The organism is Stenotrophomonas sp. ATCM1_4 (assembly GCF_004348115.1).
Lineage (GTDB): Bacteria > Pseudomonadota > Gammaproteobacteria > Xanthomonadales > Xanthomonadaceae > Stenotrophomonas > Stenotrophomonas capsici.
The window spans coordinates 3,087,008-3,317,693 of sequence record NZ_QPFB01000001.1; the positions used below are offsets into that span (position 1 = coordinate 3,087,008).

Here is a 230,686-nt window from a genome sequence, read left to right on the forward strand (position 1 = left end):
AAGGCGATCAACAAGCGCCACGAGCGCGCCGGAATTCCGCCGGTGGACATCACCCAGATCCCGCTCGACGACGCCCCGACCTACAAGGACATCTTCGCCAACGGCAACACCGGCGCGGTGTTCCAGTTCGAATCCTCGGGCATGCGCCGCCTGCTGAAGGACGCGCGCCCGGACCGCTTCGAAGACCTGATCGCGCTGGTGTCGCTGTACCGCCCCGGCCCGATGGACCTGATTCCCTCGTTCAACGCGCGCAAGCATGGCCAGGAAGAAATCATCTATCCCGACCCGCGCACCGAAGCCATCCTCAAGGACACCTACGGCATCATGGTGTACCAGGAGCAGGTGATGCAGATGGCGCAGATCGTCGGCGGCTACTCGCTGGGCGGCGCCGACCTGCTGCGCCGCGCGATGGGCAAGAAGGTGCCGGCGGAAATGGCCAAGCACCGCGAGATCTTCCGCGAGGGTGCGGCCAAGGGCGGCGTGGACGGCCCCAAGGCCGATGAAATCTTCGACCTGATGGAGAAGTTCGCCGGCTACGGTTTCAACAAGTCGCACGCCGCGGCCTACGCCTTGGTCAGTTACCAGACCGCGTGGCTCAAGCGTCACTACCCGGCCGAATTCATGGCCGCGACCTTGTCCTCGGACATGGACAACACCGACAAGGTGGTCGGCTTCCTGGCCGAGGTGCGCAACCTCAACCTGACCGTGCTGCCGCCGCGCGTGAACGACTCGGCCTACATGTTCGAGGCCGCCAACGCCGACACCATCCGCTACGGGCTGGGTGCGATCAAGGGCGTCGGCCAGGGGGCCTGCGAGGCCGTGGTGGACGAGCGCCTGCGCAGCGGCGAGTACGTTTCGCTGCTGGACTTCTGCACCCGCGTGGAGTCCGGCAAGCTCAACCGCCGCACGCTGGAAGCGATGATCAACTGCGGCGCGCTTGACGGGCTGGGCAAGAACCGCGCCACGCTGATGCTGCAGTTGCCGGAAGTGCTCAAGGCCACCGACCAGATGGCGCGCGAGAAGGCCTCCGGGCAGAACTCGCTGTTCGGCGCGCCGGACCCGGTCAGCACCGCCAACCAGCTGGACCTGCCCGAAAGCAAGGAATGGCCGCTGGCGCAGTTGCTCGGCGGCGAGCGCGAGACGCTGGGCTTCTACCTCAGTGGCCACCCGTTCGACCCCTACGCCGAGGACGTCAAGGAACTGGTCGGCACCGACCTGGGCGGCCTGGACAAGATGGTCACCCCGGCGCTGCCGTCCAAGGACGGCGAAAAGCGCGCCTGGCGGCAGGAGGCGCAGGTGATCCTGGCCGGCATGGTCATCGGCGTGCGCCGCAAGGGCGACAGCCAGGTGTTCGTGACGCTGGAGGACGGCAAGGGCCGGGTCGAGTGCAGCGCCTTCTCCGACGGCCTGGCCGAATTCGGGCACCTGATGACCAAGGACCGCATCCTGGTGGTCAAGGGCGGCCTGCGCGAGGACGAATTCAACGGCGGCTATGCCCTGCGCATCCGCCAGTGCTGGGACTATGAACAGCTCAGCGCCGACCATGCCACCGGCATGTTCCTGCGCGTGGATGGCCGCGGCGGCCCGATCTGGCAGCGCATCGACGCCCTGCTGGCCGGCAGCCGGCCCGGCCGCACCCCGCTGCGCCTGGACCTGCTGCTCAACGGCAAGCCCAATGGCAGCGTGGCCGGCATGCTCGACCTGGGCGGCCAGGGGGCGGTGCGGGTCAGCCCCCAGCTGCTGGATACCCTGCGCGAGGACCCGGCCGTGCGTCGGGTCAAGGTCAAGTACAGCCCGCCCTGGGCGAACTGAACCGGACGGACGCGTACGGGTTCATTCGACGCGTTCGGCTACACTTCCCCCCTTTAATTCATGACGGTTTCCGATGAATCCGAACTACCTCGACTTCGAGCAACCCATCGCTGATCTGGAAACCAAGATCAAGGACCTGCGCAGCGCCAGCGCCGGGCCGGCGGTCAATGTCGATGCAGAGGTGAAGGCGCTGGAAGACAAGCTGCGCCTGCGTACCGCACAGATCTTCCGCAACCTGACCCCCTGGCAGGTGTTGCAGGTGGCCCGCCACCCGTCGCGCCCGTACCCGCTGGACTACATCCGCATCTTCTGCGACGAGTTCCAGGAACTGGCCGGCGACCGCGCCTTCGCCGATGACAAGGCCATCGTCGGCGGCCTGGCCCGCATCGGCGGCCGCGCGGTGATGCTGATCGGCCACCAGAAGGGCCGCGACACCAAGGAAAAGGTCAAGCGCAACTTCGGCATGCCCAAGCCGGAGGGCTACCGCAAGGCGCTGCGCCTGATGAAGATGGCGGAGCGCTTCAAGCTGCCGGTGCTGACCCTGATCGACACCGCCGGCGCATGGCCGGGCATCGACGCCGAAGAGCGCGGCCAGTCCGAGGCCATCGCCCGCAACCTGATGGAAATGGCCGAGCTGAAGGTGCCGGTGATCTGCACCGTGATCGGTGAAGGCGGCTCCGGCGGCGCGCTGGCACTGGGCGTGGGCGACCGCACCCTGATGCTGGAGTACAGCGTGTACTCGACCATCAGCCCGGAAGGCTGTGCCTCGATCCTGTGGAAGGACGCCAGCAAGGCCAAGGACGCCGCCGAGCAGCTGGGCATGACCGCCCCGCGCCTGAAGAGCCTGGGCCTGGTCGACAAGGTGATCCGCGAGCCGATCGGCGGCGCCCACCGCAACCCGAAGCAGATGGGCACCCGCCTGAAGGCCGTGCTGCTCAATGAACTGGACGCGCTGGACAAGCTGAGCGTGGAAGCATTGCTGGAGCAGCGCTACAAGCGCCTGCGCAGCTACGGTGCCTACGAGGCCGCCTGAGCCAACGCCGCCACGGGGACACAGGGATGAGCCCGATCATTCTGCTTTCGCTGGTATTGCAGGTTGCCTGCTGCGTGCACGTCGTGCGCAACGGGCGGCCGCTGTACTGGATCGTCATCATCCTGATGTTCTCGTACCTGGCGGTGCTGATCTATTTCATCGCCGAGATCCTGCCGGGGTTGCGCAACAACCCCAGCGCGCGGCGCGGCCTGCGCCAGGTGCGTGACCAGCTTGATCCGTCCCGTGGCAAGCGCCAGGCCGACCAGCGCCTGCGCGTGTCCGACACCGCCGAGAACCGCCGGCAACTGGCGCAGCAGCACCTGGACCATGGCGAGTACGCCGAGGCCGCCACGCTATTCGAAAGCGCCCTGCGTGGCATCCACCGCGAAGACCCCGACCTGATGCTGGGCCTGGCCAAGGCCCAGTACGGGCTCGGCCAGGCAGCACAGGCCCGGCAGACACTGGACGCGCTGATCGCCGCCAATCCCTCCTTCCGCTCGCAGGATGGTCATCTGTTGTATGCCCGCGCCGTGGAGGACAGCGGCGATGTCGATGCCGCCCTGCACGAGTACGAGGCCATGGTCGACGGCTTTGCCGGCGAGGAAGCACGCCTGCGCTATGCCCTGCTGCTCAAGCGCGCCGGCCGCCCCGACGAGGCGACCGCACAGTTGCGCAAGCTGCTGGATCGTGCCGAGCTCTCACCGAAGTACTACCAGCGCGCCCAGCGCGAATGGACCGACCTGGCCCGCAAGGAACTGCGCCAGCTCACCGCGTAGCAGCGGCCTCGGCCGCGAAGCAGGGAACCCCTCCCCTCGCTGGAATGCCCGCCATGGCAACCCATTGGCGGGCGGCTTTCATGCGCGCGGACGCCGCAATGGCATCGCGGGTACAAAAAAGGCCGGCATTGCCGGCCTTTCTGCTTGATACCCGCCGCGTATCAGAACGGCTTGGCGATCACGAAGTACACGATGGCGATGAACAGCACCAGCGGCAGTTCGTTGAACCAGCGCAGCGCGCGCGAGGACGGCAGCCCCCTGCCCTTGGCCACGCCCTTCAACCAACGCCCGGTGAAGATGTAATAGACCAGAAGCAGCACCACCAGCCCCAGCTTGGCATGCAGCCAACCGGCGCCGCCCGGCGCCACCATGGTCGGGAAGTCCGGCAGCACCTTGTAGCCCAGCCACAACACCAGTCCCAGCAGGAAAGCGATGCCGAACATCATGTGGCCGAAGCGATACAGGCGCATGCCCATCAACTGCAGGCGCTGCTGCACGGGCGCCTGCCCGGCGGTCTCGACCAGGTTGACCAGGATCCGTGGCAGGTAGAACACCGCCGCCATCCACGCCACCACGAACACGAGGTGGAAGGTCTTGACCCAAAAATAGGACTGCATGCACTGGCTCCAGCGGCGGCGTAGGATGTGCCCCATTTTCACCGATCCACACACGACACGCACATGCAGGACAAACAGTACGACGCGGCTTACTTCCAACGCTGGTATCGCCGCGGTGACATCGGCGGCGCCGCGCGCCTTGCGCGCAAGGTGCAGCTGGCGGTGGCCAGCGCCGAGTACTACCTGGAACGGCCGATCCGCAGCGTGCTGGACATCGGCGCCGGTGAAGGTGCCTGGCGCGCGCCCCTGCTCAAGCTGCGCCCGAAGCTGCAGTACATGGGCTTTGACGGCAGCGAGTACGCGGTGCGCCGGTTCGGCCGCACCCGCGACCTGCACCTGGCGCGTTTCGGCGACTTCCAGTGGCTGCGCCCGTGCGCGCCGGTGGACCTGCTTGTCTGCTCGGACGTGATGCACTACGTGCCCAGCCGCGAGCTCAAGGCCGGGCTGGAAGGCCTGGCCGAGCTGTGCGGCGGGGTCGCCTTCCTGGAAACCTTCACCGCCGAGGACGACTTCCACGGCGACCATGACGGTTTCCAGAAGCGCCCGGCGCGCTGGTACCGGCGGCAGCTGCAGGAGGCCGGCTTCCGCGCGGTGGGCTCGCACTGTTGGCTCGGCCCCGCATTCAGCGACGACGTCGCCGCGCTCGAAAGCCCCCGCTGAGCCAGTCCGGCCGGCCTTAACGCCATCGCTGCCAGACTGGAGTATGCTGCGCAGCACCATATGACCATACATATTTGGACGTCATGCTTTATCAACTGCATGAATTGACCCGCAACCTGCTTGCCCCGTGGGTCCATCAGGCCCAGGCCAACGCGGCGTTCTTCAACAACGGCGGGCACTGGTGGTCGTCCATGCCCGGCGCCGACCGCCTGGCCGCGATGAACGAGCTGTTCCATCGCCTCGGCAAGGATTACGAAAAGCCGGAATGGGGCATCCACGAGCTGGAGCTGGACGGCGAGATCGTGCCGATCGCCCAGCTCACCGAGGTCGAGAAGCCGTTCTGCAAGCTGCTGCGCTTCAAGCGCCACAGCAACGAGACGTCCAAGGTCGAAGCCCTGCTGGCCCAGCCGATCGTGCTGGTGGTGGCGCCCTTGTCAGGCCACCACGCCACCCTGCTGCGCGACACCGTGCGCACGCTGCTGCGCGACCACCGCGTCTACGTCACCGACTGGGTGGATGCGCGCATGGTGCCGGTCGAACAGGGCGAGTTCGGCCTGGACGACTACATCGAGTACGTGCAGGAATTCATCCGCCACCTCGGCGCCGACAACGTGCACGTGGTCAGCGTGTGCCAGCCGACCGTGCCGGTGCTGGCGGCGGTTTCGCTGATGGCCAGCCGTGGCGAGGCCACGCCGCGCTCGCTGGTGATGATGGGCGGCCCGATCGATGCCCGCCACAGCCCGACCGCGGTCAACAACCTTGCCACGCGCAACCCGTTGTCGTGGTTCGAGAACAACGTCATCCACACCGTGCCTGCCCCGTACCCGGGCCAGGGCCGCCGGGTCTACCCGGGCTTCCTGCAGCACGCCGGTTTCGTCGCCATGAACCCCAGCCGGCACCTGATGTCGCACTGGGATTTCTACACCGACCTGGTCAAGGGCGACCTGGACGACGCCAACGCGCACCGTCATTTCTACGACGAGTACAACGCGGTACTGGACATGCCGGCACAGTTCTACCTGGACACCATCCGCGTGGTGTTCCAGGAGTTCCTGCTGCCGCGCGGCGAATGGTACGTACGCGGTGAGCGCGTGGACCCGTCGGCGATCCGCGACACCGCGCTGCTGAGCATCGAGGGCGAACTGGACGACATCGCCGGGCTGGGCCAGACCGAAGCGGCGCAGGCGCTGTGCACCGGCATCCCGGCGGCGCGCCGCAACCACTTCATCGTCGAGGGTGCCGGCCATTACGGCATCTTCAGTGGTCGCCGCTGGCGCGAAGTGGTCTACCCGAAGATGCGCGACTTCTTCAGCGCGCAGTCGCAGCCGGCCGCGGCGAAGAAGAGCCGCAAGGCAGCGGCGAGCAACGTCACGCCGCTGCGCCGTCGCGCGCAGCGCTGAGTACATTTGGACCTTTGTAGCCCCTCTCCCGCCTGCTGGAGAGGGGTTGGGGTGAGTGCAGATCGAAACGATGGCAATGCGCTTGGCAGCGTACTGCCCAAAACCCGCTGTCAGGGCCAAGGCAGAAGCCTCAAATGCTCAAGTGCTCAGAATCCCCTCATCCGCCCCTGGCGGGGCACCTTCTCCCGCTCGCGGGAGAAGTGATGCAATCAGCGCCTGCCTCATTCAATACAAAGGCCCCGGCAATCACCGGGGCCTTCTGCGTTTACGACACTGCCTTCAACCCGACCACGCCGGCCACGATCACGCACAGGCTCAGCAGACGCGCGGTGCTGCGCGACTCACCGAAGAACAGCATGTTCACCAGCACCGCCGCCGCGGTGCCCAGGCCGATCCATACCGCATAGGCCACGCTCAGCTGCAGGTAGCGGAACGACTGGTACAGCAGCACGAACGAGGCACCGAAGCCGCCGAAGAACAGCAGCGCATTGAGCGCATTCCTGCGCTGGCTGTAGCGCTTCAGGCCAACCACGCCCAGCGTTTCCATCAGCGCGGCGATCACCACCAGGAACCAACCCATCTCAACCTTCCTTGCCGGTCGCAACGGCCGTGTCTGCTTCCTTGCCATCGGCCAGCTTGAGCGCGATCACGCCCGCCACCAGCAGCGCCATGAAGGCACCCTTGGCGACGCTGAAGCTGCCACCGAACAGGAAGATGTCCATCAGTGCGGCGCCCACCGTACCCACTGCCGCGAACACCGCGTACACGGTGCCGGTCGGCAAGGTTTCGCAGGCGCGGGCCAGCCATTGGAAGTCGACCAGGATGACCGCGATGATCGGTATCCAGTGCCACCAGGCCGAGGCCACGTTGAACCCATACACCCAGACCAGCTCGAACACGCAGGTCAGGGCAACAAACAGCCAGCCTTTCCCGGCCATGTCGTTCTCCTTGCTTCTCGTTGTTGTGTGCGGTGCGCATCGGCACCGCCGTGATCAGACCGCCGGCGCGCGCCCCAGTCCGGCGCCGATGAAACGCTCCAGTTCGGCCAGATGCGCCCGCGCCTCGTCGGCCGACGTATCGGCATACAGATGCACCTGCTCGGCGGCGGCCTCGATGGCACCGACCAGCACCCGCGCGGCATGCCGCGGCTGCACGCCGGCGGCGATCGCACCGTCCATGCGTGCCTGTTCCAGCAGTTGCTGCAGCCACGCGTACAGCGGCGCGTAGATCTGCTCCCAACGCCGCATCTGGTCGGTCTGGGTCATGCCGCTGTACAGCAGTGCCACCTCCTGGTGCTGCGCGCCGACCTCGGTGAAGATCACCGCCGCCAACCGGTCCAACTGCGCGCCGGCCGGCAGGCCATCGAGCTGCGCATGCAATCGCGCCAGCAGCTGGGTCAGCACGCGCTCGGCGATGCCGCCCATCACCGCCAACCGCGACGGGAAGTACAGGTAGTACGTGCCCTGAGCGATGCCGGCGCGCTTGACGATGTCCGATACCGTTGCCTTTTCGACGCCCTTTTCGGCGAACACGGCGATGGCAGCGTCGATGATGGCGGCGCGCTTGTCCATGGCAAACCCAATTGACTGACTGTCAGTCATTTTAGGGATCCGCTCCGCAAGGTCAACCCGGACCCGCGCCGGGGCTGAACCACGATTTAGAAAGACCCCTTGCCCGCGTTCCGGAAGGAACACCCGGCCCCACCCGACAGGATCGCTTGCCAGCGGCCGGCGCGGCCCCTAACATGCGCGCCGTCGTCCCGGTTCTCGTGACGACCGTAAGCGTTCACGTCAACCAACGCGCCCATCAACTCCGGCCCTGCCGGGGCTGTTTGCCCGCTCGCGGGCAATAGGCGCCTTTGCTTGACCGGATCCTGGAGATCGCTCTTGAACGCTTCACACAAACCCACCATTTTCCTCGGCATTCCCAAGCTTCCCGTGCGTTACGGCGCCCTGGTCATGCCGTTGCTGCTGTCCCTGCTGATGACCAGCATCGTGTCGTTGATCAGCACCCTGAAAAGCATCGGCCTGTCGCCGCAGCTCACGTCCAAGTGGCTGGGCGCCTGGGGCGTTTCCTGGCTGATCGCCTTCCCCGTGCTGTTGTTGCTCCTGCCGGTGGTGCGCCGGGCGACCGCCGCATTGGTGCGCTCGCCCTGAGCATCCGCGCAGGGCTCCACCGTCATGCCACAAACGAACGGGGCGCCAAGGGCACCCCGTTCGTTTGTTCCTGCTGGCATGTGGCTTACAGGCGCACCAGCAGATGCTTGGCCATCGCGCCATGCAGCTTGCCGATGCCCCGTGCCAGGTGCAGCGTGCCGAACAGCAGCAATGCACCCACCGCCACCGATACCGGCCACACCCAGAAGGCGGTGGCCACGTTCACGCCGTCGATCCATATGCCGGCCGGATGGTCGAACAACAGGTCCCCCAGCGGCGCGAACATCAGTGCCAGCGACAGCGACAACAAGGTCGTTGCAATGGTGAAGTAGGCCACGCCCAAGGGCAGCATCAGCAGGAAGTACAACATCGTCAGCCAGGTGCGCCCGTCGGCGAACATCGCCCCGATGCGCGCCAGCCAGCCCTGGCTCTTGTCCGTGTAGGCCGGACGGCGCGGCATGCGCACCCCGAGCATGGTCTCGATGATGCGGCCCTCCACCAGCGACAGCACCCGCACCGACCCCAGGAACAGCAGCAGGATCGGGATGCCGATGATCAGGATCAGCAGCGATACCGACAGCGACAGGCCGGTCACCACCCAGGTGAAGAAGAACGTGCCAGTGGCCAGCGACAGCAGCATGTAGAACAGCGCGCCGTAGGTATGCGGGTCGAGCACGACGCCAAAGAAGCGCGCCACCAGCGACCGCTGCGGCGCGGCGGCCGGCGGTGGCAACGCCGGCCCGGCCGGGGCGGCCGCTGCGGCGGCCACCGCCGCCGGCGTGATCCGCATGCCCGGCGCACGCAGCGCGCGGTTCACCGTCACTTCGGTCTCGCGGTAGATCTCGGCCACTTCCTCCGGCGCGCCGTAGCTGCCGGCGACACCGGCGATGACCTCCGCCTCGGTCTTGCCGGCCTGCTCGGCCAGTTCCGAGCGCAGGTACTCCTCCGCGTCGTACAGCGCGTCCTGGATCATCGCCGGATCAGCACCGGCCAGTGCGGCGCGCAGTTGCTCCAGGTACTCGGGGATGGTGGTGGGAAGCGGCCTTGCGTGGTTGTCAGCGTTCATCAGTGGATTCCCTCCAGTACGTACTGCAAAGAGTTGCGAGTGGCATCCCAGGCGGCGATCCACTGCCGCAGCGCGGCACGGCCGTCATCGTTGATACGGTAGTAACGTCGCGGCGGCCCGGACACCGAGGGCTCGACATGGCTTTCCAACAGCCCGGCACCTTCCAGGTTGCGCAGCACCGGGTACAGGGCGCTCTGCTTGCCACTGAGCACGCCCTCCCCGACGCGCTCCAGCTCCTTGGCGATCAGGTAGCCGTACAGCGGCTCCGAAGCCTTGGCCAACACCGCCAGCAGCGCCAACGAGACCGTGCCGGAGCTCAGTTCCTTCTGGAACTTGCGTAGCTGGGCATCCAGGTCACTCATCGCCCCACTCCTTCCAACTAGCCTGAAGCGAATACTAGTGTTGAGTTCGGTATAGCGAATGTGCCGGTAGTCATCCCACCTTGCGTCATGCTGCTGGCCGGCGGCGCGGGCAATCGCGCAGAATCGGCCCACACCCAATCCGGAATGCGCCCGATGACGCTTCGCCCCTCGCTGTTGGCCCTGGCCCTGATGTTGTCCCCGCTGCCGCTGCTGGCCGCCGATGCCCCCGCCAAGTACCGCAGCGCGCAGGAGATCATCGACGCCTCGCCTGCCAGCGACTGGCACACCCCGGCCGCGGAGAACCTGCTGTACATGAACCTGGCCGGTGGCCGGGTCATCATCGAACTGGCGCCGGCGTTCGCCCCGGAACATGCCGGCAATATCCGCACCCTGGCACGCGAGCATTTCTGGGATGGGCTCAGCATCTACCGTTCGCAGGACAACTTCGTGGTCCAGTTCGGCGATGCCGATGCCGACGACACCGCCAAGGCCAAGTCGATGGGCAGCGCCAAGCCGCACCTGCCGGCCGAGTTCCAGCGCCCGGCGCAGGGGTTGGCGTTCACCGCCCTGCCCGACCGCGACGGCTGGGCAGCGAAGACCGGCTTCGTCGGTGACTTCGCGGTCGGCAGCGATGGCGAGAAGGCATGGCTGGCCCATTGCTATGGTGCGCTGGGTGCCGGCCGCAACAATGACGACGACAGCAGCGTCGGCGCGGAGCTGTACGTGGTCACCGGGCAATCGCCGCGCCAGCTGGACCGCAACATCACCGTGGTCGGGCGCGTGCTCAAGGGCATGGAGCTGTTGAGCACCATCACCCGCGGCCCGAATCCGATGGGCTTCTACGAGAATGCCGCCGAGCGCACGCCGATCATCTCGATCCAGCTGGCCAGCGAGCTTCCGGCCGACCAGCGCGTGCCACTGCAGGTGCTGCGCACCGATTCCAAAACCTTCGCCGATGCGGTGGAAGCGCGCCGCAACCGCGTGGACGGCTTCTACAAGCGTGCCGCCGGGCACATCGACCTGTGCAACATCCCGCTGCCGGTACGCGTGGGTGCGGCGGTGAAGTAAGCGGTCGACCCGGGCGGCAAGGCCTGCCCGAAGTGGATCACGCGGGCCAGCTCCCCCCCTGCCCGGTCCTGCCATTTGCTCCGCAAAGGAGAGGACCGGGCACAAGGCGCCCCCGCCGCCCTGCATCCACGCTTGACAGCACGGCGCGCCCGTGCAATTAATAAATTAACGAATTAGTTAAGTAATTACCCATGGCTGCCGACCAGATCTTTGAAGCCCTGGCCTCGCGTCCACGCCGCGAGATCCTGGCCTACCTGTCCGCACAGGAACTCACCGCCGGCGAGATCGGCCAGCGCTTCGACATGAGCGCACCGGCCATCTCCCGCCACCTGTCAGTGCTGGCTGCCGCCGGGTTGGTCACCAGCGAGCGCCGCGGCCAGTTCGTCTATTACCGGCTGACCCCGGACAACATGGTCAACACCCTCAGCAGGTTCGCCTTCGAGGTCTGCCCCACGGCCGGCCCGCTGCAACGCGAATCGCGCCGCAAGGCCAAGGCCAAACCCGCTACCTGATCGCCATCGAGGCACGCCATGGAACGCACCCGCACGACCCGCGACCGCAGTTTTCCCCGTGTCTCGATTGCCGCCGCCGATGGAAGGCGGGCGGTGGAAGTCACCCTGCTCAGCCAGCTTGATCCTGGTGCCGGCGATGCGCTGGCCCTGCGTGCCGGCCAGCGCCAGCAGCATCACCCGCAGTTCAACGATGCGCTCGATGAGCCATCGGTACGCCTGTCCGCACCTGACTTCGCGGCACACGATCCCGCCTCGCTGTACACCTTTTCGGTCGGCAGCGCAGGCCATCCGTTCCATCGGCACGCCGGCCCGCGCCTGTTCACCGCGGTCAGCGGCAGCGGCGGCGCACGGCTGCGATTCATCCCGGCCACGTCATCGGCCGAGGCCGGTGCGCTGGAAGGCCTGCGCCACGTCGAGATCCCTGCCGACTGCCTGTTCACCGTACGCATGGCGGCACGCACCTGGCACCAGTTCCAGCCCCTGCACGGCAACGGGCAGCACCCGGCCTTGTTCGCGGTGTCGTGCCACCCTGACGAAACCGCCGGTGAGCTGGACCCGGCCACCCGCGCACAGGTCGATCGCGGCGAAGCGGATCTGGCCAGCCTGACCGAACTGCTGCCGCCGGCGCTGCTGCAGGCGCTGTCGCAGCTCGACCCGGCCAAGGCGCCGGTCCCGACCACCACGCTGGGCTTCACCCACGCGATGGACACGTCCTGGTGCATCGGCCTGTGTGCGCACCTGCGTCGGCATGTCGGCAGGGCGCGCCAGACGCTCGCCCGCCTGTGCCGGCTGCATGGGGTTGTCGGCCAGGACCTGCCCGCGCTGCGCACGTGCACACTGCCTGCCCTGCCCGCACGCTCCCTGCTCGCCGCGCAATTGCACGGTCATCACCACCAGGACAGCGTGCAGATCCGCATCGACACCCGCTGGCTCGGGCGGCAGTCGCCGGAACACCTGCTGGTACGCCTGCTGGAGGCCTTCATCGAACAGCCGGCCGCGCCGGTCAGCGGCCTGATGCGGTTCCGCAACCTGCTGGTCAAGCCGCTGGGGTTGCGCACGTCCACGCTGGGCTGCCCGGTGTCGTCGCTGCTCAACGATTCGGCGGCACAGCGCTTCGCGCAACGCTTCCCGGTGCTGGACGCCCAGGTCGACGCCGAACACGCGCAGGTGCTGCTGGGGGCCGACGATCGCCACCTTGGGTTCCGCAGCGGTGTCTCGGTGCAGCGCGACGGCGATGGCATGCTGGTCACGCTGTCCACGCGGGTGCGCTGCCGCAACCTGTTCGGCCGCGCCTACATGGGGGTGGTGGACCCGGTGCATCGGCACTACATCGCGCCGCGGATGCTGCAGTCGGCGGTGGCCGCGCTGGTACGCGCGGAAGAACGGGAGATGGCGCCGGCCGGCGCAGCCTGAGCCGCCGCATCGTTCAGGCGATGGAACGATCCGGCCACCGGCCTGACCTACCGGCCGGTACCTCCAGCAGCTAACGTAGGCCCATCCCTACTACCGGAGCAGCTGCCATGGCACACGTCACCATCGAATCCACCGATACCGATTACGCGCATGCCATCAGCAACGGCAAGCACCAGTTGATCGCCGATGAACCGCCAAGCCTGGGCGGACAGGGGGCCGGCATGGCGCCGTTCGACCTGTACCTGGCCTCGTTGGCCTCATGCACGGCGATTACCTTGCGCATGTATGCACAGAAGAAAGGCTGGGACCTGGGCAAGTTCAGCGCCGAGCTGACCTCCAGCCGCGACGAAGCCGGTAAGCTGCAGGTGCATCGCGTGCTGTCGGCCACCGGCCCGCTGAGCGATGCGCAATGGGAACGCCTGCTGGACGTGGTCCAGCGCACGCCGGTGACCCTGGTGATGCGCGAAGGCGCCACCATCACCAGCGAACGCCGCAGCTGAAGAGGAACTACACGCATGTATACGATCGTCGTGCTCTGGGACAACGACAACGCCGAAGTCACCCAATGGGAAGACGCCCCGATGGTGACCACATGGAAGGACCGCGAGATCTCGCTGCGTGCAGGCCCGCGTGAGCGGGTGGACGAACACGGCACGGTCAGCCAGGTGGCGGTCTACCTGCCCGACGAGCTGAACGAGGAAGAGTTCCAGGAGCTGTTCGCGGTGCACGAGAAGCAGGTACCGGAACTGCACCTGCACGGCTGACCGCCTCCTACGGCTGAATGAACAACGGCGCCTTTCGGCGCCGTTGTCGTTCAGCCCTTCTTCGCGCGGCGCCGGCGCAGCCACATGCGCAGGCACCACAACAGGAAGCCGCCGACGATCAGCATCGGCAACAGGCCCGCCGCCACGCGGATCATGTAGGCCAAGCTGGTGGTGAAGATCTCGCCGGAATCGCCGAATGCACGGCCGATCTCGCTGCGATTGCGTTGGCTGTTGGTCGACTCGAAATCCAGGGTGACCAACTGGGTGTCGATGCGTCGGTGCTGTTGCGCGGCGTCGCGGTCGGCCTGCTGCAACCCGGCCTCGATCTCGGACAGCCGCTGCGAGAGGGTCAACAGGTCGGCCACCGCCAGGTCACTGCGCTGCTGGTACTCGACCAGGCGCGCATGCTCATTCTTCAGGCGATCCTGCATCAACCGGGTATCGGCCACCTGCTGGGCCAGGTCCTCGGCCTCGGTGTTGCGGTTGGTGACCTCGCCCTTGTCGGCGGCCAGGGCGATCAGTGGCTCCACGCCCTTGGGGGCGATGCGCACCTTGATCGTTCCGCGCGGCGCGTCGCCGGCCTGCTGCGAGACATTCAACACGGCGCAGTCGCCGAACGTCGCGCTCTGGCAGGCCTCGGCCACCGCCTTCACCCGCGGCGCGATCTCCTTGCCCGGCAGTTGCAGCTGCACGGTGTGTTCATAGGCCAGGAAGGCCCCTTCCGGCGATTGCACCGCCTCGGCCGCCACCGCGCCGGCACTGGCCATTTCATGCTTGCCGCAGCCGGCCAATGCCAGCAATGCGCCCAACCCGACCGCCCAGCCCGTTCCCTGCAGATACTTCATGCGTCCTTGTTCCCGTGAATTGATCGTGCCGCGCAAGCATAACCACCTGCCTGAATACGAACGCTAAGGAAATGTGCAGGCGCGGTGGCGCCTACCTCTGCCCGATCCGGCACGGCCCGCCCAACCAACGGCAGGTGCGCCCCGCCCCGCACCCGGCCTATGCTCGGGGTTTCCCAACGCTCCAGGATCAACGATGCGCAAGCACCTGCTCGCCGCCGCCCTGCTCGCCGGCCTGGCCGGTTGCCAGGATGGCCAAGCCCCCACCGCTCCGACCGCCAGCACCGAGCAGGCCGGCCAGAGCCAGGCCGACGCCCAGTTCGCCGAACTGTCGAAGAAGGCGCTGGATACCTGGATGCAGCTGTCCCCGGTCAGCGCCACCCAGATCGGCGACCACCGCTACGACGGCGAGCTCGACGACCTCAGCGCCGACGGCCAGAAGAAGAGCCTGGAAGCCAGCAAGGCCCTGCTCGCCGACCTGGACAAGGTCGACGTCAGCAAGCTCGGCCGCGAGAACCAGGTCGACGCCGCGATCCTGCGCAACCAGTTGCAGTCCGATATCTGGAACAACGAAACCCTGCAGTCCTGGCAGTGGGATCCGCAGGTCTACAACGGCCTGGCCGGCAGTGCCATCTACGGCCTGATGGCCCGCGAGTTCGCGCCGCTGCCCGAGCGCCTGAAGTCGGCCACCGCGCGCATCGAGAAGATCCCGCAGATCTTCGCCGCCGCCCGTGCCAACCTGGACCCGGCCCGCGTGCCGAAGATCCACGCCGAGACTGTTGCCAAGCAGAACAAGGGCATCCTCAGCCTGGTCGAGACCTTCATCACGCCCAACATCGGTCAGCTCGAGGCCGCCGACCAGCAGCGCCTGACCGCTGCCATCGACGCCCTCAACAAGGCCGTGGCCGAGCAGCAGGAATGGCTGGACAAGACCCTGGTGCCGAACGCCAAGGGCGATTTCCGCATCGGTGCGGAGAAGTACGACCAGAAGCTGAAGTTCTCGCTCAACTCCTCGCTCTCGCGCGCCGAGATCGGCGAGCGTGCCCGCGCCGAGCTGACCCGCGTGCGCGCGGACATGTACGGCATCGCCCAGCAGGTGCTGAAGGACAAGCCGGGCGCACCGGAAATGCCGGCCAACCCGACCGACGACCAGCAGCAGAAGGCCATCGAGGCCGCGCTGGAACTGGCCTATGCCGACAAGCCGGCGCGCGACAAGGTGGTCGACGACGCCAAGGCCTCGCTGGCCCAGTCCACCGAGTTCGTGCGCACGCATGACCTGATGACCCTGCCCGATGCACCGGTGGACATCATCCTGATGCCGGAGTTCCAGCGCGGCGTGGCCGTGGCCTACTGCGACTCGCCGGGCCCGCTGGACAAGAACCTGAAGACCTTCTACGCCGTCTCGCCGATCCCGGACGACTGGAACGACAAGCAGGTTGACTCGTTCCTGCGCGAGTACAACAGCCGCATGATCCACCTGCTGTCGATCCACGAAGGCACACCGGGCCATTACCTGGAAGGCTGGCACTCGGGCAAGTTCCCGTCCACGCTGCGCGCCGTGCTGCGTTCGGGCCTGTTCGCCGAAGGCTGGGCGGTGTACACCGAGCGCATGATGCAGGAACAGGGCTACCTGGATAACGACCCGCTGTTCCACCTGGTGCAGCTGAAGTTCTACCTGCGCACGATCTCCAACGCCATCCTCGACCAGGGCGTGCACGTGGACAACTGGAGCCGCGAGCAGGCCATGCACCTGATGACCCACGACGCCTTCCAGCAGGAAAGCGAAGCGGCCGGCAAGTGGGTGCGTGCGCAGCTGACCTCGGCCCAGCTGCCGACCTACTTCGTCGGTGCACAGGAACACTTCGACACCCGCAAGGCGGTGCAGGACAAGCAGGGGGCCAACTTCAACCTGAAGGCCTACCACGACCAGATCCTGTCCTACGGCGCACCGCCGGTGCGCTTCGCCCGCCAGCTGATGCTGGACCAGCCGATCCAGTAAGCACGCGGCCGGCCGTACGTTCCCTGCCAACGCCCGGGTTCTCCCGGGCATTGGCTTTTCCGCCGTGGGACATCCGCGACTTCACGCGGGTCGATCCTGTCGGCGTGCTGTGGCGCATCGGGCACAACCTCTGAGCCATCACCGGCCATTGCCGATGCACTGGATGGACGGGCATCACGCGCGTAGCATCGCTGCGTCATGACCACGCTCGACACCCGCCTTCCGCCACCGATCGTGCTGTTGCTGTGCGGCCTGCTCGCCTGGTTGTGCGCCCACCAACTGCCGGGCTTCGCCTTTTCCCTGCCGATGCGGGTCACCATCGTCACCGTGATCGCGACCGCCGGGGTACTGCTCAACCTGGTGCCCAAGCTGCTGTTCCAGCGCGCCGGCACCACGGTCAACCCACTACGCCCGCAGCGTACGGCGCACCTGGTGACGCACGGCATCTACCGCTTCACCCGCAACCCCATGTACCTGGGCCAGGCGCTGGTCCTGCTGGCCGCCTGCCTGTGGCTGCGCAATGCCGTCGCGCTGGGAGTGATCCCTGTCTTCATCGTCTACATCACGCGCTTCCAGATCCTCCCGGAGGAGCGTCATCTGGCACAGCGCTTCGGCCCTGCCTTCGACGCCTTCCGTGCCCGCACGCGACGCTGGCTGTAAGCCCTCACCCCTGAAGGAATGCTGCATGCCCCTCGACCGTGAACAACTGCTGCGCCAAGCGAACGCCGTCCTCGACTGGAACCGCCGGCATCTGAATGCCACCTTGGTGCTGAGCGAAGCGCAGGTTGGCGAATGCTTCGCCGAGCACTTCGTGGTCGAGCCGAATGGGCGCCACTACACCGCCAGCCGTGCCGACTACCTGGCCTTCCTCAATGGCATGAAGGCCGGTATGGCGGGCATCGACTATGAGGTCGACCACGCGCTGGCCGATGGCGATGCCGTCGCCCTGTCGATGCGGGCACACATCACCTACGGCGACGGCCGCCGCGAACACTTCCGCGCGATGCTGCTGATGCGCTTCGACGACGCCGGCAAAGTCGTGCTCTGCCACGAGGTCTACGTCCCCCTGCCGGCAGCCACCTGACGTCGGCAGTACCGCACAACCCGCAACGCGGTGGTGGCCTCATCCACCACCGCAGGATGAGCCACAACCACCGAGGCACCATGGAAACGATCGATTGGAATGACTTCACCAAGGTCGAACTGCGGGTCGGCCGCATCATTGCCGCCGAGCCGTTCGCCGAAGCCCGCAAGCCTGCCTACAAGCTGCAGGTGGACTTCGGCCCGGAACTGGGCGTGCGCAAGTCCAGCGCCCAGATCACCGCCCTGTACGATCCCGCCACGCTGGTTGGCAAGCAGGTGGTGGCGGTGGTCAATTTCCCGCCCAAGCAGATCGGCCCGATCATGTCCGAATGCCTGGTCACCGGCTTCCACGATGCCGAAGGCCGGGTCAGCCTGTGCGTGCCCGAGCACGACGTCCCGCTGGGCACGCGGCTGCTGTGAGGCCGCCGGTGGATCCTGACGGCGCCCTCACGCCGTCGGCCGATACTGTGCGGCAACCACGTACCCACCACTGACCGGCGGAAACCACACATGGGCAAGGGCAGGCTTGAAGCATTCAGTGATGGGGTCCTGGCCATCATCATCACCATCATGGTGCTGGAGGTGAAAACGCCGGAGGGCGGCACCCTGCAGGCCTTGCGCCCGCTGATCCCCACCCTGCTGGCCTACCTGCTCAGCTTCATCTACGTGGGCATCTACTGGAACAACCATCACCACCTGCTGCAGGCCTGCAAGCGCATCTCCGGCAGCGTGCTGTGGGCCAACCTGCACCTGCTGTTCTGGTTGTCGCTGCTGCCGTTCGCCACGCGCTGGATGGATGACTACTACCTGCTGCCGCTGCCTACCGCCGCCTACGGCTGTGTACTGCTGGCCGCGGCCATCGCCTACGCATTCCTGCAACAACGCATCGTTGTCGCCGAAGGCCGGGAGTCGACCCTGCGCGAGGTACTCGGCCGGGACTGGAAGGGAAAGCTGTCGCCGCTGCTCTACCTCACCGGCATCGGCGTCAGTTTCGTGCAGGTGCATGTCGCGCAGGCGATCTACGTCGGCGTGGCACTGATGTGGCTGATCCCCGACCGTCGCATCGAGCGCGGGCTGGCCGTCGACCCTCCCGCCCCCTGATCCTGGCCGGCAGGCCCGTGCGATCATGCGCCGACCTGGACACTGGCAGCGGCATGAACGACACCCCCGATGAACTGGAGCAGATCCATCACCGCGCCTATGCCGCGGTGGATGATGGCGCGCTGGAAGACGCCGCACGCGATTTCGGCACCCTGCTCCAGCATCACCCGGACAACCGCTACTACCACTACATGCAGGGGCTGGTGCATAAGTACCTGCTGGACTGGCCCACCTCGCTGCGGCACAACCTGCAGGCCATCGCCCTGAACGAGGAACACGGCCAGGCCGAGCATTGGAACGCGGCCATCGCCGCCACCGCGCTCGGCCGCTGGGACACCGTGCGTGAACTATGGACCGCCTGCGGCATCGCCCTGCCCGGCACCGAAGGCCCGATCGATGGCGACTTCGGCGTGGCCGTGGTTCGCCTGAATCCCTGGCAGGGTGGCGAGACCGTCTTCGTGCGCCGCGTTGATCCGGTGCGCGCACGCGTGCTCAACGTACCGCTGCCGGAAAGTGGCCACCGCTTCGGCGACATCGTGCTGCACGATGGTGCGTCGACCGGCAGCCGCTTCGACGGCGAGCGCGAGGTGCATGTGTTCAACCAGTTGGGCCGGCTGGTGCCGTCGGCGTTCCAGACCTTCGTGGTGTTCGTTCGCGCCGATGGCCAGGACGACCTGGATGCGCTGCTGCGGGCGACCGTGCCCGGCATCGGCCACGCCGAGGACTGGACGCGCAGCATCCGCCACTACTGCCTGCGTTGCAGTTACGGTGCGCCGCATCAGCACGCCGCACAGGAAGACGCCGCGTGGCAGGCCGAGCGCAACCTTGGCATCGCCGCGCAGAGCCGCAGGTCGGTGGAGAAGCTGCTCAGGGATTGGGCCGATGGCCATGCCGGGCGTCACGTCGACGCCATCGAAACACGCGAATGCGCGCCCCCGGCCCCGGTGGCCGGCAGCGCTTGGTGGCAGTCCCCCGAGGACGAGGGTGAAGAAGACGACGCGGACGAGGAAGAATGAGTCAACCGGCGCAGCGCTGATCGCTGCGCCCGTTGCCACTCACGCGCCTGCGAACACCGGCTCCAGCAGTTCGAATGTGCCGGCATCGGCATCCATCGCCACCTTGCCGCCGACCGGCACGATGAACTGCTCGCGGATGTGGCCGATCATCGCACCGCGATAGGCCGGGATCTTCAGCGGCAGGATGTAGTCGTCGAAGATCTGGTCCAGCGTCAGCGAGCCGTAACCGTCGCCCGGCGTGCAATCGGTGCATTCGCCGAAGATGAAGCCGGCGACCTTGTCCAGCGCGCCCATCAGCTTCAACGTGCTGAACATGCGGTCGATGCGGTAAGGCGCCTCTTCCACGTCCTCCAGGAACAGGATCTTGCCGGTGAAGTCCGGCAGGTACGGCGACCCGGCCAAGGCGGTCAGCACGGTGAGGTTGCCGCCGACCAACTCGCCCTGGGCCGTGCCACCGCGCAGGGTCAGCGTGCGGTTGCGGCGCGGCACCAGCTCGTCGTCGGCATCCACCACCGTGTTCTGGTAGTGCATCAGCTCGCGCTTGAAGAACAGGCGCTCGAACTGGTCGGCGTTGAAGCGGTTCCAGGTACCCGAGCCGATCTGCCCATGGAACGTCACCAACCCGGTCCGGGCCTGGATGGCGCTGTGCAGGGCGGTGATGTCCGAGTACCCCAGCAGGATCTTGGGGTTGGCGCGGATGCGGTCGTAGTCCAGCAACGGCAGCAGCCGCGCGGCACCGGAGCCACCCCGCACGCAGACGATCGCCTTGACCTGCGTGTCGGCGAACATCGCGTTGAGGTCACCGGCGCGCTCGGCATCAGTACCGGCCAGGTGGCCATGGCGCGCGTCGTAGTGTGCGCCGGTCTTCACCTTCAGGCCGAACGCTTCCATCGCTTCGCGCGCCAGCTGCAGGCTCAATCGATCGCTGCTGGCCGAGGACGGGCTGACCAGCCCGACGGTGTCGCCCTTGTTCAGGGCCGGCGGCAGCAGACGCCCACGCGGCGCTGCCATCGCGCCCTGCAGGCCGAGCAGCGGCAGCGTGGCTGCCAGGGCGGTACCACCGATGAAACGCCGTCTATCCATGTTGCTGCCTGCTACCGGGAGTCAGCACAAGAGTAACAGCGCGCCGCGGTAGAGCGGGGCCACGCTCCGCTGCGGCCCTGCCGATACTGCCGGCTTCGTGCCGAGCATGGCTCGGCACTACCCGCTTCGATTACATGTTGCGGCGGTACTCGCCCCCCACGTCGTACAGGGCATGGCTGATCTGCCCCAGGCTGTGGGTCTTGACCGCCTCGATCAACGCTTCGAACACATTGCGGCGATCACGCGCGGTCTTCTGCAGATACGCCAGGCCATGGCCGTCATGCACATCGCTTTCATCGGCCGCCACGCCTTCAACCTCATGCGAATGCGAGGTCTCGCCGGCCGGTGCCAGCGCATTGCGGTTGCGCTGCCAGTTGTGCACGTTCTCGATCTGCTGGCCCTTCTCTTCCTCGGTCGAGCGGATCAGCTCAATCTCGGTGGCCACCTCGCCGGCATGCTCCTTGGGCAGGAACATGTTGACGCCGACCAGCGGCAGGCTGCCGTCGTGCTTCTTGTGCTCGTAGTACAGCGACTCTTCCTGGATCTTGCCGCGCTGGTACATGGTGTCCATCGCGCCCAGCACGCCACCGCGCTCGCTGATCGCCTCGAACTCCTTGTACACGGCCTCCTCGACGATGTCGGTCAGCTTGTCGACGATGAAACTGCCCTGCCACGGGTTCTCGCAGAAGTTCAGCCCCAGCTCCTTGTTGATGATCATCTGGATCGCCACCGCGCGGCGCACGCTCTCCTCGGTCGGCGTGGTGATCGCCTCGTCGTAGGCGTTGGTGTGCAGGCTGTTGCAGTTGTCGAACAGCGCATACAGCGCCTGCAACGTGGTGCGGATGTCGTTGAACTGGATCTCCTGCGCGTGCAGCGAGCGGCCGGAGGTCTGGATGTGGTACTTCATCATCTGGCTGCGTTCGTTGGCGCCATAACGCTCGCGCATCGCCCGTGCCCAGATGCGGCGCGCCACGCGGCCGATCACGGTGTACTCAGGGTCCATGCCGTTGGAGAAGAAGAACGACAGGTTGGGCGCGAAGTCATCGATCTTCATGCCACGCGCCAGGTAGTACTCGACGATGGTGAAGCCGTTGGACAAGGTAAAGGCCAACTGGCTGATCGGGTTCGCGCCGGCTTCGGCGATGTGATAGCCGGAGATCGACACCGAGTAGAAGTTGCGTACCTTGTGGTCGACGAAGTACTGCTGGATGTCGCCCATCATCCGCAACGCGAACTCGGTGGAGAAGATGCAGGTGTTCTGCGCCTGGTCCTCCTTCAGGATGTCCGCCTGCACGGTGCCGCGCACGGTGGACAGCGTCTCGGCCTTGATGCGCGCGTAGGTGTCGGCATCGACCAGCTGGTCACCGGTGACACCCAGCAGCGCCAGGCCCAGGCCGTTGTTGGTCGGCGGCAGCTCGCCGTGGTACTGCGGTCGGGTGCGGCCTTCGAAGATCCTCGCGATCTTCGCCTCGGCCTCGGCCCAGCGCACCGGGTCTTCCTGCAGGTACTTCTCGACCTGCTGGTCGATGGCGGTGTTCATGAACATCGCCAGGATCATCGGCGCCGGGCCATTGATGGTCATCGACACCGAGGTGGTCGGCGCGCACAGGTCGAAGCCGGAGTACAGCTTCTTCATGTCGTCCAGCGTGGGGATGTTGACGCCGGAGTTGCCGATCTTGCCGTAGATATCCGGGCGCGGCGCCGGGTCCTCGCCATACAGCGTCACGCTGTCGAAGGCGGTGGACAGGCGCGCGGCCGGCTGGCCGACGCTGAGGTAATGGAAGCGGCGGTTGGTGCGCTCCGGCGTGCCTTCGCCGGCGAACATGCGGATCGGGTCCTCGCCGGTGCGGCGGTACGGATACACGCCGCCGGTGTACGGGTACGAGCCCGGCAGGTTCTCCTTCTGCAGGAACACCAGCAGCTCGCCCCAGCTGCGGTAGGTGGGCGCGGCGATCTTGGGGATCTGCTGGTGGCTGAGCGACTCGCGGTAGTTCTCCACGCGGATGGTCTTGCCGCGCACCTGGTACTCATTGACCGGCTCGGTGATCGATTTCAGGCGTGCGGGCCACTCGCGCAACAGGCGCAGTGCTTCGGAGTCGAGCGACTGCACCGCGTCGTTGTAGCGCTGGCGCAGGGTGCGGATGCTGTTGTCGGCGCCCGCCTCGGTCAGTGCATCGGCCGGGTACAGATCCAGCGCGCCCGGCAATGCCGCATCACCCAGTTCCTTCAGCGCCTGCCACAGGCTCTGCGCACGCTCGGCCACCTCGGCCTGCGAGTCGATGCGGGCGTTGATGCCACGGCCCTGCTCGGCGATCTCGGCCAGGTAACGCACGCGGCTGCCCGGGATCAGCACGGTGGCGCGCGGCTCCTTGAGCGTCGTATCGATGCGCGGCTGCAGCCCGGCGTCGGCCTTGACCTTCTCGCGCAGCAGGCGGCACAGGTTGGCGAACATCCAGCTGATGCCCGGGTCGTTGAACTGGCTGGCGATGGTCGGGTAGACCGGCACGTCCTCGTCCTTCATCGTGAAGGCGGTGCGGTTGCGCTTCCACTGCTTGCGCACGTCGCGCAGCGCATCCTCGGCGCCGCGCTTGTCGAACTTGTTGAGCACCACCAGCTCGGCGTAGTCGAGCATGTCGATCTTTTCCAGCTGGCTCGGCGCGCCGAAGTCGCTGGTCATCACGTACATCGGGAAGTCGACCAGGTCCACGATCTCCGAATCGCTCTGGCCGATACCGGCAGTCTCGACGATCACCAGATCGAACTGCAGCGACTTCAGGAAGCCGATGCAGTCGCGCAGCACGGTGTTGATCGCCGCGTGCTGGCGGCGGGTGGCCATCGAGCGCATGTACACGCGCTTGGAGCGCAGCGAGTTCATGCGGATGCGGTCGCCCAGCAGCGCGCCACCGGTGCGGCGGCGGGTCGGGTCCACCGAGATCACCGCGATGCGCATCTGCGGGAAGCTGGCCAGGAAGCGGTTGAGCAATTCGTCGGTCACCGAGGACTTGCCGGCGCCGCCGGTGCCGGTGATGCCCACCACCGGCGTCCTGCCGGAGGCCAGCTGCCACTGCTTGCGCAGGTGCGCCAGCTCCGCCTCGGAATGGTCGCCGTCCTCCAGCTTCGACAGCACCCGGCCGATGCCGATCTCGTCCTCGATCGCCGGGGCGGTGTCGCCGGACTCCGCCGCGCGGGCGTCGCGCGCCTTGCCCGCGCGCGCCACCACGTCCTCGATCATCTCCACCAGCCCCATCTTCATGCCGTCATTGGGGTGGTAGATGCGCTCCACGCCGTAGGCCTGCAGCTCGCGGATCTCCTCGGGGGTGATGGTGCCGCCGCCACCGCCGAACACCTTGATGTGGCCGGCCCCACGCTCCCTGAGCATGTCGACCATGTACTTGAAGTACTCCACGTGGCCGCCCTGGTAGGAGGACAGCGCGATCGCGTCGGCGTCCTCCTGCAGCGCCGCCCGCACCACGTCCTCGACGCTGCGGTTGTGGCCCAGGTGGATGACCTCCGCGCCCTGCGCCTGGATCAGGCGGCGCATGATGTTGATCGCCGCGTCGTGGCCATCGAACAGGCTGGCGGCGGTGACGAAGCGCAGCGGGGTGGACTCCGGCTGGACTTGCGGGAGCTGGGAGGCGGGAGTACTCATGGGCCGTGCAACATCCGGTTTCTGTTGAAACCGATGATAGAACCGCGCGCGCGGCAGGTCAGGTTGCAGCGCAGCGTGACCTTTTCGCCGTTTGCGCTATCGGGTGATGGCGACGCGCCCTGTCTGGGCAAAGCCAAGCGCCCAGTCGGGTACTACCGTCCTGAACATTCCCCTACCGGGAATGGATTAGAATGGCGGCCCGCGACCCCCGTCCTGCACACGAGGAAGTCGCATTTTTTGTTTTCCGGCCTGCCGTTTGCCTGCAGGATCACTGACGTTGTGGCAACAAACGCCATCGGAGCTTCCATGCTTTTCGAAACCCTCGAGACTTCCGGCCATGAACAGGTCGTGTTCTGCCAGAACCGCGAAGCCGGCCTGAAGGCAATCATCGCCATCCACAACACCACGCTGGGCCCGGCGCTGGGCGGGGTGCGCATGCGCCCCTACGCCAACACCGACGACGCCCTGCGCGACGTGCTGCGGCTCAGCCGGACCATGACCTACAAGAACGCGCTGGCCGGGCTGAACGTCGGCGGCGGCAAGGCGGTGATCATCGGCGACCCGCGCACCGACAAGAGCGAGGTGCTGTTCCGCGCCTTCGGCCGCCAGGTCGAGGCCCTGGGCGGGCGCTACATCACCGCCGAGGACGTCGGCACCGACGTCAACGACATGGAGAACATCTACCTGGAGACCGGCTACGTCACCGGCGTCCACCAGGTCCATGGCGGCTCCGGCGATCCGGCTCCGTTCACCGCCTATGGCGCCCTGCAGGCACTGATGGCCTCGGTCAAGCGCCAGTTCGGGCACGAGGAGATCGGCAAGCTCGGCATCGCCGTGCAGGGCCTGGGCCATATCGGCATGGAGCTGGTGAAGCTGCTGCGCGAGCGCGGAGCCAAGCTGTACGTGACCGACCTGGACCCGGTGCTGGTGCAGCGCGCGGTCAGCGAGTACGGCTGCGAGGCAGTCAAGCCCGACGCCATCTACGATGTCGCCGCCGACGTGCTGGCGCCCTGCGCGATGGAAGGCGCGATCGACATGGCCACGCTGGACCGGCTCAAGGTCAAGGTCATTTGCGGCACCGCCAACAACCAGCTGGCCAGCCATGCGGTGGGCGACGAGCTGTACAAGCGCGGCGTGCTGTGGGCCCCGGATTACGCGGTCAACGCCGGCGGCGTGATGAACGTGTCGCTGGAGATCGACGGCTACAACCGCGAACGCGCGATGCGCCTGATCCGCAGCATCTACCACAACCTCGGCAGGATCTTCGACCAGTCCGAGCGCGAGGATGTCTCCCCGCAGCGCGCGGCCGACCGCATCGCCGAAGCCCGGCTGGAAGCCATCGGCAAGCTGAAGATGCCGATGGGCCGTTCCACCCCGCGGATGAACCGCCTGCGCGGCGAGTAAGCCGGACGCGGATGAGGGCCGCCGTCACCCGCGCGCCCTCACTTCCGCCCCCGATTCCTCAGAATTCCCGGGCAAGCCGCAGCGACACCTGGCGGTTTTCAGCACGCGGCCCAAACCGCTGGTCATAGCCCAGCGACAACCGCGCCTGTGCACTCATCCATGCCTCAAGCGACGCCCCGAACAGGCCACCCGAACGCCACGGCTGCACGCCATCCAACGGTGCCCAGGCATCGATGCCGACGAAACGGGCATCCAGGGCCAGACCGCTCTGCTGCAGGGCCTGCTGCCATTCGGCGTACCCGTTGAGGGCAACGCGTTTCCAGCGGTAGCTACCGCGCATGCCTGCCAAGGCCTGCAGGCGGCGGCTGCTCCAGGCCTCACTGCGCAGGCCGAAGCCCTGGCCGCCCTGCTCATGGAAAGCGTCGTTGTCGATGCGCGCGTACTCCACGCCGAGGTAGGGCATCCATTGCCTCGCCGCTGTCCCGAAGCGGTAGCCACTCTCGATGCTGCCGCTCAGGAACCGGCCGCCGTACTGCGACTGCACGCCAGCGCGCTCACTGCCCAGCAACAGGCCCCGGTCCAGCTCCCGCTGGAACCGGCCGAACCCGGCCTGGCCCAGCAGATAGGCCTGCCCGAACCCCCAGCCGGCATACACCTGCGATTGTGTCTGGCGGTCACGGCTCCGCTCCAGTGACGTGCCGCCGGCATCGTTGGCGCGTGTCTGGCCGAAGGCGAAGCCCAGTACCCCGTTGCCGGCGATGGCGACATCACTGCCCATCATCCAGCCACCGACGTTGTAGTCGCTGCCCAGGTACCCTCCCTGCCCTCCGCCGCCCAGCGCGCGCATCCAGGTCCCGTCAGCTGCCGGGGCTGCGCCCTTGCCGGCGAACTGGCTGGACAGCGCACGCCGCTGCATGTCGATGCTGTCGAAGGTCATTGTCGTTGCAGCGGCATGGGCACGTCCGGACAGGCTCTCCAGGCTCCGCTCCAACCCCGCGAAACCGCCATCCACCCGCTGCAACGCTGCTGCCGCCGTCGCGAACGGGGATGCCTGCGCCGTCGCGTCGGCATCCAGCAGTTCGAACGCCTGCTCCACGCGCTGTGCGGACGATCGCGCCGCGCTCCCTGCTCCGGCTGCCGCTGCAGCACGGGTCACGCTGACCCGGTCCAGCACCAGCCAGGCGTGGTTGGCGTCGTATCCGTAATGGCTTTTCAGCAGGCTAAGGCCCGTGTTGCCGTTCACCGCCGGTGCCAAGGTGAATTCGCCGCTCACGCCCCCACCCGCCTGGACCAGGTCCTGGCGCTTGCCATCCTGCGCCACATAACCACCGACCATCCCGTTGATCTGCACGCCGCCGGCCAGGGTCGCCGTGCCGGTGACCTGCAACGCCTGCGTGCCCAGCGCCACCATCAACAGAGCATTGGAGCGCTGCAGGTAGTTGCCTTCGATCGTGCCCGTGCCGTCCCCGGCCAGCAGGATCACGCTGCCGCCGTTGTCTACGTTGCCCGTCACCCGATTGTCACCGGACATGAACTGCAGCGCAGCGGCGGACGGAGTGGATTGCGCGGTGATGGTGACCGCTGAACGGATCGAGCCGCCATCGCGCAGGGCCAGCGTGCCGCGCTCGATGCGGGTTGTGCCGGCATAGCTGTTGGTGCCGGTCAGCACCAACGCACCGACGCCAGTCTTGACCAGCCCGCCAGCCCCACTGATCGGGTTGCGCCATGTCGAATCGAGCCCGGTCTGATCGACGTTGACGGTCACATCGCCCCAATCGAACCTGCCCGGCCCCAGGACGGCCTTGCCGACGTTGAGCAGGCCGTAGCCGAACACCGTGTCGGGGCCCGGCGCGCCAAGGTCGGTGGCCGTACCCAGCAGGGTCTGTCGCACCAGGTCGTTGTTGAAGTACGGGAACGCCTCCCAGACCAGCGCGGCGGCACCGGACACCAACGGCGCCGCATACGAGGTGCCGCTGCCGTAGAAGTACTGCAGGTTGCCGGCGGTACTCTCGTGGCCGACGAAGGCCGCCGTCCCCGGTGCCACCAGGCAGTAGCTCTTCGCCACGCCGCAGGCATTGGAATAGCTGGCCAACTGGGTTGGCTTGGCGGTATCCAGCGCCGCCACCGCCAGCCACCCGCGTTCCAGGTCCGCTGCCGGCAGGCTTCCGTCCACACCGGCCTTGCTCGGCAATGCGGCGGTGTCGGACGGGTTGCCACGCGACTCGTTGCCGGTGGCGAACACCACCAGCCCGTCGTGGTCGACGACGAAGGGGCGGTACTCGGCGGCGATCGCGGCGGTCGCGCTGGCGCGGGTCCAGTACAGCCCGCCCCAGGAGTTGTTCATGATGCGCACGCCGGCATTGATCAGGTCCTGGTGCACCGATGCCATGCCCAGGGCCCCGGTGACTTCATTGCCTTGGCCGGTACCATCATCGCGGGGCCTCTCGTCGGCGATGATCCGCGCCGACACGATTTCCGCCCCTGGCGCCACGCCTCCGGGCCAGCTGCCGGCGGCCGCACCCGCGGCCAGTTGCGCCACCGTGGTGCCGTGCCCCACCACGTCATCGACGGCCAGGTTGTTGGGCGGCGAATCCAGGTAGGTGTAGTTGGCGAACACCCGCCCAGCCAGCGTCGGGTGATTGCGCATCACCCCCGAATCAACCACACCGATGCGCAGGCCCTTGCCGGTCAGGCCACGGGCCTGTGCAGCACGCGTGTTGGTCAAGGCCAGGTGCGCATCGAACGCCGGCTGGGGCGTGGTCGGCGGATCGGGCGTGGGCGGCGGGGTCGCCGGTGGCGGGCTGGACTTGCTGCCACCTCCACCGCCGCATGCCCCCAACGCCAGCACCAAGGCCACCGACAGCCCGTGGCGGATCGTCTTCGTCGTCATCGCCCTCTCCCGGCGCACGCAGCGCCTTACGATGCAATTGCCAATTCAGGTAATACCGGCAATCGGCCCGGTCATCCCCACCTTCTATACTGCAACGACAGTCCGTCCCCCTGATGGATGTGCCGATGGTCCAATGGGCCTGCCACCGGGGACGTTCGATAATTGCCGCAAGGTATAACCGAGATTGCCCATGTCCGACATCGTCATCGCCGCCGCCAAGCGCACCGCCATTGGCTCCTTCCTTGGCCAGTTCAACGGCGTCCCCACCCCGACCCTTGGTTCGGCCGCGATCAGCGCCGCCCTCGCCCAGTCCGGCGTTGCCGCTGGCGACGTTTCCGAAGTGATCATGGGCTGCGTGCTGCCCGCCAACCTGGGCCAGGCCCCGGCCCGCCAGGCCGCACTGGCCGCCGGCCTGCCGATCAGCACCGGCGCCACCACGCTCAACAAGGTCTGCGGTTCGGGCATGAAGGCCATCATGCTGGGCCATGACCTGATCAAGGCCGGCTCGGCCAGCATCGTGGTGGCCGGCGGCATGGAGTCCATGTCCAACGCCCCGCACATGCTGCCCAACTCGCGTACCGGCAACCGTTACGGCAACTTCCAGGCCGTGGACCACATGGCATGGGATGGCCTGACCAACCCGTACGACGGCCAGGCCATGGGCGTGTTCGCCGAAGCCACCGTCAGCAAGTTCGGCTTCACCCGCGAGGAGCAGGACGCCTACGCCATCGAGTCGGTCAAGCGCGCCCAGGCCGCCCAGGCCAACGGTGCCTTCAACGACGAGATCGTTGCGGTGAAGGTCGCCACCCGCAAGGGCGAGGTCGAGGTGGACCAGGACGAGCAGCCCGGCAAGTCGGACATCGCCAAGATCCCGACCCTGCGCCCGGCCTTCAAGAAGGACGGCAGCGTCACCGCCGCCAGCTCGTCCAGCATTTCCGACGGCGCCGCCGCGGTGGTCCTGCTCTCGGCCGACGATGCCGCCAAGCGTGGCGTGCAGCCGTTGGCCCGCATCGTGGCCCATGCCACCTTCTCGCAGGAGCCGGAATGGTTCACCACCGCCCCGCTCGGCGCGATTGGCAAGGTGCTGGAAAAGGCCGGCTGGAATGTGGCCGACGTGGACCTGTTCGAGATCAATGAAGCCTTCGCCGTCGTGGCCATGGCGCCGATCCGCGAAATGGGCATTCCGCACGACAAGGTCAACGTCAATGGCGGTGCCTGCGCACTGGGCCACCCGATCGGCGCCTCGGGCGCGCGCCTGGTGGTTACGCTGGTAAATGCCTTGCGCACGCGCGGCCTCAAGCGCGGTGTCGCATCGTTGTGCATCGGCGGCGGCGAAGCAACCGCAATTGCCATCGAATTGATCTGATTGGAATTTCTCAGATTTTCTCAAACCTGAATGCGTACCCGCTTGACACCCCAAATGGGCTTGTCATCATGTTCCCGGCGCGCAATGGCGCGTTGCCAAATTTCACGACGAGGATTCACAAATGAGCATCAACAAGCTGCTGATCGCGATGACCCTGGGTCTGGCCCTGGCTGCCTGCTCGAAGCAGGAACAGGCTGCTGACGCTGCCGCCGACGCCAACCAGGCTGCCACCGAAGCCCAGGCTGCTGCTGACCAGGCTGCCACCGCTGGCGCCGCCACCGCTGACGCCGCTCAGGCTGCTGCCGACACCGCCGCCACCGCTGCTGACGCCGCTGGCGACGCTGCCCAGGCTGCTGCTGGCGCCGCCACCGACGCCGCTGCCGGCGCCGCTGCCGACGCTGCCGACGCCGCCAAGGACGTCGCTGCTGAAGCCAAGGACGCTGCTGAAGAAGCCAAGAAGTAATAACTTCTGCTTCCACGCTTGTCTTGAAAAGCCGCTGGTTCGCCAGCGGCTTTTTTTATTGCCGGTGTCCGGCGCGTTGACAAGATCTGAATACGTGCCGCCCTAGATTGTGGCCGGGTTCCCACACAAGGAGAGACACGATGAAGCTGCTCACCCCGCTGCTGGCCACCAGCCTGGTCCTGGCCCTGGCTGCCTGCAACAACCCCGATGCCGAGCAGGCCAAGCGTGATGCCGCCGCCGCTGCCGACAATGCCGCCGCCGCGGCACGCAACGCGGCGGACTCGGCTGCCGATGCAACCCGCGATGCCGCGCACGAAGCCGCCCAGGCCACCCGTGATGCCGCCGCCGAATCACAGCAGGCGCTGGACAAGGCGGCCGATGCCACCGCCCAGGCTGCCCGCGACGCTGGCAGTGCCGCCAAGGAAGCCGCCGCCGATGCCGACGCTGCAGCCAAGCAGGCCGCCGCCGACGCCAGCGCGGCAACCGCCAACGCCGCGCAGAAGGCTGCCGACCATGCGCATGACGTCGCCCAGGACGCGCGCGCCAAGGCCGAAGAAGCCAAGCATTGACGTGAACCGCCACGCGGCCGCCTGAGCGCGGCCGCGTGGCGCTCTTCCCGCAGGCCCGAAGCCTTGCGGCCGAAGCAGCCCCATGCGGCGGCTTCGCCGCAGCGGCAACGGCGAACGGTTCAGGCCGGCAACGCGCGCGCCAGGATCCCTTCGAAGGGCAGGTCGGCGGGCAGTTGCCCGTAGACGCCACCGCTGCGCGCAACCCGCGACTGCACGAACGCCTCCGCCAGCGGGCTGCCGGCTTTCCGCAGCACCGCGGCCTGCAGCAGCACCGCCAACCGTGCCACCAGCGAGCGCGCATCGGCCTCGGCCACCTCACCGGCGGCCAGTTGCACGCGCAGCGCCTCCAGCGCAGCGTCATACGCCCCGCCCTGCCCTTCGGCCTGCTGCAGTTCATCCAGCAACGCCTGCAGTGCGCGCGGCTCGCGCGCCAATGCACGCAGCACGTCCAGGCACTGCACGTTGCCGCTGCCTTCCCAGATCGAGTTCAACGGTGCCTGCCGATACAACCGCGGCAACATCGACTCCTCGACATAGCCCGCGCCGCCCAGGCATTCCTGGGCCTCATTGACGAACGCGGGAACGCGCTTGCAGACCCAGAACTTGCCGATCGCGGTGGCGATGCGCGCGAACGCGGCCTCGGCCGGCTGGGTCGGGGCGGCGTCCACCGCCCGTGCCACCCGCATCGCCAATGACGTGGCCGCTTCCGATTCGATGGCCAGGTCCGCCAGCACGTTGGCCATCAGCGTGTGTTCGACCAGCCGCTTGCCGAACGTGCGCCGGTGCCGGGCATGGTGCAGCGCCTGTGCCAGCGCCATGCGCATCTCCGCCGCCGCACCGAGCATGCAATCCAGGCGGGTGAGCATGACCATCTCGATGATGGTGGCCACGCCCCGCCCTTCCTCGCCCACCCGCCGCGCCCACGCCCCGCAGAACTCCACTTCGCTGGAGGCGTTGGCCCAATCACCCAGCTTGTCCTTCAGCCGCATCAGGTGGAAGGCATTGCGACGGCCGCACGGCAACCGTCGCGGCATCAGCAGGCAGGTCAGGCCACCGGGGGCCTGCGCCAGCACCAGCCAGCCATCGGACATCGGTGCCGAGAAGAACCACTTGTGGCCGACCAGGCTGTATTCCCCGTCGGCGGCCAGTGGCGTGGCCGTGGTGGTATTGCCGCGCACGTCCGAACCGCCCTGCTTTTCGGTCATGCCCATGCCCAGCGTGATGCCGACCTTGTCGCCGATCGGCAGGTCGCGCGGGTCGTAGAAGGGCGCGGCGGCCTTGTCGGCCCAGTCGGCCAGCGCCGGCTCCTGCCGCAGCACCGGCACCGCGGCATGGGTCATGGTCAACGGGCAACTGGTCCCGGCCTCGGCCTGGTGGTGCAGGTAGCTCAGCGCCGCCCGCGCCACATGCCCGCCCGGACGCGGGCGATGCCATGACAGGCCAGCGACGCCGTGGGTTTTGGCGGTGGCCATCAGCTGGTGGTATGCCGGATGGAAATCCACCGTATCGATGCGATGCCCCTGCGCATCATGGGTGCGCAACTGCGGGCGCTGGCGGTTGGCCTCGAAACCGGCGCGGTACAGGTCGCCGCCGGCCAGCGCGCCGTAGTGGCGCAGTTCGGCACTGAAGAACGCCGCACCCTCGCGCACCACCGCCTGCTGCAGGGCCAGGTCGTCCTGCCACAGGTCCCGCCCGCCGAAGGGGGGCACCTGGTTGTCGACGACGTGGGTTTCGAACGGTGGCGGCTGCGATGACATGGCGTCGGCTCCCTGGGTCTGACGCCCGATTCTGCCGCATGCCCGCCAAGGGCGTGCTAACGGCCGTGGTGTTCCTGCAACGCGGCGATGAAGGCCTCCTCCAGCGGCAACCTGCCAAACAGGCCGTGCTGGGTGCCGCTGAGCACGCGCAGCATGTGTCCGCGGCCGCCCGGCATGCGCCCCATCGGCTTGAACAACAGGTCGCGTGCGCGCGCCACCCAGTCGCGGTCGGACTGGAACACCGGCGTCAGCCAGCGGCTCCAGAACTGGTACATGCCCACGTGCGCCTTGCGCTGCGCCTGGTAGCGGGCCAGCGCCACATCGACGTCGTCCTCGGCGCGCAGCACGTCGCGCAGCGCCAGCGCATCCAGCAGCGCCATGTTCACGCCCTGGCCCAGCTGCGGGCTCATCGAATGGGCCGCGTCGCCGGCCAGCACCAGCCGCCCCCGGTACCAGCGGTCCATCACCGCGTCGCGGTAGCTGGCCCGCGCCAACTGGGACTGCACGGTGACACCGTGCAGACGCGCGCGTGCTTCGGGCCACAGTTGCGCGATCTCTTCCAGCCACGGCGCCAGCCCGGCCTGCTCCCAGGCCGCAAAGCCATCACGCGGCAGGCTCCAGAAGAAGCTCAGGCGCGGCGTGTCGTCGCCCGGGCGGGTCCCCACCGGCAGCAGCCCGATCATCTTGCGCGCGGCCACGTAGCGCTGCCGCAGTTCGTCGGCGAATGCCCAGTCATCGGCCGGCAACAGGCACCACAGGGCGCCCCACGGATAGACGCGGTCCAGCCGCGTACCCCGCACCTGCGCACGCAGGCCCGACGCCGAACCGTCGGTGGCGATCACCAGGTCGAACGGGCCATGCCAGTGGCCATGCTGGTCCTGCACGCGCCGGGTACTGTCATCGATGGCGGTAATGCGGCTGTCCACATGCAGCGCCGCGGATGCATCCCAGGCCTGGTCCAGCAGCGCGAACAGGGCGCCGCGCTGCATGCCCACGCCGTACAGGCGCCGGTCCAGCCCAGCGTAGGTCATGTCCATCACCGCCCGCCCGCACGGCGTCTCGCCATACAGGCGGCGCACCACTGCGCCATGCGCGAACACCTGCGGCAGCAGTTGCATCTGCCACAGCACCTGCAGCCCGGTCGGCTGCAGCAGGAAGCCCGCGCCCACCGGCCCCGGCCGCGGCACCTGCTCGAACACCTGCACCCGGTGCCCGTCCCGGCTCAGCAGCACCGCCAGCGACTGGCCGGCCGTGCCGTAACCGACGATGGCGATATCCAACGACTTGCGCATTTCCAGTTCTCCCTGGCCCGGCCACGGCCACTAAAAAAAAAAACCCCGCCTCAGCGGGGTTTTTTCGGCACAACCGAGTGGATTACTCGGCCGGCGTGATATTGGAAGCCTGGGCACCCTTCGGGCCCTGGGTCACGTCATACGTGACGCGCTGGCCTTCCTGCAGGCTGCGGAAGCCCTTGGAATTGATCGCGGAGAAGTGCGCGAAGACATCGGCGCTGCCGTCCTCCGGTGAGATGAAGCCAAATCCCTTGGCGTCGTTGAACCACTTGACGGTACCGTTCGGCATGGTGATGCGAGACCTTGTTCGATGAATGGATTGATGCACGCTGAATGAAGCGCACGGACGGAGTATGCAAAGCTTGGGCCGGGAAGACAATCACCCCCGGGCCAGTTCTCCGACCAAAGTCGGCAAACCCGCCGAGGCGGCGTCCACGTTGGCCAGCACCTCGGCCATGGTGATCTCCCCGGCGTCGCCGCAGCCGGCGGCCCAGTTGGCGATGATCGCCAGGCAGGCGTATTCCAGCCCCAGTTCACGCGCAAGACCCGCCTCCGGCATGCCGGTCATGCCCACCAGGTCACAGCCATCACGGCGCATCCGCGCGATTTCCGCGTTGGTCTCCAGGCGCGGCCCCTGGGTGGCGCCGTAGCAGCCACCGTCCTGCACCACCACGCCCCTGGCCTGCGCGGCGGCCAGCACCTTGGCACGGAAAGACGGCGTGTACGGATGGCCGAAGTCCACGTGCAGCACCTCGCTGCCTTCCTCCTCGCTGAGCGTGGAGATACGGCCCCAGGTGTAGTCGATCAACTGGTCCGGGCAGGCCAGCACGCGCGGGCCGAACTGCTCGGTGATGCCACCGACGGTGTTCAGTGCCAGCACCCGGGTCGCGCCCAGCTGCTGCAGCGCGGCCAGGTTGGCGCGGTAGTTGATCTTGTGCGGCGGGATCGAATGGCCCTCGCCGTGGCGGGCCAGGAAGGCCACGCGCTGGCCGTTGAGCAGTCCGACCCGGACCGGGCCGGACGGAGCGCCGTAGCGGGTTTCCACCTCATGGGCCTGGACATCGTCCAGGGCGGCGAGCTTGTAGACACCGGTGCCGCCGATCACGGCCAGGGCGATGGGTTCCATGTTTGTTTCCTGAAGGTACGGGTACGCAATGGGGCCGGGCCGCGCCCGCGCACGACCGGCCCCACGTTTGGACAGCACGCACCCGGACCCGTCCGGTCCGGGTGCGGCTTCGTGCTTGTTACTGCTTCATCGCGTAGATGGCCGGCAGCGAACGCAGCGACTCGTCCACGTCCATGCCGAAGCCGAACACGAATCGATCCGGCAGGTTCACACCGGCGTAGTCGGCCTTGACGCCCGCCAGGCAGCGGTCGTGCTGCTTGACCGTCAGCACCGCGATGCGCACGTCGGTGGCACCCTGCTCCATGCACCAGTCACGCACGCCCTGCAGGGTGAAGCCCTCGTCCAGGATGTCGTCGACCAGGATCACGCGACGGCCGAACAGCGCCGACACCGGGCGGTGCTTCCAGACCAGCTCGCCGCCGGTCTCGCCGTGGTAGCGCGAGGCCTGCATGTAATCGAACTGCGCGTCCTGGCCACGTGCGCCCAGTTCCAGCGCGAGCTGGCCGGCGAACGGCAGCGCGCCATTCATGATCGACAGGAACACCGGGACCTCGCCCTTGTAATCGCGCGCGATGGCGTCGGCGATACCGGCAATGGCCTTGTCGATGGTGGGACGGTCGACCAGCAGGTCGGCCTGGGCCACCGCTTGTTCAAGAGTGAGTTTGGACATCAGACAGTTCTTCCAAGGTTTTCAAGCAAACGGTTACGGGTATCGCCATGGCGGGTATCGGCGAGCAGGCCGCCCCAACCCATCGCGCCACGGCCGATCAGGCCGAGCAGCGCGGCGGTATTCAAGCTGCGGCCGGCCACGGCCTGCAGCGATTCTTCGACCAGTTCCGGGTGGCAGACCAGCACCACGTCGCAACCGGCATCCAGGTGGGCATCGACCCGGGCCTTGACGCCACCGGCGGCGAACGAGGCCGCCATGCCGATGTCGTCGGAGAACACCACGCCGCGGAAGCCCATGTCCTGGCGCAGGATCTGGTTGATCCAGCGCGGCGAATAGCCGGCCGGCTCGGGCGCGACCTGCGGGTAGATGACATGGGCCATCATCACCGCATCGGCGCCCGCGGCGATGCCTGCGCGGAACGGTACCAGATCATGCGTTTCCATTGCCTGCAGCGGGCGAGGGTCCACGGCGGTATCGACGTGGGTGTCCTCGCGCACCGTGCCGTGCCCGGGGAAATGCTTGAGCGTGGCGGCCATGCCGACCGAGTGCATGCCGCGCACGTAGGCCGCGGTCAGCGCGGCCACGGCCTGCGGGTCCTCGCTGAAGGCGCGGTTGCCGATGGCCAGGTTGCCGTGGCCGACATCGACCACCGGCGCGAAGCTCAGGTCCAGCCCGCTGGCGCGGATCTCGCTGGCCATCAGCCAGGCGTGCTGCTCGGCCAGGGCCAGCGCCGCTTCCGGGTCGGTGGCGAACAACTTGCCGAAGCCGTCCAGCGGCGGCAGATCGGCGTAGCCCTCGCGGAAACGCTGCACCCGTCCGCCTTCCTGGTCCACCGCCACCAGCAACGGACGCGCGGTGGCGGCACGGATCGCCGAGGTCAGCTCGACCACCTGCGCACGCGAGGCGAAATTGCGCTTGAACAGCACCACCCCGGCCACGGCATCGTGCTGCAGCCAGTCACGTTCCTGGGCGGTCAGTTCGGTTCCGGCGACGCCGATCAACAGCATGCAAAGACTCCTGGTCGCCGCAGGCGGCGGCGAAGCCGTGCATTGTCGCAGATGGCGCCAGCGCCGTCAGATGCTGCAGCCGTCCGGACCGCAGGCCTGTTCATCCTGTGCCGGGGCCGGCGCCAGCTCGGCGGCAACCTTGGCCAGTACCTCGGCGAACACTTCCGGCGGCTGCGCGCCCTGGACGGCATAGCGGCCGTTGATGACGAAGGTCGGCACCGACTGGATGCCCAGCGCCTGCGCCTGGCCCAGCCCGGCACGGACCTCGTCCATGCCCTCGTCCGAGGCCAGCAACGCCTGCACACGCTCGGCCGGGATGCCGCCGGCCGCCGCCGCGTCGGCCAGCACCTGCGGGTCGGCCAGGTTGCGGCCCTGGGCGAAATGGGCCTGAAACAGCGCCTCCCCCACGGCTGCCTGCACGCCTTCACGCCCGGCCAGCCACAGCAGCCGGTGCGCCGGCAGCGTGGTCACCTTGACCTGGCCCTGGTCGAAGTCCATTGGCAGGCCCTCGGCCTGGGCGGTGGACTGGGTCTGGGCCAGCATCTGGTTGGTGCGCTCCACGCCACCGAACTTGGCGGCATAGGCCTCGCGCAGCGGCACCGGGGTTTCATCGGCATCGGGGGCCAGCAGGAACGGATGCCAATGCACCTCGACCTCCGGGGCCTTGTCGCCCAGCAGCGCCAGGCCGCGTTCGAAACGGTGCTTGCCGATCCAGCACCAGGGGCAGACCACGTCGGACCAGATGTCGATGCGCATGGGGATTCTTCTTTCGCAAAGGGGATGGATCAGCCTAGCGGAGTCTGCACCGTCGGCGTTGCGGCCTGATGGATTGGATCGTGCCGTGGATGGGATGGTCGAGCGTCACCCCTCCCCAGCCCTCCCGTTGCCTGCGGCAAAGGGAGGGGGCGGTTCGTGCAGCGCGCTCAGATCACAGCGAAGCCCGCTCTGGGCCCCGCCCTTTGCCCATCGGCAAGGGGAGGGTTGGGGAGGGGTCTGCCGTTCCGCCGTTCAGCCCTTCCCGCTTCGCGGCCGAGGCCGCTCCTACCAGCGGCTGTACGGGTGCGAGGCCAACGCCAGGTTGTAATAACGCAGCTCGTCGGTCACTTCGGCACCCGCCCAGCCCGGCCTGTCGAACGCCTGGTCAGCGCTCTGCAGCTCCACTTCGGCCACCACCAGCCCGGCGTTGTCGCCGAGGAATTCATCCACTTCCCACAGCAGGCCGCCGTGGTGGACCAGGTGGCGGCGCTTGTCGATCAGCCCACCCACGCACAGCGCCAGCAGATCGCGCGCGTCACCCACCGGGATCGGGTAGTCGAACTCCTGGCGGGTGTGGCCCAGCTCGCGCGACTTGATGTTCAGGTAGGCCGCGTCGCCCTGGATGCGCACCCGCACCGAAGCCTTCTGCGCACCGCTGTCCATCGCCGCGGTGTCGTTGATGTAGCCCTGCGCCATCGGGATGACCGCATGCGCGGCGGCACGCCAGTCGTCGTTGGTGACCAGGAACTTGCGCTCGATCTCGATGCCCATGGCTTACCTCTTCTCGAAGACGGCGATGCTCTCCACGTGCGCGGTGTGCGGGAACATGTCCATCGCGCCGGCACTGACCAGGGTGAAGCCCTGCTCGTTGACCAGGTAGCCGGCATCGCGTGCCAGCGAGCCCGGATGGCAGCTGACGTAGACGATGCGCTTGAATTGTTTCAGCGGCAGCTGCTGCAGCACGTCGATCGCGCCCGAGCGCGGCGGGTCCAGCAGCAGCTTGTCGAAGCCCTGCTTCATCCACGGCGTGTTGCGCTGGTCCTGGGTCAGGTCGGCGGCGAAGAACTGCGCGTTGTCCAGGCCATTGCGCTGCGCGTTCTCACGCGCACGCGCCACCAGCCCGGCCTCGCCCTCCACGCCCACCACTTCGCGCACGGTGCGTGCCAGCGGCAGGGTGAAGTTGCCCAGGCCGCAGAACAGGTCGAGCACGCGCTCGTCCGGCTGCGCGTCGAGCAGGGTCAGCGCATGCGCGATCATCTGCTGGTTGAGCTTGGCATTGACCTGGATGAAGTCCAGCGGACGGAACGCCAGCTCCACGTCCCATTGCGGCAACGCGAACGACAGCGGTACGCCTTCGGCCGGCCACAGCGGGTGCACCGACTCCAGCCCACCGGGCTGCAGATAAATCGCGAAGCCGTGCTCCTGGCCGAATGCGGCCCATGCCCGCGTGTCGGCATCGGACAACGGCTGCAGGTGGCGCACGGTCAGCGCGATGGCGGCATCGCCACCAATGAACTCGATCTGCGGGATGTCGCGCTTGCCGTCCAGTGTCTCGATGAAGGCAGACAGCGCCGACACCTTGGTGCCGATCTCCGGGATCACGGTCAGGCACTGGCCCAGGTCGGCGACGAAGCGCGGGTCCTGCTCGCGGAAACCGACCAGCGTCTTGTCCTTCTTCTCGACGCGGCGCACCGAGAACCGCCCCTTGCGACGGTAGCCCCAGGCCTCGCCCGACAACGGCGGCAGCACGGTGCCCGGCGTGACGTGACCGATGCGCTCCAGGTTGTCCATCAGCACGCGCTGCTTGGCGATGATCTGCTGCGGCTCGTCAAGGTGCTGCAGCACGCAGCCGGCGCAGACGCCGAAATGCGGGCAACGCGGCGCGACCCGGTGCGGCGAGGCGGTGATCACCTCGACGGTGCGTGCCTCATCGAAATGGCGACTCTTGCCGGTCTGCTCGGCCATCACCGTTTCCTGCGGCAGCGCGCCGCTGATGAAGGTCACCTTGCCGCCCTCGCCTTCACGGCGGGCAACGCCGCGGCCGTCGTGGCTCAGGTCAAGGATGTCGGTCTGGAACGGGGTCTTGTCTATGCGGGATCTGGATCGGGCCACGTGGCGAACGGCTGCGGGCAAAAGGGGGCGTATTGTCGCAGAAGCGGGCCGGGAGGACCCCGGCCGCTTGCGCCTGACGATCCTGCGGCTAATATGCAAAAGGACGCTGGCATGGAGGCAGCAGATGAATACGCAACGACAGGGAACCATCCCGCACCTGCTGCTGGTCGAGGACGACATGACCAGCCAAGGTTTTTTCCAGTTCGCCCTTGAATCGCTGCCAGCGACGGTGGACATCGCCGATTCGTTCGCCAGCGCGCTGCGTCGCGCCGAATCCGCGCATTACGACCTGCTGCTGATCGACGTGAACCTGCCCGACGGCGATGGCCCGAGCCTGCTGCAGCACCTGCGTGCCCGCGATCCGCAGGTGACGGCGCTGGCCCATACCGCCGATGCCAGCAGCGAAATGCAGCAGAACCTGCAGCGCGCGGGCTTCAGCGAAACGCTGATCAAGCCGATGAGCCGCGAAACGCTGCTCAAGGCGATCCGCCGCACGCTGGCCAAGTCCGCGGCCAACAGCAACGAAGTGGACGACAACCAGGAAGTCCCGGACTGGGACGAGACCGTGGCGTTGAGCGCGCTGAACGGGCAGCAGGCACATCTGCGCGCCCTGCGCGAGCTGTTCCTGTCCGAACTGCCCAACGCGCGCGATGCGGTGCGCCGCGCCCTGGAGCACCAGGACGAGGACGAGGCCCGCAGCCAGTTGCACCGGCTCAAGGCCAGCTGCGGTTTCGTCGGCGCGTTGCGCCTGGCCCGGGCCGTACGCCAGTTGCATGCCCATCCGGGCTCGGCACCGGCACGCCAGCAGTTCGAGCTGGCCGTCGGCACGCTGCTCCGCTGAGCGCGGGCCCTACTCCGCCGGGCGGCTCAGGTCGCCCAGCATCTCCCAGGACTTCAACCCACGCCCGCCCAGGTGATGCAGCAGCACCGCGCGCATCTGCGGGCGCAGGCTGGCCAGGTCGGCGGCCCCGGGGCAACGGTCCTCGGCCAGGGCCAGCAACGCGGCACCGGTGGCCAGCGCGCGCCGCTCCTGGCTGCTGCGCTCGCTGAGCTGCCGCAATGGCCCCTCCTGCGGATCCAGCCGGTACCGGGCCGCCGGGTCGATCGGCTCACTGTCGGCCGCGCTGCTCCAGTCAAACCCCACCCCCAGCGCCTCCAGCAGGTCCCGCTCGAACCGCCGCAGCGACCAGGCCAGGGGGCCGTCCTGTTCCAGCCGCGCGCGCAGTTGGCCGTAAGCGGCATGCAGTTCCGGCAGCGGATCCTGGCGGGGCGCCAGCCGCATCACCAGTTCATTGACATAAAAGCCGGCCAGCATGGCGTGGCCGTGCAGGCGCGGCGCCACGTCACAACTTTCGGCGCGGCGCAGCTGGGCCAGCTCACCGCCCGTCACCGCATCGAAACGGATCGACTGCAGCGGCTGCAGGGCAGCCCGCAGGGCCTGCTTCTTCGGCCCCTGCACGCCGCGCGCCAGCAGGCCCAGACGGCCATGCTCCAGGCTCAACACCTCGACCAGCAGGCTGGTCTCGCGCCAGGGGCGCGCATGCAGTACGTAGGCCGGCTGGTCTTCGATACGCATCGGGGGGAACCGGGACAGTAGTCAGGGGGCAATGGCCAGCCTGTGACGGCGTGCGGCCATGCCGGGTCGGGCAGGCGGGGAACGGCCAGCGCCCCCGCCCGCACTCACGGCTTACTCGCCGTAGCCGAAGGCCTTCAGGGCGGCTTCGTCGTCGGACCAGCCTTCGCGCACGCGCACCCAGGTTTCCAGGAACACCTTGGCTCCGAACAGGCGCTCCATCTGCAGGCGGGCCTTGGCACCGATCTCCTTCAGGCGGGTACCGCCCTTGCCGATCACGATGGCCTTCTGGCCTTCGCGCTCGACCCAGATCACCGCGCCGATGCGCAGCAGCCCGCCGTCCTCGGCGAACCGCTCGATCTCCACGGTGGTGGCATATGGCAGTTCCTCGCCCAACTGACGCATCAACTGCTCACGGACCAGCTCGCCGGCCAGGAAGCGCTGGCTGCGGTCGGTGATTTCATCCTCGCCGAACATCGGCGGCGCTTCCGGCACCAGCCCGATCAGGTCGCGCACCAGCGCTTCCAAGCCGTTGCGCTTGAGCGCGGAAATCGGGTGCACGGCGGCGAACTCGCGGCCGACGGTGATTTCCTGCAGGAACGGCAGCAGCGCGCCCTTCTCCTTCAGGCGGTCCACCTTGTTGACCACCAGCACCACCGGGATGCCGGCGTCACGCAGCACGTTGAAGGCCAGCGTGTCCTCCTCGTCCCAGCGCCCGGCCTCGATCACCAGCAGGCCGGCGTCCACGCCTTCCAGCGAGCTGCGCGCGGCGCGGTTCATCACCCGGTTCATCGCCCGCTTCTGCTGGCGGTGCAACCCAGGCGTATCGACCAGCACCAGCTGGCCTTCCGGGAAGGTGGCGATGCCCAGCAGGCGATGGCGCGTGGTCTGCGGGCGGTTGGAAACGATGCTGATCTTGGCGCCGACCAGGGCATTGGTCAGGGTCGATTTGCCGACATTCGGGCGGCCGATGACCGCGACGCTGCCACAGCGATGGGAAGTGGTGTCGTTCACTTGGGATCCAGTTGTTCGATCGCGGCAGCCGCCGCCTGTTGTTCGGCCAGTCGTCGCGAAGTGCCTTCGCCTTCGGTGGTCACGGCCGGGTCAGCCACGCTGCAGCGCACATGGAAGTGCTTGGCGTGGTCGTCGCCGGTCTCCGATACCAGCTCGTATACCGGCAGGGGCTTCTGCCGGGCCTGCAGCCATTCCTGCAGGCGGGTCTTGGGGTCCTTCTCCGGCTTGCCGGCCGGCACCGCGGCCAGCGAGGCCTCGAACCACGGAAGCACGCGCGCGCGGCAGGCTTCGAAGCCGGCATCCAGGTAGATCGCGGCGACCACCGCCTCGACGGTGTCGGCCAGGATCGAATCACGGCGGTGGCCACCGGACTTCATCTCGCCCGGCCCCAGCGTCAGGCGCTCGCCGAGGTTCAGGGTCCGCGCGATCACCGCCAACGCGCCCTCGCATACCAGCGAGGCGCGGGCGCGGGTCAACGCGCCCTCGTCGGCCTTGGGCCAACGGCTGAAAAGCGCTTCGGCGATCAGCAGGTTGACGATGCTGTCGCCGAGGAACTCCAGACGCTCGTTGTGCGGAGCGCCGGCACTACGGTGGGTCAGGGCCTGCTTGAGCAGGTCCTGATCCTTGAATGGATGACCGATCAGGTCATTCCGTTGGAACGTCTTAGTTACCACTGCCTGAAGTCAGATCCTGGGAATGTTCAAAATTGCCAACGATGTCCAGGTTGCCGACCAGCGGGCGACGGACCTCGTACTTCACGTTCATCCGCCAACCGCCGTCGATGCGGTCGAACTTGATGTTGTCGCGCTTGATGCTCTCGGAATAGTTCATGTCCATGCGCTTGAAGAACATCTCCGTCGCCTTGCCCGGATCGACCTCGCTACCGGTACTCAGTTCAGCGGCCATCGACTTCATAGAGGACTTCATCCCGTAGTACTCCTGGTACATCGGGAACAGCTTCATCGCGATATACAGCGCGAAGCCGACCACGGCCAGCACCATCACGAACGACAGCAGCGTCATACCACCTTGCTTGTGCTTCATAGCGATCTCCCCAGATACGCGTTGATGGATCATTGGATGCCCGTCCCGATCCGGGACGGTTCAAAACTCGCCTTGCAGAACCAGCCCGAGCAGTTGAGCCAGATCATGAAGGCCTTGCCGCGCAGGTTTTCTTCCGGCAGGAAGTGGGTCTGCGTCCAGAAACGGCTGTCTTCGCTGTTGTCGCGGTTGTCGCCCATCACGAAGTACTGCCCTTCCGGCACCACCCAGTCACCCTGCCCGCGCGGATCGGCGCGGCCCAGCAGTTCCAGCACGGTATGGGTACGCCCCGGCAGGTCTTCGGTCAACAGGCTGGCGCCGGTCATCTCCGCGCCCGGGCCCTTGCCGATGTACTCGCCCTTCTCCTGGTAGCCCAGCGGCTGGCCATTGATGGACAGGGTGTCGCCGTGGAAGCCGATGCGGTCGCCCGGCAGGCCGACCACGCGCTTGATCCAGTTCTGGTCCGGCGCGTGCGGCGGCTTGAACACCACCACGTCGCCGCGCTTGGGCTCGCCGACCGGGATGATCTTGGTGTTGGTGATCGGCAGGCGGAAGCCGTAGGAGAACTTGTTGACCAGGATGAAATCGCCGATCAGCAGGTTCGGCATCATCGAGCTGGACGGGATCTTGTACGGCTCGGCGACGAAGCTGCGCAGGATCAGCACCACCGCCAGTACCGGGAAGAACGCCCGGGAGTAATCGACGACGGCCGGCTCGTCGCCGTCCAGCAGGCCGGCCTTGGCCGCCCGGCGCTTGGCCAGGAACAGCTTGTCGGCCAGCAGGATCAGGCCGGAGCCCAGGGTCAGCACGACCAGGAGGATCTCAAACAGTTTCATTCACGGTCCTTTGCAGCGTTGGCCGGTGCATCGCACCGGCCCCAGAGGCTTGCTTACTTGTCCATCTGCAGCACGGCCAGGAAGGCTTCCTGCGGGATCTCCACGCGGCCCACCTGCTTCATGCGCTTCTTGCCTTCCTTCTGCTTCTCCAGCAGCTTCTTCTTGCGCGAAACGTCGCCACCATAGCACTTGGCCAACACGTTCTTGCGCATGGCCTTGACCGTGGTACGGGCGATGATCTGCGCACCGATCGCGGCCTGGATGGCCACGTCGAACATCTGCCGGGGAATGAGGTCCTTCATCTTCTCGCACAGCTCGCGGCCACGGCGATCGGCGTGGCTGCGGTGGGCGATCAGCGACAACGCGTCGACCTTGTCGCCGTTGATCAGCACGTCCACGCGCACGAACGGGCCGGCCTCGAAACGGACGAAGTGGTAGTCCAGCGAGGCATAGCCGCGGCTGACCGACTTGAGCTTGTCGAAGAAGTCCAGCACCACTTCGGCCATCGGCAGCTCGTAGCTGATCTGCACCTGGCTGCCCATGTAGGTGATGCTGATCTGGTTGCCGCGCTTTTCCTCGCACAGCTTGATGATGCTGCCGATGTACTCCTCGGGGGTGAGGATGTTGGCGCGGATGATCGGCTCGCGGATTTCCTCGACCGTGTTGATCGGCGGCAGCTTGGCCGGGTTGTCCATCATCACGATGGTCCCGTCGCTCTTGAGCACCTCATAGATCACCGTCGGCGCGGTGCTGATCAGGTCGAGGTTGTACTCGCGCTCCAGGCGCTCCTGCACGATTTCCATGTGCAGCATGCCCAGGAAGCCGCAGCGGAAGCCGAAGCCCATCGCCTCGGAGCTCTCCGGCTCGAAGCGCAGCGCGGCGTCGTTCAGGCGCAGCTTGTCCAGCGCCTCGCGCAGGTCCGGGTAGTCCTCGGCATCGACCGGGAACAGGCCGGCGAACACGCGCGGCTGCATTTCCTGGAAGCCCGGCAGCGGTTCCGGCGCCGGGTCGGCCAGCAGGGTCAGCGTATCGCCGACCGGCGCGCCGTGGACATCCTTGATGCTGGCGTTGATCCAGCCCACCTCGCCGGCGCGCAGGGACGGCATTTCCTTGCGCTTGGGGGTGAACACGCCGACCTTGTCGACCTGGTGCCAGCGGCCGGTGGACATGACCTGGATCTTGTCGCCGGCCTTGATCTCGCCCTGCATCACGCGCACCAGCGACACCACGCCCAGGTAGTTGTCGAACCAGGAGTCGATGATCAGCGCCTGCAGCTTGTTGCTGCCACGGTCGGCCGGGGCCGGGATGCGGTGCACGATGGCTTCCAGCACCTCCTCGATGTTCAGGCCGGTCTTGGCGCTGACCGCCACCGCGTCGGAGGCGTCGATGCCGATCACGGCCTCGATCTCGGCCTTGGCACGGTCGATGTCGGCGGTCGGCAGGTCGATCTTGTTGAGGATCGGCACCACCTCCAGGCCCTGCTCGATGGCCGTGTAGCAGTTGGCCACCGACTGCGCCTCCACGCCCTGGGCGGCATCGACCACCAGCAGCGCGCCCTCGCACGCGGCCAGCGAGCGACTGACCTCGTAGGAGAAGTCGACGTGCCCGGGGGTGTCGATGAAGTTCAGGAAATAGGTCTGGCCGTTGCGGGCGGTATACGGCACCGACACCGACTGCGACTTGATGGTGATGCCACGCTCGCGCTCGATCGGGTTGTTGTCGAGCACCTGCGCTTCCATTTCACGCGCGCTCAGGCCGCCACACAACTGGATGATGCGATCGGCCAGGGTGGACTTGCCGTGGTCGACGTGGGCGATGATGGAGAAGTTGCGGATCATCCGCATTGAATCGTGGGACATAGGTAGCGGCGGCGCGCGGCGTCGTCAGGATAACGGGGCATTATCGCATGCCCGGAAGCAGCCCAGCACCAAGGCCTGAACGGACTGAACGAAAGGAGCCGCTCGAAGGCGGCTCCCCTTGCAACGGCTGGGCCTGCGGGCTCAGTCGCCGGCGCGGATGGCCACGAAGGCACTGTTGGCACCGGCCCGGACCAGTAGCATGACCACGTCACCCTTCTTGTAGCCGGCCAGCTCCCGGTTAAGCGCCGCGACGCTGCCCACCGGGGTACGCCCCACCTGCAGCACCACCATGCCCGGGGCCAGCTGGGCCTCGCGGCCTGCCTGGCTGTTGACCCGGGTGATCCGGACGCCCTCGTTGGCCCCCAGCCCCAGCTGGCGGCGCTCGGGCGCGGTCAGGTCGGCCACGTCCAGGCCCAGCAGGGCGTTCGCGCCCACCTGCGGCTTGGCCTCGTCGGCTGAACCGGCAGCCGGGGCGGCCCCCTGCGCGTCCTCGGCCAGCTCGCTCAGGGTGACCGTGATGTCACGGGCCCGGCCATCGCGCAGGATCCCCATCCGTACCTTGCTGCCTGGCGCCATCGCGCCGATCAGCGGCGGCAGGTCGCTGGAGGAATTGATCTCGGTGCCATTGACCGAACGGATCACGTCGCCCACCTCGATGCCCGCCTTGGCGGCAGCACTGTCCGGCACCAGCTGGTTGACCAGTGCACCGCGGCCGTCCGGCAGCTTCAGGCCCTCGGCCGCGTCGGCGTTGATCGCCCCGACCATCACGCCCAGCTGGCCACGGCTGACCTTGCCGGTCTTCTTGATCTGGTCCACCGCATTCATCGCCAGATCGATCGGGATGGCGAAGCTGATGCCCATGTAGCCGCCGGAGGCGGAGAAGATCTGGGAGTTGATGCCCACCACTTCACCGCGCGTATTCAGCAACGGGCCGCCGGAATTGCCCTGGTTGATCGCCACGTCGGTCTGGATGAACGGCACATAGCGCTGCTCCTGCCCACCGGTACTGCGACCCAGCGCACTGACGATGCCGGCGGTGACCGAATGGTCCAGGCCGAACGGCGAGCCGATGGCCACCACCCACTGGCCCGGCTTGAGGGTATTGGAATCACCCACGCGCACGGTCGGCAGGTTCCGGCCCTCGATCTTGAGCAGGGCCACGTCGTACTGGGCATCGCTGCCGACCACCTTGGCAGTGAACTCGCGGCGGTCGCTGAGCTTGACCTTGACCGACTCGGCGCCGTCGATGACGTGGTGGTTGGTCAGCACGTAGCCGTCATTGGAAATGATGAAGCCCGAGCCCATGCCCCGGCCACGCGGCCTGCTGTCCGGCGCCTGCTGGCCCGGCCCCGGCATCTGGAAATCCGGGCCGAAGAAGCGCCGGAAGAACTCCGGCATGTCGTCCATGCCCGGGCCATTGACCATGCGGGGGTTTCGGCGCGCGCCGATGATGGTCTCCACGTTGACCACGCCCGGACCCACCTGGTCCACCAATTGGGTGAAGTCCGGCAGGCCGCTGACCAGCGGTGCCGCAGGGGCCTGCGGGCGCGCCGCGGCGACCTGCTCGGTCGGGGCGGACGGGGCAGTGGTCTGTGCGCAGGCGGCCAGCGGCAGGGTCATCGCCAGCAGGCCCAGCATCTGGGCATGGATACGGTTGGACATCAGCGTCGAGCCTCCGATTCAGGAATTGGGGTCAAGGAGATCCGTCAGGGCAGGCGTGCAGCATGCCATCCGGGATCAAGGGGGAAGATCCGGCCAGCGCCTGTGGCCAGCCGGGAAGTACTCAGCGATGCGAGGGCAAGCGCGGCAGGTCGGCCTGTTCGGCATCCTGCGCCGGCAGACGCGGCTCGAACGGATAGAAGGTCGCACCGCCCTGCTGGGCCGGGAAACTGGCATTGAACGCCCCGCCCTGCGACAGCGCCGAGCGCGGCCATGGACGTGCCTGCAGGCTACCGGCCGCGGCGAACGGATCGGCCGCCTGCAGCGGGTCATGGACGACGCGAGCGGCCGGCAGCACCGGCGCCGCGACGGCGATTGCACGTTGCGGCTCGCTGGCCCGTGCCACGGCCGAGGCACGGGCGGCCTGTTGGGTCCGGGTGGCACTGCCACGCCGCGGCGCGGACTCACGGCGGGCCACGGCGGCTGCCACGGCCGGTGCCGCCGCAGCCAGGCCGGCGGCGTCATTGAGCACCGCGCCCTGCTGCGGTGCCGGGGCCGACGGCGCGGCCGGTGTCGCCACCTGTGCCGCCGAGGCGATCACCGGTTCCGGCGCACTGTTATCAGGCAGTTGCTCGCGGGCCATGAACAGGGCCACGGCCGCCACCGACGCCGCCAGCGCGGCCCCGCCGCCCCAACGCCGCCAGCCACCGCGTGGCTTGGCCCGCGTGACCTGCACCGGCCCCTGCGCCTGGAGGTCGGCGGCCACGGCCGCCTGCACCCGCGCACTGAAATCCAGCGGTGCCGGGGCCACGGCGCGCCCGCGCAGCACGTCACCCACCAGCTGCCAGCGCTCCTGGCAGCTGGCCAGTTCGGTGTCGTGTTCGATCCGGCGCAACAGGAAGCGCGCTTCGTCAGCGGCCAGCTCGCCATCCACCAGGCAGGACAACTGCAGGCGGTTGTGGAGGTCCAGCTTGTCGGGGATGTCGGTCATTTCCGGGGTACGGCCTGTGGGGTTCATACGCGGCTCCGCTCACGGGTGGCACTGGCGGTGTCCAGCAAGGGGCGCAACTGGGCGTCGATGGCTTCGCGCGCACGGAAGATCCGCGAACGCACCGTGCCGATCGGGCAGCCCATCTTCTGTGCGATTTCCTCGTAGCTCATGCCTTCCACCTCTCGCAACGTAATGGCCGAGCGCAGCTCTTCAGGCAACGCGTCGACCGCCTTCATCACGGTCTGTTCCAGCTCCTGGCGCATCAACTCGCGCTCGGGCGTATCGGTATCCCGCAGCCGGGTACCGCTGTCGAACTGTTCGGCGTCGCCGATTTCCACGTCATCGGTCGGCGGGCGCCGGTTGTGTGCAGCCAGGTAGTTCTTTGCGGTATTCACTGCGATTCGATGCAACCAGGTATAGAACTGGGCGTCGCCACGGAAATTCCCGATCGCGCGGTAGGCGCGGACGAAAGTGTCCTGGGCCACGTCCTGACATTCACTCCAGTCGGCGATGTAGCGCCCGATCAGCGCGATGATCCGATGCTGATACTTGCGCACCAGGACATCGAACGCCGCGCTCTCGCCGCGCTGCACGCGCCGGACCAGCTCCAGATCCAGCTCCTGCGGTGTTTCAACCTCGGCCATAACGGGCCGCACTCCTGTCAGCCCAACCGACGTCGGGCGTTATGACCGCTGCTCGCGGAAAAAGTTCAGTCCCCTCGCCAGAGGGGGGCGAACCCGCTTTTAACTTCCGTTCGGATAGCCTGCCCTGAACCGGCGGCGGTGCGAACGCATCACATCCCCAAGCATTGGGATTTGACGCCGAGGAAACAACCTCTGGATCATAGCGATCTTCTCCATACACAACCGGATGGAACGTCCCATGCTTTCAGGCTTCGATGGGCTCCGCTTCAATCATTGGCACACCGAGCTGCGGCAGGACGGCATCGCCGTGCTCAGCCTCGACCGCAAGGACAGCCCCGTCAACGCGATGTCGCAGGACGTGCTGCTGGAACTGGGTGACATCATCGAGCGCCTGGCGATCGATCCGCCCAAGGGCGTGGTGGTGCGCTCGACCAAGCCGGCCGGCTTCATCGCCGGCGCCGACCTGAAGGAATTCCAGGAGTTCGATCGCCGCGGCACCGTCAATGACGCGATCCGACGTGGCCAGACCGTCTACCAGAAGCTGTCCGAACTGCCCTGCCCGACCGTGGCCGCCATCCACGGCCACTGCCTGGGCGGCGGCACCGAGCTGGCGCTGGCCTGCCGCTACCGGGTGGCCTCCAACGACGCCTCCACCCGCATCGGCCTGCCGGAAACCCAGTTGGGCATCTTCCCGGGCTGGGGCGGCAGCGCACGCCTGCCGCAGTTGGTCGGCGCCCCGGCGGCGATGGACATGATGCTGACCGGACGCACCCTGTCGGCCTCGGCCGCGCGCGCGATCGGGCTGGTCGACAAGGTGGCCGCACCTGCGGTGCTGGTGGACGCGGCAGTGTCGCTGGCGCAGTCGGGCACCACCCGGCCGTTCAAGCAACGTGCCACCGCGTGGGCCACCAATACCTGGCTGGCGCGCAAGATCCTGGCCCCGCAGATGGCCAAGCAGGTCGCCCGCAAGGCCAAGAAGGACCAGTACCCGGCGCCGTACGCGCTGATCAGCACCTGGGAGCGCACCGGTGGCAGCCCGATCCAGAAGCGCCTGGACGCCGAGCGCCGCGCGGTGGTCAAGCTGGCCAGCAGCCCGACCGCACGCAACCTGATCCGCATCTTCCTCCTGACCGAACGGCTCAAGGGCCTGGGCGGCAAGGATTCGGGCATCCAGCACGTGCATGTGGTCGGTGCCGGCGTGATGGGCGGCGACATCGCCGCATGGGCGGCCTACAAGGGCTTCACCGTGACCCTGCAGGACCGCGAACAGCGCTTCATCGACCCGGCCATGACCCGCGCTCAGGCGCTGTTCGAGAAGAAGGTGAAGGACCCGGCCAAGCGCCCGGAGGTCGCCGCGCGCCTGAAGGCCGACCTGGCCGGCGACGGCGTGGCCCAGGCCGACCTGGTGATCGAGGCCATCATCGAGAACCCGGAGGCCAAGCGTGCGCTGTACCAGTCGCTGGAACCGAAGATGAAGGCCGATGCGCTGCTGACCACCAACACCTCGTCGATCCCGCTGATCGAGCTGCGCGACCACATCCAGCGCCCGGCGCAGTTCGCCGGCCTGCACTACTTCAACCCGGTCGCGCAGATGCCGCTGGTGGAGATCATCCACCACGACGGCATGGCCCCGGAAACCGAGAAGCGGCTGGCCGCGTTCTGCAAGGCGCTGGGCAAGTTCCCGGTGCCGGTGGCCGGCACCCCGGGCTTCCTGGTCAACCGCGTGCTGTTCCCGTACATGCTGGAAGCGGCCACCGCCTATGCCGAAGGCATCCCCGGCCCGGTGATCGACAGGGCGGCGGTGAAGTTCGGCATGCCGATGGGCCCGATCGAGCTGCTCGACACCGTGGGCCTGGACGTGGCTGCCGGCGTGGGCAAGGAGCTGGCACCGTTCCTGGGCCTGCAGATCCCGGCGGCGCTGGCGACCGTCGAGCAGGACAAGCGCGGCAAGAAGGACGGCCAGGGCATCTACAAGTGGGAAAACGGCCGTGCGGTGAAGCCGGAAGTGGCCAAGGACTACCAGGCCCCGGGTGACCTGGAAGACCGCCTGATCCTGCCCCTGCTCAACGAAGCGGTGGCCTGCCTGCACGACGGCGTGGTTGCCGATGCCGACCTGCTCGACGCGGGCGTGATCTTCGGCACCGGCTTCGCCCCGTTCCGCGGCGGCCCGATCCAGTACATCCGGTCGGCCGGGGCTGATGGCCTGGTCGAGAAACTCAAGGTCCTGCAGGCCCGCCATGGCGACCGCTTCGCGCCGCGCCCGGGCTGGGACCTGCCGGTGCTGCGCGAACCGGTGGCCTGACGGTTCACCTGCCCACCGTGTGGATACGAAAACGGAGCCTGCGAGGGCTCCGTTTTTTTTCGTGGCCGGTGAGGCCGTCGGCTTCGCGCCGGCAGGTGCTCAGCGATGGACGTGGCCGTGATGGCCCTGCGCGTCCGGGCCGTGATCGTGATCGTGATCGTGATCGTGATCAGCCTGCGGCTTCGGCACGGCGCAGTCATCACCGCAATGGTCGATTTCCATCTGCAACGTCACATGGTCGATCGCGAAGCGCTCGTGCAGCAGGTCAGCCAGCTGGCGACGCAGGTTGTCCTGCTCGCGGCCGTCGGTGATCACCACGTGCGCGGTCAACGCCGGGGTGCTGGATGCCAGCGCCCACACATGCAGGTCGTGGATTCCCGCCACGCCGTCGTGGCTACGCAGCGCCTGTTCGATGTCGCCCAGCACCACGCCCTTCGGCACGCCTTCGAGCAGCACATTGATCGCATCACGCAGCAGCACCCAGGTGCGCGGGATCACCCACAGGCCGATCAACACCGCCAGGATCGGGTCGACCAGGGTCCAGCCGGTGAAGTGGATGATCAGGCCGCCGGCGATCACCGCCACCGAACCGAGCATGTCGCTCCACACTTCCAGGTAGGCACCTTTGATGTTCAGGCTCTCGCCGCTGCCAGCGCTGAGCAGGCGCATGGCGATCAGGTTGACCACCAGACCGAACGCGGCCACCCACATCATGCCGGTCGAGGCGATCGCCTGCGGTTCGCGGAAGCGGTCGATGGCTTGCCACAGGATGTACAGGCCCACGCCGAACAGCAGCAGGCCATTGACCACCGCTCCCAGCGCCTCCAGACGGGCGTAGCCATAGGTGCGGCGGGCGTCGGGGGGGCGTCGGCTCAGGCGAACGGCGGTCAGCGCGATCACCAGGCCGATGGCGTCGGTGGCCATGTGCGCCGCATCGGACAGCAGCGCAAGGCTGTTGGTCCAGAACGCGCCCACCACTTCGACGATGAGGTAGGACGTGGTCAGGCCCAGCGCCCACCACAAGGGCTTCTCGTGGCGGATCTCGCTGGGCAGGTGGTTGTGGTCGTGGCTCATGGCAGGCTCCAGGAAACGGGGCCAGCTTAGTCAGGCGCGTGCGGCGGAGACTATTACATCGCCGCACGCGCCCATGCGCGGGTTCAGCGCGGGCCGAGCACGGTCTGCAGGTCGGCCCCCTGCGGCAGGCCCGAGCGCATCTGCACCGCGCCATCAGCGTCCTTGAACACGATGCCCGGCGTTCCCTGGAACCCCAGTTCCATCATCAACATCTCGTTGGCGCGCAGCTGGGTCTGCACCTCGGCCGGCACGGTCGCCAACGGCTTGATGCCGCCCTTGGCGAAGTTGCGCTCGTTCTCCAGCAGCGCCTGCTCCGGCGATGCCGCTGCCAGGATGGCGGCAGCCTTGTTGGCGCTGTCCTGGCGGATCACGCCGACCAGGATCTCGCGGATCTGCACCTTGCCCGCTTCCACCCACGGCCGCGCGGCTTCCCAGAAGTGGTTGCAGTACGGGCAGTTCGGGTCGCTGAAGGCATAGATCACGCGCGGGGCGTCGGCCTTGCCGTCGGCCACCCAGTGGCTGGCTTCCACCTTGCTCCATGCCTGCGCGCCCATCGGGCCGGACACCAGTTCCTTCAACTTGCCGGCACCGATGTCCTCGCCCTTGGCGTTGACCAGCGTGCCGACGACCGCGTACTGGCCATCCTTGGAAACATAGACCGCCAGCGGCTGCTGGCCTGCCGCACCGGCGTAGCCGGTCAGGCCCAGCGGCGTTTCGAAGGTACCCATGAACTCCACGCCCTGCGTGCGCAGCGTCCGGATCACTTCCGGCTCATTGGCCTGGCCCGGCGTGGCGGCGGACGCAGCAGCAGGTTCCTGCGCCTTGGCCGGCTCGGCATCACGCGCACAGGCTGCCGGCACGAGCGCGGCGGTGGCCAACAGGAACAACATCGAACGGGGGCGGATCATCATCAACCTCGTCATCAGGATTTGGAATTCATTGCAGCTCACGCAGGCGCATTTCCAGCGTTGCCCGCGACAGTTCGCCCATGTGCACGTCGCGCAGACGGCCATCGGCGCCAAAGAACAGGGTCGTCGGCAATGCGCGTGCACCGGTCTGCTGCATCACCGCCGAGTCCGCGTCGAGCAGTACGTTCTCCAGCCCGAGCTGTCCCGACTGCAGGAAGTCGATGACCTCCTCCGCTGTTTCGCCCTGGTTGGCGAACACGAAATCGACCGATGCGTGTGCCTTCTGCGCGGCGGCCAGCACCGGCATCTCGCGCCGGCACGGGCCGCACCAGGTCGCCCACAGGTTGATCACCACCGGCTTTCCGGCGAAGGCCGTGAGCGGCGCCGGTTGCCCCTGCAGGTCCTGCAGCACCGTTTCGGGCAAGGGAATGGAAGCACGCTGCAGCGCGAACAGGCTCATGCCACCAATGGCCCAGAACGCCGCACCCGCGGCCAACCCCAGCAGCACCGGCTTGCGCGGCACCACCGCACGCGTCTTCCACAACGCATACGCGACAGCCACCAGCACGCCGGCCCAGATCGACCAGCCGCCATCGCCGAGGCGGATGATCGACAGTGGCTGGGACAGATAGTCCGGCGCATGCAGGAGCACGTGCACCAGGCGCGCGCCCAGCAGCGCCAGCAACAGCGCATCGAGCACGACCGCGCCGGTGCGGGTGCGCAGGCCGTCGACGGCCGGGACCAATGCACGCGCGAAGAACCACGCAATGGCAAACGCCACCAGCGCGATCACTGCCATCATCGGGAACGGCCCGGCGCTGATCACAGCGCGCTCCGCATATCAGGAAAAGCCATGCAAACAGATTGGACGGCAGTTGGAGACTTCCGCACACTACTTCCTAAAGTTACCGTTGAATTTGCCGATACAGGGCACCTGCCTGCCGGCGGTTGCCTATCCTACGCATGAAACCTGCATCTCCCCACTCCTGCGATCCCGAGGCTTGCCCGCTGGTTGCTGGCTGGCAACAAAGCCTGGCCGCCGCAGGCCCCGCCGCCCATGCACTACTGGCCGCGATCGCCAGCGACCACGCCCCGGCATTGGCGGCCCATTTCTACAAGGTCATGCTGAACGACAGCCGTGCATCACGCTCGATGTCGCACGACCAGGTGCGGGTGCGATTGCAGCCGGCCATGCAGCGCTGGCTGACCGGACTGCTGGGCGCGACGCCGGACGACGTCGAGCAGTTGCTGGCCGCGCAACGCGTGATCGGCGACGTGCATGCGCGCGTGGGCATCCCGGTGGACCTGGTTACGCGTGGCACGCGCGTACTGAAGCAACGCATCTTCAGCCTGATCGTGGAGCAGGCCGGGCACGGCGAAACCGCGCACGCGGCAATCGCCAGCCTGACCGCATCCTTCGACATCGCGCTGGAAGGCATGACCCTGGCCTATTCCAACGCCCGCGAGCGTTCCTCGCGCACGGATGCCGCCTACCGGCTGTTCTCGCTGGTGCAGAACGTCAGCACCGAGCGCGAGCGCCAGCGTGCACTGCTGCTGGACTGGGAGAACACCCTGCTCTACGCCCTGGCAAGCACGGGCCGGATGCCCGGCTTCCAGTCATTGGCGCGTTCGGAGTTCGGCCTGTGGTTCACCCACAAGGGCATTCCCAGCTTTGGCGAGAGCACCGAGACCAACCAGGTCCTCCACCTGATCGCGGCAGTGGACCAGCTGCTGGAGCACACGCTCTCCAGCCACGAGGACGCCACCCTGCGCGCCGCGCAGCTGCAGGACGTACGCATGAAGGTGGGCCAGGTGCGCAACCTGCTCGGCATGCTGTTCGAGCGCATCGGCGAACTGGATGCCGGCTGCGATGCGCTGACCAACCTGCTCAACCGCCGCTTCCTGCCCACCGTGCTGCGCAGGGAGATCGAACTGGCCGAGAAATCGGCAGGCAGCTTCGCCGTGCTGCTGCTGGACCTGGACCACTTCAAGCACATCAACGACGCGCACGGCCATGAATCCGGCGACCGCGCGCTGCAGCATGTGGCCGGCATCCTGACCCAGTTCACCCGCGGCAGCGACTACGTGTTCCGGTACGGCGGCGAAGAGTTCGTCGTGGTGCTGGTCGCGGTCGACCAGCGCCAGGCGCTGGTGATCGCCGAAGGGCTGTGCCGTCGCATCGCCGATTCACCGGTGGCCCTGGCCGACGGGCAGTTGCTGGACGTCAGCTCCAGCATCGGCGTGGCGATGTACGACGGCCACCCCGACTACGAGCGGGTGATGGCGCGCGCCGACGCGGCGATGTACCAGGCCAAGAAGCAGGGCCGCAACCGCGTCGTACTCGGCGATGAAGGACTGCCGACCGCCCCGGGCCGGGCCGCGTTGCAGCGCGGCTGAGGCCGACCATCGGCACATGCCCGGCGGCATGGCGGCGGCATATGCTCGGAGTCGATGCCGCCCACCTCCGCCGCCCGCTCCCTGCCGATGTCCCTGCTCCGCGCCGCCACCCTGCTGCTGTGCCTGTTCCCGATGATCGCGGCAGCCGCCGAACCGGTGGCGCCTGCCGAACACGTCGATGCCGACGGGCCCTATGTGTTCCGCAACGGAAAGCGGCTGCAGGCGCGCTGGATCTGCGATGACCAGGTGGTCTCGCGCACGCTGCGGCAGCGCCTGCGCGGCGCGCGGCTGCCCCCGCGATGTGGCTATCCCCATCCCCTGCGCCTGGCCGCACCGGTTGCATCGGCGGCTGCCGTACTGCCCGCGGTGCCGCGCATCGTGGCGGTCTCCGACATCCATGGCCAGTACGATCTGCTGGTCCGCCTGCTGCGCGCACACCATGTGATCGACGCACGGGATCGCTGGTCACTGGGCCGCGACACCCTGGTGGTGGCCGGCGATGTGTTCGACCGGGGCCCGCAGGTGACCGAAGCCTTCTGGCTGCTCTACAGCCTGCAGCAGCAGGCCGCCGACACCGGTGGCGCGGTGCATTTCGTCCTTGGCAACCACGAAACGATGGTGCTCTACGACGACCTGCGCTACGTCAACCCCAAGTACCTGCGCAGTGCGCAGCGGCTGGGGCGCAGCTACCCGGACCTGTACGGTGCCGACTCGGTGATCGGGCAATGGCTGCGCACCCGCCCGGTGTTGCTGCGTATCGGCGACACGCTGTTCCTGCACGGCGGCATTGCACCGGAAGCGGTGCAGATGGCACTGGCGCCGGAATCGACCAACGCGGCCTACCGCGCGTCGCTGGGCAGGCCCAAGGCCGAGGTGAAGGCGGACCCGGCCACTGCACCGCTGTACGACGGCAAGACCAGCCCGATCTGGTACCGCGGCTACTTCGATGGCCGCCTGGATGCCGATGGGGTGCAACAGGTGCTCGACCAGCTCGATCTGCGCCGCATCGTGGTCGGTCACACCTCGATGCCGCATGTCAGCCAGTTCCACGATGGGCGCGTGATCGCCATCGACAGCAGCATCAAGGACGGCCAAAGCGGGGAACTGCTGTTCATCGAGAACGACCAGCTCAACCGCGGGCTGCTGGATGGCAGCCGTGTGCCGCTGGCCGAAGGCACCCTCGACGCGGACGACTGACGCCCAGCCCACGCCGAAGTGTTGCAATCCGCAACACCCGCGGCCCATGCCCGGCCGGTTTCCGGTGCCGCGCACGCTCACGGATTCTCACCCGCACGGAACCCGGTCACGCCTTGCCCGCATCACAAGGGGCGTGTGCGGCTGCCCATCGCCGGATTTCGACTTTTTTCGGTTTGTTTCACATTCCTGTTATGAAATCTGGGCCAACGTGACCGCGGGGGAACGCCGCCGGACATCGGGAACTGCCAGGCGACCACACTGAGAACAGAAGCCGCGCACGGGCCAGCGCCTGTCGCGACGTGGTGTTTTGCATAGCTTGGGACAGGCGATGAAACCACGAAAACTTGCGATGCTGCCGTTGCTCCTGGCCCCGGGAGCCGCTCTCGCCCAGGACTCCGTCGGTGCCCTGAGGCAGGAGATCACCCAGGTGCAGGCACGCCTGCAAGCGCTGACCGCGCGCCTGGACGCGCTGGAACGCGAACAGGGCAAGGATCCACCGCCATACACGCCAACAAGCCCGTCGCCCGCGCAAGCACCTGATACGCAGGCGACGACGCCTCTGGCGCAGGCTGAAACCGCAGCGTCCCCCACCCGTGGCGCGGCCGCCGCACCGTCCATCCTGCCGCCACGCGATTCGGTCGCCGACCCGTCCACGGCGGCATCGCGCCCGGACAACGCGCCCTCGCCCACCGATCCGGAACTGAAGGGCTTCTTCGCCATCCCCGGCACCGAGACCCTGATCCGCCTGGGCGGCTACGCCAAGCTCGATGCCATCGCCGACAGCCGCGCGGCCGGTGACAACCAGCAGTTCGTCACCTCCTCCATCCCGGTCGGCGGCCCACATCGCGATGTGTCGCATTTCGACATGCATGCCAAGCAGACACGCTTCAGCTTCGAGGCGCGCCGCCCAACCACCCACGGCAACCTGCGCTTCTACCTGGAGAACGACTTCTTCGGCAGCAGCGACAGCTATGAATTCCGCCTGCGCCATGCCTACGGGCAGTTGGGCAACACCTACGCCGGCTACGGCTATTCCACGTTCATGGATGCCGACTCGCTGCCGGACACCCTGGATTTCGCCGGACCCGGTGCGGCCGGCTACCTGTTGGTGGCCGGCATCCACCACAGCTTCGCGCTGGGCAAGGGCAACACCCTGACCGTCGCTGCCGAAGACCCCGATTCACAGCTGGCCAACCCCGGCGATGCCGACATCAGCACCGAGCGGCTGCCCGACATCAGCCTGGTCGCACGCATGGAGCGCGACTGGGGCCACCTGCAGCTTGGCGCGGTCGCGCGCAGCCTCGGCTATGACGGCGATGGGCGCAGCGACCGTGTCTTCGGCGGCGGCCTGCAGTTGAGCGGCTCGTTTGCCATCGCCGAACGCGACCTGCTGTTGTTCGGCGTGGTCGGCGGCAAGGGCATCAGCCGCTACACCGCCGACCTCACCGGCTCGGGGCTGGATGCGGCGATCAACGCCGACGGCCAGCTCAAGGCGTTGCCGCTGTATGGCGGCTTCTTCGGCTACACCCACTACTGGTCGGACATGTGGCGCTCGAACCTGATCTACGGCCAGCTGCATCTGGACGACGCCGACGCGCTGACCCGCGATGCCTTCCGCCGCAGCCAGTACGGCGCGCTCAACCTGATCTGGAGCCCTGCCCCGTCGTGGACGATGGGCATGGAGGTGCTTTACGGCCAACAGCGCCTGCAGGACGGCCGCAGCGCGGACACCCTGCGCGTGCAGGGCAGCCTGCAGTACAGCTTCATCAAGTAGCCAGCCCGCACGCCGGCAGCAACGCGACCGGCCGCCAGCTATCGAGAACGTCCACCGCCTTTCCCTGTAATCACACCGGCAACCCGGTGAAAGGAGACACCCATGGCAGGTCAGAAGAAAATCGGCGTGGTCGGTGCAACCTTCCTGGTCGCCGGCAACATGATGGGCTCGGGCGTGTTCCTGCTGCCCTCCAGCCTGGCCAAGATCGGCACCGCCTCGATCTGGGGCTGGCTGATCACCACCGCCGGCGCACTGCTGCTGGCGTTCGTGTTCGCCAAGCTCGGCAAGCTCGCCCCGCAGGCCGGTGGCCCCTATGCCTACGCACGTGACTGGTTCGGCCCGTACATGGGCTTCCAGACCAATACCATCTACTGGTTCGCCAACTGGATCGGCAACGTGGCCATCCCGATCGCGGCGGTGGGCTACTTCAGCTACTTCTTCCCGATCCTGTCCCAACCGCTGCCGCGCTGCATCGCGGTGCTGCTGCTGGTGTGGGCGCTGAGCTTCGCCAACGTGATCGGCCCGGCCTTCGTCAGCCGCGTGCAGACGGTGACCACCAGCTTCGCGCTGGTGCCGATCCTGGGCATCGCGATCTTCGGCTGGTTCTTCTTCGACCCGAACATCTTCAAGGGCGCCTACAACGTCTCCGGCGAATCCAACTTCGGCGCGGTGTCCAGCGCCGCGGCGCTGACGCTGTGGGCCTTCATCGGCGTGGAATCGGCCTCGGTCACCGCCGGCGTGGTCGAGAACCCGGAGAAGAACGTCGCCCGTGCCACGCTGGCCGGGGTATTCCTCGCGGCGATCGCCTACATCGCCAGCTCCTCGGTGATCATGGGCATGGTGCCGAACGCGGACCTGCAGGTCTCCGACGCGCCGTTCGCCCTGGCCGCGGCCAATGCGGTCGGTGGCTGGGGCGGTGCGCTGGTCAGCCTGTGCGCCTTCATCGGTGCGGCCGGTTCGCTCGGCGGCTGGATCCTGCTGACCGCGCAAAGCGCCAAGGCGGCCTCGGACGACGGGCTGTTCCCCAGCATCTTCAGCAAGATCAACAAGGACGAAGTGCCGGTCAAGGGCGTGCTGATCGTGGCGGTGCTGATGACCCTGGCGGTGCTGATCACCTCCACCTCGGAAACCGCGTCGGCGCAGTTCGACGTCATCACCTCCGCGGCGGTGGTGCTGACCCTGCTGCCCTACATCTACTCCTGCGTGGCCTGCTACTTCGTGGTGGAGCGCTCGCACACGCTGGTGCATACCGGCGCGTTCTGGGTGCTGACCAGCATCACGGTGGTGTATTGCCTGTGGGCCATCTTCGGCTCGTCCGGCACGATCGTGCAGTACGCGTTCCTGTTCGTGCTGTTCATCACCGTCTTCTATCCCTTCTTCAGTGAAGAACGCCGCAAGCAACGGCTTGCCCGCTTCTCGCCCGCCGGCACGCCGCGTGCCGCTTCGAACTGAATCCCCCGCTCGGTAGAAAAGGAAACCACCATGTACTTCAAGTCCCTGGACTATCCCATCGTCATCATCGACGCGGACTACGAGTCGCCGCGCATCAACGGCATCCTGATCCGCGCCCTGGCCGACGAGCTGCGCCACAACGACCAGCGCGTGCTGTGCGGCCTGACCCTGGATGACGCGCGCGCCGGCGCACGCACCTACGTGGCCGCCTCGGCGGTGCTGATCTCCATCGACGGCACCGAGGAGAACGACGACCAGTTCCAGCAGCTGCTCGCGTTCCTGCGCGAGCAGAGCAAGCGCCGCGCCGACCTGCCGGTGTTCCTGTACGGCGACCGCCGTACCATCGAGAAGGTGCCGAGCAAGCTGCTCAAGTATGTGCACGGCTACATCTTCCTGTTCGAGGACACCAAGAGCTTCATCGCCCGCCAGGTGATGCGCGCGGCCGAAGACTACATGGCCATGCTGTTGCCGCCGTTCTTCAAGGCACTGATCCACCACGCCGCCGAGTCCAACTATTCCTGGCATACCCCCGGCCACGCCGGTGGCGTGGCGTTCACCAAGTCGCCGGTGGGCCGTGCGCTGCACCAGTTCTACGGCGAGAACACGCTGCGCAGCGACCTGTCGATCTCGGTCCCGGAACTCGGCTCGCTGCTCGACCACACCGGCCCGATCCGCGACGCCGAAGCCGAGGCCGCGCGCAACTTCGGCGCCGACCACACCTTCTTTATCACCAACGGCACCTCCACCGCCAACAAGATCGTCTGGCACGGCACTGTGGCGCGCGGCGACATCGTGTTCGTGGACCGCAACTGCCACAAGTCGCTGCTGCACTCGCTGATCATGACCGGCGGCATCCCGGTGTACTTCACCCCCAGCCGCAACGCGCACGGCATCATCGGCCCGATCAGCCTGGACCAGTTCTCCGGCGAGGCGCTGCAGCGGATGATCCAGGCCAATCCGCTGGCCAGCAAGGCGGCCAAGCCGGGGGCCAAACCCCGCATCGCGGTGGTCACCAACTCCACCTATGACGGCCTCTGCTACAACGCCGAGAAGATCGCCGACAACCTCGGCACCGCGGTGGACTTCCTGCACTTCGACGAAGCCTGGTACGGCTACGCCGCGTTCCACCCGTTCTACGAGAACCACTACGGCATGGCCAAGGGCAAGCCGCGCGAGCAGGACGCGATCATCTTCACCACCCAGTCCACGCACAAGCTGCTGGCCGCGTTCTCGCAGGCCTCGATGATCCACGTGCGCAATGCCGCCACCCGCGAGCTGGATGCCGAGCGGTTCAACGAATCGTTCATGATGCACACCTCCACCAGCCCGCACTACGGCATCATCGCCTCCTGCGATGTCGCCTCGAAGATGATGGAGGGCGAGGCCGGCCGGTCGCTGGTGCAGGAGATGCACGACGAGGCGGTGGCGTTCCGGCGGGCGATGCTGCATGTCAGCGAGGACCTGGGCCGCGACGAATGGTGGTTCAAGGTCTGGCAGCCCGATGGCGTGGAGCGCACGCTGGCGGGCGAGGACAGCAGCAAGCCGATGGTGACCTCGCGACCGGACTGGTACCTGCGCCCGGATGCACGCTGGCACGGCTTCGACAACCTGGCCGACGACTACGTGCTGATCGACCCGGTCAAGGTCACCCTACTCACGCCGGGTCTGTCGATGGACGGGGAAATGGGCAAGCTGGGCATCCCGGCCGCGGTGCTGAGCAAGTTCCTGTGGACCCGCGGCATCACCGTGGAGAAGACCAACCTGTACTCGGTGCTGTTCCTGTTCTCGATGGGCATCACCAAGGGCAAGTGGAGCACGCTGGTCACCGAGCTGATGGCGTTCAAGGACCTCTACGATGCCAACGCCCCCTTGAGCCAATCGCTGCCCAGCCTGATCCAGGACCACCCGGCCGCCTACGCCAACTGGGGCCTGCGCGACCTGTGCGAGGCGCTGCACGCCTTCAACCGGGAGTTCCGCGTGGCCGAGGTCATGCGCGAGATGTACGTGGACCTGCCCGAGCCGGTGATGACGCCGGCCGAGGCTTACAACCACCTGGTGCGCGGCGAGATCGAGCGCGTGGACATCGACCAGATCAGCGGCCGGGTGGCCGGCACGATGCTGGTGCCGTATCCGCCGGGCATCCCGACCATCATGCCGGGCGAGCGTTTCGGCGCGCAGGATGAACCGATCATCCAGTCGCTGCGCATCGCCCGCGAGCAGAACGCGCGCTTCCCGGGCTTCGAGTCGGACGTGCATGGGTTGATCATCGACGACAGCGGCGCGCAGCCCAGCTACAAGGTGGAAGTCCTGAAGCTGTAACCGCCGAAGCGGCGCGGGGGATATGGCAAACGCCCTCACCCCAACCCCTCTCCCGCCTGCGGGAGAGGGGCTCTGGCACGGCAGATGCCCGCTCCTGCTTCAGTGGGCTGCAAGGCGTGGCAGCGCTGCTTCGGCCGGCAGGTACGGCGATGGCGGCGATGCCCGGGCCGCTCCCTTCTCCCGCCCTGGCGGGAGAAGGTGCCCGCCAGGGCGGATGAGGGTGCTTTGTGCTTTCCCTTCAGCCCGGCCGCACCCTGCCGCCGGCCGGAGAAGCAGCTACGATGCGGGCGACACCCGCCGCCCCGCGATGACGGGAACCAACGGATGCACCACGGCACGCCTTGATGACCAGCACCGGCCAGGAACAACGCGTCTTGCAACTGTCGATCGCGGCGACCGTCCTGGTCGCGGCGATCGGTTTCTTCGGGGGCCTGCTGGCACGGTCGCAGGCCATCCTGTTCGACGGCATCTACAGCCTGGTCGATGTCGCGCTGACCCTGGTGGCGCTGGCGGTACTACGGTTGATGGCCAACGAACAGAGCCCGCGCTTCCAGTACGGGTTCTGGCACCTGGAACCGATGGTCGAGGCATTGGGCGGCGCAATCCTGAGCCTGGCCTGCATCTACGCGCTGGCCAATGCCGTCATCGGCTTCAGCGATGGCGGGCACGAGACACGGCTCGGCCCCGGCCTGGCCTGGGCGGCATTGCTGGCGGTGGTCGACCTGGTCATGGCGGTCTGGATCGGCCGCCACGCCCGCCGCCTGCAATCCGGTTTGCTGGCCCTGGATGCGCGTGCGTGGCTGCTGACCGGGCTGATGAGCCTGGCGGTGGTGCTGTCCTTCCTCATCGCCTTTGCGCTGCGCGGTGGCGCGCATGCGCATTGGATCCCCTACATCGACCCGCTGGTGCTGGCCGCTATCAGCGTGGTGGCATTGCCGGTGCCGCTGCGCGCGGCATGGAAGGCCGCCCGTGAGGTGCTGCAGGTGGCCCCGGACGACCTGGACCGACGGGTGCGCGAGGTCATGCAGCAGTTCGTCGCCGAGCATGGCTTCGACGGCTTCACCAGCCACGTCGCCAAGATCGGCCGCATGCAGTTCATCGAGATCCACGTGCTGACCCGGCCGGACGCCCGGCTTGGCAGCATCGGCGACGTCGACCGCCTGCGCGACGGCATCGCCAACCGCCTGGACGCCCGCTCGGGCCGCTTCTGGCTGACGATCGACTTCACCTCCGACCCGGCCTGGACATGAGCACCTCCGCCCCGCGCAAGATGGGCCTGACCATGGCCACCATGCTGGTCGCCGGCAACATGATCGGCACCGGCGTGTTCCTGCTGCCGGCCAACCTGGCCACGGTCGGCAGCATCTCCTCCTTCGGCTGGATGATCGCCACCGCCGGGGCGATCGCGCTGGGCCTGGTGTTTGCCCGCCTGTCGCAACTCAACCCGCAGCCGGGCGGGCCCTATGCCTATGCGCGTGACACGTTCGGCAACTACATCGGCTTCGTCAGCAACTACGCCTACTGGTTCGGCAACTGGATCGGCAACGTCGCCATCGCGCTGGTGGTCACTGGCTACCTGAGCCAGCTGTGGCCCTGGCTGGAAGGCATCTACCCGCGGCTGGGCTTCACCCTGGCGGTGATCTGGCTGCTGAGCCTGGCCAACGCACGCGGCGCCCGCTGGATCGGCGCGCTGGAGACCGGCACCCTGCTGCTGGCGTTGGTCCCGATCCTGGGCATCGCCATCGCCGGCTGGTGGTGGTTCGACCCGGACCTGTTCCGCGCCGGCTGGAACGTCAGCGGCATGAGCGACAGTGCCGCGATCTCGCGCAGCGCGTCGATTGCGCTGTGGGCCTTCATGGGCGTGGAGAGTGCGGCGGTCTCGGCCGACGTCATCGACGACCCGCGCCGCAACATCCCGCTGGCCACCCTGTTCGGGTTGGCATTGGCAGCGGTGATCTACGTCAGCTGCTCGCTGGTGATCATGGGCATGCTGCCGATGGAACAGCTGCGCGACTCCTCGGCGCCGTTCGCCGAGGTGGCCAGGCTGATGATCGGCCCCTGGGGCGTGGTGGTGATCGCGCTATGCGCCATCTTCAAGTCCGTGGGCGCGCTGGGCGGCTGGATGCTGCTGGTCGGGCAGTCGGCCAAGGCGGCCGCCGAGGATGGCCTGTTCCCGCGCGTGTTCTGCCGGCTCAACCGGCATGGCATGCCCGGCACCGGCCTGATGATCGTGGCGGTGCTGATGAGCGGGCTGCTGCTGGTCACCTCCTCGCCCACCCTGGCCCGCCAGTTCGACCAGCTCACCAACATCGCGGTGCTGCTGACCATCATCCCCTACCTGTTCTCGGCCGGCGCGCTGGTCGCGACCACGCTGGAGCGCAACGAGCAAGGCGCGCTGCGCGCCGGCTGCCTGCTCATCGCCGCCACCGCCGTGGCCTATTGCCTGTATGCGCTGGTTGGCGCCGACGCCCAGTTGCTGGCCTACGCCACCGTCGCCCTGCTGTTCAGCGCGGCGCTGTACCCGTTCTTCCGCCAGCGCATGCACACGCAGGGCAACCGGGACTGACCCCGGCCGGCTCGCCCGGCCTCCCGCTTCGTCCTGCCCGCGCCCAGCCACTACAATGCCCCCTTTGTGGCAGCCCCCTGCCCGGCTATCGAAGTGGAATGCGCGTGACCGAGAAGAAGCCCGAACACACCCCGTTGATGAAGCAGTTCTTCGCAGCCAAGGCCGACTACCCGGACCTGCTGCTGTTCTTCCGGATGGGCGATTTCTACGAACTGTTCTACGACGACGCGCGCAAGGCCGCGCGCCTGCTGGACATCACCCTGACCCAGCGCGGCAGCTCGGGCGGTGCGCCGATCCCGATGGCCGGCGTGCCGGTGCATGCCTACGAAGGCTACCTGGCACGGCTGGTGGCGCTGGGCGAATCGGTGGCGATCTGCGAGCAGATCGGTGACCCGGCGCTGGCCAAGGGGCTGGTCGAGCGCAAGGTGGTGCGCATCGTCACCCCCGGCACCGTCACCGACGAAGCCCTGCTCGATGAACGCCGCGACACCCTGCTGATGGCGCTGTCGCGGACCAAGGCCGGCTACGGGCTGGCCTGGGCCGACCTGGCCGGTGGCCGCTTCCTGGTCAACGAAGTGGAGACCGACGACGCCCTGGAAGCCGAACTGGCCCGTTTGGAACCGGCCGAGCTGCTGGTGCCCGACGAGGAGGACTGGCCCGAGTTTCTGCGCCAGCGCAGCGGCGTGCGCCGGCGGGCACCGTGGCTGTTCGATGCCGACAGCGGCCGCCGACAGTTGCTGAACTTCTTCAAGCTGCACGACCTCACCGGTTTCGGCATCGACGACAAGCCGCGTGCCACCGCCGCGGCCGGTGCGCTGCTCGGCTACGTCGAGGAAACCCAGAAGCAGCGCCTGCCGCACCTGACCTCGATCGCGATGGAGAACGCCGGCGAGGCGATCGCGATGAATGCCGCCACCCGCCGCCACCTCGAGTTGGACACGCGCGTGGATGGCGACACCCGCAACACCCTGCTCGGCGTGCTGGACAGCACCGTCTCGCCGATGGGCGGGCGCCTGCTACGGCGCTGGCTGCACCGTCCGCTGCGCCTGCGCAACGTGCTGCAGCAGCGCCACCACGCCGTCGCCACGCTGATCGACCGCGGCACCGATGCCGACCTGCGCGAGAGCTTCCGTGCGCTGGGCGACATCGAACGCATCCTCACCCGCATGGCGCTGCGCTCGGCACGCCCGCGTGACTTCTCCACCCTGCGCGACGGCCTGGGCCTGCTGCCAGCCATCAACGACCATCTCCAGGGCCTGGACTCGCCGCGGCTGCAACAACTGCGCGCCGAACTGGGCTCGCACGACGAAAGCGCGCAGCTGCTGGCCAGCGCCATCGCCGAACAACCGCCATTGAAGCTGTCCGACGGCGGCGTGATCGCCGAGGGCTATGACGCCGAGCTGGACGAACTGCGCCGGCTGTCCACCCACGCCGACCAGTTCCTGATCGACCTGGAACTGCGCGAGCGCGAGGCCAGCGGCATCGCCACGCTGAAGGTCGGCTACAACCGCGTGCACGGCTACTACATCGAGATCAGCAAGGGCCAGGCCGACAAGGCGCCGGTGCACTACACCCGCCGCCAGACCCTGACCAACGCCGAGCGCTACATCACCGAGGAGCTGAAGAGCTTCGAGGACAAGGTGCTGTCCGCGCGCGAGCGTTCTCTCAGCCGCGAGAAGCTTCTGTACGAAGGTCTGCTCGACACCGTCGGCGAACACCTGAAGCCGCTCAAGCGCTGCGCGGCCGCGCTCAGCGAGCTGGACGTGCTGGCCGCCTTCGCCGAACGCGCGCAGGCGCTGGACTGGGCGCAGCCCGAACTGCAGGACGAACCCTGCCTGCGCATCGAGCGCGGCCGTCACCCGGTGGTCGAGGCAGTGCGCGATGCACCGTTCGAGCCGAACGACATCGACCTGCACCCGGACCGCCGCATGCTGGTCATCACTGGCCCGAACATGGGCGGCAAGTCGACCTACATGCGCCAGAACGCGCTGATCGTGCTGTTGGCGCATATCGGCAGCTTCGTGCCGGCCAGCCGTGCGCTGATCGGCCCGATCGACCGCATCCTTACCCGCATCGGCGCTGGCGACGACCTGGCCAAGGGCCAGTCCACCTTCATGGTGGAAATGGCCGAGACCAGCTACATCCTGCACCACGCCACCGCGCATTCGCTGGTGCTGATGGACGAGATCGGCCGCGGCACCTCCACCTACGACGGCCTGGCGCTGGCCGATGCGGTGGCCCGCCACCTGGCCTACCAGAACCGCTGCTACACCCTGTTCGCTACGCATTACTTCGAATTGACCGCATTGGCCGACGAGAGCCACGAAGGCGGCGCCAGCGGCATCGCCAACGTGCACCTGGACGCGGTGGAGCACACCGACAAGAACGGTGGCGAACGGCTGGTGTTCATGCATGCGGTGAAGGACGGCCCGGCCAACCGCAGCTTCGGCCTGCAGGTGGCGGCGTTGGCCGGCCTGCCGCGTGCGACGGTGGCGCAGGCGCGGCGTCGCCTGGCCGAACTGGAGCAACGCGGCGGCGAGACCCAGTCCGCCGCGATGGCACCACAGGCACTGGATGCACCGCAGCAGTTCGGGCTGTTCGCCGCTCCGAGCTCGGCCGCGCTGGATGCCCTGCAGGCGATCGATCCGGACGAGCTCACGCCCAAGCAGGCGCTGGAAGCGCTGTACCGCGTGAAGTCGCTGTTGTAACGAAATACCGAGGGCCGCGAAAGCGGCCCTCGTTGCGTCCAGAAGCGGTTCGCGACCGAGGCCGCTCCTGCGATGACGGGCTCAGGCTGCGCTGGCGGTCACCAGCGCATCATCCAGCTCACCCGCACGCACCGATGCCGGTCGCTGCAGATGGACTGCGCAGTAATCCGTGAACACCGGCTTGGCCTCCAGCTCGCCGACACGCATGTAGTAGCTCAGGAAGGAGGCCATATACAGATCGGCGACGGTGAAGCTATCCCCGACCAGATAGCGCTTGCCGGCCACCGCCGTTTCCAATGTGTGCATCAGGTCCTCGGCGGTGCCATAACCCGCTTCCATTGGCGGTGCCAGCGAGCCATGACGACGATCCGTGACGAAAGCCTCCAGCGGCCCGGCCGCAAATAGCACCCAGCGGTAGCAGGCACCACGCTCGGCGCTGCCCACCGGCGGCAACAATCCCTTCCAGGGTGCCAGATCCGCAAGATGCAGGCAGATCGCTGCGTTCTCGGTAATGACCGTACTGCCCTGCAGCAACGCCGGGACCTTGCCCATGGGATTGAGCGCCAGGTACTGCGCGGACTTCATGCTGGTGCCGTACTCCAGTATCACCGCGTCGTAGCGCAAACCCGTTTCCTCCAGCATCCAACGGGTGATGCGCCCGCGCGATTGCGGATGGGTGTGGAACGTGAGCGTGTCGGACATGTCAGGCACCTGCCTTGTAAGGAGCCTGCAGTGTGCGCAGGGCCTGCTGACAGCGGTTGTCAGCAGTCAACGCGGACCGCGCTGCAAGCACTCCTGGTTCCAGCGCCGCAACAGGCGATGACGCTGCTCCGGATAACGCTGGCCGGTGTCCTCCAGCCAGACCATGCGGTCGGCGCGGAAGTGGCGGAAATCACCACGCATCTCGCACCATGCGGCCAGCAGGCGGATCTCGGCCAGGAAGGCCATGGCGAAGGGCCAGATCACCCGCTCGCTGGCGCGCCCCTCCCCATCGCGGTAATGGATGCGCACCGCGTTGCCGGCACGGATCGCACGGCGCAACGCCGGCAGCCACGGCTCCGGTTCGGCGGCATGCCATTGCGGTGCGAACAGGCCGCTGGTCTCCACCTGCAGGCGCAGCCCTTCCGGCAATACGCCCGTCATCCGCTCCAGCGCCGCGCCTGCGGCTACCGCCAGCTCCGGGTCGGCGTGCGACGCCACCCAGCGCGCGCCGAGCACCAGTGCTTCCAGTTCCTCGGCCGAGAACATCATCGGCGGCAGCAGGAAGCCGGCACGCAGCTGGTAACCGATGCCCGGGTCACCGACGATGTCGGCCCCCTGCCCGCGCAGTGCGTCGATATCGCGGTACACCGTGCGCAGGCTGACGCCGAGCCGGTCGGCCAGTTGCGCACCGCGCACCGGCTTGCGGCGTCGGCGCAGTTCATCAAGCAGGTGCAGCAGGCGGGTGGCGCGTTGGCTCATGCCGGTGACCGGGAAACGGGGGCGCACAGCATAGCCGCCACACCCGCCCCTGCACCGCGCCATGTTGCGATGCGATGACCGAGACGAGGCAGCGGAAAGACAACAGCCGGCACAGATGCATTTCCGGGCGGTGATAGATGAATGCTATCAATGCGAACGGATCATTTGATTGTCCATTTCACCTGCCCGTGGCTACAGTCGGTCCAAGATGTCCCACTAGCCAGCAGGAGCCAGCGATGAGCAGCAACGACACCAAGCCGACCTGTCCGTACCACAGTGCCCCGACACCGGACCAGGCCGCCCAATCGCAGCGCGATACCAGCACCACGCCCACGCAGAAGCACGGCGACGCGCCGGTGACGCCGATGACCACCGCCTTCGGTGCGCCGGTGGTGGACAACCAGAACAGCAAGACCGCCGGCCCGCGTGGCCCGCTGTTGATGGAAGACGTGTGGCTGCTGGAGAAGCTGGCCAACCTCAACCGCGAGATCATTCCCGAGCGGCGCATGCACGCCAAGGGTTCGGGCGCGTTCGGCACCTTCACCGTGACCCACGACATCAGCAAGTACACCCGCGCCAAGCTGTTCTCGGCGGTGGGCAAGCAGACCGAGATGTTCGCCCGCTTCACCACCGTGGCCGGCGAGCGCGGCGCGGCCGATGCCGAGCGCGACATTCGCGGCTTCGCGCTGAAGTTCTACACCGAGGAAGGCAACTGGGACCTGGTCGGCAACAACACCCCGGTGTTCTTCCTGCGTGACCCGCGCAAGTTCGCCGACCTCAACAAGGCGGTCAAGCGCGACCCGCACACCAACCTGCGCAGCGCGCGCAACAACTGGGATTTCTGGACGCTGCTGCCCGAGGCACTGATGCAGGTGACGGTGGTGATGAGCGACCGCGGCATCCCGCGCAGCTTCCGCCACATGCACGGCTTCGGCTCGCACACCTACAGCTTCACCAACAACGACGGTGAGCGCTTCTGGGTGAAGTTCCACTTCCACAGCCAGCAGGGCATCCAGGCCCTGACCGACGCGCAGGCCGAAGTACTGGTGGGCAAGGACCGCGAGAGCCACGGCCGCGACCTGTTCCAGGCGATCGAGCGCGGTGAGTTCCCGAAGTGGAAGCTGTTCGTGCAGGTCATGCCGGAGCTGGAGGCGGAGACCTCCCGCATCCACCCGTTCGACCTGACCAAGGTGTGGCCCAAGAGTGACTATCCGCTGATCGAGGTGGGCGAGTTCGAGCTCAACCGCAACCCGGACAACTGGTACCAGGACGTGGAGCAGTCGGCGTTCGCACCGAGCAACCTGGTGCCGGGCATCGGCCCGTCGCCGGACAAGATGCTGCAGGCCCGCCTGTTCGCCTACAGCGATGCACAGCGCTACCGCCTGGGCGTGAACCACCACCAGATCCCGGTGAACGCGGCACGCTGCCCGGTGCACAGCAACCACCGCGACGGCGCCATGCGCGTGGACGGCAACTACGGCGGCCTGCCGCATTACGAGCCGAACAGCTATGGCCAGTGGCAGGAACAGCCGCAGTACCGCGAGCCGCCGCTGAAGATCCGTGGCGATGCCGACTTCTGGAACTTCCGCGAGGACGACAACGACTACTTCAGCCAGCCCGGCGCGCTGTTCCGCAGCTACAACGCCGAGCAGAAGCAGCGCCTGTTCGACAACACCGCGCGTGCCCTGGGTGATGCGCCGGACTTCATCAAGCAGCGCCACATCGACAACTGCAACAAGGCCGACCCGGCGTATGGCGCCGGTATCGCCGAGGCCTTGAAGAAGCTGGCGGCGAACCCGTCCGACCCGTTCCAGCCCGCCCATCCGGGCAGCGATTTCCCCAGCGCCACCCCGGGTGCGGAGGACATCACGCTGTGACACCGCACCCGTCCGGTTGAACGGGCGGGTCACCCGCACCACCCCGACGCCCGGGATGCCTGGATGGCATTCCGGGCGTTGCCGTCTGCCACACCGGCCACCCCGCGCGGGGTTACCATCCCGGCTTGGCCACCCACCGCAAAGGAAACCACCGATGAGCCTGACCGACGACCTTCTTTCCCAGCTGCAGGGTGCACCCCTGCAACAGGTTTCCCAGCAACTGGGCATCGACAGCCAGCAGGCTTCCGGCGCGATCAGTGCCGCCCTGCCGCTGCTGATGGGCGCCCTGGGCAACAACGCCGCCAAGCCTCAGGGCGCCGAAGCCCTGCTCGGCGCGCTGCAGAACAATCACAGCGGCCTGGACATCGGCAGCGTGCTGGGCTCGGTGCTGGGCGGCGGCAGCAGTCCGGCCACCAACGGTGCCGGCATCCTCGGCCACATCTTCGGCGGCAACCAGGGCCGCGCGGAAACCGGCCTGGCCCAGGCCACCGGCCTGAGCCAGGGCAATTCCAGCCAACTGCTCAAGATCCTCGCGCCGATCGTGATGGCCTACCTGGCCCAGCGCATGGCCGGGGGGGGCAACCAGGCCAGTGCCGGTGGGCTGGCGCAGATCCTGGGCCAGGAGAAGCAGCAGGTCACTCAGGCCGGCGGCATCGGCGGCGGCCTGTTGGGCAGCGTGCTGGACCAGGACGGCGACGGCCAGTTCGGCGTGTCCGACCTGATCAAGCTGGGCAGCGGCCTGCTGGGCTCGGGCAAGCGCTGACCTGTTCGGGCTGCGCCCGAAGCAATAACGCCACCCTCGCGGTGGCGTTTTTTTTCCCCTCGTGGGAGCGCCTTCGGGCGCGAGGCTGGGGCTTCTGCAATTGCAATCATTCCCTGCAGCGGACGAATCCCGGCTTCGCGGCCGAGGCCACTCCTACAGGGCGTCGATGTCGCCCAGGGCGCGGATCAGGCGGCGGGCGCGCTTGTCGGGCTTGTGCTCCGGGGCTTGGTAGCCAGTGCGCTCGGCGGCACGACGCAGGCGCACCTCCTGGCGGGCCTTTCGTGACGCATCACTCTCCTCGTACAACCCTTGCGCCACCGGTGCGGGGCCACGCATGTCGCTCAGCCCGCGCACGCTGATCTCGAACACCTCCTCACCGCGCTGTACCCGCAACGCATCGCCGATGCGGATCGCGCGCGAGGACTTGGGCCGCTGGCCACCCACCTCGACCTTGCCGGTGTCCACCGCCTGCTTGGCCAGGCTGCGGGTCTTGTAGAAACGTGCCGCCCACAACCACACGTCGAGGCGGATGCTGGGGACCACGGGAACGGCTTCGGGATTCATCAGGCTCCACTGGGTTGCAACAGGTCTGCCCTGCCTACATGGGGCCGGCATCGTCACCGTCAAGATGCTAACGTGCCGGACCTCGAGCCTGACCAGCGCATTCATGTCGAAAGCAAGCCAAGCCCGCAACCTGACCGAGGGCCCGATCGGCCGCAGCCTGCTGCTGTTCTCGCTGCCGATCCTGGCCGGCAACATCGCCCAATCGCTCAATGGCTCGGTCAACGCGATCTGGGTGGGCAAGTTCCTGGGCGAGGCGGCGCTGACCGCCACGGCCAATGCCAACAACATCATGTTCTTCCTGATCGGCTCGGTGTTCGGCATCGGCATGGCCGCCACCATCCTGATCGGCCAATCGATCGGCGCGAACGACCTGCCGCAGGCGCGCCGGGTCATGGGCACCAGCGCGACCTTCTTCATCGGGCTGTCGGCGGTGATCGCGGTGGCCGGCTGGTTCCTGTCGCACCGGCTGCTGGTGGCCATGGGCACGCCGGCCGAATCGATGCCGCTGGCCGATGCCTACCTGAAGGTGATCTTCCTCGGCATGCCGCTGATCTATGCGTTCGCCTTCCTCACCGCGGCCCTGCGCGGCGCCGGCGATTCACGCACGCCGTTCCGCTTCCTGCTGCTGTCGGTGCTGCTGGACATCGGTTTCAACCCGCTGCTGATCTTCGGCATCGGCCCATTCCCGGAACTGGGCGTGGCCGGTGCGGCGTGGGCCACCTTCTTCGCCCAGGGCCTGTCGCTGGCGGCGATGCTGCTGTACCTGCGCAACAAGCGCCACATGCTGTGGCTGGGCCGCAAGGATGCCGCGCTGCTGAAGATCGACCTGGACATCCTCAAGGCACTGGTGCTCAAGGGCGTGCCGATGGGCCTGCAGATGGTGCTGATCTCGCTGGCGATGATCATGATGATCTCCATGGTCAACGGCTACGGCGTGGAGACCGCCTCGGCCTACGGTGCGGCACTGCAGTTGTGGACCTACGTGCAGATGCCGGCGATGGCCATCGGCGCGGCCTGCTCGTCGATGGCCGCGCAGAACGTGGGTGCCGGGCGCTGGGACCGCGTGGATGCAACCGCGCGCACCGGCGTGCTGTTCAACTTCCTGCTGACCGGTGCGCTGATCGCGCCGATCATCCTGTTCGACCGCAGCACCCTGGCGCTGTTCCTGCCCGAGGCCAGCCCGGCACTGGAGATCGGCCGCCACCTCAACCACATCGCGGTGTGGTCGTTCCTGTTCTTCGGCGTGAACTTCGTGGTGTCCGGCGTGGTGCGTTCCACCGGCGCGGTGGTGCCTCCACTGGTGATCCTGGCGATCGGCATGTGGGGCATCCGCGTGCCGATGGCCAAGCTGCTGCAGCCGGCGCTGGGGGCCGACGCGATCTGGTGGAGCTTCCCGACCAGTGCGTTCTGTTCGATGCTGATGGTGATGGCGTACTACCGCTGGGGCAACTGGCGCAAGGCCAAGATGCTGGACAAGCATGCGCCGGACACCCTGGCCACGCCGGCCGAGGTGGCGTCCACGCCGCCGTCGCCGGTGGCCGATGCCAACCCCGAGGTCGAGGTCGAGGAACCGGCGGCGCGCTGAAGGGCGTGGCCGGTGCGGATGACGGGCTTCTTTGCCCTCTCCGCCCCTTCGCTGTGCGGAAGGGACGGGTGACGCCGGGCCATGCCCGGCGCCGGCGTTGACAAGACCTGCCGCCGAGCGTGGCTCGGCACTACCGCTGTACGGCCTTCAGTAACTGGCGTCAAACGCGAAGATCGGCTTGCGCTGCTGCCACAGGCCGTTGGTGAAGTCCGGGAATTCCAGCGTCTGGAAGCCATTGGCGATGGACTGCTCGGACAACGGCGTGATCGCGCTCCAGGTCACCGCGTCGAAGATGTCGATCGGCATCGGCGCCTGCGCCTTCAACGACTCGACGAAGGCATGGATCACGAACCAATCCATGCCACCGTGCCCTGCCCCGGCGGCGGTCTCGGCGTGCTTCTTCCACAGCGGGTGCTCGTACTGGTCCTGGTAGACCTGGAACTCCTCCCACTGGTGCGGCGGACTGCGCCCTTCGATATGAATGCCGTGGTTGAGGTCCATCCACAGGCCCTTGGTGCCCTGCACGCGGAACCCGAGCGAGTACGGGCGCGGCAGCGAGGTGTCGTGCTGCAGCAGGATGGTCTCGCCGTTGGCGCAGGCCAGCGTGGTGGTGACGATGTCGCCCAGCTTGAACTGCACCTGCATGCTGGGATGCGTGGTACCGCCGCTCTTGGCCACGGTGTACTCGTGCAGGCCGCGCGCCTTGCTGGCGAAGGCATTGATGTGGGTGAAGCGATTGCCACGGTTGATGCCGGTGTACATCGCGCACGGGCCAATGCCGTGGCTGGGATACAACTCGCCGTTGCGCGTGACCGAATGCTCGGTGCGCCAGCGCGCCTCGGACCAGCCCTTGGCACCAAACTCCACGCCGCTGCCATAGGGGTGCTCCGGATTGCCGTCGTTGAACTTCACCCCGCGCAGGTCATGCTGGTAGCCACCCTGCAGGTGCACCAGTTCGCCGAACAGGCCGGCGCGGACCATCTGCAGCGCGGCCATCACGTCGCGGCGGTAGCACACGTTCTCCAGCAGCATGTACGGCGTGCCGGTGTCCAGTTGGGCGCGCAGCACGTCCCAGTGGTCCTGCAGGGTGATGCCGGCGACCACCTCGCAACCCACCGCCACCTTGGCCTGCATCGCTGCGATGGCCATCGGCGCATGCCACTCCCACGGCGTGGCGATGATCACGCCATCCAGGCCGCGCTGCTCCAACAGCCGCTTCCAGGCATTGACGTCGCCGTCCTGGCCGTAGGTGGTGGGCGCCGGTTTGCCGGCCTTGGCGACCATGTCCATCGCCCGGCCCAGCATGATCGGCTCGATGTCGCACAGCGCCACCATCTCCACGTCCTCACGCCGCACCAGCTCCTTGAGCAGCACCTGGCCGCGCATGCCGGTGCCGATCATGCCCAGCCGCACCTTGCGGTTGCGCGCCCAGGCCGGCATCTGCGGCAACAGGGTGGTGGCGGCCAGGGCCGCGCTGGCCAGGATGAATTCCCTGCGTTTCATTGCATGTCCTCTTTCGTGAAATCGTGCCGTTGCCGGCAGGCGTATCGGCCCCGCACTGACGGTGCCATCACCCTCCCCCGCATGCAACGCATGCGAGGGAGGGTGCCGGGGCGTGGCAGGCTCAGAACTTGTAGGTCGCCGTCACGCTGTAGATGCGACCGAAGTTGTTGGCGTAGCCGGCGAAGTTCATCCAGTCGTTCGGGTCGTAGAACGGCAGGCGGTTGAACAGGTTCTTCACGGTCACGCCCACGCTCAGCTTCTCGATCGGACGCCAGTTCACGCTCAGGTTGGCCGTCCACCAGGCCGGTGCGCCACCGCAATGGCCGGGCGCCAGGTCCAGGTAGCTGCCGGTGCAGGTCTGGGCGTTGTTGTCCTGCGCGTCGATGCGGTCATACGCCCACTTGGTGCCACCGACATAGTTGACGTAGAAGCCGGTGTCCCACTTGCCGTAGGTCCAGTTGGTGTTGAAGGTGGCGCGCACCTTCGGGTTGTTGTAGTAGCCGACCACGTTGCCGTAGTACCAGCCGTCGCCGTTGTCGGAGTTGTACATGTTGCGGTTGGCGATGGTCGCGGCGACACCGATGTTCAGGCGGCCCCATTCACCCAGGTCGAAGCGGCTGCGCAGGTCCACGTCGAAGCCGTCGATCAGGGTGCGGCCGCGGTTGCTGTACTGGCCGATCACGCTGGCCACGTTGCCGGTGCTGTAGCCGGGCAAGGTGGACGGGCAGCTCACGCCGCTGGCCGGGTCGTTGCACATGTTGGCCAGCGCGGCCAGGTTGGACAGGTCGGTCTCGGTGATCGGGAAGCGGGTCATCGAGTCGATGTCCTCTTCCTTGCTGTAGTCCGGTGCGACGATCTCGTCGCGGCGGTACACGAACCAGTAGTCGGCCGACACCGACAGCCAGTCGGCGGGTTCAAACACGACGCCCAGGGTCGCGATCTTGGCTTTCTCCGGCTTCAGGTCCTGGTTGGGCTGGGTCATGCGTGCCACGTTGCGGCTGCAGTCGCTGTTCCACAGGCTGTTGCCCAGGTCCTGGTCGACGACGCGGTTGGACTGCCGCAGCAGGCCGGCGATGGCATTGGTCTCGTTGCAGCGGATCTCATCGCGGTAGCCACCGATCTGCGCATACACGCCGCCGCTGCCGGCCTCGGCCAGGCTGGGGGCGCGGAAGCCTTCGGAATAGGTACCGCGCAGCATCAGCTGCGGCAATGCCTGGTACTTCAGGCCGATCTTCGGCGCGGCGTTGGCGCTGAAGCCCGGGTACTTGTCCAGGCGCAACGCCAGGTCCATCTCCAGCTTCTCGGTGAGCGGCGCAACGGCTTCGGCGAACAGCGCGTAGGTGTTGCGCTTGCCGTCGAACCACGAACCGCCCTGCTGGGTGATCAGGCCGTTGGCGGCATCCGGATTGCCCGGGGTGTAGAAGGTCTCGCGGGTGGCGTTGAAGCCGAACGCCGCGCGCACCTCGCCGGCCGGCATCTTGAACAGCGGGCCCTCGATCTTGCCGTCCAGGGTGTGCAGGCGGGTCCACGACTCGATGTCGAAGGTCGGGAAGGCTTCGCGGATCAACGCCGCGTTGGCTTCACTGATCTCGCCGAACTTGTAGGCCGGGTGATCGGAAATGATGACGCGGCCGGTACCCGGATCGACGGTGTACGGGCCGAATGCCTTCTCGAACCCCTTCAGGTTGACGTTGGTGGTCTGGTAGGTCACCGAATGCGAGCCGGCCGTGGCGAACGCGGTTTCCCAGTTCCAGTCGCCGGCGCTGCCGCGCAGGCCAGCCACCGCACGGTAGCTCTCGTCGGTGTTGCGCTGGCCGAAATGGCCGCCACCCACGTCCTGCAGCAGGTAGCCCAGGCCGACCACGCCGCCCATCAGTGCCTTCATCTCGGGGCTGGCGTGGTTGTATTCGTTGTTCGGGCCGAGCCACGGGGTCAGGAACTGGTTGACCGTGTTGCCGGTGTTGCGCGAGAACCAGCTCTGCGGGTTGCCGGTGGTGGTTCCATAGGCGCGCGGCGTGCCGCCGTTGGCATGCAGGTCGATGTCGGTGTAGGTGACCTCGGCGAACGCCTCGGTGGCATCGTTGAGCTGGAAGTGGCCGTTGACGTAGGCGGTCACGCGCTTGGAATCGGCGCCGCCGTTGATCTGGCGGTTCATCCAGGTCTGCCAGATGCAGCGCGTGCCGCTGGCCACCTGCAGCACGTTGTTGCAGCCCGGCGCGGCCTCGTCCATCCGCGCCCCGGTGACCGGGTCGATGGCGTAGTAGTAGCCGGGGTTGAACACGCCGGGCGCGCTGCCGGTGTCCAGCCGCAGGTTCTTGATGTAGTCCGGGTTGTTGACGTAGAACTGCGCCGGGTTCTTGAGGTACCACTCGCTGTCCGGGATACCGTCGCGCTTGTACATGTTGAAGCTGGCATAGACGTTGTAGCGGTCTTCGGACAGGTCACCGAAGCCACCGGTGATGCTGGCCTGGGTTTCGCCGAACGAATCGAAGCGCGAGGCGGTGTCCCAGGTACCGCTGACCTCCAGGCCCTGGTAGCTGCTCTTGGTGATGACGTTGATGACGCCGGCCACCGCGTCGGTGCCGTACACGGCCGAGGCACCGTCGGTCAGCACTTCCATGCGCTCGATGACCGCGGCGGGAATGGCATCGATGTTGACGAACTGGGTCTGGAAGCCAGCCGGTGCGCCGTAGTACGACAGGCGGCGGCCATTCAACAGCACCAGCGTGCCCTGTGCGCCGAGACCGCGCAGGTTGGCCTGCGAGGCACCATCGGAACCGGTGAACAACGACTTGGAATCCACCTGGCCCGGCCGCGCGGCAGGCAGGTTGTCGAGCACCTGCAGCAGCGTGCGCGCACCCATGTTCTGGATGTCCTGCTTGCTGATGACCTGCACCGGCGAGGCGGTTTCCACGTCGGTGCGGCGGATGTTGGAACCGGTGACCTCGATGCGGGCCAGTTCGGTGGCCTTGTCCTTGTCCTTGCCGTCGGGGTCCTGCGCGAAGGCAGGTGCGGCGATGGCGAACAGGGTGCTGGCGATGGCCAGCGACAACGGGGCGAATGTACAGCGATGGGGATTGCGGCGGGCTGGCAACATCGGGTTCTCTCCTGGAAAGGTCACGCAAGAACAGCAGTTGGCGGGCAAAGCGATCCCGGGCCACGGCCTTGCGGCCGTGGTCGGCGTGGTACGGGGGAGCAGCGGTGTTACGTGGTGGTGGTGGTCAGGGGGCGACGTAGTCGGCGGTGTCGCCCTCCTCGCCGATCAGCACGGCGTTGGCCCAGTTGCCACACACCCGGGCCGGGTCATCCCCCTGCGCACCCAGCGTGCGCAGGCTCAGGCGGGAAAGCCCGCGCACATCCAGTTCCGGCTTGACCACGCCGGGTGCATTGACCAGGCCGCTGTCGTACAGCAGGCGGTCCTCGCCCCACACCTGGAACTGCATGCCACCGGCCTTGCGGCACTGGTCGTCGATGCCCAGGTCGGCGCGCAGCAGCTTCCAGTTGCCCTTCAACGCGATATCGATGCGGCTGCTGGCCGACACGCCCAGGCCGCGGCGGAACTGCAGGCCGTTCATGCGCATCGGCACGTCGGCGCTGAACGCGCGGTCGGCATGGACCGACGCGGCCAGTGCGGCCGGCAGCGGCAGCTGGGAGAGGTACTGCTGCCGGGCCGGCCGCTCGGCCGCCTGTTGCTCGAGGATATGGAAGGTGGACAGCGCGATCGGGCCGACGTCGCGCGGCTGCAGTGCATCCACCGCACGTGCGCTGCTGCCCTGCGCTGCGCTCACCATCGGATCGGCACCGCTTGCGCCATCTCCCTCCGGGTTCTGCACGCTGAGCACGCGGAAGCGCAGCAGGCGGCCGGCGTGGGCCGGGAAGTCGATACGCTGCAGTTCCTGCTTCAGCTGCAAATGACCGCTGGCGATCGGCTTGCCCCACTCGCCGTTGCTGTCGGCCATGTAGATTTCGTAATCACGCACCTGGCCATGCTTCCAGTGCTGGTCATTGCGCGGTGCCAGCTCGATGCCGTCGATCAGCTTGCGTTCGCCAAAGCCCACCACCCATTCGTGGGCGCCGGTGCGGATGGCCTGGTTGCGCACGCTGCGGAACCAGGTTGCCGGATCGTCGTCGAAGGCATTTTCCAGCGGATGGCCGGGCTCTTCGGCCGGGCGGTTGACCACCAGCAGGCTGTCGGACGGCAGCGCGCGGCCCAGTTCGGGCGCGTTCGGGAACGCGTCGTCGGCCAGCGCGGCGGCGACCGGGAAATCCAGCTGCAGTTTCAGCGAGGTGCGGATGTCCTGGCTGGCGGTACGCACATGCAGCGTGCCCTTGCGCTCCTTGCCATCGAAGTACCAGCCCTCGCTGGCGGCCTGCAGCGCGGCCGCGTCGGCCAGCTGGGGCAGCGCGCGGCCATCCAGCTGCACGGCGGTCGGTGCGCTGCGGCTCAATACGCGCAGGCCATAACGGCGCTGCGCCAACTGGCCTTGATACTCGCCCTGCACCGGCGCGATCTCCACCTGCACCGGGCCACTGCCCTGCGCCGGTGCCTGCACGCGGATCTGCTGCGTGCTCGATTCGCCCTTCTGGTAACGACGGGTGCTGCCATCGTCTTCGTACAGGGTGTAGCTGGATGCGCCCTGCGGATACAGATCGAAGGTCACCTCATCCAACGGCTTTTCGCCGTCGAACAGCATCTCCGGGTACATCGGCAGGATCGCACCGGCACGCACGAATACCGGTAGCGTCGCGAGCTCGACCGCACGGTCCAACTGTTTGCCTGCGGCACCTGCCTGCAGATGGCGGCCATCCCAATAGTCGTACCAGCCGCCGGCCGGCAGATGGATGTCGCGGCGCCAGCCACGGCTCGCCGCCTGGCTGCGGTAGACCGGCGCGACCAGCAGATCGCGGCCGAGCAGGAACTGGTACTTGTAGGTTTCATCCTGCGCGTGCGGGTCCTGCGGGTAGTCCCACATCAGCCCGCGCACCGGCGGCGCACCGCTTTGTGCAGCGTCGTGCACCAGCCCGTACATGTACGGGGTCAGGCGCATTTTCAGCTTGAGATAGTCGCGGTTGATCGAGCGATACGGCTCGTCGAAGGCCCAGGGGTGCTTGCGCGCATTGGACGACCAACCGGACATGCCCATCAGCACGGGAGTGAAGGTCTTCCACTGCAGGTCGCGGGTGAAGGTCTCGGCGCTGCCGCCGAAGATCGCATCGACGTCGCCGCTGGCGTAGGCCATGCCCGACAGGCCCGAACCCACCAGGGTCGGCACGTGCCAGCGGATGTAATCCCAGCTGCTGCTCTGGTCACCGGTCCATGCCACCGCATAACGCTGGATGCCGGCCCAACCCATCACCGTCCACAGGAACGGGCGCGAGTCGGAATTGTCGAGGATGCCATTGAAGGCCTGCTGGTTGGCGTCCATCGCGAACTGGTAGCCCTGCCCGGTCCAGGCCACGTCCAGCTTCTGCACGCGGCTGCCGGCCTTGCCGACTTCCCAGGCAATCTTGTCCACGCCGTTCTCGGTCCACAGGCCGGTCTTGAAGCCGTACCTGGCCAGCCCCTGCACGGTTTCCGGCAGCTGCTTGTAGCCGCAGCCGTAGCCGTCGTTGGGCAGGATCCAGCCGCCGGGCATGTCGTTCTCGCGGTACTTGGCGGCGACGCTCTGGACCACGTCGGGCGTGGTGCCGGTGGGGCCATCGCTCCAGCCTTCGGGCACGCTGCCGGGCTTCTTGATGTTGTCGCCGTCGTTGTAGCAATCGGCATCGCCGTAGGACAGCGCCCAGCGCGCGACCATGTTCGGGCGGCCGGTCAGCTGGGTGTAGCGTTCGAGCAGGCGCTGCAGGTCGGCACCCACGAAGTAGTACGCGTCGAAGCGGTCCTCGCGGTGCAGCAACGTGGACTGGTCGGGCTGGCGCAGGTCGTAGCTGCCGTCGCTCCACGTATTGCGCAGCATGCCCCAGCCCCGCGAGCTGAGCAGCATCGGCGCCGGGCTGGGGCGGTCGCCCTCTTCCCAGCCACCGGAATAGGACACCTCCAGCTCGCGGCCCTTGAACTGGAAACGGCCGTTCTGCTGGCCACCACCATAGAACGCCTCATCGGCCTGCGAGGACAGTACCTGCACGCTCTGCGCCGCATCCAGGTCCAGTGGCTGCAGCTCCTGCCACATCGGCATGCCGCGCGCGCCGTCCAGCCGTTCCAGGCGCAGTTGCAGGGGCTGGCGCTGCACGTGCAGCACCAGGGCCGGCGTGCGTACGCGGATCTCGCTGGCATCCTCCTCCAGCTGTGCCTGCACCGGCTGCACCGGCTGCGGCAGCACGATCGGCGCGGCCTTGTTGCCGGCGTCGGTCAGCTTGCCGTTGCGCCCGGCCTGCACGTGCACGATGTCATTGGCCAGCACCTCGATGCGCACCCTGCTGCCGTTGTCGGTGAGCAGTTCCCAGCCGCGCACGCCATCGCGCCCGTCCGAAGCACTCACCGAGCGCAGGTTGCCCACCGGCTCGGCCTGCGCCGGAAGCGCCGGCAACAACAGCGCCGAAAGCAGGGCCACCAGCAGCGGCGATTGACGGAAGCGGTTGTGCATCGTGTCCCCAGGCCCGTTCATCGGACGTTTCGAAATGCGGTTGTGGCCGACTCTAGGGCAGTAAATCGAAAGATGTCAACAAAATGAAAGCAAAAAGTAAGTGGAATTTCTTGCAATCGAAAGATGGTGCAAAGCACCACTTTCTGTTGCCCCTGGGTTCGCGCATTCACCCGGCACGAAAGGGTTTTCATGGAAACCTTTCGTTCGTGACGCCGATCGCGACGGGTACATGACGGCCGGCATCTTCTTTTCATTTGCTTTCGATATTTGACATTTCGAAAGAAAACGAAGATGGTTCGCCTGCACAACAGGAACCAAGAATGGACCTCACCCTGCTTTCCGATCTGTCCAACTGGCAGCGCCTGGGCGGTGCCGATACCGCCGCCGAAATCGCCCAACAGCCCTTGCTGTGGGAGGCGCTGGCCCACGATCTGTCCGAACATGCGCCGCGCCTGCAGGCCTTCCTCGGCGAACGCCTGGACGACCCGCGGCAACGCGTGCTGTTCACCGGTGCTGGCAGTTCCGGCTTCATCGCCGAGATGGTGGCCGACACCCTCAACGCGCAGTGGCCGGCCGAGATCCGCGCCGTGCATACCACCAGCCTGCTCACCCATCCGGCGCTGTACCTGCAGCGTGACCGCCCGACCCTGCTGGTGTCGTTCGGCCGCAGCGGCTCCAGCCCGGAAAGCGTCGCCGCGGTAGAGCGCGTGCGCGCCGACGTGGACGACGCGCGCTTCCTGGACATCACCTGCAATGCCGACGGCGAACTGGCCCGCCGCGGCGCCGGCCGTGCCGATACCTTCACGCTGCTGATGCCACCGGCGTCCTGCGACCGCGCCTTCGCCATGACCAGCAGCCTGAGCTGCATGCTGCTGGCGGCATTGGCCAGCTTCGACCGTGCGCCGTGGAACGCGCGCATCCAGCGTTTGGCGCAGGTGGCCGCGCGCGCGCGCCAGGGCATCGCCGACTGGGACGCCGCCGTCGCCAAGCTCGCGCAACAACCGTTCTCCCGCGTGATCTACCTGGGCAGCGGCCCGCACGAAGCACTGGCCCGCGAAGCCGCGCTGAAGGTGCTCGAGCTCACCGCCGGACGCGTGCTTGCCCTGGCCAACACGCCGCTGGGTTTCCGCCATGGCCCCAAGTCCACCCTCAACGGCGAGACGCTGGTGGTCGTGTTCCGGAGCGTGCAGCCGCTGGCGCGTCGCTACGAACAGGACCTGCTGGAAGAGCTGCGCACCGATGGCGTGGCCGGCAAGGTGCTGTCGATCGGCCCGCAGGTGGACGCCGGCGGCGACTACACGCTGCCGGTACCGGCCCTGCCGGACAGCTGGCTGGCGCCGGTGTGGCTGCCGTTCGCGCAGCTGTACGCGCTGCAGCGCTCGGCCGCGCTCGGCCTGACCCCGGACAATCCCTTCCCCGATGGCACGGTCAACCGCGTCGTCAAGGGCGTGACCATCCACCATGATTGACGCCACCCGCACCTGCTACGGCATCGACATCGGCGGCACCAAGATCGAATTGGTGGCCTGCGACGCCACCCTGCAGGTGACGTGGCGCAAACGCGTTGCGACCCCGCAGGGGGACTATCCGGCCTTCCTGCAGGCGGTGAAGCACCTGGTCCACGATGCCGACCAGGCGCGCGGCAATCCGGCTGTCGCCATCGGCATCGCGCTGCCCGGCGTGCGTGACCGTCGCAGTGGCCGCCAGCTCAGCGCCAACGTGCCGGCCCTCACCGGCCAGGCCGTGGCCCAGGACCTGCGCGACCTGCTGCAGCGCCCGCTGCACTTCGGCAACGACCTGCAGTGCTTCGCCCTGTCCGAAGCGCATGGCGGCGCCGCCGATGGCTACGCCAGCATGTTCGGCGCCATCCTCGGCACCGGTGCCGGCGGCGGCTACTGCGTGCAGGGGCGGCTGGTCAGCGGTTTCAACGGACTGGCGGGCGAATGGGGGCACTGGAGTGTCCCGGCCGGCCTGCTGCAACGCCATCAACTGCCACTGCTGGAGTGCGGCTGTGGCCTGCGCGGCTGCGTCGAGCGCTATGTCTCCGGCAGCGGCGTGGCGATGATCGAGCGCCACCTCGGCGGCGCCGCCCGCAACGCCAGCGACGTGATCACCCTGGCCGACGCCGGCGATGCCCGTGCGCGCCAGGCGCTGGACATCCACCGCGACCTGCTCGGCCACAGCTTCGCCGCGCTGGTGCTGGCGCTGGACCCGCACGTGATCGTGCTCGGCGGCGGCCTTTCGCAGTACGCGCCGCTGTATGAGCAACTGCCGGCCGCCATCGCCGCGCACCTGTTCGACGGCGTGGAGGTGCCACCGATCGTGCCACCGCGCTTCGGCGATGCCGGCGGTGCCCGTGGTGCCGCACTGCTCGTCAGCCAACCCGTCTTTTCCTGATCCCCCGGGAGTCCGTCCATGTCACCGCTGCAGTCCCTGCTCCTCTCCCATCGCCAAGGCCACAACGTGGGCCTGTACAGCGTCTGCTGCAGCAACGAGCAGGTGCTGCGCGCGGCCATGCACGTGGCTTTGGCGCACGACACGCTGCTGCTGATCGAGGCTACCTCCAACCAGGTGGACCAGTTCGGCGGCTACACCGGCATGACCCCGCCGCAGTACCGCGACTACGTGTGGCAGCTGGCCGACGCCGAAGACTTCCCGCGCGAGCGCCTGGTGCTCGGAGGCGACCACCTCGGCCCCAACGCCTGGCAGAAGCAGCCGGCCGCCGACGCGATGGCCAACGCACGCGTGCTGATCGAAGCCTATGTCGCCGCCGGCTTCCACAAGATCCACCTGGACTGCAGCATGTCCTGCGCCGACGACCCCACGCCGCTGCCCGACGCCATCGTCGCCGCACGCTCGGCCGAGCTGGCCGTCATCGCCGAACGCACCGCCGTTGAAAACGGGCTGCCGTTGCCGGTCTACGTGATCGGCACCGAAGTGCCGGTCCCCGGCGGCGAAGCCTCGCTCGAAGGCGGGCTGGCCGTCACCACGCCGGCCGCCGCCGCGCAGACCCTGGCCATCCACCAGCAGGCCTTCGACACCCCACAACTACGCGATGCCTGGCAGCGCGTGATCGCCATGGTGGTGCAGCCGGGCGTGGACTTCGACCACAGCAGCGTGCACGACTACGACCCTGCCGACGCCGGCGAGCTGGCCGACTTCCTTGAGCAGCAGCCGCGCATCGTGTTCGAGGCGCACTCCACCGATTACCAGCGCGAATCCGGCCTGCATGCCTTGGTGCGCGACCACTTCGCCATCCTCAAGGTCGGCCCGGCCGCGACCTTCGCCTACCGCGAGGCCCTGTTCGCGCTGGCCGCGATCGAAGCACAGCTGTTGCCCGCCGGGCAATGCTCGCAGCTGCCGCAGGTGCTGGAGCAGGTGATGCTGGCGCAGCCGAAGTACTGGCAGGCGCATTACCACGGCGACGAGGCCACGCTGCGCCTGCTGCGCGCGTTCGCCTTCAGCGACCGCTGCCGCTACTACTGGGGCGAGCCGGCGCTGGTGCAGGCCGTGGCCACCCTGTTCGCCAACCTGGAAGCCCATGCGCCGCCGCTGGTGCTGCTCAGCCAGTACTTGCCCGAGCAGTTCCGCGCCGTGCGCGCCGGTGCGCTGTCCAACACGCCGGCCGAGCTGGTGCAGTTCCACGTCGGCCTGTGCCTGGCCGAATACGCGCGCGCCTGCAGCGACAACCAGGCCGGCACACGCCGGGAAAACGAAAGCACGCAAACTTCCGTTCTTGCGAAAGGGTAATCTCCCCCCTTTCCTTCCCACCAGAACGAGACCCGACATGCGCAACACCCGCCCGCGACGCCAGCAGATCCTGCAGCTCCTGATCGAGCAGGGTTCGGTGCAGGTATCGGACCTGGTGGAGCAGTTCGGCGTCTCGGCGGTCACCATCCGCACCGACCTGGGGCAGATCGAGTCGCAGGGCCTGGCCACGCGCACCCACGGCGGCGCCACGCTGGTGCGGGTGCCGCCGCAGGAGCAGGACATCCACGAGAAGGACGTGCTGAACCTGTCGCTGAAGGAGTCCATCGGTGCGCGTGCCGCGCAGCTGGTGCAGCCCGGTGACAACATCATCATCGACTCCGGTTCCACCACCATGACCCTGGCCCGCCACCTGCACGACCAGCGCGAGGTCACGGTGATGACCAACGGCTTGAACATCGCCTGGGAGCTGGCCAACGCACCCGGCATCAACGTCCTGCTGACCGGCGGCGTGCTGCGCAAGCAATCGCTGTCGCTGCAGGGCAGCCAGGCCGAATCCAGCCTCACCACCTACAGCTTCGACACCCTGTTCCTCGGCGTGGATGGCCTGGACCTGCAGTTCGGCCTGACCACCCACGACGAGGGCGAAGCCCGCCTCAACCACCGCATGGTCGAACGCGCGCGGCGCATCGTGGTGCTCACCGACGCCTCCAAGTTCGGGCGCGTCAGCCTGCACCGCATCGTCCGCCTCGACCAGGTCCACGCCATCATCACCGACTCCGGCATCGACGACGCCACCCGCGACGGCCTGCTGCAGCAGGGGATCGAAGTGATCATCGCCGAGCCCTCTTCATGACCGACACCCGCTCCCTGCACGGCCGCGTGCTCACCCCGCTGGGCTGGCGCCGCGGCAGCGTGCACTTCGACCAGCGGATCCGCACGCTGCAGGTGGAGGACCACGCCGGTGATGCCGACGACCTGCCGATCCTCCTGCCCGGCTTCATCGACCTGCACGTGCACGGCGGTGCCGGCGTGGACCTGATGCAGGGCGGCGACGTCGCCCGCACCATCGCCCGCACCCATGCACGCCACGGCACCACCACCCTGCTCGGCACCACCATGACCGCCGCGTTCGAGGAAATCGAGAATGCGCTGCGCGGGCTGGCCCAGGTCATCGCCACCCCCGATGCCGACGCCGCGCAGATCATCGGCGTGCACCTGGAAGGCCCGTTCATCAGCCCGCAACGGCTCGGCGCACAACCGCCGCGCACCCTCGAGGCCACGCTGGAATCGGTGCAGCACCTGCATGCGCTGGCGCCTATCAAGGTGCTGACCCTCGCGCCGGAGATCGGCCGGCACACCGCGCTCATTCCCGCGCTGGCGGCAATGGGCATCCGCGTGCAGGTCGGCCACAGCGCCGGCACCTACGAGGACGCGGTGGCCGCGCTGCAGGCCGGCGCGGTCGGCTTCACCCATCTGTTCAACGGCATGACCGGCGTGGACCACCGCAATCCCGGCATCGCCGCGGCCGCCCTGGCCCACGCCGAGTACGCCGAACTCATCCCCGACCTGGAACACGTCCATCGTGGCGTGATCCGCATGGCGCTACGCGCCATCCCGCGCCTGTACGCGGTTACCGATGCCACCGCCGCCACCGGCATGCCCGACGGCGAGTACGCGCTGGGTGAGCAGCGCGTGCACAAGTGCATGGGCTGCGTGCGCCTGGCCAGCGGTTCGCTGGCAGGCAGCGCGCTGACCATGGACCAGGCGCTGCGCAACCTGGTCGATGTTGGCCTGGAGCTGGCCGATGCTTCGCAGCGCGTGTCCACCATCCCCGCCGACTACCTCGGCCTGGACGACCGCGGTCGCATCGCCCCGGGCCTGCGCGCGGACATGGTCGTACTGGGCCCGGACCTGCAGCTGCAGCAGGTCTGGGTCAACGGCCAACCGATCGACCCACGCCCGGCCCTGCACTGACCCCTGTTCCGGTGCGTGCAACGCGCACCGGCATCCAACGCGCAGCCGCGCACCTGCCACCGCTCCCGGAGCGCTCCCGATGACCGATACCGCCTTCGCCGTACCCGCCACCGAGGCCGCCCCGCGCTGGCCGGTGCGCTACCTGCTCTTCATCGCCGGGCTGGGTGGGCTGTTGTACGGCATCGACATCGGCATCATCGCCGGCGCCCTGCCCTACCTGGAGGCCACCGCCAGCCACGCCTGGCAGTTGAGCAGCCAGCAATTGGGCTTCGTGGTCGCCGCGGTACTGCTGGGCAGCGTGCTGTCCTCGCTGTTCGCCGGGCTGGTGGCCGACCTGATCGGCCGCCGCGGCGCGATGCTGCTGGCCGGCGTGCTTTTCACCGCCAGCATCCCGATCATGGCGCTGGCCTCGGGCTACACGCCGCTGCTGCTCGGCCGCCTGTTGCAGGGCATCAGCGGCGGCCTGATCGGCGTGGTGATCCCGCTGTACCTGGCCGAAGTGCTGGCACCGGAACGGCGCGGCCGTGGCGCGGCGATGTTCCAGCTGCTGCTGACCATCGGCCTGGTGCTGGCCGCCTTGATCGGCCTGTACCAGGCGCACGCGGTGGACGATGCCACGCGTGCGGTCGGCCACCTGCCGCTGGCGCAGCAGGCGCAGGAACTGTTCGCGGTGAAGGACCACGCCTGGCGCACCATCTTCTGGAGCTGTCTGCTGCCGGGCGTGGTGTTCTGCGCCGGCGTGCTGTGGCTGTCCGAATCGCCGCGCTGGCTGGTACGCCGCGGCCGCCTCGACGCCGCCCGCCGCAGCCTGCAGCGCACGCTGCCGGCCAGCCAGGTCGAGCGCACCCTGGCCGACATCCAGGCACCGGTGGCCGCACGTGCCGACGGCCAGCGCGACCGCCTGCTCAGCATGCGCTACATGGTGCCGTTCCTGCTCGCCTGCGTGGTGCTGGCCTGCACCCAGGCCACCGGCATCAACTCGGTGCTGGCCTACGCCGTCAACATCCTCAACCAGGCCGGCCTGCCCGGCGCGGCGGCCAACGGTGCCGACGTGGCGATCAAGCTGCTCAACGCGGTGATGACCGTGGTCGCGCTGCTGCTGGTCGACCGCAAGGGCCGCAAGTTCCTGCTGATGCTTGGCAGCGGTGGCATCTGCGTGGCCCTGCTGGGCGCGGCGATGCTGTTCTTCAAGGCCGAGCAGGGGCGGCTGGACGTGCAACCGCGCATCCAGCAGATGGTTCTCGCCGACGGCCTGCAGCTGGAGCTGGATCCCTCGCAATGGCGGCAACTGGCCGGCACCCACATGCGCGGCGACCAACCGATGCAGTTGACGGTGTCCTATGCCTACGGCGGCTTCAGCGACGTGCGCTCACTGCGCAGTGACAACCCCAGCGACCACCTGCTGGGCATCCAGCGCGACGCCACCGTGCGCGCGGACAGCGTGATCGGCAGCTTCTTCCGCCGCCTGCATCTCAATCCCTTCCCGGACCCGGCCGCCGCGGCCGACGCCCCGCTGCACATCGACCAGGCCTGGATCGGCCCGGTGCCGTCGGCGCAGCATGGCTGGATGGTCGCCACCTGCATCCTGGTGTTCGTCGCCTTCTTCGCGGTCGGTCCCGGCGTCTGCGTCTGGCTGGCGCTGTCCGAGCTGATGCCCAACCGCATCCGCTCCAACGGCATGAGCATCGCCCTGCTGATCAACCAGTTCGTCTCCACCAGCATCGCCGCGATCTTCCTGCCCACCGTCGGCCAGCACGGCTACGCCAGCATGTTCCTGTTCTGGGCCGGCTGCACGTTCGTGTTCTTCCTAGTCGCCACGTTCTGGCTGCCGGAAACCAAGGGCAAGACGCTGGAGCAGATCGAGGCGCATTTCCGCTGAGCCCAGGGCAGCCTGCCTGTCGTAACGTTCAACGTGCGGCGGGCATCAGCCGATGGCAAGCTGGAGGCTATTCCCGGTCTCGGCCGGGTCATCGCCAAGGAGCCATCAATGCAGCGTGCACATGCATGGAAGCAGGCCGGCGCGCTTGTTCTCTGGTACTACGCCGGGAACGAGCGCAACTATCCAGGTTGGCATCTGACGGCAGACGCGGAAGGCGGTCACTCGATGATCGCCTTGCTCGACGCACTGACCCACGACTCCGCGCCTGCAACGCGAACCCTGCAGATCACTCCCCCGACGGCGGCGCACCTTGGTGTACCCAACAACAGGGCCGGGGTGGCTTGGCGTACCCCAGGGAAACTGCGGCTGACTTTTTCCAATGATCCACACACCTGGGGACTTGCCATGGAACAGGACCTGGCCGTTCTTGCGTTTGGCACTGAAGGCATGGCGGCAATACGTGATGGACTGCTGGATGTGCTGCAAGGCCGCGGCGACTATTCCATCACTATCCCCGGCGGAACTGGTACACCGCTGTGGTTCTGGTGGTGGCCGAGAACCGCTGCCGGCCGGTAGCCACGGCTGCACGGCCATGCAGTAGAGACCCTCATCCGCCCCTGCGGGGCACCTTCTCCCGGGCGCGGGGGAAGGGATGGGGTAGCCGCGATCCGGCCGTTGGCCGGTGGCCACGAAACCTCGCGCAGACCTCCCTTCTCCCGTTTACGGGAGAAGGTGCCCCAAAGGGGCGGATGAGGGCAACGCAACACACCCACACCGCACAAACGCAAACGCAAACGGCCACCCGAAGGTGGCCGTTTGCTGCATGCAGGCGGACCTGCGTGCGGGTATTACTCGGCGGCGGCAGCCTTGGCAGCCAGGCGGGCAGCCTTGGCCTGCTGGGCAGCAGCCAGATCTTCCTTGATGCGAGCAGCCTTGCCTTCCAGGCCACGCAGGTAGTACAGCTTACCGGCGCGAACCTTGCCGCGGCGCTTCACTTCAACCGAGTCGATCAGGGCGCTGTGGGTCTGGAACACGCGCTCGACGCCGTAGCCGTGCGAGATCTTGCGCACGGTGAACGAGGAGTTCAGGCCGGCGTTCTTGGTGCCGATCACGACGCCTTCGTAAGCCTGCACGCGCTCACGGTTGCCTTCCTTCACCTTCACGTTCACCACGACGATGTCGCCCTGGCTGAACTTCGGCAGTTCGCGGGTGATCTGGGCGGATTCAAACTCCGCGACGATGGACTTGTTCAGCTTGCTCATTGGATTACACCGATTATTCGGGGTGGGCGTGTCGGTATCCGACAACGTGGGCTTATGCAGTCGCCGAATTGCGCTGCACGTTTGTTGTTCTGGCGCCCCATGCCAGCCTGAATGGCTGGTGGGAACTCGCAATTCTAACCTACTGATTACCCTCGGCGCCAGTGGTTGGCTGCAGGCCAGCGGCCTGCGCCTCCCGGGCCTCGGCCAGCAGCTTCCGGTCGGTCTTGTTCAGCCCCGCCTCGTCGAGCAGGTCCGGCCGACGCAACGCGGTGCGCAGCAGCGACTGCTGCCGGCGCCAGCGCGCGATGGCGGCATGGTTGCCCGAGCGCAGCACGTCCGGCACGTCACCCAGCGCGTGGCTGGACGGGTGGCTGTAATGCGGGCAGTCGAGCAGGCCATCGCCCTCGAAGCTGTCCTGCACCGCCGACTCGGCGTCATTCAGGGCACCGTCCTGCAGGCGGGTGACCGCATCGATGATCACCGCCGCACCCAGCTCGCCGCCAGACAGCACGTAATCGCCGATGGAGATCTCCTCGTCCACCTCCGCCGCGAGGAAGCGCTCGTCCACGCCCTCATAGCGTCCGCACAACAGGATCATGCGTGGCAGTGCCGCCAGCTCCCGGACCTTGGCCTGTGTCAGCGGGCGGCCCTGCGGGCTCAGGTAGATCAGCGGCGCCGGTTGCGGGTCGGCCGCGCGGGCAGCCGCCAGCGCGGCACGCAGCGGCTCGATCAGCATCACCATGCCCGGGCCGCCCCCGAACGGACGGTCGTCCACCCGCCGGTAGTTGCCCTCGGCGTAGTCACGCGGGTTCCAGCCATGCAGCTCCAGCAACCCGCGCTCCTGCGCACGGCCGACCACGCCCAGCGCGGCGGATTGCGCCAGGAATTCGGGGAACAGGCTGATGACGTCGACGCGCACGCGGGCTAGAACTCCGGATCCCAGTCGACCACGACCAGGTTGGCCTCGAAGTCCACCGACTTGATGAAGTCGTCCATCACGAACGGCACCATGCGCTCGCGGTCGCCGCGCACCACCAGCACGTCATTGGAGCCGGTGTTGAACAGGTGCGAGACCTGGCCCAGCTTCACACCCTCCACGGTCTGCACGTCCAGGCCTTCCAGGTCGACCCAGTAGTACTCGTCCGGCTTGGGCGGTGGCAGCGCGCTGCGCAGGATGTAGATCTCGGTGCCGCGCATGGCCTCGACCACGTTGCGGTCGTCCACGCCCGGGAAGGTGGCGATCAGGGCCTTGCCCGATTCACGACCACGCACGCCGGTCAGCTCCGATTCCTGCCCCGAGGGGGAGCGCAGGATCCACGGCTGGTACTTGAAGATGGCGGAACGGGGCTCGGTCCAGGACTCGAGCTTCAGCTCGCCGCGCACACCAAAAGCGCCGGCAACCCTGCCCAGCAGGATCCGGCGCTCGGAATCTTTATTCATATGAAGCAGTCGGGGGGCGGGGGGGCGCGGCCCGCCCGCCGAAAGCCCCCCGCTCCCCCCGGCCCGCGCCCCCCGCCGCCGCCCCCCCCGCCCGCGCCCCCCCCCCCCCCCCCCCCCCCCCGCCAGGATCAGGCCGCGACGGCCTGGGCCTTGGTCGCTTCCTTGTACAGGTTGCGAACCTTGTCGGTCAGCTGGGCGCCGTTGGCTACCCACTTGTCGACGGCGGCGATGTCCAGGACAACGCGCTGCTCGGCGCCCTGGGCGACCGGGTTGTAGTAGCCGACGCGCTCGATGTTGCGGCCGTCACGGGCGCTACGGACGTCGGTCACGATGATGTGGTAGAACGGACGCTTCTTGGCGCCGCCGCGGGTCAGTCGAATCTTGACCATGGTGGTGTTTTCCTATGTTGCCCAGTCGCCAGGATGGCGCGGTAAGCCGGCGATTATAGCGATGGGTCCGGGGCATTCCAAGTCTTGGGCCTCCGCCGAAGCTGAACAGACGTTCAAGCCTTCACGCCCCAACCGCCCTAAAGCACCGCCCACGGCGCCTCGCCCAGCGCCCGCTGCAGCAGCTCCAGCAGCAGGTCTGACTGCTCGAACACCTGCTCCCCGATCCGCGCCAGTGGCCACAGGCCGGTGGAATTGCAGGCCACCGCGCCGCTCATCCCCGCCAGCATCGGCACGTGCACCTCGCGCCGCACCTGCCCCTGGCCCAACGCCGCCAGCCCATCCATCAACAGCAGCTCGCTGACCCCGCGCAGCGCCGTTGCCTGCGGCCAGATCACCCGGCCACCATCCCAGAACGCCACGTTCCAGGTGCTGCCCTCGCTGATGCAGCCCGCCGCATCGACGAACAAGGCATCGTCATACCCGGCCGCCATCGCCTGCCGCCGGTAATGGAACAACGGGAAGGTCCCCACATGCTTCACATGCGCCAGCTCGCGCTGGTAGGACACCGGCAGCACTGCGCGTCCGGCCACCGGCATCGTCGCCGGCACGCCGATCCCGATCAGGACATCGATGGGCACGGCCTGCTGCGGCTGCCGGAAGTCGAAGGCACGCGAGAACACGGTGATCCGCACCGATGCATCGCCCACCTCGCAGGCCTCCAGGGCGCGCTTGAGCCAGCGCTGCAGGCTGGCCGCGTCCAGGTCGGCATCGAACAGTTCACGCGTGCCCTGCCGCAACCGCTGCACGTGCAGCGCCCAGCCCTGCACCGCCCCACCGCGTACCTGCAACGAGGTGAAGTGGCCATAGTTGACCAGCGCCGGGGCGAGCACGTCCACGTCCACCGGCCGGCCATTGCAGAACAATCGCATCACAGCAGCACCTGCGCCTGTGCCCACATCGACTGCAGGATACGTGCCGCCGGTTCGCGTCGCGCCATCCACGCCGACTGCCCGGCCCAGGCCTGCATCGCGTCGATCCGGCCATCGGCACCGGCCTGCCGGCGCATGGCGGCGGTCAGCCCCCGCTGCACCGGGTAAGGACGCGGCGCAGGTGCATCGGGAGCGGCCGCGGCGCGCACATACGCGGTATCCAATGCGCGCCCCAGCCGGCCGCTGAAGGCACGGGTAGTGCGCGTGCCTTCCGGCTCGGCGTCCTGCAGGGCCTGCTTCCAGGCATCGGGGACATCGGATTCATCCGCTGCAAGGAAGGCCGTGCCGACCATCACCGCACTGGCACCGAGCACCAACGCGGCGGCTACGCCACGTCCATCGGCGATGCCTCCGGCGGCGATCACCGGCACCTCCAGCCGGTCGGCCAGACGCGGCAGCAGCGCGAACAACCCGACCAGCTGTTGCTCGGCCTGGTCAGCCTCGAATGCGCCGCGATGGCCACCGGCCTCGGCACCCTGCGCGATCACCGCATCGGCTCCGGCGGCCTGCGCCTGCAGGGCTTCGGCCAGCGTGGTGGCACCAGCCAGCCAAGCGATGCCAGCGTCCTTCAGGCGCTGCACCTGTGCCGGCGAGAACACTCCCATGATGCTGGATGCCACCGCCGGTCGCGCCTGGACCAGGGCCTCGAACTGCGCATCGAAATCCGCCGGGCCGGCATCACCGGCACTGGCCGGCACCTCCGGCCCCCACTGCGCAAGGAACGTCCGGGTCGCGGCCTCACCGGCCACGTCGCGGGCAGGCGCTGGATCGGGAATCCAGACATTGACCTGCGCCGGCCCCGCGGACTGCGCGCGGAAGGCCTCCATCCATTCCCCGACCTGCCCCGGCGTGGACAGCACCGCGCCCATCGCCCCCATGCTGCCGGCGTTGGCCAGCGCCACCGACAACGGCACCGGGCAGGCGCCGGCCATCGGCGCCAGCAGGATGGGGACATCAACGCCGAAGCGTTGGCAGAAGGTAGCAACACGCGCGGCGATTGCAGGGTTGTGCATGGCGATCACGACACCAGCGGGCCCCCGGATCAGCGCACCGAAAGGGCGTAGCTCCGCACCCGCTGGCTGTCCATCTCTTCGCTGAAGGTGAAGTCCACATATTGAGCGTCATCGGCAGCCATTGCCACCTCGACCAAGGCCCGGCCGATCTCGCGGCCCTCGGCATCCAGCGCCCTGGCCACCAAGGTGCCAGTGAACGAATGGGACGCGATCACGTAGATGGACGCGTCCCTGGCCCCCATCCCGCAGCTCTTGCCCAGGGTGACCGTCAACCCGCGCGCGGCCATCGCCGGCGCGACCTCGAGCGTGAGCGACGTGCGTCTGTCCACACCCTCGCCAGGGCCAGCCACGAAATCCATGGCACTTCCGCCGACGGCACTTCCCGTGCGCTGGGACGGCGAGCGGTCATCGCCGCACGCCGCCAGGCCCAAGGCCATTGCAAGCAGCCAGATTCCCTTCTTCATGCATGTACTCCTGATCGTTCGGATGACGGCGAAACATCGTGGCTTCCCACGCGCCGCAAGCCTTGTATCGGGAGCATTCCGGCGCCTCCAGCGCCGGCTTCACATTTCAGCGGAAAGGCAAGCCGCCCTTGCCACCGCCCATCGCGCCGAGCATGCCCTTCATGTTGCGCAGCATGCCCTTCATGCCGCCGCCGGCGAGCTTGCCCATCATCTTTTCCATCTGCATGTACTGCTTCATCAGCTTGTTGACGTCGGCCGGCTGGGTGCCGGAGCCACGCGCGATGCGGGCACGACGCGAACCATTGAGCAGGCCCGGGTTGCGGCGCTCCTTCTTGGTCATCGAGTTGATGATGGCGATCATGCGCGGCACTTCCTTGCTTTGCGTGACCTGCTGCTTGAGGTGGTCCGGGATCTGGCCCAGGCCCGGCAGCTTGTCCATCAGGCCGCCGATGCCGCCCATGTTCTGCATCTGCTCGAGCTGGTCGCGCATGTCGTTCAGGTCGAACTTCTTGCCCTTGGCGACCTTCTCGGCCAGCTTCTGCGCCTTGTCCTTGTCGACCTGCTGCTCGACCTGCTCCACCAGCGACAGCACGTCGCCCATGTCCAGGATGCGGCTGGCCACGCGCTCGGGGTGGAACACGTCCAGGCCATCGACCTTTTCACCGGTACCGGTGAACTTGATCGGCTTGCCGGTGATGTAGCGCACGCTCAGCGCGGCACCGCCACGGGCGTCGCCGTCGGTCTTGGTCAGCACCACGCCGGTCAGCGGCAGCGCCTCGCCGAAGGCCTTGGCGGTGTTGGCCGCGTCCTGGCCGGTCATCGAGTCGACCACGAACAGGGTCTCGACCGGGTTGATCGCCGCGTGCAGGGCCTTGATCTCGGCCATCATCGCTTCATCGATGGCCAGGCGGCCGGCGGTGTCCACCAGCAGCACGTCGACGAACGACTTGCGCGCGTCATCGATGGCGGCGCGCACGATGTCCACCGGCTTCTGGTCCGGGGCCGACGGGAAGAACAGCACATCCACCTGCTGGGCCAGCGTCTTGAGCTGCTCGATCGCGGCCGGGCGGTAGACGTCGGCCGAGACCACCATCACCTTCTTCTTGCGCTTTTCCTTCAGGTGCTTGGCCAGCTTGCCGACCGTGGTGGTCTTGCCGGCGCCCTGCAGGCCCGCCATCAGGATGATGGCCGGCGCGGGGACATTGAGGTTCAGGTCGGCGGCCTGGGAGCCCATCACCGCGGTCAGCTCGTCGCGGACGACCTTGATCAGCGCCTGGCCGGGGGTCAGCGACTTGAGCACTTCCTGGCCGACCGCGCGCACCTTGATCTTCTCGACCAGGGCCTGCACCACCGGCAGGGCCACGTCGGCCTCCAGCAGCGCGATGCGGACTTCACGGGTGGCCTCGCGGATGTTCTCCTCGGTCAGGCGGCCGCGCCCACGCAGGCGCTCGATGGTGCCGGAAAGGCGCTGGGTCAGTGACTCGAACATGCGGTGCAACCTGCGGGAATCGTGGATACAGAGCCGCCAAGTATAGCGACCCGCCCGCGAGCCCGCCGGTTCACGTCGCCAGCGGCGGGCCCGTGTGCGAAACTGTGCCGATGACAATCGTTCTCATCGCCGCCGTCCTCTACCTGTTGGCAACGGCCCTGCTCGTGCGCGGACTGGCGATGGATCGCAACGCCCTGCCGCGCACCTGGCTGCTGCCGGCGGTCAGCGCCGTCGTCCTGCATGCCGGCTACCACCTGATGGTGGCGATGCAGACCAGCGGCGGTCCGGACATGCACTTCTTCGCGGCGCTGTCCCTGGTCGGGCTGGGCATGGCGGTGCTGACCACCCTGGTCGGCGCGCGCGGGCGCATGGCCGCACTGGGCGTGGTGGTGTTCCCGCTGGCCGCCATCGGCCTGCTCGCCTACCACGGCTACGGCCACGAACCGAGCAAGGTACTGGGCTGGCGCCTGGCCACCCACGCCTGGCTGGCACTGCTGGCCTACGCCACGCTGAGCGTGGCTGCGCTGCTGGCGATCATGCTGTGGCTGCAGGAGCGTGCCCTGCGCCGTCGCGATTTCCGTCCCTGGCTGCGCGCCCTGCCGCCGCTGGCGGACCTGGAAACCCTACTGTTCCGCACGATCGCGGTGGGCTTCAGCCTGCTGACCCTGACCCTGGTCACCGGCGTGCTGTTCGTCGATGACCTGCTGGCGCAGAAGCTGGTGCACAAGACCGTGCTCAGCGTGCTGTCGTGGATCGTGTTCGGCACCCTGCTGATCGGCCGCCGCCGTTACGGCTGGCGCGGCAGCAAGGCCGTCCACTGGACCCTGAGCGCGATGGCGCTGCTGCTGCTGGCGTTCTTCGGCAGCCGCTTCGTGATCGAGCTGGTGTTGGGAAAGAACTAAACACGCCCGGTACTGCCGCGCCAGGCGCGGCAGCGGGATTCGGGCATCCGCAGGAATCGCCGGCAAGGCCCCGGCGGAGCATGGCTCCGCTCTACGGAGCGCTACGGATCATTCCGATGCCGCCTCAAGCGCCTCGGACAGCCGCTCCACCGCAATCACTTCCATGCCCTTCACCGAGCCGGTCTTGGGGGCATTGGCCTTGGGCACGATGGCGCGCTTGAAGCCGTGCGTGGCCGCCTCGCGCAGGCGGTCCTCGCCGTTCGGCACCGGCCGGATCTCGCCGGACAGGCCGACCTCGCCGAAGGCGATGGTCTTCTCCGCCAGCGGCCGGTCCTGCAGCGAGGACAACACCGCCAGCAGCACCGGCAGGTCGACCGCGGTTTCCTGCACGCGGATGCCACCGACCACGTTGACGAACACGTCCTGGTCGCCGACCAGCACCCCGCCGTGCCGGTGCAGCACGGCCAGCAGCATCGCCAGGCGGTTCTGCTCCAGGCCCACCGCGACCCGGCGCGGGTTGGACAGCGGCGAGGAATCCACCAGCGCCTGTACTTCCACCAGCAGGGGCCGCGTGCCCTCCCGGGTAACCATCACGCAGCTGCCCGGCTGGCGGGTGCTGCCACCGGACAGGAAGATCGCCGACGGGTTGGGCACTTCCTTCAGGCCCTTCTCGCCCATCGCGAACACGCCCAGTTCGTTGACCGCGCCAAAGCGGTTCTTGAACGCGCGCAGCACGCGGAAGCGGCTGCCACTCTCGCCTTCGAAGTACAGCACCGCATCAACCATGTGCTCCAGCACGCGCGGTCCGGCGATGCCGCCCTCCTTGGTGACGTGCCCGACCAGGAACACCGCCGTGCCGGTTTCCTTGGCAAAGCGCACCAGCCGCGCCGCGCTTTCGCGCACCTGGCTGACCGAGCCTGGGGCGGCGGTCAGGGTTTCGGTCCACAGCGTCTGCACCGAATCGGCCACGATCAGCTTGGGCCGCGCCGAGGCCGCGTGCTGCAGGATGTTCTCCACGCCGGTCTCGGACAGCCCGTTGAGGCCCTCCAGCGGCAGCTCCAGCCGCACCGCACGGCCCGCCACCTGGGCCAGCGATTCCTCGCCGGTCACGTACAGCACCGGTAGCGTGCTGGCCATCCTGGCGACCGCCTGCAGCAACAGCGTGGACTTGCCGATGCCGGGATCGCCGCCGACCAGGATCACCGCACCCTCCACCAGCCCGCCGCCGAGCACCCGGTCGAACTCGCCGATGCCGGTGGACACGCGCTGGTGCTCGGTCTGCTGCACGTCCTTCAGCGCGGTGATCTTCGGCGCCTCGACCTTGCCGGCCCAGCCACTGCGGCGCGCGGCCGGCGACTTGGCGGCGGCCGCGCTCTCCAGCACGATCTCGCTCAGGACGTTCCATGCCCCGCATTCGGTGCACTGGCCCTGCCATTTGCTGTACTCGGCACCGCATTCGGTGCAGACGTAGGCGCTGTTACGGGGCTTGGCCATGGAGGTTCCTGCGACGGGGGATCGCAGGATAGCCGAGGGTGGTCGCAGTGGCTGCGACCAGCACGGGCCCGGACTCAGTTCAGCAGCGCGCGCGCGGCGATCATCGCCCGGTACTGGCGCGGCGCCATGCCCACTTCGGCTTTGAACTTGCGGGTGAACGCGCTCTGGTCGCTGAAACCACAGGCCTGCCCGATGCTGGCCACGCTGTCCTCGCCATGCAGCAGGTGCAACGCGATCTGGATGCGCAGCCGGGTCAGCACCTGCTGCGGGGTCATCTGGAACACCTTGCGGAACGAGCGCTCCAGCTTGGACAGCGAGAACCCGGTGATGTCCAGCAGGGTCTGCATGCGCACGTTCTCGGCGTAGTGCGTGTTGAGGTAATCCAGCGCCAGCCGCAACGGCTCGTACTGCGACTCCAGCCCGCCACGCTGGCCCAGGTCGCGCGAGATGCCGATCAGGCCGACCACCCTGCCGTCCTCGATGATCGGCCGCTTGCAGGTCAGGCACCAGCCGGGCTGCTGGTTGGCGAACAGCTGCAGCTCCATCACGTTCTCGATCACCTCCCCCCCCAGCACGCGCTGGTCCTGGGCCACGTAGGCCTCGCTCATGCCCACCGGGTACAGCTCATCGGCACGCCGCCCGATCACCTCGCTGCGCGACTTCACGCCGAGCCGCTGCATCATCGTCATGTTGACGTGCGTGTAGCGCCCGTCGGTGTCCTTGGCGAAGAACAGCACGCTGGGAATGGCGTCGAACAGGGCTTCGATTTCGGCAGGGTCAATACGCATCGGGACGACATATGGCGTCGGGGGAAAGCCGACCGGGCATCCGATGATGCCTGATCCGGCATGGAATCCGCAGGGCCAAAAGGCATTCCCGGCGGCGGGGCCGACAGACCGGCCGCCTCAGGCCACCCGTGCGGTCCCTACAGGCAGGATCCAGCTCCAGGCGCACCGCGCCTTGATGGCATGAAATGCCCCGGATGCCGGAACCGGCACAATCCAGGCACCCGAGCTGGGCTGGCCCTGCGGGAAGCACCCTGGCATCACCGGCCGCGGCACTGCCCAATCCCCAGGCCTAGGCCCGCGGACGGCGACGCCCCATCCCATGACCATCCACCGCAAGGCTGCAAACACAAGGCCCCGCTTTCGCGGGGCCTTGGTTCACGCATCAAACGCGGTGACGGGCGATCAGCCCCACGGATCCTGCAGGACCATGGTGTGGTCGCGGTCCGGACCGGTCGACACGATCGAGATCGGGCAGCCTGCCAGTTCCTCCAGCGCGCGCAGGTAAGCGCGGGCGGCCGGCGGCAGCTTGTCCCACTCGGTGACACCGTGGGTATTCTCGCTCCAGCCCGGGAATTCCAGGTACACCGGGGTGCACTCTTCCCAGCCCTGCGCATCCAGCGGGGCGTACTCGGTACGCTTGCCACGGTATTCGTAGGCGATGCAGATCTTGAGCTTTTCCATGCCGTCGAGCACGTCCAGCTTGGTGATGCACAGGCCGGAGATGCCGTTGATGGCCACGGCGCGCTTGAGCGCGACGATGTCCATCCAGCCGCAGCGACGCGGACGGCCGGTCGAGGCGCCGTACTCGGCGCCACGGTCGCGGATGCCCTGGCCGATCTCGTCGTCCAGCTCGGTCGGGAACGGACCGCCACCCACGCGCGTGGCGTAGGCCTTGGCGATGCCCAGCACGTAATCGATCGCATCGGCGCCCACACCGGCACCGGCCAGCGCGCCGCCGACGGTGGTGTTGGAGCTGGTGACGTACGGGTAGGTGCCGTGGTCGATGTCCAGCAGCGCGCCCTGCGCGCCTTCGAACAGCACGCGCTTGCCCTGCTTGCGCAGGTCATGGCAGATGCCGGCCACGTCGGACTTCATCGGCTCGACGTACTCGCCGAAGGCCAGCGCTTCCTGGTAGACGGTGTCGAAATCCACCGGCTCCACGCCCAGGTACTGGGTCAGCACGAAGTTGTGGTAATCCAGTGCCGAACGCAGCTTCTCGGCCAGCTGTTCCGGGTAGTGCAGGTCGGCAACGCGGATGCCGCGGCGCGCCACCTTGTCTTCATAGGCCGGGCCGATGCCACGGCCGGTGGTGCCGATGGCCTTGCCGCCGGCGGCCTTTTCGCGGGCCTGATCCAGCGCGATGTGGTACGGCATGATCAGCGGCGCGGCCGGGGAGATCTTCAGGCGCGAACGCACTTCCACGCCGGCCGTTTCCAGCTCCTCGATTTCCTTGCGCAGGGCGGCCGGGGAAATCACCACGCCATTGCCGATCAGGCACAGCGCGTCATCGCGCAGGATGCCGGACGGAATCAGGTGCAGGACGGTCTTCTTGCCGTTGATGACCAGGGTGTGGCCGGCATTGTGGCCGCCCTGGAAACGGACCACTGCACCGATCTCCTCGGTCAGCAGATCGACGATCTTGCCCTTGCCTTCATCGCCCCACTGGGCGCCGAGAACAACAACTGATTGACCCATGACGGGTAACTCCTGAATTTGCTGCGGCCATCGGGGCCGCGGACGGGGCCGTGCGGAGCCAATGGTCAGCCACAGTGGTGCCCCATCGGGGAGCGCCGGCAAACGTCAAGGCCATACACGGAAAAAGCCGAACGGGACGCTCTGTGAGGAGCAGGCCCGACCGGCTTTTCTGGATTATCCGGGTTTTGCCTGACGGCTACCACCCCTGAAGGTGCATCCCATCGGCGGCAGTGGCCGGTCGTTCAGACCCGGCCCCGTGAACGCAGCCAACCTGCGCCACGTTGCTGCCGGGCATGGCCCGGCGCTACCGGCAGCTGGCAGCACCGGGCCGAGCCTGGTGCTGCCGCAAGGGTCAGCGGTCGTTCTTCAGGTACTGCAGGAACGGGTCGTTCTTGTCGAGCACGATCACGCCATTGCCGTCGGTCATCGAGCCGCGGTAGGCCTCCAGGCTGCGGTAGAACGAGTAGAACGCCGGGTCGGCCGAGCCGGCCTTGCCGTAGATGGCGGCGGCCTGGGCATCGCCCTCACCACGCAGCTGCTGCGCATCGCGCTCGGCCTCGGCCACGATCACGGTGCTCTCGCGGTCGGCCTGAGCGCGGATGGTCAGCGACTGCTCCTCGCCCTCGGCGCGCAGCTTGGCGGCCTCCTGCTTGCGCTGGGCGCGCATGCGCTCGTACACGTCGGTGATCACCTGGCTGTCCGTCGGCAGGTCGATCTGCTTGATGCGCAGGTCGATGATCTGCATGCCGAGCGGCTTGACCGCCTCGTTGATCGCCTTCAGCTGGCCGGCGATCAGCTCGCCGCGGTCACCGGACACCAGTGCCTGCAGGGTGCGCGAGTTGATCTGGTTGCGCAGCGAGTCGGTGATGATCGGCGCAAGGCGGGCATTGGCCACCTTGCCGTCACCGCCGGTGGAGCGGTAGTACGAACGCACGTCGGAGATGTAGCCGATGGCGAAGAAGTCGACGCTGACGTCCTTCTGCTCGGCGGTGAAGTAACGCGCCGGAGCGGTGTCCAGCACCTGGAAGCGGCGGTCGAACACGCGCACGGTTTCCACCAGCGGCACCTTGAAGTGCAGGCCCGGCTTGATGTCCGAACGCACCACCTTGCCCAGGTTCAGCACCATCGCGGTCTGGTCCTCGCGGACCACGTACACCGAGCCCAGCAGGCCCAGCAGCACCACGACCAGCAGGCCGATCACAAATGAATTCTTCATCGGCTGGCCTCCTCACGACTTGCCGAGCGCGAGACCGAGCGGTCCGCGTTGCGAATGCTGTCGGTGGCCGACGGCAGGGCCGGCACGACCATGTCCGGGGTCAGCTGCGGGGCGTTGCCGGCGCCCTTGGCCGCATCGGCGGGCATCGGCACGTAGATCAGCTGGCGGCCATCGCCACCGATGACCTTGCGGTTCTCGGCCAGCACCTGCTGCACGGTTTCCAGCCACAGGCGCTTGCGGGTGACTTCCGGCGCGTTCTTGTACTCGGCCTGCAGCAGGGTGAAGCGGCGCGCGTCACCCTCGGCCTTGGCCACGGCGGCCTGCTTGTAGCCTTCGGCGGTGGTGCGGGCACGCGAGGCCTGGCCACGCGCTTCGGGCACGACCTTGGCCGCGTAGGCCTGGGCTTCGTTGATCAGGCGTTCCTTGACCTGCTGGGCACCGTTGACCTCGTCGAAGGCCGGCTTCACTTCTTCCGGCGGGCGGGCATCAGGCAGGGTCAGCCCGGTCACGCTCAGGCCAGTCTCGTAGGCCTTGAGCGAAGCCTGCAGGCGCTGCTCGGCCACCGAGGCCAGCGGGCCGCGGTTGTTGAGCACGGTGTTCAGGTCGGCACGGCCCACCTGCTCGCGCACCGCACTCTGCGCGGACTGCTCCAGCATCTGGTCGGCATCGACCGTACCGAACAGGTACTGGCGCGGGTCGTCCACGCGGTACTGCACGTTGACCGCCACGTTGACGATGTTCTCGTCGCGGGTGAGCACCGGCACGTTGCTGCTGAAGGTCTTGATCTGGGTGGCATTGACCTTGATCACCGACTCGATCGGCCACGGCAGCTTGAAGTTCGGGCCCGGCTGCAGGATGCGGGAGAACTGGCCGAAGCGCAGCACCACGCCACGCTGCTGTTCGCCGATCAGCTGGAAGCTGGAGAACAGCACCAGCAAGGCCACCACGATCAGTACCCAGCGCCAGATGCCGCCATCAAACAGGTCGCGCAACGGGCCGGGGATGTTGCCGCCCCATCCGTTGCCATTTCCGCCACGTGGCTTGCGCGGGCCGCGGTCGTCCGCGCCCCCACCATTGCCGCCGGGTGTATTCCAGGCCATGCATGCTCCATCTGTAAGGGCCGGGGTGCGGGAGTTCCCGCCGGACCCGGCCATCAATCGAATCCCGATTCTACTAGATGAGGCTGACCTGCCGTTTCGCAACCGCTATCTTGGACATCCCCCGTTCCAGTGCAGGCCGCCATGTCCGTTTCCGCCCCGTTTTCCGCCTTCCGCATCCACAACGACGAGGCGGGCTACCGCAGCGGCCTGGAGCCGCTGGCGCTGGACCAGCTCAGCCCCGGCGAGGTGGTGATCCGTGCCCGCTGGTCCTCGGTGAACTACAAGGACGCCCTGGCCGGCACCGGCAAGGGCAAGATCCTGCGCCGCTTCCCGCTGGTCGGCGGCATCGACGTGGCCGGCGAGGTGGTGGCCTCGACCGACCCGGCCTTCCGCGAGGGCGACAAGGTGCTGACCACCGGCTGCGGCCTGAGCGAGACCCGCGACGGCGGCTACAGCCAGTACGTGCGACTGGAGTCCCGATGGGTGATCCCGCTGCCTGCCGGGCTGGACCTGCGTGAAGCCATGGTGCTGGGCACGGCCGGCTTCACCGCCGCGCTGGCGCTGTTCCGGATGACCGAGAACCGCCAGTCCCCGGCGCTCGGCCCGCTGGCGGTGACCGGCGCCACCGGCGGGGTCGGCTCGCTGGCGGTGGACATCTTCAGCCGGGCCGGCTTCGAGGTGCATGCCGTCAGCGGCAAGGCCGAGGCGGCCGACTACCTGACCGCGATCGGTGCCAGCCAGGTACTGGGCCGCGATGCCTTGGCCACCACCCGGCCGATGGAATCGGCCCGCTTCGGCGGCGGGCTGGACAACGTCGGCGGGGCGATGCTGACCAGCCTGCTGGCCCAGACCAGCCCCTACGGCAACGTGGCCTCGGCCGGCCTGGCGGCCACCGCGGAGCTGGACATGACCGTGATGCCCTTCATCATCCGCGGCGTATCCCTGCTGGGCGTGGCCTCGGCCGGCACCGCCCGGGACATCCGCGAGCAGGTCTGGGCACTGCTGGGCGGGGACTGGAAGCCGCGCCACCTGGGCACCATCTGTACCCGTGAAGTGGGGCTTGGCGAACTGCCGGGCGTGTTCGATACGATGCTCGCCGGCAAGTCCTTCGGGCGCACGGTCGTAAGAATCGACTGACCGCCGTCCTGACCCGGCCCAGACCCGGCGCTGGCGGCTTCACGCCGGGCCCGGGCCGGCACTACACTCGTCGCTGACTCTTGGGGAAGAACATGGCGCGCATCCTGATCGTTGACGATTCGCCGTCTCAGTTGATGGGCATCCAGCGCATCGTAGAGAAGCTGGGGCATGAGACCTTTACCGCCACCGATGGCGCTTCCGGGGTGGAAGCGGCCAAGTCGGTGCTGCCGGACCTGGTGCTGATGGACGTGGTGATGCCGAACCTCAACGGGTTCCAGGCCACCCGCACGCTCAAGCGCGAGGCCACCACCCAGCACATCCCGGTGATCCTGGTGACCACCAAGGACCAGGACACCGACCGGCTGTGGGGCATGCGCCAGGGCGCCAAGGCCTACATCACCAAGCCGTTCTCGGAAGAGGACCTGTCCGCGGTGATCGCGCAGGTGTTCAGCGCCGAGGCCCCGCCGGCCGGCTGACGCCGGAGGGCCGGAACGAAAAAGGCGAGCCGGGGAGCTCGCCTTTTTCGTGCTCGGGGACCGGACGCACCGGCCTCAACTGTCACCGAAGGCCTTGGCCAGTTCCTGATAGGCCTTGCGCTGGGCCTCGGTCGTCGCCACCGGGGCCACCACCTCCAGTTCCACGATCTGGTCGCCATCGGGCTTGCCCGGCAGGCCACGGCCGCGCAGGCGCAGCTTGCGGCCACTGTCCGAATCGGCCGGCACCTTCAGTTCCACCGCCCCGCCCAGGGTCGGCACGCTGATGCTGGTGCCCAGCGCCGCCTGCCACGGCGTGACCTGCAGGGTGTACAGGATGTTGCGCCCGTCCACCTCGAACTGCGGGTGCGAGGCGTATTCCACCTCCAGCATCAGGTTGCCGCCCCCGCTGCCCTGCCCGCCCAGCCGGATCACCTGGCCCGGGCGGATGCCCTTGGGCACGCGCACGTCGAGCTGGCGACCATCGACGGTGATGCGCAGGCTGTCGCCGCTGTACGCCGCCTCCAGCGGCACCGACAGCTTGGCGCGGGTGTCGCGCATCGGTTGCGGACCGGCGCCGCCAAACCCGGGCCGACCACGCGCCCCTGCCCCGCCGGCACCGCGCTGGCGCGCGAACAGGCTTTCGAAGAAATCGCTGAAGCCGCCGCCGGCACCGCCGCCGCCGAACACCTCCTCGAAATCAAACCCCTGGCCGCCGCCGAAGTTGGGCGGTGCCTGGAATTCCTCGCCCGGGCGGTAACCCTGCGCGCGCAGCTGGTCATAGGCCTGGCGCTTCTGCGGATCGCGCAGCGCCTCGTAGGCCTCATTGACCGCCTTGAACTTCTCCTCCGCACCGGCTTCCTTGCTGACGTCGGGGTGGTACTTGCGCGCCAGACGCCGGTAGGCGGTCTTGATCTCGGCATCGCCGGCGGTGGGCTCCACGCCCAGCGTTGCGTAGTAATCCTTGAATTCCATCCATACACCTCTGCAAAAAAGTCAGGCCCGCCACCTTTCGGCAACGGGCCGTCATGCAACCGGCAACCGCCGTGGCCGCCATTCTACCGGGCCACGGCGCTCGTGCTGGTGGAGGCGCACTCACAGGGCCGGGGAAGCGGCCTGGACCTGGATGCGGCGCGGTGCCGGTTCCTCGCGCTTGGGGATGCGGATCTCCAGCACGCCGTTCTGGCTGCGGGCGGCGATGCCCTCGGCGTTGGCGCTGTCCGGCAGGGCGAAGCGGCGATTGAACGTGCCATGGCGTCGCTCGCTGCGCGAGAAGCGGCCTTCCCCGGCGGCGGCCGGTGCGCTGCGCTCACCACGGATCTCCAGCACGCCCTTGTCCATCTGCACCTCGATGCTGGACGGCTCCACGCCGGGGAGGTCGGCCAACAGCACGAACTGCGTCGGCTCCTCGCGGATGTCCACCGCCGGCGCCCAGCCCTGCGGCGAGGTGGCGGGGGCTTCCAGCAACGGGCCCAGCAGATTGCGGATTTCGGACTGCGTCGGCCACTGGCGGTAACGTACGATGCTCATCATGTCCTCCTGAAATGTGGGGGCCCGGACTGCCGGAATGGCGATGCCGTTCCCATGCCCACGAGGTGTTGCGTGAAAGCCGCTTTTTCAAGCTTTTGACGCGGCACTTCCAATCGATCACTAAACTGACATTCAGCACAGGAGTTACTGATGTCCATCCAAGTCGGCGACCGCATTCCCGAAGTCATCCTCAAGCGCCTGCGCGAGGGCCTGGAAACGGTGGATACCCACACCCTGTTCGACGGCCGCAAGGTGGTGCTGTTCGCCGTCCCCGGCGCGTTCACCCCGACCTGCTCGGCCCGTCACCTGCCCGGTTACGTGGAGCACTTCGATGATTTCCGCAGCCGCGGCATCGAGGTGTTCTGCATGGCGGTCAATGATCCGTTCGTGATGCAGGCCTGGGCCCGGAGCCAATCGGTGCCCGATGGCCTGCAGATGCTGTCCGACGGCAACGGCGAGTTCACCCGTGCGCTGGGGCTGGAGATGGACGCAAGCAGTTCCGGCATGGGCATGCGCTCGCGCCGGTTCGCGTTGTACGTGGAAGATGGCGTGGTACGCGGCAGCTATGTCGAGGAACCCGGCCAGTTCGAGGTGTCCTCTGCCGAATACGTGCTCGCCCATCTGCCGGAGTAGTTTCCCCAACAGAAGGAAAGGCCAGCCATGAGCAAGCAGCCAGCCGCGAAGCCGAGCAAACCCACCGCCCCGACGCCCGGCTTCACCGACCGCAAGACCCTGCGGGCCAACGCGCGCAAACGCATGGAAGACGGTGCGGTGACGCCCAGCTACAGCGCCGACCGCACCACGGTGATCAAGCTGCTCAACGATGCGCTGGCCACCGAATGGGTCTGCGTGCTGCGCTACTACCGACATTACTACATGGCCAAGGGGATGCTGGCCGACACGGTGAAGGCCGAGTTCCTGGAACACGCCCAGCAGGAGCAGGCGCATGCGGACCTGCTGTCCAACCGCATCGTGCAACTGGGCGGTGCACCGGACCTCAACCCGGACACCCTCACCGCGCGCTCCCACGCCGAGTACAAGGAAGGCGGCAACCTGCGCGACATGGTCCGCGAGAACCTCATCGCCGAGCGCATCGCCATCGACAGCTATCGCGAGATGATCAACTTCATCGGCGACAAGGACACCACCACCAAGCGCATCCTGGAGCAGATCCTGGCGCAGGAGGAGGACCATGCCGATGACTTCGCCGACATGCTGGACGGCTGGATAGGCGAGTAACCTCGGCAGCAGCGGCCTCGCTTGCGACGCCATGACCGCCTGGCGGTCCGGGACTTCGCGGGCAAGGTCGCTCCTGCCGGCTAGTGGACGACGCGGAAGCGCACGCGTGCCCAGCTGCCGTCGTCCGACAGGGCGGTGAGCGTGTGTTCGCCGGCGTCCTCGAAGTCGCGCATGAACACCCGCGCGCCCTGGGTCTGGGCAATCCAGCGGCCATCGAGCAGCCATTGGACGGTGGCATCGCTTCCCAGTGCGCGCAGTTGCAGGCGCGGACCATGCGTTGCACCCGGTGGCCGGGCCAGCGTGGACTGGTCATTCAGGCCGTCGATATGCAGTACGCCACGCGATTGGCGGCCATCGTCCGGGCAATCGGCCGCAAGCACCGGCAACTGCTGTGCCTGCCGTTGCACGGCCGACAACCACGGTGAAGCCAGTGCCGGCCAACGGGCGATCTCGCGTTGCTCACGGGCCGGATGGCCGTCGCAGTCCACCGATACCCGCTGCCCGGTCACTGCATCCACCTCGAAGCGCAGGCGACCGGATTGCCACAGGCGGGCATCGCGTTCGGCGAAGGTCGGCGGCACCACTCCGTCGAGCACCATCGCCGGGAACCGCCGGTGACACATCGATGGCGGGGTCTGCTCGGCGGCGATGCCCAGCGGCCAGCAGATGTCCATTTCAGTGACGCTGGCCGGTGCCGTCCGGGTGGCGTTGTCGCCCGGTTGGCGCGGCAGGCTGTCGATGACCTCGAACATCAGCGGCAGCGCGGTGACCGCTCCGTACTGGCCGGGCAGCGGCGTGCCGTCGGGCCGGCCGACCCACACCCCCACGGTGTACTGGCGGGTACCGCCGATGGCCCAGGCATCGCGGTAACCAAAGCTGGTGCCGGTCTTCCATGCCACGCGCGGGCGGCCGCCGGTGTCGAAGGTGCCCACGCCGTACCCCGGGCGCGGGTTGGATTCGAGGATGTCACGCACGATCCATGCCGCGCCTTCGGACATCATCCGCCGCTCGAGCCGGGGATCGTCCGGCGTGTAACGCACGCGCCCGGCGATGCCACCGCGGTTGAACGCCGAGAAGGCACCGACCAGCCCCTCCAGCTGGGCACCGGTGCCGCCCAGGATCACGGCCAGGTTCGGCTTGGCCCCATGCGGGAAGCGCAGCGTGACCCCTCCGTTGGCGAGCCGGGCGGTGAAGCGCGCCGGGCCGACACGGTCGAGCAGGTCCACCGAGGGCACGTTCAACGACAGGCGCAATGCGCTGGCCGCACCAATGGGGCCATTGAACGCGGCATCGAAGTTGCCCGGGCGATAGCCGCCGAAACTCTGCGGCGCATCCACCAGCAGGCTCTCGGAGTGGATCAGGCCATCGTCCAGCGCCATGCCGTACAGGAACGGCTTGAGCGTGGAGCCGGGGGAGCGCCAGGCCTGCACCATGTCCACGTGCCCCAGCCGCGCCTTGTCACCGAACGCGACCGAGCCCACGTAGGCACGGGCCTCCAGCGTGGTGTTGTCCATCACCAGCAGCGCGGCGGAGGTGCGCTCGGGCAGCTGCGAGAAGTACGCCGCCACGCGCTCCTCCAGCGTGCGCTGCAGGCCCGCGTCGAGCGTGGTCTGGATATGCGCGGCGCGCGGTTGCGCCGCATGCAGGCGCTGGGCCAGCAGCGCCGCGTACAGCGGCTGCTTCAGCGAGCGCGCAACGACCGGCTCGATGCGCGCATCGGCGACCTCGTCGGCCGACCACGCGCCGAGTTCGGCCATGCGCGCCAGCACCTTGTCGCGGGCCCGTCTTGCGGCCTCGGGATGGCGGTCCGGACGCAGCCGGCTCGGTGACTGCGGCAGCACCGCCAGCAGTGCGGCCTCGGCCTGCGACAGGTGCGCGGCGGACTTGCCCAGGTAGGCCCAGCTGGCCGCCTCGACGCCTTCGATGGTGCCGCCGTAGGGCGCGCGCTCCAGGTAGAGGTCGAGGATCTCGGCCTTGCTCAGGTGCACCTCCAGCTGCACCGCACGCAACAGCTGCTTGAGCTTGCCCCATGGCGTGCGCGTATGCGGGTCGAGGATGCGCGCGACCTGCATGGTCAGCGTCGAACCGCCGGAGACGATGCGCCGCTCCAGCACCATCTGCCTGGCCGCACGCAGCAGCGCCCAGGGGTTGATGCCCGGATGCCGCCAGAACCAGCGGTCCTCGTAGGTCAGCAACGCCTGCAGGTAGAGCGGCGAAACCGTCTTCGCGTCGGCCGGATAGCGCCAGACGCCTTCGGCATCGGCGAAGGCGCGCAGCGGCGTGCCGTCGGCGGCGACGACCAGCGTACTGGTCTCCCGCGACCGCGGCAGTGGTGGCGGAAAGGCCAGGTCCAGCACCAGCAGCAACGCCAGCAATGTGGCGGTGCCCCAGCGCAGCAGGCGCAGGGTGCGGGGAGAGCGCAGGCGCTTGCCAAGCTGCTTCAGGCGCGGGAAGCGCGTGTTCACTGGTGCGTGTTCTTCAATCGTGACCTTGGGGAGCAGGAGCGACCCCGGGCGCGAAGCCGGGCATTCCCGGCCTCGCGGCGGAAGCCGCTCCTGCCGTGTTGCGCAGGCGCGGCGGGGTCAGGGCTGTACCACCGTGATCGTGGTCGGGGTGGAGCGACCCACGCCGCGCAGGTCGGGGCGATACATGTCCTCGGCCAGCGGCGGCGGCACGGTATAGGTACCCGGGCTGACCGCACGGACGAGGTAGAACACGTTCGCGGTCCGGCCGCGCGACAGGTTCACCGCCGCCACGTAACGGTCGTCACGGAACTCCTCGTGCTTGATGTCGGCGGCGCTGCCACGGTCGCTGATCTCCACGCCATCCACCACCACGTCGGCCCATTGCTTGGCATCACCGAGGTTGAAGTTCTCGATCTCCAGGCCTGCCGGCAACAGGTCGGTCACCAATGCCTCGGGCATCGCGGTATTGGCGGTCACGCTCAGGCGCACGATCAAGGCCTCGCCTTCCTTCAACGGACGCGGTGTCCACGGCTTGCCGTCGGTGCCGTACCAGGTGCGCTCGATGCCGATATGGCGGTTGTCCGGCGCCGGTGCCTGGCGCGGGATGCCGGCCACGTCCAGGCTGGCGAACATCGGGGCCTCGCCCTGCGGCGAGAAGCGCACGCCTTGCGCCAGCTGGGCTGCATCGAACACCCGGCCGAACGCCTTGCGCGCGTCGATCGCCTCGCGGCGCTCACCCACGGCCAGCTCGCCGGACACCAGCTTCTTCTGGTTGACCATCAAGGCCTTGCCCAGGCGTGCCAACGCCACCTGCTCCTGCGTGCTCAGCCACAGCCAGCCGCTGTTGCGACGGGCCTCCAGCTCGCGGCCCATGGACACTGCACGTGCGTCGTACTCGGGCTTGGCCAGGCCACGCTCGTGGGTCAGTGCGATCATCAGCGCATCGTCACGCAGCACGCTGCCGTAATCGCCGAAGTAGGACGGACGGTCATTCGTAGCCTTGGCGAAGCCGGCGGCAATCGCGGCCTGGCCGCGCTTGCCATCGCCCTGCAGCGACAGCGCCACGCCCAGGTGCACCAGCGACAAGCCGGACACCGCCTTGCTGCGCTCGTTGTCCCACAGCGTGCGCAGGGTTCCCAGCGGCGCGCGGTTGACCCGCGCCAGCACATAGCCCGAATAGGCCTGGTTGGCGAACTTCAGTGCCTCCCGGTTGTCCTGCCCGTAGAACTGGTTGCCACCGCTGAGCAGGTCTTCGCTGATCCGGTCCAGCGCTTTCTGCAGCACGTTCTCCGGCACCGCGAAGCCGGCGTCCTTGGCATCGAGCAGGAACTCGGCAATGTACGGGGTCAGCGCCGGGTTGATGTAGTCGTCGTTGCCCCACATCGAGAAGTTGCCGTTGGCCACCTGCATCGATGCCAATCGGCCGAACGCACCTTCCATGCGCTCGCGGCGCGCCTTGGCATCCAGCCCATCGGCGCCGAGCATGGCCGAGGTGGCCTGGTCGAGCATCAACGCGGCGTAGCCCTTGCTGGTGGTCTGCTCGGCGCACCCATACGGATAGTTGAGCGCCCCTTGCAGCGCAGAGGCGAACGGGATCGGCGGCAGCGCGCTGACCAGCATGCGGGCGCTGACCGAGTTGCTCATCAGGCCATCGATGAAGCTGCTGTCCAGGGTGACCGGTGCCAACGGATCGAGCGTGCGGGTCTGCGAGCGCAGCACCTGCGGCCAGGCCGCGCGCACCGGCAGGTCATAACGCCGGTCGACCTTGAAACCGTTGCCGTCCACGCGCACCCGCACCTTGGCCACGCTGTAGCCTTCCTGCGCGGTCAACGGGAAGCTCAGGGTGCTCTTGGCATCCGCGCCCAACTGCACCGAGCGCGAGGACTCGGCGATGCCCAGCGGGCCTTCGCCGTCCACCCGTACCGTGAACTGGCCGGGCTTGCCGGTGAAGTTCTGCACGTCGAGGGTGACCATGCTGCGGTCGCCCGGCGCCATCACCCGCGGCATGCTGGCCTCGGCCAGGATCGGCGCGCGCACCAGCGTCTCCACGTCGCGGTTGCCGTAACGCTGGTCCGAATAGACCATCGCCGACACCCGCAGGGTGCCGTTGAAGTCCGGCACGTTCAGTTGCACCCGCGCATTGCCCTTGGCGTCCAGCGCGACCGGCCCGGAGAACAGGTCAACGGTCTGCACCCGCGCGGTCGGCCGTTTGGCCTGCGGCAGCGCCGCCAGGGCCATGTCGCCACCGAACTTCAGCTTGCCGGTGTTGCCGTCGAAGCTCTCGATCACGCGCCCGTAGATGTCATACGCATCCACGCCCAGGCGTCGCTGCGCGAAGAAATGCGCCGGGGCATCCGGCACCGGGAAACGGGTGATGTTGAGGATGCCCACGTCCACCGCCGAGACGGTGACATGGGCCGGCTTGCCGGCCAGCTCCGGCGCACTGACGGTGACCGTCATCGGCTGTTCGGGACGCATCTGCCTGGGCGCCACCAGGCCCACCGCGACGCGGCGGTCGCTGCGGTTCATCGGCACGTGGGCCACGCCCACGGCACGCGCCGGGGTGATCTTGCTCGGCGCGCTGCCGCCGCGGAACACCAGCGCGGTGACGTAGACGTCGTGGCGCTCCCAGTCGGCGGTCACCGGGATTTCGAAGGTGCTGCCCGGCTTGGCGTCGATGTCCTGGACATAGATCATCTTGTCGCTTTCGACCATCAACAGGCCACGGCCGGCATGCGGCGGCGTCACCGTCACCTTCAGCGTGTCACCGGCGCGGTAGCTGGTCTTGTCCAGCGCCAGCTTGACCTTGTCGGGGCGTGCGTCCATGCCGCGGTTCTCGTCCTCCCAGCTCCAGCCGGCACTGAACGGATAGCGCGTGGTCAGGCCGGTGGCGGGATCGAACACGTCCACCCGGTAATCACCCCATTCCACCGGGAAGTCGAAGCGGGCCGCGGTGGTGCCGGCATCGAGGGTGCGGGTTTCCTTGTTCTCGAAGCGACGGGTGAAGTCGTAGTCCCAACGGTTGTCGGTGTAGGTCCAGTGGTAATCGCGCAGCTCGCGTACCAGCGTGACCTTCAGGCCCTTGCCCGGCTGCGGATTGCCCTCGGCATCCACGCGCATCAGCTCGAAGCGCGCATTGGCGTTGGCGTCGGCACCGTCCTTGTCGTCGAACAACGGGCGCACCGCCACCAGTGCCGGGGCCGGCCACAGCACGCGCTTGAGCGTGCGGGTGACGGTGCGGCCGCCGGTCTCGTAGACGCTGCCCGACACCACCGCCGCCACCGTCGTCCCCTTGCCGACCTCGGCCGGCAGCGGGATGTCCTGGCGCAGCTTGCCATCGCCGGGAAGGGTGGTGTCGATCACGTCGTTGGCCTGCCGCGGCAGCTCAACGGTGGGATCGCCGAAGAACCAGCCCGGCATCGCCTCGACCGGATGCTGTTCCACCGCCACCGCCAGGCGCGCGGTGAAGCGGTTGCCGTCGGCCGGAGCCCCGTACAGGTAGGCCGCGTCGGCCTGCAGCTTGAGCGGCTCGCCCGGCTTGAGCGTCTTCTGCGCGCTGTCCAGGTCCAGCTTCATGCGTTCGGGCAGGAACTCCTCGATGCGCAGGGTCATGCCCTGCACCGCTTCCTTGCTGGCCGGGTCGGTGCGGAACTCCACCTGCCAGCGGCCGGTGGGCGCCTCGACCGGGATCACCTGCTCGAAGGAGAAATAGCCCTGCTCGCCCGCCTGCAGGCGGGTTTCGCGGAAGGTCTTGCCGTCGGGTTGCTTGAGCCGCAGGAACACCGGCAACCCGCCATTGGCCGGGGCCGGCAGCGGCTTGCCGTCGTTGTCACGCAACAGCGCGGACACGCGCACCGTCTCGCCGGGGCGGTACAGGTCACGCCCGGACCAGGCGAATACATCGAAGTTGGCATTCTGGCGGCCGGCCACCGCGAACTCGCTCAGGTCCAGCGCCGGCTGGTTGAACGGCAGCATCGTGGTATCGCTGCCGCTGGAAGCCACCAGCACCTGGGTGGCATCGAGCGTGTAGTTGAGCAACGCGTTGCCGTTGCCGTCGGTCTGCCCCCTCAGGATCACCTCGCCCTTGGCGTTGATGACCTTCAGGTCGACCTTCCTGGCCGGCGTGCCATCGGCCAGCGACGCGGTGTGGACGAACAGCGTGTCCTTGTAGGCGCGGGTGTGCAGGCCGATGTCGCTGACGGAGAAGAACGCGGTGTCGTACTCGCCGCCGAAGCTGCCGGTGCGCTTCATCACCGCGAAGTACAGGCCCGGCTGCTGCAGTTCCTTCACTTCCTGGATCGGCAGGTAGGTCAGTACCCGCTCGTTCTGCTTGCCACCCAGCACGAAGCGGTTCATGTAGACCGGCTCGGCCAGCTGCGACAGCGGCGTATTGTCGCTGTACTCGCTGTCCAGCTCCCAGCTGCCACGACGGCCGCCACGCTGGTACTGGGCAAAGAAGCTGGGCAGCTCGGATTCGCGCACGCGCAGGAATTCGACGTCCACCTCCGGCACGTTCACCGACACCACCGGCAGGCCGCGGCTCTCCTTGGCCGGCAGCACGCTGCCCTGCGAGGCGAAACCGACCGCCGGCTCCATCTCGCCGCTGAACACCTTCTGCTTCACCTCCGTGCCCAGCCGGCTGCCATCGGCGGCCAGCAGGTCCGGCGAAATGATCAGGGTGTACTCCTTGGCCGGCTCCACGTAGGGATAGCGCAGGGTCTTGCCGTCATCGGACAGCGACCAGCTGCTTTCCTCGGTGCCGACCTTCTCCTCGAAGCGCAGCAGCTTGTCGAAGTCCTGGGTGCCGACCAGCGGCCGCGAGAACTCCACCGCCAACGCCATCCCGTCACCGCGCTGCTGGTCCGGATAGGCCCGCAGCATGACGAAGCCCTTGACCTCCTCGCGCTTGGCCTGGATGGCCTCGCCACTGGTGCCGGGCAGCTGCCCGGTCTCGTTGCGCTTGCATCCTGCAATCAAGGCAATCGCCGCCAGAACCAGCGCTGCCCCCCGCAATCCCCACGACTTCCTGTTGCCCATGGCGTCCTCCTGCAGATGGCCGGAGTATACCCAGCCATCGGCATGGACCTTGTGTACAGGTCAGCCCAATCGCCGCCCAACAGGCACAGGCAACGAGGGTGATGGGGCCGCCGCCCTCAGAATATATCGCCCGGCACCCGCACCCAGCCTTCCATCAGGATGCGCGCGCTACGGCTCATCACCGCCTTGGTCACGGTCCACTGGCCATCGACCTGCGCCACCTCGGCGCCGACCCGCAGCGTGCCGGACGGGTGGCCGAAGCGCACCGCGTTGCGCTGTCCGCCACCGGCGGCCGCGTTGACCAGCGTGCCCGGCACCGATGCCGCGGTGGCGATGGCCACCGAAGCGGTGCCCATCATCGCGTGGTGCAGCTTGCCCATCGACAGGGCGCGGGCGTTGAGGTCGATGTCACCGGCCTTGATCGGCTTGTTGCCGCTGGACACGTAGTCCTGTGGCGGCGCGACGAACACGATCTTCGGCGTGTGCTGGCGCTTGAGTGCTTCCTCCGGCGAGGCGATCAGCCCCATGCGCAGCGCACCGGCGACGCGGATGGCTTCCAGCCGGGCCAGCGCCGCCTTGTCCTCGTTGATGGCCGGCTGCAGCTCGGTGCCGGTGTAGCCGATGTCGGCCGCGTTGACGAACACGGTCGGGATACCGGCGGTGATCATCGTGGCCTTCAGCGTACCGACACCCGGCACCTCCAGGTCATCGACCAGGTTGCCGGTCGGGAACATCGCACCGCCGCCCTCGCCTTCGTCCTCATCGGCCGGATCGATGAACTCCAGCACGATCTCCGCCGCCGGGAAGGTCACCCCATCGAGTTCGAAGTCACCGGTTTCCTGCACCTGGCCGTTGCTGACCGGCACATGCGCGATGATGGTCTTGTTGATGTTGGCCTGCCAGATTCGCACCGCGCAGACGCCGTTTTCCGGAACACGGGCCGGATCGACGTAGCCGGCATGCAGCGCGAACGCGCCGGCCCCGGTGGACAGGTTGCCGCAATTACCCGACCAGTCGACGAAGTCGGTGTCGATCGAGACCTGGCCATAGAGGTAGTCCACGTCGTGGTCGGGCCTGCTGCTTGGCGACAGGATCACGCACTTGCTGGTGCTGGAGGTCGCCCCGCCCATGCCATCGATCTGCTTGGCGAACGGATCGGGCGAGCCGATCACCCGCTGGAACAGGCGGTCGCGTGCCGCGCCGGGCACCTGCGCGCTGGCCGGCAGGTCTTCGAGGCGGAAGAACACGCCCTTGGAGGTGCCGCCGCGCAGGTAGGCGGCGGGGATTCTGATCTGCGGAACATGGGACATGACTGGGTTTCCTGACGTGCATCAACGACAAGGGCAGAAGCGGCTGCCCTCACCCCAACTCATCTCCCGCCGGCGGGAGAGGGGCTTCAAGCAAAGCCGCATCGAGGGGCTTCACGCAAGGCCGCATCGGGCGGCTTCAAGCAAAACCCCGCCGAGGGCTTGAAACATCAACTGGCAGAAGCTTCCAGGAAGTCCTGCGCGAAGCGTTGCAGGACGCCGCCGGCTTCGTAGATGGCCACTTCCTCGTCCGAATCCAGACGGCAGGTGACCGGCACGTTCACCGTGCTGCCGTCCTTGCGGTGAATCACCAGCGTCAGATCGGTACGCGGCTGGCGCGCGCCGATGACATCGAAGGCTTCGGTGCCGTCAATGCCCAGCGTGTTGCGGTCGGTGCCCGGCTTGAACTCCAGCGGCAGCACGCCCATGCCGATCAGGTTGGTGCGGTGGATGCGCTCGAAGCCTTCGGCGGCGATGGCCTCCACGCCGGCCAGGCGCACGCCCTTGGCGGCCCAGTCGCGCGAGCTGCCCTGGCCGTAGTCGGCACCGGCGATGATGATCAACGGCTGCTTGCGCTCCATGTAGGTTTCAATGGCTTCCCACATGCGCATGACCTTGCCTTCCGGCTCCACGCGCGCCAGCGAACCCTGCTTCACGCTGCCATCGTCGTTGCGCACCATCTCGTTGAACAGCTTCGGGTTGGCGAAGGTGGCGCGCTGCGCGGTGAGGTGGTCGCCGCGGTGGGTGGCGTAGGAATTGAAGTCTTCTTCCGGCAGGCCCATCTTGGCCAGGTACTCACCAGCCGCGCTGGAGCGCAGGATCGCGTTGGACGGCGACAAGTGGTCGGTGGTGATGTTGTCCGGCAGCACCGCCAGCGGGCGCATGCCCTGCAGCGTACGCTCACCGGCCAGCGCGCCCTCCCAGTACGGCGGGCGGCGGATGTAGGTGCTCTGCGGGCGCCAGTCATACAGCGGGCTGACCGGCGCGCCGTGCTCGACGCGCACGTTGAACATCGGGCTGTAGACGCTGCGGAACTGCTCCGGCTTGACCGCCGCCTTCACCACCGCGTCGATCTCGGCATCGCTCGGCCAGATGTCCTTCAGGCGCACGTCGTTGCCATCGGCATCCACGCCCAACACGTCCTTCTCGATGTCGAAGCGCACCGTGCCGGCGATCGCATAGGCGATGACCAGCGGCGGCGAGGCCAGGAAGGCCTGCTTGGCGTACGGATGGATGCGGCCATCGAAGTTGCGGTTGCCCGACAGCACCGCGGTCGAGTACAGGTCGCGGTCGATGATTTCCTGCTGGATCTTCGGGTCCAGCGCGCCGCTCATGCCGTTGCAGGTGGTGCAGGCGAAGGCGACGATGCCGAAGCCCAGCTTCTCCAGCTCCGGCAGCAGGCCGGCTTCCTCCAGGTACAGCTGCACCGCCTTGGAACCCGGCGCCAGCGACGACTTCACCCACGGCTTGCGCAGCAGGCCGCGCGCATTGGCGTTGCGCGCCAGCAGGCCGGCGGCGATCACGTTGCGCGGGTTGGAGGTGTTGGTGCAGCTGGTGATGGCGGCGATGATCACCGCGCCATCGGGCATCAGTCCCTGGGCTTCCTCGTTCCTGCCGCTTTCCAGCTTGGCTTCGTCGGCGATGCCGCGCTCGGCCAGGTCCGACACCGGCAGGCGCCGATGCGGGTTGCTCGGGCCGGCCATGTTGCGGACCACGCTGGACAGGTCGAACTCCAGCACGCGTTCGTACTGGGCGGTGGCCAGCGCATCGGCCCACAGGCCGGTGGTCCTTGCGTAATTCTCGACCAGCGCCACCTGGGCTTCCTCGCGGCCGGTCAGGCGCAGGTAATCCAGGGTCTGCTGGTCGATGTAGAACATCGCCGCGGTGGCGCCGTACTCCGGGCACATGTTGGAGATGGTGGCGCGGTCACCGATGGTCAGCGCCGCCGCGCCTTCACCGAAGAACTCCAGCCATGCGCCCACCACGCGCTCCTTGCGCAGGAACTCGGTCAGGGCCAGCACCACGTCGGTGGCGGTGATGTTGGGCTTCGGCTTGCCGGTCAGCTTGACGCCGACGATGTCGGGCAGGCGCATCCACGACGCACGGCCGAGCATCACGTTCTCTGCTTCCAGGCCGCCCACGCCGATGGCGATCACGCCCAGCGCATCCACGTGCGGGGTGTGGCTGTCGGTACCCACGCAGGTATCCGGGAACGCCACGCCGCCCTGCTGGTAGATCACCGGCGACATTTTCTCCAGGTTGATCTGGTGCATGATGCCGTTGCCCGGCGGGATCACGTCCACGTTCTCGAAGGCCAGCTTGGTCCAGTCGATGAAATGGAAGCGGTCCTCGTTGCGACGGTCCTCGATGGCGCGGTTCTTCTCGAACGCCTGCGGGTCGAAGCCGCCGCATTCCACCGCCAGCGAGTGGTCCACGATCAGCTGCACCGGCACCACAGGGTTCACCTTGGCCGGGTCGCCGCCCTTGTCGGCGATGGCATCGCGCAGGCCGGCCAGGTCGACCAGCGCGGTCTGGCCGAGAATGTCGTGGCAGACCACGCGGGCCGGGAACCACGGGAAGTCGAGGTCGCGCTTGCGCTCGATCAGCTGCGTGAGCGAATCGGTGAGCATGGCCGGGTCGCAGCGGCGCACCAGGTTCTCGGCCAGCACGCGCGCGGTATACGGCAGCGTGGCATAGGCACCGGGCGCGATCGCATCCACAGCGGCCTGTGCGTCGAAGTAGTCCAGCGTGCTGCCGGGGAGATGCTTGCGGTAATCGGTGTTCATGGCTGGCCTGTGAGGGTCTGGGCTTGCTGGTGTGCTTTGGGTTGTGCGCGAATGCAGCAAACCCACAGCAGCACATGGAATCTGAGGTATCCCTTCTCCCGTGTGCGGGGGAAGGTGCCCGGAGGGCGGATGGGGGGAGCTTTGCTCTTGCTCTTGCTCTTGCTCTTGCTTGAGCTCCAGCTTTGCTTCGCTTTTTTTTACGGGCTTGAAGCTTGCTCCACGTGCCAGGAGCCTCCCCTCACCCCAACCCCTCTCCCGCAAGCGGGAGAGGGGCTAAGTTTTCCGCGAGCGGGAGAGGAGCTTTGTCTTCCGTGCGGGAGACTTTCTGCGCGCCTTACGCGCGCTTGTCCAATGGCACGAAGGCCTGGTCTTCCGGGCCGGTGTAGTTCGCGCTCGGTCGGATGATCTTGCCGTCGATGCGCTGCTCGATGATGTGCGCGCTCCAGCCGGCGGTACGCGCGATCACGAACAACGGGGTGAACATCGCGGTCGGCACGCCCATCATGTGGTAGCTGACGGCGCTGAACCAATCCAGATTCGGGAACATCTTCTTGATGTCCCACATCACCGACTCCAGGCGCTCGGCGATGTCGTACATCTTCATGTTTTCCTGCTCGGCCGACAGCTCGCGCGAGACCTCCTTGATCACCTTGTTGCGCGGATCGGACACGGTGTAGACCGGGTGGCCGAAGCCGATGACCACTTCCTTGCGCTCCACGCGCGCCTTGATGTCGGCCTCGGCCTCGTCCGGCGTCTCGTAGCGCTTCTGCACCTCGAAGGCGACTTCATTGGCACCGCCATGCTTGGGCCCGCGCAGGGCGCCGATGCCGCCGGTGATGGCGCTGTACATGTCGCTGCCGGTGCCGGCGATGACGCGGCAGGCAAAGGTCGAAGCGTTGAATTCATGCTCGGCGTACAGGATCAGGCTGGTGTGCATCGCCTTGACCCACGACTCGCGCGGCTGCTCGCCGTGCAGCAGGTGCAGGAAGTGGCCGCCGATGGAGTCGTCGTCGGTTTCCACGTCGATGACCTTACCGTTGTGGCTCCAGTGGTACCAGTACAGCAGCATCGAGCCCAGCGAAGCCATCAGCTTGTCGGCGATGTCACGCGCGCCCGGGTGGTTGTGGTCGTCCTTCTCCGGCGACACGCACCCCATCACCGACACGCCGGTGCGCATCACGTCCATCGGGTGGGCCGACGGCGGCAGTTCTTCCAGCGCGGCCTTGACCGCCGCCGGGATGCCACGCAGCGCCTTCAGCTTGGCCTTGTAGGCGCGCAGTTCGGCCTTGTTCGGCAGCTTGCCGTGCACCAGCAGGTGGGCGATTTCCTCGAACTCGCTGGTGTTGGCCAGGTCCAGGATGTCGTAACCGCGGTAGTGCAGGTCGTTGCCGCTGCGACCGACCGTGCACAGCGCGGTGTTGCCGGCGGCGGTGCCGGACAGGGCGACGGACTTCTTCGGCTTGAACGCCGGGGCGGCGGTGGATTCAGACATGGTGTGAACCTCGATCAGATGCGGATGTGGAAGCCCCTCTCCCACCGGGAGAGGGGTTGGGGAGAGGGTACGAATGCGAGGAATCGCACCCTCATCCGGCGCTACGCGCCACCTTCTCCCAACGGGAGAAGGGGCCAGGGACTACTTCTTCGCAGCAAACGTCCTGTCCAGGCTGCGCTCGAATTCGTGGTAACCAATCCGGTCGTACAGCTCCTCGCGGGTCTGCATCGTGTCCACCACATTACGCTGGTGGCCATCACGGCGGATGGCTTCGTAGACGTTCTCGGCCGCCTTGTTGGCCGCGCGGAACGCCGACAGCGGGAACAGCTGGATCGCAACGCCCGAAGCAGCCAGCTCATCGCGGCTGAACAGCGGCGTGGCCCCGAATTCAGTGATATTGGCCAGCAGCGGCACCTTCACCGCGTCGGCGAAGCGCTTGTAGGTTTCCAGGTCATAGGCAGCCTCGGCGAAGATGCCATCGGCGCCGGCCTCGACGCAGGCGATGGCACGCTCGATGGCCGCGTCCACGCCTTCCATCTGGATCGCGTCGGTGCGGGCGATCAGGAAGAAATCCGGGTCGGTCTTGGCATCGGCCGCCGCCTTCACGCGGTCCACCATTTCACCCTGCGACACAATCTCCTTGCCCGGGCGGTGGCCGCAACGCTTGGCCCCCACCTGGTCCTCGATGTGGCAGGCCGCGGCACCGGCCTTGATCAGCGACTTCACCGTGCGCGCGATGTTGAACGCACTCGGGCCGAAGCCGGTGTCGATGTCCACCATCAGCGGCAGGTCGCACACATCGGTGATGCGGCGCACGTCGATCAGCACGTCTTCCAGGGTGTTGATGCCCAGGTCCGGCAGGCCCAGCGAGCCGGCCGCGACGCCGCCGCCGGACAGGTAGATGGCCCGGTAGCCGGCGCGCTTGGCCAGCAGGGCGTGGTTGGCGTTGATCGCGCCGATCACCTGCAGCGGCGATTCGGCAGCCAGTGCGGCGCGGAAGGCGGCGCCGGCGGAAGAAAGACTCATGGCATGGCTCCTTGCGTGGCGGAGGCGACGATGCCATTCCGCTATGACAAACAATCTGTCACTATCGGACTCATTGATCAATCTTGATTCAATAAATCAACCTATTGAAAGCGCATGACCGATAACGCCGAGAACGACCTGCTGTCCGCCAGCGATGTCTGCACCCTGCTCGGGATCAGCCCGGCCACGCTGTACGCCTATGTCAGCCGTGGCCAGCTCAGCTCGCGACCGGGCGCGGACCAGCGCAGCCGGGTGTACCTGCGCGCCGAGGTCGAGCGACTGGCTCAGCGCAAGCGAGCCGGCCGTGGCGCGGCGCGGGGGGCTGCGCAGAGCCTGGACCGTGGCCTGCCGGTACTGGAAACCGGCATCTCGCTGATCCAGCCGGATTCGCCCTATTACCGCGGCCGCTCGGCGGTCGCGGCGGCGCAGGACGGGGCGACCCTGGAAGACACCGCGCGGCTGCTGTGGGACTGCGAGGAACTGGACCCTTTCACGCCCCAGCCGCCGCCGCATTGGCCGGAGCGGATTGCCCCGCTGGCGCTGGACGGATCACTTCCACCGCTGGAGCGGGCCATGGCCTGCCTGCCGCTGCTGGCATTGGGACAGCGTCAGTCGCTCAACGCCGCCGCGCCGGTGCGCCGCGAGGTAGCCGCGGCACTGTTGCGCCAGAACGCCGCGCTGCTGGTCGGCGTGCAACCGGATGCGCGCCCGGTGCATCGCCTGCTGGCCGACAGCTGGTGCGCCGGGGACGAGGGTTTTGCCGAGGTGGTACGCACCGCATTGGTGGTGTGCGCCGACCATGAGCTCAATGTGTCGGCCTTTGCTGCGCGCGTGGTGGCCTCCACCGGCGCGCACCTGCACGCCACCGTCTGCGCCGGCCTGGCCGCGATGTCCGGGCCGCGCCATGGCGGTGCCACCGCACGCGCGCATGCGCTGTTGCTGGATGCACAGGCCAGCGGCGCGGCGGCGGAGTTCATCGCCGGTCGCTGGCGGCGCGGCGACGACCTGCCGGGGTTCAACCATGTGCTGTACCCGCAGGGCGACCCGCGCGGTGCCGAAGTCCTGCGCGTGCTGCGTGGATTACGCGGTGGCACGCCGGCGATGCAGCACATCGAGAGCGTGCTGGCGGCCACCGAGGAGCACAGTGGCCAGCACCCCAACATCGACGGCCTGCTGGCGGCGATCTGCTACGCCTATGGCCTGCCCGGCGCGCACGCGCTGGTGATGTTCGCCACCGCCCGGCTGGCCGGCTGGCTGGCGCACGCCCTGGAGCAGCAGGCGCTGGGTACGCTGATCCGGCCACGCGCGCGTTACACCGGCGTGGTCCCCGGCAAGCCCGCGTAGGCGCGGCCGAGGCTGCTCCTACCGACGACTCCAGGCCTGGATGATCGCCGCGATGGTCTGCACGCCATCGGTCAACGCTGCAGGGCCCGGCTGCAGGATCAGCGGCGACTTGATTTCGTGCAGCTGGCCATCACGCACGGCGTTGATTGCTGCCCAGCCCGGACGTGCGGCGACCCGCTCGGGGCGGAACTTCTTGCCGCACCACGAGCCGATGATGATGTCCGGGTTGCGCGCGATCACCGGATCACCGTTGGCCAGGATCCGCGCCTTGGCCAGCGGCTCGCGCGACAGCTCGGGGAACACATCGTCGCCGCCGGCGATGGTCACCAGTTCGGCACCCCACTGGATGCCGGTGATGATCGGCTCATCCCATTCTTCCACGTACACGCGCGGCCGCTGCGGCAACCGCGCGGCCTGCGCGGCGATGTCATCCAGCCCGCGCTGCAGGCTGTCGGCATAGGCATTGGCACGCGCGGCCACGCCCACCAGCCCGCCGAGCCGGCGGATGTAATCAAGGATGCCGGCCACGCTGCGGTGGTTGGCGATCCATACCTCCACGCCATGCCGGATCAATTCGGCGGCGATATCGGCCTGGATGTCGGAGAAGCCGATCGCCAGGTCCGGTTTGAGCTTGAGGATCTCCCCCACCTTGGCGCTGGTGAAGGCACTGACCTTGGGCTTGTCGCGCCGTGCTTGCGGTGGCCGCACGGTGAAGCCGCTGATGCCGACGATGCGCTCCTGCTCACCGAGCGCGTACAGGGTTTCGGTCGGCTCCTCGGTGAGGCAGACGATGCGACGCGGGCCAATCATGGGCTTGCGAACTCCGTGCTATCGACGAACACCGCCGGGGTGTTCCAGGGATGATGGGCGGCAATGCCCTGCGTCAGCAGGCGTTGCAGGCGCCCGGGATCGCGCGGGATGCAGAACTCCAGCCGCACGCTGGGCTCGCGTACCAGTTCGCCGGACCGGCCGGATGCGCTGGCCGTGCCGTCCAGCACGCGGAACTGTTCCCGGCCCGGCGCCGATTCCCACATGCCGGCCGCGTAGCCGCCGGCGGCCAGCGGGTCCACGGACAGGATGCCGGCCTTCAACGCCTCCAGGTGCGCGGGCGGCACGAACACGGTGATGCGGTAGACCGGATGCAGCTTCATCATTGCCCCGCCATCGTCAGCCACCGCAACTCAAGGGAACAGCATCCGCTTGCTCCACTGCCCGGCCGCATCGGCCTCGTAGCACCAGCGCTCATGCAGGCGGAAGTCGGCGCCATACCAGAACTCGATGCGCTGCGGCACCACGCGGATGCCACTCCAGCCGTCCGGGCGCGGCACGTCCCGCCCTTCGAACTGGGCCTCGAACCGGGCCAGGCGTTGCTCGAACGCCTCGCGCGAGGCCAGCGGCTGCGACTGCACCGAGGCCCACGCGCCGATCTGGCTCATGCGCGGGCGCGAGGCGAAGTACGCGTCGGCCTCGGCCGGCGCGACCAGCTGCGCGTCGCCTTCGATCCGCACCTGGATGCCGGCCTCGCGCAGGCTGCGCCACAGGAACAGCAACGCCAGCGCGCGGTTCTCGTGCAGCTCGCGTCCCTTGCGGCTGTCCAGGTGCGTGTAGAACACGAAACCGCGCTCGTCGAAGGCCTTCAGCAGCACCGTGCGTGCCGAGGGACGGCCGTTGATGTCGGCGGTGGCCACCGTCATCGCGGTGGCATCGATTTCGGCACCGGCTTTTGCCTCGTCAAACAATGCGGCGAAAGTCGTAAGTGCTTCGGCGTAAAGATCGGTCATGAGCGGCTTCGTACGGCAGGGGTTTGAGCTATTGTGGCGGCATGTCCCCCGTTCCGCACAGTTTTTCCCCACGACGCTTCGCGCAGGCGCTGGTCGAACAGGCGCTCGACGATGCATTGGCCAGTGGCGCACGCACGCCGGTGCTGGCCATCAGTGGCGTGCAGGGCAGCGGCAAGTCCACCCTGGCCGCTCAGGTGGTCGAGCTGGCCCGTGCGCGTGGGCTGCAGGCCGCGGCATTGTCCATCGACGACACCTACCTCACCCGCGCCCAGCGCCAGCGCCTGGCCGACCGCATCCACCCGTTGCTGGCCACGCGCGGCCCGCCGGGCACGCATGACCTGCCGCTGGCGCTGTCCACCCTGGATGCGGCCAAGGCAGGCCGGGCTTTCGCCCTGCCCCGCTTCGACAAGCTGGCCGACGAACGGGTGCCCGAAGCGCAATGGCAGATGCAGGACACGCCACTGGACCTGCTGGTGTTCGAGGGCTGGTTCCTGGGCACGCCGGCCGAGCAGGACGCCGCGCTGCAGGCACCGTTGAACGCGCTCGAGCGCGAGGCCGATGGCGACGGTATCTGGCGGCGCTGGTGCAACCAGGCGCTGGCGAACGACTATCCCGCGCTGTGGCAGCGCTTTGACCGGCTGTGGTTCCTGCAGCCGCCGGGCTTTTCGGTGGTCCCGCACTGGCGCTGGCAGCAGGAGCAGGCACTGCAGCAGGCCTCGCCGGGGCGCACCAGCATGAGCCGGGCGCAGGTGGAACGTTTCGTGCAGTTCTACGAGCGCATCAGCCGGCAGGCGCTGCGCACCCTGCCGACGCTCGCCGACCGGGTCATCCCGCTGGATGCGCAACGCCGTCCGTTGTAGGGGGGCGGCTTACTGCACCAGGAAGGTCACCCGCAGGTTGACCCGCCATTCGGTGATGTTGCCCTGGCCGTCGGTGACCACCTTGGTTTCGTTGATCCACGCGCCCTGGATGCCCTTGACGGTCTCGGCCACCTTCTTCAACCCGGTGCGCACGGCGTCCTCGACGCTGGTCTTGGACGACGCGCTGACTTCGATGATCTTCGCCACACTCATGTCCGACTCCTTGGTTGCACCACGAACCATTCGTGGAGTCCGCGAGCTTGGCTGCTACCGTGTTAAGGCACTGACACGAGGTGCTAGCATCGCCCTACGATGAATCCCGCCCCCAATCTCATCCTGATCGGCCCCATGGGCGCCGGAAAAACCTGCATCGGCCGCCGCGTGGCCGAGCGCTTCGGGCTGGCCTTCATCGATGCCGACCAGGCCATCGTCGATGACGTGGGCACCAGCATCCCGGCCATCTTCGAGAACCTCGGCGAGGCCGGCTTCCGTGCCCACGAGAAGCGGGTACTGAACGACCTGCTGCAGGGCAACGGCCAACTGGTGTCCACCGGCGGGGGCTCGGTGCTGGATGCCGACAACCGCCAGCGCATCCGCCAACGCGGCTTCGTGGTCTACCTGCGGGTCAGCGTGCAGTCGCAGCTGCAGCGCCTGCAGAAGGACAAGACCCGCCCACTGCTGCAACGTCCCGACCGCGAACAGGTGCTGGCCGACATGGCCGCGTTGCGCGACCCGCTGTACCGCGACCTGGCCGACCTGATCATCGACACCGACCTCTACACCTCCGCCGAAGCCACCGCCCAACTGGTGGTACGGCTTGCCAGCCAATGGCAGATCTCGGAACCCACCGCATGACCGCTTCCCCCCGTACCGTCGCCGTTGGCGGCGAACTCCCGTACCAGATCCACATCGGCCCCGGCCTGCTGTCCGACGCCAGCCTGCTGGGCGCGGCCATCCGCGGACGCCACGTGTTGCTGGCCAGCGACGACACCGTGGCCCCGCTGTACCTGGCACGCGTCCGCGATGCCCTGCAGGCGGCCCGCCCCGAGCTGAAGATCGGCCAGTACGTGATCCCGGCCGGCGAGGCATCCAAGACCCTGGACAACTTCGCCGGTGCGATCGCCGCGCTGGCGGCGCTGGGCGCCACCCGCGATGCCTGCGTGCTGGCACTGGGCGGTGGCGTGGTCGGCGACCTGGCCGGCTTCGCCGCGGCGTGCTGGATGCGGGGCGTGGACTGCGTGCAGCTGCCCACCACGCTGCTGGCGATGGTGGACTCCTCGGTCGGTGGCAAGACCGCCGTGGACATCCCGCAGGGCAAGAACCTGGTCGGTGCCTTCCACCCGCCGCGCGCGGTCATCGCCGACACCGCCGCCCTGCGCAGCCTGCCGGTGCGCGAGCTGCGCGCCGGGCTGGCCGAGGTAATCAAGTACGGCGCCATCCGTGACCCGCTGTTCTTCCAGTGGCTGCAGGCCGAACGTGCCGCGCTGCTGGCCGGCGACGATGCCGCGCTGGCCCAGGCCATCGCCCGCAGTTGCGAGCACAAGGCCGAGATCGTCGAACGCGACCCGCTGGAGAAGGGCGAACGTGCGCTGCTCAACCTGGGCCACACCTTCGGCCATGCCATCGAGACGGCGCAGGGTTACGGCGCACCGGGCAATGACAACCTCAACCACGGCGAGGCCGTGGCGGTGGGCATGGTGCTGGCCGCGCGCCTGTCCGCCGCGCTGGGCATGGCCGATGCGGCCGACACCGACACCCTGCGCGAGCTGCTGCTGGCCTATGGCCTGCCGGTGCGGATCCCGGCCGGGCTGGAACCGGAGGGCCTGCTCGCGCACATGCGCCTGGACAAGAAGAACATCGCCGGGCGCCTGCGCCTGGTGTTGTGGCGTGGCATCGGCAAGGCCGAGGTCGTGGCCGACGTGGACGAGACCGCGGTGCTGGCGGTGTTGCGCCAGGGCTGAGGCACCCGCGCCTTCCCCGTCCCCTTGGCCTGCGGCCACGGGGACGGAGGACCAGCACACACCGTGGCGATGCCGGGGCATGCCGCCGGAAAGCGGCCCAAATCCCGCGCAACGGCTACAATCGCCGCCATGCGCGTCCTACTGCAACAGCCGCCCAGCGGCAAAGAAGCCCCCCGTTACGTACAGCTCACCCTGGTGCCGGACCTGCTCGGCGGCTGGGAGCTGCTGCGCGAGAGCGGCCAGACCGGAGGCCGCGTGCAGCTTCGCCGCGAACTGTTCCTGCAGCACGACGAAGCCCGCGACGCCTTCGAGAAGGCACGCGACGCACAGATCAAGCGCGGCTTCCAGGTGATGTTCACCAGCGGCCTGCCACAACCCTGAGCGGACCCTGCAGGGCGCGATGCGCCCGCGCCGCCCACTGCCAAGGAGCTCCACCGTGACCAGCCCCCTCCGCAACGACCGCTTCCTGCGCGCCCTGCGCCGCGAACCGGTGGATTGCACCCCCGTCTGGCTGATGCGCCAGGCCGGCCGCTACCTGCCGGAGTACCGCGCCACCCGCGCCCGCGCCGGCAGCTTCCTGGGCATGGCCAAGAACCCCGAAGTCGCCTGCGAAGTCACCCTGCAGCCGCTGGAGCGCTTCGACCTGGACGCGGCCATCCTGTTCTCGGACATCCTCACCGTGCCCGACGCGATGGGCCTGGGCCTGTACTTCGCCGATGGCGAAGGCCCCAAGTTCAAGGACCCGGTGCGTGACGCCGCCGCCATCGCCAGGCTGGCGGTGCCGGACATGGAGACCGAGCTGGGCTACGTGATGGACGCGGTGCGCCTGATCCGCCGCGAGCTGGACGGCAAGGTGCCGTTGATCGGCTTCTCCGGCAGCCCGTGGACGCTGGCCTGCTACATGATCGAGGGCGGCGGCAGCAAGGACTACGCGCGCATCAAGGCGATGGCGCTGAACGAGCCCAAGGCCCTGCACCAGTTGCTGGGCGTGGTGACCGACGCGGTCATCGCCTACCTGTCGGCGCAGCGCGCGGCCGGCGCGCAGGCACTGCAGGTGTTCGACACCTGGGGCGGCGTGCTCGGCCCGGCCATGTACCGTGAGTTCTCGCTGCGCTACCTCTCGCGCATCGCCGCCGAACTGCCGCGTGGCGAAGGCGCCGAGCGCACCCCGCTGATCCTGTTCGGCAAGGGCACCGGCCAGTACGTGGCCGAACTGGCCGCCACCGGCACCGACGGCGTCGGCGTGGACTGGACCATCAGCCTGGAGGACGCGGTGCGTGCGGCCGGCGGCAAGGTCGCGCTGCAGGGCAACCTGGACCCGGCCACCCTGTACGGCTCGTCCGAGGCGATCACCCGGGAAGTGGGCAAGGTGCTGGACAGCTACGCCGCCGGCAACGGCGGCTCGCGCGAGGGCCATGTGTTCAACCTCGGCCATGGCATGTCGCCGGACATGAACCCGGACCACGTCGCGGTGCTGGTGGACGCCGTGCACCGGTTGAGCCGCCGCTGATCCCGGCGGCCGGCCTGGCCGGCCCCGGACCGTTTCAAGGAGGAACGCCATGCCCCTGCCCCGCCCGATCCTGTGGTGCGCCCCGCTGTCGTGCGCACTGGCCGCCTGTTCGGCCGATGTCACGCCGGCACCGGCATCGGCTGCCACGCCGGCCACCGACGCGGCCAGCAGCACATTGAAGATCCAGCCCGAGGATTTCCCGAGCCTGGCCTCGAACGAAGCGCTAGCCCAGCTGGCGATCTTCAGCACCGGGATGGGCGACTTCCCGCAACGCTGCGACCAGCTCCGGCTGGTCAAGCAGGACGAGCTGTCCCCACGCTGGTCGGCGGTGATCGCTAAGCTCTCGCTCACCTCGTGCACGCGCGAGGCCTACGACGACGGCAGCGGCTACCTGTCCTATGCGGCCAGCGCGACCTTCAAGCCGGGTGCGGTGACGCTGCTGGACCTGCCGGTGCTGCGCTACGACGAGGATGCCGGCGAGATGCATATCCTGCGCACCTACGTCATCGACGCCCCGCTGCAACAGCTGCTGCAGACCTTGCGCCCGCGGATCGAGAAAGACTGCGAGCCTACCCACAGGGTCAATCCCAGCGCGGTGCCGACCTGCACCATGGAAGAGGATGACGGCACCTGGCGGCTGACCCTGGGCGAGCTCAACACCACCGCCACCTTGGCCGCCGACCCGGACAACCCGGCCCATTCGCTGTACAGCTACGGCGGCGGTGATTGAGGGCCAGGCGCGATCTGCGCGTGACCTGCACGCGCCAGGAGCGACAATGACGGCCTGCCCCCGCGAGCCGTCCTGATGTCCAACGCCGTTTCCAGCCCACTGCCCACCGGCAACGCCCACAAGCCGCTGTTGTGGCTGGTGTCACTGGCCATCTTCATGCAGATGCTGGACTCGACCATCGTCAACACCGCATTGCCGGCGATGGCCCGCAGCCTTGGCGAAAGCCCGCTGCAGATGCAGTCGGTGGTGTTCAGCTACGCGCTGGCGGTGGCCACGTTCATCCCGGCCTCGGGCTGGATCGCCGACCGCTTCGGCACCCGCCGCACTTTCATGACGGCGATCATCCTGTTCACCCTGGGCTCGCTGGCCTGCGCGTTGTCACCCAGCCTGCAATGGCTGGTGGCCGCGCGCGTGCTGCAGGGCATCGGCGGGGCGATGCTGCTCCCGGTCGGGCGGCTGGCGGTGATGCGTACCGTACCGCGCGAACAATTCCTGTCGGCGATGAGCTTCATCGCCATCCCCGCGCTGATCGGCCCGCTACTGGGCCCGACGCTGGGCGGCTGGATGGTGGAAGTGGCGTCGTGGCACTGGATCTTCCTGATCAACCTGCCGATCGGCCTGATCGGGCTGGTCGCCGCGCTGCGGATCATGCCCGACCATTACGGACAGCAGAAGCACCGCTTCGACCTGGCCGGCTACCTGATGCTGGCCTTCGGCATGGTCGCCTTGTCGCTGGCGCTGGACGGCGTCTCCGGGCTGGGCTCGGCGCATGCACTGGTGATCCTGCTGGCGGTGATCGGCATCGCCGCACTGGCGGGCTACTGGCTGCATGCGGCCAACAGCCGTGATGCATTGTTCCCGTTGACGCTGTTCCATGTGACCAGCTTCCGCATCGGCATCCTCGGCAACCTGTTCTCACGGATCGGCAGCGGGGCGATGCCGCTGTTGATCCCGTTGCTGCTGCAGGTCGGCCTGGGCATGAGCCCGATGCGGGCGGGCATGATGATGATCCCGGTAGCGCTGGCCGGCATGGCTGCCAAGCGCGCGGCGGTGTCGCTGGTGCAGCGCTTCGGTTATCGCCGCATCCTGATGATCAACACCGTCTGCGTGGGCGTGGCGATGGCCGGCTTCGCGCTGATCGACGGGGGCCAGCCGGTGTGGGTGCAGCTGGTGCTGCTGACCGCCTTCGGCGCGGTGAACTCGATGCAGTTCACCGTGATGAACACCGTGACCCTGCGCGACCTGGACATGGAGCAGGCCAGCAGCGGCAACAGCCTGCTGTCGATGGTGATGATGCTGGCCACCGGCTTCGGCGCGGCCACCGCCGGCAGCCTGCTGGCCACCTTCGGCACGCACCTGGTGGGCCACGGCGCGACCGCCGCGCTGCACGCCACCTTCATCTGCGTCGGCGCGATCACGCTCAGCTCCACGCTGGTGTTCTGGCAGTTGCCGGAAAACCGCCCGCATCCCAAGGCGGTCGAGGAAGTCGCCGAGTAACCGCGCACGCCAGCGCGCCGCATGCAGTGGCGCATCCCCGGGAGCAGCATGCGTGGCCCCGCGCACGATCCCGGTCCCGGCTTGCCGGAGCTCAGCCGCGCGGGGCCAGTCCCTGCGCACGGCGCTGGTGTGCGTCCAGCACCCCGGCGATGGCTTCCAGCAGCATCTGCGCGGTCACCGGCTTGCGCAGGAAGTCATCGAAACCGGACTTGCGTGCCTGCGGCTCGGCTTCGGCATCCGAACGCGCGGTCACCGCGATCAACGGCATCTCGTAGCCCATCGTGCGCAGCTGCAAGGCCAGCCCGAAGCCGTCGATGCCGGGCAGGTCCAGGTCCAGCAGGGCCACGTCGAAGCGCGCATTGGACACCTCGGCCAGCGCGGCCAGCCCGTGCGCGGCATGCACCACGCCGTGCCCATGCACTTCGAGCAGGCCACGGATCACCGCGGCGATGGTGGGGTCGTCCTCCACCAGCAGGACATGCAACGGCGGCAGTGACTTCCACGACGACACGCCGACGCCGTCGGCCGCCGTCTCCGGCACCACCTCCCAGGCCAGTGGCAGGCGCACGCTGAAGCAGCTGCCGGTCCCGGGCGTGCTTTCCACCTCGATGGTGCCGCCCATGGCCACCGCCAGTTCGTGGCAGATCGCCAGGCCCAGGCCGCTGCCACCATAACGGGCCGCGGTACGCGCACCGTCGGCCTGCTCGAAGCGGCGGAACAGGCGCTTGCGCTGCTCCGGATTGATGCCCGGCCCGGTATCGCAGACATCGAAGCAGATGCCGCTGCCACCCTCGCCCATCTCCACCCGCAGGCGCACCTGCCCATCGCTGGTGAACTTGATCGCGTTGCCCAGCAGGTTCAGCAGGATCTGGCGCAGGCGCAGCACGTCACCGGTCACCCGCGTGCGCGCACTGGCCCCGCTGTGCAGCGAGAACGCCAGCCCACGCCGCTGCGCCAGCGGCTCCATCAGCCCGCGCACGTCGTCCAGCAGTTGCTGCAGGTCCAGCGGCTGGACCTGCAGTTCCAGCCGCCCGGCCTCGATGCGCGCCAGGTCCAGCGCGTCGTTGACCAGCCGCAGCAGGTGCTCGCCGGCACGGCGGATCGACTGGGTGTAGCCGCGTTGCCGGTCGTCCAGCTCCGAGGCCAGCAGCAGTTCGCTCATGCCCAGCACGCCTGTCATCGGCGTGCGCACCTCGTGGCCAAGCGTGGCCAGGAAGCGGGTCTTGGCCAGCGAGGCCTGTTCGGCCAGTTCCTGCTTGTGCTTGGCCAGTTGCCATTCGTGGCGCCGCGCCAACCGGCGCCGGTACAACCAGGCGCCCAGCAACAGCAGCGCGACGCCCAGCACGATCAGGCCGGCCAGGCCACCGGTGCTGCGCCACCATGGCGGCTGCACCTGGAAGGACAGCGTCTGCACCGTCGACCAGACGTTGTCCGAGGTCGCCGCCTGCACCTGCAGCCGATAGCTGCCTGGCGGCAAGCGCGGGAACACCCGGTCGCCCGATGCGCCCACTTCCACCCAGTCCGGGTCATAGCCTTCCAGCCGGAAGCGGTACAGGTTGATCGCCGAATCGGCGAAGGACAGCAGCCGCGCCGACACCCGCAGGTCGCGGTCGCCGGGCAGGATCTGCAGCGGGGTCTGGTGGGTCAGGTCCTGTTCCTGCTCGGCGCGACGCACGCTCACCCGCTCGATGACCAGCGGCGATTGGCGCGCCGACAGGCGCACGCGTTGCGGGTCGAACAACACCACGCCATCCGGCGTGCCGCCGGCGATCTGCCCACCGCGCGCCTGCACCAGCGTGCGGCGCCGGAACTCCTGGCTGGGCAGGCCATCGTGCACGCCATACATGCGCACCGAGCGGCTGGCCGGGTCGATGCGGATCAGGCCGCGTGCGCTGGTCGCCCACGCCACGCCCTGCGGATCGACCACCAACCCGTGCGCGCCGAGCATCGGGTAGCCCTGCGCCGGGCCGACCGAATCGAGCAGGGTCATGCGCCGGCCATCCCACAGGTAACGGTCCATCCGCCCCAGGCCGGCGAGCCAGGCCACGCCGCTGTCGGTCAGGTTGAAGCTGGAAATGCGGTCGGTGGGGGCGCCGGGCACCTGCACGAACTGCTGCTGCGCCGTCTGCCAGGTCAACAGGCCGGCACCGGTGGCCAGCCACAGGTCGTCGCCGGGGCCACAGTACATGTCCTCCACGATCGCCAGCGGCAACCCGTGCGTGCCCGGCTGCATCTGCAGCAGCACGTGGCCGTCCCCGTCGCGCTGCTGGATGCCGCCGTCCTCGGAATACACCCAGATCCGCCCGCCCGCGCACTGCCGCACGATGTCCGCATCACCGGTCATCGCCGCATCCGACGCATCGCCGGCCTGCCAGCGGCGCACCTCGTGGCTGGCCGGGGTATAGCGGATCAGTTCGTCCAGGCTGCCGATCCAGACCCGGCCCTTGTTGTCTTCGGTCAACGACTGCGGCCAGTTCATGCCGCTGATCTTTTCCAGGTGCTGCTCGACCTCGCCGGTGGCCGGATCCAGGCGGTCCAGCGCGCCGCGCGTGCCCACCACCCAGATGCCGCCGGAAGCCGACGGTGCCAATGCCAGCGGGTTGGGGTTGCGCAGCGAGGCCGGGTCGTCCAGGTGCCGCGACAGCACCGAGAACTGGCGCCAACTCGGCGGCAGGTGCCAGAGTCCGGCATTGGTGCTGGCGAACCACAGGCCGCCTTCGCGGTCCTCGTAGGCGCTGGACCAGTTCGGCCGCACCATGCCGCGCTCCTGCATGCTGTACAGGCCCACGTTGTGTACGCGGCCGGCGCGGAAACGCCCCAGCCCGGCCAGCGTGTCGAGCCAGTAATCGCCGTCGCTGGAGTACTGCAGCATGTTGAGCACATCGCCGGCCTGCATGCCGGGCCAGACCGAACGCTGGAACCGCCCGTCGGCGGTGCGCACCACCAGCCCGAGGTTGGTGGCGATCCAGAGCCGGCCCTCGCGGTCCACCTTCAGGCCATTGATGCGCTCGGACGGCAGTACCGACTCCCCCACCTGCTCGAAGTCATGCCCGGTCCAGCGCGCCAGCCCGCCTTTGGTGCCGACCCACAGGGTGCCGTCCGGTGTCACCGCCATGTAGGTCACCGCCGCCGCCGGCAGGCTGTTGGGGTCACCGTCGATCGGCATGAAGCGGGTGATGTGCCCGTCCGGATCGAGCCGGTGCAGGCCGCCGGTCGCGGTACCGAACCAGGTGCTGCCGTCGGCGGTGGTGACGATCGACCAGATCGTGTTGCTGCCGATCTCCGGGTGGGTGCGCCGGTTGTAGAAGGTGAAGCTGCGGCGGTCCGCCGACAGCATCACCAGCCCGGCATTCTGCGTGCCGATCCACAGGCGGTTGGCGGCGTCGACGTGCAGGCTCCAGACCTGGTTGTCCTGCAGGCCGTCCTCGGCCCGCCACACGCGGTAGCTGCGCCCGTCATAGCGCGCCAGGCCATCGCGGCTGGCCAGCCACAGGTAACCGGTGCGGTCCTCGGCGAAGGCATTGATGGTGCTCGACGGCAGCCCGTCGGCCACGGTGAGCTGGCGCGGCTGCGGCGTGGCCGGCACCTCGGCATTGGCCGGCGCCAGCAGGCACACGGACAGCGCCAGCAGCACGGCGCGTACGCACCCTTTCATTCCCGTCATTCCTCGTGCATCGGCAACCCGGCCAGGGCCGGTCCCCCACCACGTTGGGCGCGTGAGCGTAACAACACCTGCGTGATGGTGGTCGCCAGCAGCTGGCCGGTGACCGGCTTGCGCAGGAACCCTTCCATCCCCGCCGCCGCCGCCAACTGCTCGGCCTGGCCATCCGAACGCGCGGTGACCGCGATCAACGGGAACAGGTGCCCGGACGCACGCAACTGTCGGGCCAGCGCCATGCCATCGAGCGCGGGCAGGTCCAGGTCGAACAGGCCGATGTCGAACGCCTGCTCGGCCACTTCGCCCAGCGCGGCGAGGCCGTGCGGCGCATGCACCACGGTATGCCCGCGCGCGCGCAGCAGGCCGGCGATGACCTGGGCGACGGTCGGGTCGTCCTCCACCAGCAGGATCCGCAGCGGCTCGCTGCCGGCCGCAGCCTCCGCGTCGCCCTCCTGCGGGGCCTGCACGCCCTGCACCCAGTGCAGCGGCAGCTCCACCTGGAAGCTGGCCCCTTCGCCCAGGCGGCTGCTGACACGGATGTTGCCCCCCATCGCCGCCGCCAGCTCCTGGCAGATCGCCAGCCCCAGGCCACTGCCGCCATAACGCGAGGCGGTGCGCCAGCCATCGGCCTGCTCGAAGCGCTGGAACAGGCGCGCCTGCTGCTCGTCGTTGATGCCCGGCCCGGTGTCGCTGACGGTCAGGCGCAGGCCGGTGTTGTCCGGCAGCAATGCCACCTCCAGTCGCACCTTGCCCTGCTCGGTGAACTTGATGGCGTTGCTCAGCAGGTTCATCACGATCTGGCGCAGGCGCATGGCATCGCCGGTCACCTCGACCGTGCCGTCGAAGCCCGGCGCGTACTCGAACGCCAGGCCGCGCCGCTCGGCCATCGGCGCCATCAGCGCCACTACTTCCTCCAGCACCTTGCTGAAATTGAACGGCTGGTTGTCCAGCTCGAGCTTGCCCGACTCGACGCGGGCCAGGTCCAACGCGTCGTTGAGCAGCCGCAACAGGTGCGAACCGGCCTGCTGGATGGCACCGGCATAACGCCGCTGGCGGGGATCCAGGTCGGTGTCCAGCAGCAGCTCGCTCATGCCCAGCACGCCGGTCATCGGCGTGCGCACCTCATGGCCCAGCGTGGCCAGGAAGCGGGTCTTGGCCAGGGAGGCCTGTTCGGCCAGCTCCTGCTTGTGCAGGGCCAGTTGCCATGCACTACGCCGGCGCACGCGGCGACGGTAGGCCAGCAGCGCCGCGCTGACCAGCAGGGCCAGCACCGCCACCCAGGCGGCGATCGCCGTACCGCTGAGCCACCAGGGCGAGGCCACTTCCACCGTCAAGGCCTGCACCGGCGTCCAGCCGCTGTCGCCGGCCGCGCCCTGCACCTCCAGGCGATAGTGCCCGGGCGGCAGCCGCGACAGCACCCGCTCGCCTTCGGCACTGACCTCCACCCAGTTCTGGTCGTAGCCCTCCACGCGGAAGCGGAAGCGGTGGCTGGCCAGATCGGCGAAGGACATCAGCCGTGCCTGCACGCGCAGGTCACGGTCGCCGGCCCCCAGGTGGATCACCTCCCCGCTGAGCGCCTGTTCGCTGACCGCGTCATCGCGGCGCACATGCACCGAACCGATCACCAGCTTGGAGGCTGGCAGCGGCTGCGCCACCTGGTCCGGGTTGAATACCACCAGGCCACTGGCCTGCACCGCCAGCGCTGCGTCGCAACCGCCCATCGCCGGGGGGCGTGGCGAGAACTCCGCGTCCGGCAGGCCATCGGCACCGCCGAGCAAGCGCACGCGCCGCGCCCCCGGCTGCCACAGCAGCAGGCCGCGCGGGGTGGTGGCCCACAGCTGTCCGGAGCACCCCAGTACCAGCCCGCCCATCATCACCGCCGGCACGCCCTCCGCATTGCCCAGCCGCTGCTGCAGCACGAGGCGGTCGCCTTCGCGGCGGTAGTGCTCCAGCGCGCCGTCGCGCGCCAGCCAGACCGTTCCGTCCGGGACGAAGGCGATGTCATACACGCCCCCCCGCGACACGCCCTGCAACGTGATGAAGCGGGTGCCGTCGAAGTACAGCACGCCGGCCGCGCCGGTCAGCCACACCGTGCCGTTGCGGTCGATCAGCAACTGCTCGACCAGCTTGTCGGGCAGGCCCGGCGACGCGCCGGCCGGATAGGTGGCCAACAGCTCACCGTTCGCGGCACGGTGCTGCAGGCCGTATCCGATGATCGACAACCACACGCTGCCGTCGGCGGCGCGGCGCATCAGGTCGGCGCGGAACTGCGGATCGCTGCCGACGCCCAGGTCCACGACCCGGCGCCCCTGGCCTTCGGGCCGGAACAGCACCAGGCTGCCGGCCCGCCCCGCCCAGACCTGTCCATCGGCGCCACGCAGCACCGACCAGATCCCGCCCACGCCCAACCGCGCCTCGTCGGCCAGCTGCTGCAGCTGCCCGCTGCCATCGAGCCGGTAGACCCCGTGCGCGCCACCGACCAAAAAGCCGTCGCCATCGGCCGCACCGCTGCGCATGTACAGGCTTTCCAGCGGTTTGCCGTCCAGCCGCGAGACGGTGGAAAAGCGCTTCCAGTCCGGTCGCAGGTAGGCCAGGCCCTGGGTCAGCAGGGCCGTCCAGACACCGCCTTCGTGATCCTGCAGCAGGTCCAGCACGCCACTGTGCTCGGTCAGGAAGTCGCTGCCGCGCCCGCCGGCCAGCAGCGTCAACTGCTTGCCATCACCGCGGTACAGGCCGTTGGAGGTTCCCATCCAGTACCCGCCGTCGCGGTCGTGCAGCAGCACCGCTGCCCGCGACTGCTGGGCCTGCGGCCACGGCGCGGGGAACACCAGTCCATTGTCCAGCACGCGGAACAGCCCGCTCTCGGTGCCGGCCCAGAACCCGCCGTCACGGTCGGCGCTCATGCGGATGATGGTCTTGCCGGCCAGCAGCGGCGCGACGATGCGGGTGAACTGCTCGCTACCCGGCGCGCGGCGGGCCAGGCCATCGGCGGTGCCGATCCACAACGCGCCGTCACTGCCGAGCAGCAGCGAATAGATGGTGTCGTCGGGCAGGCTGTGCGGGTCACCGGGAACATGCCGGTACTGGGTCACGCGGCCATCGGCATGCAGCCGGCAGATGCCGGTGCCGGAGCTGCCAACCCACATCTCGCCCTCCACCGAGGCCAGTGCCCAGACCTGTTCGGTGCAGCGTTCCTCGACGGCCTGGAAACGCTGGAACGCCTTGCGCTGGGCATCGAGCATGATCAGCCCGGCGCCGTTGGCACCCAGCCAGACCCGATCCTGCGGGTCGATCAGCAGGGTCTCCAGCACGTTGCCGGGCAGCGAGTCCGGATCGTCGGGGTCCTGGCGCCAGACCCGCAGCTGGTGGCCGTCGTAGCGGGCCAGGCCATCATCGGTGGCCGCCCAGACGTATCCCTGGCGGTCCTGCGCCAGGGCCAGCACCATCCGCGATGGCAGGCCTTCGGCGACCCCCAGCCGGCGCATGTTCGGCGTCTCGGCCAGTACCGCGGCCATCGCCGGCGCGACGGCCAGCCACAGCAGCAGTGCCAGCCCGGTAATTCCCAGGAACCGCTTCATCACACGTCCGTTGCTCCTCGCCTGTCCATTTGCGCCCCTGCAACGGCCACTCCCCGCCGTCCCAGCCCCGCGCAAGGCTGCGACTTTAGCGTCCATGCGGAGGCGGAGCAAAAAAGTTCCCCTCCCGTCACCGCCGGAACCACAGACAGCTGTAACAAACCGTTGCAGCGTGTACGCACAAACCTCCGCCCAACTGTGCCTAGAATCATGCCCATTCCGAAACCGGGGAGCCGGGACCTTGTTGCGACCCATCCTGATGCTGGCACTGGGGCTGCTGCCGCTGGCGGCCGCTGCGGCACCCGAGCCGTACCGGCTGGACCCGGTGCATACGCGGGTGCTGTTCGCGATCGAGCACGCCGGGTTCTCGCAGGCGCTGGGCACGGTCTCGGGCAGCGAGGGCGTGCTGCACTTCGACCCGCAGGACTGGAGCAGCGCCCGGCTGGACGTCACCGTGCCACTCACCCGGGTCGACCTGGGGGATGCGAAATGGAACCAGGCCACGCTGGCGCGCAACCTGCTCGACGGCGAGCGCTTCCCGCGGGCGCGCTTCGTCTCCGACCGCGTGGAGGCCGTTGACGCCACCCATGCGCGCGTCCATGGCCAGCTCACCCTGCACGGCGTCACCCGCGCGGTGGTGCTGGAGGTCACCCTCAATGCGGTGAAGCGTCACCCGCTGCCGCCATTCCGCCGCACCGCCGGGTTCTCCGCCACCACCGCGCTGAGCCGCGCCGACTTCGGCATCGACGCATGGAAGTCGGTCATCGGCGACCGCGTGGAGCTGCGCATCGAGGCCGAAGCGGTGCGTGACGACAACGCCTCCGCGCCCGCGCCGGACACCGACACCCCTGCCGACGCGCAGGACACTTCCCTCCAGGACGCGGCCGATGCCGCGCTGAAACACGCCACACAGACGGAACCACGCCATGACCACTAAGAACACCGCCCAGCAATGGGGAAGCGTCAGCAAATCCCTGCACTGGCTGATCGCCCTGCTGATCCTGGCGCTGGGCATCGTTGGCCTGGTCATGGGCGAGTTTCCCAAGACCCCGAAGTACTTCTGGATCTACACGATGCACAAGTCGATCGGCATCACCGTGCTGGTGCTGGTCGTCGCGCGCCTGGGCTGGCGCCTGTACGCCGGCGCGCCCGAACCGGTGCCGGGCACACCGGGCTGGCAGGAGCGTGTGGCCAGCCTCACCCACTGGCTGCTGTACGTGATGATGTTCGCCATCCCGCTGTCGGGCTGGCTGTACGACTCGGCCAGCGGCCTGCGCCCGTTCAAGCTGTTCGGGCTGGTCGAGATGCCCAAGCTGGTCGCGCCGAGCGAATCGGCCGCGCAGGTCTCGCACCTGATCCATGAATGGGGCTTCTGGGCCTTGATCCTGTTGGTGCTTGGCCATGCCGGCGCCGCCGTTTTCCATCACGTTCACCAGCGTGACGCCACCCTCACCCGCATGCTGCCGCAAGGCTGGCTCAGCACCCCGCAAAAGGAATCCGCATGAACATCAAACTCACCTCCCCGGCCGCCGTCGCCGCCGCCCTGGCCGGCATGCTGGCCGTCGCCCCGGCCATGGCCGCCGACTACGTGCAGGCACCGGGGACCGGCTCGATCCTGGTATTCGCCACCAAGTACGACGGCGAAGTCTTCACCGGCACCTTCCCGGGCTTCCAGACCCAGGTCAGCTTCGATCCGGCCAACCCGGCCGCCGGCAAGCTCGATGTCAGCATCCCGCTGGCCGGCGCCCGCAGCGGCAACACCGACCGCGACTCCACCCTGCAGGGGGCGGATTTCTTCAACGTGGCCCAGTTCGCCCAGGCCCGTTACACCGCCAACGGCTTCCGCGCCCTGGGCAACAACCAGTTCGCCGCCGATGGCACGCTGGAACTGCGGGGCGTCAGCAAGCCGGTCACGCTGACCTTCACCTGGGCGCCGGGCGCGCAGCCGGTGCTGACCGGCAAGGCCACCGTCAAGCGCCTGGACTTCGGCGTGGGCGGCGGCGACTGGACCGATACCAAGACCATCCCCAACGAAACGGCGATCAGCACCATCGTCAAGCTCAACGCCAAGTAAGCCACGCCCCTGCGTGGTGCCGGTGCAGCGGAGCGTGGCTCCGCGCTGCCGGCCATCGCGCCGCTGTTGTCCGTGCCGAGCCACGCCCGGCACGGGCCTCATCGGCCCGGCTGCGCGCTACTGCTTCAGCCAACGCTGCACGCTGGCCGCGTCAAACGGCCATTCCAGTTCGCGCCCGGCGCCATCGCGCAGCACCGGCACACGCGTCCCGTAGCGCGCCTCCAGCGGCGCGTCGTCATCGATGAACACGCTTTCGAACGCCGGTGCGCGTGCCTGCGCCAGCACCGCCAGCGCCTGGTCGCACAGATGACAATCATCGCGCTGGAACAACACCAATCCGCTCATGCCGCTGCCCTGTGGTTGGAATGCTGCGCTGCAGGCATGGCCCGCCGCCGCCAGCACGTAGAATAGCGGCCCTCTCCACGCAGTACGCAGAAGCACGCATGTCCGTCAGCACGTTCGACCTGTTCAAGATCGGCATCGGCCCGAGTTCGTCACACACCGTGGGCCCGATGCGCGCGGCCGAGCGTTTCGTGCACCGCTGGCTGCTCGACCAGGGCCGCCTGCAGGACACCGTGCGCATCCGCGCCGAGGTGTTCGGCTCGCTGGCGTTGACCGGCAAGGGGCACGGCACCGACAAGGCGGTGCTGCTCGGCCTGGAAGGCCACCGTCCCAACCTGATCGACCCGGACATCATCCCGGCCGCGCTCGAGCGCATCCGCACCACCAAGCGCATCCACCTGATGGGCCAGCACGAAATCGCCTTCGACGAGAAGCGCGACCTGCTCATGAACAAGCGCCAGAAGCTGCCGTACCACACCAACGGCATGCGCTTCACCGCCTACGACGCAGACGACCAGATCATCGCCACCCGCGATTATTACTCCGTCGGCGGTGGCTTCGTGGTCAACGAGGACGATGCCGCCGACGACCGCATCGTCCCCGACCAGACGCCCATCCCCTACCCGTTCAAGAGCGGCGACGAGCTGCTGGCGCAGGCCGCGCGCAGCGGCCTGAGCATCGCGCAGATGATGTTCGAGAACGAGAAGTGCTGGCGCAGCGAGGACGAGATCCGCGCCGGCCTGCGCGAGATCTGGGACGCCATGCAGTCCTGCGTGACGCGCGGTATCCGCTCCGAGGGCACCCTGCCCGGCGGCCTGCACGTCAGCCGCCGCGCGCCCACGCTGTACCGCGAGCTGTCCGCGCGCCCGGAAGCAGCCATGCGCGACCCGCTGACCACGCTGGACTGGGTCAACCTGTACGCGCTGGCGGTCAACGAGGAAAACGCCGCCGGTGGCCGCGTGGTCACCGCGCCCACCAACGGCGCGGCCGGCATCATCCCCTCGGTGCTGCATTACTACGACCGCTTCTGCCCCGGCAGCACCGAGCAGGGCGTGTTCGACTTCCTGCTCACCGCCGCGGCGATCGGCATCCTCTACAAGGAGAACGCCTCCATCTCCGGCGCCGAGGTCGGTTGCCAGGGCGAAGTGGGCGTGGCCTGCTCGATGGCGGCCGGCGGGCTGATGGCCGCGCTGGGCGGCAACCCGGGCCAGATCGAGAATGCCGCCGAGATCGGCATGGAGCACAACCTCGGCCTGACCTGCGACCCGATCGGCGGGCTGGTGCAGATCCCCTGCATCGAGCGCAACGCGATGGGCGCGGTCAAGGCGATCAACGCCAGCCGCATGGCCATGCGCGGCGACGGCAAGCACAAGGTGTCGCTGGACAAGGTCATCAAGACCATGCGCGACACCGGCCGCGACATGCAGGACAAGTACAAGGAAACCAGCCGCGGCGGCCTGGCCGTCAACGTCATCGAGTGCTGACCGGCCACCGGGCCGGCACGCGCGGTACCCCGCGGCGTCATCGCCGCCTCCGGCGACCGGCCTGCCGCGGTCGCCGGCCGGGTCGCTTACAAAAGCCCCGGTGACTGCAGTAGGCTGGCGCGACGGTCAACGATCACGCCCCCACTTGAACGACAGAACCACGCCCACGCCCGACCTTCCGGAGCCACCGCTGAAGGTCGCGGTCACGGAGGACGACGCGCTGCTGCGTGATCGCATCCTGCTTCCCGGCCTGCGCGACCATGGGTTCAACGTCCAGGGATATGGCGATGCCACGGAACTGTATCGGGGCCTGCTGGCCGAGGCCTTCGATGTGGTCATCCTGGACATCGCCCTGCCGGGCGAGGACGGCCTGAGCATCGCCTCGCACCTGCGCCGCATCCAGCCCGGGCTGGGCATCGTCATGCTGACCGGCACCGGGAACCGCGAGAACCACCTGCGCGCCCTGCGCGACGGGGCGGACATCTATCTGGCCAAGCCCGTGGACGTCGAGATCATCGCCGTCACCCTGCACAGCCTGTCGCGCCGCCTGCCACGCACGGCAACCGGCACGGTGCCAACGGAACCGCCCGGCACGTGGCGGCTGCTCTCCGATGGCTGGTGCCTGGAAACGCCCACCGGCAGGATCATCGCCCTGACCACCCCGGAGCGTTCACTGCTGGCCCTGCTGGCCCGCCATCGCGGCCAGACCGTGGAGCGGGAGCGGCTGATCGACGCATTGACCGATGACGCTTCGGACTTCGACCCGCATCGCCTGGAAGCCCTGGTGCACCGCGTCCGCCGCAAGGCCGCCGCCGCCGCGCCCGATGCCCCGCCATTGCCGTTGCTCTCGGTCCGCGGAAAGGGCTACGTGCTCGCCAGCTGAGCGGTCTCCCCATCCATGGCCAGCGGCAGCAGGATCCGCACCGTCGTGCCCTGCGCCGGCGGGCCAACGAGGTCGATCTTTCCGCCGGCCTCCAGCAGCATGTCGCGCACCACGGACAAGCCCAGGCCAGTCCCCATCCCGCTCGGCTTGGTGGTGAAGAAGGGTTCGAAGGCCTGCGTGCGCACGTCTTCCGGCATGCCCTTGCCGTCATCGGTCAGGTCCAGGCATACCCAGGCCCCGTCCAGCCGGCCTGCCTGGATGCGGAACGTGCCGGTATCGGTGATGGCATCCCTCGCGTTGGCGGCGATGTTGATGATCACCAGCCCGAAGCGATCGATGTCCATCCGCACCGGCAACGCGCCATCGGCGTACTCCAGCTGCAGTCGGACCCGCGCCCCGAACAGCTGCTTCAGCATCGGCATCAGTTCGCGCAGTGACGCCGCCGCGTCGAACACCTCCGGCCGTGCGACTTCCTGCCGACTGAAGCTCAACAGCTTCCGGCTGATGGTCAACGCCCGCCTGGCGGCCAGGTCCACGTCGCCCAGCGCCTCATAGAGTGCCGGCGCGCCCCTGTCGGCCAATCGTTCCCGCTGCGCGGCATAACTCAGGATGATGCCCAGCACGTTGTTGAAGTCGTGGGCCACGCCACTGGCCAGGCGGCCCACTGCCTCCATCTTCTGCGCGTGGACGAGCTGGTCGCGCGTGCGTTCGCGCTCGCGGACTTCTTCCTGGAGCCGTTCGTAGGCCAGCGCCAGCGCCTGCCCACGGGCGTTGGATTCCTCCAGGCTGTTGCGCAGCGCGGCCACGGTGCGGTCCAGCGCGATGGCGATGATCAGCCAGATGCCGGCCAGCGACACGGCCTTGCCCAGCCCCGCGACCGGCATCGCCCCGCCGCCGAGCGCCGCACGCACGAAGTCGGCGACCAGGGTCGCCGCGACGATCCCCAGCAACGTGGCCAGCGTGATCCACAGCGTCCGCCGCCCCAGGATCAGGCCCCCCAGCGCCAGCAGGATCATCGGCATGGGGTCGAACCTCAGCCCGACCATGCCGGTGGTGATGTAGATGATCGCCATCGACAGCATCACCACGCCGAGGAACACGTGTACCCCTTGGCGAAAACGGCCACGCCGGATCAGCCACACGCACGTCCATGCGGCGGCGACCATCAGCACGTCTGTGGTCAGGTCGGCGGCCAGCGCCGTCCAGCCGGGCAGGTCCCCCGACCAGCGACCGCTCAGCACGGCATACAGGAACAGCGACTTGTTGAGCGGGATGAACACCCCGAGGAACAGCAGGAGCACCTGCAGGAAGGGGGCATTGCGACGATCAACCGGATCGTGGACAGGGATGTCCGACAACCATCGCCGGACCCGACCGAGGAAAAAATCGTACTTGATGGGAGTCTCCTGGCATCCACCGGCCTGGCGCGGTGCCGGCCATCGCCGCGCACCCCCCAGGCGCCGAAACAGAACAGACACAACGGCCATTCCTCACCGTTTATCACCGCCGCGGTGACAAACGATGCGTGTATTCAAGCACCCGCTTTTGTAGCTTAAAGCTGCCCCAGTCTCTGCAAGGAGCAACATCCCCGAAACCCTGACGCACCCCGCCCGTGCATGATCCAGCGGTGGTGTCCGGAGCGTCAAGCACAGCGTGCCCGACCACCGGTCTCACGCGATGTAGGCCACCCAACGCCGCCCCAGTGCACCGACGATTCTCTCGAGCAGGTCGATGTTCAACGGCTGCGAGATGTCCAGGCCGGCCCTGATGAAATCCACGGGCATGCACAGGGTCTGCGCCAGGGAATGACAGGAGGCACCGCTTCTCACCATTTCATTGAGGACCAGCACCTTCATCGACTCAGCTGCCGACAGGCGCGCGTCGATACCGTCCCGTGGCCGGCTCCGTGGCAGCGGGATGAGCTTTCCGACCCGCATGTGCTCGCGTACGGCCGCCCTGAGCGCCGCGTTGAGCTTCTCCCTGGAGTACTCCGAACCCGGCAGGCAGACCTCGGGCCAGTCCGTCAGATGCAACTTGTAGCTGCTGACCGCACCGACGGACTTCACGGGATAGACAAGCATGGAATTGAGCACGCCAACCGTTTTCAGCACGTCAACCTGATCCCCGCAACGTCCTGACAGATCACTTCACCCCGGACGAAGCCCAGCAGGGCGCCGCAGGGGCCCGACACACCAACGCGAAGAACACACCGCCGTGACACACCCGAGCATCGAACAGATCCACGCCCTGATCGAGTCACTGGGCAACGCCTCGCTCAGCACCCAACAACGTGTCCAGACCCTGCAGGAAATACGCCGCATGTCTGCCAGCCTCTACCTGAACCGTGCAACGCAGGACACAGGCGAGCAATGTCATCAGATCGATGCCCTGGCCCTGAAGGCGTGCGGCATTGCGTTGACGTCGCAGCAAGCATGACCCCGCCATCCCGTACCTGTTGGCAACGGAAGATAAGGGCTATTGACATGATGTTCACGCATGCTTCCTCACCCCGTCGGTGATAAACGATGAGGAAACACCCTCCCCGTCACGCATCGCCGCGTCGCGCGCCTTCGCCTCCCGCCGACACGCCACGTGCGGGCCACGCCTCGTCGGATGCAACACGTCCCGCGATGACAGGCACCGCGCCCGTGCCGCCCAACCCGCGAACCCCGAGCTTCGGGGAACTGCAGGCATTGATGCATCCGCACCTTCCCCAGGACCTCTCGACGTTCGATCTGCACGAACGGGTCGCACAGCGTTCGGCCCAGATCAGCCAGACGGACCCGTTGAGCGCCGCGCTGCTGGCCGCCGCTGCCGTGCAGTTGCGGCGCCAGGCGCATAACGAGCGCAGCACCCCGGCGCTGCGGGTGAGGACGCTGCGTGAACTGCAACCGATCCTCACCGCGCTGCGGCAGGCCTGCATCCAGGAAGCGGCCTTGGCCGCACTTGGCCCGTCCGCGCCCGGCTGGCTGCGTGGCACCGATGCCAGGACCGGCGCAAGCCGCCTGGCAGCTTCCCGGGAGAGTCGCTCCGAACTCACCCGGCTGCTCGATGCCCTGCGCCAGGAGAACGCTCCACAGCGGGACGAACCCCGCAGCAACTGAGCTGCAAGCACCTCCTCCTGCGCCGCAGCGAGGCCACACGGCGACCACCGGCGTGCCGGAAGCGCCATCACCACCGCCCTACCATCAGGAACATGCAGATGAACGACCATTCCCTGAAGAACAAAGTCGCCGTGATCGCAGGCGGCGGCAAGAACCTCGGCGCGCTGATCGCCCACCAGTTCGTCGATGCCGGCGCGCGCGGCATCGCCCTCCACTACAACAGTGACGCCTCCCGCGCCGACGCCGAGAAGACCGCCGCCGAACTGAAGGCCAAGGGGGCCGATGCCACCCTGTTCCAGGGAAACCTGGCGGTGGTCGACAACAACGTGAAGCTGTTCGACCAGGCCAAGGCCCACTTCGGCCAGGTCGACATCGCCATCAACACCGCCGGCGTGGTCATCAAGAAGCCCATCGCCGACATCACCGAGGCCGACTACGACAAGAGCTTCGACGCCAATGCCAAGGCCGCGTTCTTCTTCATCCAGCAGGCCGGGCGTGTCCTCGCCGACGGCGGGAACATCGTGACGATCGTCAGCTCCCTGCTGGCCGCCTACACGCCGTTCTATGCGATCTACCCGGGCAGCAAGGCCGCCGTGGAGCACTACACGCGCGCCGCGTCCAAGGAGTTCGGCGAGCGTGGCATTTCGGTCAACGCCATCGGCCCGGGCCCGATGGATACGCCGTTCTTCTACGGGCAGGAACAGCCGGACGCGGTGGCCTACCACAAGTCCGCCGCGGCACTGAGCAAGTACAGCAGGACCGGGCTGACCGACATCCAGGACATCTCGCCGATCGTCAAGTTCCTGGTCACCGACGGCTGGTGGATCACCGGGCAGACCATCTTCGCCAATGGTGGCTATACCACCCGCTGATGCATGGCGGTGACGCGCGGAAAGCGCGTCACCCTTCCTGTTCCATGGACAGGACCTTCAGCTGCCAATCGCGTGGGGTAATCACGATGAGCAATCGTTTCCAGTCCTGCTTCGACGCGCAGAAGGCGCGGTTCGACACCGATGCCACCAAGTCCCTTGCATGGCGCCTGGAGCAACTGGACCGCATGGAACGGATGCTGCGAGAGCACCAGCAGGCGCTCTGCGCGGCGCTGCACCAGGATTTCGGCAAGCCACCGTTCGAGCAGCTGTTCGAGATCACTGTCCCGCTGGGCGTGATCCAGTACTACCGGGACAACCTGAAGGCCCTGATGGCACCGCAACCGGTGCCGATCCCGCCGGGACTGGAGGCCCGTGGCAACCGGGGCCTCGTGTTCAAGGAGCCGTACGGGGTGACCCTGGTCATCGGCCCCTTCAACGCGCCGATCCTGCTGTTGCTGGACCCCGCCATCGCAGCGCTGGCCGCAGGCAACACCGTGGTCCTGAAACCGGCCAACACCACCCCGGCGACCGCCGAACTGCTGAGCCGCTGCATCACCAACCACTTCAACCCCGAGGATGTCGCCATCGTCACCGGCGGCCGCGAGGAGATCGCGGCGCTGCTGGAACTGCCGTTCGACTTCATCTTCTTCACCGGCAGCTCGGCGGTCGGCAAGGTGGTGCTGCGCGCCGCCGCCGAGCACCTGACCCCGGTCGTGCTGGAACTGGGCGGGCAGAACCCGACCGTCGTCGATGCCAGCGCCAACCTGGACATCGCGGTGGACCGGATCGCCTGGGGCCACAACGCCATCGCCGGCCAGTGGTGCGTGGCCCCGGGCTACGTCTGCGTGCACCGCTCGATCGCCGATGCGTTCATCACGCGCCTGAGACGGTCGTTGATCCATATGTACGGCGAAGACCCCCGCCACAGCCCGGATTTCGCGCGGATGATCAGCGAGCATGATGCCGAACGCGTGGCCTCGTACATCCTCCCGGACAAGGTCGTGCATGGCGGTCGCTTCGACGTCCCCGGCCGGTACGTCGAGCCGACGGTGCTGTATCCCTCCGCGTGGACCGACCCGGCCATGCAGCAGGAGGTATTCGGCCCGGTCCTGCCCGTCATCCCCTATGACGACCTGCGCGAAGTGGTCGGCCTCATCAAGCGCAGGCCCAGGCCGCTGGCGGCCTATATCTTCAGCAAGGACCCGGCGGCCATCGACTACTTCCTGGGGAGCGTGTCCTTCGGCGGCGGCTGCGTGAACCAGACCAACCTGCACTGCTGGATCGACAGCCTTCCCTTCGGCGGCGTCGGCTACTCGGGGATGGGCAAGTACTACGGCAAGGCCGGCTTCGACACGCTCAGCAACACCAAGGCCATGTTGATCGGCAACCCCGACGAGGTGCTGGACGTCTTCCCGCCCTACGCCGGCAAGGACATCGCCGGCAGCCTGGGGCTGTTCGCGTGGACGGAACCGCCCGCGCCCGGGGATGACGCCTCACCGATGCCGGATACGAACACCCACCCCAACGCGACGGACTGAACCATGCGCACAACCCTGCTGATCGTTGCTGGACTTCTCCTGGCCGCCCTGGCGTCGTGGCTGGGGGGCCCCTCACGACGCGTGATGGCGGCCGTGCTCTTCGCCGCGGCGTGGCTGGCCGTCGTCGGCTGGAACCTGCGCACGGGCCTGTCGCATGGCTACACGCTGCGCGAGGAGTTGCCGATCCAGGCCGCGATCTACCTGGTGCCACTGGCGCTGGCGGTGTGGCTGGCGTGGAAGCACGCGGCCAAGTGACCCCGAACCCCTCTCCACGGATGCCCCGGTGAACACCCGAATCCATTCCATGCTCCGCGTGCGCGACGGCCATGAGGCCAAGGTCGGTTACGCGGAACTGTTCTTCGACCTGGTCTATGTCTTTGCGGTCACCCAGGTATCGCACTTCCTGCTGGGCAACCTGACCCCGCTCGGCGCCGCCCAGGCGCTGCTGCTGTGGTTCGCGGTCTGGCTGGGATGGCAGTACACCTGCTGGATCACCAACTGGTTCGACCCCGAGTCCCCACGCATCCGCCGCATGCTGTTCGGGCTCATGTTCGTCTCGCTGGGGATGGCCGCGGCCCTGCCGGACGCCTTTGGCCAGCGCGGTCTCCTCTTCGCCGGCTGCTATGCGCTGATGCAGGTGGGGCGCGCCCTGTACATCCGCCTCAGCCTGGGCAACGCGCCGCTGGCCTCCAACTACACGCGCATCCTCGGTTGGGCCTGCATCAGCGCGGTGTTCTGGATCGCCGGCGGCCTGCAGCAAGGCACGCCACGGATGCTCCTGTGGGCGGTGGCCGTGGCCTGCGAGTACCTGTCCCCGATGTTCGGCTTCCCGCTGCCGGGCCTGGGCCGTTCGAACAGCGAGCGCGACTGGACGGTGGAAGGCGGGCACATCGTCGAGCGCTGTGCCTTGTTCATGATCGTCGCGCTGGGCGAGTCGGTCCTGGTCGCGGGCGCAACGCTGGGCCACGCCCACCACTGGGACATGCCGATGCTGCTCGCGTTCACGGCCGCGTTCGCCGGCAGCGTGGCGATGTGGCGTGTCTACTTCGGCGTCGCGGTGAAGGAAGCGACCGAGGTCATCGTCCACGCACCGGATCCGGGCCGATACGCCGCGTTGTTCCACTACCTGCACGTGCTCATCCTGGCGGGCGTCATCGTCACCGCGGTCGGCAATGACCTGGTCATCGCGCACCCCACCGCCCGCATGGACGGAACGTCCCTGCTGGTGCTGGTGGTGGGACCAGCGCTGTTCCTGCTCGGCAGCGGCCTGTACAAGCGGGTGATCCACGGGCACTACCCCGTCTCGCACCTGGTCGGCCTGGGACTTCTTGCGATCACCGCGATCGTCGGCTGGCGTTTCAACCTGCTTGTGGCCAATGCGTGGACCACCGTGGTCCTGTTCGTGGTGACCGGATGGGAGCAGCATTCCAGCGCCAATCGCGGCTGAGCCTGCGGGCGGTGTCCTCCGACCGTGGTGTCCAATCCTTGTCTTGAAGTGCCCTGCCGGGCAGATCAGAATCCGGCCACCCCACGATCTGCCCAGGGAACAGGATGCACAGCGAACAGGACCCCGCCCGCCCGGCACCGATGCGCCCGGCACCCCGCAGGCGGCCCGAGCCCAGGAAGGGCGGATTGACCCTCACCCGGGTCATGCTGGGCGCCTGCGTGCTGGTGGTGCTGGCCTGGTACATCGGAAGGCGCGACGCACCCGACGCCGGCGCGACGGCGCAGGCCGATGCGACGCCCGGCCCCGCAGCCGCGTCTTCGCGCGGCGCGGCACGCTCGGAGGCGCACGTCGTGCAGGGTGAGAAGTCCACCACGCTGGCCACCCTGGACGAAGCGCGCATGACGGTGGGCGAACAGGGCCGCGTGCTGCGCATCACGGGCAGCGTCGGCCGCAACTTCGCCCAGGACCTGCAGGCGGCGCTGGACGCCAACCCTTCGCTGCAACGCATCGACATCACCAGTGGCGGCGGTTACGCCAAGCCCGGCCTGGAAGCGGCGCGGATGATCCGCCGCCGCAACCTGATCGTGCGGGTCAGCTCGCACTGCGCCAGCATGTGCGTTGCCCTCTGGGCCGCCGGTGCGCAGCGCCAGCTGGAGCCGGACGCGGTGATCGGCCTGCATGCCTGGGATGCACAGTGCGACGCACGCCCGTCGCCGGACCGCGAGCAGTGCCATTACCAGATGCAGTTCGCCACCGATCACGACGCCAGCTACGACTCCTGGCTGCGCGAGGCCGGCTTCAATGCTTACCTGCTGGGGCTGCAGGAACGCACCGCTTCGGAGAACATCGCCGTGGTCAACGCGCTCCAGCTCTGGGAGAACGGCGTGGACTTCAGCGCCGTCAGCCACGACGGCACGCCGATGACCCGTGCCGATGTCCAGCGCTATCTCAGGGACCGCTACAGCCGCCGTTGAACCGGCGGCGGCGCAGCTTCATGCCGCCTTCCAGCGCCAGCAGGGCCACCGCGATCCAGATCGCGATGTAGGTCGGCCACTGGCCCTGCCCGACGCTCTCGCCGAGCAACAGTGCGGCCAGCATCAACAGCACCGGCTCGACGTAGGTCAGCAGCCCGAACAGGCTGAAGGACAGCATCTTCGCCGCCAGCACGTAGCACATCAGCGCCACCGCGCTGACCACGCCCAGCAACGGGATCAATGCATACAGCGCCGGGCGCTGCGCCAGCATCTGCAGCAGCGCCTGGCCGTCCCCGATCGCGGCCCACCCCGCCACCGGCAGCAACAGCACCAGCTCCACCCAGAAGCCGCCCAGGTGGGCGATGCCCAGGTGCCGGCGCACCAGGAAGTACGCCGGGTAGCCCAATGCCACCAGCAGCATCTCCCACGACAGGCCGTGGTTGCGCAGCAGCGCCCAACCCACGCCGAACGCGGCGCTGGCCACCGCCAGCCGCTGCAGCGGCGACAGGCATTCGCCATAGACCACGCGCCCGACCAGCACCATCACCAGCGGCAGCAGGAAGTAGCCCATCGACACCTGCAACGCCCGCCCGTGCAGCGGTGCCCACAGGAACAGCCACAACTGCACCCCGACCATCGCCGCGCAGGCCGGCATCGCCAGCCAGAGCCGGCGGTCGGTGCGCAGGCGTTGCAAGGTGCCTGGTATCAACGTGCGCTCGCCGCTCACCCGCAGCATCAGCGCCACCAGCGGCACGGCGAACAGCACGCGCCAGCCGAAGATGTCCTGTCCCTGCAGCGGTGCCAGGTGCGGGCTGCCGTAATACATCACGCCGAACAGCAGCGACGCCACCAACGAAACCAGCACACCCTTGGACACGGAACCACCCGATCGACAGACAGGGCAACCCGCACCTGAGGGGGCGGCAGCCGCCGCGGGACACGCGGCATCGACGCGGGGAGCGTGCCACCGGCGCAGGGTACCGGGGCCAACGCCGATCCCCAACCCTTCGGCCGGGAGGGGAACCCCGCCTCACGCCCCCGCCGTCACCCCGCACCGCTGTACATGCCCTGCAGCCCCACATCCGCACCGAGCCGGCATGCGTCGCTCAGCGGCGCACGATCCCCAGCACATCGTCGAGCAATGCCGCGGCGGTGACTTCGGCACCCGCCCCCGGCCCCTGTATCAACAGCGGCTGGGCGCAGTACCGGTCACTGTGGATCGCCACGCGGTTGTCGGTGCCGCGCCCACCGGCCAGCGGATGATCGGCCGGCAAGGCGCGCAGGCCCACGTGGGCCCCCTGCGCGTCCACGCGCCCGACCACGCACAACTTCAGGCCCTGCGCACGGGCCTGCTGCAGGCGCTCGGCCAATGGCGCGTCCAGCAGTTCCAGCGCGCCATCGACCTGGGCCGCCGGCAACGCGGCCAATGCCGACGGCACCAGCGAATCCACCTGCACCTGTTCGGCCTCCAGCGGCACGCCGGCCGCACGCGCCAGGATCAGCAGCTTGCGCCGCACGTCTTCGCCGGACAGGTCGATGCGCGGGTCCGGTTCGGTGTACCCGGCGGCAGCGGCCTCGCGCACGCAGGCGGAGAACGGCTGGCTGCCGTCGTAACGGTCGAACAGCCAGGCCAGCGACCCGGACAGCACGCCCTCGATCGCATGCACATGGTCGCCGCCTGCCACCAGCGCGCGGATGCTGCGCAGCAGCGGCAGGCCGGCGCCGACGGTGGCGGCATCGCCGTACTGCGCGGCACCGCGATCGGCGGCGGCGCGGATGTCGCGGGCACGCACCAGCGCGGTGCCGTTGCCCAGCTTGTTGGCCGTCACCACGTGGATGCCCTGCGCCAGCCACTGCGCATGATCGGCGGCCACCGCCTCGCTGGCCGTGGCATCGACCACGATGTCGCCGGCGACCAGCCGCCCCACTTCCTGCCGGTGCACGGGCTCGCCTTCACCGCGCTGCGCATTGCGCGCCTGTGACAGCACCGCATCGGGCGCATCACCGCAGGCCAGCGCGATGCGCGAGTTGGCCACCACGTGCAACGCCGGCAGGCTCAGCTGGCGCTGCTGCAGGGCCTGGTAGCGGCTGACGAACGCCGAGCCGACGGTGCCGGTGCCGAGCAGCACCAGCCGGGCCTGCGTGGTTTCCTGCGGACGCAGCTGCGCGCTCATGCATCCACCGTTTTCTTGCATTTGGAGGCATCCCGCGACTGCGCGATCACGTTGGCCGCACGGGCCAGGGCGGCCTGCAGGTCGGCCAGCAGGTCCTGGCTGGACTCGATGCCCACCGACAGGCGCAGCAGGCCGTCGCTGATGCCGGCCTTGGCGCGCGCTTCGGCGGTCATCGCCGCATGGGTCATGGTCGCCGGGTGCGCCACCAGGCTCTCCACGCCACCCAGCGATTCGGCCAGCGTGAAGTACTGCAGCCCATCGACGAAGGCGCGCACCGCTGCGTGCGGGTCCTCTCCGTCGCACGGCTCCAGCTCGAAGGACAGCATCGCGCCGAAGCCCTTCTGCTGGCGCGCCGCCACCGCATGGCCCGGGTGCGATTCCAGGCCCGGGTAATAGACGTTGGACACCGCTTCATTGCCCACCAGCAGCTCGACCAGCGCCTGGGTGTTCTCCTGGTGCACGCGCAGGCGTGCATCCAGCGTGCGCAGGCCACGCAGCGTCAGGAACGCATCGAACGGCGAACCGGTCAGGCCCAGCGCGTTGGCCCACCACACCAGCTGCTGGTGGACCTCGGCATCGGCGGCGATCACCGCGCCGCCCACCACGTCACTGTGGCCGTTGACGTACTTGGTGGTGGAATGCAGCACCACGTCGGCCCCGAACGCGATCGGGGTCTGCAGTGCCGGCGACAGGAAGGTGTTGTCGACCACCACCTTGGCACCGGCCTTGTGCGCGGCGTCGATCACGAAGCGCAGGTCGGTGATGCGCAGCAGCGGGTTGGACGGGGTTTCGATCAGCACCAGCTTCGGCTGCTGCGCCAGGGCATCGGCCAGCGAGCGCGGGTCGGTCAGGTCGGCGGTGACCAGCTCGAAATGGCCCTTGGTGGCCAGCGCGTTGAACAGGCGCCAGCTGCCGCCGTACGCGTCATGCGGCACCACCAGGCGGTCACCCGGCTGCAGCAGCGCATTGAGCACCAGGTTGATCGCGCCCATGCCGGTGGCGGTGACCACGCCGCCGGCGCCGCCTTCCAGTTCGGCCAGGGCTTCGCCCAGCAGGTCGCGGGTCGGGTTGCCGCTGCGGGTGTAGTCGTACTGCCGCTTGTTGCCGAAGCCGTCGAAGCTGAAGTTGGACGACAGCACGATCGGCGGCGTCACCGCGCCGTGGGCGGTGTCCCGGTCGATGCCGGCACGCACGGCCGCGGTGACGCGGCTACAGGACACAGCGGAAGTGTGGGACAGGCTCATGCGGTTTCTCCGGGCAGGCGAAGGGCGTTGGCGAGGATCGCGTCGATGCGATCGGTTTCTTTGAGGAAGGCGTCGTGGCCGTAGGGCGAGCGCAGCACGCGCAGGCTGCCGCGCGGGCCCAGGCCCTCGACCAGCGTGACCAGGTCCGACAGCGGCACCAGGCGGTCGCCTTCCACGGCGACCACCAGGGTCGGCACGCCGATGGCAGCCGGGTCGACGCGGTGCAGGTCGATGGATTCGGACAGGCGCAGGTAGGCATTGACGCGGGTGCGGGCCACGTACTGCGCGCCGGCGGCGTCGAGGTAGTCCTCGGCGGCCACGCGCACGCGGCCATTGACCACTTCCGGCGCGGCGTCGAAGCGCTCGCCGAACTCCTCCGGCGTGCGGTAGCTGAGCATGGCGAACTGGCGCGCCAGTGCCAGCCCGTGCGTCTCGGCGCATTGCAGCTGGCCAAGTGCCACCGCGCGGCGTTGCAGCGCGCGCCAGGCCGAGGCATACGGATGCGGGCGGTGCGCACCGCTGACCGCGATCAGCCTGGCCAGCCGCTGCGGGTGGCGCACGGCCAACTGCTGGCCAACCAAGGCGCCGTAGGAATAGCCGACGAAACCGTGCAGCTGTTCGATCTTCAGCGCGTCCAGCAGCGCGGCGATCGCGTCGGCCTGGTCGGTGGTATCGATCGGCGCGTCCAGCTCGCCGTCGGCGCCGATGAAATCCACGCCGAGCAGGCGGCGACGGCTGGGATCCAGCGCGCGGCCCACCCCGGCCAGCCCCTCGGCCCAGCCCTTCTCGCCGAAACCACTGTTGGCGGCGATGTGCCGATGCGCCGAGATGCCGCCGGCCACCAGCACCACCGGCGTACCGGCCGTGCCGACCAGTTCGTAGCGCAGGCGCAGCAGGCGCTGTCCTGCATGACGCATCGCCTGGCGCACCTCGACCTCGCCGCGCACGGCGGGAATGGCGCGTTCAGCGCTGTCCGGGGAAGCGGCGGGGAATTCCTGGGCGGCAATGGCAGTGGCGAAACGCATGGCGATATCCGGTAAGGAGCAGCCATCGAGCTTCGCGGGCCCGTGTTCGCCGTACGCGGGGTACGGATCGAACCATCTTTCGGCAGACACAGTGGTCACCGCAGGATTTGGCACCAAACACAGGCGCTTGCGCGTCTGCTGGTTGCCCCGGCTTCAAAGGGCCTGTCCCTCTGCCGGTCTCGATGGTGGCGCTACGATGCCAGCGCCCCGCGTCCGTGTCAATCGCTTTATTCGAATAAAGAGATGGATAGGTTTCCGACGCAACCAAGCAGGCACAATCCACTACCCCCTGCCTGCCCCCTCACCGTGCGCCCAACCACGCTGCTCTCCCTCCTCCTGCTGTTCTCCCTCGGTTGCGACGCCAGTCCCGGCGCACGCTGGCGCCAGGGCTGGAACCTCGGCGGCGCCCCGGCCATCCCGGCCACTTCCCCGGCCGACCACTTCGCCAGCCTGCGCCTGCAGGCGCGCGGCGGCGGCCATGCGGTGATCGCGCGCAACCTGCTGTCCGGTCCGGTTCAGGTGCAGCTGCGCGGACTGGACGCTCCCGTGCCGCCGCACCTGCTCGCCGCCAACGAGGAACGCCTGTTGATCTGGCTGCCCGGCAACGCCAGTGGCGCGCGCCTGATGCTGGATGCAGTCCCGGGTGATCCTGCGGCCCGGCCCGACGCCTACCGCTACCAGTTGCCCTTCCAGCAGGCGGCCATCCGCGTCAGTCAGGCGTTCGGCGGGCGCTTCAGCCATGGCGACCCGCAGAACCTGCACGCGGTCGACTTCCCGCTGCCGGAAGGCACGCCTGTGCTGGCGGCACGCGCCGGCACCGTGATGCAGGTGATCGCCGATTCGCCCGGGCAGGGCTGCCTGGTCCGGGTCCTGCATGGCGACGGCAGCATCGGCCTGTACGCCCACCTGCAATCCGGCGGGCTGCACGTCCGCCCGGGCCAACGGGTCCAGGCCGGCCAGGTGCTGGCCCGCTCGGGCAACACCGGCCGCAGCAGCGGCCCGCACCTGCATTTCGCGGTGCAGGCCAACACCGGGCTGGCGCTGGTATCGGTGCCGTTCCGCATGGACAGCCCCAACGGCGAACTGCGCTTCCCGCGCGAGGACCGCTGAACGACGGTGCCCGGCGGCCCGCCACCCCGCCCCCGCTGCCGCCGAACTGAACGCGCCGGGCGCGCGGCCGCCGCTGTTGCGGCCGGCCGACAGGTATAATTGCCGGTTCATTCGTCTACTGCTGCGCCCGGGCGGGCGCCCCCGACCATGTCCGAAGTCGCCTCCGAAGCCGCGCGCCGCCGCACCTTCGCCATCATTTCCCACCCTGACGCCGGCAAGACCACGCTGACCGAAAAGCTGCTGCTGTTCGGAGGCGCGATCCAGATGGCCGGTTCGGTCAAGGGCCGCAAGGCCGCCCGCCACGCCACCTCCGACTGGATGGCGCTGGAAAAGGAGCGCGGCATCTCGGTGACCTCGTCGGTGATGCAGTTCCCGTACGAAGACAAGATCGTCAACCTGCTCGATACCCCCGGCCACGCCGACTTCGGCGAGGACACCTACCGCGTGCTCACCGCGGTGGACTCGGCGCTGATGGTCATCGACGTGGCCAAGGGCGTGGAAGAGCGCACCATCAAGCTGATGGAAGTCTGCCGGCTGCGCGACACCCCGATCATGACCTTCATCAACAAGCTCGACCGAGAGGGCAAGGACCCGATCGAGCTGCTGGATGAAGTGGAAACCGTGCTCGGCATCCAGTGCGCCCCGGTCACCTGGCCGATCGGCATGGGCCAGCGCCTGAAGGGCGTGGTCCACCTGCTCACCGGCGAAGTGCACCTGTACGAACCGGGCCGCAACTTCACCCGCCAGGACTCCACCATCTTCCCGTCCATCGATGCACCCGGCCTGGCCGGGAAGATCGGCGAGAAGATGCTAGCCGACCTGCGCGACGAACTGGAGCTGGTGCAGGGCGCCAGCCATCCGTTCGACAAGGACGCCTACCTGCGCGGCGAGCAGACCCCGGTGTTCTTCGGCTCGGGCGTGAACAACTTCGGCGTGCAGCCGTTGCTGGACTTCTTCGTCGAGCACGCGCCGGCGCCGCAGGCACGCGCCACCACCGGCCGCGACGTGGCCCCGCAGGAAGACAAGCTCAGCGGCTTCGTGTTCAAGATCCAGGCCAACATGGACCCGCAGCACCGTGACCGCGTGGCCTTCATGCGCGTGTGCTCGGGCAGGTTCAGCGCCGGCATGAAGACCTTCCACGTGCGCAGCGGCAAGGAAATGAAGCTGGCCAACGCGCTGACCTTCATGGCCAGCGACCGCGAGATCGCCGCCGAGGCCTGGCCGGGCGACGTGATCGGCATCCACAACCACGGCACCATCTCCATCGGCGACACCTTCACCGAAGGCGAAGCGGTCACCTTCACCGGCATCCCCAACTTCGCCCCGGAACTGTTCCGCCGCGCCCGCCTGAAGGACCCGCTCAAGCTCAAGCAGCTGCAGAAGGGCCTGGCGCAGCTGTCCGAGGAAGGTGCCACCCAGTTCTTCCGCCCGCTGATGAGCAACGACCTGATCCTCGGCGCGGTCGGCGTGCTGCAGTTCGACGTGGCCGCCTACCGCCTGAAGGACGAGTACGGCGTGGAAGCGGTGTTCGAGCCTGTCTCGATCACCACCGCACGCTGGGTCTCCTGCAGCAACGCCAAGAAGCTGGAGGAGTTCCGCGAGAAGAACGCCAACAACCTCAGCATCGATGCCTCCGGCCACCTGGTGTACCTGGCCCCGACCCGGGTCAACCTGCAACTGGCCGAGGAGCGCGCGCCGGACGTGCGTTTCTCCGCTACCCGCGAAGCGGCGCATACCGTCTCGGTGGATTGAGGGCGGGGGGACCGCCCTGCGCGAATGGGAACGGGAACGGCTGTCCCGTTCCGGTTCCCGCTCCCGGCCCGTTCCCTGCTTTAATAGCTGCCATCGGGCTTCCCCACAGCCCGCGGCAGTCGCACATGACCACAGCTGTTTCGATCCGGGAAGAAATCGCCAGCGCCCTGACCCACGGGCTGGGCGCCGTCACCGCACTGGCCGGCGGCGCCGTACTGATCACCCTGGCCGCCATCTACGGGGATGGCTGGGAGCTGGGCAGCGCCATCGTCTTCGGTGTCGCCCTGCTGCTGCTGTACACCGCCTCCACCCTGTACCACGCCATCCAGCATCCGGTGGCCAAGGGCCGGCTGAAGATCTTCGACCACTGCGCGATCTACCTGCTGATCGCCGGCACCTACACGCCCTTCACCCTGGTCGGCCTGCGCGGCCCGTGGGGCTGGGGCCTGTTCAGTGCGATCTGGGCACTGGCGCTGTTCGGCGTGGTGTTCAAGCTGTTCTACACCGGCCGCTTCAAGAAGCTGTCCACGGCCATCTACATCGCCATGGGCTGGCTGGTGGTGGTGGCGATCAAGCCGATGTGGGCCTCGCTGGACGGGTGGACCATCGGCTGGCTGTTCGGCGGCGGCGTGTTCTACACACTGGGAACCTTCTTCTACCATCGCGAGCAGGTCCCGTATTCGCACGCCATCTGGCACCTGTTCGTGATCGGCGGCAGCGTCTGCCATTTCGTCGCGGTGACCGCACTGCTGCTTTGATCGGGTGCGCCCGCCGGCCGGCGATGCCCCGCAGGTGCATACGCGCCGGCAACGGAACATGCACGCCACGACAATGAATGCTTCGCGCGCCCTGCACTGCTGAGCGGCAACCATGGGCGCGTGAACAGCCCGTCCGCCCAACCGAAGACGCGCCCCTCACGCTGGCCTGCACGCCCCGGCAAACGCCTGCTCGCCGTGTTGGTGGCCCTGCTTGGCGCACTGCTCGCCCTGTTCCTGCTATGGGACTGGAACTGGTTCAAGGCACCGCTGGAACGCGCAGTGCAGGCACGCACGGGCCGCGCCCTGCATATCGACAACCTCGACGTGACGCTGGGGCGCACCACCACCGTGCGTGGCGATGGCATCACGTTCGCCAATGCACCGTGGGCCCGCCAACCGGAAATGGCACACGCACGGCGGGTCGAGGTCGACATCCGCCTGCTGCCGCTACTGCGTGCCAGCGTCCAGCTGCCGGAAATCCGCCTGACACATCCGGATGTGCTGCTGCAGACCGCTCCTAGCCAAGGCCAGCCCGGCAACTGGGACGTCCTCGGCGGCAGCGGTGGCAACAGCGCGCTGCAGCTCAAGCGCCTGCGCATCGACGCCGGCAAGCTGCGCTTCGTCGACGCCGCCGGACGCACCGACGTCGCGCTCAACCTGCAGAGCGGCAAGCCATCCCACGTTGATGCCGCCCCGCCCCTTCACGTGGAAGGCAACGGCCACTGGCGCGGTGCCGCGTTCACGATGCGCGGCACCACCGAATCGCCGCTGGAACTCACCCATAGCGACACCCCGTTCCGGATCGCGCTCGATGCCCGTGCCGGTGCCACCCGTGCACGCGCCAGCGGCAGCCTGACCAACCCCTTCCAGCTGCAGGTGTTCAACCTGCAACTCCAGCTCAGCGGCCAGGACCTGGACGAGCTCTACCCGCTGATCGGCATCGCCATCCCGTCTTCCCCGCCGTACCGGCTGAACGGCCAGCTCGCGCGCGATCACCAGCGCTGGCGCTACACCGGCTTCACCGGCGTGGTGGGCAACAGCGACCTGGGCGGTGACGTGCAGGTGGAGACCGGCGGTGAACGACCGCGACTGCAGGCCAACCTGCTCTCGCAGCGGCTGGACTTCGACGACCTGGCCGGCTTCGTCGGTGCACCACCGAAGACCGGCGGCGAGGAGTCGGCCAACGCCCGGCAGAAGGCCGAGGCCGCGCGCCTGGCGGCCAGGCCCACCGTGCTGCCGGACAAGGCCTATGACCTCGGCAAGCTGCGCGCGATGGATGCCGATGTGCGCTGGAAGGCCCGCCGCATCAATGCGCCGTCGTTGCCGCTGGATGACATGGACGCACACCTGCTGCTCGACGATGGCCTGCTGCGGCTGGAGCCGCTGGACTTCGGCGTGGCCGGCGGGCATATCCGCAGCACGTTGCGCATGGATGCCCGTCGCCCGCAGATCGCCACCGCATTGGATGCCAACCTGCGCAACGTGCAGCTGGGCCGGCTGTTCCCCGATGCCAAGCTGGCCGAACAGGCCTCCGGTGGCATCAGCGGCCGCGTCCAGCTCCGCGGGACCGGCAATTCCGTGGCCGCCATGCTCGGCAGCAGCGACGGCAACGTCGCCATCGGCATGGGCCGCGGCCACATCGGCAACCTGCTGATGGAACTGGCCGGGCTGGATATCGCCGAATCGGTGAAATTCCTGTTCACCGGTGACAAGCAGATCCCGTTGCGCTGCGCCTTCGCCGACTTCGGCGTGCAGGACGGGCTGATGCAGGCGCGCGCGCTGGCCTTCGACACCACCGACACGCTGGTCGTCGGCGAAGGCACGGTCAGCCTGCGCCAGGAACAGCTGGACCTGCTGCTGCGGCCGCGTCCAAAGGACATGAGCATCCTCGCCCTGCGTTCGCCGCTGCGCATCGGCGGCACCTTCAAGGACCCGTCCTTCCGCCCCGACTTCAAGGCGCTGGGCATCCGCGGAGCGATCGCCCTCACGCTGGGCAGCATCGCCCCACCGGCCGCGCTGCTGGCCACCCTGGAAACCGGGCCGGGCAAGGACGCCAACTGCGGCGGGCACTACGCCCGGTAGCACCCGCCACCGGACCGCTCAGCCCTGGGTGATGTATTCCTGCAACTGGCCCAGCTCGCGGCGCTGCTGTTCGATGACCGACTTGACCAGGTCGCCGATGGAAATCACGCCGACCACCTCGCCGCCTTCCAGCACCGGCAGGTGGCGGATGCGGCGCTGGGTGACCAGCTCAAGGCACTGCTCGACGCTGACCGTCGGCGCCACGGTGACCACCTCGGCGGTCATGATCTCCTGCACCGGCGTGGTCGCCGAGGAGCGGTCCATCAGCACGATCTTGCGCGCGTAGTCACGCTCGGACAGGATGCCGACCAGCTTCGGCCCATTCATCACCAGCACCGCGCCGATGCCCTTCTGCGCCATCAGGCGGATGGCGTCGATCACGGCCGATTCGGGCCGCACCGCGTGGATCTCAGGGGACTTGCTCCCCAGCAACTGTCGAACGGTCTGCATGGCGTTCTCCTGCGCTGATCGGTGCTGCCGATACTGCCACGTTCGCCGGGCGCCATGTGTCGACCAGGTACAAAGGCCGCTGCTTGGCCTCCATGTACAGGCGCCCCAAGTATTCGCCGATCAGGCCCAGCGCGATCAGCTGCACCCCGCCCAGGAACAGGATCACCGCCATCATCGTCGGCCAGCCGGCGACCCGGTCGCCGTACAGCGCGGCCTTGCCCACCACCCAGGTACCGAACACGAATGCACTGGCCGCGGTGAACAGGCCCAGGTAGGTCGCCGCGCGCAACGGCGCGGTGGAAAAGCTGGTGATGCCTTCCAGCGCGAAATTCCACAATTTCCAGAAACCGAACTTGCTGCGCCCGGCGATGCGCTCGCCACGCCGGTACGGCAAGGCGATGCGGCGGTAACCCACCCAGCCGAACAATCCCTTCATGAAACGCTGCCGCTCCCGCAGCTGCCGCAAGCCTGCCAGCGCGCGTGGCGAGAGCAGGCGGAAGTCACCGGTATCGGCCGGAATCGGCGTCTTCGACAGGCGACCGATCAGGCGGTAGAACACCGCCGCGGTCGCCCGCTTCATCCAGCCATCGCCGTCGCGTGCCCAGCGCGTGCCGTGCACGTCGTCGTAACCTTGCCGCCACAGCGCGACGAACTCCGGGATCAGCTCCGGCGGATCCTGGCCATCAGCATCCAGCATGATCGCCGCGCCTTCCTCCACCGCATCCAACCCGGCGGTCAGCGCGATCTCCTTGCCGAAATTGCGCGACAGCCGCAGTGCGGCCACGCGCCGGTCATCCTGCGCCAACTGCTCGATCACCGCCCAGGTGGCATCGGAACTGCCGTCGTCCACGTACAGGATGCGGCCATCCACGTCCGCCATCGCATCGAGCTGCGCGCACAGCCGCGGATGCAGCAGCGGCAGCGCGTCCTGCTCGTTGAAGGCGGTGATGACAAGGGTCAGGCGATCAGCGGGATTCATGGCCCGATTCTACGCAGGCCGCCGGCTCAATCGCCCGCCTCCAGATAGTCCGCTCCGCCCAGCTGCCGGGCCTGGCGCTGGATCCAGGCTGCGCGGCGCTGCACGTAAGGACCGGGGCGGGCCGCGCTGTAGCGCCGCGGCGACGGCAGCACCGCGGCCAGGCGCGCGCTTTCGGCCGCGCTCAACTGGGAGGCGTCCTTGTTCCAGTAGCTGCGCGAGGCGGCCTGCACGCCGTAGATGCCGTCACCGAATTCGGCGACGTTGGCGTAGACCTCGATGATGCGCTGCTTGGACCACAACGCCTCGATCAGCACCGTGTACCAGACCTCCAGCCCCTTGCGCAGCCAGCTGCGCCCCTGCCACAGGAACACATTCTTGGCGGTCTGCTGGCTGATCGTGCTGGCCCCGCGCAGGCGCTTGCCCTTGGCATTGTTTGCCCGCGCCTTCTCGATGGCCTGCAGGTCGAAGCCGTTGTGCTCGGGGAACCGCTGGTCCTCGGCGGCCACCAGCGAGATCGGCACGCTGGCCGCCATCTGGTCCAGGTCCCGCCACTGGTAATGGATCCGGAACCCCCATTCGCCCTGCGCCAGGGCCTCCACCTGCCGGAACAGCATCACCGTGGAGAACGGCGGGTCGATGAAGCGCAACGCCAGCACCTGCAGCACGCTGAACAACGCCAGCGCCACCGGCACCCGCCACATCCACCACCACCAGCCGCGCCGGCGTCGGGCCGCCCCCCCCTGTTCCGGCGCGACCTTGCGCTCGTCCTGCTCCGCCCCCATTGAAGACCCACCTTGCAGATTCCATCGACCGGCGCATTATCCGGCACCGGCCCCCACCTCGCGCAGATGCCGTCCCCATGACCGATACCTCCGACCTCCTCACCCGCTTCCTCCTGCCCGACGCCGGCGTCCGTGGCGTCCATGTCCGTCTGGGTGAAAGCTGGCGCGAAATCCTGTCCCACGGCGACTACCCGCCCGCCGCCGCGCGGCTGCTCGGCGAGGCCAGCGTGGCCACGGCGCTGTTCACCGGCCACACCAAGGTCGATGGCCGGCTGTCGATCCAGCTGCGCAGCAGCTCCGCGCTGCGCGCGTTGTTCACCGAATGCACCTCCGCCGGCACCCTGCGCGGCATCGCCCAGCTGGCCGAGGGCGAGGATGCGCCGTCCAGCCTGAGCGGGCTCGGCGAAGGCACCCTGCTGGCGATCACCATCGAAAACCCGGGCCTGGACCCGCGCGAACCGCAGCGTTACCAGAGCCTGGTCAACCTCAGCGGCGACACCCTGGACGACGCCTTCGAGGACTATTTCCGCCATTCCGAACAGTTGCCGACCCGCCTGTTGCTGGCCTGCGACGGCGAGCACGCCGCCGGCCTGCTGCTGCAGAAGCTGCCCGGCGATGCCGGCGACGAGGACGGCTGGGTACGCGTCGGCGCCTTGTTCGACACCCTGGGCCGCGAGGAACTGCTGGCCCTGCCCGGCGCCGAACTGCTGCACCGCCTGTTCCATGAGGAGCACCCCCAGCTGATGGGCGACAAGCCCCTGCGCTTCGGCTGTTCCTGCTCGCGCGAGCGGGTGGAGGCCATGCTGCAGTCGCTGGGCGAGGAGGAGGCTCGGGCCGCCGCCGAGGCCACCGGCCAGGTCGAGGTCCGCTGCGAGTTCTGTGGCCGCCAATACCACTTCCCTTTGACGGAATTCGGCGTATTGTTCGCTTCTACACCGGCCCAGCAGCCCGCCCCCGAGCGGTTGCAATAAGGGATTGCGAGTTTACGTTCTGGGGAGGACGAGGACTTGTTAAGAAACCATAAACACCATAGGATCAATGGCTCACGCGCCGGGAACTTCCCCGCGCATCCGGGGTCAGAGTGAGTCCATGAACGCCTTCCTGCGCCTGCCGCTTGCCTTGATGATCGCCCTTGGCGCGATCGCGGGCGCGCATGCGCAGAGCAAGCCGCGCACCGACAGCACCGTCCTGCCGGTCTGGAACCGTGGCAGTGGCAAGGTCGAGGCCCTGCTCTACCTGGAGCCGACCGGCGAACAGCGTGCCGGTGCCCGCTGGAATTTCGGCCGCAGCTCGCTGGATGCCGCGTTTGGCCTGTCCTCCGGCGACTCGCTGGGCCTGCTGTGCAACAGCAGCCGCGGCAGCAGCATCAGCGGGTTGGCCAGCCATTGCATGCTGGCCAGCCTGGGCGACGATGACGACGACAACGGCCATCACATCTCCGCCACCACCGCCTTCAACCGTCCCGGCGGCCGCATCGGCGTCACCGCCGGCACCGGCCGCGACACCCTGCCGGCCTGGCTGGCCGGTGGCAGCCGTTCCGGCGCGGCCCGGGTCGAGCAGAACGACCTGACCGTGTTCGGGCAGAAGAACATCGGCAGGGAAGGCTTCGTCTCGATCGGCGGCACCCTGGCCAAGGCCCGCCTGGTACCGCTCAGCGACGCCTCCCCGGCCATCGTCGACCAGTGGGACAGCAAGAGCCTGAGCGTGGGGGGGGGCTACGGCGCCTTCAGCGCCAACGTCATCGGCCGCGTGGTCGATGCCCCCGGCAGCAGCAAGTGGGAAGGCCTCGGCCTGGGCATCACCTGGCGCACCCCGTGGAGTGGCCAGCTGACCGTCGGTGCGGAGAACGTCATCACCCGCGGCAAGAACCCGTTCTCGCCCCGCAATGAGAGCAACGACGACGGTGCGATACCGTACGTGCGTTACGAGCAGGACTTGTAACCACAGTTACCATTTCACCTGATAACAAACGCCCCGAACGGGGCGTTTTTGTTTTATCCATTAAATTCAATAATTTAGCTGGAAACTGTAAATAAGCAAAAATCCTTAACCAATCTTTAATTTCTTTGCTCTCGCAAGTAGTATCGAACCAAGCCTGCGGTTTTGGATCCGCTCTTCGGATCCCCCGGGCGCACTGGCAACACCCAAGCCCACTTGGCAGAGAGAGAGACCAAATGAATTGCAAGTCGAACAAACTGCGCGATGCAGTCGTCATCGCGCTGGCTGCCAGCGTCCTGCCGGCAGGTACCGCGCTGGCACAGGAAGCGCAGTCCGGCAATGCCACCAACCTGGACCGCATCGAAGTCACCGGCTCGCGCATCAAGCGCACCGATGTGGAAGGCCCGAACCCGGTCACCGTTGTTACCCGCCAGGACATCCAGGCGGCCGGTGAAATCTCGGTGGCGGACTTCCTGCGCAACAACGTCTACAACTCGTTCGGTTCGGCACGTGAATCCTCGGGTTCGGCAACCGGCTCGCAGGCCACCATCAGCATGCGCGGCCTCGGCTCCGCCTACACCCTGGTCCTGCTGGACGGCCGTCGCATCACCCCGTCCGGCGCACTGGCCGGCGGCGCAGCCAACATCAACATGATCCCGACCTCGGCGATCGAACGCATCGAAATCCTGCGCGAAGGCGCCGGTGCGGTGTATGGCTCCGACGCTATCGGCGGTGTGGTCAACATCATCACCCGCAAGGACTACGAGGGCGCCAGCATCCAGCTGGGCTACGAAAGCCCGAAGGTTGGCCCGGCCGGCACCACCGGCAGCGCCTCGGCAGGCATCAGCTCCGACCGCGGCAACATCACTTTCGTCCTGGATCACCAGGACCGCGAGATGATGTACAACCGCGAGATCAAGGACATTGTCACTGGTGCCGGCATCGCCTGGCCCACCAGCGCATACAACTCGTCGGCAACGTTCTCCAACGCCAATGGCACGCGCAGCGTCGCCAACTGCGACACGTTCGAGAACAGCATCCGTACCAGCCCCACCACCTGCGGCTTCGACCACGGCGCTACTTCGGCCAACGAGGCGTCGCTGCGTCGTAACGCCCTGCTGGTGAACGGCAACTACAACATCACCGACAACACCACCATGTTCTTCCGCGGCCTGACCTCGGAAACCAAGAGCCTGGGTGTGTATGCATCGGCTCCGGTGGACAACAACGGCAACGGTCCGGGCAAGCTGCCGACGATTGCCGCGAACAACCCGTTCAACCCGTTCGGCGAAGCCGGCACCCTGTACTACCGCTTCACTCCGCTGGGCACCCGTGACTCGCACCGCAAGGACACCCTGCGTGACTACACCCTGGGCCTGCGCGGCACGACCGAACTGTTCGGCGGCGCCGACTGGGAAGTCGCAGCCAACTACGGCAACTCGTCGCAGTCCAGCGTTGGCCTGAACTACGGCATCGGCAGCACCTTGCAGGCACTGATCGATTCCGGCCAGTTCAACCCGTTCGATCCGACCCACCCGAGCGTGGCAGCGTCTGCCGGCAAGATCGGCCACACCGTCTACGTTGAATCGGTCAACAAGACCAAGGGCATCGACGGCAACATCTCGTTCGACCTGTTCAAGATCGGCGATCGCACCGCAGGCTTTGTGACCGGCTTCGAGTACCGCAAGGACGCCCTGAGCCAGCTGTATGACGCACAGAGTGCCGCTGGCAACGTGTTCGGCTCCGCCGGCGCAGGCACCAACGGTGATCGCAGCTACGGCGCGGTCTATTTCGAAACCCTGCTGCCGGTGCTCGACTCCCTGAATGTCACGCTGGCCGGCCGCTACGATGACTACAGCGATGTGGGCGGCAAGTTCTCCCCGCGCGTCTCGCTGGAGTTCCGTCCGCTCGACTCGCTGCTGGTGCGCGGCTCGTGGGGCAAGGGCTTCCGTGCCCCGACCCTGTCGGACCTGCACAACGCTCCGTCGTCCACCAACCTGGCCTCCGAGCCGGATGCGACCATTCCGCACGCCGGTGGTGACGAACTGGCTTGCCAGGCGCTGGCCGCCTATCGCGCGGCATCGGGCAACACCTCTTACCAGCCGTACCCGGTCAACCCCTGCAACAGCGGCCTGCAGTACACCTGGCTGCAGCTGTCCAACAAGAACCTGAAGCCCGAAGAGTCCACCAACTGGGGCCTGGGTGTGGTCTGGAGCCCGAATGACGCACTGTCGGTGGCGTTGGATTACTACGACATCGAGATCACCAACATCATCGGTACCATTCCGCGCGCACTGGCCTTCCGCTACGGCGATCAGGGTGTACCGCTGTACGGCGTTGACCGTGGCCCGGCCATCACCGCACCGGGCGGCACCGTGCTGCCGGGTCCGGCCCAGCTGATCCGCTTGCCGACCGACAACGGCGCCATGCAGACTTCGCGTGGCCTGGACTTCGAAGCCAACTACCGTTACGACACCACCAGCATCGGTGCGTTCACCACCAAGCTGGCCTGGTCGCATACCCTGGAGTTCGATTTCACTCCGGTGGGCGCAGGTACCCAGGAGCGCGCGGGCAAGTTCCGTTACCCGAAGGACCGTGCCCAGCTGGGTCTGGGCTGGAACAGCGGCGACTGGTCGGCCAACGTGATCGGCAACTACATCGGCAAGCATGACAGCGGTACCCGCGCGACCAACTTCAGCGCGCAGACCACCGTCGACGTCCAGGCCAGTGTTGCCACCCCGTGGAATGCCCGCATCACCCTGGGTGTCCGCAACGTTGCCAACAAGATGCCGCAGTTCTCCACGGCCATCGGCTTCCCGAACTACATCAACACCATCTACAACATCTGGGGCCGCACCCCGTACCTGCGTTACGAGCAGAACTTCTGATCATCTGAGCAGAAGCCTCTCACTTTGGACGGCCCGCTTCGGCGGGTCGTTCTTTTTTTGTGGCTCGCAAAGACACCTAGACCCAAAACTGCAGTCACATCCCATGCTTCCGCGGCCGGCTTGAACTGGTTGACGCTCTCACGCAAGCTGTCAAATCAATTCAACCCACTCTTTCCGATGTCCAACGCAACCGATCATCACCACGCGGCAGCGCCATGGACACGACTCTGGCGAACCGGGGTACTGCACTCATGCGCATCCGGCATAGACGGAAACTACGACGATGGTTTTGCACGCTTCTGGCTACGGCAGTTCGAACCACTGCATGAAGGCGCCCGGATCATCGATGTCGGCACCGGGAACGGCGCAATTCCACTGCTGGCGCAGTCGATTTCACAAGCACGCAACCTGCACTGGCAACTGCATGGCGTCGACATCGCCGATATCGACCCTCCAGGCAGCATCGATGCCCGGTCATGTACGTACCAAGGCATCGCCTTCCATCCCAACACGTCGATGACCGAACTCCCGTTCGGGGATGGGGCGGCAGATCTGATCTGCTCGCAATTCGCCTTCGAATACGCACCACGCGATCTGGCGATCACCGAAATCCTGCGTGTGATCGGAACGCATGGCCGGGCAGCGCTTGTCATGCACAGCGAAGACTCCCTTATCCATACGATAAGTCGCAGCCAATGGGAGGCCTGCCACTGGCTCCTGCAGGAAAGCGACGTCTTCGATGCCTGTACCCGCCTGTTGTGGCATATCGCCCAGGCCACCGATGCACCCGCGCGCAGGCGCTTGTCGCTGGATCCTGCAGCAGAGTCCGCGCGCACGGCCTTCAACGCTGCGGCAACCCAGCTGATGGAACGGATTGAGCTTTCGCCCGATGCTCAAGTGCTGCAAACCACCGCACAGGCCTTGGGACGCATGCTGCAGCAGCCATGGCAATCACCTGACGATGCCACGACGGCAGTACAAGCGTTGCGCGCATGGGCACAGGATGAACAAGCACGTCTGGGTCTGATGCTGGAAGCGGTGCTGGATGGGGCAGCACTCCAGGATGTCGTGCAGCGGTTCGCTGCCAGCGGCCTTCCCTGTCGAACCGGCAAGCTGATGTACCGGGACACGATGCCAATGGGCTGGACGCTGGAGATCGGTCATGAGTGAAGCCGCGCATGCCCGAGAGCTGCATGCGGCCGGGCAGCTGGACGCCGCCGCCGACGCGTATCGAAATGCGCTGAACGCTACTCCCGATGATCGCAGGCTTCGCCGGGACTATGGCGTGCTGCTGATGCAAGGTGGAAAGCAGGCCGAGGCGATACTCCTGCTTGATCGGCCTGAAGTCATCGTGGCGGCCGACGCCGATCTACTCTGCATCCTGGCCCTGTGCCTGCGGGCAACCGGTCGGTACACGCGGGCCATCGAGGTCGCCCGACAGATCACGTCCATGGATCCCGACAGCTCACTCGGCTGGCTACTGCTGGGAAGTGCACTGCACTCCATGGGCGCGGCAGCAGCCGCACGAGCTCCACTGCAGCAGGCGCTCACGCTGGAACCTGACTTCGGCGAAGCTTGGCACTATCTTGGAGAATCGCTGCAGGCCCTGCGCCGTTGGGATGAAGCTATCCATGCCTACCGACAGGCAGCCAGGCAGCAACCGACCGAGGTGCTCAACATCGCCCTCTGCCATATGCTCGCCGGTCGGACGCAGGCTGCATTGCACGACTTCGAGGCAGCCGCGCGCATGATGCCCGGACGCGCCGATGTGTTGGCACAACTGGCACATTGCCAAGCGATGATGTGCCTGCATGATCGGCAACAGGACAGCGTGCATGCGCTGTCTGCATTGCTCTCGGACAAGCAGGCCATCCCCGCTGCACCGGAGCCTTTCCTGCTCTCCACCTTGGCGATCCCGGAGCCACTCAAGGCCGAGGCCATCCGACGCCATGGCCAGGCCATCGCCAGCAGCCACGCCACGACCCCGCGGTGCAGCATCGGAGTCCGGCCCGCCCAACCGATGCAGCGGATACGCATCGGTTACCTGTCCGCCGACTTTGGTGAACATGCCGTCGGCACATTGGTGAGCCGCCATTTCGCCGCGCATGACCGTTCCCGCTTCGAGGTGTTTGGTTACTCGTTGAGCAACGAGCTCCCTTCACCCGGACTGATAGAGGGATTTGACCGGTTCCTTGATGCCGCCACGCTGGACGACGCCAGCCTTGCCGCGCATATCGCCGAAGACCGGATCGATGTACTCATCGACATGGCCGGCTTCACCCTGGGTGCACGCCCGGGCGTTCTATGCCGACGGCCTGCTCCCCTCCAATGGGGCTGGCTGGGCTTCGTGCACGGGCAGCACGCCACATGGCTGGATGGGGTGTTGCTGGACGCAAACATCCAGCCTGTCGACGCCGAATGGCTCTACACGGACAGGATCATCCGCCTGCAGGGCACATTGTTCCCTGCGGCTCCGGTGCGCCGCGGTATCCGTGACCGTGCACGCTTCTGCCTGCCCGAGAATGCGGTTGTACTGGCCAGCTTCAACAACACCTACAAGCTATCCGCCGCATTGATCCACAGTTGGAGCAGGATTCTCACCCAAGCCGATGAGGCGCACCTGATGGTGTACCTACCGGCCGCGGCGCGCCCGGGCTTCCTCGTGCAGTGGAGGGCATGCAATGGCCCCGAAGATCGCCTGCACCTGGTGGACAAGATCGACCTGGAAGCACAATCCGACCGCGCTGCCACCTGTGACCTCTTCCTCGACGCCTTCCAGTACCAAGCCGGCGCGACCGCGATCCATGCCATTGGCAACGACCTGCCGGTACTGAGCATCGACGGTCCGCAGCCGCTGTCCCGGCTCAGTGCCAGCCTCAATCGTTTCCTTGGCATGGACGCGCTGGTTTGTCGCGATGTCGGGGACTACATTGAACGCGCGGTCCGACTGGCTCGATCCCCGGACGCGCTGCACACCCTCCGGGACCACCTGCGTCGACAAGTGAGCAAACATGGTCTGTTCGACCCGCGTCGATCAGCCGCTGCCATCGAGACCGCCATACTCCAGCATCTGAGCCACTGAACGCCTCCCACATACCCTTATGCCCGCCCCCGCGACCAGCACAGAGCAGATACGCGCACTGATCCAACAAGGACAGATGGAAACGGCAAGGCTGCTGCTGGACCAAGCGTTGTCCCTCACGCCCCATGATCCCGAACAACGCTTCCTGCGTGGCATGCTGCATGTGATCGCCCAGCGCAACCTGCAGGCATTGGAGGATTTCGACGTAGCGCTACAGGTCGCACCGCATGTGCCTCCTCTGCTGTTCAATCGCGGTTTGGTGTTTTTCCGCATGGAGCGAATGGAACAGGCACTGGCCGACTTTGAACTGCTTAGCCACCTGGAGCCGGCCAGTGCAGACACATGGACCAACATTGGGCTGATCCATGCACGTTCCGGCCGGCCACAGGCTGCATTGGAAAACCTGCAGCGTGCCGAACGCCTGCGTCCCGGCGATCCCGTCATCCTGCGAGGCATCGCCAATGCATTGCGCGAGACCGGGCAGTTACAGGCCGCGGCCGATGTCCACCAAAGGGTGATGTCTGCCACGCCCAACGACCCGGCTGCCCTGACCGACTATGCCCTGTGCCTGTTGGCACAGGGCGATATCCAACGGGCCGACACTCTCTATCAGCGTGTACTGCAATTCGATCCCGGCGACCAGACCGCCCTTGCCGGGCTGTACATGACCGGCAAGGAGCTTGGCGACCATGCCCGCGTGGAGCAGTTGATGGACTACAACCATCTGCTGGATAGTGACGATGCGTTGGCCGATGCAATGATTGACCTGTCAGCGCTGCGCGAACTCACCCTGGCACATGAAGATCTGATCTGGGAGCCCGCCGGCCGCTCCACTTCACGCGGGCGGCAAAGCCCGATGCTCGACCTGTCGCATGATCCCGAACTGCGGCGATTCGAACAGTTGTTACTGAAGGCCGTCCAGTCACGCATGCGCGCATTGAACGCTGCCGCTCGCCTGTCCAACCACCCGTGGATGAGGAGCCATCCCCCTCGTTGGCGACTGCAATCATGGATCACGGTGCTGGACCAGGGCGGCCACCAAGCTCCGCACATCCATCCAGCCGGCTGGCTCAGTGGCGTGTTCTACGTGGATGCGGGTCAGCCGACCACGCCGGCAGCCGGCAATCTGCTGTTCGGCCACCCGCAGGAGGGGCTTCCGTTCCAGAGCCCGGACCTGGAGCACCGGCTGGTGCCGGGTTCAGGGACGCTGGTGACGTTCCCGTCGTACTTTTTCCACAATACGGTGGCCTACCAAGGGCCCTCGCCACGGATCAGCATCGCCTTCGACGTGATCCCCGTCCGCTGACAACCCGCCTATCGGCTCGCGTTGATGCCGTCAGTTGCCCGGGATCAACGTCTCGATCACGTGCTCGACGTAGGCCTCGAAGTCCTCGCGGGCCTGCTTGGGCTGCTGCAGCTGCAGCGACAGCTGCAGGAAGCCGACATAGGCGGCATAGGCCAGGCGCGCGCGATGGCGGGCATCGGTGGAACTCAGGCCGGCCTGGCGGAACGAGGCGATCAGGTATTCCATGCGCCGCTGCGACACGCGGTCGATGACCGGGCGCACCATCGGGTTGTCCAGCGCCTTGAGCAGTTCGCTGTAGATCACGTGCGGGGTGACCTCGTGCGCGACCAGCTGGAACAGCGCACGCAGGCGCGTGCGCGGGTCGGGGACTTCTTCCAGGCTGCCGAAGACCTGCTGCTGCTCGACCACTTCCCAGCGCTCCAGCGCCGCCTGCAGCAGTGCATCGCGCGAGGGGAAGTGCCAGTAGAAGCTGCCCTTGGTCACGCCCAGGCGCCGGGCCAGCGGCTCGACCGCCACCGCACCCACCCCCTGCTCTGCGATCAGGTCCAGCGCTGCCTGTGCCCAATCATCCGCACTGAGGCGGCTGTGCCGCGCGCCGCGGGCGTCCGCGGAAGAAGCTGTCGTGTCATTCATGCGCAGATTTAACCATACGGCGGGGACTGGTTGCAGTACGCACGAGGGATATATCCGCACAAAGTGCACTTACGGCCGGTCCCCGGAAAGCCCGTCACCGCGGGATAACCGGCTTCCATACCGAAGGGTATTGACAGTCATCGCACGCAATCCATACCATCGGGTATGGTCAACATGCCCTCTTCCCCGTCGCGCAGCGAAGACATCCGCCTGGATGGCGCCCACGGCGCGACCCTGGCGGCCACGCGCTGGCCCGGCAAGCGCCCGCCGATCCTGTTCGCGCATGGCTTCGGCCAGACCCGTGGCGCCTGGACCAGCACCGCCGAGGCCCTCAACGCGGCCGGCTATGCCGCGCTCAGCCACGACGCCCGCGGCCATGGCGGCTCGGACTGGAACGCCGCCGACCTGCCCTATCACGGCGAACAGTTCACCGACGACCTGATCGTGGTGGCCGGCGAGCTGAGCCGCCCGCCGGTGCTGGTCGCCGCCTCGATGGGGGGGCTGTTCGGCCTGATGGCCGAAGCCCGTTGGCCGGGGCTGTTCTCGGCAATGGTGCTGGTGGACATCACCCCCCGCTGGGAAACCCGCGGCGTGGAGCGCATCCTGGCCTTCATGAGCGCGCATCCGGAGGGCTTCGCCTCGCTGGAAGCCGCCGCCGACAGCATCGCCACCTACATGCCGCACCGCCCGCGCAAGAGCGAGGATGCACTACGCGCGCTGTTGCGCCCCACCACCGACGGCCGCTGGAGCTGGCACTGGGACCCGCGCCTGGTCCAGGAACTGGCCCGCGACAGCGAGCAGCACCAGGACGCCATCGCCGATGCGGCGCGGCGCGTGCAGTGCCCGCTGCTGCTGATCAGCGGCGGCCGCAGCGACCTGGTCTCGCCGCAGACCGTCGAGGAATTCATGACACTGGTGCCGCATGCGCAGCACGTGCATCTGCCCGAGGCCACCCACATGGTCGCCGGCGATGACAACAACGCGTTTACCGCCGCCGTGTTGAACTATCTGGACGCACTGCCTTCTGCCGCAGCGTCCGCCCGAACCGAGCACGTTACCGGAGCAAGCCAATGAGCATCGTCGTCCCCTTCCTGGCCCTGCTGCTCGCAGGCGCCTTCGTCGCCTACCACCGCATGCGGCTGGTCATCTGGACCGCCATCAGTGCGGTGCTGCTGGGCATCTGCTGGTTCGCCGGCGTCCACCAGACCGCCATCCTCGTGGCCGCCGCGATCCTGGCCCTGGTCAGCGTGCCGGTGCTGCTGCCGTTCCTGCGCAAGCCGCTGATCACCGCCCCGTTCATGGGCGTGTTCCGCAAGGTGTTGCCGCCGCTGTCCAAGACCGAGCGCATCGCGCTGGAAACCGGCTCGGTCGGCTTCGAGGGCGAGCTGTTCACCGGTGACCCGGACTGGAACATCCTGCTCAACTATCCCAAGCCGCAGCTCACCGACGAGGAACAGGCCTTCCTGGATGGCCCGGTCGAGGAACTGTGCCGGATGGTCAACGACTTCGAGATCACCCACGTCCACGCCGACCTGCCGCCGGAGCTGTGGGACTACATCAAGAAGAACCGGTTCTTCGGCATGATCATCCCGAAGGAATACGGCGGCCTGGGCTTCAGCGCGCTGGCCCACCACAAGGTGATCCAGAAGCTGGCGTCGGTATCGAGCGTGGTCAGCTCCACCGTCGGCGTGCCCAACTCGCTGGGCCCGGGTGAACTGCTCAACCACTACGGCACCAAGGAACAGAAGGATTACTACCTGCCGCGCCTGGCGATCGGCCAGGAAGTACCGTGCTTCGGCCTGACCGGCCCGTTCGCCGGCTCCGACGCCACCTCCATCCCCGACTTCGGCATCGTCTGCAAGGGCCAGTGGAAGGGCGAGGAAGTGCTGGGCGTCAAGCTGACCTTCGACAAGCGCTACATCACCCTGGCCCCGGTGGCCACGCTGATCGGCATGGCCTTCCGCATGTATGACCCGGACGGCCTGCTCGGCGACACCAAGGACATCGGCATCACCCTGGCGCTACTGCCGCGTGACACCGCCGGCGTGGAGATCGGCCGCCGCCACTTCCCGCTGAACTCCACGTTCCAGAACGGCCCGATCCGCGGCAAAGATGTCTTCATCCCGCTGACCCAGCTGATCGGCGGCGCCGAGAAGCGCGGCCTGGGCTGGAACATGCTCAACGAGTGCCTGGCCGTGGGCCGCTCCATCACCCTGCCCTCGACCGCTTCGGGCGGCGCCAAGGCAGGCGCGGTGGTGACCGGTGCCTACGCGCGCATCCGCAAGCAGTTCGGCCTGTCGGTCGGCCGCTTCGAAGGCGTGGAAGAGGCGCTGGCGCGCATCGGCGGCAAGGCCTACAAGATCAGCGCGCTGTCGCAGGCCACCGCCGCGGCGGTTGACCGTGGCGACGTGCCGTCGGTGCCGTCGGCGATTGCCAAGTACCACTGCACCAACATGAGCCGCGAAGTCATTTCCGACGTGATGGACGTGATCGGCGGCAAGGGCATCATCCTGGGGCCGCGCAACTTCGCCGGCCGCAGCTGGCAGGCCGCGCCGATCGCCATCACGGTGGAAGGCGCCAACATCATGACCCGCTCGCTGCTGATCTTCGGCCAGGGCGCGATCCTCTGCCACCCGTGGGTGCTCAAGGAAATGAAGGCCGCCCAGGACGAGGACCGCAAGGCCGGCCTGCGCGAGTTCGACCAGGCCCTGTTCGGCCATGTCCGCTTCGGCATTTCCAACGCCGTGCGCTCGCTGTGGTTCGGCCTGACCGGCGCCCGCTTCGGCGCGGCCCCCGGTGACGCCTACACCCGCCGCTATTTCCGCAAGCTGGACCGCTACTCGGCCAACCTGGCGCTGATGGCCGACATCTCGATGATGACGCTGGGCGGCAAGCTGAAGTTCAAGGAGTCGCTGTCCGGCCGCCTGGGGGATGTGCTCAGCCACATCTACATGACCAGCGCCATGCTCAAGCGCTACCACGACGAAGGCGCACCGCAGGCCGACCAGCCGCTGCTGGCCTGGGCCTTCCACGACAGCGTGCACAAGATCGAGGAATCGCTGTCCGCTGCCCTGCGCAACTTCCCGATCCGTCCGATCGGCTGGCTGATGTGGGCCCTGATCTTCCCGTTCGGCCGCCGCGCCGAGGCACCGGGCGACCGCCTGAGCCGCCGCGTCGCCGCCACCCTGATGGCACCGGGCGAGGCCCGTGACCGCCTGGCCCACGGCGTGTTCCTGACCCCGTGCGATAACAACCCGGGTGGCCGCATCAACAGCTACCTGTCCAAGGCGATCATGGCCGAGCCGGTGGAGCGCAAGTTCCTCAAGGCGCTCAAGACCAAGGGCATCGAGGCGCTGACCTTTGCCACCCAGCTGGACGAGGCCGTGGCCGAGGGCGTGATCACCCAGGACGAGCGCAAGCTGCTGGAAGAGCTGCGCGAACTCACCATGGACACGATCACCGTGGACGACTTCGATCCGCACGAACTGCGTTCGGCCGGCTACTACGACCTGCCGGGCAAGCAGCGCCCGCAGCAGGCCGCCTAAGCCAGCGACAATGCGACAACGACGGCGGGCCTGGTGCCCGCCGTTTTCATATCAGGAAGCTCCCATGACCGCTTCGCTACTTTCGCTGTACCGCCGCTTCACCCGCTGGCCCGCCGGGCACTGGCTGTTCACGCGCGCGGTGTGCTTCAAGGCCCCCTACTTCGCCAGCATCTCTCCCACCATCACCGCGCTGGAGCCAGGCCGCTGCGAGGGTGTGATCCGCCAGCGCCGCCGCATCAGCAACCACATCGGCACCGTGCATGCGATCGCGATGTGCAACCTGGCCGAGCTGGTCGGCGGGGTGATGGTGGACGCCAGCCTGCCGGCGGACATGCGCTGGATCCCCAAGGGCATGGAGGTGAAGTACCAGGCCAAGGCCCTGGGCGTACTAAAGGCCGTGGCGACGCCCATGCTGCCCATCGTCAGCGCCACGGACGGCTACGACCTGCCGGTGAAGGTCAGCGTGACCGATGCGGCAGGGACCGAGGTGTTCCATGCGACCATCGCGATGTGGGTGTCGCCGCGCCCTCCCCGCACAGGCTGATCACCCATGACGACCGCCGAACTACTGGTGCGCCTGGCAGGCATTCACAGCCTGGGGTTTGCCGCCTTCCATCTGGCGTTCTGGCGGTTGTTCGGCTGGAAGCGCGAGCTCGCCCAGCTCAGCACCGCCAACCGCGCGATCATGCAGATCCTCAACCTGCGCGTGATCTACGTGTTCCTGGGAATGGGGGTGATCGCGCTGGCCTTTACCCCGGACCTGGTCGACACGCGCCTGGGGGTGGTCCTGCTGTGCTTCATGGCGGTGTTCTGGCTGGGCCGCGCGCTTGAACAGTTCGTCTTCCTGCGCATCAACGACTGGCGCGTGCACCTGCTGACCGGCCTGTTCGTGCTGGGCGCGGTGCTGCATGCCGTGCCGATGTGGCTGGGCTTCATGCGCGCTATCAGCCACTGAGCGGCTGCGCTTGCCAGCGTGCGCTGGCGTCAGAGCGCCCGCAACACCAGTGCGAGAATCGCCGGCACGGCCTGGATAGGGAAAATGCGCGGGCTGACGCTCCACGCGCCATAGGCACCGGCCACCACCACGCAGACCAACGAGAACGTCACCAGCACCGGTTGTCCCAGTGCCAGGCCGGCGATGATCCCGGCGGCGAGGAAGCCGTTGTACAAGCCCTGGTTGGCCGCCAGCACGCGGGTCGTCTCCGCCTTCTGCGGCGTGTTGCGGAATGTCTTGAGCCCAAGCGGGCGCGTCCACAGGAACATCTCCAGCACCAGGAAGTACACGTGCAGGAGTGCGACCAGCACGGTCAGCAGCAGCGCGAGCAGGGACATGGGCGTTGTTTCCTTCAGGCCAACACAGACAGGGGGGACACGCCGCCGCATTCAACGATCGCGCGGCAGCTTCTTTTCCTCGCGCAACACGCCCAGCGCCGACAGCGTCATCAATACTGCCACCAGCGTGCCGCCGGCGAACACCAGGTGCGAGCCGAACAGCGACAGTCCCTTGTGGACCCAGGCGAAGGTCAGGTCGGCGCCCCGGTAGACCACCGTGTCGATCGCCGCACCGGCCTTGTAGCGCCATTGCCGGTCCACGCGCGTATAGATCGTCTCGCGTGCCGGCTTGCCCAGCGAAAACTCGCTGGCGCGGGTCATCACCTGCACCACCGCCACCATCAGTGGCAATGGTGAAGCGGCCAGCACCGAGAAACCGATGATGATGGCAAAGCCCGGGATCAGCAGCGCCGGGGCAATGCCGAAGCGCGACAGCAGCCAGCGGGTGATACCCAATTGCACGATCAGGGTCAATGCGTTCACCGCCAGGTCGATCCGCGAATAGAACGCGGTGCTGGCGGCCGGATCGGTGATCATGCGCCGCGCGATGGACGCCTGTTCGTTGTACAGCATCGTGCCCACGCCCACGCCGAACACCACCATCAAGGCCAGCCAGCGCAGCAGCGGTTCGCGTGCGATCAGCTTCAGGCCATCGAGTACGCTGCCGCCCATGGGCTTCTCGCCATCGACCAGGCGTTGCTCGCGCTCGCGCTGCACCGCCCAGGGCCGCAACTGCCAGATGCACAGCACGCAGACCAGCAGGAAGCCGGCCGACACCAGCATCAGGTTGGCGATGCCCACCCGCTGCACCAGCGAACTGGTGATGATCGGGCCCAGGAAGGCACCGACCGTGCCCGCGGCGCCGATGTAGCCGTAGTAGGCGCGTGCCTGCGCGTTGGAGAACACGTCGGCCATGAAGCTCCAGAACACCGCCACCGCAAACAGGTTGAATACGGTGATCCAGAAGAAGAACGCCATGCCCCGCCCCGGCACACCGCTGTTGAACATCACGTAGAAGCCCAGCAGCGTGGCGATGAAGAAGCCATACACCGCCGGCAGGAACACCCGTCGCGGGAAGCGGCTGACCACCCAGCCATACAGCGGTTGCATCACCAGCATGATCAGGAACACGCAGGTGAAAAGGAACTGCAGGGTGAAGTCCTTCAGCGGCATGCCGTGCGCGTCGAACCAGGCAATCAGCGATGCCGGGAAGATCGTCTGCAGGTCGGCCGAGGCCGCCATGGCCTCACGCACCGGGCGCAGCACGTAGTAGCCGCTGAGCAGGCAGAAGAAATACAGGAACGACCACCACAGCGCCGGCGACTCGCGCAGTGCCTGGGTCAATCGCGACAGGGAGGCACGGCCGGCAATGCTCATGCAGCACCCCGAGCGCACAGGTGGCAATGGGACGACGGCATGGGTACTCCGGGGGATACGGTGTGCGTACGTTATCTAATGCACTGCAACATCGCCAGTGCGCCGGACGTGCTGCCAGACAGTTGTCGCAGGCCCTATCCTGCAACGCTCGAGCAGGGGAATACCGTGAAGGAATTCGACTACATCATCGTCGGTGCCGGCTCGGCCGGTTGCGTGCTGGCCAACCGGCTCAGCGCCGACCCGCAGCGGCGGGTGCTGCTGGTTGAAGCCGGCCCCCGTGACTGGAACCCATTGATCCACATGCCCGCCGGCATCGCGCGGCTGGTCCGCAACCGCCGGGTCAACTGGAGCTACGACACCGAGCCGGAGCCGGCCTTGAACCAGCGCCGCCTGTGGTGGCCACGCGGCAAGGTGCTGGGCGGTTCCAGTTCGATCAACGCCATGTGCTACGTGCGCGGCGTGCGCGGCGACTACGACCGCTGGGCACAGGCCGGCGCCACCGGCTGGGACTGGGACAGCGTGCTGCCCTGGTTCCGGCGCAGCGAGGGCAACCGCCGCGGTGCCGATGCCCTGCACGGTGCCGACGGCCCGCTGCAGGTGGCCGACCTGCGCCACGTCAACCCACTGAGCCATGCCTTCCTGCTGGCCGGGCAGCAGGCCGGCCATGCGCTCAACGAGGACTTCAATGGTCCTGACCAATTGGGGGTCGGCCTGTACCAGGTCACCCAGAAGGACGGTGCCCGTTGCTCCTCCGCCGCGGCCTACCTCACGCCCGTGCGCCAGCGCCCCAACCTGCAGGTGCTCACCGGTGCGCAGGTCGAGCGCGTGCAGATCGACGACGCCCGCGCGACCGGCGTGGTGCTGCGCGTCGGCGGGCAACGCCGGCACCTGCGCGCCAGCGGCGAGGTACTGCTCAGTGCCGGTGCGATCAACTCGCCGCAGTTGTTGATGCTGTCCGGCATCGGGCCGGCCGACCACCTGCGCGGCCACGGCATCGACGTGCACCTGGACCAGCCCGGCGTTGGCGCCAACCTGCAGGATCACCTGGACATCTGCACGCTCTACCGCACCGTGCCCGGCGTCAGCTACGACCGCGCCAGCGAACTGAAGATCGGCTTCGACTACTTCCTGCGCGGCCGGCGTGGCGCCGGCACCAGCAACGTGGCCGAGGCCGGCGGCTTCGTCCGCAGCCGCTACGCCCCCGACGAACGCGCCGACATCCAGTTCCACTTCGTCCCGGCGATGCTCGATGACCACGGCCGCCACCGCCTGCCCGGCGACGGCTACACCCTGCACGCCTGCTACCTGCATCCGCGCAGCCGCGGCCACATCGGCCTGGCCAGCAGCGACCCGCGTGCGCCGGCGCGCATCCACGCCAACTACTTGGGGGATGCCGGGGGCTTCGACCTGAAGATGATGATCGAGGCCGCACGACTGAGCCGGGACATCCTGCGCCAGCCCGCGTTCGATCGCTGGCGCAGGGCGCCGCTGTTCCCCGAGCGCGAGGACCTGGACGACGCCGGGCTGGAGGCCTTCATCCGTGCCAAGGCCGAAACCATCTATCACCCCATCGGCACCTGCCGGATGGGCAGCGACGCCACCGCCGTTGTCGATTCGCAGCTACGGGTACGCGGCATCGACGGGCTGCGGGTCATCGATGCCTCGGTCATGCCCACGCTGGTCAGCGGCAACACCAACGCCCCGACCATCATGATCGCCGAGCGCGCCGCTGCCCTGATCCGGGGCTGAGAGGCCATCGCTTCGTGGCAGGCATCACGCTTTGCAGCGCAGTCAGCTTTGCATGGCACCGGCGATCCAGCGGACGGTCCCGAACCCTGCTGCCGGCTTAAAGAAAAATCAGTGATTTCAACATGATGCCCATTCATCCTCTTCTTGTTTGTGCAATCAGGAAAAGCGGCGCTAGAATCGCTGGCAGCTGTAACCAACAGGCATCCATCACGATGAAAGAGAACAACAATCGCCGGCGTATCCGTCCGGTGGCATCGGGGTTGCTCGGGGTGTTGATGCCCTTCGCATTGTCTTCGACGGCACAGACGCCGACCCACGACAGCCTGCCCGCCGCGGCAGCGCCGGCCGCCCTGCCGGTGAACCTTGAGAACGCCCCCGCCCAATCGCCGACCCAGCCGATGCCCTATCGCGTCGCCCTGCGGCCGGACCAGGTGCAACCGTTGCCCGCCGATTTCAACGTCGCTGCCATCGAATCGCTGGCCGAGCAGTTGACCTACGGCAACCGCGTGCCGGGCATGGCGATGGCGATCGTGCAGGACGGCCGCATCCTGTCGGCGCGTGGCTACGGCGTCACCGACATCAGCAACCCGCAGCCGGTCGATGCGCACACCGTATTCCGCCTGGCCTCGCTGTCCAAGGCCTTCGCCGGCACCATGGCCGGCCTGCTGGTCAACGACGGCACGCTGCGCTGGGACAGCAAGGTCACCGATTACGTACCCGGCTTCCGCCTGTCCACGCCGGAGGCCACCAGCAAGCTCACCGTCGCCGACGTACTGAGCCACCGCGTGGGCCTGACCTACAACGCCTACGACCGCGACGTCGAAGCCAACACCGACTACTACACGCTGACCCAGAAGCTGGCCAACGCACCGCTGCGCTGCGAGCCGGGCGATTGCTATGCCTACCAGAACGTGGCCTTCAGCCTGGTCGGCGACGTGGTGTTCGCCGCCTCGGGCAACTTCTACGAGCAGGCGGTGGAGAAGCGCATCCTCAAGCCGCTGGGCATGAACGATGCCAGCCTGGGCCTGGCCGGCATCCAGGCCAGCTCACGCTGGGCGCGCCCGCACGTGCGCAGCCGGAATGGCTGGGTGTCGCTGAGCCCCAAGCCCACTTACTACCGCGTGGCTCCGGCAGCAGGCGTCAACGCCAGCGCCAGTGACATGGCGCAGTGGCTGCTGGCCCACACCGGCCACCGTCCGGACGTACTGCCGGCGCCGCTGCTGGCCACCCTGCATGCACCGCTGGTCAACACGCCCGGCGAGATGCGTTCGGGCTGGCGTCACCAGCGCCTGTCCTCGGCCGGCTATGCACTGGGTTGGCGCGTGTTCGACTACTCCGGGCACCAGGTGGTGTTCCATGCCGGTGCCGTGCAGGGCTATCGCGGACTGGTCGCGTTGCTGCCCGAGCGCGACCTGGGCATCGCCATCATGTGGAACGGCGAGAGCAGCCTGCCCAGCGGCATGATGCCGACCATCCTGGACCGTGCCATCGGCCTGCCGACACAGCGTTGGCTCGACGTGGACACCGACTTCGGCAGCGACAACCTGATGGCCGAGGACAGTGCCCCGGCACGCAGCGGCAAGAAGGGCGCCTCTTCCGAGCGCGCCAACGCCTCGCCACGCTGATCCCGACATTCGTGCAACACCCGAGGGCGGCCAATGGCCGCCCTTCTTCTTTCGCAAGTGCGGCATCGGCCACGAAGCCGGTACCACGGCGACCAATCCCGCAGTTGCCGGCAGTACATCCGTCACCCGCACAACGAGCGGCCACCGAATCGCGCCTACGCCCGGTTGGGTATCGGCTTCGCGGCTGAGGCCGCTCCTACGGGGTGGACGTCGCGCATAAAAAAACTCCCTCCCCGCTGGGCAGTCGGGGAAGGAGTCTCAGGTACAGCTACCGAGCTTGGATCAGATCAGCGGTGCCGGGGTTGCCGGCAGGGCGACCGGAGCGGCCTTCTTCTTGCGAGCGGCCGGCTTCTTCTTGGCAGCAACCTTCTTGGCAGCCGGCTTCTTGGCGGCGGCCTTCTTGACGGTCTTCTTCACGGCCTTCTTGGCGGTGGCCTTCTTGGCAACCTTCTTGACGGCCTTCTTGGCAGTTGCCTTCTTGGCAACCTTCTTCACCGCCTTCTTGGCGGCGGCCTTCTTGGCAACCTTCTTGACGGTCTTCTTGGCAGCAGCCTTCTTGGCAGTCTTCTTCACTGCCTTCTTGGCGGTTGCCTTCTTGGCGACCTTCTTCACTGCCTTCTTGGCGGTCTTCTTGACGGCCTTCTTGGCGGTGGCCTTCTTGGCGACCTTCTTCACTGCCTTCTTGGCGGTGGCCTTCTTGGCAACCTTCTTCACGGCAGCTTTCTTGGCGACTTTCTTCACCGCCTTCTTGGCGGCCGGCTTCTTAGCAGCTTTTTTCGTGGCCATTGTATGGCTCCTCGTCAGTGATCTATGGAATTGAAATGCCCAGTTGAAGCAAACCCGCGGTTGGATCCGCGGAGGACCGACGACGCGTCAGGCGCGTCGTGACGGATACAGAAACACCCGCAACGATTCCCGCCACGGGTGCCATGTCTTGTTCGGGGGGTGTTTCGCGGAAGGAAGCGAGTCCTGCTCCACCATCGAGAGAATCCTGGCGGACGTCCAAGTTGTGCTTCGCGTCTGAATGTTGATCCGGCTCACTCGCTTCCGCAGGAAAGGTCTGCTGGGCGAAACCTAATCACGGTTTTTTTTACTGTCAACTGTCTTTTCAAAAAATTTTCGGGGAGCACCCGCGCGCCCCCTCCGCCGCCACCGGCCTTCCGGCACCGCAGGCACCCGCCCATCGATCGCACCCAAGGCGGCCGCGAAAAACACGAATGCAAAAAACATCGGGAAAAACGCACTTTTCGTTTCACGCATGCGGCAACGCATGCATGCGTGCAGCATCGACGCCGACACCTTGCGGGGTGCCGGCGACGCTCGGCCGACACCCGCCCGGCAGCAAAAAAAAATTCAGCCGGTGGTGATCCTTTGTTCAGCGCGACGGACATTTTGCGCAGAATTTTTTGCACCCTTCGCCGCCTTGGCGGCAACCGTTCGCACCGTCGCACGCATGTGTTGATGCCGGTCGAGCATGTCGCCGTCCGGCGCCGAACACTTGCCCTGCGTCCACGTCATCACGCGGCGCTGACATCGGCGCAAACAAAAACGGCCGCCTCGCGGCGGCCGTCTCGTCGATGCGGAACGGACTCAGTGGTCCTCGTTCTCCAGCATCTCGGCGTAGTCGTCCGGACCGAGCAGGTCGTTCAACTGCTCCGGCTCGGACAGCTCGACGACGAACAGCCAGCCGTCGCCGTAGGCGTCTTCGTTGATGGTTTCCGGCTTGTCGGTCAGCGCTTCGTTGACCTCCACGACGGTACCGGACACCGGGCTGTAGACATCCGATGCCGCCTTGACCGATTCAACCACGGCGGCGCCGACGCCTACCTGCACGCTGTCGCCGACAGCCGGCAGCTCGACGTACACCAGGTCGCCCAGCAGGCCTTGGGCATGGTCGGAAATGCCGACGGTGACGCGGCCGTTACCTTCGGTACGGGCCCACTCGTGGGACTTGAGGAATTTGAGGTCGCCAGGGATCTCGCTCATGGAACTGCTCCGAAAAAAGCGGTGGTCGGGATGGAACACTAGTTTAACGAACCGGGCACGCGGTGGTGCCCGGTCCGGTCAGGCAAAAAATCAGAGGTTGATGCCGGCTTGCGCCTGGCCGTCGCGCACGAACGGGAACTTCACCACCCGCACCGGCACTTCCTTGCCACGGATGTCCACGCGCACCTCGCCCGGCACGCCGGCCGGCACGCGGGCGAAGGCGATCGCCTTGCCCAGCGTCGGCGAGAAGGTACCGGACAGGATCTCGCCCTCGCCATTGGCGGTGAGCACCTTCTGGCCATGGCGCAGCACGCCCTTCTCGTCCATCACCAGGCCGATCATCTGGCGCGCGTTGCCGGCGGCCTTCTGCGCCTCGAGCACCGGGCGGCCGATGAAGTCGCGGCCTTCGTCCAGGCTGACGGTCCAGGCCAGCGCCGCCTCGAACGGGCTGACGGTTTCGTCCATGTCCTGGCCATAGAGGTTCATGCCCGCTTCCAGGCGCAGCGTGTCACGCGCGCCCAGGCCGGCCGGCTTCACGCCGGCGGCCAGCAGCGCGTTCCAGAACGCGACGACCTGGTCCTGCGGCAACAGCACTTCGTAGCCGTCCTCGCCGGTGTAGCCGGTACGTGCGACGAACAGTTTCACGCCGGCGCTGGAGGTGACCTCCAGCGCGGCGAAACGTGCCAGCTTGTCCAGCGCGGCGCGGTCGGCCTCGGCCACCAGCCCGGCGACCAGCGCACGCGCCTGCGGCCCCTGCACGGCGACGATCGCCAGCTCTTCGCGCTCGACCACCTCCACGCCGAACGCGGCGGCCTGCTGGCGGATCCAGGCCAGGTCCTTCTCGCGGGTGGAGGCGTTGACCACCATGCGGAAGAAGTCCTCGCCCAGGAAGTAGACGATCAGGTCGTCGATCACCCCGCCCTGCGGGTTGAGCATGCAGGAGTACAGCGCCTTGCCGCTGACCTTGAGCTTGTCGATGGAGTTGGCCAGCAGGTGGCGCAGGAACTCACGAGTGCGCGCACCCTTCAGGTCGACCACGGTCATGTGGCTGACGTCGAACATGCCGGCCGCGGTGCGGACCAGGTGATGCTCATCGATCTGCGAGCCGTAGTGGATCGGCATGTCCCAGCCGCCGAAGTCGACCATCTTGGCGCCGAGCGAGCGGTGGGTGTCGTTGAGCTGGGTTTTCTGGGTCATGGCCGTTCCACGTAAAAGAGGTGCGGCATTATCCCAGATGGCACCATTTAAAACCTGCGGCACCGCCACACGACGGCACCGCCGGCACTCAGGCCGGCTGCACCTTCAGGGTCATGCCGTCCACCGCCACCACGCGCACGCGGCTGTCCACCGGCAGGTCCGGCCCGGCCACCACCCAAAGCGCATCGTCGACCTTGGCCCGCCCGCTGCCATCGACGATGGCCTGTTCGAGCACCACCACGCGCCCGACCAGCTGCTCGGCGCGGCGGTTGAGCAGTGGCTGGTCGCTCTGCCGAGCCGCCTTGCGGAACCAGGTGCGGTAGACCTGGATGGAGACGAAGCTCAGCACCACGAACAGCACCACCTGCAGCAGCAGGCTCATGCCATCGAACAGCCACACCAGCGCGAACACCACCGCCGCGGCGATGCCCATCCACAGCATGAATGCGCCGGGGAGCAACGCTTCGGCGGCGAACAGCACCACCGCCAGCGCCGCCCACGCAATGACCTCCCAGCGCATGGCTCAGCGCTCCAGCGGCGGCGGGTTGCCGCGTGCCGGTGCCGGCTTGCGCTCGTCCTGGCGGCCGAATGCCTCCCTGGCCAATTCAGCGACGCCGGCGATCGAACCGATCACGCCGGAGGCCTCCATCGGCATCAGCACCAGCTTCTGGTTCGGCGAGTTGGCCAGTTCGGCGAAGGCCTCCACGTACTTCTGCGCGACGAAGTAGTTGATCGCCTGCACGTTGCCGTTGGCGATGGCGTCGGACACCATCGTGGTCGCCTTGGCTTCGGCCTCGGCCAGGCGCTCGCGGGCCTCAGCATCACGGAAGGCGGCCTCCTTGCGGCCCTCGGCCTCCAGCACCGCGGCCTGCTTCTGGCCTTCGGCGCGCAGGATCTCCGACTGGCGGACGCCTTCGGCTTCCAGCACCGCGGCGCGCTTGTTCTGCTCGGCCATCTTCTGCTGCTGCATCGACTGCACCAGGTTCGTCGGCGGCTGGATGTCCTTGATCTCGATGCGGGTGACCTTCACGCCCCACGGGTTGGTGGCGTGGTCAACGACGTTGAGCAGCTTGGCGTTGATGGTCTCGCGCTGGCTCAGCGATTCGTCCAGGTCCATCGAACCGATCACGGTGCGGATGTTGGTCTGGACCAGGGCGATCATCGCCACTTCCAGGTTGGCCACTTCATAGGCCGCCTTGGCCGCGTCCAGCACCTGGAAGAACACCACCCCATCCACGCGCACGACCGCGTTGTCCTTGGTGATCACGTCCTGGCTGGGGACGTCCAGCACCTGCTCCATCATGTTGACCTTGCGCCCCACCCCGTACACCACCGGAAACAGGAAGTGCAGGCCGGGGGTCATCGTGTGGGTGTACCTGCCGAAGCGCTCGACCGTCCACTCGTAGCCCTGCGGCACCATGCGCACGGTCTTGAACAGGACGATGATGCCTGCCACCGCCACGACCAACGCGAGAAACCCTGCTCCGCCGCCCATTTGCCCTCTCCCGAGCCTGTGTGATGGGGCGAGTATAGCCAGCCCCGCCGGTTACAGCGGCAGGCGCCCGCGCAGGATGTCGGCGAACATCACCCAGTCGCCGGCGAAGGAATAGAACGGATGGCTGAAGGTGGCCGGGCGGTTCTTCTCGAAAAAGAAGTGCCCCACCCAGGCGAAGCCGTAACCGCACAGCAGCGCGGCCAGCAACCAGCCCCATTGCTGCTGCCACATGGCCAACGCCAGGCAGCCGAGCACGCCCCAGCTGCCGATGAAGTGCAGCCGGCGGCAGGTGCGGTTGCGGTGCTCCTGCAGGTAGTACGGGTAGAACTGACGGAAACTGCTGAAACGCGACATGGCCTGCTCCCGGGGTTCCCGCGCGCAGGATAGAACCTTCAGTCGGCGCGTGGCGCGAACATGATCACGGCCATGCCGAGCAGGCACAGGCCACCGCCCAGCAGGTCCCAGCGGCTCGGCCGCACTGCATCCACCAGCCACAGCCACAGCAGCGCCACGCACACATAGACGCCGCCGTAGGCCGCATAGACGCGCCCGCTGGCGGTGGGGTGCAAGGTCAGCAGCCAGGCAAACAGCGCCAGGCTCGCCGCCGCCGGCAGCAGCAGCCAGGGACTGCCCTGTTTGCGCAGCCACAACCACGGCAGGTAGCAGCCGACGATCTCGGCCACCGCGGTCAGCAGGAACAGCAACGCCGTCTTCATCGCGCCGCGCCCTTTTCCTCGTCCTTCACCTGCCGCCACAGTGCTTCCTGCTGCGCCAGGTCCAGGTCCTGCATGGCACCACCGCGTGCCCGCGCGTGTGCTTCCATCGCGCGGAAGCGGCGCTCGAACTTGAGGTTGGCCTGGCGCAACGCGGTGCCGACATCGACGCGCGCGTGCCGCGCGAGGTTGGCGCAGACGAACAGCACGTCGCCGATCTCCTCCTGCAGGCGCGCCTGGTTGGCATCGACCGGCCCGGCGGCGAATTCGGCCTGCACCTCATCCACCTCCTCGCGCAGCTTGTCCAGCACCGGCACCGGGTCGGGCCAGTCGAAGCCGGTGCGCGCGGCACGCGACTGCAGCTTGGTCGCCCGTTGCCATTCCGGCAGGCCACGCGAGATGCCGGCCAGCGCCGAATCATCGGTCTCGCCCCGGGCGGCACGCTCGGCGCGCTTGATCTGTTCCCAATTGGCACTGACATCGCCGGCACCGTCAACGCGGTCGTCGGCGAAGATGTGCGGATGGCGGCGGACCATCTTGTCGCTGATCGAGGCCACCACGTCACCGAAGTCGAACGCCCCCTGCTCGCTGGCCATCTGCGCGTGGAACACCACCTGCAGCAGCAGGTCGCCGAGTTCGTCCTTCAGGTCGTCCAGGTCGTTGCGATCGATCGCATCGGCCACCTCGTAGGCTTCCTCGACGGTGTACGGCGCGATGCTGGCGAAGTCCTGCTGCAGGTCCCACGGACAGCCGCCGTCCGGATCGCGCAGGCGCGCCATGATGTTCAACAGCATCTGGATGTCGTTGCGCCCGGACATGTCGGTGGTGCCCTCATCAACAAAGCGCCGGCTTCGGCCGGCGCGGATCAGCATGCAGGCAGCGGGCTCAGAGCCCGGCCACCCAGTCCTGCCACGGCAGCGAGGCATCCCCCAACGCGACGAAGTCACCATTGAGCAGACGCGGCCGCTGGTTGTACTGGAACGGTGCGCCGCTGTCGGCGGCCAGCAGCACGCCACCGGCGGCCTCCAGCACGCATTGCCCGGCGGCCGTGTCCCATTCACTGGTCGGTCCCAGCCGTGGGTACACGTCCAGCGTGCCCTCGGCGATGCGACAGAACTTCAGTGACGAGCCCTGCGCGACCATCTCGATCTCGCCCATGCGCTGCAGCAGCAACTCGGTACGGCCGCTGCGGTGCGAACGACTGGCGGCCACACGCAACGGCAGCGCCGGCGGCACGCGGGTGATGATCACCTCGTCCTGCCCGTTCTCCCGGCGATAGGCCCTGTCGCCACGCATTGCGTGCCATACCACGCCGGTCACCGGCGCCTGCACCACGCCGAACACCGCGTGGCCATCGACGATCAGCGCGATGTTCACGCTGAACTCGCCATTGCGCTTGATGAATTCGCGGGTGCCATCGAGCGGGTCGACCAGCCAGTAGCGCGACCACTGCCGACGGGTTTCCCACGGCAGCTGCGCCGACTCCTCGGACAGCACCGGGATGTCGGGCGTCAGTGCCGCCAGGCCGTCGACGATCAGCCGGTGTGCGGCCAAGTCGGCGGTGGTGACCGGGCTGTCATCGTCCTTGCGTTCGATATCGAAGCCATTGGCGTAGACCTGCATGATCGCCACGCCCGCACGCTGGGCAATGTCGATCACCGCCTCGCGCTGCAAACGGTCCAGCCCGCTCATGCCTGCTTCCCCAGCCACTCGCGGGCGATGAACAAGGCCGCCAGCGAACGGCCTTCGGAGAAGTCCTCGCGCAGCATCAGCTGGTCCAGCTCAGCCAGCTTCCACGGCACCACTTCCAGCTCCTCCGGCTCATCCCCGGCCAGCCGTTCCGGGTACAGGTCACGCGCCAGCACCAGCCAGGACGCGTGGCTCATGTAGGTCGGTGCCAATGTCATCGCACGCAGGACCTCGACCTTGCGCGCGCCGTAGCCGGCTTCTTCCTTCAGCTCGCGGTCGGCGGCCTGTTCAGGGGTTTCGCCGGCATCGATGCGGCCCTTGACCAAGCCCAGTTCGTAGCGGTGCAGGCCGGCGGCGTACTCGCGCACCAGCAGCACGGTCTCGGCGTCCAGCATCGGCACCACCACCACCGCGCCATGCCCACGGCTCACCAGCCGCTGGAAGTGGCGGCGTTCACCGTTGGAAAACTCCAGGTCCAGCTGTTCCTGGCGGAACGGACCAATGTCCTGCTCGACCACCTTGTGGATCTGCGGCAACCGGCGGCTCATGCGTGGGCCCCGGCACGAATGCGGAGGATCGATAGAATGCGCATTGGCAGATACGTTCTCATGAGCCTGAAATGCTAGCAGACCCGGCCCCTTTCCCGCCGACCCGCCATTGCGAGGTCCCCCGATGCGCCTGACCCGTTGCCCCGTCGACCTGCCACTGCAGGTGGGCCAGACCCTGTCGCTGCCCGAAGAGGCCGCCAATCACCTGGTGCGGGTGATGCGCCTGCGCGAAGGCGAAGGCTGCGTGCTGTTCAACGGTGACGGCCACGATTACGCCGCCACGGTCAGCAGCATCGGCAAGCGCGAGGTGCAGGTGCATGTCGACCGCTCCGACGCACTGGACAACGAATCGCCGCTGACGATCACCCTGCTGCAGGGCATCGCGCGCGGCGAGAAGATGGACCTGATCCTGCAGAAGGCCACCGAACTGGGCGTGAGCCGGATCCTGCCGGTCAATGCCGAGCGCACCGAGGTGAAGCTGGATGCGGCGCGCGCCGAGAAACGGCTGGCGCACTGGCGCAGCGTGGTTGGCTCGGCCTGCGGGCAATCCGGGCGCGCACGGATTCCCCGGATCGACGCACCGCTGTCATTGGCCGCCGCGGCCGCGGCCTTGCCGCTCCAGACCCTGCGACTGACGTTGGACCCGCAGGGCGAGCATCGCCTTGCCACGCTGGAGGCGGCACCGGCCAATGGCGTGGTGATCGCGATCGGTCCGGAAGGCGGCTGGTCGCCCCGTGACCGCCAGCAACTGGCCGATGCCGGCTTCCAGGGCCTGCAGCTCGGCCCGCGCATCCTGCGCACCGAAACCGCGGGGCTGGCGGCCATCGCCGCATTGCAGGCGAAGCTGGGCGATCTCTGAGCGTTGCCGGGTGCACGCAGGAGTGGCCCGGCAGGCGGTCGCGGCCGCACAGGCTGGTGACAGATAAAAAAAAAAGCCGCGCGAGTGCGCGGCTTTTCCTGTCCCGGCGCTGGGCTCAGGCGGCTGCCAGCGCCGCGGTCACCGCGCTTTCGATGGCATCCAGGTCCGGCAGCAGGGCACTCTGCTCGCCCAGCAGCACGCGCATGTGCACCACGCCCGGCAGGCTTTCTTCCGATGCGTCGGCCAGCAGGCCATCGCGGGGCACCGCGATCAGCTGCGGGAAGGACTGGGTCAGCAGCGCGAAGTACGGCAGCTCCGGGTTTCCACCCAGGGCCTTGAGCACCACCACCTTGTTGTTGCCGCTGACCGGCTCGCCGCCCTGCCCGCTCAGGCCGGCATAGGACAGCAGCGGGACGCTCCAGCCGTGCCAGGCGATCTGGCCGACCAGCCAGGCCGGGGCATTGCCGATCGGCTCGACCGGCACACGCGACATCATTTCCGCGACCGTGGCATTGGGCAACAGCACGCGCTCGTTGCCGGCCTGGATCAGGACCCCACGTACTTCGTCGTTGTTTGCGTAGCTCATCGTCGATTCCTTGGTTGCGCCGGCATCAGCCGGCGCAATGCGTTGCCAGTTCGGCTGCCAGATACTCCGGGTCGCCCGCCGGCTTGCCGGCAACCGCCAGCTGACTGGCCGCCGCCGGGTCGTAGCAGCCTTCACCGATCTGGCCCGCGACCCAGCCACCGCGTTCGGCGAACGCCAGCACCGGTTCGACCAGGCCGACATCGGCGCCACTGAGCAGCATCACCGCGCTGCGCACCGGGTCCAATGCCTCCAGCAGGTCACCCTGCCCGTCGCCAAAGCGCAAGCCGCCCTCGGACGACAGGCTGGTGGCATCCGGCAGGATGTAGACATTGCCGCCGGCCAGGCTGACGCCCGGTTCGGCAAGGCTCACCGGCAAGCTGGTCGCACGCGACATCTGCTTGACCAGGTTGGCGTACCGGCCACCGTCCAGGCGCAACTGCACCAGCACCGGGCGCGCGAAATCTTCCGGCAGGCCGGCCAGCACGCGGCGCACCGCGTCCGGGCCGCCGATGCCGGCGAACAGCAGCACCGCTCCGCCATCGGCACCTTCTTCCTCGATGTCGACCAGCGACAGCGAGGTGTTCAGCAGGCTGGCAAGCGCGGGCGGTGGCGGGGCCTCCGGCGCCGCCGCAACCTCCTGGTAACCCTCTTCCTCGACCAGCGACCACTTGCTGAAGTCCATGACCGGTGCGGTGGTCTCCGCCGCCGGCACCTGCACGGCCGGTTCGGTCCCGGCCGGTTCCGGCAGCGGCGGCGGCAGCACCGGCGACTCGGCCGCCGGCGTTGCGATCAGTTCCTCGAAGGAAAGCACCTGCGGACGCTCTTCGGGCACGACCGGCGGCACGTACAGCGCGTCGGCCGGCACGTCCACCGACTCGACGAATGCCTCGTCGAGGTGGAACTGCAACGGCGCATCGACATGGCGATCGGCCGGACGTTCCGGCAGCCCCGGCTCGAGCGCGGCGGCCGGCTCGGCGGCCTCGTCCTCCTGCCCGGGGGGCAGCACGTTGCCATGTCCCTGCAGCTTGGCCGCCAGGTGGCGAATCCAGCGCTGCGCCTCCCAGCCCTCGCGACGCGCGGCCAGTTCGGCTTCCTCGAACATCAGGGTCAGGTGCGGGGCTTCGAGCAGCGGCCCCAGGCGCTCCAGGGCGTCCTCAACCGCCGGCTCCAACGCCACCAGCACCACCTGCGGCGCAGCCGCTTCCAGGGCGGCACCGTCGAGCTGGTTGGGATCCTCCTCCAGCACGACGTGGCCACCGGCGGCGGCGATTGCCTCACGCAGGCGTTCGCGTGCCGCACCGGCACGGGCCAGCAGGGCTACCGGCTTGGTGGTGTCATTCGCGTACACGTGCGATCCCCAGCAGGTCGTAGACATTGCGCATCAGGTCCAGCTCCTGGTACGGCTTGCCCAGGTAACGCTGCACGCCGATCTCGAACGCACGCTGGCGATGCTTGTCACCGCTGCGCGAGGTGATCATCACGATCGGCACGTCCTTGTAGCGCGGGTCGGCGCGCATGGCGGTGGCCAGCTCGTAGCCGTCCATGCGCGGCATCTCGATGTCCAGCAGCATCAGGTCGGGCACGCGCTCTTCCAGCAGCTCCAGCGCCTCGACGCCGTCGCGTGCGGCGGCGACCTCGAAGTTGTGGCGCTCCAGCACGCGGCCGGTGACCTTGCGCATGGTCAGCGAATCGTCGACCACCATCACCAGCGGCGCATGACGCTGGCTGGTGACCACGGTCGCCTCCACCGCCTGCTGCGGCTGGGCCAGGTGGCGACGCACCAGCGGCGCGACGTCCAGGATCACCACCACGTTGCCTTCGCCGGTGATGGTGGCGCCGTAGATGCCCGGTACCGAGGCGATCTGCAGGCCCACCGGCTTGACCACGATTTCGCGGTTGCCCAGCACCTGGTCGATCGCCACCGCCGCGCGCAGGTCGCCCGAGCGCACCAGCAGCAACGGGATCTCGTTCTGGCCTTCGGCCTTGGCCGCGGCCTGGCCGACCAGGGTGCCCAGGTTGTACAGGGTGAAGTCTTCGCCGTTGTAGTGGTAACCGCTCTGCCCGGATTCGAAGCGCTCGCGGAAAATGCGGCCTATACCGCTGACCGATGCCACCGGCACCGCGTAAGTGGTCTCGCCGATGCGGACGAACACCGCCTGGGTGACCGCCAGCGTCTGCGGCAGGCGCAGGGTGAAGGTGGCGCCGTGGCCACGCTCGGAATGGATGTCCACCGAGCCGCCGAGCTGGCGTACTTCGTTGCGCACCACGTCCATGCCCACGCCACGGCCGGCCAGCTGGCTGACCTGCTCGCTGGTGCTGAAGCCCGAGGCGAAGATCATCTGGTCCAGCTGGCTGTCGTCGATCTGCTCGTCGGCGCCCAGCAGGCCACGCTGCTCGGCGCGACGGCGGATCGCCGCGCGGTCCAGGCCGGCGCCGTCATCGGCCACTTCCAGCACGATTTCCGACCCTTCGCGGCGCAGGCGCAGGGCAATCTCGCCTTCCTCGGCCTTGCCGGCCCGGGCACGTGCGGCCGGTTCTTCCAGGCCATGTGCGACCGAGTTGCGCAGCATATGCTCCAGCGGCGCGACCATGCGGTCGAGCACGTTGCGGTCCAGTTCGCCGTGCGTGCCTTCCAGCTTCAGGTGCACCTGCTTGCCGGTGTCGTGCGCGGCCTGGCGGACCACGCGACGCAGGCGCGGCACCAGTCCGTCGAACGGCACCATGCGCGCACGCATCAGGCCGTCCTGCAGTTCCGAGCTCACGCGTGACTGCTGCTGCAGCAGCGTGTCGTAGTTGCGCGACAGCTCGTCGAGCACGCCCTGCAGGCCGCCCAAGTCGGCCGCCGATTCGTTCAGCGCACGGCTGAGCTGCTGCAGCGTCGAGAAACGGTCCAGTTCCAGCGGGTCGAAGGTCTGGTCGGCCTGTTCGTGCTCGCGGCGATAGCGGGCGACGATCTGGGCTTCGGTTTCCAGGTCCAGGCGGCGCAGCTGGTCGCGCAGACGCGCGTTGGTGCGGTCCAGTTCGGCCATGGCGCCACGGAAGGCACCGAGCTGCTGCTCCAGGCGCGAGCGGTAGATCGCCACTTCACCGGCGTGGTTGACCAGGCTGTCGAGCAGGTCCGCGCGCACGCGCACCTGTTCCTGGCCACGCGGGGCACCGTCTTCCTCGGCGGCCTGCTCGTCGATCACCGGTGCCGACAACGGCACCGCGGCTGCCAGCGGCTGCGGCTGCACCTCGTCCGTCACCGGCATCGGGGCAGACGCGTCCAGCGCCGGTGCCTCGACCGGTGCTGGTGCCGCTTCGGCGCGGCCATCGGTACGGGCTTCGAACGCGCCGATCAGGTCCAGCGGCATCTGCACCGCGTGGTGGTCACCGGTATGCACCAGCAGCTGGTGCAGGCGGTCGAAGCCCCGCTCCAGCAGCGTGACGTCGTCGCGGGTCATCTCGGTGCGGTTGGCCGCCACCGCTTCCAGCAGCGATTCGATGCCGTGGCCAAGGTCGCCAATGGCATTGATGCCGGCCATGCGCGCACCACCCTTGAGGGTGTGCAGGTCACGCTGCAGGCCCGCCAGTGCTTCGCGGTCCTCCGGCGTCGAGCGCAGCTCGTGCAGCAGGCCATCGCAGTGGTCGAGCAGGTCCTTGCCTTCCTCGACGAAGATGTCGACCAGCTCGCGGTCCAGCTCGTTGAAGTCCAGCGGGCCGACCACCAGTTCGGCCAGCACCGGCTCGGACACCACCACCCGCTGGTCTTCCGGCAACGGGGCGGTCAGTGGTGCCAGTTCGATCCTGGCAGCCATGCCCGGCACATCGACCGGCACGTCGGCAACCGGTTCAGCCGGCGCCGTGATTTCGTCGCCCTGCCCGGCCACATCGGCAGCCGGCGTGTCGATCCCTTCCGCATCCACGACCGGGTCGATTGCGACCTCGGCGCCTGCGGTGGCGGCGGCGTCACGTTCCACGACGACGGCAACCGGCACGTCGACCGCGGCGTCTTCCAGCACCGCTGCGACTGCGGCTTCGGCCGCTGCGTCTTCCAGCGGCGCGTCTTCGGCGACGTCACGGGTGTCTTCCAGCCACATTTCGCTGGGCGCGGACACATCGGCATCCTCGACAGCGGCCGTCGCTTCGTCCACGGCGGCATCCGTCGCTGCGACGTCGGAGGCAGTTTCCGCGACGTCGACGACAACCGCTTCCGGCAGTGCATCCACGTCGTTCCCGACCGCGACAGCACCTTCGGCATCGACATCGTGCAGGGCAGCTTCCGAAGCCGGCACCGTTTCGCTATCAGCCAGCGGCGCGAGCTCGGCAGACAGGTCCTCGACCTCGTCCACCTGCGCCGCAATCTCCGACACCTGCATGTCGGCGTCGGCATCGGTATCGGCATCGGCAACAAGGTCGGCGTCCTGCACCGACGGCGCTTCGACTTCACTCGGCGCGGCCACCTCGGCCTCGTCGGACACGGACGGTTCCAGCGCGTTCGCCTCGCGGGCCGGAACGACCTCCTCGGCTGGCGTGTCCTTGCGGAACGCCGCGGCCGCGACGCCCGCGACCGCGGCGCCGGCCGTCGCCAGCCAGGCGAACGGTGACGATGTCCCCGAAGCCGCCGGGGACTCAACCGCTTCCTGCGCGGACGGCGCTTCGGCCGCTTCTGCGGGTGCCTGGCGGACGTCGTCGGCGAAGGCAACCGGTGCCTCATCGATCGGTGCCCGCTGTGCGGCTTCATCCACGTCGGCGTGGGAATCCTGCTGCGCGGTATCGGCTGCATCGACAACATTCAACGCGGCGGCAACCGCGTCCGTCGTGGTCGTCGGCTCGACGGCCATCTCCGCTTCGGCGGACGACAGGTCCACAGGCGATTCGATGGCCTGTCCGGCATCCGTCTGCACATCCTGCACCGGCACGGCGCCCGGCGTGCCTTCCAGCAGCGATGCATCCAGGTACGCCGACAGGTCTTCGGCCATGGACAGTTCCGGGGCGGACGGCTCCGCCGCGCCGGTTTCCTCGACGGCTGCGGGGTCGGCGTCGTCCAGCGACAACTCGTCCTCGGCCGGCATCGGCGGCCACTTGGCATCCGGCAATGCATCGACCAGCTCCTGCAGGCGTTCGGCCACACCCGGGAATGCCGGGATGCGGGGCGCCGGGTCGCGCAGTGCGTTGATGGTGGTGTCGATGGCCGCTGCCATCTGCGACAGCGCCTGTACACCGACCGCGCCCGGCACGATGCCGGCCGCCAGCGAGCGCTTGACGAAGGATTCGGCCGGCGAGGTGATGCTGGTGATCACCGGCACGTCGGTCATCGCGAACGCACCGCTCATGGTGTGCACGGCGCGCAACAGGTCTTCGTTGACCGGCTGCGGTGCCGCGTTCGACTGGGCCAACCAGCGATTGACCGTTTCCAGGTGCACGCTGACCTCGGCTTCGAGGATCTCGCGCAGCACGCTGTCCACCGAGGCCGGGGTGCCTTCCGCCTCGACGGCGGCCACCGCCATCGGCTCGGCCACGATCGCCTCGGCGACCGGCGCGGGTGCCGGAGCAGGCGCAGCACTCGGCGTCTGGTAGAACGCTTCCTCGCCCGCGGCGACGCGGTCGGCCACATCCTGCATGCCCAGCAGGTCCGAATGCAGGCTGCCGGCGCCGCGCAGCGCGGCATTGAGCTCCGGCAGCACGTCATAGGCCTGGTTGACCATGGCGACCACGGCCGGGCTGGCCGGGCGACTGCCGTCCAGCACGCGGTTGAGCATGCCTTCGATCTTCCAGCTGAACTCGCCCAGGGTGCGTGCGCCAACCAGGCGACCACTGCCCTTGAGGGTATGGAATACGCGGCGCACCGGGCGCAGGCGCTCCATGTTGCCCGGCGCGGCGCGCCAGGCCGTCAACAGGTGCCCCAGGTTGACCAGTTCTTCGTCGAACTCCTCGATGAAGACATCGCGGATGTCCTGGTCGATGTCATCACCACCATCGATGAACCCGCCATCGAGCGTGGCGAACGACACCGGTGCACGCGCGGCAGGTGCGGCGGCCGCGGCCTCCACCAGCTCCGGCACGCGTGCCGGTTCCGGCGCGGCCGGGCGTGCGAACGGATCGAACGCGTCGGCGGCGGCGTTGAGCTCGGCCATGAAGGCGGCAGCCTCGGCATCGGCCACTTCCACCGCTTCGGGCACCTGTTGGGCGACCACGACCGGTGGCTCCTCGGCCGGTGCCACCGGTGCGGCGGCATGGACGGCTTCGGTCGGTTGCTGCGCGAGCGGCGCTTCCTCCAGTTGCCAGTCAGCCGGTGCGTTGATCGCGGCGGGTTCGGCGGGTTCGGCGGGTTCGGCGGGTTCGGCGGGTTCGGCGGGTTCGGCGGGCGACGCTGCTTGCAGCGTGACTGCCTCGTCCAGCTCCGGCGCGAAGAAACCGTCGGCAACGGTCACGTCCTGTACCGCAACCGGCTCGACGCGCGCAGACGCATCGTCCAACTCCAGCAGGCTGCTGTCGAAGGTGAAGACCGTCGATGCCGCGCCCTCCGGCACGACCTCCTCGGAGGCCACCGGGTCGAAGGCCTGGAAAGCGGTGGGTGCGATGTCCGTGGCCGGTGCATCGTCACGCTCTTCCAGCACGATCGGCGCCACGACATCGTCGTTGCCCACCGGCTGCGTGTATTCGGCCGCGACCGGGTCGAACACCGACGCATCCGCGGTGACAGCCGGTTCGGCCGGCACCTCGAACGGCCCGGCGACATTCGGCACCGGCGGCAGTTCGTTCAAGGTTGGCTTGGCATGGATGGCCGCGCCGAACAGCAATGGATAGGCCGGCGTTGGCGTGGCAGCGGCAGGCGCGATCTCCGGCAGCGGCGGCGGAACCACCGCGGCAACCGGCTCCTGAACCAGGGGCTCGGCCTGCGGAGCGGCTTCCTCGACGATGACCGGCGTTTCCTGCACCGGCTCCAGATCCCACCGCGGCGGCTCGACCGGCGGCTCGGCCGCTACCGGGGCCTCGACGAGCGCAACCGGGGCAGCTTCCGCCACGGCAGGTGCGTCCATCGTGACGGCGGCGGCCATGCCAGCTGGCGCGTCGACGGTCAATGCCGGGATCGGCCAGTAATGCAGTGCTTCCAGGCTGCTGCGGGTGATGTCGAGGATGTCCTCGCGGCCCGAGCGGCGGTCACGCAGCGCTTCGAGGTAGTACTCCAGGCTGGCCATGGCGTCGGCCAGGGTATCCAGCTGGCGGCCACCGGGAATGCGGCGGCGCCCGATCAGTTCGGATTCGATGTACTGGCGCACGGCCAGCAGGTAGTCGGCCGGCTGCGGCAGTTCCAGCATGCGCAGCGCGCCGGCGACCTCGCCGAGCAGGCGCGGCACTTCGGCCAGGCGCTCGTGGTCCCAGTTGGTCTCGATGAAGGCGACGAACGATTCCCGCGCGGCGGTGAAGTTGGCGATGGCTTCGTGCGCCAGCACCTCCACCGTGCGCCGGGTTTCCACCGCGGCCGCGTCGTCCTCGCCTTCGGCATTCGCGCCGAGGTGGGCGACCTGGTCGTCCAGCGAGGCGTCCACGTACAGCAGCGAGCCGGCGATATCCAGCAACAGGTTGTCGTCGATGCCACGGTTGCCGGCGACCACCTCGGCCAGCGCGTCGCGCTGCTTGGCGACGATGCCGCGGGCAACGCCCAGGCCCATCACGCCCAGCGTGTCGGACACCGCGCGCAGTTCGTCGACCTGGGTCTGCAGGTCGGCCGCGTTGCCACCGGTGCGCACGTGCAGGTCCAGCGCATCCTTGATGCGCATCAGGTCTTCCTTGACCGCGTTGCCGACCGTGTCGAGCAGTTCGCGGTTGCGGCCACGCAGGCTGCCGCGGGCATGTTCCAGTTCGGCCGGGCTGGCGTCGCTGGCATCGGGGTTGAACGCGAACAGCACGCTCTCGTTGATGCCCTCGGCACCACGCGCGGCGCGGATCTCGTTGAGCAGCGGCAGCAGCACGATCGGGATGTCGCGGTGGCCGTTCTGCAGGCGCTCCAGGTAGTCCGGCAACAGCACGGTGCCGCGCATCAGCGTGGCGCAGGCTTCCTCGCGCTCGGGCACGGCGCCGTCGCGCACTGCGTTGGCCAGCAGCTCCAGCTCCTCGGCCACCATCGCCGGGGCGTACAGCTCGACCATGCGCAGCGTGCCCTGCACCTGGTGCAGGTAGCCGGCGCAGAAACGCATGCGGCTGGTGTCGCTGGGGTCTTCAACGAACTGCTCGACCTCGTTGCGCACCTGGCGCAGGGTCTCGTCCAGCTCCGGCTTGACCCAGCCCAGCGCCGCGTGGCTCATGGCATCGCGCAAGGTACTCATCGCACTCCCCTGTACAGCAGCGATCGCATGGCGAGGTTCTGGCCCTGCTTCGCGGTATGGCAATACTTCATCTGCTGGTTCCCTTCATCCCCGACCAGTCAGCCCGTTCAAGCCGGCAGCTTGAAGTCGGCCACCGAACGCCGCAGCTCGGCCGCCAGCTGGTTCAGCTGGCCCAGCGAATCGGCGGTCTGCCCCGCACCGTGCGAGGTCTGGCCGGTAATCTGCCGGATCACGCCCATGGTCTGGGTGATGTCGGTAGCGGCTGCGGCCTGCTGGTTGGCGGCGACGGAGATGCTCTTGATGAGGTTGTTCAGCGCATTGGACACGCGTTCGATTTCGGTCAGCGCGGTACCGGCGTCCTCGGCCAGGCGCGCACCGGACACCACTTCTGCGGTGGTCTGCTCCATCGAGGTGACCGCTTCATTGGTATCGGCCTGAATCGCCTGGACCAGGCCTTCGATTCGACGGGTCGCGCCGGAGGTACGTTCTGCCAGGCGCTGCACTTCGTCGGCCACGACCGCGAAGCCGCGGCCCGCTTCACCGGCCGACGCCGCCTGCACGGCCGCGTTCAATGCCAGGATGTTGGTCTGCTCGGAAATGTCGTTGATCAGTTCCACGATCGAGCCGATCTCCTGCGAGGACTCGCCCAGCCGCTTGATGCGCTTGGAGGTTTCCTGGATCTGGTCGCGGATCTGGTCCATGCCCTGGATGGTCTGGCGCACCACGCCGGCACCCTCGGTCGCGATGACCACCGAGCGCTGTGCCACTTCGGCCGACTCGCTGGAGTTGCGCGACACCTGTTCAATGGAGGTCGCGATTTCGCCGATGCGGTCCGAGGCGCTGGTGATCTCGTCGGCCTGGTGGCCGGCCGCTTCTGCCAGCTGCATGGCGGTGGCCTGGGTTTCCTGCGCCGACACCGCCACCTTGCTGGAGATGTCGTTGATGGTGGTCACCAGGTGGCGCAGTTCGTCCACGGCGTAGTTGATTGCGTCGGCGATGGCGCCGGTCATGTCCTCGGTCACCGAGGCCTTCACCGTCAGGTCACCTTCACCGAGCGAGCTGATTTCGTCCAGCAGCCGCATGATTGCCTGCTGGTTGCGGCTGTTGAACTCCACCTGCGTCTGGTAGCGGGTTTCCTGTTCGCGCGAACGGCTGCGCACGGTGCTCCAGACGAACATGATGATCGACAGCACCGACAGGCCGCCGAACACCACGCTCCACCAGAAGTTCGGGAAGATGCGGGTATCACGGGTCGAGCCGAAGGCCGAGAACGCATCGAACAGCCTGCGGCTGCTCTCCAGCATCTTGTCCGAGCCGGTGGTCAGCGCGGTGGCCGAGGACTGTGCGGCGAACAGGTTGCGCGAGCTGGCCAGGATGGCGTCGGCGTCCTTCTTCATCTTCGCCCACTGGTTGGCCGACTGCTCCAGCGCCACCTGTGCATCGGCGCTGCGCACCGCGGTGATGCCCATTTCCTGGTTGCCGTGGCGCAGGCCTTCCAGCACCTGCGAGAACACCACCATGTCGCGCGCAAGCGCGTCGCCGGCGCCGCTGGCGCCCGGGCCACCGGCGCGGATTTCGGTCACGCGGCGGGCCATCGTGCCGGCCACCACGACCTGCTGCAGGCCGTTGTACACCTGCGAGGACTGCGCGCCACCGGCGGTCATTTCGCGCACCACCTCGTTCAACTGCGCCTGCAGCTGCGGCACCGCGCCGACAAAGCTGTCGGCGTTGCCGGCCAGCGCCATGATCGCCGGCTCACTGGCCACGATCTGTTCGGCGTTCTTGGACAGCGGCTTCCAGGTATCGACCAGGTTGGCCAGCGGGCGGGACACGCCGGCCTCGGTGCCGAAGCGGCCCTGCAGCTCGCTTACGGTGCCTTCGATCTTGCTGCGGGTGTCCTTGAACGCGGCATACGCCGTGCGGCTGCCGCCCACGGCGTCGCGGCCCTGGTTGGCCAGCTGCTGTGACAGCACCTGCAGGTCGGCCGCGCCGGTACTGGCGCCTGCCAGGCGGCTGCCCTGCCACGTTGCCACACCGGTGTTGGCGCCGAAGACGATCATCGACAGCACCAGCAGGCCCAACCAGAAGTTGGTGCCCACGTTGCCCAGCTTGCCGGCCCTGGTGGATTCAGGAGCAGTACTCATCGTTCGACCTCGATATCAATGCGATGAAGCAGGCACGCCAATCAGGCGGCGGCCTGCCGGAATTCAGGAGTGCGGGAAAGCAACGACAGCGAAAACACGCCCCAGTCGCGCCCCTCGTCGTGGAAGGCGCGCTCGACGAAGTGGGCATAACGGCCCTGGGCGATGTCACCGGCCGGCACCTGCATGTGCTGCTCGAAGCTGCGCTGGCCGTACAACTCGTCGATGACCAGCGCCACGTCGCCGCCGGCCTGGCGCATGATCAGCACGCGCTGGCCTTCCTGCGGCGCGGTACGCTCGCCTTCGAGGAAATTCTTCAGGTCCACCACCGGGAACAGGTTGCCGCGCAGGTTGCCCACGCCCAGCAGCCACGGCTGCGCGCCGGGCACCAGGGTGATCGGCGGCATCGGCACGATTTCGACCACTTCGCGGAAGTCGGACACCAGGTGGCGCGTGCCGATGCGGAAGCCCACCCCGCGCCAGACATCCTGTGAGAAGCGCCGCTCGGGCAACTGCACCGCGTGCGCCAGGCTGCGCCGTTCGTAAGCTTCAAGGATGTCGAAGGGAGAACGCATCAACCCACCAATTTGTTGATCCGCGCGATCAGGTCATCCTCACGCGGCGGCTTGACGATGTAGTCGGTCGCACCCTGGCGCATGCCCCAGGCCTTGTCCGTTTCCATGCTCTTGGTGCTGACGATCAGCACCGGGATATCGCGGGTGGCCTCGTCACGCGACATCGCGCGCGTGGCCTGGAAACCGCTCATGCCCGGCAGCACCACGTCCATCAACACCAGTTGCGGCCCCTGGCTGCGTGCGATCTGCAGCCCTTCCTCGGCGTTGTCCGCCGACAATACTTCGTGGCCGGCCTTGACCAGCCATTGCGTAAACACCGCCCGGTCGGTCGGTGAGTCTTCGATCAACAGAATTCGAGCCATTTTGCCTTACCCCCTGGTCAGGCGTTGACGTATGTGCGGATGGCACCCAGTAGTTCGTCGCGGGTAAATGGCTTGGTGAGGTACTGCTCGGAGCCGACGATGCGGCCGCGTGCCTTGTCGAACAGGCCATCCTTGGACGAGAGCATGATCACCGGCGTCGACTTGAACAGCTGGTTGCCCTTGATCAGGGCACAGGTCTGATACCCGTCCAGACGCGGCATCATGATGTCGACGAAGATGATCTGTGGCTGCTGGTCGGCGATCTTGGCCAATGCCTCGAAGCCATCGGTCGCGGTAACGACCTCGCAGCCTTCACGTTTCAGAAGTGTTTCGGCGGTACGCCGGATGGTCTTCGAGTCATCGATCACCATCACCCTCAGTCCTGCGAGTTCCCCACCCGCAGCCATTTCTTCAACCATTTCCTGTTTCCCCGAACGCGCGGCCTGCATCGACGATGCCGCCGCGAAAGCGCATCTATATCCCAGCCCACGCGGCTGCTGTCAAGCAATGTCCACGGGAACAGGCCGGACATCCTTCACATGTGACGCACCTCTCATTTATGGCGCAAGTCCATTCAGGCACCCCCGCCCCGTCCCGCGCTGGGCGCACCTGCCACGAACGGCTACCATCACCGTCTGAATTGCCGGATTGGACCCATGCCTTTAGACGTCATCGTGGTGATGGACCCCATCGCCCACATCAAGATCGCCAAGGACACCACCTTCGCGATGCTGCTGGAAGCCCAGCGCCGTGGCCACCGCCTGCACTACGTCCGCCCGGGCGGCCTGTCCCTGCACGGGGGCGTGGCCATGGCCGAGGTGGCGCCGCTGCAGGTCCGCGACGACACGGCCGGCTGGTTCACCCTGGGTGCCTTCGCGCCGCTGGCGTTCGGCCCCGGGCAGATCGTGCTGATGCGCAAGGACCCGCCGTTCGACGGCGAGTACCTGTACGACACCCTCGTCCTGGGCATCGCCCAGCAGGCCGGCGCGCTGGTGGTCAACGACCCGCAGGGCCTGCGCGACTTCAACGAGAAGCTGGCCGCGCTGTTGTTCCCGCAGTGCTGCCCGCCGACCCTGGTCAGCCGCAGCGCCGCCGAGCTGAAGGCCTTCGTGCTTGAACACGGCCAGGCGGTGCTCAAGCCGCTGGATGGCATGGGCGGCCGCTCGATCTTCCGCAGCGGCACGGGCGATCCGAACCTGAACGTGATCCTGGAAACGCTGACCGAAGGCGGCCACAAGCTGGCTCTGGCGCAGCGCTTCATCCCCGACATCTGCGCCGGCGACAAGCGCATCCTGCTGGTCGATGGCGAACCGGTGGACTACTGCCTGGCGCGCATCCCGCAGGGCGACGAGTTCCGCGGCAACCTGGCCGCCGGTGGCCGCGGCGAAGGCCGCCCGCTGAGCGAGCGCGACCGCTGGATCGCCGCCCAGGTCGGCCCGGAGATGAAGCGCCGCGGCATGCGCTTCGTGGGCCTGGACGTGATCGGCGACTACCTGACCGAGGTCAACGTCACCAGCCCCACCTGCGTGCGCGAGCTGGACGCCCAGTTCGGCCTGAACATCGCCGGGCAGCTGTTCGACGTCATCGAGGCCGGCCTGACGCAATGAGTTCCACCGCCGCCGGCCTGCCCGCCTCGTCACGCGTTACCGAACAGCAACGACTGACCGCCACGCTGGTGCTGTCCACGCTGGTGCATGGGTTGCTGATCCTGGGCGTGGGCTTCGCGGTCAGCGACAACGCGCCGCTGGTGCCGACGCTGGACGTGATCTTCAGCCAGACCAGCACGCCACTGACGCCCAAGCAGGCCGACTTCCTCGCCCAGGCCAACCAGCAGGGCGGCGGCGACCATGACAAGGCACAGCGTCCGCGCGACAGCCAGGCCGGCGTGGTGCCGCAGAACCAGGACGGGTTGGCCCCGGTGCCGCTGCAGGCGCAGTCGGCCGCCGCGCCGCCTCCGCCGGAAGCACGGGTGATCACCAGCGTGCACGGCCAGGACCGCGTCGCCGATGCGCAGTCGCGGCCCCTCCCCGACCGCCCCGATGCCAATGCGCCGATGACCGCCCGCGAGCAGCGCGACGCGGAAATGGCGCGCCTGGCCGCCGAGGTGCACCTGCGCTCGGAGCAATATGCCAAGCGGCCGAACCGCAAGTTCGTCTCGGCCAGCACCCGCGAATACGCCTACGCGAACTACCTGCGCGCCTGGGTGGACCGCGCCGAGCGCGTGGGCAACCTCAACTACCCCGACGAAGCACGCCGGCGCCGGCTGGGTGGCCAGGTGGTGATCACGGTGGGCGTGCGCCGCGACGGCAGCGTGGAAAGCAGCCGGGTGCTGCGCAGCAGCGGCGTGCCGCTGCTCGATGCCACCGCCCTGCGCGTGATCGAACTGGCGCAGCCATTCCCGGCGCTGCCACGGACCGAGGATGACATCGACATCCTGCAGGTCACCCGCACCTGGGTATTCCTGCCCGGTGGCGAGCTGCGCGACGACCGCTGAGGCGGTGACGGCGGGGATTCCATCCCTGCCTGTGGGGTCCTGCCTGCGGCCCGCTCAGCGTTTGGAGTCGCGCAGCGCCTGCTGCTCGACCAGGGTCAGGGCGACGTTGTCGCGCAGGTAGGCCGGCTGCACCCGTTCCGGGGCGATGCCTTCGCCACGGGCCAGCATCGGCACCGCGATCTTCAGCACGTCCGCCGCATGTGGCAGCGCCGCCGGGTCCTGCGTGAGCAGACCCCCGGCCAGCCGCGCCGCCAGCACGCCTTCCAGCGCCCCCAGGCCGGTGCCGACCGCGGACCAGGCCGAAGCATCGTCCGGCAGCTCATACGCCTCCGGGGCCACCAGCACTTCCTGCCCGTCCAGCAACAGCCCACCCTCCGCATCACGCAGGTAACGCGCGGCGTAGATCTCGCCCATGCGTGCGTCGATGCTGGCCAGTACCCGTGGCGCATCAGCCGGTGCGCGCAACGCCAGCGTCTGCAGCGTGGATACCGGTAGCAACGGGCGGTCCAGCGCCAACGCGATGCCCTGGGCGATGGCGATGGCCAGGCGCACGCCGGTGAAGGCGCCGGGACCACGGCTGAGCGCGATGCCATCGAGCTGGCTGCGGGCAACGCCGGCCTCGGCCAGCAACTGCTCGGCCCACGGCAGGCTCAGTTCGGCATGCCGGCGCGGCGCGACCTCGAAACGCTCCAGCACCTGCCCATCCACATGCAGGGCGACGGAACAGGCTTCGGTGGCGGTTTCAAAGGCGAGCAGCTTCATGGCGATACGTTCACGACAGGGAAAATGGCGGCGCGGCAGGATCCGCGCCGGCGTCAGGCACACCCGCGGCGATGGCCGCGGCTGCATCGGTTTCAAGCGAAGAGCCCCATTGTCGCGCAAAGAAGGCCTGCACATCGGCCAGTTCGCGCGTCCGCCGGAACGGTGGCAGCGAATCCAGGAACACCCGGCCGTAGCCCTTGGACAACAGGCGCGGGTCGCACAGCACCAGCACACCGCGATCGGTCTCGCTGCGGATCAGCCGGCCCACGCCCTGCTTGAGCGCGATCACCGCCTGCGGCAGCTGTTCGTCGCGGAACGGATTGCCGCCCTCGCGCCGGATCGCGTCCAGCCGCGCCTCGAACACCGGGTCGTCCGGTGCGGCGAACGGCAGTTTGTCGATGACCACCACGCTGAGTGCATCGCCGACCACGTCCACGCCTTCGCGGAAGCTGGCCGAGCCCAGCAACACACCGTTGCCGGAGTCACGGAAACGCTGCAGCAGGCTGGCGCGCGGTGCCTCGCCCTGCACGAACAGCGGCCATGGCCCGTCGCGCAACGCTTCGGCGGCCTCGCGCAACGCGCGATGCGAAGCGAACAGCAGGAACGCCCGCCCCTGCGAGGCCTCCAGCACCGGCCGCAACGCGGCGATCAGCGCCGTGCCATAGCCGCGCGCGGCCGGATCGGGCAGGTGCTGGGGCAGATAGCACAGTGCCTGCTGCGGCCAATCGAACGGGCTGGGCTGGACCAGCGTGTCCGGGTCATCCAGCCCCAGCCGCTTGGCCAGGTGGTCGAAGCCGCCGTCCACGGTCAACGTGGCCGAGGTGAACACCCAGGCCGCCATCGAGCGCTCGCGGTGCTCGCGCAACGGGCCTGACACATCCATCGGCGTGCGCTGGCAGCGGAACCCCCGTGGGGTCAGCTCGTACCAGAGCACGTCGTTGCCATCGTCGACGCCGGCGGCGTCATGCTCGTCGGCCTCGAAATCGAACAGCGGCAGGTCCTCGCCCAGCCAGCGCGCCAGCCGTGACACGGCTTCCTGCGCGCGCGCATGGCAGGCATCCAGGCCCGGCGAGGCCTCGCGCACCAACGCCAGCGCGTCACGCAGCTGCGCCAGTGCCGCGCTGACCGCATCGAAGCCGTCGGCCACTTCCGGCTGGGCCATCGCCCGCCAGCGGGTGCCGCGCGGCGGCAGTTTTTCCATCGCCTCGCGCAGCGCGCGCAGCGCCAGCTCCAGCGTCGCCACCGGTTGCTGCAGGGTGGCCTGCGCGCCGGCGACGCTGCGGCATTCGGCCAGGCAGTCGCGGGCCAGCTCCTGCCACGGGCGCATGCCGAAGCCTTCGCCGAAGAAATTGGTGGCCAGTTCCGGCAACTGGTGCGCCTCATCGATGATGAACGCCTGCGCGCCAGGCAGGATTTCGCCGAAGCCTTCCTGCTTGAGCGCCAGGTCGGCCAGCAGCAGGTGATGGTTGACCACCACCAGGTCGGCCTCCTGTGCGCGCTGGCGGGCCCGTACCACGAAGCAATCGCTCCAGAACGGGCAATCGGTGCCCAGGCAGTTGTCGACGGTGGAGGTGACCATCGGCAGCAGCGGCGAATCGTCGGCCAGGCCATCGAGCTCGGCGATGTCGCCGTACTGCGTGCGCCCGGACCAGGTCACGATGCGCTGGAATTGCGCCACCTGCTCCGGCGTGCTGAAGCGCGGCTCGCCACGCGCCTGGTCCAGGCGATAGCGGCACAGGTAATTGGCGCGTCCCTTCAGCAACGCGGCACGATGGCCGACCCCCAGCGCGGCGCGCACGCGCGGCAGGTCGCGGTGGTACAGCTGGTCCTGCAACGCGCGGGTACCGGTGGAAACGATGGTCTTCAGGCCCGACAGCAGCGCCGGCACCAGGTAGGCGAAGGTCTTGCCGGTGCCGGTCCCCGCTTCGGCCAGCAGTACGTCGCGCTGCTGCAGCGTCTCGGCGATGGCACCGGTCAGGCGCAACTGGGCCGGGCGCGGCACGAAGGCATCCAGCGCGCGGGCGAGCGCGCCGCCTTCGCTGAGGGCTTCACAGCTGGCGGTGGCGAGGGAGGACATGGCCTTGACGCGGAGAACCGGTGTCGGGGAACGGGAGAGCAGTGGACGAGACGACCGTTCGAGGGAACCCGGTGCACGGGCCCTGCCGGCCACTCAGCGTCGCGGCATCGCTGCCCGCGTCCCGGGCGCGGTCAGAACCGCTTGATCCCCGGCACCGTGCAGCCTTCGATCTGCGCGTGCGCGGACACCGCGTTCTCCTTCTCGGCGCGGGCCAGGCGCGACTGCTCGATGGTCGCCCAATGCCGGCGGCACAACGGGCCGGTACGCGAACCCAGGTCCACGGCCTTTTTGGCCAGGGTCTCCGCGCGCGCCCAGTCGGCCTGCAGCAGCGCCACTTCGGCACGTTCCTGCAGGATGCCCGGGTCGTTGTCGACCAGCATCAGCGCCTGGTTCAGGTCCTCGGCGGCACCGGCCAGGTCACCGGCCTTGCGCTTGGCGATGGCGTTCTCGCGCAGGTCATCGACCTGGGCGTCGCGCAGCGGCTGCACCGACAACTCGGTGTCATCGACGCCGGCGATGGCCTCCACCGCGGCCAGGCGCTGGGCCGGCGTGGTGGTGTCCTGCACGACCGGTGGCGACGGCGGCGTGCTCACGCAGGCCGCCAGCAGCAGGGAGGCCGCCGTAGCGGCCAGCGCGAAACGAAGAGCAGAAGAAACGTTCATGCCCGGCATTATCGCGCAGGCGTCTCGGAAGCGGGCGTGGAGGCCGGTTCAGGCGCCTTGCGGTCCAGCCCGAACCAGCTGCGCCAGCCACCGCCTTCGCTGCCACCCTCGCCGGCATCCGGCACGGCCTCGGCCGGCGGGCTGCACGGCGCATACGCCGGCGCGAAGCCGACCACGAACGGGAAGCGGCGCGCGCCCGGGCAACCTTCGTCGGTGGCGTTGTTGCCGTTGGCATCCACGTACTGCCAGTCCAGCCCCTTGTTGTTCACGCGCAGCGGCTTGCTCGGCAGGTTGCGGAAGATGCCCGACCACACCCGCATCGCGCCGGAGGCACCGAACAGGCCGGTCTGCTCGTTCTGGTCGTTGCCCATCCAGATCACCGCCAGGTGGTCGCCGGTGTAGCCGGCGTACCAGCTGTCGCGGCCATCGTTGGAGGTGCCGGTCTTGCCGGCCGCCTGCAGGTGCGACAGGCCCTCGGCATTGAGCCGGGCAGCGGTGCCGCTGGCCACCACCTGCTGCAGGCCCACGCTGATCAGGTTGGCGGCGATGGAATCGCCCTCCTGCGCCGGGGCCGGGCTCTTGTCGTAGCGTTTGAGCAGCTTGCCCTGCGCATCGACCACGCCACGCACCGCGTGCAGCGGCTGGATTTCACCACCGGAGGCCAGGAACTGGTACAGCTGGGTCATGCCGTACGGGCTCTGGTCGGTCGAGCCCAGGATCACCGCCGGGTTGGCCTCGGCCTTGAGCCCGGCCAGCACGTTGATCAGGTGGGTCAGCCGCTCCGGGCCGACCTGCATGCCCACGCGCACCGTGGCCTGGTTGTAGGAGCGCGCCAGTGCATCGATCAGCCGGACCGTGCCGTGGCTGCGGTTGTCGGCGTTGCCCGGGGTCCAGTTGCGGCCCCGGCTGAGGTTGACCGTCACCGGCGTGTCCTCGACCCAGGTCGCCAGCGAGAAGCGGTCCGGCTGGGCCAGCGCCAGCAGGTAGACGAACGGCTTGAGCAGCGAGCCGACCGGGCGCTGCGCCTCGATGGCGCGGTTGAAGCCCGGCTCGGACACGTCGCGGCTGCCCACCACCGCCAGCACGTCGCCGTTGTGCACGTCGGTCAGCACCAGCCCGGTCTGCAGTTCGGGGCGGCGCTTGTTCTCCAGTGCCTTGATGGTGTGCTGCACCGCCCCTTCGGCGTAGGCCTGGGCGGACGGCGACATGCCGGTGAACACGTTCAGGCCGGCGCCCTGCAGCACGCTTTCCGGGTAGTCGTTGCCCAGCTGGCGGCGCACCAGGTCGATGTAGGCCGGGAAGCGGTTGGCCGCGGCGATGCCCGGCGTCTTGGACACGCCCAGCGGTGCCTTCAGTGCGCGCTGGTACTCGGCATCGTCGATCAGCTTGTTCTCGTGCAGCTTGCCGAGCACGAAGTTGCGGCGGTCCAGCGCGTTGTCCGGGTTGCGCCGCGGGTCGTAGTACGACGGCCCCTTGACCAGGCCGATCAACAACGCCACCTGCTCGGTGGTCAGCGAATTGAGGTCGCGCCCGAACCAGAACTCCGCGCCCGAGGCCACGCCGTGGATGGCCTGCTTGCCACGCTGGCCCAGGTAGACCTGGTTGAGGTAGGCCTCCAGGATGGTGGCCTTGTCGTAGCGCGCCTCCATGATCAGCGCGTACAGCACTTCATTGAACTTGCGGGTCAGCGTCTGTTCCTTGCCGATCCCGAGCAGGCCACTGCGCGCCAGCTGCTGGGTCAGCGTGCTGGCGCCCTGGCGGGTTTCACCGCCCGAACGCACGGCCACCCACACCGCGCGCACGATGCCGCTGATGTCGATGCCGTGGTGATGGGCGAAGTCCTTGTCTTCCACCGCCTGAAGGCCGGTGACCAGCAGCTCGGGGGTCTCGGAGATCCGCACCAGGCGGCGCTCCTCCTGCTTCTGGCCATAGAGCGTGGCGATGCGCGCCGGATCCAGCCGCGCCGCCTTCAGCCCCTTGCGGTCGGCCGCGTCACGCAGCGAAGCCACCTGCCCGCCAGACACCACCACCTCGACCTGGCGCGGCGCGATCCGGCCATCCACGTCGATGTAACCGCGGCTGGAAATGCGGAAGCTGCCGCCCTGCACGCGGTAGGTGCCGGGGCTGCTGCCGGTGCCGTCATCACGGTAGCCGGAGGCCGCCAGCTCGGTCTTGAGCGTGGCCGCGTTCATCGCCACGCCCGGGCTGAGCACCAACGGCCGCGCGTAGACACGGGTCGGGATCTGCCAGCGCAGTTCACCGAAACGCTGGGTGACCTGGTTGTTCAGGTAGATCGTGTAGGGGATCAGGAAGCCCAATCCCAGTGCGACGGCGGCCATGCCCCAGGTGATCAGGCGGCTGCGCCACGGCGGACTGCTGTCGTCGGTATCGTCGTCGAACTCGTCGGAATCGTAGCGTGGCGGCACGGGGATGCGAGAATGTGAGTTGCAATGAGTCTAACGCAGCCATGCCCCGGGGCGCGGTCGCGGGCCCTTCCCTGCTTAAGCTGGAGTTCCACCGGAATGTCGATGTCGCTGGCCGATGCGCGCTACCACCTCAAACGCATCGTCGGCCTGATCCGCCGCGGGCTGGCCAGCCTGCGTACCCGTGGCTGGCGCGCCACCCTGCACCGGGTCGGCGTGCATACCCGCCGCCAGCCGCCGCCGCAGCGCGCGCCGCTGTTCTTCCCGGAAGCCGCTCCGTTCGCACCGTTCAGCGTGCCGGCCAGCGAACAGCCGCGCGCCAGCATCGTGATCCCGGTCTACAACCACTGTGCCCACACCCTGGCCTGCCTGCGTGCGCTGGCCGCGCATCCGCCGGCGGCCAGCTGCGAGATCCTGGTGGTCGACGACGGCAGCAGCGACGAGACCGCCACCTGGATGCCGCAGGTGCAGGGCCTGCGCTACCACCTGCGTGAACGCAACGGCGGCTTCATCGCCGCCTGCAACGACGGCCTGCGCCTGAGCCGCGGCGACTACGTGGTGCTGCTCAACAACGACACCGTTCCCCAGCCCGGCTGGCTGGATGCACTGCTGGATACCTTCGCCCGGGTTCCCGAAGCCGGCCTGGTCGGCGCGCAGCTGCTGTACCCCGATGGCCGCCTGCAGGAGTCCGGTGGCGTGGTGTTCGACGATGGCAGCTGCTGGAGCTACGGCCGCTTCGAATCGCCGGAAGATCCCCGCTACGCCAGCCTGCGCGACGCCGACTACTGCTCCGGTGCGGCACTGGCGGTGCCGCGTGCACTGTTCGAACAGCTTGGCGGGCTGGATACCCGCTACGCGCCGGCGTACTACGAGGACACCGACCTGGCCTTCAAGGTGCGCGCCGCCGGCCGGCGTATGCTGGTCCAGCCGGCCAGCCGCGTGGTGCACGACGAAGGCACCAGCAACGGCACCGACACCGGCAGCGGGGTCAAGGCCTACCAGGTACGCAACCAGCAGGTGTTCGCCGACAAGTGGCGCGATGCCCTGCGCCGGCAGCTGCCGGTCGGCAGCGTGCCCGGCCCGGCGCTGCTGCACCGGGATCAGCGCCAGATCCTGGTCCTGGACGAATCCATGCCGCACCCGGACCGTGACTCGGCGTCACTGCGCCAGGTCAACCTGATCCGCATGCTGCTCGCGCAGGGCGCGCATGTGGTGTTCGTGCCCACCCGCGGCGAGCATGCCGGCGGCGCCACCGAAGCCTTGCAGGCGATGGGCGTGGAAGTCTGGCACGCACCATTCCTGGGCGGCATCGGCAGTTGGCTGCGCGACAACGGCAAGCGCTTCGCGGTGGTGATGATGGTGCGCTACCACGTCGCCAACGAGTGCCTGGCGCTGGTCCGCGAGTTCGCGCCGCAGGCGCGCACCGTGTTCGATACCGTCGACCTGCACTACCTGCGCGAGCGCCGCGGTGCCGAAGTGGCCGGCGACGCCAGCCTGCTGCGTGGCGCCGAGCGTACCCGCGCCAGCGAGCTGGCGATCATGGCCGCCACCGACATCACCCTGCTGGTCAGTGCCGCCGAACAGGAGCAGCTGCGCGTGGACGCGCCGCAGGTCCGGGTCGAATTGGTGTCCAACCTGCATGAAGTGGCCGGCCACGGCCTGCCCTACGCGCAGCGCCACGACCTGGTGTTCGTCGGCGGCTTCCGCCACCCGCCGAACCTGGACGCGATGCAGTGGTTCATCGGCGAGGTGTTCCCGCGGGTCCGCGCACAGCTGCCCGACGTCCGCTTCCACTGCATCGGTGCGGACGTGCCCGAGGCCATCCAGGCGCTGGCCGCCGCCTGCCCTGGCGTGATCGTGCACGGCTATGTCCCGGACGTGGTGCCGTACATGGAACAGGCCCGCCTCGCGGTGGCACCGCTGCGCTATGGCGCCGGGGTCAAGGGCAAGGTCAACCTGAGCATGGCCCATGGCCAGCCGGTGGTCGCCACCAGTTGCGGCGTGGAGGGCATGTTCCTGCGCGATGGCCAGGACGTGCGCGTGGCCGATGAGGCGCAGCCCTTCGCCGATGCGGTAGTGCAGCTGTATGCCGATCCGGTGCTGTGGCAGCGCCTGTCCGACAACGGCCTGCACAACATCGCCCGGCACTTCTCGATGGAGGCCGCCCAGGCGGCGGTCACGCGGGTGTTCTTCGACTGACGCCGCCCGGCGCGGCTCAGGGCCCCGGACCGGCCGAGCGCACGCGTTCGGCGAACGCGTGGATTTCCGGCGTGCCCGGGTCGATCTGGCGCGCCTGCTGCAGGGCCTGCGCGGCGAACGCGGTGTCACCCATGCCCAGCCGCTCGCTGCCAACGGCCAGCCAGCGCTGGGCCAGGCGCCGATGCGCGGGGGCCAGCGCCGGGTCGCTCGGCGCCAACGCCTGCCAGGCATCCAGGCAGGTACGCGCGGCACGCAGTCGATTGCCGCGCAGGTTGTCTTCCATGCACTGCCGGGCCGCCGGCTGGATCCGGGCAGCGGCGCGCCGCACCCGCGCATCCTGCGGCGCCAGCGCCTGCGCTGCCTTGAACCGGTCATAGGCGCTGCTGCCCGGTGGCAACAACCACTGCTCGCGCGCCTCGGCTTCCTGCAACTGCGCGAGCAGGCGCTTCAGGCGCCGCTCGCGCTCGGCGTTGGACAAGGGGGTTTCCATCGACTGGCGTGCGTCGCGCGCGCGCTGCACCGCCTGCTCTGCGGCGGCCACCTCGGTGCTGTCCGGGGCCAGCGCGCGGGCCTGCGCCAGCGCCGCCTCGGCCTGCCCGAAGTGGAAGTCGGAGGCCAGGCGCGTGGCCTCCTGTGCCTGTGCCACCGCGATGCGCTGCAGGCCACGGCGCGCGGCCGCGTCCTCTCCCACCGCCAGCACCTTCTGGAACGATTCGGCAGCCTGCGCCAACCGTCCACGCGCCAGTTCGCGCTCGCCCTGCCGGGCGCGCTGTTCCAACGCCGCATTGAGCGCCGCCTTGGCCGCCGGCAGTTCGGCATGGCCGGGGTCATAACGCTCCACCCGCTGCAGCAGCGCCGCCGCGTCGGCCAGCCGTCCTTCGTTGGCATCACCCGAGGCCCGTGCCAACAGGTCGGACAGCGCGTCATCGCGCCCTTCCAGCGCCTGCATGCGGTCCGGTTGCACCGCCAGCACGCGCTGGTACAGCGGCAGCGCGCTGTCCGGCCCGTCGTCCAGGCTGCCAGCCAGGTGCGCGGCCTCCGCATCGCGCAGCAACTGCTCCACGCCGTCCTGCTCGCGGCTGCCATGCTGCAGCGCGCGTTCGATCTGCTCGATCTCGGCCGAAGGCGCCTGCAGTTGCCGTGCCAGCTCCAGCGACGTACGTGCCGCGGCCAACTGGCCGGCACCCATCTGCCGGCGTGCCTGCGCCAACGCCGCCTGGCCGGTCTGCACCAAGGCGTCCTGCACGTCGCGCCGGTCCGGGTCCAGGGCCGCCGCCGCGGCGAACAGTTCGCGGGCCCCGTCACCATCCGGGGCGGTCAGCCGCCCCTGCGCCAGGGCACGGCGACCGTCATCGAGCAACTGCTGGATGCGTGTTTCCGGCCAGAACCAATCGGCCAACGGCTGCCGCAGCAGGGTCAACAGCAACGCCAACGCCGCCACGCCCAGGCCGATCGAGCGCCACGCACGCGGACTGTTCCAACCACGCGCGACCCACCAACGGCCATACAGCCGCAGCGTGTCGCCGAGCGTTTCCAGTCCCTGCCTGCAGCGGTGCCGCCAATTCTCCATGCGTTCCAGCATACCTGTCGGGGCATGACGGCCATCCTGCCGTGCCCTGCCGTGTTTTCCCGTGAGGCGCGCACCTGCCCGCTGCCGGACAGGGCGCGCGGCATCATCCCAAGCGGCGCACGTCGTCCACGCCCGGCAATGCATCCAGCTTGCCCAGCAAGGTGGAGAGCTGGCCGTAGTCGCTGACCTTCAGGCGCAGGCGCAACTGCACCCGGCCACTTTCGCGCAGGTTGTCGCTGTTGATCTCGGTGACGTAGGCGTCTTCCTGGGCGATCAGGTTGGTGATGTCCTTGAGCAGCCAGCGCCGGTCGACCGCACGCACCATCACGTCCACCTCGTAGCCGGAGCCGGTGCGCCCCCACTCCACCGGCAGCACCCGCTCCGGGTGCGCGGCGGCCAGCCGGGCCAGCGCGACGCAGTCGGCCCGGTGCACGGTGACGCCGCGGGTGCGGGTGATGTAGCCCTGGATCGGTTCGCCGGCCACCGGCTGGCAGCAGCGCGCCAACTGCACCAGCAGGTTGCCCACGCCCTGCACGGTGAAATCGGACTTGCCGGTGCTGCCGCGTCGCGCGGTGGGACGCGGCAACGGCGGCGGCGCGGCCGGTGCCTGCGCCGCTTTCTCCGCTTCCAGCAGCGCGCGGCTGACCTGGTTGGGGCCGGTGTCGCCGAGCGCGACCTGGATGTACAGGTCATCCACGCTCTCGGCGTGGAAGCGCCGCACCACGGTCGCCAGGTCGGCCTGCTGCAGGCCGAGCCGCTTGAGTTCGCGGTCCAGCAGGTCGCGGCCGGCCTGCACGTTGCGCGCACGATCCAGCTTGTGGAACCACGAGCGCACCTTCTCGCGCGAGCGGTTGCTGGCCAGGAAGCCGTTGGCCGGCAACAGCCAGTCGCGACGGGGATCGGCCTCCTTGCCGGTCAGGATCTCGACCCGATCGCCACTGCGCAGGTGGTAGGTCAACGGCACGATGCGGCCGTTGATCTTCGCCCCGCGGCAACGGTGCCCGACCATCGTGTGAACGTGGTAGGCGAAGTCCAGCGGCGTCGCCCCGGCCGGCAGGTCCATCACCTCGCCCTTGGGGCTCAGCGCGTAGACGCGGTCCTCGACCAGTTCGGCATCCAGCGCGCCGGCCAGGTCCTCCGGCGCGGCCGGGTCCTGCGCCTGCTCCAGCAGCTGGCGCATCCAGGTGATCTTGCGGTCGAACGCCTTCTCCGCGCCCTTGCCGCCCTCCTTGTACTTCCAGTGCGCGGCGACGCCCAGTTCGGCCTGGGCATGCATTTCATGGGTACGGATCTGGACTTCGATCGTGCGCCCCTCCGGGCCGATCACCGCGGTATGCAGCGAGCGGTAGTCGTTGGCCTTGGGCCGCGCGATGTAGTCGTCGAACTCGCTGGGGATGGGCGTCCACAGCGCATGCACCACGCCCAGCGTGGCGTAGCAGGCGGCCACGTCGTCGACCATCACCCGCACCGCGCGCAGGTCGTAGAGCTGCTCGAAGGCCAGGTGCTTCTTCTGCATCTTCCGCCAGATGCTGTAGATGTGCTTCGGGCGGCCACTGACCTCGGCGGGGATGCCCTGTTCGGCCAGGGCACCGGACAGCTTGCGCTTCACTGCTTCGACGTAGCGCTCGCGCGCGATGCGCGTCTCGTCCACTTCGCGGGCGATGTGGCGGTAGGTTTCCGGGTCCAGGAAACGGAACGCCAGGTCTTCCAGTTCCCACTTCAACTGCCAGATGCCCAACCGGTTGGCCAGCGGCGCGTGGATGTCGCGGGTCAGCTGGGCCAGTGCGCGGCGCTGTTCGTCGGGCAGCTTGTCGGCCGCGCGCATGCAGGCCAGCTGCCGCGACAGCAGGATCGGCACCACGCGCAGGTCGTGGATGATCGACAGCAGCAGGCGGCGCAGGCCCTCGGAGTTGCGCCCGGCGTCGCGCCCGGCATGCAGCGCCCACACCTGGTCGGCGGCGTCCTGGCCATCGAGCAGGCCGGTGACCGCCGCGGCCATGCCGCCCAGCGGCAGCTCGGCCACCCGCGCGCGCAGGCCCGGCAAGTCGAACAGCAGCGCGGCGATGATCACGCTCTCGTCGGCGGACAGCAGCGCCAGGGAATCCAGGGTGTCGGCCAACACCGGCCAAGGCAGGCGCGGCGCGTGCGCCACGTCGGGCTGCTGCCAGCACGACAACAGGGCCTGCCGCAGCGGTTCGGACAGGGCGCGGGTGGAAGGACGCTGCAGCAGCGTATCCAGGCCAGGGGAGGAAGAACGGTTCACAGCAGTCAATTGCAGGTGGATGCCCCTACACTAGCGCCCAACTGCCGCCGGGAACAACGTTCATGAAGCTGCCTCGCCTTGCCGTCCTCGCCGCCTTCACCGCGCTTTCACTGTCGCCGCTGTTGCCGGCCCATGCCCAGCGCGTGGTCCATGGCGACCTGCAGCAGCAGATGTCACCCGCCGAGTTCAAGGCCGCCGGCCTGGACAAGCTCAATGCCGAGGAGCTGGCGGCATTGAACAGCTGGTTGCAGGGCAAGGTGGAACAGGCCGCCAGCGTTGCCAGCGCCGCGGTGGAACAGGCCCGCGAGGAAGGCCGCCAGGAAGTGATCGTGAAGAACCGCGGCTTCTTCGATTTCGGTAGCCGCGACCCGATCGTGGCCAAGCTGGAAGGCGAGTTCCGTGGCTTCGGCAAGGGCCGCCAGTACACGCTCGACAACGGCCAGGTCTGGGAGCAGACCGACGAGGCCAGCGTCTCCGGCGTACGCCGTGACATGCCCACGGTGGAGATCACCCCCGGGCTGATGAACGTCTGGTACCTGCGCGTGGAAGGTCTGAACACCCGCGCCAAGGTCCGCCGGACCAAGTGACCGACGCCGCGGCACCGCCCCTCCCAGCGACCCCACCTGCCATGCCCAACACGATCCTGCTGCCCCTGTTGCTGTTGCTGTTGCTTCCTGCCGGCGCGCATGCGCAGGTCTACAAATGCAAGGGCAAATCGGGCGAGACGATGTACTCCGAGCACCCCTGCGACGCCCGCGCCGAGCCGATGAAGCTGCGCGAGGACCGCGTCGCGTCGACGGCTGCCGGCACTGGTACCGAGCCGCCCGGCCAGCCCCCGACGGAGGCCGCGCCGGCGGCGATGGCCGATGCCGGCACCAGCGGCGATGGGGAGGCCAACCGCGCCGCCGAACGTGCCTGCATCGCCACGGCCACGGCATCGATCTACGGTTCGTCCAACGACCGCGTCGGCACCCTGCAGCAGCAGATGGCCATGCTCAACGACCAGCTGGCCGCGGCCACCACCGCCGAGCGCAGCCAGGCCCTGCGCGGGCGCATGGCCACGTTCCGCCAGGCCATCACACGCGAGCACGCCAACGCGCAGAGCCAGCTCAACTCCGCGCGCCGCGCCTGCGCCGAACAGCACCGCCCCGCGGCGGTGCCGGCCCGCTGAGGGGTCACCCGCGCAACGCGGCGACCCGCTGCGCCAGCTTCTTGGCGGAGATCCCTGAGCGGAAGCCCAGTTCCTGCGCGAACAGCGACACCCGCAGCTCCTCGATGTCCCAGCGCAACGCCGCCCATTCGGCACGCTCGGCGCGGCCCTGCAACCGCGCCTCATCCAGCGCGTCGACGAACGGCTTGAGCTCCAGCATGCGCGCCTGGTCACGCGGCGGGTCACGCTTGGCGCGTTCAGCGCGCAGCAGCATGGCCTTGAGGTAACGCGGGAACTGGGCCAGCGCATCGGCCGGCGTTTCGCGCAGGAAGCCGGCATGCACCAGCCCTGCCAACTGCGCCTCCATGTCGTCCAGGTTGCCGCGCGCCCAGCCCATCAGCGGTGCTTCCAGCTGTGGCTTGAGCTCACCGACCAAACCCAGGATGGTCTCGGCCAGCTTGAGCCGCGTCATCGCCTCGCCGAACAACTGCTTGCCAGCCTCGCTGCGGCGCTGCTCGAACGCCTCCGGTGTGCGGATCCCGGCCAGGCCATCGGCCAGTACCGCGTTCATCGCCGCATCCACCAGGTCGCCGCGCAGGCGCTCCTGCGACTCGATGGCCGCGTACAACAGGCCGGTCTTGGGCGAGACCGGCAATTGCTTGCGGGCCTGCTTGACCTTGTCGGCCAGGCCGATTTCCAGCAGCCGGCGTACACCCAGCGGATGCGCCAGCGCCGCCTCGTTGCGGTCGGCGAAGATGCGCAACGCGGCGGCATCACCGGTGTCCACCAACGCCGGATAGGCGGGCACGCCGGCCTCGCCCGGGACCTGCCCGGGGATCGGTGCTGACGGGAACTCGCGTAGTCCCTCGGCCACCAACGCCTGCCCGGCGCGCGCGGCAAAGGCACTGCCGGCACGTTCGCCGAAGCGCGCACGCAGCGCCTCCAGGTCACGCGACATGGCCAGCAGCCTGGCTCCCTTTCCGCTCGCCGAGACCTCCTTGCCCGGTGCATTGCCCCTGCCCGGTTCAGCGCCGCGCGACGGCGCCGCCTCGAACAGGCGCAGGTTCATCCGCAGGTGCGGCTCCAGGGCATCGACCTCGAAATCGGTGGCCGCCACCGTCGCCCCGGTGGTCTTGCTCAGGAAGCGCGCCAGCTCGCCACGGATGTCATCGGCCGAAGGCTGTGGCCAGGCCTCGAAGAAGGCCCGGCCAAAGTCCGGCGCCGGCACGTAGTTGCGGCGCATCGCCTTGGGCAAGGTGCGGATCATGGCACTGGCCTTGTCGGCGACGAAGCCCGGTGCCAGCCACGACAGCCGCGCCGGGTCCAGCGCATTGAGCAGGTGCAATGGCACGTCCAGGGTCACGCCATCGTCCTCGGCACCGGGCTCGAAGCGGTAATGCAGGGCCAGCCGTGCATCACCGAGCGCGAAGTACTTCGGGTAGCGGTCTTCCTCGCTGCCTTCGCCCGGCAGCAGGTCGGTCAACGACCACTGCAGCGTGCGACGCTGCTCCGGCGGCAACGCCTGCCACCAGCCGTCGAGCAGGCTGGCCGAGTGGATATGCGGCGGCACCCGGTCCAGGTACCAGCGCGCCTGCCAGTCCTCGTCGGCGACGATGCCGGCACGGCGCAGCTTGGCTTCTTCCTCGCGCGCCTGCTCCAGCACCTTCTGGTTGGCGGCGACGAAGCCGGCGCGCGTGTTGATCTCGCCGGTCACCAGCGCCTGCCGCACGAAGATGTCGTGCGCCTCGCCCGGGTTGATCTTGCCGTAATGCACGGGCTTCTTCGGTGCCAGCACCAGGCCGAACAGGCTGATCTGCTCCGACGCCAGCACCTGTCCCTGCGCGCGCGACCAATGCGGATCGAAGTGCTTGCGCGCCAGCAGGTGGGGAATCTCGGCGATCACCCAGTCCGGCTCGATCGACGCATTGGTCAGGCCCCAGACGCGCTGGGTGTCGAGCAGCGTGGCACTGAGCACCCACGGCGGCGGCCGCTTGGCCAGCGCCGACCCCGGGAACAGGTGGAAACGGCGCTGTCGTGGCGCCTGGAAATCGCCCTTGTCGGTGCGATGCCCGACCTGGGTCGGCAGGCCGGCCAGGATCGCGCGGTGCAGCGCCTGGTAGGCGGCCACGCGCACCTTCTCCGGGATGCCCGGCGCGGTGTCGGGTTCGACGTTCCCCTTGCCCTGCGCACGGGGTATGCCGGTGGCAGCCGGATCCGGCTTGCTCTCGCGCGCCAGGCGCGCGGCCTTGTGCAGCTCGCCACGCGTGGCCTTGCGCTTGGCCTCGGCATCGCCGCCGGCCGGCACCGCGACCGGTGCGGCCAGCAGCGCCTTGCCAAAGGCATCGCCCTCATTGACCGACCAACCGAGCTCCTCGCACAGCAGGCGCAGCTGGCGGTGCAGCTCGCGCCATTCGCGCATGCGCAGGAAGCCCAGGAAATGCCGTCCGCACCAGTCGCGCAGCTTGGACTGGGTGAGATCTTCATGTGCGATGCGATAGGCCTCCCACAGGCGCAGGATGCCGATGAACTCCGAACGGCCATCGGCGAACTGCGCATGCGCGTTGTCGGCCGCCTCGCGGGCTTCCGGCGGACGCTCGCGCGGGTCCTGGATGCCCAGGAAGGCGGCGATCACCAACATCTCGCGCAGGCAACCGCCCTTCTGTGCGGCCACCAGCATGCGCGCCAGCTTCACGTCCACCGGCAGGCGGGCCATCTGCCGGCCAATCGCGGTCAGCTTGCGCTCCGCATCGATGGCGCCCAGCTCGGCCAGTTGTTGCCAGCCGTCGGCCACCGCGCGCTCGTCGGGGGCTTCCAGGAACGGGAATTCATCGATCTGACCCAGGCCCAGCTGCAACATGCGCAGGATCACGCCGGCCAGCGAGGAGCGCCGGATCTCCGGATCGGTGAACTCCGCGCGCGACTGGAAATCGGCTTCGGAATACAGCCGGTAACAGATGCCCTCGGAGATACGCCCGCAGCGGCCCTTGCGCTGATTGGCACTGGCCTGCGACACCGGCTCGATGTGCAGGCGGTCCAGCTTCTGGCGCGGGCTGTAACGCTTGACGCGGGCAAAACCCGGGTCGATCACGTAGCGGATGCGCGGCACCGTCAGCGAGGTCTCGGCCACGTTGGTGGTCAGCACGATGCGGCGCTTCGGGCCCGGGTTGAACACCCGGTCCTGGTCCTTGGCCGACAGCCGCGCGTACAGCGGCAGCACTTCGGTCTCGCGGTACTTGCGGCGCTCCAGTGCCTGGTGCGCATCGCGGATCTCGCGTTCGCCGGGCAGGAAGACCAGCACGTCGCCACGCGCGTCGCCGCGGGTGATCTCGTCCACCGCCGCGACGATGGCGTCGTTGACCGACACCGGGTCCGAATCCGCGTCCTCGCGGCGGCCACGCGTGCCGGCCGGGCGCGGTTCCTCACCGTTGGCCACCGCCTCGTCCAGCGCGCGGTAGCGCACTTCCACCGGGTAGGTCCGGCCCTCGACGTTGACCACCGGTGCATCGTGGAAGTGGCGCGAGAAACGCTCGGTGTCGATGGTGGCCGAGGTGACGATCAGCTTCAGGTCCGGGCGCTTGCGCAGCAGCTGCTTCAGGTAGCCCAGCAGGAAATCGATGTTGAGGCTGCGTTCGTGCGCCTCGTCGATGATCAGCGTGTCGTAGCGCGACAGCCAGCGGTCGGAGGCAATCTCGGCCAGCAGGATGCCGTCGGTCATGAACTTGATGCGGCTGTCCTCGCCGACCTTGTCGGTGAAGCGCACCTGGTAACCCACCACCGAACCCAGCTCGGTCTGCAGTTCCTCGGCCACACGCGCGGCCACCGCCCGGGCGGCGATGCGGCGTGGCTGGGTGCAGCCGATCATGCCGGCCTGGCCACGGCCGGCGGCCAGGCACAGCTTCGGCAGCTGGGTGGTCTTGCCCGAACCGGTTTCACCGGCGATCACCACCACCTGGTGCGCGCGGATCAGCGCGGTGATCCGGTCGGCTTCACGCGCGATTGGCAGCGCATCGTCCATGGTGATGGAAACCGGCTGCGCGGCCCGCTGCCTGCGCTGCGCCTGCGAGCGTTCCAACAGCTGCAACAGCGCCTGCTCGGCGGCCGCATCGGCCGGCTTGCCCTGCCAGCGTGACCACAGGCCCAGCAGGCGGCCGCGGTCGCGGCTCATCGCCCCGTCAATGGCCTTGCGGGCATCGCGCAGGCGGGTGGCAGTCTGATTTTCGATAGCGCTCATCAATCGTTCAACGTGAAAACTTGAAATACCGGTACGGTTACCGGAGCGGTATTGTGAAGCCATTCAACCCGCCAAGGAGTAAAGCGTCATGGCCAAAACCAAGCACAGCAGCAAATCCGAAGCCGGCAAGAAGAAGCTCGCCGCGGCCGCACCGTCGGCCCCGGGGGTGGATATCGGGATCAAGGACAGCGATCGCAAGAAGGTCGCCGACGGCCTTTCACACTTCCTGGCCGATGCCTACACCCTGTACCTGAAGACCCACAACTTCCACTGGAACGTCACCGGGTCGATGTTCAACTCGCTGCACAACATGTTCATGGACCAGTACACCGAGCAATGGAACGCGCTGGACGAGATCGCCGAGCGCATCCGTGCACTGGGCTTCAACGCACCCGGTTCCTACCGTGAATTCGTGACCCTGACCTCCATCGCCGAGGAGCCCGGCCTGACCGATGCCCCGGATTGGCGCGAAATGGTCCAGCAGCTGGTCTCCGGCAACGAAGCGGTCTGCCGCACCGCGCGCAAGGTACTGGAACAGGCCGGCAAGGCCAATGATGCGCCCAGCGAGGACCTGCTGACCCAGCGCCTGCAGATCCACGAAAAGTACGCCTGGATGCTGCGTTCACTGCTGCAGTAAACGCTCCGGGCGTTGCCCCTGCGGGGTTTCCGTGGCTGGCCGCACCGAACCACGGGCCCTGCTCCATCGGCCCGCCCCCGCCTTCGACACGCCCCCTTTCCACGCAAGGGGGCGTTGCTCCAGTGGGACCCTGAAGCTTCCCCGGCAGCGCCGGGCCCTGCTGCAGCCGGCAGGAATTCCGAGGCGAGCGCGGTATCCGGGCTGATTTCCTGCCCACCGCCACGACGCCCCTTCGAATCCGCCGCCAGCGGTTAAACTAGCGCGATGCCCCAGAGTCACGCGCAAGAACTGCTTTCCAGCGTTTTCGGTTACGACAGTTTCCGCGGCGACCAGCAGGCCATCGTCGAACATGTTGCCAGCGGCAATGACGCGCTGGTGCTGATGCCCACCGGCGGCGGCAAATCCCTCTGTTACCAGATCCCGGCATTACTGCGCGATGGCTGCGGCATCGTCATCTCGCCCCTGATCGCGCTGATGCAGGACCAGGTGGAAGCGCTGCGCCAGGCCGGCGTGCGTGCCGAGTTCCTGAACTCCACGCTGGATGCCGAGACGGCCGCACGGGTCGAGCGCGAACTGCTCGATGGCGAGCTGGAGCTGCTCTACGTCGCCCCCGAACGGCTGCTCACCGGCCGCTTCCTGTCCCTGCTCGGGCGCAGCCAGATCGCGCTGTTCGCCATCGACGAGGCCCATTGCGTGTCGCAATGGGGCCATGACTTCCGCCCGGAATACCGGCAGCTGACCGTGCTGCACGAGCGTTGGCCGCAGGTGCCGCGCATCGCGCTGACCGCCACCGCCGACCCGCCGACCCAGCGCGAGATCGCCGAACGCCTGGACCTGGCGCAGGCGCGCCACTTCGTCAGTTCCTTCGACCGTCCCAACATCCGCTACACCGTGGTGCAGAAGGACAACGCCAAGCGCCAGCTGCTGGATTTCCTGAAGGCGCACCGCGGCGAAGCCGGCATCGTCTACTGCATGTCCCGGCGCAAGGTCGAGGAAACCGCGCAGTTCCTGTGCAACGAAAGCCTGCAGGCCCTGCCCTACCACGCCGGCATGCCGGCGGAAGTGCGTGCGGCCAACCAGCGCCGCTTCCTGCACGAGGACGGCATCGTGATGTGCGCCACCATCGCCTTCGGCATGGGCATCGACAAGCCGGACGTGCGCTTCGTCGCGCATACCGACCTGCCCAAGTCGATGGAAGGCTATTACCAGGAGACCGGCCGCGCCGGCCGTGACGGTGAGGCCGCCGAGGCGTGGCTGTGCTACGGGCTCGGCGACGTGGTGCTGCTCAAGCAGATGATCGAGCAATCCGAGGCCAGCGAGGAGCGCAAGCAGCTCGAGCGCGCCAAGCTCGACCACCTGCTCGGCTACTGCGAATCCATGCAGTGCCGCCGCCAGGTGCTGCTGGCCGGTTTCGGCGAGACCTACCCCAAGCCCTGCGGCAACTGCGACAACTGCCTGACCCCGCCGGCTGCATGGGATGCCACCGTGCCGGCGCAGAAGGCATTGAGCTGCGTGTACCGCAGCGGCCAGCGCTTCGGCGTGGGCCACCTGATCGACATCCTGCGCGGCAGCGACAACGAGCGCATGCGCCAGCTCGGCCACGACAAGCTCAGCACCTACGGGATCGGCAGCGACCTGGATGCGCGCAGCTGGCGCAGCGTGTTCCGCCAGCTGGTCGCGGCCAGCCTGCTGGAAGTCGACCCGGAGGCGCACGGCGGGCTGCGCCTGACCGACGCCAGCCGCGACGTGCTCAAGGGCCGTCGCCAGCTGATGATGCGCCGCGAGAGCCCGGTGGCGCGCGAACGCGAACGTGGCGGCCAGCGCAGCGGCCTGCCGGTGCAGGCCGGGGACCTGGCCCTGTTCAATGCCCTGCGCGGGCTGCGCGCGGAACTGGCGCGCGAGCAGAACGTGCCGGCCTTCGTCATCTTCCACGACAGCACGCTGCGCAACATCGCCGAGCAACGGCCGACCAGCATCGACGCGCTGGGCCGGGTCGGCGGCATCGGTGGCAGCAAGCTGGCCCGTTATGGCCAGCGGTTGGTGGACATCGTGCGCGAGCAGGGCTGAGCCGTCAGCCGCGCCCACCACGGGCCAGCAACAGCAGCCCTTCGACCTTGCGCCGGTCCGGTGAACCATCGACCTGCATGCGGCTCAGCACCGGGGCCACCTTGTCCAGCTCGGCCAGCGCCTTGCCGGCATGGCCGAACTGCAGCTGCGTTTCCGCCAGCGCGATGCGGTTCTGGAGGGTCTCCATCTTGTCCTGCCCGTACACGCTGATCGACAGTCCCAACGCCGCATCACGCAGGGCCAGCGCGGATTTCCCGTCACCGCGCCGCGCGGCCAGGTCCGCGCGCACCTGCAGCAACTGCAGCGACAGCATCGGCGTTGCCTGCGCGCCAATGGGCTCCAGCAACGCGTTGGCCTGCTCCAGTTCGTTCTGGCGGACATGCCAGGCGATGCGGTACAGCCGCACTTCCTGCCGCCCGGGTGCATCGGCCGGCAGCGCGGCGGCCATCCCGAGGTCGGCGTGCTTGAGGTGGGTTCCGGCCGCTTCCATCCGCCCCTGCCGCATCAGCAACCGCCCCAGCCCGCTTTCGGCGCGCATCGTCACCGGCGCCTGCGCCCCGAGCTGGTCGCGGCGGATTTCCCAGGCGCGTTGATACATCTGCTCCGCCGCATCCAGGTCACCGCGCTGCTCGTGCAGGGTGCCGTAGTTGAACAATCCCATCGAGTAGCGCACCGACGCTTCGCCATCGATGATCGCGCTCAGCCGTTGCCGTGCCCGGAACTGCTCCTCGGCCGCGGTGAAGTTGCCCATGTCCTGGTACAGGTCGGCCAGGGCCTCGTGCTGCACCAGCACGAAGCTGTTCTCGGCGCCATACAGTGCGATGGCCTGCTGCATGCCGGCCTGCAGCAATGGCAGCGCCTGCGCGTAGTCGCCCTGCTCGCGCAGGATCTGCGCCAGCCGGGTTTCCGCGGCCAGCGCCAGGCTGGTGCGCCGGCCATGCAGGCTGTCGATCACCTGCCGGAAGTGACGCGCGGCGTCCTGCGTGCGTCCCCAGCGCAGGTACATCAGGCCGGTGTTGTAGACCAGCTCGTGCAGCTGCGCCTCGTCATCGGTGCCGGACAGCCCCGCATAGGCCGCGCGCGCCTGCTTGAACGCCACCTCCGCACGGTCGAACAGCTGCTGGTTGGTATAGGCCAACGCACGCGCCGCCAGCAGGCGTGCCTTCACTTCCGACGTCGCCGTGCCATCGACCAGCGCCAGGCCGCGCTCGGCCAGTTGCTGTCCCTTGGCACCGTCACCTTCACCCGTCTTCAGCGTGGACAGGCTGGCCAGCACCGACGCGGCATCCTCGCGGCGGTTCACATCCGTGCGCATGAACCCTTCGTACGCCCGCTGCAGCAACCGCTCCGCCTGCAGCGGCACCCCCGAGTTCTGGTAGGCCGCACCCAGCACCGCCTGCATCCGCGCACGCTCCACCGGCGCTTCGCGCAGCTCGTTGTCCACCTGCAATGCCGCACGATCCAGCAGCTGGCGTGCGGTCAGTTCCTCCTCCCCCCGCTCGGTGCGCAGGAACGGGTCGGCCGTCTCGAACACGCCCACCATGAACTTGCTGACCTGGCGGGCGACGGCTGCCTCCTCCTGCGCCTGCCGGCGGGTCTGCACCAGGCCGATCACGAACGCCAGCAGCAGCACCAGCAAGCCGCTGGCCGCCGCCACGCCCTGCCAGTTGCGGCGCAACGCCTTGCGCATGCGGTACAGGCGATCAGCGCGACGGGCCTGCAGCGGCTGCTGTTCCAGGTAGCGACGCACATCGCCCATCAACGCCTCGGCGGTACGGTAGCGCTCGCCGACATCCAGCGCGCAGGCACGCCGGACGATGGCATCCAGGTCACCGCGCAGGCGCCGGCGCCACGGCAACTCCGCCGGCGCATGCTCGCTGGGCAGTGGCACCGGCACGTCCACGTCACCGGGCTCGCGCAGGCAGGGCCGGGTCGATACCAGCTCCAGCAGCATCACGCCCAGGCTGTACACATCACCGGCGGCACCGACCATTTGCCCGCGGATCAACTCCGGGCTGGCATACGACGGCGTGCAATAGCCCGAATCCCGCTCCTGGCGCACCTCGCTGAGCATCCGCGCCAGGCCGAAATCCAGCAGCACCGGCTGCCCGTCGCCCTGCACCAGCACGTTGCTCGGCTTGAGGTCGCAATGCAGCACCAGCCGTTCGTGCGCGGACTGCACGATGCCGCAGATGTCCAGGAACAGCGCCAGCCGCGCAGGGAGGTCCAGTTGCTGTTCGCTGCACCATTGGTCCACCGGCTTGCCGTCGATGTACTCCATCACCAGATACGGATGGCCATCGGGCGTGGTGCCGCCGTCGTACAGCCGCGCCACGTGCGCCAACTGCAGGTCGGCCAGCACCTGCCGCTCGATCGCCAGCCGCTCCACTTCCATGCCGCCGGGCAGGCCGTGCAGCAGCTTGATCGCGACCACCCGCTGGTACACGCCGTCGGCACGCTCGGCCTTGAACACCGTGCCCATGCCCCCCTGGGCGACGCGCTCGATCAGCCGCCACGGTCCCAGCCGGTCACCGATGCCGAACTCCGGGGCCATCGCCCGGGCCAGCGCGATATCCAGGCGGTTGCTGACCCGGCTGAGCCCCACCGTCTGCGCACCCAGTAGCTGCAGCACCTCCTCCCGCACCTGCGGGTCATCGCAGCGCTCGGCCAACGCGGCGGGCCACTGCTCACGCGGCAGCTCACACACCGCATCGAACAGTTCCCGTACCCGCTGCCAGTGCTCCTTCACCCTGCCCCCGGCGTGCGCGGTTTCAGCGCAGTTCCCGGTTCAACCACGCCCGCGCGAAACGCAGGTCGCGGTCCACCGTCGGCACCGAGACATCCAGCACCAATGCGATCTCGTCCCGGCTCATGCCGCCGAAATAGGTCAGCTCGATGGTGCTGGCCGCACGCGGCTCCAGCTCGGCCAGCTTGTTCAGCGCCTGGTGCAGGGCCAACACGTCATGGCCGATGGTGTCCTCATCGCTCATGTCCTGCGCATGCGAAAGCGTGAGCTGCTCGGCGTTGCCACCGCGCTTGTCGGCAGAGCGCGCGCGCAGGTGATCGACCAGCACCGAGCGCATCTTCAGCGCGGCAATGGCGATGAAATGGGTACGGTCCTGGTAGTCGGCGTCGCTGCCAAGCAGGCGCATCAGTGATTCGTTGACCAGCGCGGCCGGTTGCAGCGTGCCGTTGGTCTGATTGGACAGGCGGCTGCGCGCGATCTGCATCAGGTCCGCATACAGCGCCTGGAACAGGTGCTCACGCGCATCCAGGTCGCCTTCGCGCCAGCGATGCAGCAATAGCGTGATCTGTCTGTCCAAACGTGCCCCCGGGCCGCCATCGGTGTCGCCATCCGCCTGCCGTGGGCGCCGGATGCCAAGCCGCATGGTAGGCCGAGCGCCCATCCACTGCCAGCCATCTCCGGCATGGCGATGGCGCGCGTCGTCCCCCA

The 230,686-nt window shown here is 68.0% G+C and carries 191 protein-coding genes, 2 pseudogenes and 1 riboswitch (1 of these 194 only partly in view); of the genes and pseudogenes, 90 read left to right on the forward strand and 103 right to left on the reverse strand.

Annotation, left to right across the window (positions count from 1 at the left end; all coding sequences use genetic code 11):
- The 3 genes from dnaE to ATCM_RS14265 form a co-directional block, all read left to right on the forward strand.
- Positions 1-1,812 carry the 3' portion of a DNA polymerase III subunit alpha gene (gene dnaE / locus ATCM_RS14255; protein ID WP_132865146.1) on the forward strand. Its footprint begins 1,782 nt before the window's first position, so the window shows 1,812 of its 3,594 coding nt (coding positions 1,783-3,594); the start codon falls outside the window, past its left edge; its stop codon occupies positions 1,810-1,812.
- 73 nt (positions 1,813-1,885) lie between these two features.
- The gene (locus ATCM_RS14260) at positions 1,886-2,845 is read left to right on the forward strand and encodes an acetyl-CoA carboxylase carboxyltransferase subunit alpha (protein ID WP_132865147.1); all 960 of its coding nucleotides are present in this window, start codon (positions 1,886-1,888) and stop codon (positions 2,843-2,845) included.
- Between the two features lie 26 nt (positions 2,846-2,871).
- Complete coding sequence (locus ATCM_RS14265) at positions 2,872-3,621, forward strand: tetratricopeptide repeat protein (protein WP_132865148.1); 750 nt, start codon at positions 2,872-2,874, stop codon at positions 3,619-3,621.
- 161 nt (positions 3,622-3,782) lie between these two features.
- Here the strand turns inward: ATCM_RS14265 and ATCM_RS14270 are convergent, their stop codons facing one another.
- On the reverse strand, positions 3,783-4,238 hold the full coding sequence (locus ATCM_RS14270; protein WP_132865149.1) for a CopD family protein: 456 nt from the start codon (positions 4,236-4,238) through the stop codon (positions 3,783-3,785).
- A 63-nt stretch (positions 4,239-4,301) separates the two neighbouring features.
- Here ATCM_RS14270 and ATCM_RS14275 point away from each other — a divergent pair, with 63 nt between their 5' ends.
- The gene (locus ATCM_RS14275) at positions 4,302-4,898 is read left to right on the forward strand and encodes a methyltransferase domain-containing protein (RefSeq protein WP_132865150.1); all 597 of its coding nucleotides are present in this window, start codon (positions 4,302-4,304) and stop codon (positions 4,896-4,898) included.
- 83 nt (positions 4,899-4,981) lie between these two features.
- Positions 4,982-6,211: pseudogene (gene phaZ / locus ATCM_RS14280) on the forward strand (polyhydroxyalkanoate depolymerase); the annotation flags it as partial.
- A 352-nt stretch (positions 6,212-6,563) separates the two neighbouring features.
- On the opposite strand, the gene ATCM_RS14285 reads toward phaZ, so the two are convergent.
- The 3 genes from ATCM_RS14285 to ATCM_RS14295 are packed head-to-tail and all read right to left on the reverse strand — an operon-like array spanning position 6,564 to position 7,899.
- Complete coding sequence (locus tag ATCM_RS14285; protein ID WP_132865152.1) at positions 6,564-6,878, reverse strand: multidrug efflux SMR transporter; 315 nt, start codon at positions 6,876-6,878, stop codon at positions 6,564-6,566.
- A 1-nt stretch (position 6,879) separates the two neighbouring features.
- A complete protein-coding gene (locus ATCM_RS14290) occupies positions 6,880-7,236 on the reverse strand; it encodes an SMR family transporter (RefSeq protein WP_132865153.1) in 357 nt (118 codons plus the stop codon).
- 54 nt (positions 7,237-7,290) lie between these two features.
- The gene (locus ATCM_RS14295) at positions 7,291-7,899 is read right to left on the reverse strand and encodes a TetR family transcriptional regulator (protein ID WP_132865154.1); all 609 of its coding nucleotides are present in this window, start codon (positions 7,897-7,899) and stop codon (positions 7,291-7,293) included.
- A gap of 285 nt (positions 7,900-8,184) precedes the next feature.
- Here ATCM_RS14295 and ATCM_RS14300 point away from each other — a divergent pair, with 285 nt between their 5' ends.
- A complete protein-coding gene (locus ATCM_RS14300) occupies positions 8,185-8,454 on the forward strand; it encodes a DUF2798 domain-containing protein (protein WP_225591887.1) in 270 nt (89 codons plus the stop codon).
- An 85-nt stretch (positions 8,455-8,539) separates the two neighbouring features.
- On the opposite strand, the gene ATCM_RS14305 is transcribed toward ATCM_RS14300, so the two are convergent.
- Together ATCM_RS14305 and ATCM_RS14310 are read right to left on the reverse strand one after the other, a co-directional pair.
- Positions 8,540-9,520, reverse strand: a complete 981-nt coding sequence (locus ATCM_RS14305; protein ID WP_132865155.1) for a sensor domain-containing protein — start codon at positions 9,518-9,520, stop codon at positions 8,540-8,542.
- Entirely contained in the window at positions 9,520-9,882 is a 363-nt protein-coding gene (locus ATCM_RS14310) for a PadR family transcriptional regulator (RefSeq protein ID WP_132865156.1), read from the reverse strand. Before ATCM_RS14310 ends, ATCM_RS14305 begins: the two co-directional genes overlap by 1 nt.
- Positions 9,883-10,071: 189 nt before the next feature.
- Between ATCM_RS14310 and ATCM_RS14315 the strand changes: the two genes are divergently transcribed.
- The 5 genes from ATCM_RS14315 to ATCM_RS14335 all read left to right on the forward strand — a co-directional run bounded on the left by ATCM_RS14315 (position 10,072) and on the right by ATCM_RS14335 (position 13,639).
- Positions 10,072-10,950, forward strand: a complete 879-nt coding sequence (locus ATCM_RS14315; RefSeq protein WP_243694103.1) for a peptidylprolyl isomerase — start codon at positions 10,072-10,074, stop codon at positions 10,948-10,950.
- Positions 10,951-11,141: 191 nt separating this feature from the next.
- Positions 11,142-11,462, forward strand: a complete 321-nt coding sequence (locus ATCM_RS14320) for a metalloregulator ArsR/SmtB family transcription factor (RefSeq protein ID WP_057635045.1) — start codon at positions 11,142-11,144, stop codon at positions 11,460-11,462.
- Positions 11,463-11,480: 18 nt separating this feature from the next.
- Positions 11,481-12,875, forward strand: coding sequence for a DUF2867 domain-containing protein (locus ATCM_RS14325; protein WP_132865158.1), 1,395 nt, complete (start codon positions 11,481-11,483; stop codon positions 12,873-12,875).
- Between the two features lie 107 nt (positions 12,876-12,982).
- Positions 12,983-13,375, forward strand: coding sequence for an OsmC family protein (locus ATCM_RS14330; protein ID WP_132865159.1), 393 nt, complete (start codon positions 12,983-12,985; stop codon positions 13,373-13,375).
- Positions 13,376-13,390: 15 nt separating this feature from the next.
- Positions 13,391-13,639: a hypothetical protein gene (locus tag ATCM_RS14335; protein ID WP_132865160.1), complete on the forward strand. Its 249-nt coding sequence runs from the start codon at positions 13,391-13,393 to the stop codon at positions 13,637-13,639.
- Between the two features lie 50 nt (positions 13,640-13,689).
- On the opposite strand, the gene ATCM_RS14340 is transcribed toward ATCM_RS14335, so the two are convergent.
- A complete protein-coding gene (locus tag ATCM_RS14340; RefSeq protein WP_132865161.1) occupies positions 13,690-14,484 on the reverse strand; it encodes a DUF4349 domain-containing protein in 795 nt (264 codons plus the stop codon).
- A 193-nt stretch (positions 14,485-14,677) separates the two neighbouring features.
- Here ATCM_RS14340 and ATCM_RS14345 point away from each other — a divergent pair, with 193 nt between their 5' ends.
- The 6 genes from ATCM_RS14345 to ATCM_RS14370 all read left to right on the forward strand — a co-directional run bounded on the left by ATCM_RS14345 (position 14,678) and on the right by ATCM_RS14370 (position 19,680).
- A complete protein-coding gene (locus ATCM_RS14345; protein ID WP_132865162.1) occupies positions 14,678-16,480 on the forward strand; it encodes a DUF885 domain-containing protein in 1,803 nt (600 codons plus the stop codon).
- A 198-nt stretch (positions 16,481-16,678) separates the two neighbouring features.
- Entirely contained in the window at positions 16,679-17,140 is a 462-nt protein-coding gene (locus tag ATCM_RS14350; protein WP_132865163.1) for an isoprenylcysteine carboxylmethyltransferase family protein, read from the forward strand.
- Positions 17,141-17,165: 25 nt separating this feature from the next.
- Positions 17,166-17,564 carry a nuclear transport factor 2 family protein gene (locus ATCM_RS14355; RefSeq protein ID WP_132865164.1) on the forward strand — a complete coding sequence of 133 codons (399 nt, stop codon included), beginning with the start codon at positions 17,166-17,168 and terminating at the stop codon, positions 17,562-17,564.
- Positions 17,565-17,644: 80 nt separating this feature from the next.
- Positions 17,645-17,983 carry a tRNA-binding protein gene (locus tag ATCM_RS14360; RefSeq protein ID WP_132865165.1) on the forward strand — a complete coding sequence of 113 codons (339 nt, stop codon included), beginning with the start codon at positions 17,645-17,647 and terminating at the stop codon, positions 17,981-17,983.
- A gap of 90 nt (positions 17,984-18,073) precedes the next feature.
- Positions 18,074-18,664 (forward strand): TMEM175 family protein, encoded by a 591-nt coding sequence (locus tag ATCM_RS14365; RefSeq protein ID WP_132865166.1) that lies wholly within the window; start codon positions 18,074-18,076, stop codon positions 18,662-18,664.
- A 53-nt stretch (positions 18,665-18,717) separates the two neighbouring features.
- Positions 18,718-19,680, forward strand: a complete 963-nt coding sequence (locus ATCM_RS14370; RefSeq protein WP_132865167.1) for a hypothetical protein — start codon at positions 18,718-18,720, stop codon at positions 19,678-19,680.
- A 39-nt stretch (positions 19,681-19,719) separates the two neighbouring features.
- Here ATCM_RS14370 and ATCM_RS14375 read toward each other — a convergent pair whose 3' ends face one another.
- The gene (locus tag ATCM_RS14375) at positions 19,720-20,763 is read right to left on the reverse strand and encodes an LD-carboxypeptidase (protein WP_132865168.1); all 1,044 of its coding nucleotides are present in this window, start codon (positions 20,761-20,763) and stop codon (positions 19,720-19,722) included.
- A 130-nt stretch (positions 20,764-20,893) separates the two neighbouring features.
- Positions 20,894-24,412: a methylmalonyl-CoA mutase family protein gene (locus ATCM_RS14380; RefSeq protein WP_132865169.1), complete on the reverse strand. Its 3,519-nt coding sequence runs from the start codon at positions 24,410-24,412 to the stop codon at positions 20,894-20,896.
- A gap of 306 nt (positions 24,413-24,718) precedes the next feature.
- Here ATCM_RS14380 and ATCM_RS14385 point away from each other — a divergent pair, with 306 nt between their 5' ends.
- Positions 24,719-25,816 (forward strand): Glu/Leu/Phe/Val dehydrogenase dimerization domain-containing protein, encoded by a 1,098-nt coding sequence (locus ATCM_RS14385; RefSeq protein WP_132865170.1) that lies wholly within the window; start codon positions 24,719-24,721, stop codon positions 25,814-25,816.
- Positions 25,817-25,874: 58 nt separating this feature from the next.
- Here ATCM_RS14385 and ATCM_RS14390 read toward each other — a convergent pair whose 3' ends face one another.
- Positions 25,875-28,706: an autotransporter serine protease gene (locus tag ATCM_RS14390; protein ID WP_132865171.1), complete on the reverse strand. Its 2,832-nt coding sequence runs from the start codon at positions 28,704-28,706 to the stop codon at positions 25,875-25,877.
- A 190-nt stretch (positions 28,707-28,896) separates the two neighbouring features.
- Here ATCM_RS14390 and ATCM_RS14395 point away from each other — a divergent pair, with 190 nt between their 5' ends.
- From ATCM_RS14395 to ATCM_RS14405, 3 genes are all read left to right on the forward strand, one after another.
- Positions 28,897-30,072 (forward strand): acetyl-CoA C-acyltransferase, encoded by a 1,176-nt coding sequence (locus ATCM_RS14395; protein WP_132865172.1) that lies wholly within the window; start codon positions 28,897-28,899, stop codon positions 30,070-30,072.
- A 121-nt stretch (positions 30,073-30,193) separates the two neighbouring features.
- Entirely contained in the window at positions 30,194-30,535 is a 342-nt protein-coding gene (locus ATCM_RS14400; RefSeq protein ID WP_132865173.1) for a hypothetical protein, read from the forward strand.
- A gap of 140 nt (positions 30,536-30,675) precedes the next feature.
- Positions 30,676-31,104, forward strand: coding sequence for a hypothetical protein (locus tag ATCM_RS14405; protein ID WP_132865174.1), 429 nt, complete (start codon positions 30,676-30,678; stop codon positions 31,102-31,104).
- A 119-nt stretch (positions 31,105-31,223) separates the two neighbouring features.
- On the opposite strand, the gene ATCM_RS14410 is transcribed toward ATCM_RS14405, so the two are convergent.
- From ATCM_RS14410 to rlmD, 9 genes are all read right to left on the reverse strand, one after another.
- Positions 31,224-32,861 carry an acyl-CoA dehydrogenase family protein gene (locus ATCM_RS14410; RefSeq protein WP_132865175.1) on the reverse strand — a complete coding sequence of 546 codons (1,638 nt, stop codon included), beginning with the start codon at positions 32,859-32,861 and terminating at the stop codon, positions 31,224-31,226.
- A 56-nt stretch (positions 32,862-32,917) separates the two neighbouring features.
- Positions 32,918-34,153 carry an NAD(P)/FAD-dependent oxidoreductase gene (locus ATCM_RS14415; protein WP_132865176.1) on the reverse strand — a complete coding sequence of 412 codons (1,236 nt, stop codon included), beginning with the start codon at positions 34,151-34,153 and terminating at the stop codon, positions 32,918-32,920.
- Between the two features lie 82 nt (positions 34,154-34,235).
- A complete protein-coding gene (locus ATCM_RS14420) occupies positions 34,236-34,442 on the reverse strand; it encodes a cold-shock protein (RefSeq protein WP_005410590.1) in 207 nt (68 codons plus the stop codon).
- 90 nt (positions 34,443-34,532) lie between these two features.
- Entirely contained in the window at positions 34,533-35,279 is a 747-nt protein-coding gene (locus ATCM_RS14425) for an S-methyl-5'-thioinosine phosphorylase (RefSeq protein WP_132865177.1), read from the reverse strand.
- Positions 35,280-35,397: 118 nt separating this feature from the next.
- The gene (locus ATCM_RS14430; protein ID WP_132865178.1) at positions 35,398-35,949 is read right to left on the reverse strand and encodes a hypoxanthine-guanine phosphoribosyltransferase; all 552 of its coding nucleotides are present in this window, start codon (positions 35,947-35,949) and stop codon (positions 35,398-35,400) included.
- Positions 35,949-36,956, reverse strand: coding sequence for a beta-N-acetylhexosaminidase (gene nagZ, locus ATCM_RS14435; RefSeq protein ID WP_132865179.1), 1,008 nt, complete (start codon positions 36,954-36,956; stop codon positions 35,949-35,951). The genes ATCM_RS14430 and nagZ overlap by 1 nt, the downstream gene beginning before the upstream one ends.
- 66 nt (positions 36,957-37,022) lie before the next feature.
- Positions 37,023-37,712: a DsbA family oxidoreductase gene (locus ATCM_RS14440; RefSeq protein ID WP_132865180.1), complete on the reverse strand. Its 690-nt coding sequence runs from the start codon at positions 37,710-37,712 to the stop codon at positions 37,023-37,025.
- 285 nt (positions 37,713-37,997) lie between these two features.
- Positions 37,998-38,483, reverse strand: coding sequence for a CYTH domain-containing protein (locus tag ATCM_RS14445; RefSeq protein WP_132865181.1), 486 nt, complete (start codon positions 38,481-38,483; stop codon positions 37,998-38,000).
- Between the two features lie 3 nt (positions 38,484-38,486).
- The gene (gene rlmD / locus ATCM_RS14450) at positions 38,487-39,824 is read right to left on the reverse strand and encodes a 23S rRNA (uracil(1939)-C(5))-methyltransferase RlmD (protein WP_132865182.1); all 1,338 of its coding nucleotides are present in this window, start codon (positions 39,822-39,824) and stop codon (positions 38,487-38,489) included.
- A gap of 124 nt (positions 39,825-39,948) precedes the next feature.
- On the opposite strand from rlmD, the gene ATCM_RS14455 reads away from it, so the two are divergent.
- Positions 39,949-40,665 (forward strand): response regulator, encoded by a 717-nt coding sequence (locus ATCM_RS14455; protein WP_132865183.1) that lies wholly within the window; start codon positions 39,949-39,951, stop codon positions 40,663-40,665.
- A 9-nt stretch (positions 40,666-40,674) separates the two neighbouring features.
- Here ATCM_RS14455 and recO read toward each other — a convergent pair whose 3' ends face one another.
- The 9 genes from recO to rpoE form a co-directional block, all read right to left on the reverse strand.
- On the reverse strand, positions 40,675-41,400 hold the full coding sequence (recO, locus tag ATCM_RS14460) for a DNA repair protein RecO (RefSeq protein ID WP_132865184.1): 726 nt from the start codon (positions 41,398-41,400) through the stop codon (positions 40,675-40,677).
- A gap of 111 nt (positions 41,401-41,511) precedes the next feature.
- Positions 41,512-42,411, reverse strand: a complete 900-nt coding sequence (era, locus tag ATCM_RS14465; protein WP_132865185.1) for a GTPase Era — start codon at positions 42,409-42,411, stop codon at positions 41,512-41,514.
- The gene (gene rnc, locus ATCM_RS14470) at positions 42,408-43,085 is read right to left on the reverse strand and encodes a ribonuclease III (protein WP_132865186.1); all 678 of its coding nucleotides are present in this window, start codon (positions 43,083-43,085) and stop codon (positions 42,408-42,410) included. Before rnc ends, era begins: the two co-directional genes overlap by 4 nt.
- Positions 43,075-43,455 (reverse strand): DUF4845 domain-containing protein, encoded by a 381-nt coding sequence (locus ATCM_RS14475; RefSeq protein ID WP_132865187.1) that lies wholly within the window; start codon positions 43,453-43,455, stop codon positions 43,075-43,077. Before ATCM_RS14475 ends, rnc begins: the two co-directional genes overlap by 11 nt.
- 29 nt (positions 43,456-43,484) lie before the next feature.
- Positions 43,485-44,288: a signal peptidase I gene (gene lepB / locus ATCM_RS14480; RefSeq protein WP_132865188.1), complete on the reverse strand. Its 804-nt coding sequence runs from the start codon at positions 44,286-44,288 to the stop codon at positions 43,485-43,487.
- Between the two features lie 53 nt (positions 44,289-44,341).
- Positions 44,342-46,132 (reverse strand): translation elongation factor 4, encoded by a 1,791-nt coding sequence (gene lepA / locus ATCM_RS14485; protein ID WP_165931246.1) that lies wholly within the window; start codon positions 46,130-46,132, stop codon positions 44,342-44,344.
- A gap of 156 nt (positions 46,133-46,288) precedes the next feature.
- The gene (locus ATCM_RS14490) at positions 46,289-47,809 is read right to left on the reverse strand and encodes a DegQ family serine endoprotease (protein ID WP_132865190.1); all 1,521 of its coding nucleotides are present in this window, start codon (positions 47,807-47,809) and stop codon (positions 46,289-46,291) included.
- A 121-nt stretch (positions 47,810-47,930) separates the two neighbouring features.
- Positions 47,931-48,824 carry a sigma-E factor negative regulatory protein gene (locus ATCM_RS14495; protein ID WP_243694024.1) on the reverse strand — a complete coding sequence of 298 codons (894 nt, stop codon included), beginning with the start codon at positions 48,822-48,824 and terminating at the stop codon, positions 47,931-47,933.
- Complete coding sequence (rpoE, locus tag ATCM_RS14500; protein WP_132865191.1) at positions 48,821-49,441, reverse strand: RNA polymerase sigma factor RpoE; 621 nt, start codon at positions 49,439-49,441, stop codon at positions 48,821-48,823. The genes ATCM_RS14495 and rpoE overlap by 4 nt, the downstream gene beginning before the upstream one ends.
- Positions 49,442-49,679: 238 nt before the next feature.
- Between rpoE and ATCM_RS14505 the strand changes: the two genes are divergently transcribed.
- Positions 49,680-51,743 (forward strand): 3-hydroxyacyl-CoA dehydrogenase NAD-binding domain-containing protein, encoded by a 2,064-nt coding sequence (locus ATCM_RS14505; protein WP_132865192.1) that lies wholly within the window; start codon positions 49,680-49,682, stop codon positions 51,741-51,743.
- 99 nt (positions 51,744-51,842) lie between these two features.
- On the opposite strand, the gene ATCM_RS14510 is transcribed toward ATCM_RS14505, so the two are convergent.
- The 3 genes from ATCM_RS14510 to ATCM_RS14520 form a co-directional block, all read right to left on the reverse strand.
- Positions 51,843-52,817, reverse strand: a complete 975-nt coding sequence (locus tag ATCM_RS14510; RefSeq protein ID WP_132865193.1) for a cation diffusion facilitator family transporter — start codon at positions 52,815-52,817, stop codon at positions 51,843-51,845.
- A gap of 83 nt (positions 52,818-52,900) precedes the next feature.
- Entirely contained in the window at positions 52,901-53,725 is an 825-nt protein-coding gene (dsbG, locus tag ATCM_RS14515; protein WP_243694025.1) for a thiol:disulfide interchange protein DsbG, read from the reverse strand.
- Between the two features lie 28 nt (positions 53,726-53,753).
- Positions 53,754-54,551 (reverse strand): TlpA disulfide reductase family protein, encoded by a 798-nt coding sequence (locus ATCM_RS14520; protein WP_132865194.1) that lies wholly within the window; start codon positions 54,549-54,551, stop codon positions 53,754-53,756.
- A gap of 137 nt (positions 54,552-54,688) precedes the next feature.
- On the opposite strand from ATCM_RS14520, the gene ATCM_RS14525 reads away from it, so the two are divergent.
- The 8 genes from ATCM_RS14525 to mutS all read left to right on the forward strand — a co-directional run bounded on the left by ATCM_RS14525 (position 54,689) and on the right by mutS (position 68,138).
- Positions 54,689-56,122 carry a GGDEF domain-containing protein gene (locus tag ATCM_RS14525; RefSeq protein ID WP_132865195.1) on the forward strand — a complete coding sequence of 478 codons (1,434 nt, stop codon included), beginning with the start codon at positions 54,689-54,691 and terminating at the stop codon, positions 56,120-56,122.
- Between the two features lie 87 nt (positions 56,123-56,209).
- Positions 56,210-57,319, forward strand: coding sequence for a metallophosphoesterase (locus ATCM_RS14530; RefSeq protein ID WP_132865196.1), 1,110 nt, complete (start codon positions 56,210-56,212; stop codon positions 57,317-57,319).
- A 349-nt stretch (positions 57,320-57,668) separates the two neighbouring features.
- Positions 57,669-59,093, forward strand: a complete 1,425-nt coding sequence (locus ATCM_RS14535; protein ID WP_243694026.1) for a DcaP family trimeric outer membrane transporter — start codon at positions 57,669-57,671, stop codon at positions 59,091-59,093.
- 102 nt (positions 59,094-59,195) lie between these two features.
- The gene (adiC, locus tag ATCM_RS14540; protein WP_132865198.1) at positions 59,196-60,545 is read left to right on the forward strand and encodes an arginine/agmatine antiporter; all 1,350 of its coding nucleotides are present in this window, start codon (positions 59,196-59,198) and stop codon (positions 60,543-60,545) included.
- Positions 60,546-60,575: 30 nt separating this feature from the next.
- The gene (locus ATCM_RS14545) at positions 60,576-62,864 is read left to right on the forward strand and encodes an Orn/Lys/Arg decarboxylase N-terminal domain-containing protein (RefSeq protein ID WP_132865199.1); all 2,289 of its coding nucleotides are present in this window, start codon (positions 60,576-60,578) and stop codon (positions 62,862-62,864) included.
- A gap of 374 nt (positions 62,865-63,238) precedes the next feature.
- Positions 63,239-64,114: a cation diffusion facilitator family transporter gene (locus tag ATCM_RS14550; RefSeq protein WP_243694027.1), complete on the forward strand. Its 876-nt coding sequence runs from the start codon at positions 63,239-63,241 to the stop codon at positions 64,112-64,114.
- Positions 64,111-65,430: an amino acid permease gene (locus tag ATCM_RS14555; RefSeq protein ID WP_132865201.1), complete on the forward strand. Its 1,320-nt coding sequence runs from the start codon at positions 64,111-64,113 to the stop codon at positions 65,428-65,430. Before ATCM_RS14550 ends, ATCM_RS14555 begins: the two co-directional genes overlap by 4 nt.
- 137 nt (positions 65,431-65,567) lie before the next feature.
- Positions 65,568-68,138, forward strand: a complete 2,571-nt coding sequence (mutS, locus tag ATCM_RS14560) for a DNA mismatch repair protein MutS (RefSeq protein WP_243694104.1) — start codon at positions 65,568-65,570, stop codon at positions 68,136-68,138.
- 81 nt (positions 68,139-68,219) lie between these two features.
- Here the strand turns inward: mutS and ATCM_RS14565 are convergent, their stop codons facing one another.
- Positions 68,220-68,840, reverse strand: a complete 621-nt coding sequence (locus ATCM_RS14565; protein WP_132865203.1) for a glutathione S-transferase family protein — start codon at positions 68,838-68,840, stop codon at positions 68,220-68,222.
- Between the two features lie 66 nt (positions 68,841-68,906).
- Entirely contained in the window at positions 68,907-69,599 is a 693-nt protein-coding gene (locus tag ATCM_RS14570; RefSeq protein ID WP_132865204.1) for a YafY family protein, read from the reverse strand.
- Between the two features lie 365 nt (positions 69,600-69,964).
- Here ATCM_RS14570 and ATCM_RS14575 point away from each other — a divergent pair, with 365 nt between their 5' ends.
- A complete protein-coding gene (locus ATCM_RS14575) occupies positions 69,965-71,476 on the forward strand; it encodes a catalase (RefSeq protein WP_132866194.1) in 1,512 nt (503 codons plus the stop codon).
- Between the two features lie 154 nt (positions 71,477-71,630).
- Positions 71,631-72,239, forward strand: coding sequence for a DUF937 domain-containing protein (locus tag ATCM_RS14580; protein ID WP_132865205.1), 609 nt, complete (start codon positions 71,631-71,633; stop codon positions 72,237-72,239).
- Between the two features lie 153 nt (positions 72,240-72,392).
- Here the strand turns inward: ATCM_RS14580 and ATCM_RS14585 are convergent, their stop codons facing one another.
- Positions 72,393-72,803 carry a S4 domain-containing protein gene (locus tag ATCM_RS14585; RefSeq protein ID WP_132865206.1) on the reverse strand — a complete coding sequence of 137 codons (411 nt, stop codon included), beginning with the start codon at positions 72,801-72,803 and terminating at the stop codon, positions 72,393-72,395.
- Positions 72,804-72,906: 103 nt separating this feature from the next.
- Here ATCM_RS14585 and ATCM_RS14590 point away from each other — a divergent pair, with 103 nt between their 5' ends.
- Positions 72,907-74,388, forward strand: a complete 1,482-nt coding sequence (locus ATCM_RS14590) for an MATE family efflux transporter (protein ID WP_132865207.1) — start codon at positions 72,907-72,909, stop codon at positions 74,386-74,388.
- 147 nt (positions 74,389-74,535) lie between these two features.
- Here the strand turns inward: ATCM_RS14590 and ATCM_RS14595 are convergent, their stop codons facing one another.
- From ATCM_RS14595 to ATCM_RS14605, 3 genes are all read right to left on the reverse strand, one after another.
- On the reverse strand, positions 74,536-75,891 hold the full coding sequence (locus tag ATCM_RS14595) for a Gfo/Idh/MocA family oxidoreductase (RefSeq protein ID WP_132865208.1): 1,356 nt from the start codon (positions 75,889-75,891) through the stop codon (positions 74,536-74,538).
- A 121-nt stretch (positions 75,892-76,012) separates the two neighbouring features.
- On the reverse strand, positions 76,013-78,988 hold the full coding sequence (locus tag ATCM_RS14600; RefSeq protein WP_132865209.1) for a TonB-dependent receptor: 2,976 nt from the start codon (positions 78,986-78,988) through the stop codon (positions 76,013-76,015).
- Positions 78,989-79,112: 124 nt separating this feature from the next.
- Entirely contained in the window at positions 79,113-82,475 is a 3,363-nt protein-coding gene (locus ATCM_RS14605; RefSeq protein ID WP_132866195.1) for a TIM-barrel domain-containing protein, read from the reverse strand.
- A 320-nt stretch (positions 82,476-82,795) separates the two neighbouring features.
- Between ATCM_RS14605 and ATCM_RS14610 the strand changes: the two genes are divergently transcribed.
- The 7 genes from ATCM_RS14610 to ATCM_RS14640 all read left to right on the forward strand — a co-directional run bounded on the left by ATCM_RS14610 (position 82,796) and on the right by ATCM_RS14640 (position 90,615).
- Positions 82,796-83,944 (forward strand): SIS domain-containing protein, encoded by a 1,149-nt coding sequence (locus tag ATCM_RS14610; RefSeq protein ID WP_132865210.1) that lies wholly within the window; start codon positions 82,796-82,798, stop codon positions 83,942-83,944.
- On the forward strand, positions 83,937-84,872 hold the full coding sequence (locus tag ATCM_RS14615) for an ROK family protein (protein ID WP_132865211.1): 936 nt from the start codon (positions 83,937-83,939) through the stop codon (positions 84,870-84,872). The genes ATCM_RS14610 and ATCM_RS14615 overlap by 8 nt, the downstream gene beginning before the upstream one ends.
- Positions 84,873-84,890: 18 nt before the next feature.
- The gene (locus ATCM_RS14620) at positions 84,891-86,225 is read left to right on the forward strand and encodes a D-tagatose-bisphosphate aldolase, class II, non-catalytic subunit (RefSeq protein ID WP_132865212.1); all 1,335 of its coding nucleotides are present in this window, start codon (positions 84,891-84,893) and stop codon (positions 86,223-86,225) included.
- A gap of 37 nt (positions 86,226-86,262) precedes the next feature.
- A complete protein-coding gene (locus ATCM_RS14625; protein ID WP_132865213.1) occupies positions 86,263-87,039 on the forward strand; it encodes a DeoR family transcriptional regulator in 777 nt (258 codons plus the stop codon).
- Positions 87,036-88,160 carry an N-acetylglucosamine-6-phosphate deacetylase gene (nagA, locus tag ATCM_RS14630; RefSeq protein WP_132865214.1) on the forward strand — a complete coding sequence of 375 codons (1,125 nt, stop codon included), beginning with the start codon at positions 87,036-87,038 and terminating at the stop codon, positions 88,158-88,160. Before ATCM_RS14625 ends, nagA begins: the two co-directional genes overlap by 4 nt.
- 79 nt (positions 88,161-88,239) lie before the next feature.
- On the forward strand, positions 88,240-90,039 hold the full coding sequence (locus ATCM_RS14635) for an MFS transporter (RefSeq protein WP_132865215.1): 1,800 nt from the start codon (positions 88,240-88,242) through the stop codon (positions 90,037-90,039).
- 108 nt (positions 90,040-90,147) lie between these two features.
- Positions 90,148-90,615 (forward strand): hypothetical protein, encoded by a 468-nt coding sequence (locus tag ATCM_RS14640; protein WP_132865216.1) that lies wholly within the window; start codon positions 90,148-90,150, stop codon positions 90,613-90,615.
- A gap of 272 nt (positions 90,616-90,887) precedes the next feature.
- Here ATCM_RS14640 and rplS read toward each other — a convergent pair whose 3' ends face one another.
- From rplS to ffh, 8 genes are all read right to left on the reverse strand, one after another.
- A complete protein-coding gene (gene rplS / locus ATCM_RS14645; RefSeq protein WP_132865217.1) occupies positions 90,888-91,301 on the reverse strand; it encodes a 50S ribosomal protein L19 in 414 nt (137 codons plus the stop codon).
- 139 nt (positions 91,302-91,440) lie between these two features.
- Positions 91,441-92,220, reverse strand: coding sequence for a tRNA (guanosine(37)-N1)-methyltransferase TrmD (gene trmD / locus ATCM_RS14650; RefSeq protein WP_132865218.1), 780 nt, complete (start codon positions 92,218-92,220; stop codon positions 91,441-91,443).
- A gap of 5 nt (positions 92,221-92,225) precedes the next feature.
- Positions 92,226-92,741, reverse strand: a complete 516-nt coding sequence (rimM, locus tag ATCM_RS14655) for a ribosome maturation factor RimM (protein ID WP_132865219.1) — start codon at positions 92,739-92,741, stop codon at positions 92,226-92,228.
- 128 nt (positions 92,742-92,869) lie between these two features.
- Entirely contained in the window at positions 92,870-93,130 is a 261-nt protein-coding gene (rpsP, locus tag ATCM_RS14665) for a 30S ribosomal protein S16 (protein WP_132865220.1), read from the reverse strand.
- Positions 93,131-93,267: 137 nt separating this feature from the next.
- A complete protein-coding gene (locus tag ATCM_RS14670) occupies positions 93,268-94,059 on the reverse strand; it encodes an aminotransferase class IV family protein (protein ID WP_132865221.1) in 792 nt (263 codons plus the stop codon).
- Positions 94,059-95,132 (reverse strand): nitronate monooxygenase, encoded by a 1,074-nt coding sequence (locus ATCM_RS14675; RefSeq protein WP_132865222.1) that lies wholly within the window; start codon positions 95,130-95,132, stop codon positions 94,059-94,061. The genes ATCM_RS14670 and ATCM_RS14675 overlap by 1 nt, the downstream gene beginning before the upstream one ends.
- Positions 95,133-95,161: 29 nt before the next feature.
- Positions 95,162-95,596 carry a hypothetical protein gene (locus tag ATCM_RS14680; protein ID WP_132865223.1) on the reverse strand — a complete coding sequence of 145 codons (435 nt, stop codon included), beginning with the start codon at positions 95,594-95,596 and terminating at the stop codon, positions 95,162-95,164.
- Between the two features lie 106 nt (positions 95,597-95,702).
- A complete protein-coding gene (gene ffh, locus ATCM_RS14685) occupies positions 95,703-97,085 on the reverse strand; it encodes a signal recognition particle protein (RefSeq protein WP_132865224.1) in 1,383 nt (460 codons plus the stop codon).
- A gap of 110 nt (positions 97,086-97,195) precedes the next feature.
- Between ffh and ccsA the strand changes: the two genes are divergently transcribed.
- On the forward strand, positions 97,196-97,987 hold the full coding sequence (ccsA, locus tag ATCM_RS14690; protein ID WP_132865225.1) for a cytochrome c biogenesis protein CcsA: 792 nt from the start codon (positions 97,196-97,198) through the stop codon (positions 97,985-97,987).
- 108 nt (positions 97,988-98,095) lie between these two features.
- On the opposite strand, the gene radA is transcribed toward ccsA, so the two are convergent.
- The 5 genes from radA to hflK form a co-directional block, all read right to left on the reverse strand.
- Entirely contained in the window at positions 98,096-99,481 is a 1,386-nt protein-coding gene (radA, locus tag ATCM_RS14695) for a DNA repair protein RadA (RefSeq protein ID WP_132865226.1), read from the reverse strand.
- Positions 99,482-99,555: 74 nt separating this feature from the next.
- Positions 99,556-100,269: an AraC family transcriptional regulator gene (locus tag ATCM_RS14700; protein WP_132865227.1), complete on the reverse strand. Its 714-nt coding sequence runs from the start codon at positions 100,267-100,269 to the stop codon at positions 99,556-99,558.
- 402 nt (positions 100,270-100,671) lie between these two features.
- A complete protein-coding gene (locus ATCM_RS14705; RefSeq protein WP_132865228.1) occupies positions 100,672-101,964 on the reverse strand; it encodes an adenylosuccinate synthase in 1,293 nt (430 codons plus the stop codon).
- Between the two features lie 352 nt (positions 101,965-102,316).
- Positions 102,317-103,180: a protease modulator HflC gene (locus ATCM_RS14710; protein ID WP_132865229.1), complete on the reverse strand. Its 864-nt coding sequence runs from the start codon at positions 103,178-103,180 to the stop codon at positions 102,317-102,319.
- Entirely contained in the window at positions 103,177-104,280 is a 1,104-nt protein-coding gene (gene hflK, locus ATCM_RS14715; RefSeq protein ID WP_132865230.1) for an FtsH protease activity modulator HflK, read from the reverse strand. Before hflK ends, ATCM_RS14710 begins: the two co-directional genes overlap by 4 nt.
- A gap of 141 nt (positions 104,281-104,421) precedes the next feature.
- Between hflK and ATCM_RS14720 the strand changes: the two genes are divergently transcribed.
- Positions 104,422-105,417 carry a YhdH/YhfP family quinone oxidoreductase gene (locus ATCM_RS14720; RefSeq protein WP_132865231.1) on the forward strand — a complete coding sequence of 332 codons (996 nt, stop codon included), beginning with the start codon at positions 104,422-104,424 and terminating at the stop codon, positions 105,415-105,417.
- 92 nt (positions 105,418-105,509) lie between these two features.
- A complete protein-coding gene (pilH, locus tag ATCM_RS14725; protein WP_132865232.1) occupies positions 105,510-105,893 on the forward strand; it encodes a twitching motility response regulator PilH in 384 nt (127 codons plus the stop codon).
- Between the two features lie 75 nt (positions 105,894-105,968).
- Here pilH and ATCM_RS14730 read toward each other — a convergent pair whose 3' ends face one another.
- Together ATCM_RS14730 and ATCM_RS14735 are read right to left on the reverse strand one after the other, a co-directional pair.
- The gene (locus ATCM_RS14730; RefSeq protein WP_132865233.1) at positions 105,969-106,865 is read right to left on the reverse strand and encodes a DnaJ C-terminal domain-containing protein; all 897 of its coding nucleotides are present in this window, start codon (positions 106,863-106,865) and stop codon (positions 105,969-105,971) included.
- A gap of 120 nt (positions 106,866-106,985) precedes the next feature.
- Entirely contained in the window at positions 106,986-107,420 is a 435-nt protein-coding gene (locus ATCM_RS14735; protein ID WP_132865234.1) for an Hsp20/alpha crystallin family protein, read from the reverse strand.
- A gap of 150 nt (positions 107,421-107,570) precedes the next feature.
- Between ATCM_RS14735 and ATCM_RS14740 the strand changes: the two genes are divergently transcribed.
- Both ATCM_RS14740 and ATCM_RS14745 read left to right on the forward strand, forming a co-directional pair.
- Complete coding sequence (locus ATCM_RS14740; RefSeq protein ID WP_132865235.1) at positions 107,571-108,053, forward strand: peroxiredoxin; 483 nt, start codon at positions 107,571-107,573, stop codon at positions 108,051-108,053.
- Positions 108,054-108,080: 27 nt separating this feature from the next.
- Positions 108,081-108,659: a ferritin-like domain-containing protein gene (locus ATCM_RS14745; RefSeq protein ID WP_132865236.1), complete on the forward strand. Its 579-nt coding sequence runs from the start codon at positions 108,081-108,083 to the stop codon at positions 108,657-108,659.
- 80 nt (positions 108,660-108,739) lie between these two features.
- On the opposite strand, the pseudogene pbpC reads toward ATCM_RS14745, so the two are convergent.
- The 6 genes and pseudogenes from pbpC to prpB all read right to left on the reverse strand — a co-directional run.
- Positions 108,740-111,055: pseudogene (pbpC, locus tag ATCM_RS14750) on the reverse strand (penicillin-binding protein 1C); the annotation flags it as partial.
- Between the two features lie 186 nt (positions 111,056-111,241).
- On the reverse strand, positions 111,242-116,161 hold the full coding sequence (locus ATCM_RS14755; protein WP_132865238.1) for an alpha-2-macroglobulin: 4,920 nt from the start codon (positions 116,159-116,161) through the stop codon (positions 111,242-111,244).
- Positions 116,162-116,277: 116 nt separating this feature from the next.
- Positions 116,278-117,471, reverse strand: coding sequence for a 2-methylaconitate cis-trans isomerase PrpF (gene prpF, locus ATCM_RS14760; RefSeq protein WP_132865239.1), 1,194 nt, complete (start codon positions 117,469-117,471; stop codon positions 116,278-116,280).
- A 167-nt stretch (positions 117,472-117,638) separates the two neighbouring features.
- On the reverse strand, positions 117,639-120,254 hold the full coding sequence (acnD, locus tag ATCM_RS14765) for a Fe/S-dependent 2-methylisocitrate dehydratase AcnD (protein ID WP_132865240.1): 2,616 nt from the start codon (positions 120,252-120,254) through the stop codon (positions 117,639-117,641).
- A 334-nt stretch (positions 120,255-120,588) separates the two neighbouring features.
- Positions 120,589-121,746 (reverse strand): 2-methylcitrate synthase, encoded by a 1,158-nt coding sequence (prpC, locus tag ATCM_RS14770; protein WP_132865241.1) that lies wholly within the window; start codon positions 121,744-121,746, stop codon positions 120,589-120,591.
- Positions 121,747-121,887: 141 nt separating this feature from the next.
- Positions 121,888-122,772: a methylisocitrate lyase gene (prpB, locus tag ATCM_RS14775; protein WP_132865242.1), complete on the reverse strand. Its 885-nt coding sequence runs from the start codon at positions 122,770-122,772 to the stop codon at positions 121,888-121,890.
- A 114-nt stretch (positions 122,773-122,886) separates the two neighbouring features.
- Between prpB and ATCM_RS14780 the strand changes: the two genes are divergently transcribed.
- Positions 122,887-124,116, forward strand: coding sequence for a citrate synthase family protein (locus tag ATCM_RS14780; protein WP_132865243.1), 1,230 nt, complete (start codon positions 122,887-122,889; stop codon positions 124,114-124,116).
- Between the two features lie 18 nt (positions 124,117-124,134).
- On the opposite strand, the gene ATCM_RS14785 is transcribed toward ATCM_RS14780, so the two are convergent.
- Genes ATCM_RS14785 through pdxH form a run of 3 tightly spaced genes read right to left on the reverse strand, consistent with a single transcriptional unit; the run spans position 124,135 to position 125,897 of the window.
- Positions 124,135-124,923, reverse strand: coding sequence for a cobalamin-binding protein (locus ATCM_RS14785; RefSeq protein ID WP_132866196.1), 789 nt, complete (start codon positions 124,921-124,923; stop codon positions 124,135-124,137).
- Positions 124,923-125,267, reverse strand: coding sequence for a hypothetical protein (locus tag ATCM_RS14790; RefSeq protein ID WP_132866197.1), 345 nt, complete (start codon positions 125,265-125,267; stop codon positions 124,923-124,925). Before ATCM_RS14790 ends, ATCM_RS14785 begins: the two co-directional genes overlap by 1 nt.
- A 30-nt stretch (positions 125,268-125,297) precedes the next feature.
- Positions 125,298-125,897, reverse strand: a complete 600-nt coding sequence (gene pdxH / locus ATCM_RS14795) for a pyridoxamine 5'-phosphate oxidase (RefSeq protein ID WP_132865244.1) — start codon at positions 125,895-125,897, stop codon at positions 125,298-125,300.
- Positions 125,898-125,938: 41 nt separating this feature from the next.
- Between pdxH and ATCM_RS14800 the strand changes: the two genes are divergently transcribed.
- On the forward strand, positions 125,939-126,757 hold the full coding sequence (locus ATCM_RS14800) for a kinase (RefSeq protein ID WP_132865245.1): 819 nt from the start codon (positions 125,939-125,941) through the stop codon (positions 126,755-126,757).
- A gap of 9 nt (positions 126,758-126,766) precedes the next feature.
- Here the strand turns inward: ATCM_RS14800 and ATCM_RS14805 are convergent, their stop codons facing one another.
- Entirely contained in the window at positions 126,767-126,970 is a 204-nt protein-coding gene (locus ATCM_RS14805; RefSeq protein WP_132865246.1) for a dodecin family protein, read from the reverse strand.
- A 99-nt stretch (positions 126,971-127,069) separates the two neighbouring features.
- Between ATCM_RS14805 and ATCM_RS14810 the strand changes: the two genes are divergently transcribed.
- The 6 genes from ATCM_RS14810 (at position 127,070) to mdtD (ending at position 132,455) form a co-directional block, all read left to right on the forward strand.
- Positions 127,070-127,612 carry a shikimate kinase gene (locus tag ATCM_RS14810; RefSeq protein WP_132865247.1) on the forward strand — a complete coding sequence of 181 codons (543 nt, stop codon included), beginning with the start codon at positions 127,070-127,072 and terminating at the stop codon, positions 127,610-127,612.
- Positions 127,609-128,718 carry a 3-dehydroquinate synthase gene (gene aroB, locus ATCM_RS14815; protein WP_132865248.1) on the forward strand — a complete coding sequence of 370 codons (1,110 nt, stop codon included), beginning with the start codon at positions 127,609-127,611 and terminating at the stop codon, positions 128,716-128,718. The genes ATCM_RS14810 and aroB overlap by 4 nt, the downstream gene beginning before the upstream one ends.
- A 129-nt stretch (positions 128,719-128,847) precedes the next feature.
- Positions 128,848-129,099: a WGR domain-containing protein gene (locus tag ATCM_RS14820; RefSeq protein WP_132865249.1), complete on the forward strand. Its 252-nt coding sequence runs from the start codon at positions 128,848-128,850 to the stop codon at positions 129,097-129,099.
- A 19-nt stretch (positions 129,100-129,118) separates the two neighbouring features.
- Positions 129,119-130,228 carry a uroporphyrinogen decarboxylase gene (gene hemE / locus ATCM_RS14825; RefSeq protein WP_132865250.1) on the forward strand — a complete coding sequence of 370 codons (1,110 nt, stop codon included), beginning with the start codon at positions 129,119-129,121 and terminating at the stop codon, positions 130,226-130,228.
- A gap of 49 nt (positions 130,229-130,277) precedes the next feature.
- On the forward strand, positions 130,278-130,958 hold the full coding sequence (locus tag ATCM_RS14830; protein ID WP_132865251.1) for a hypothetical protein: 681 nt from the start codon (positions 130,278-130,280) through the stop codon (positions 130,956-130,958).
- A gap of 75 nt (positions 130,959-131,033) precedes the next feature.
- The gene (gene mdtD, locus ATCM_RS14835) at positions 131,034-132,455 is read left to right on the forward strand and encodes a multidrug transporter subunit MdtD (protein WP_132865252.1); all 1,422 of its coding nucleotides are present in this window, start codon (positions 131,034-131,036) and stop codon (positions 132,453-132,455) included.
- Positions 132,456-132,546: 91 nt separating this feature from the next.
- On the opposite strand, the gene ATCM_RS14840 is transcribed toward mdtD, so the two are convergent.
- Entirely contained in the window at positions 132,547-136,110 is a 3,564-nt protein-coding gene (locus ATCM_RS14840) for an ATP-binding protein (RefSeq protein WP_132865253.1), read from the reverse strand.
- 5 nt (positions 136,111-136,115) lie between these two features.
- The gene (locus tag ATCM_RS14845; protein WP_132865254.1) at positions 136,116-139,691 is read right to left on the reverse strand and encodes an ATP-binding protein; all 3,576 of its coding nucleotides are present in this window, start codon (positions 139,689-139,691) and stop codon (positions 136,116-136,118) included.
- A gap of 256 nt (positions 139,692-139,947) precedes the next feature.
- Between ATCM_RS14845 and ATCM_RS14850 the strand changes: the two genes are divergently transcribed.
- The 3 genes from ATCM_RS14850 to ATCM_RS14860 are packed head-to-tail and all read left to right on the forward strand — an operon-like array spanning position 139,948 to position 141,762.
- Positions 139,948-140,625, forward strand: coding sequence for a YceI family protein (locus ATCM_RS14850; RefSeq protein ID WP_132866198.1), 678 nt, complete (start codon positions 139,948-139,950; stop codon positions 140,623-140,625).
- A complete protein-coding gene (locus ATCM_RS14855; protein ID WP_132865255.1) occupies positions 140,615-141,193 on the forward strand; it encodes a cytochrome b in 579 nt (192 codons plus the stop codon). The genes ATCM_RS14850 and ATCM_RS14855 overlap by 11 nt, the downstream gene beginning before the upstream one ends.
- A complete protein-coding gene (locus tag ATCM_RS14860) occupies positions 141,190-141,762 on the forward strand; it encodes a YceI family protein (RefSeq protein ID WP_132865256.1) in 573 nt (190 codons plus the stop codon). The genes ATCM_RS14855 and ATCM_RS14860 overlap by 4 nt, the downstream gene beginning before the upstream one ends.
- A 117-nt stretch (positions 141,763-141,879) precedes the next feature.
- On the opposite strand, the gene ATCM_RS14865 is transcribed toward ATCM_RS14860, so the two are convergent.
- Positions 141,880-142,107: a glutaredoxin family protein gene (locus ATCM_RS14865; RefSeq protein ID WP_132865257.1), complete on the reverse strand. Its 228-nt coding sequence runs from the start codon at positions 142,105-142,107 to the stop codon at positions 141,880-141,882.
- Positions 142,108-142,205: 98 nt separating this feature from the next.
- Here ATCM_RS14865 and ATCM_RS14870 point away from each other — a divergent pair, with 98 nt between their 5' ends.
- Both ATCM_RS14870 and ATCM_RS14875 read left to right on the forward strand, forming a co-directional pair.
- The gene (locus ATCM_RS14870) at positions 142,206-143,588 is read left to right on the forward strand and encodes an L-serine ammonia-lyase (RefSeq protein ID WP_132865258.1); all 1,383 of its coding nucleotides are present in this window, start codon (positions 142,206-142,208) and stop codon (positions 143,586-143,588) included.
- 145 nt (positions 143,589-143,733) lie between these two features.
- The gene (locus tag ATCM_RS14875) at positions 143,734-144,471 is read left to right on the forward strand and encodes a response regulator transcription factor (RefSeq protein ID WP_243694028.1); all 738 of its coding nucleotides are present in this window, start codon (positions 143,734-143,736) and stop codon (positions 144,469-144,471) included.
- On the opposite strand, the gene ATCM_RS14880 is transcribed toward ATCM_RS14875, so the two are convergent.
- Positions 144,453-145,829 carry an ATP-binding protein gene (locus ATCM_RS14880; RefSeq protein WP_165931195.1) on the reverse strand — a complete coding sequence of 459 codons (1,377 nt, stop codon included), beginning with the start codon at positions 145,827-145,829 and terminating at the stop codon, positions 144,453-144,455. The genes ATCM_RS14875 and ATCM_RS14880 overlap by 19 nt on opposite strands.
- Before the next feature lie 312 nt (positions 145,830-146,141).
- On the reverse strand, positions 146,142-146,582 hold the full coding sequence (locus ATCM_RS14885; RefSeq protein WP_132865260.1) for a hypothetical protein: 441 nt from the start codon (positions 146,580-146,582) through the stop codon (positions 146,142-146,144).
- Positions 146,583-146,685: 103 nt separating this feature from the next.
- On the opposite strand from ATCM_RS14885, the gene ATCM_RS14890 reads away from it, so the two are divergent.
- The 7 genes from ATCM_RS14890 to ATCM_RS14920 all read left to right on the forward strand — a co-directional run bounded on the left by ATCM_RS14890 (position 146,686) and on the right by ATCM_RS14920 (position 152,406).
- Positions 146,686-146,907, forward strand: a complete 222-nt coding sequence (locus ATCM_RS14890) for a hypothetical protein (protein ID WP_132865261.1) — start codon at positions 146,686-146,688, stop codon at positions 146,905-146,907.
- Between the two features lie 260 nt (positions 146,908-147,167).
- On the forward strand, positions 147,168-147,575 hold the full coding sequence (locus ATCM_RS14895) for a hypothetical protein (protein WP_132865262.1): 408 nt from the start codon (positions 147,168-147,170) through the stop codon (positions 147,573-147,575).
- Positions 147,576-147,673: 98 nt separating this feature from the next.
- Positions 147,674-148,447, forward strand: coding sequence for an SDR family oxidoreductase (locus tag ATCM_RS14900; protein WP_132865263.1), 774 nt, complete (start codon positions 147,674-147,676; stop codon positions 148,445-148,447).
- Between the two features lie 86 nt (positions 148,448-148,533).
- On the forward strand, positions 148,534-149,985 hold the full coding sequence (locus ATCM_RS14905) for an aldehyde dehydrogenase family protein (protein ID WP_132865264.1): 1,452 nt from the start codon (positions 148,534-148,536) through the stop codon (positions 149,983-149,985).
- Positions 149,986-149,988: 3 nt separating this feature from the next.
- Positions 149,989-150,240: a hypothetical protein gene (locus tag ATCM_RS14910; RefSeq protein ID WP_132865265.1), complete on the forward strand. Its 252-nt coding sequence runs from the start codon at positions 149,989-149,991 to the stop codon at positions 150,238-150,240.
- 28 nt (positions 150,241-150,268) lie between these two features.
- A complete protein-coding gene (locus tag ATCM_RS14915) occupies positions 150,269-151,432 on the forward strand; it encodes a low temperature requirement protein A (RefSeq protein ID WP_207911818.1) in 1,164 nt (387 codons plus the stop codon).
- Positions 151,433-151,617: 185 nt separating this feature from the next.
- Positions 151,618-152,406, forward strand: coding sequence for a hypothetical protein (locus tag ATCM_RS14920; protein ID WP_132865266.1), 789 nt, complete (start codon positions 151,618-151,620; stop codon positions 152,404-152,406).
- On the opposite strand, the gene rarD is transcribed toward ATCM_RS14920, so the two are convergent.
- The 4 genes from rarD to ATCM_RS14940 form a co-directional block, all read right to left on the reverse strand.
- Entirely contained in the window at positions 152,381-153,283 is a 903-nt protein-coding gene (rarD, locus tag ATCM_RS14925; protein WP_132865267.1) for an EamA family transporter RarD, read from the reverse strand. The genes ATCM_RS14920 and rarD overlap by 26 nt on opposite strands.
- Positions 153,284-153,512: 229 nt before the next feature.
- A complete protein-coding gene (locus ATCM_RS14930) occupies positions 153,513-154,580 on the reverse strand; it encodes a homoserine dehydrogenase (protein WP_132865268.1) in 1,068 nt (355 codons plus the stop codon).
- The gene (locus ATCM_RS14935) at positions 154,577-155,824 is read right to left on the reverse strand and encodes an O-succinylhomoserine (thiol)-lyase (protein ID WP_132865269.1); all 1,248 of its coding nucleotides are present in this window, start codon (positions 155,822-155,824) and stop codon (positions 154,577-154,579) included. Before ATCM_RS14935 ends, ATCM_RS14930 begins: the two co-directional genes overlap by 4 nt.
- On the reverse strand, positions 155,821-156,849 hold the full coding sequence (locus ATCM_RS14940; protein WP_132865270.1) for a homoserine O-succinyltransferase: 1,029 nt from the start codon (positions 156,847-156,849) through the stop codon (positions 155,821-155,823). The genes ATCM_RS14935 and ATCM_RS14940 overlap by 4 nt, the downstream gene beginning before the upstream one ends.
- 69 nt (positions 156,850-156,918) lie before the next feature.
- Positions 156,919-157,038, reverse strand: a riboswitch (SAM riboswitch).
- A 117-nt stretch (positions 157,039-157,155) separates the two neighbouring features.
- Here ATCM_RS14940 and ATCM_RS14945 point away from each other — a divergent pair.
- From ATCM_RS14945 to ATCM_RS14960, 4 genes are all read left to right on the forward strand, one after another.
- A complete protein-coding gene (locus tag ATCM_RS14945; RefSeq protein WP_243694029.1) occupies positions 157,156-157,959 on the forward strand; it encodes a M23 family metallopeptidase in 804 nt (267 codons plus the stop codon).
- Between the two features lie 147 nt (positions 157,960-158,106).
- Entirely contained in the window at positions 158,107-159,711 is a 1,605-nt protein-coding gene (locus ATCM_RS14950; protein WP_132865272.1) for a peptide chain release factor 3, read from the forward strand.
- Positions 159,712-159,836: 125 nt separating this feature from the next.
- A complete protein-coding gene (locus ATCM_RS14955) occupies positions 159,837-160,469 on the forward strand; it encodes a hemolysin III family protein (protein ID WP_132865273.1) in 633 nt (210 codons plus the stop codon).
- A gap of 120 nt (positions 160,470-160,589) precedes the next feature.
- A complete protein-coding gene (locus ATCM_RS14960) occupies positions 160,590-162,551 on the forward strand; it encodes an AsmA family protein (protein ID WP_132865274.1) in 1,962 nt (653 codons plus the stop codon).
- Between the two features lie 18 nt (positions 162,552-162,569).
- On the opposite strand, the gene ATCM_RS14965 is transcribed toward ATCM_RS14960, so the two are convergent.
- The 3 genes from ATCM_RS14965 to mtgA are packed head-to-tail and all read right to left on the reverse strand — an operon-like array spanning position 162,570 to position 164,762.
- Complete coding sequence (locus ATCM_RS14965; protein WP_132865275.1) at positions 162,570-163,001, reverse strand: CBS domain-containing protein; 432 nt, start codon at positions 162,999-163,001, stop codon at positions 162,570-162,572.
- Entirely contained in the window at positions 162,961-163,980 is a 1,020-nt protein-coding gene (locus ATCM_RS14970) for a glycosyltransferase family 2 protein (RefSeq protein ID WP_132865276.1), read from the reverse strand. The genes ATCM_RS14965 and ATCM_RS14970 overlap by 41 nt, the downstream gene beginning before the upstream one ends.
- A 26-nt stretch (positions 163,981-164,006) precedes the next feature.
- Complete coding sequence (mtgA, locus tag ATCM_RS14975) at positions 164,007-164,762, reverse strand: monofunctional biosynthetic peptidoglycan transglycosylase (RefSeq protein ID WP_132865277.1); 756 nt, start codon at positions 164,760-164,762, stop codon at positions 164,007-164,009.
- A 77-nt stretch (positions 164,763-164,839) separates the two neighbouring features.
- Here mtgA and ATCM_RS14980 point away from each other — a divergent pair, with 77 nt between their 5' ends.
- From ATCM_RS14980 to ATCM_RS15005, 6 genes are all read left to right on the forward strand, one after another.
- Positions 164,840-165,733 carry an Hsp33 family molecular chaperone HslO gene (locus tag ATCM_RS14980; protein WP_132865278.1) on the forward strand — a complete coding sequence of 298 codons (894 nt, stop codon included), beginning with the start codon at positions 164,840-164,842 and terminating at the stop codon, positions 165,731-165,733.
- Positions 165,734-165,851: 118 nt separating this feature from the next.
- Positions 165,852-166,703, forward strand: a complete 852-nt coding sequence (locus ATCM_RS14985; RefSeq protein ID WP_132865279.1) for a hypothetical protein — start codon at positions 165,852-165,854, stop codon at positions 166,701-166,703.
- A 233-nt stretch (positions 166,704-166,936) separates the two neighbouring features.
- Complete coding sequence (locus tag ATCM_RS14990; RefSeq protein WP_132865280.1) at positions 166,937-169,588, forward strand: TonB-dependent receptor; 2,652 nt, start codon at positions 166,937-166,939, stop codon at positions 169,586-169,588.
- A 177-nt stretch (positions 169,589-169,765) separates the two neighbouring features.
- The gene (locus ATCM_RS14995) at positions 169,766-170,758 is read left to right on the forward strand and encodes a class I SAM-dependent methyltransferase (RefSeq protein WP_132865281.1); all 993 of its coding nucleotides are present in this window, start codon (positions 169,766-169,768) and stop codon (positions 170,756-170,758) included.
- Complete coding sequence (locus ATCM_RS15000; RefSeq protein WP_132865282.1) at positions 170,751-172,670, forward strand: tetratricopeptide repeat protein; 1,920 nt, start codon at positions 170,751-170,753, stop codon at positions 172,668-172,670. Before ATCM_RS14995 ends, ATCM_RS15000 begins: the two co-directional genes overlap by 8 nt.
- 19 nt (positions 172,671-172,689) lie before the next feature.
- Positions 172,690-173,976, forward strand: a complete 1,287-nt coding sequence (locus tag ATCM_RS15005) for a tetratricopeptide repeat protein (protein ID WP_132865283.1) — start codon at positions 172,690-172,692, stop codon at positions 173,974-173,976.
- Positions 173,977-174,006: 30 nt separating this feature from the next.
- Here the strand turns inward: ATCM_RS15005 and ATCM_RS15010 are convergent, their stop codons facing one another.
- Positions 174,007-174,609 (reverse strand): TetR/AcrR family transcriptional regulator, encoded by a 603-nt coding sequence (locus tag ATCM_RS15010; RefSeq protein ID WP_132865284.1) that lies wholly within the window; start codon positions 174,607-174,609, stop codon positions 174,007-174,009.
- Between the two features lie 165 nt (positions 174,610-174,774).
- Between ATCM_RS15010 and ATCM_RS15015 the strand changes: the two genes are divergently transcribed.
- The 4 genes from ATCM_RS15015 (at position 174,775) to ATCM_RS15030 (ending at position 179,109) form a co-directional block, all read left to right on the forward strand.
- A complete protein-coding gene (locus tag ATCM_RS15015; RefSeq protein WP_132865285.1) occupies positions 174,775-175,683 on the forward strand; it encodes an alpha/beta hydrolase in 909 nt (302 codons plus the stop codon).
- Positions 175,680-178,154: an acyl-CoA dehydrogenase gene (locus ATCM_RS15020; protein WP_132865286.1), complete on the forward strand. Its 2,475-nt coding sequence runs from the start codon at positions 175,680-175,682 to the stop codon at positions 178,152-178,154. The genes ATCM_RS15015 and ATCM_RS15020 overlap by 4 nt, the downstream gene beginning before the upstream one ends.
- A gap of 64 nt (positions 178,155-178,218) precedes the next feature.
- On the forward strand, positions 178,219-178,698 hold the full coding sequence (locus ATCM_RS15025; RefSeq protein ID WP_132865287.1) for a hotdog fold domain-containing protein: 480 nt from the start codon (positions 178,219-178,221) through the stop codon (positions 178,696-178,698).
- A gap of 6 nt (positions 178,699-178,704) precedes the next feature.
- Positions 178,705-179,109, forward strand: coding sequence for a hypothetical protein (locus ATCM_RS15030; protein WP_132865288.1), 405 nt, complete (start codon positions 178,705-178,707; stop codon positions 179,107-179,109).
- A 29-nt stretch (positions 179,110-179,138) separates the two neighbouring features.
- On the opposite strand, the gene ATCM_RS15035 is transcribed toward ATCM_RS15030, so the two are convergent.
- Together ATCM_RS15035 and ATCM_RS15040 are read right to left on the reverse strand one after the other, a co-directional pair.
- A complete protein-coding gene (locus ATCM_RS15035) occupies positions 179,139-179,486 on the reverse strand; it encodes a DUF1304 domain-containing protein (RefSeq protein ID WP_132865289.1) in 348 nt (115 codons plus the stop codon).
- Positions 179,487-179,537: 51 nt separating this feature from the next.
- Positions 179,538-180,863 carry an MFS transporter gene (locus ATCM_RS15040; protein WP_132865290.1) on the reverse strand — a complete coding sequence of 442 codons (1,326 nt, stop codon included), beginning with the start codon at positions 180,861-180,863 and terminating at the stop codon, positions 179,538-179,540.
- Between the two features lie 165 nt (positions 180,864-181,028).
- On the opposite strand from ATCM_RS15040, the gene ATCM_RS15045 reads away from it, so the two are divergent.
- Positions 181,029-182,612 (forward strand): choline dehydrogenase, encoded by a 1,584-nt coding sequence (locus ATCM_RS15045; protein WP_243694030.1) that lies wholly within the window; start codon positions 181,029-181,031, stop codon positions 182,610-182,612.
- 212 nt (positions 182,613-182,824) lie between these two features.
- Complete coding sequence (locus ATCM_RS15050; protein ID WP_132865292.1) at positions 182,825-184,237, forward strand: serine hydrolase domain-containing protein; 1,413 nt, start codon at positions 182,825-182,827, stop codon at positions 184,235-184,237.
- Between the two features lie 282 nt (positions 184,238-184,519).
- Here the strand turns inward: ATCM_RS15050 and ATCM_RS15055 are convergent, their stop codons facing one another.
- The 10 genes from ATCM_RS15055 to nudE all read right to left on the reverse strand — a co-directional run bounded on the left by ATCM_RS15055 (position 184,520) and on the right by nudE (position 191,865).
- Positions 184,520-185,023 (reverse strand): histidine biosynthesis protein HisIE, encoded by a 504-nt coding sequence (locus tag ATCM_RS15055; RefSeq protein ID WP_132865293.1) that lies wholly within the window; start codon positions 185,021-185,023, stop codon positions 184,520-184,522.
- Positions 185,024-185,827: 804 nt separating this feature from the next.
- Positions 185,828-186,223, reverse strand: coding sequence for a glycine cleavage system protein GcvH (gene gcvH / locus ATCM_RS15060; RefSeq protein WP_132865294.1), 396 nt, complete (start codon positions 186,221-186,223; stop codon positions 185,828-185,830).
- Between the two features lie 90 nt (positions 186,224-186,313).
- Positions 186,314-187,420, reverse strand: a complete 1,107-nt coding sequence (gene gcvT / locus ATCM_RS15065) for a glycine cleavage system aminomethyltransferase GcvT (protein ID WP_132865295.1) — start codon at positions 187,418-187,420, stop codon at positions 186,314-186,316.
- An 88-nt stretch (positions 187,421-187,508) separates the two neighbouring features.
- Positions 187,509-187,940, reverse strand: a complete 432-nt coding sequence (locus ATCM_RS15070) for an NfeD family protein (protein WP_132865296.1) — start codon at positions 187,938-187,940, stop codon at positions 187,509-187,511.
- A 3-nt stretch (positions 187,941-187,943) separates the two neighbouring features.
- Positions 187,944-188,915, reverse strand: coding sequence for an SPFH domain-containing protein (locus tag ATCM_RS15075; protein ID WP_132865297.1), 972 nt, complete (start codon positions 188,913-188,915; stop codon positions 187,944-187,946).
- Between the two features lie 51 nt (positions 188,916-188,966).
- The gene (locus ATCM_RS15080; protein ID WP_132865298.1) at positions 188,967-189,269 is read right to left on the reverse strand and encodes a DUF962 domain-containing protein; all 303 of its coding nucleotides are present in this window, start codon (positions 189,267-189,269) and stop codon (positions 188,967-188,969) included.
- Between the two features lie 38 nt (positions 189,270-189,307).
- Positions 189,308-189,631: a YnfA family protein gene (locus ATCM_RS15085; protein ID WP_132865299.1), complete on the reverse strand. Its 324-nt coding sequence runs from the start codon at positions 189,629-189,631 to the stop codon at positions 189,308-189,310.
- A complete protein-coding gene (gene mazG / locus ATCM_RS15090) occupies positions 189,628-190,446 on the reverse strand; it encodes a nucleoside triphosphate pyrophosphohydrolase (RefSeq protein WP_132865300.1) in 819 nt (272 codons plus the stop codon). The genes ATCM_RS15085 and mazG overlap by 4 nt, the downstream gene beginning before the upstream one ends.
- Before the next feature lie 67 nt (positions 190,447-190,513).
- Complete coding sequence (gene cysQ / locus ATCM_RS15095; protein ID WP_132865301.1) at positions 190,514-191,320, reverse strand: 3'(2'),5'-bisphosphate nucleotidase CysQ; 807 nt, start codon at positions 191,318-191,320, stop codon at positions 190,514-190,516.
- Positions 191,317-191,865: an ADP compounds hydrolase NudE gene (nudE, locus tag ATCM_RS15100; RefSeq protein WP_132865302.1), complete on the reverse strand. Its 549-nt coding sequence runs from the start codon at positions 191,863-191,865 to the stop codon at positions 191,317-191,319. Before nudE ends, cysQ begins: the two co-directional genes overlap by 4 nt.
- 124 nt (positions 191,866-191,989) lie before the next feature.
- Between nudE and ATCM_RS15105 the strand changes: the two genes are divergently transcribed.
- Complete coding sequence (locus ATCM_RS15105) at positions 191,990-192,724, forward strand: 16S rRNA (uracil(1498)-N(3))-methyltransferase (RefSeq protein ID WP_132865303.1); 735 nt, start codon at positions 191,990-191,992, stop codon at positions 192,722-192,724.
- Positions 192,725-192,839: 115 nt separating this feature from the next.
- On the opposite strand, the gene ATCM_RS15110 is transcribed toward ATCM_RS15105, so the two are convergent.
- The 7 genes from ATCM_RS15110 to pilG all read right to left on the reverse strand — a co-directional run bounded on the left by ATCM_RS15110 (position 192,840) and on the right by pilG (position 205,116).
- Entirely contained in the window at positions 192,840-193,310 is a 471-nt protein-coding gene (locus ATCM_RS15110; protein ID WP_132865304.1) for a chemotaxis protein CheW, read from the reverse strand.
- A gap of 25 nt (positions 193,311-193,335) precedes the next feature.
- The gene (locus tag ATCM_RS15115) at positions 193,336-194,658 is read right to left on the reverse strand and encodes a chemotaxis protein CheB (RefSeq protein WP_132865305.1); all 1,323 of its coding nucleotides are present in this window, start codon (positions 194,656-194,658) and stop codon (positions 193,336-193,338) included.
- Complete coding sequence (locus ATCM_RS15120; protein ID WP_132865306.1) at positions 194,645-201,619, reverse strand: Hpt domain-containing protein; 6,975 nt, start codon at positions 201,617-201,619, stop codon at positions 194,645-194,647. The genes ATCM_RS15115 and ATCM_RS15120 overlap by 14 nt, the downstream gene beginning before the upstream one ends.
- Before the next feature lie 107 nt (positions 201,620-201,726).
- Entirely contained in the window at positions 201,727-203,763 is a 2,037-nt protein-coding gene (locus ATCM_RS15125) for a methyl-accepting chemotaxis protein (RefSeq protein ID WP_132865307.1), read from the reverse strand.
- Positions 203,764-203,804: 41 nt separating this feature from the next.
- The gene (locus ATCM_RS15130; protein ID WP_132865308.1) at positions 203,805-204,335 is read right to left on the reverse strand and encodes a chemotaxis protein CheW; all 531 of its coding nucleotides are present in this window, start codon (positions 204,333-204,335) and stop codon (positions 203,805-203,807) included.
- Positions 204,335-204,697: a response regulator gene (locus ATCM_RS15135; RefSeq protein ID WP_132865309.1), complete on the reverse strand. Its 363-nt coding sequence runs from the start codon at positions 204,695-204,697 to the stop codon at positions 204,335-204,337. The genes ATCM_RS15130 and ATCM_RS15135 overlap by 1 nt, the downstream gene beginning before the upstream one ends.
- 17 nt (positions 204,698-204,714) lie before the next feature.
- On the reverse strand, positions 204,715-205,116 hold the full coding sequence (gene pilG, locus ATCM_RS15140) for a twitching motility response regulator PilG (RefSeq protein ID WP_132866201.1): 402 nt from the start codon (positions 205,114-205,116) through the stop codon (positions 204,715-204,717).
- Positions 205,117-205,353: 237 nt separating this feature from the next.
- Between pilG and gshB the strand changes: the two genes are divergently transcribed.
- Entirely contained in the window at positions 205,354-206,304 is a 951-nt protein-coding gene (gshB, locus tag ATCM_RS15145; RefSeq protein WP_132865310.1) for a glutathione synthase, read from the forward strand.
- Complete coding sequence (locus ATCM_RS15150) at positions 206,301-207,191, forward strand: energy transducer TonB (RefSeq protein ID WP_132865311.1); 891 nt, start codon at positions 206,301-206,303, stop codon at positions 207,189-207,191. The genes gshB and ATCM_RS15150 overlap by 4 nt, the downstream gene beginning before the upstream one ends.
- Positions 207,192-207,245: 54 nt before the next feature.
- Here ATCM_RS15150 and tsaB read toward each other — a convergent pair whose 3' ends face one another.
- From tsaB to mrcB, 4 genes are all read right to left on the reverse strand, one after another.
- On the reverse strand, positions 207,246-207,953 hold the full coding sequence (gene tsaB / locus ATCM_RS15155; RefSeq protein ID WP_132865312.1) for a tRNA (adenosine(37)-N6)-threonylcarbamoyltransferase complex dimerization subunit type 1 TsaB: 708 nt from the start codon (positions 207,951-207,953) through the stop codon (positions 207,246-207,248).
- Between the two features lie 10 nt (positions 207,954-207,963).
- Positions 207,964-210,030, reverse strand: a complete 2,067-nt coding sequence (locus tag ATCM_RS15160; protein WP_132865313.1) for an ATP-dependent DNA helicase — start codon at positions 210,028-210,030, stop codon at positions 207,964-207,966.
- 131 nt (positions 210,031-210,161) lie between these two features.
- Positions 210,162-210,692, reverse strand: coding sequence for a hypothetical protein (locus tag ATCM_RS15165; protein WP_132865314.1), 531 nt, complete (start codon positions 210,690-210,692; stop codon positions 210,162-210,164).
- Positions 210,693-210,700: 8 nt separating this feature from the next.
- Entirely contained in the window at positions 210,701-213,118 is a 2,418-nt protein-coding gene (gene mrcB / locus ATCM_RS15170; protein ID WP_132865315.1) for a penicillin-binding protein 1B, read from the reverse strand.
- A gap of 96 nt (positions 213,119-213,214) precedes the next feature.
- Here mrcB and ATCM_RS15175 point away from each other — a divergent pair, with 96 nt between their 5' ends.
- Positions 213,215-215,314: a glycosyltransferase gene (locus ATCM_RS15175; RefSeq protein ID WP_132865316.1), complete on the forward strand. Its 2,100-nt coding sequence runs from the start codon at positions 213,215-213,217 to the stop codon at positions 215,312-215,314.
- A 16-nt stretch (positions 215,315-215,330) separates the two neighbouring features.
- On the opposite strand, the gene ATCM_RS15180 is transcribed toward ATCM_RS15175, so the two are convergent.
- Positions 215,331-216,884: a hypothetical protein gene (locus tag ATCM_RS15180; RefSeq protein WP_243694031.1), complete on the reverse strand. Its 1,554-nt coding sequence runs from the start codon at positions 216,882-216,884 to the stop codon at positions 215,331-215,333.
- Between the two features lie 103 nt (positions 216,885-216,987).
- Entirely contained in the window at positions 216,988-219,147 is a 2,160-nt protein-coding gene (locus ATCM_RS15185) for a bifunctional (p)ppGpp synthetase/guanosine-3',5'-bis(diphosphate) 3'-pyrophosphohydrolase (RefSeq protein ID WP_132865317.1), read from the reverse strand.
- Between the two features lie 62 nt (positions 219,148-219,209).
- Between ATCM_RS15185 and ATCM_RS15190 the strand changes: the two genes are divergently transcribed.
- Together ATCM_RS15190 and ATCM_RS15195 are read left to right on the forward strand one after the other, a co-directional pair.
- On the forward strand, positions 219,210-219,734 hold the full coding sequence (locus ATCM_RS15190; protein WP_132865318.1) for a hypothetical protein: 525 nt from the start codon (positions 219,210-219,212) through the stop codon (positions 219,732-219,734).
- Between the two features lie 41 nt (positions 219,735-219,775).
- The gene (locus tag ATCM_RS15195; protein WP_132865319.1) at positions 219,776-220,318 is read left to right on the forward strand and encodes a DUF4124 domain-containing protein; all 543 of its coding nucleotides are present in this window, start codon (positions 219,776-219,778) and stop codon (positions 220,316-220,318) included.
- Between the two features lie 4 nt (positions 220,319-220,322).
- On the opposite strand, the gene hrpA is transcribed toward ATCM_RS15195, so the two are convergent.
- Positions 220,323-224,528: an ATP-dependent RNA helicase HrpA gene (gene hrpA, locus ATCM_RS15200; protein ID WP_132865320.1), complete on the reverse strand. Its 4,206-nt coding sequence runs from the start codon at positions 224,526-224,528 to the stop codon at positions 220,323-220,325.
- An 88-nt stretch (positions 224,529-224,616) separates the two neighbouring features.
- Between hrpA and ATCM_RS15205 the strand changes: the two genes are divergently transcribed.
- Positions 224,617-225,165 carry a Dps family protein gene (locus ATCM_RS15205; protein ID WP_132865321.1) on the forward strand — a complete coding sequence of 183 codons (549 nt, stop codon included), beginning with the start codon at positions 224,617-224,619 and terminating at the stop codon, positions 225,163-225,165.
- 264 nt (positions 225,166-225,429) lie between these two features.
- Complete coding sequence (recQ, locus tag ATCM_RS15210) at positions 225,430-227,232, forward strand: DNA helicase RecQ (protein WP_132865322.1); 1,803 nt, start codon at positions 225,430-225,432, stop codon at positions 227,230-227,232.
- Positions 227,233-227,236: 4 nt separating this feature from the next.
- On the opposite strand, the gene ATCM_RS15215 is transcribed toward recQ, so the two are convergent.
- Both ATCM_RS15215 and ATCM_RS15220 read right to left on the reverse strand, forming a co-directional pair.
- Positions 227,237-229,981, reverse strand: a complete 2,745-nt coding sequence (locus ATCM_RS15215; protein ID WP_132865323.1) for a serine/threonine-protein kinase — start codon at positions 229,979-229,981, stop codon at positions 227,237-227,239.
- Between the two features lie 22 nt (positions 229,982-230,003).
- Positions 230,004-230,555 (reverse strand): ECF-type sigma factor, encoded by a 552-nt coding sequence (locus ATCM_RS15220; protein WP_165931196.1) that lies wholly within the window; start codon positions 230,553-230,555, stop codon positions 230,004-230,006.
- Positions 230,556-230,686 lie beyond the last annotated feature (131 nt).

Coding starts and splice junctions, on each gene's coding strand:
- ATCM_RS14260 (WP_132865147.1), top strand. CDS start 1,886: ATGAATCCGAACTACCTCGACTTCGAGCAACCCATCGCTGATCTGGAA.
- ATCM_RS14265 (WP_132865148.1), top strand. CDS start 2,872: ATGAGCCCGATCATTCTGCTTTCGCTGGTATTGCAGGTTGCCTGCTGC.
- ATCM_RS14270 (WP_132865149.1), bottom strand. CDS start 4,238: ATGCAGTCCTATTTTTGGGTCAAGACCTTCCACCTCGTGTTCGTGGTG.
- ATCM_RS14275 (WP_132865150.1), top strand. CDS start 4,302: ATGCAGGACAAACAGTACGACGCGGCTTACTTCCAACGCTGGTATCGC.
- ATCM_RS14285 (WP_132865152.1), bottom strand. CDS start 6,878: ATGGGTTGGTTCCTGGTGGTGATCGCCGCGCTGATGGAAACGCTGGGC.
- ATCM_RS14290 (WP_132865153.1), bottom strand. CDS start 7,236: ATGGCCGGGAAAGGCTGGCTGTTTGTTGCCCTGACCTGCGTGTTCGAG.
- ATCM_RS14295 (WP_132865154.1), bottom strand. CDS start 7,899: ATGACTGACAGTCAGTCAATTGGGTTTGCCATGGACAAGCGCGCCGCC.
- ATCM_RS14305 (WP_132865155.1), bottom strand. CDS start 9,520: ATGAACGCTGACAACCACGCAAGGCCGCTTCCCACCACCATCCCCGAG.
- ATCM_RS14310 (WP_132865156.1), bottom strand. CDS start 9,882: ATGAGTGACCTGGATGCCCAGCTACGCAAGTTCCAGAAGGAACTGAGC.
- ATCM_RS14315 (WP_243694103.1), top strand. CDS start 10,072: ATGTTGTCCCCGCTGCCGCTGCTGGCCGCCGATGCCCCCGCCAAGTAC.
- ATCM_RS14320 (WP_057635045.1), top strand. CDS start 11,142: ATGGCTGCCGACCAGATCTTTGAAGCCCTGGCCTCGCGTCCACGCCGC.
- ATCM_RS14325 (WP_132865158.1), top strand. CDS start 11,481: ATGGAACGCACCCGCACGACCCGCGACCGCAGTTTTCCCCGTGTCTCG.
- ATCM_RS14330 (WP_132865159.1), top strand. CDS start 12,983: ATGGCACACGTCACCATCGAATCCACCGATACCGATTACGCGCATGCC.
- ATCM_RS14335 (WP_132865160.1), top strand. CDS start 13,391: ATGTATACGATCGTCGTGCTCTGGGACAACGACAACGCCGAAGTCACC.
- ATCM_RS14340 (WP_132865161.1), bottom strand. CDS start 14,484: ATGAAGTATCTGCAGGGAACGGGCTGGGCGGTCGGGTTGGGCGCATTG.
- ATCM_RS14345 (WP_132865162.1), top strand. CDS start 14,678: ATGCGCAAGCACCTGCTCGCCGCCGCCCTGCTCGCCGGCCTGGCCGGT.
- ATCM_RS14350 (WP_132865163.1), top strand. CDS start 16,679: ATGACCACGCTCGACACCCGCCTTCCGCCACCGATCGTGCTGTTGCTG.
- ATCM_RS14355 (WP_132865164.1), top strand. CDS start 17,166: ATGCCCCTCGACCGTGAACAACTGCTGCGCCAAGCGAACGCCGTCCTC.
- ATCM_RS14360 (WP_132865165.1), top strand. CDS start 17,645: ATGGAAACGATCGATTGGAATGACTTCACCAAGGTCGAACTGCGGGTC.
- ATCM_RS14365 (WP_132865166.1), top strand. CDS start 18,074: ATGGGCAAGGGCAGGCTTGAAGCATTCAGTGATGGGGTCCTGGCCATC.
- ATCM_RS14370 (WP_132865167.1), top strand. CDS start 18,718: ATGAACGACACCCCCGATGAACTGGAGCAGATCCATCACCGCGCCTAT.
- ATCM_RS14375 (WP_132865168.1), bottom strand. CDS start 20,763: ATGGATAGACGGCGTTTCATCGGTGGTACCGCCCTGGCAGCCACGCTG.
- ATCM_RS14380 (WP_132865169.1), bottom strand. CDS start 24,412: ATGAGTACTCCCGCCTCCCAGCTCCCGCAAGTCCAGCCGGAGTCCACC.
- ATCM_RS14385 (WP_132865170.1), top strand. CDS start 24,719: ATGCTTTTCGAAACCCTCGAGACTTCCGGCCATGAACAGGTCGTGTTC.
- ATCM_RS14390 (WP_132865171.1), bottom strand. CDS start 28,706: ATGACGACGAAGACGATCCGCCACGGGCTGTCGGTGGCCTTGGTGCTG.
- ATCM_RS14395 (WP_132865172.1), top strand. CDS start 28,897: ATGTCCGACATCGTCATCGCCGCCGCCAAGCGCACCGCCATTGGCTCC.
- ATCM_RS14400 (WP_132865173.1), top strand. CDS start 30,194: ATGAGCATCAACAAGCTGCTGATCGCGATGACCCTGGGTCTGGCCCTG.
- ATCM_RS14405 (WP_132865174.1), top strand. CDS start 30,676: ATGAAGCTGCTCACCCCGCTGCTGGCCACCAGCCTGGTCCTGGCCCTG.
- ATCM_RS14410 (WP_132865175.1), bottom strand. CDS start 32,861: ATGTCATCGCAGCCGCCACCGTTCGAAACCCACGTCGTCGACAACCAG.
- ATCM_RS14415 (WP_132865176.1), bottom strand. CDS start 34,153: ATGCGCAAGTCGTTGGATATCGCCATCGTCGGTTACGGCACGGCCGGC.
- ATCM_RS14420 (WP_005410590.1), bottom strand. CDS start 34,442: ATGCCGAACGGTACCGTCAAGTGGTTCAACGACGCCAAGGGATTTGGC.
- ATCM_RS14425 (WP_132865177.1), bottom strand. CDS start 35,279: ATGGAACCCATCGCCCTGGCCGTGATCGGCGGCACCGGTGTCTACAAG.
- ATCM_RS14430 (WP_132865178.1), bottom strand. CDS start 35,949: ATGTCCAAACTCACTCTTGAACAAGCGGTGGCCCAGGCCGACCTGCTG.
- nagZ (WP_132865179.1), bottom strand. CDS start 36,956: ATGCTGTTGATCGGCGTCGCCGGAACCGAACTGACCGCCCAGGAACGT.
- ATCM_RS14440 (WP_132865180.1), bottom strand. CDS start 37,712: ATGCGCATCGACATCTGGTCCGACGTGGTCTGCCCCTGGTGCTGGATC.
- ATCM_RS14445 (WP_132865181.1), bottom strand. CDS start 38,483: ATGGGCATCGAGATCGAGCGCAAGTTCCTGGTCACCAACGACGACTGG.
- ATCM_RS14455 (WP_132865183.1), top strand. CDS start 39,949: ATGAATACGCAACGACAGGGAACCATCCCGCACCTGCTGCTGGTCGAG.
- recO (WP_132865184.1), bottom strand. CDS start 41,400: ATGCGTATCGAAGACCAGCCGGCCTACGTACTGCATGCGCGCCCCTGG.
- ATCM_RS14475 (WP_132865187.1), bottom strand. CDS start 43,455: ATGAAGCACAAGCAAGGTGGTATGACGCTGCTGTCGTTCGTGATGGTG.
- lepB (WP_132865188.1), bottom strand. CDS start 44,288: ATGAAACTGTTTGAGATCCTCCTGGTCGTGCTGACCCTGGGCTCCGGC.
- lepA (WP_165931246.1), bottom strand. CDS start 46,132: ATGCGGATGATCCGCAACTTCTCCATCATCGCCCACGTCGACCACGGC.
- ATCM_RS14490 (WP_132865190.1), bottom strand. CDS start 47,809: ATGTCCAACCGTATCCATGCCCAGATGCTGGGCCTGCTGGCGATGACC.
- ATCM_RS14495 (WP_243694024.1), bottom strand. CDS start 48,824: ATGAACCCCACAGGCCGTACCCCGGAAATGACCGACATCCCCGACAAG.
- rpoE (WP_132865191.1), bottom strand. CDS start 49,441: ATGGCCGAGGTTGAAACACCGCAGGAGCTGGATCTGGAGCTGGTCCGG.
- ATCM_RS14505 (WP_132865192.1), top strand. CDS start 49,680: ATGCTTTCAGGCTTCGATGGGCTCCGCTTCAATCATTGGCACACCGAG.
- ATCM_RS14510 (WP_132865193.1), bottom strand. CDS start 52,817: ATGAGCCACGACCACAACCACCTGCCCAGCGAGATCCGCCACGAGAAG.
- dsbG (WP_243694025.1), bottom strand. CDS start 53,725: ATGATCCGCCCCCGTTCGATGTTGTTCCTGTTGGCCACCGCCGCGCTC.
- ATCM_RS14525 (WP_132865195.1), top strand. CDS start 54,689: ATGAAACCTGCATCTCCCCACTCCTGCGATCCCGAGGCTTGCCCGCTG.
- ATCM_RS14530 (WP_132865196.1), top strand. CDS start 56,210: ATGTCCCTGCTCCGCGCCGCCACCCTGCTGCTGTGCCTGTTCCCGATG.
- ATCM_RS14535 (WP_243694026.1), top strand. CDS start 57,669: ATGCTGCCGTTGCTCCTGGCCCCGGGAGCCGCTCTCGCCCAGGACTCC.
- adiC (WP_132865198.1), top strand. CDS start 59,196: ATGGCAGGTCAGAAGAAAATCGGCGTGGTCGGTGCAACCTTCCTGGTC.
- ATCM_RS14545 (WP_132865199.1), top strand. CDS start 60,576: ATGTACTTCAAGTCCCTGGACTATCCCATCGTCATCATCGACGCGGAC.
- ATCM_RS14555 (WP_132865201.1), top strand. CDS start 64,111: ATGAGCACCTCCGCCCCGCGCAAGATGGGCCTGACCATGGCCACCATG.
- mutS (WP_243694104.1), top strand. CDS start 65,568: ATGAAGCAGTTCTTCGCAGCCAAGGCCGACTACCCGGACCTGCTGCTG.
- ATCM_RS14565 (WP_132865203.1), bottom strand. CDS start 68,840: ATGTCCGACACGCTCACGTTCCACACCCATCCGCAATCGCGCGGGCGC.
- ATCM_RS14570 (WP_132865204.1), bottom strand. CDS start 69,599: ATGAGCCAACGCGCCACCCGCCTGCTGCACCTGCTTGATGAACTGCGC.
- ATCM_RS14575 (WP_132866194.1), top strand. CDS start 69,965: ATGACCACCGCCTTCGGTGCGCCGGTGGTGGACAACCAGAACAGCAAG.
- ATCM_RS14580 (WP_132865205.1), top strand. CDS start 71,631: ATGAGCCTGACCGACGACCTTCTTTCCCAGCTGCAGGGTGCACCCCTG.
- ATCM_RS14585 (WP_132865206.1), bottom strand. CDS start 72,803: ATGAATCCCGAAGCCGTTCCCGTGGTCCCCAGCATCCGCCTCGACGTG.
- ATCM_RS14590 (WP_132865207.1), top strand. CDS start 72,907: ATGTCGAAAGCAAGCCAAGCCCGCAACCTGACCGAGGGCCCGATCGGC.
- ATCM_RS14595 (WP_132865208.1), bottom strand. CDS start 75,891: ATGAAACGCAGGGAATTCATCCTGGCCAGCGCGGCCCTGGCCGCCACC.
- ATCM_RS14600 (WP_132865209.1), bottom strand. CDS start 78,988: ATGTTGCCAGCCCGCCGCAATCCCCATCGCTGTACATTCGCCCCGTTG.
- ATCM_RS14605 (WP_132866195.1), bottom strand. CDS start 82,475: ATGCACAACCGCTTCCGTCAATCGCCGCTGCTGGTGGCCCTGCTTTCG.
- ATCM_RS14610 (WP_132865210.1), top strand. CDS start 82,796: ATGGACCTCACCCTGCTTTCCGATCTGTCCAACTGGCAGCGCCTGGGC.
- ATCM_RS14615 (WP_132865211.1), top strand. CDS start 83,937: ATGATTGACGCCACCCGCACCTGCTACGGCATCGACATCGGCGGCACC.
- ATCM_RS14620 (WP_132865212.1), top strand. CDS start 84,891: ATGTCACCGCTGCAGTCCCTGCTCCTCTCCCATCGCCAAGGCCACAAC.
- ATCM_RS14625 (WP_132865213.1), top strand. CDS start 86,263: ATGCGCAACACCCGCCCGCGACGCCAGCAGATCCTGCAGCTCCTGATC.
- nagA (WP_132865214.1), top strand. CDS start 87,036: ATGACCGACACCCGCTCCCTGCACGGCCGCGTGCTCACCCCGCTGGGC.
- ATCM_RS14635 (WP_132865215.1), top strand. CDS start 88,240: ATGACCGATACCGCCTTCGCCGTACCCGCCACCGAGGCCGCCCCGCGC.
- ATCM_RS14640 (WP_132865216.1), top strand. CDS start 90,148: ATGCAGCGTGCACATGCATGGAAGCAGGCCGGCGCGCTTGTTCTCTGG.
- rplS (WP_132865217.1), bottom strand. CDS start 91,301: ATGAGCAAGCTGAACAAGTCCATCGTCGCGGAGTTTGAATCCGCCCAG.
- rimM (WP_132865219.1), bottom strand. CDS start 92,741: ATGAATAAAGATTCCGAGCGCCGGATCCTGCTGGGCAGGGTTGCCGGC.
- rpsP (WP_132865220.1), bottom strand. CDS start 93,130: ATGGTCAAGATTCGACTGACCCGCGGCGGCGCCAAGAAGCGTCCGTTC.
- ATCM_RS14670 (WP_132865221.1), bottom strand. CDS start 94,059: ATGCGATTGTTCTGCAATGGCCGGCCGGTGGACGTGGACGTGCTCGCC.
- ATCM_RS14675 (WP_132865222.1), bottom strand. CDS start 95,132: ATGCACAACCCTGCAATCGCCGCGCGTGTTGCTACCTTCTGCCAACGC.
- ATCM_RS14680 (WP_132865223.1), bottom strand. CDS start 95,596: ATGAAGAAGGGAATCTGGCTGCTTGCAATGGCCTTGGGCCTGGCGGCG.
- ffh (WP_132865224.1), bottom strand. CDS start 97,085: ATGTTCGAGTCACTGACCCAGCGCCTTTCCGGCACCATCGAGCGCCTG.
- ccsA (WP_132865225.1), top strand. CDS start 97,196: ATGACAATCGTTCTCATCGCCGCCGTCCTCTACCTGTTGGCAACGGCC.
- radA (WP_132865226.1), bottom strand. CDS start 99,481: ATGGCCAAGCCCCGTAACAGCGCCTACGTCTGCACCGAATGCGGTGCC.
- ATCM_RS14700 (WP_132865227.1), bottom strand. CDS start 100,269: ATGCGTATTGACCCTGCCGAAATCGAAGCCCTGTTCGACGCCATTCCC.
- ATCM_RS14705 (WP_132865228.1), bottom strand. CDS start 101,964: ATGGGTCAATCAGTTGTTGTTCTCGGCGCCCAGTGGGGCGATGAAGGC.
- ATCM_RS14710 (WP_132865229.1), bottom strand. CDS start 103,180: ATGAAGAATTCATTTGTGATCGGCCTGCTGGTCGTGGTGCTGCTGGGC.
- hflK (WP_132865230.1), bottom strand. CDS start 104,280: ATGGCCTGGAATACACCCGGCGGCAATGGTGGGGGCGCGGACGACCGC.
- ATCM_RS14720 (WP_132865231.1), top strand. CDS start 104,422: ATGTCCGTTTCCGCCCCGTTTTCCGCCTTCCGCATCCACAACGACGAG.
- pilH (WP_132865232.1), top strand. CDS start 105,510: ATGGCGCGCATCCTGATCGTTGACGATTCGCCGTCTCAGTTGATGGGC.
- ATCM_RS14730 (WP_132865233.1), bottom strand. CDS start 106,865: ATGGAATTCAAGGATTACTACGCAACGCTGGGCGTGGAGCCCACCGCC.
- ATCM_RS14735 (WP_132865234.1), bottom strand. CDS start 107,420: ATGAGCATCGTACGTTACCGCCAGTGGCCGACGCAGTCCGAAATCCGC.
- ATCM_RS14740 (WP_132865235.1), top strand. CDS start 107,571: ATGTCCATCCAAGTCGGCGACCGCATTCCCGAAGTCATCCTCAAGCGC.
- ATCM_RS14745 (WP_132865236.1), top strand. CDS start 108,081: ATGAGCAAGCAGCCAGCCGCGAAGCCGAGCAAACCCACCGCCCCGACG.
- ATCM_RS14755 (WP_132865238.1), bottom strand. CDS start 116,161: ATGGGCAACAGGAAGTCGTGGGGATTGCGGGGGGCAGCGCTGGTTCTG.
- prpF (WP_132865239.1), bottom strand. CDS start 117,471: ATGTCCCATGTTCCGCAGATCAGAATCCCCGCCGCCTACCTGCGCGGC.
- acnD (WP_132865240.1), bottom strand. CDS start 120,254: ATGAACACCGATTACCGCAAGCATCTCCCCGGCAGCACGCTGGACTAC.
- prpC (WP_132865241.1), bottom strand. CDS start 121,746: ATGTCTGAATCCACCGCCGCCCCGGCGTTCAAGCCGAAGAAGTCCGTC.
- prpB (WP_132865242.1), bottom strand. CDS start 122,772: ATGAGTCTTTCTTCCGCCGGCGCCGCCTTCCGCGCCGCACTGGCTGCC.
- ATCM_RS14780 (WP_132865243.1), top strand. CDS start 122,887: ATGACCGATAACGCCGAGAACGACCTGCTGTCCGCCAGCGATGTCTGC.
- ATCM_RS14790 (WP_132866197.1), bottom strand. CDS start 125,267: ATGAAGCTGCATCCGGTCTACCGCATCACCGTGTTCGTGCCGCCCGCG.
- pdxH (WP_132865244.1), bottom strand. CDS start 125,897: ATGACCGATCTTTACGCCGAAGCACTTACGACTTTCGCCGCATTGTTT.
- ATCM_RS14800 (WP_132865245.1), top strand. CDS start 125,939: ATGTCCCCCGTTCCGCACAGTTTTTCCCCACGACGCTTCGCGCAGGCG.
- ATCM_RS14805 (WP_132865246.1), bottom strand. CDS start 126,970: ATGAGTGTGGCGAAGATCATCGAAGTCAGCGCGTCGTCCAAGACCAGC.
- ATCM_RS14810 (WP_132865247.1), top strand. CDS start 127,070: ATGAATCCCGCCCCCAATCTCATCCTGATCGGCCCCATGGGCGCCGGA.
- aroB (WP_132865248.1), top strand. CDS start 127,609: ATGACCGCTTCCCCCCGTACCGTCGCCGTTGGCGGCGAACTCCCGTAC.
- ATCM_RS14820 (WP_132865249.1), top strand. CDS start 128,848: ATGCGCGTCCTACTGCAACAGCCGCCCAGCGGCAAAGAAGCCCCCCGT.
- hemE (WP_132865250.1), top strand. CDS start 129,119: ATGCGCCCGCGCCGCCCACTGCCAAGGAGCTCCACCGTGACCAGCCCC.
- ATCM_RS14830 (WP_132865251.1), top strand. CDS start 130,278: ATGCCCCTGCCCCGCCCGATCCTGTGGTGCGCCCCGCTGTCGTGCGCA.
- mdtD (WP_132865252.1), top strand. CDS start 131,034: ATGTCCAACGCCGTTTCCAGCCCACTGCCCACCGGCAACGCCCACAAG.
- ATCM_RS14840 (WP_132865253.1), bottom strand. CDS start 136,110: ATGAAAGGGTGCGTACGCGCCGTGCTGCTGGCGCTGTCCGTGTGCCTG.
- ATCM_RS14845 (WP_132865254.1), bottom strand. CDS start 139,691: ATGAAGCGGTTCCTGGGAATTACCGGGCTGGCACTGCTGCTGTGGCTG.
- ATCM_RS14850 (WP_132866198.1), top strand. CDS start 139,948: ATGCTGGCACTGGGGCTGCTGCCGCTGGCGGCCGCTGCGGCACCCGAG.
- ATCM_RS14855 (WP_132865255.1), top strand. CDS start 140,615: ATGACCACTAAGAACACCGCCCAGCAATGGGGAAGCGTCAGCAAATCC.
- ATCM_RS14860 (WP_132865256.1), top strand. CDS start 141,190: ATGAACATCAAACTCACCTCCCCGGCCGCCGTCGCCGCCGCCCTGGCC.
- ATCM_RS14865 (WP_132865257.1), bottom strand. CDS start 142,107: ATGAGCGGATTGGTGTTGTTCCAGCGCGATGATTGTCATCTGTGCGAC.
- ATCM_RS14870 (WP_132865258.1), top strand. CDS start 142,206: ATGTCCGTCAGCACGTTCGACCTGTTCAAGATCGGCATCGGCCCGAGT.
- ATCM_RS14895 (WP_132865262.1), top strand. CDS start 147,168: ATGCATCCGCACCTTCCCCAGGACCTCTCGACGTTCGATCTGCACGAA.
- ATCM_RS14900 (WP_132865263.1), top strand. CDS start 147,674: ATGAACGACCATTCCCTGAAGAACAAAGTCGCCGTGATCGCAGGCGGC.
- ATCM_RS14905 (WP_132865264.1), top strand. CDS start 148,534: ATGAGCAATCGTTTCCAGTCCTGCTTCGACGCGCAGAAGGCGCGGTTC.
- ATCM_RS14910 (WP_132865265.1), top strand. CDS start 149,989: ATGCGCACAACCCTGCTGATCGTTGCTGGACTTCTCCTGGCCGCCCTG.
- ATCM_RS14930 (WP_132865268.1), bottom strand. CDS start 154,580: ATGAGCGCGCAGCTGCGTCCGCAGGAAACCACGCAGGCCCGGCTGGTG.
- ATCM_RS14935 (WP_132865269.1), bottom strand. CDS start 155,824: ATGAGCCTGTCCCACACTTCCGCTGTGTCCTGTAGCCGCGTCACCGCG.
- ATCM_RS14940 (WP_132865270.1), bottom strand. CDS start 156,849: ATGCGTTTCGCCACTGCCATTGCCGCCCAGGAATTCCCCGCCGCTTCC.
- ATCM_RS14950 (WP_132865272.1), top strand. CDS start 158,107: ATGTCCGAAGTCGCCTCCGAAGCCGCGCGCCGCCGCACCTTCGCCATC.
- ATCM_RS14955 (WP_132865273.1), top strand. CDS start 159,837: ATGACCACAGCTGTTTCGATCCGGGAAGAAATCGCCAGCGCCCTGACC.
- ATCM_RS14965 (WP_132865275.1), bottom strand. CDS start 163,001: ATGCAGACCGTTCGACAGTTGCTGGGGAGCAAGTCCCCTGAGATCCAC.
- ATCM_RS14970 (WP_132865276.1), bottom strand. CDS start 163,980: ATGAATCCCGCTGATCGCCTGACCCTTGTCATCACCGCCTTCAACGAG.
- mtgA (WP_132865277.1), bottom strand. CDS start 164,762: ATGGGGGCGGAGCAGGACGAGCGCAAGGTCGCGCCGGAACAGGGGGGG.
- ATCM_RS14980 (WP_132865278.1), top strand. CDS start 164,840: ATGACCGATACCTCCGACCTCCTCACCCGCTTCCTCCTGCCCGACGCC.
- ATCM_RS14985 (WP_132865279.1), top strand. CDS start 165,852: ATGAACGCCTTCCTGCGCCTGCCGCTTGCCTTGATGATCGCCCTTGGC.
- ATCM_RS14990 (WP_132865280.1), top strand. CDS start 166,937: ATGAATTGCAAGTCGAACAAACTGCGCGATGCAGTCGTCATCGCGCTG.
- ATCM_RS14995 (WP_132865281.1), top strand. CDS start 169,766: ATGTCCAACGCAACCGATCATCACCACGCGGCAGCGCCATGGACACGA.
- ATCM_RS15000 (WP_132865282.1), top strand. CDS start 170,751: ATGAGTGAAGCCGCGCATGCCCGAGAGCTGCATGCGGCCGGGCAGCTG.
- ATCM_RS15005 (WP_132865283.1), top strand. CDS start 172,690: ATGCCCGCCCCCGCGACCAGCACAGAGCAGATACGCGCACTGATCCAA.
- ATCM_RS15010 (WP_132865284.1), bottom strand. CDS start 174,609: ATGAATGACACGACAGCTTCTTCCGCGGACGCCCGCGGCGCGCGGCAC.
- ATCM_RS15015 (WP_132865285.1), top strand. CDS start 174,775: ATGGTCAACATGCCCTCTTCCCCGTCGCGCAGCGAAGACATCCGCCTG.
- ATCM_RS15020 (WP_132865286.1), top strand. CDS start 175,680: ATGAGCATCGTCGTCCCCTTCCTGGCCCTGCTGCTCGCAGGCGCCTTC.
- ATCM_RS15025 (WP_132865287.1), top strand. CDS start 178,219: ATGACCGCTTCGCTACTTTCGCTGTACCGCCGCTTCACCCGCTGGCCC.
- ATCM_RS15030 (WP_132865288.1), top strand. CDS start 178,705: ATGACGACCGCCGAACTACTGGTGCGCCTGGCAGGCATTCACAGCCTG.
- ATCM_RS15035 (WP_132865289.1), bottom strand. CDS start 179,486: ATGTCCCTGCTCGCGCTGCTGCTGACCGTGCTGGTCGCACTCCTGCAC.
- ATCM_RS15040 (WP_132865290.1), bottom strand. CDS start 180,863: ATGAGCATTGCCGGCCGTGCCTCCCTGTCGCGATTGACCCAGGCACTG.
- ATCM_RS15050 (WP_132865292.1), top strand. CDS start 182,825: ATGAAAGAGAACAACAATCGCCGGCGTATCCGTCCGGTGGCATCGGGG.
- ATCM_RS15055 (WP_132865293.1), bottom strand. CDS start 185,023: ATGGCCACGAAAAAAGCTGCTAAGAAGCCGGCCGCCAAGAAGGCGGTG.
- gcvH (WP_132865294.1), bottom strand. CDS start 186,223: ATGAGCGAGATCCCTGGCGACCTCAAATTCCTCAAGTCCCACGAGTGG.
- gcvT (WP_132865295.1), bottom strand. CDS start 187,420: ATGACCCAGAAAACCCAGCTCAACGACACCCACCGCTCGCTCGGCGCC.
- ATCM_RS15070 (WP_132865296.1), bottom strand. CDS start 187,940: ATGCGCTGGGAGGTCATTGCGTGGGCGGCGCTGGCGGTGGTGCTGTTC.
- ATCM_RS15075 (WP_132865297.1), bottom strand. CDS start 188,915: ATGGGCGGCGGAGCAGGGTTTCTCGCGTTGGTCGTGGCGGTGGCAGGC.
- ATCM_RS15080 (WP_132865298.1), bottom strand. CDS start 189,269: ATGTCGCGTTTCAGCAGTTTCCGTCAGTTCTACCCGTACTACCTGCAG.
- ATCM_RS15085 (WP_132865299.1), bottom strand. CDS start 189,631: ATGAAGACGGCGTTGCTGTTCCTGCTGACCGCGGTGGCCGAGATCGTC.
- mazG (WP_132865300.1), bottom strand. CDS start 190,446: ATGTCCGGGCGCAACGACATCCAGATGCTGTTGAACATCATGGCGCGC.
- cysQ (WP_132865301.1), bottom strand. CDS start 191,320: ATGAGCGGGCTGGACCGTTTGCAGCGCGAGGCGGTGATCGACATTGCC.
- nudE (WP_132865302.1), bottom strand. CDS start 191,865: ATGAGCCGCCGGTTGCCGCAGATCCACAAGGTGGTCGAGCAGGACATT.
- ATCM_RS15105 (WP_132865303.1), top strand. CDS start 191,990: ATGCGCCTGACCCGTTGCCCCGTCGACCTGCCACTGCAGGTGGGCCAG.
- ATCM_RS15110 (WP_132865304.1), bottom strand. CDS start 193,310: ATGAGCTACGCAAACAACGACGAAGTACGTGGGGTCCTGATCCAGGCC.
- ATCM_RS15120 (WP_132865306.1), bottom strand. CDS start 201,619: ATGAGTACCTTGCGCGATGCCATGAGCCACGCGGCGCTGGGCTGGGTC.
- ATCM_RS15125 (WP_132865307.1), bottom strand. CDS start 203,763: ATGAGTACTGCTCCTGAATCCACCAGGGCCGGCAAGCTGGGCAACGTG.
- ATCM_RS15130 (WP_132865308.1), bottom strand. CDS start 204,335: ATGCGTTCTCCCTTCGACATCCTTGAAGCTTACGAACGGCGCAGCCTG.
- ATCM_RS15135 (WP_132865309.1), bottom strand. CDS start 204,697: ATGGCTCGAATTCTGTTGATCGAAGACTCACCGACCGACCGGGCGGTG.
- pilG (WP_132866201.1), bottom strand. CDS start 205,116: ATGGTTGAAGAAATGGCTGCGGGTGGGGAACTCGCAGGACTGAGGGTG.
- gshB (WP_132865310.1), top strand. CDS start 205,354: ATGCCTTTAGACGTCATCGTGGTGATGGACCCCATCGCCCACATCAAG.
- ATCM_RS15150 (WP_132865311.1), top strand. CDS start 206,301: ATGAGTTCCACCGCCGCCGGCCTGCCCGCCTCGTCACGCGTTACCGAA.
- tsaB (WP_132865312.1), bottom strand. CDS start 207,953: ATGAAGCTGCTCGCCTTTGAAACCGCCACCGAAGCCTGTTCCGTCGCC.
- ATCM_RS15160 (WP_132865313.1), bottom strand. CDS start 210,030: ATGTCCTCCCTCGCCACCGCCAGCTGTGAAGCCCTCAGCGAAGGCGGC.
- ATCM_RS15165 (WP_132865314.1), bottom strand. CDS start 210,692: ATGAACGTTTCTTCTGCTCTTCGTTTCGCGCTGGCCGCTACGGCGGCC.
- ATCM_RS15175 (WP_132865316.1), top strand. CDS start 213,215: ATGTCGATGTCGCTGGCCGATGCGCGCTACCACCTCAAACGCATCGTC.
- ATCM_RS15180 (WP_243694031.1), bottom strand. CDS start 216,884: ATGGAGAATTGGCGGCACCGCTGCAGGCAGGGACTGGAAACGCTCGGC.
- ATCM_RS15190 (WP_132865318.1), top strand. CDS start 219,210: ATGAAGCTGCCTCGCCTTGCCGTCCTCGCCGCCTTCACCGCGCTTTCA.
- ATCM_RS15195 (WP_132865319.1), top strand. CDS start 219,776: ATGCCCAACACGATCCTGCTGCCCCTGTTGCTGTTGCTGTTGCTTCCT.
- hrpA (WP_132865320.1), bottom strand. CDS start 224,528: ATGAGCGCTATCGAAAATCAGACTGCCACCCGCCTGCGCGATGCCCGC.
- ATCM_RS15205 (WP_132865321.1), top strand. CDS start 224,617: ATGGCCAAAACCAAGCACAGCAGCAAATCCGAAGCCGGCAAGAAGAAG.
- recQ (WP_132865322.1), top strand. CDS start 225,430: ATGCCCCAGAGTCACGCGCAAGAACTGCTTTCCAGCGTTTTCGGTTAC.